219 protein-coding genes, 1 tRNA gene, 6 rRNA genes and 3 pseudogenes (2 of these 229 cut by a window edge) are annotated in these 226024 nt (G+C 62.9%); 107 read left to right on the top strand and 122 right to left on the bottom strand.

All coding sequences use genetic code 11. The annotated features are described in order from the left end of the window. Both JOE60_RS01675 and JOE60_RS01670 read left to right on the top strand, forming a co-directional pair. A protein-coding gene (locus tag JOE60_RS01675) for a Gfo/Idh/MocA family oxidoreductase (RefSeq protein WP_167265523.1) crosses the window boundary here: on the top strand, positions 1-457 show its final stretch. 683 nt of this gene lie to the left of the window's left edge; the window shows 457 of its 1140 coding nt (coding positions 684-1140); the start codon falls outside the window, past its left edge; its stop codon occupies positions 455-457. Then, positions 454-1248: a TIM barrel protein gene (locus JOE60_RS01670; protein ID WP_167265525.1), complete on the top strand. Its 795-nt coding sequence runs from the start codon at positions 454-456 to the stop codon at positions 1246-1248. Before JOE60_RS01675 ends, JOE60_RS01670 begins: the two co-directional genes overlap by 4 nt. Here JOE60_RS01670 and JOE60_RS01665 read toward each other — a convergent pair. Then, positions 1245-2240 (bottom strand): Gfo/Idh/MocA family protein, encoded by a 996-nt coding sequence (locus JOE60_RS01665; RefSeq protein WP_167265527.1) that lies wholly within the window; start codon positions 2238-2240, stop codon positions 1245-1247. The genes JOE60_RS01670 and JOE60_RS01665 overlap by 4 nt on opposite strands. 2 nt (positions 2241-2242) lie before the next feature. Beyond that, on the bottom strand, positions 2243-3445 hold the full coding sequence (locus JOE60_RS01660) for a Gfo/Idh/MocA family protein (RefSeq protein ID WP_167265529.1): 1203 nt from the start codon (positions 3443-3445) through the stop codon (positions 2243-2245). A 120-nt stretch (positions 3446-3565) separates the two neighbouring features. On the opposite strand from JOE60_RS01660, the gene JOE60_RS01655 reads away from it, so the two are divergent. Beyond that, positions 3566-4579, top strand: a complete 1014-nt coding sequence (locus JOE60_RS01655) for a LacI family DNA-binding transcriptional regulator (RefSeq protein ID WP_314324074.1) — start codon at positions 3566-3568, stop codon at positions 4577-4579. Here the strand turns inward: JOE60_RS01655 and JOE60_RS01650 are convergent. After that, positions 4576-5487: an EamA family transporter gene (locus tag JOE60_RS01650; RefSeq protein WP_167265533.1), complete on the bottom strand. Its 912-nt coding sequence runs from the start codon at positions 5485-5487 to the stop codon at positions 4576-4578. The two genes, JOE60_RS01655 and JOE60_RS01650, sit on opposite strands and share 4 nt — an antisense overlap. Before the next feature lie 86 nt (positions 5488-5573). Here JOE60_RS01650 and JOE60_RS01645 point away from each other — a divergent pair, with 86 nt between their 5' ends. Further along, complete coding sequence (locus JOE60_RS01645; protein ID WP_204814810.1) at positions 5574-6446, top strand: LysR family transcriptional regulator; 873 nt, start codon at positions 5574-5576, stop codon at positions 6444-6446. A gap of 39 nt (positions 6447-6485) precedes the next feature. Here the strand turns inward: JOE60_RS01645 and JOE60_RS01640 are convergent, their stop codons facing one another. Then, positions 6486-6707, bottom strand: coding sequence for a hypothetical protein (locus JOE60_RS01640; protein WP_167265537.1), 222 nt, complete (start codon positions 6705-6707; stop codon positions 6486-6488). Between the two features lie 394 nt (positions 6708-7101). On the opposite strand from JOE60_RS01640, the gene JOE60_RS01635 reads away from it, so the two are divergent. The 6 genes from JOE60_RS01635 to JOE60_RS01610 are packed head-to-tail and all read left to right on the top strand — an operon-like array spanning position 7102 to position 14889. Further along, positions 7102-7200 carry a potassium-transporting ATPase subunit F gene (locus tag JOE60_RS01635; protein WP_167265540.1) on the top strand — a complete coding sequence of 33 codons (99 nt, stop codon included), beginning with the start codon at positions 7102-7104 and terminating at the stop codon, positions 7198-7200. 6 nt (positions 7201-7206) lie between these two features. Continuing rightward, a complete protein-coding gene (gene kdpA, locus JOE60_RS01630) occupies positions 7207-8874 on the top strand; it encodes a potassium-transporting ATPase subunit KdpA (RefSeq protein ID WP_167265542.1) in 1668 nt (555 codons plus the stop codon). Further along, positions 8871-11036, top strand: a complete 2166-nt coding sequence (kdpB, locus tag JOE60_RS01625) for a potassium-transporting ATPase subunit KdpB (RefSeq protein ID WP_167265544.1) — start codon at positions 8871-8873, stop codon at positions 11034-11036. The genes kdpA and kdpB overlap by 4 nt, the downstream gene beginning before the upstream one ends. An 8-nt stretch (positions 11037-11044) precedes the next feature. Further along, positions 11045-11647, top strand: a complete 603-nt coding sequence (locus tag JOE60_RS01620; protein ID WP_167265546.1) for a potassium-transporting ATPase subunit C — start codon at positions 11045-11047, stop codon at positions 11645-11647. A gap of 30 nt (positions 11648-11677) precedes the next feature. Continuing rightward, positions 11678-14215, top strand: coding sequence for a DUF4118 domain-containing protein (locus JOE60_RS01615; protein WP_167265548.1), 2538 nt, complete (start codon positions 11678-11680; stop codon positions 14213-14215). Continuing rightward, complete coding sequence (locus tag JOE60_RS01610) at positions 14212-14889, top strand: response regulator (protein ID WP_167265550.1); 678 nt, start codon at positions 14212-14214, stop codon at positions 14887-14889. The genes JOE60_RS01615 and JOE60_RS01610 overlap by 4 nt, the downstream gene beginning before the upstream one ends. An 88-nt stretch (positions 14890-14977) precedes the next feature. Here JOE60_RS01610 and ilvD read toward each other — a convergent pair whose 3' ends face one another. Next, positions 14978-16840, bottom strand: coding sequence for a dihydroxy-acid dehydratase (gene ilvD / locus JOE60_RS01605; RefSeq protein ID WP_167265552.1), 1863 nt, complete (start codon positions 16838-16840; stop codon positions 14978-14980). Between the two features lie 85 nt (positions 16841-16925). On the opposite strand from ilvD, the gene JOE60_RS01600 reads away from it, so the two are divergent. Together JOE60_RS01600 and mptB are read left to right on the top strand one after the other, a co-directional pair. Then, complete coding sequence (locus JOE60_RS01600) at positions 16926-17759, top strand: MmyB family transcriptional regulator (protein WP_167265554.1); 834 nt, start codon at positions 16926-16928, stop codon at positions 17757-17759. A gap of 160 nt (positions 17760-17919) precedes the next feature. Next, the gene (mptB, locus tag JOE60_RS01595) at positions 17920-19518 is read left to right on the top strand and encodes a polyprenol phosphomannose-dependent alpha 1,6 mannosyltransferase MptB (RefSeq protein ID WP_239528786.1); all 1599 of its coding nucleotides are present in this window, start codon (positions 17920-17922) and stop codon (positions 19516-19518) included. An 11-nt stretch (positions 19519-19529) separates the two neighbouring features. Here mptB and JOE60_RS01590 read toward each other — a convergent pair whose 3' ends face one another. The 4 genes from JOE60_RS01590 to JOE60_RS01575 all read right to left on the bottom strand — a co-directional run bounded on the left by JOE60_RS01590 (position 19530) and on the right by JOE60_RS01575 (position 24012). After that, positions 19530-20672 carry a DUF2029 domain-containing protein gene (locus JOE60_RS01590; protein ID WP_239528785.1) on the bottom strand — a complete coding sequence of 381 codons (1143 nt, stop codon included), beginning with the start codon at positions 20670-20672 and terminating at the stop codon, positions 19530-19532. A gap of 136 nt (positions 20673-20808) precedes the next feature. Next, positions 20809-22113, bottom strand: coding sequence for a glycosyltransferase family 87 protein (locus JOE60_RS01585; RefSeq protein WP_167265556.1), 1305 nt, complete (start codon positions 22111-22113; stop codon positions 20809-20811). 133 nt (positions 22114-22246) lie between these two features. Next, complete coding sequence (locus tag JOE60_RS01580) at positions 22247-23353, bottom strand: EAL domain-containing protein (protein ID WP_167265558.1); 1107 nt, start codon at positions 23351-23353, stop codon at positions 22247-22249. Positions 23354-23448: 95 nt separating this feature from the next. Continuing rightward, positions 23449-24012 (bottom strand): MarR family winged helix-turn-helix transcriptional regulator, encoded by a 564-nt coding sequence (locus JOE60_RS01575; RefSeq protein ID WP_167265560.1) that lies wholly within the window; start codon positions 24010-24012, stop codon positions 23449-23451. Positions 24013-24108: 96 nt separating this feature from the next. On the opposite strand from JOE60_RS01575, the gene idi reads away from it, so the two are divergent. The 6 genes from idi to JOE60_RS01545 are packed head-to-tail and all read left to right on the top strand — an operon-like array spanning position 24109 to position 29944. Beyond that, on the top strand, positions 24109-24663 hold the full coding sequence (gene idi / locus JOE60_RS01570; RefSeq protein WP_167265562.1) for an isopentenyl-diphosphate Delta-isomerase: 555 nt from the start codon (positions 24109-24111) through the stop codon (positions 24661-24663). Next, positions 24660-25775: a polyprenyl synthetase family protein gene (locus JOE60_RS01565; protein ID WP_167265565.1), complete on the top strand. Its 1116-nt coding sequence runs from the start codon at positions 24660-24662 to the stop codon at positions 25773-25775. Before idi ends, JOE60_RS01565 begins: the two co-directional genes overlap by 4 nt. Beyond that, positions 25772-26677, top strand: coding sequence for a phytoene/squalene synthase family protein (locus JOE60_RS01560; protein ID WP_167265567.1), 906 nt, complete (start codon positions 25772-25774; stop codon positions 26675-26677). The genes JOE60_RS01565 and JOE60_RS01560 overlap by 4 nt, the downstream gene beginning before the upstream one ends. Next, positions 26674-28326 (top strand): phytoene desaturase family protein, encoded by a 1653-nt coding sequence (gene crtI, locus JOE60_RS01555; protein WP_167265569.1) that lies wholly within the window; start codon positions 26674-26676, stop codon positions 28324-28326. Before JOE60_RS01560 ends, crtI begins: the two co-directional genes overlap by 4 nt. Next, a complete protein-coding gene (locus JOE60_RS01550) occupies positions 28326-28700 on the top strand; it encodes a lycopene cyclase domain-containing protein (protein ID WP_167265571.1) in 375 nt (124 codons plus the stop codon). Before crtI ends, JOE60_RS01550 begins: the two co-directional genes overlap by 1 nt. Further along, a complete protein-coding gene (locus JOE60_RS01545) occupies positions 28697-29944 on the top strand; it encodes a prenyltransferase (RefSeq protein WP_167265573.1) in 1248 nt (415 codons plus the stop codon). The genes JOE60_RS01550 and JOE60_RS01545 overlap by 4 nt, the downstream gene beginning before the upstream one ends. A gap of 8 nt (positions 29945-29952) precedes the next feature. On the opposite strand, the gene JOE60_RS01540 is transcribed toward JOE60_RS01545, so the two are convergent. After that, positions 29953-30519 (bottom strand): MarR family winged helix-turn-helix transcriptional regulator, encoded by a 567-nt coding sequence (locus JOE60_RS01540; protein ID WP_167265575.1) that lies wholly within the window; start codon positions 30517-30519, stop codon positions 29953-29955. A gap of 110 nt (positions 30520-30629) precedes the next feature. On the opposite strand from JOE60_RS01540, the gene JOE60_RS01535 reads away from it, so the two are divergent. After that, the gene (locus JOE60_RS01535) at positions 30630-31421 is read left to right on the top strand and encodes a tryptophan-rich sensory protein (protein ID WP_167265577.1); all 792 of its coding nucleotides are present in this window, start codon (positions 30630-30632) and stop codon (positions 31419-31421) included. Here the strand turns inward: JOE60_RS01535 and JOE60_RS01530 are convergent. Genes JOE60_RS01530 through JOE60_RS01520 form a run of 3 tightly spaced genes read right to left on the bottom strand, consistent with a single transcriptional unit; the run spans position 31384 to position 33810 of the window. Beyond that, on the bottom strand, positions 31384-32568 hold the full coding sequence (locus JOE60_RS01530) for a serine hydrolase domain-containing protein (RefSeq protein WP_167265580.1): 1185 nt from the start codon (positions 32566-32568) through the stop codon (positions 31384-31386). The genes JOE60_RS01535 and JOE60_RS01530 overlap by 38 nt on opposite strands. Before the next feature lie 52 nt (positions 32569-32620). Continuing rightward, a complete protein-coding gene (locus JOE60_RS01525) occupies positions 32621-33373 on the bottom strand; it encodes a hypothetical protein (RefSeq protein WP_167265582.1) in 753 nt (250 codons plus the stop codon). Further along, on the bottom strand, positions 33298-33810 hold the full coding sequence (locus tag JOE60_RS01520) for an MFS transporter (protein ID WP_167265584.1): 513 nt from the start codon (positions 33808-33810) through the stop codon (positions 33298-33300). The genes JOE60_RS01525 and JOE60_RS01520 overlap by 76 nt, the downstream gene beginning before the upstream one ends. A 272-nt stretch (positions 33811-34082) precedes the next feature. Here JOE60_RS01520 and JOE60_RS01515 point away from each other — a divergent pair, with 272 nt between their 5' ends. The 5 genes from JOE60_RS01515 to JOE60_RS01495 all read left to right on the top strand — a co-directional run bounded on the left by JOE60_RS01515 (position 34083) and on the right by JOE60_RS01495 (position 37967). Further along, positions 34083-34742, top strand: coding sequence for a TetR/AcrR family transcriptional regulator (locus tag JOE60_RS01515; RefSeq protein WP_167265586.1), 660 nt, complete (start codon positions 34083-34085; stop codon positions 34740-34742). A gap of 220 nt (positions 34743-34962) precedes the next feature. Further along, positions 34963-35448 (top strand): DUF3237 family protein, encoded by a 486-nt coding sequence (locus JOE60_RS01510; RefSeq protein ID WP_167265588.1) that lies wholly within the window; start codon positions 34963-34965, stop codon positions 35446-35448. 36 nt (positions 35449-35484) lie between these two features. Then, on the top strand, positions 35485-35973 hold the full coding sequence (locus JOE60_RS01505) for a MarR family winged helix-turn-helix transcriptional regulator (protein WP_167265590.1): 489 nt from the start codon (positions 35485-35487) through the stop codon (positions 35971-35973). Positions 35974-36058: 85 nt separating this feature from the next. After that, positions 36059-37528 (top strand): MFS transporter, encoded by a 1470-nt coding sequence (locus JOE60_RS01500; protein WP_338112555.1) that lies wholly within the window; start codon positions 36059-36061, stop codon positions 37526-37528. A gap of 91 nt (positions 37529-37619) precedes the next feature. Continuing rightward, positions 37620-37967: a hypothetical protein gene (locus tag JOE60_RS01495; protein WP_167265592.1), complete on the top strand. Its 348-nt coding sequence runs from the start codon at positions 37620-37622 to the stop codon at positions 37965-37967. On the opposite strand, the gene JOE60_RS01490 is transcribed toward JOE60_RS01495, so the two are convergent. From JOE60_RS01490 to JOE60_RS01480, 3 genes are all read right to left on the bottom strand, one after another. Then, on the bottom strand, positions 37960-40314 hold the full coding sequence (locus tag JOE60_RS01490) for a glycoside hydrolase family 65 protein (protein WP_167265594.1): 2355 nt from the start codon (positions 40312-40314) through the stop codon (positions 37960-37962). The genes JOE60_RS01495 and JOE60_RS01490 overlap by 8 nt on opposite strands. A gap of 30 nt (positions 40315-40344) precedes the next feature. Next, positions 40345-41076, bottom strand: a complete 732-nt coding sequence (locus tag JOE60_RS01485) for an HAD family hydrolase (RefSeq protein WP_167265596.1) — start codon at positions 41074-41076, stop codon at positions 40345-40347. 179 nt (positions 41077-41255) lie between these two features. Next, the gene (locus JOE60_RS01480; protein WP_167265598.1) at positions 41256-41873 is read right to left on the bottom strand and encodes an alpha/beta hydrolase; all 618 of its coding nucleotides are present in this window, start codon (positions 41871-41873) and stop codon (positions 41256-41258) included. Between the two features lie 26 nt (positions 41874-41899). Here JOE60_RS01480 and JOE60_RS01475 point away from each other — a divergent pair, with 26 nt between their 5' ends. Further along, positions 41900-42301: a helix-turn-helix transcriptional regulator gene (locus tag JOE60_RS01475; protein WP_167265600.1), complete on the top strand. Its 402-nt coding sequence runs from the start codon at positions 41900-41902 to the stop codon at positions 42299-42301. Between the two features lie 59 nt (positions 42302-42360). Further along, positions 42361-42762, top strand: coding sequence for a VOC family protein (locus tag JOE60_RS01470; protein WP_167265602.1), 402 nt, complete (start codon positions 42361-42363; stop codon positions 42760-42762). 25 nt (positions 42763-42787) lie between these two features. On the opposite strand, the gene JOE60_RS01465 is transcribed toward JOE60_RS01470, so the two are convergent. The 3 genes from JOE60_RS01465 to JOE60_RS01455 form a co-directional block, all read right to left on the bottom strand. Next, complete coding sequence (locus tag JOE60_RS01465; protein WP_167265604.1) at positions 42788-43081, bottom strand: DUF4287 domain-containing protein; 294 nt, start codon at positions 43079-43081, stop codon at positions 42788-42790. Further along, on the bottom strand, positions 43002-44276 hold the full coding sequence (locus tag JOE60_RS01460) for a glutamate--cysteine ligase 2 (RefSeq protein ID WP_167265606.1): 1275 nt from the start codon (positions 44274-44276) through the stop codon (positions 43002-43004). The genes JOE60_RS01465 and JOE60_RS01460 overlap by 80 nt, the downstream gene beginning before the upstream one ends. A gap of 294 nt (positions 44277-44570) precedes the next feature. Then, entirely contained in the window at positions 44571-45344 is a 774-nt protein-coding gene (locus JOE60_RS01455) for a GAF and ANTAR domain-containing protein (protein ID WP_167265608.1), read from the bottom strand. A 179-nt stretch (positions 45345-45523) separates the two neighbouring features. On the opposite strand from JOE60_RS01455, the gene JOE60_RS01450 reads away from it, so the two are divergent. The 5 genes from JOE60_RS01450 (at position 45524) to JOE60_RS01430 (ending at position 50418) form a co-directional block, all read left to right on the top strand. Then, positions 45524-45955, top strand: a complete 432-nt coding sequence (locus tag JOE60_RS01450; RefSeq protein ID WP_167265610.1) for a hypothetical protein — start codon at positions 45524-45526, stop codon at positions 45953-45955. A gap of 336 nt (positions 45956-46291) precedes the next feature. Then, positions 46292-47080, top strand: coding sequence for a DeoR family transcriptional regulator (locus JOE60_RS01445; protein WP_167265612.1), 789 nt, complete (start codon positions 46292-46294; stop codon positions 47078-47080). Continuing rightward, positions 47077-48063, top strand: coding sequence for a 1-phosphofructokinase family hexose kinase (locus tag JOE60_RS01440; RefSeq protein ID WP_167265614.1), 987 nt, complete (start codon positions 47077-47079; stop codon positions 48061-48063). The genes JOE60_RS01445 and JOE60_RS01440 overlap by 4 nt, the downstream gene beginning before the upstream one ends. A gap of 2 nt (positions 48064-48065) precedes the next feature. Next, positions 48066-50102: a PTS fructose transporter subunit IIABC gene (locus JOE60_RS01435; RefSeq protein WP_167265616.1), complete on the top strand. Its 2037-nt coding sequence runs from the start codon at positions 48066-48068 to the stop codon at positions 50100-50102. Positions 50103-50139: 37 nt separating this feature from the next. Continuing rightward, a complete protein-coding gene (locus tag JOE60_RS01430; protein WP_167265618.1) occupies positions 50140-50418 on the top strand; it encodes an HPr family phosphocarrier protein in 279 nt (92 codons plus the stop codon). An 85-nt stretch (positions 50419-50503) separates the two neighbouring features. On the opposite strand, the gene JOE60_RS01425 is transcribed toward JOE60_RS01430, so the two are convergent. After that, positions 50504-51460 (bottom strand): DNA topoisomerase IB, encoded by a 957-nt coding sequence (locus tag JOE60_RS01425; RefSeq protein WP_167265620.1) that lies wholly within the window; start codon positions 51458-51460, stop codon positions 50504-50506. 42 nt (positions 51461-51502) lie between these two features. Then, positions 51503-51982 carry a Dps family protein gene (locus JOE60_RS01420; RefSeq protein ID WP_167265622.1) on the bottom strand — a complete coding sequence of 160 codons (480 nt, stop codon included), beginning with the start codon at positions 51980-51982 and terminating at the stop codon, positions 51503-51505. 177 nt (positions 51983-52159) lie between these two features. Here JOE60_RS01420 and JOE60_RS01415 point away from each other — a divergent pair, with 177 nt between their 5' ends. From JOE60_RS01415 to JOE60_RS01405, 3 genes are all read left to right on the top strand, one after another. Further along, positions 52160-52684 (top strand): DUF6328 family protein, encoded by a 525-nt coding sequence (locus JOE60_RS01415; RefSeq protein WP_167265624.1) that lies wholly within the window; start codon positions 52160-52162, stop codon positions 52682-52684. Between the two features lies 1 nt (position 52685). Continuing rightward, positions 52686-53405: a DUF6766 family protein gene (locus JOE60_RS01410; protein WP_167265626.1), complete on the top strand. Its 720-nt coding sequence runs from the start codon at positions 52686-52688 to the stop codon at positions 53403-53405. 74 nt (positions 53406-53479) lie between these two features. Then, a complete protein-coding gene (locus JOE60_RS01405) occupies positions 53480-53746 on the top strand; it encodes a DUF7218 family protein (protein ID WP_167265628.1) in 267 nt (88 codons plus the stop codon). Positions 53747-53753: 7 nt separating this feature from the next. On the opposite strand, the gene ku is transcribed toward JOE60_RS01405, so the two are convergent. Continuing rightward, positions 53754-54620, bottom strand: a complete 867-nt coding sequence (gene ku / locus JOE60_RS01400; protein ID WP_167265630.1) for a non-homologous end joining protein Ku — start codon at positions 54618-54620, stop codon at positions 53754-53756. Between the two features lie 44 nt (positions 54621-54664). Between ku and JOE60_RS01395 the strand changes: the two genes are divergently transcribed. Continuing rightward, entirely contained in the window at positions 54665-57115 is a 2451-nt protein-coding gene (locus JOE60_RS01395) for an ATP-dependent DNA ligase (protein WP_167265632.1), read from the top strand. A gap of 77 nt (positions 57116-57192) precedes the next feature. Here the strand turns inward: JOE60_RS01395 and JOE60_RS01390 are convergent, their stop codons facing one another. Both JOE60_RS01390 and JOE60_RS01385 read right to left on the bottom strand, forming a co-directional pair. Beyond that, positions 57193-57453: a hypothetical protein gene (locus JOE60_RS01390; protein ID WP_167265634.1), complete on the bottom strand. Its 261-nt coding sequence runs from the start codon at positions 57451-57453 to the stop codon at positions 57193-57195. 60 nt (positions 57454-57513) lie between these two features. Next, a complete protein-coding gene (locus JOE60_RS01385; protein WP_167265636.1) occupies positions 57514-57714 on the bottom strand; it encodes a hypothetical protein in 201 nt (66 codons plus the stop codon). Between the two features lie 239 nt (positions 57715-57953). Here JOE60_RS01385 and JOE60_RS01380 point away from each other — a divergent pair, with 239 nt between their 5' ends. Next, positions 57954-58733: a putative protein N(5)-glutamine methyltransferase gene (locus JOE60_RS01380; protein WP_167265638.1), complete on the top strand. Its 780-nt coding sequence runs from the start codon at positions 57954-57956 to the stop codon at positions 58731-58733. A 287-nt stretch (positions 58734-59020) separates the two neighbouring features. Further along, entirely contained in the window at positions 59021-60655 is a 1635-nt protein-coding gene (locus JOE60_RS01375) for an MFS transporter (protein WP_167265640.1), read from the top strand. Between the two features lie 250 nt (positions 60656-60905). Here the strand turns inward: JOE60_RS01375 and JOE60_RS01370 are convergent, their stop codons facing one another. After that, on the bottom strand, positions 60906-62321 hold the full coding sequence (locus tag JOE60_RS01370; RefSeq protein ID WP_167265642.1) for an aminotransferase-like domain-containing protein: 1416 nt from the start codon (positions 62319-62321) through the stop codon (positions 60906-60908). On the opposite strand from JOE60_RS01370, the gene JOE60_RS01365 reads away from it, so the two are divergent. Beyond that, the gene (locus JOE60_RS01365) at positions 62320-63252 is read left to right on the top strand and encodes a DMT family transporter (RefSeq protein ID WP_167265644.1); all 933 of its coding nucleotides are present in this window, start codon (positions 62320-62322) and stop codon (positions 63250-63252) included. The genes JOE60_RS01370 and JOE60_RS01365 overlap by 2 nt on opposite strands. A gap of 26 nt (positions 63253-63278) precedes the next feature. Then, positions 63279-63902: an FMN-binding negative transcriptional regulator gene (locus tag JOE60_RS01360; RefSeq protein WP_167265646.1), complete on the top strand. Its 624-nt coding sequence runs from the start codon at positions 63279-63281 to the stop codon at positions 63900-63902. A 28-nt stretch (positions 63903-63930) separates the two neighbouring features. Here the strand turns inward: JOE60_RS01360 and JOE60_RS01355 are convergent, their stop codons facing one another. Together JOE60_RS01355 and JOE60_RS01350 are read right to left on the bottom strand one after the other, a co-directional pair. Further along, complete coding sequence (locus tag JOE60_RS01355; protein WP_338112556.1) at positions 63931-64416, bottom strand: GNAT family N-acetyltransferase; 486 nt, start codon at positions 64414-64416, stop codon at positions 63931-63933. A gap of 26 nt (positions 64417-64442) precedes the next feature. After that, positions 64443-64910, bottom strand: a complete 468-nt coding sequence (locus JOE60_RS01350) for an SRPBCC family protein (protein WP_167265650.1) — start codon at positions 64908-64910, stop codon at positions 64443-64445. Between the two features lie 108 nt (positions 64911-65018). Here JOE60_RS01350 and JOE60_RS01345 point away from each other — a divergent pair, with 108 nt between their 5' ends. Further along, a complete protein-coding gene (locus JOE60_RS01345) occupies positions 65019-66071 on the top strand; it encodes an FUSC family protein (RefSeq protein WP_338112557.1) in 1053 nt (350 codons plus the stop codon). A 43-nt stretch (positions 66072-66114) separates the two neighbouring features. Here JOE60_RS01345 and JOE60_RS01340 read toward each other — a convergent pair whose 3' ends face one another. Beyond that, the gene (locus tag JOE60_RS01340; protein ID WP_167265652.1) at positions 66115-66894 is read right to left on the bottom strand and encodes an SDR family NAD(P)-dependent oxidoreductase; all 780 of its coding nucleotides are present in this window, start codon (positions 66892-66894) and stop codon (positions 66115-66117) included. Positions 66895-67007: 113 nt separating this feature from the next. Between JOE60_RS01340 and JOE60_RS01335 the strand changes: the two genes are divergently transcribed. From JOE60_RS01335 to JOE60_RS01305, 7 genes are all read left to right on the top strand, one after another. After that, positions 67008-67385, top strand: coding sequence for a translesion error-prone DNA polymerase V autoproteolytic subunit (locus JOE60_RS01335; RefSeq protein ID WP_167265654.1), 378 nt, complete (start codon positions 67008-67010; stop codon positions 67383-67385). Next, the gene (locus tag JOE60_RS01330; protein ID WP_167265656.1) at positions 67367-67672 is read left to right on the top strand and encodes a hypothetical protein; all 306 of its coding nucleotides are present in this window, start codon (positions 67367-67369) and stop codon (positions 67670-67672) included. The genes JOE60_RS01335 and JOE60_RS01330 overlap by 19 nt, the downstream gene beginning before the upstream one ends. Next, on the top strand, positions 67672-68070 hold the full coding sequence (locus JOE60_RS01325) for a hypothetical protein (RefSeq protein ID WP_167265658.1): 399 nt from the start codon (positions 67672-67674) through the stop codon (positions 68068-68070). Before JOE60_RS01330 ends, JOE60_RS01325 begins: the two co-directional genes overlap by 1 nt. Positions 68071-68080: 10 nt before the next feature. Next, positions 68081-68224 carry a hypothetical protein gene (locus JOE60_RS01320; protein WP_167265660.1) on the top strand — a complete coding sequence of 48 codons (144 nt, stop codon included), beginning with the start codon at positions 68081-68083 and terminating at the stop codon, positions 68222-68224. 155 nt (positions 68225-68379) lie between these two features. Continuing rightward, complete coding sequence (locus JOE60_RS01315; RefSeq protein WP_167265662.1) at positions 68380-68853, top strand: PIN domain-containing protein; 474 nt, start codon at positions 68380-68382, stop codon at positions 68851-68853. A gap of 57 nt (positions 68854-68910) precedes the next feature. Continuing rightward, a complete protein-coding gene (locus JOE60_RS01310; protein ID WP_167265664.1) occupies positions 68911-69846 on the top strand; it encodes a GNAT family N-acetyltransferase in 936 nt (311 codons plus the stop codon). Then, positions 69819-70274: an ASCH domain-containing protein gene (locus JOE60_RS01305; protein ID WP_204814807.1), complete on the top strand. Its 456-nt coding sequence runs from the start codon at positions 69819-69821 to the stop codon at positions 70272-70274. The genes JOE60_RS01310 and JOE60_RS01305 overlap by 28 nt, the downstream gene beginning before the upstream one ends. Positions 70275-71346: 1072 nt before the next feature. Here the strand turns inward: JOE60_RS01305 and JOE60_RS01300 are convergent. The 6 genes and pseudogenes from JOE60_RS01300 to JOE60_RS18555 form a co-directional block, all read right to left on the bottom strand. Further along, positions 71347-71619 (bottom strand): hypothetical protein, encoded by a 273-nt coding sequence (locus JOE60_RS01300; protein ID WP_204814806.1) that lies wholly within the window; start codon positions 71617-71619, stop codon positions 71347-71349. Positions 71620-71824: 205 nt separating this feature from the next. Then, the gene (locus JOE60_RS01295; protein ID WP_167265668.1) at positions 71825-72439 is read right to left on the bottom strand and encodes a hypothetical protein; all 615 of its coding nucleotides are present in this window, start codon (positions 72437-72439) and stop codon (positions 71825-71827) included. A gap of 624 nt (positions 72440-73063) precedes the next feature. Then, positions 73064-74208 (bottom strand): IS3 family transposase gene (locus JOE60_RS01290; RefSeq protein WP_204814805.1). Its coding sequence is split into 2 segments (ribosomal slippage): positions 73064-73932 and positions 73932-74208, totalling 1146 coding nucleotides; the frame shifts between segments, so codons are not numbered across the junction. A gap of 67 nt (positions 74209-74275) precedes the next feature. Further along, positions 74276-74614, bottom strand: a pseudogene (locus JOE60_RS01285) (recombinase family protein); the annotation flags it as partial. Between the two features lie 277 nt (positions 74615-74891). Continuing rightward, positions 74892-76097: a LysM peptidoglycan-binding domain-containing protein gene (locus JOE60_RS01280; RefSeq protein WP_167269095.1), complete on the bottom strand. Its 1206-nt coding sequence runs from the start codon at positions 76095-76097 to the stop codon at positions 74892-74894. Next, positions 76094-76603, bottom strand: a complete 510-nt coding sequence (locus tag JOE60_RS18555; RefSeq protein ID WP_167269098.1) for an RNA polymerase sigma factor — start codon at positions 76601-76603, stop codon at positions 76094-76096. The genes JOE60_RS01280 and JOE60_RS18555 overlap by 4 nt, the downstream gene beginning before the upstream one ends. A gap of 1024 nt (positions 76604-77627) precedes the next feature. Here JOE60_RS18555 and JOE60_RS18250 point away from each other — a divergent pair. The 3 genes and pseudogenes from JOE60_RS18250 (at position 77628) to JOE60_RS01265 (ending at position 79472) form a co-directional block, all read left to right on the top strand. Then, positions 77628-77978, top strand: coding sequence for a hypothetical protein (locus JOE60_RS18250; RefSeq protein ID WP_239528783.1), 351 nt, complete (start codon positions 77628-77630; stop codon positions 77976-77978). A 646-nt stretch (positions 77979-78624) separates the two neighbouring features. After that, the gene (locus tag JOE60_RS18445; protein WP_275588119.1) at positions 78625-78750 is read left to right on the top strand and encodes a hypothetical protein; all 126 of its coding nucleotides are present in this window, start codon (positions 78625-78627) and stop codon (positions 78748-78750) included. A gap of 147 nt (positions 78751-78897) precedes the next feature. Continuing rightward, positions 78898-79472, top strand: a pseudogene (locus JOE60_RS01265) (recombinase family protein). Here JOE60_RS01265 and JOE60_RS01260 read toward each other — a convergent pair. The 7 genes from JOE60_RS01260 to JOE60_RS01230 form a co-directional block, all read right to left on the bottom strand. Further along, the gene (locus JOE60_RS01260) at positions 79454-79732 is read right to left on the bottom strand and encodes a hypothetical protein (protein WP_167269101.1); all 279 of its coding nucleotides are present in this window, start codon (positions 79730-79732) and stop codon (positions 79454-79456) included. The pseudogene JOE60_RS01265 and the gene JOE60_RS01260 overlap by 19 nt on opposite strands. Before the next feature lie 260 nt (positions 79733-79992). Continuing rightward, positions 79993-80298, bottom strand: coding sequence for a hypothetical protein (locus tag JOE60_RS01255; protein ID WP_167269103.1), 306 nt, complete (start codon positions 80296-80298; stop codon positions 79993-79995). Positions 80299-80618: 320 nt separating this feature from the next. Further along, positions 80619-81065: a hypothetical protein gene (locus JOE60_RS01250; protein ID WP_167269106.1), complete on the bottom strand. Its 447-nt coding sequence runs from the start codon at positions 81063-81065 to the stop codon at positions 80619-80621. Positions 81066-81885: 820 nt separating this feature from the next. After that, positions 81886-83727: an IucA/IucC family protein gene (locus JOE60_RS01245; protein ID WP_167269109.1), complete on the bottom strand. Its 1842-nt coding sequence runs from the start codon at positions 83725-83727 to the stop codon at positions 81886-81888. Further along, a complete protein-coding gene (locus JOE60_RS01240) occupies positions 83724-84314 on the bottom strand; it encodes a GNAT family N-acetyltransferase (RefSeq protein ID WP_167269112.1) in 591 nt (196 codons plus the stop codon). The genes JOE60_RS01245 and JOE60_RS01240 overlap by 4 nt, the downstream gene beginning before the upstream one ends. Next, positions 84311-85654: a SidA/IucD/PvdA family monooxygenase gene (locus JOE60_RS01235; RefSeq protein WP_167269115.1), complete on the bottom strand. Its 1344-nt coding sequence runs from the start codon at positions 85652-85654 to the stop codon at positions 84311-84313. Before JOE60_RS01235 ends, JOE60_RS01240 begins: the two co-directional genes overlap by 4 nt. Beyond that, positions 85651-87213 (bottom strand): pyridoxal-dependent decarboxylase, encoded by a 1563-nt coding sequence (locus JOE60_RS01230; protein ID WP_167269117.1) that lies wholly within the window; start codon positions 87211-87213, stop codon positions 85651-85653. The genes JOE60_RS01235 and JOE60_RS01230 overlap by 4 nt, the downstream gene beginning before the upstream one ends. Before the next feature lie 238 nt (positions 87214-87451). On the opposite strand from JOE60_RS01230, the gene JOE60_RS01225 reads away from it, so the two are divergent. Then, positions 87452-87871 carry a hypothetical protein gene (locus JOE60_RS01225; protein ID WP_338112594.1) on the top strand — a complete coding sequence of 140 codons (420 nt, stop codon included), beginning with the start codon at positions 87452-87454 and terminating at the stop codon, positions 87869-87871. Positions 87872-87919: 48 nt separating this feature from the next. Here JOE60_RS01225 and JOE60_RS01220 read toward each other — a convergent pair whose 3' ends face one another. The 3 genes from JOE60_RS01220 to JOE60_RS01210 form a co-directional block, all read right to left on the bottom strand. Further along, entirely contained in the window at positions 87920-90706 is a 2787-nt protein-coding gene (locus JOE60_RS01220) for a DUF7507 domain-containing protein (protein ID WP_167269119.1), read from the bottom strand. A 159-nt stretch (positions 90707-90865) separates the two neighbouring features. Continuing rightward, a complete protein-coding gene (locus JOE60_RS01215; RefSeq protein ID WP_167269121.1) occupies positions 90866-92530 on the bottom strand; it encodes a sigma-70 family RNA polymerase sigma factor in 1665 nt (554 codons plus the stop codon). Positions 92531-93165: 635 nt separating this feature from the next. Further along, the gene (locus JOE60_RS01210; protein ID WP_167269123.1) at positions 93166-93510 is read right to left on the bottom strand and encodes a GNAT family N-acetyltransferase; all 345 of its coding nucleotides are present in this window, start codon (positions 93508-93510) and stop codon (positions 93166-93168) included. Positions 93511-93607: 97 nt separating this feature from the next. Between JOE60_RS01210 and JOE60_RS01205 the strand changes: the two genes are divergently transcribed. Next, a complete protein-coding gene (locus JOE60_RS01205; protein ID WP_167269303.1) occupies positions 93608-94027 on the top strand; it encodes a VOC family protein in 420 nt (139 codons plus the stop codon). A 92-nt stretch (positions 94028-94119) separates the two neighbouring features. On the opposite strand, the gene JOE60_RS01200 is transcribed toward JOE60_RS01205, so the two are convergent. From JOE60_RS01200 to JOE60_RS01180, 5 genes and pseudogenes are all read right to left on the bottom strand, one after another. Continuing rightward, complete coding sequence (locus tag JOE60_RS01200) at positions 94120-94512, bottom strand: DUF1304 domain-containing protein (RefSeq protein ID WP_167269125.1); 393 nt, start codon at positions 94510-94512, stop codon at positions 94120-94122. A 44-nt stretch (positions 94513-94556) separates the two neighbouring features. Beyond that, positions 94557-95438 (bottom strand): class II fructose-bisphosphate aldolase, encoded by an 882-nt coding sequence (locus tag JOE60_RS01195; protein ID WP_167269127.1) that lies wholly within the window; start codon positions 95436-95438, stop codon positions 94557-94559. Next, positions 95438-96904 carry a GntP family transporter gene (locus JOE60_RS01190; protein ID WP_167269129.1) on the bottom strand — a complete coding sequence of 489 codons (1467 nt, stop codon included), beginning with the start codon at positions 96902-96904 and terminating at the stop codon, positions 95438-95440. The genes JOE60_RS01195 and JOE60_RS01190 overlap by 1 nt, the downstream gene beginning before the upstream one ends. A gap of 184 nt (positions 96905-97088) precedes the next feature. Beyond that, a pseudogene (locus tag JOE60_RS01185) lies at positions 97089-97847 on the bottom strand (NAD(P)-dependent oxidoreductase); the annotation flags it as partial. A gap of 82 nt (positions 97848-97929) precedes the next feature. After that, the gene (locus tag JOE60_RS01180; RefSeq protein WP_167269133.1) at positions 97930-99432 is read right to left on the bottom strand and encodes a four-carbon acid sugar kinase family protein; all 1503 of its coding nucleotides are present in this window, start codon (positions 99430-99432) and stop codon (positions 97930-97932) included. A 217-nt stretch (positions 99433-99649) separates the two neighbouring features. On the opposite strand from JOE60_RS01180, the gene JOE60_RS01175 reads away from it, so the two are divergent. The 6 genes from JOE60_RS01175 (at position 99650) to JOE60_RS01150 (ending at position 106688) form a co-directional block, all read left to right on the top strand. Then, positions 99650-100351, top strand: a complete 702-nt coding sequence (locus JOE60_RS01175) for a FadR/GntR family transcriptional regulator (RefSeq protein ID WP_167269135.1) — start codon at positions 99650-99652, stop codon at positions 100349-100351. Between the two features lie 146 nt (positions 100352-100497). Beyond that, a complete protein-coding gene (locus tag JOE60_RS01170; RefSeq protein WP_167269137.1) occupies positions 100498-102054 on the top strand; it encodes an ABC transporter substrate-binding protein in 1557 nt (518 codons plus the stop codon). A gap of 2 nt (positions 102055-102056) precedes the next feature. After that, positions 102057-102998 carry an ABC transporter permease gene (locus tag JOE60_RS01165; RefSeq protein ID WP_167269139.1) on the top strand — a complete coding sequence of 314 codons (942 nt, stop codon included), beginning with the start codon at positions 102057-102059 and terminating at the stop codon, positions 102996-102998. Then, complete coding sequence (locus JOE60_RS01160) at positions 102991-103836, top strand: ABC transporter permease (protein ID WP_167269142.1); 846 nt, start codon at positions 102991-102993, stop codon at positions 103834-103836. Before JOE60_RS01165 ends, JOE60_RS01160 begins: the two co-directional genes overlap by 8 nt. After that, positions 103829-105457 (top strand): ATP-binding cassette domain-containing protein, encoded by a 1629-nt coding sequence (locus JOE60_RS01155; protein WP_167269144.1) that lies wholly within the window; start codon positions 103829-103831, stop codon positions 105455-105457. Before JOE60_RS01160 ends, JOE60_RS01155 begins: the two co-directional genes overlap by 8 nt. Then, positions 105435-106688, top strand: coding sequence for an MFS transporter (locus JOE60_RS01150; RefSeq protein WP_167269147.1), 1254 nt, complete (start codon positions 105435-105437; stop codon positions 106686-106688). The genes JOE60_RS01155 and JOE60_RS01150 overlap by 23 nt, the downstream gene beginning before the upstream one ends. A 26-nt stretch (positions 106689-106714) precedes the next feature. Here JOE60_RS01150 and JOE60_RS01145 read toward each other — a convergent pair whose 3' ends face one another. Next, positions 106715-107638 (bottom strand): AraC family transcriptional regulator, encoded by a 924-nt coding sequence (locus tag JOE60_RS01145; RefSeq protein WP_239528782.1) that lies wholly within the window; start codon positions 107636-107638, stop codon positions 106715-106717. A gap of 195 nt (positions 107639-107833) precedes the next feature. Here JOE60_RS01145 and JOE60_RS01140 point away from each other — a divergent pair, with 195 nt between their 5' ends. The 7 genes from JOE60_RS01140 (at position 107834) to JOE60_RS01110 (ending at position 116095) form a co-directional block, all read left to right on the top strand. Beyond that, positions 107834-107983, top strand: coding sequence for a hypothetical protein (locus JOE60_RS01140; protein WP_167269151.1), 150 nt, complete (start codon positions 107834-107836; stop codon positions 107981-107983). A gap of 122 nt (positions 107984-108105) precedes the next feature. After that, positions 108106-108894: an SDR family oxidoreductase gene (locus tag JOE60_RS01135; RefSeq protein WP_167269153.1), complete on the top strand. Its 789-nt coding sequence runs from the start codon at positions 108106-108108 to the stop codon at positions 108892-108894. 30 nt (positions 108895-108924) lie between these two features. Next, positions 108925-110163 carry a styrene monooxygenase/indole monooxygenase family protein gene (locus JOE60_RS01130; RefSeq protein ID WP_167269156.1) on the top strand — a complete coding sequence of 413 codons (1239 nt, stop codon included), beginning with the start codon at positions 108925-108927 and terminating at the stop codon, positions 110161-110163. A gap of 30 nt (positions 110164-110193) precedes the next feature. After that, positions 110194-111933: a flavin reductase gene (locus JOE60_RS01125; protein ID WP_167269158.1), complete on the top strand. Its 1740-nt coding sequence runs from the start codon at positions 110194-110196 to the stop codon at positions 111931-111933. A 55-nt stretch (positions 111934-111988) separates the two neighbouring features. Then, positions 111989-113614, top strand: a complete 1626-nt coding sequence (locus tag JOE60_RS01120) for a phytoene desaturase family protein (RefSeq protein ID WP_167269160.1) — start codon at positions 111989-111991, stop codon at positions 113612-113614. Between the two features lie 7 nt (positions 113615-113621). Then, on the top strand, positions 113622-114413 hold the full coding sequence (locus tag JOE60_RS01115; protein WP_167269162.1) for a cyclase family protein: 792 nt from the start codon (positions 113622-113624) through the stop codon (positions 114411-114413). Continuing rightward, positions 114410-116095: a thiamine pyrophosphate-binding protein gene (locus tag JOE60_RS01110; RefSeq protein ID WP_167269164.1), complete on the top strand. Its 1686-nt coding sequence runs from the start codon at positions 114410-114412 to the stop codon at positions 116093-116095. The genes JOE60_RS01115 and JOE60_RS01110 overlap by 4 nt, the downstream gene beginning before the upstream one ends. An 80-nt stretch (positions 116096-116175) precedes the next feature. Here JOE60_RS01110 and JOE60_RS01105 read toward each other — a convergent pair whose 3' ends face one another. Further along, a complete protein-coding gene (locus tag JOE60_RS01105; protein ID WP_167269166.1) occupies positions 116176-116607 on the bottom strand; it encodes a universal stress protein in 432 nt (143 codons plus the stop codon). Positions 116608-116770: 163 nt separating this feature from the next. Between JOE60_RS01105 and JOE60_RS01100 the strand changes: the two genes are divergently transcribed. Continuing rightward, a complete protein-coding gene (locus JOE60_RS01100) occupies positions 116771-117583 on the top strand; it encodes an SDR family oxidoreductase (RefSeq protein WP_167269168.1) in 813 nt (270 codons plus the stop codon). Between the two features lie 93 nt (positions 117584-117676). Beyond that, entirely contained in the window at positions 117677-117886 is a 210-nt protein-coding gene (locus JOE60_RS01095) for a dodecin (RefSeq protein WP_167269170.1), read from the top strand. Between the two features lie 39 nt (positions 117887-117925). On the opposite strand, the gene JOE60_RS01090 is transcribed toward JOE60_RS01095, so the two are convergent. Next, on the bottom strand, positions 117926-118786 hold the full coding sequence (locus JOE60_RS01090; RefSeq protein WP_167269172.1) for a helix-turn-helix transcriptional regulator: 861 nt from the start codon (positions 118784-118786) through the stop codon (positions 117926-117928). A 215-nt stretch (positions 118787-119001) separates the two neighbouring features. On the opposite strand from JOE60_RS01090, the gene JOE60_RS01085 reads away from it, so the two are divergent. The 5 genes from JOE60_RS01085 to JOE60_RS01065 are packed head-to-tail and all read left to right on the top strand — an operon-like array spanning position 119002 to position 123717. Then, complete coding sequence (locus JOE60_RS01085) at positions 119002-119823, top strand: aldo/keto reductase (RefSeq protein WP_167269175.1); 822 nt, start codon at positions 119002-119004, stop codon at positions 119821-119823. 18 nt (positions 119824-119841) lie between these two features. Then, positions 119842-120813: an aldo/keto reductase gene (locus JOE60_RS01080; RefSeq protein WP_167269178.1), complete on the top strand. Its 972-nt coding sequence runs from the start codon at positions 119842-119844 to the stop codon at positions 120811-120813. Continuing rightward, positions 120810-121847 carry an SDR family oxidoreductase gene (locus tag JOE60_RS01075; protein ID WP_336110863.1) on the top strand — a complete coding sequence of 346 codons (1038 nt, stop codon included), beginning with the start codon at positions 120810-120812 and terminating at the stop codon, positions 121845-121847. Before JOE60_RS01080 ends, JOE60_RS01075 begins: the two co-directional genes overlap by 4 nt. Continuing rightward, complete coding sequence (locus JOE60_RS01070) at positions 121844-122674, top strand: aldo/keto reductase (protein ID WP_167269181.1); 831 nt, start codon at positions 121844-121846, stop codon at positions 122672-122674. The genes JOE60_RS01075 and JOE60_RS01070 overlap by 4 nt, the downstream gene beginning before the upstream one ends. A 2-nt stretch (positions 122675-122676) precedes the next feature. Next, a complete protein-coding gene (locus JOE60_RS01065) occupies positions 122677-123717 on the top strand; it encodes a lactonase family protein (protein ID WP_204814803.1) in 1041 nt (346 codons plus the stop codon). A gap of 73 nt (positions 123718-123790) precedes the next feature. Here the strand turns inward: JOE60_RS01065 and JOE60_RS01060 are convergent, their stop codons facing one another. The 4 genes from JOE60_RS01060 to JOE60_RS01045 form a co-directional block, all read right to left on the bottom strand. Further along, on the bottom strand, positions 123791-124021 hold the full coding sequence (locus JOE60_RS01060) for a hypothetical protein (RefSeq protein WP_167269184.1): 231 nt from the start codon (positions 124019-124021) through the stop codon (positions 123791-123793). After that, positions 124018-124215: a hypothetical protein gene (locus JOE60_RS01055; RefSeq protein ID WP_167269187.1), complete on the bottom strand. Its 198-nt coding sequence runs from the start codon at positions 124213-124215 to the stop codon at positions 124018-124020. Before JOE60_RS01055 ends, JOE60_RS01060 begins: the two co-directional genes overlap by 4 nt. 132 nt (positions 124216-124347) lie before the next feature. Continuing rightward, positions 124348-125316, bottom strand: coding sequence for a hypothetical protein (locus JOE60_RS01050; RefSeq protein ID WP_338112595.1), 969 nt, complete (start codon positions 125314-125316; stop codon positions 124348-124350). A 59-nt stretch (positions 125317-125375) separates the two neighbouring features. After that, positions 125376-125885 (bottom strand): RNA polymerase sigma factor, encoded by a 510-nt coding sequence (locus JOE60_RS01045; RefSeq protein ID WP_167269192.1) that lies wholly within the window; start codon positions 125883-125885, stop codon positions 125376-125378. 120 nt (positions 125886-126005) lie between these two features. On the opposite strand from JOE60_RS01045, the gene JOE60_RS01040 reads away from it, so the two are divergent. Next, the gene (locus tag JOE60_RS01040) at positions 126006-126983 is read left to right on the top strand and encodes a serine hydrolase domain-containing protein (protein WP_167269195.1); all 978 of its coding nucleotides are present in this window, start codon (positions 126006-126008) and stop codon (positions 126981-126983) included. Here JOE60_RS01040 and JOE60_RS01035 read toward each other — a convergent pair. Genes JOE60_RS01035 through JOE60_RS01000 form a run of 8 tightly spaced genes read right to left on the bottom strand, consistent with a single transcriptional unit; the run spans position 126980 to position 133107 of the window. After that, positions 126980-128038: a HoxN/HupN/NixA family nickel/cobalt transporter gene (locus tag JOE60_RS01035; protein ID WP_167269197.1), complete on the bottom strand. Its 1059-nt coding sequence runs from the start codon at positions 128036-128038 to the stop codon at positions 126980-126982. The genes JOE60_RS01040 and JOE60_RS01035 overlap by 4 nt on opposite strands. Then, the gene (locus JOE60_RS01030; protein WP_167269200.1) at positions 128038-128901 is read right to left on the bottom strand and encodes an urease accessory protein UreD; all 864 of its coding nucleotides are present in this window, start codon (positions 128899-128901) and stop codon (positions 128038-128040) included. The genes JOE60_RS01035 and JOE60_RS01030 overlap by 1 nt, the downstream gene beginning before the upstream one ends. Further along, on the bottom strand, positions 128898-129515 hold the full coding sequence (gene ureG / locus JOE60_RS01025) for an urease accessory protein UreG (RefSeq protein WP_167269202.1): 618 nt from the start codon (positions 129513-129515) through the stop codon (positions 128898-128900). The genes JOE60_RS01030 and ureG overlap by 4 nt, the downstream gene beginning before the upstream one ends. Positions 129516-129536: 21 nt before the next feature. Next, complete coding sequence (locus JOE60_RS01020) at positions 129537-130253, bottom strand: urease accessory protein UreF (RefSeq protein ID WP_167269204.1); 717 nt, start codon at positions 130251-130253, stop codon at positions 129537-129539. Then, on the bottom strand, positions 130234-130707 hold the full coding sequence (ureE, locus tag JOE60_RS01015) for an urease accessory protein UreE (RefSeq protein ID WP_167269206.1): 474 nt from the start codon (positions 130705-130707) through the stop codon (positions 130234-130236). The genes JOE60_RS01020 and ureE overlap by 20 nt, the downstream gene beginning before the upstream one ends. Before the next feature lie 7 nt (positions 130708-130714). Further along, complete coding sequence (gene ureC, locus JOE60_RS01010; protein WP_167269208.1) at positions 130715-132445, bottom strand: urease subunit alpha; 1731 nt, start codon at positions 132443-132445, stop codon at positions 130715-130717. After that, positions 132442-132795, bottom strand: coding sequence for an urease subunit beta (locus JOE60_RS01005; RefSeq protein WP_167269210.1), 354 nt, complete (start codon positions 132793-132795; stop codon positions 132442-132444). The genes ureC and JOE60_RS01005 overlap by 4 nt, the downstream gene beginning before the upstream one ends. Before the next feature lie 9 nt (positions 132796-132804). Beyond that, entirely contained in the window at positions 132805-133107 is a 303-nt protein-coding gene (locus JOE60_RS01000) for an urease subunit gamma (protein ID WP_167269212.1), read from the bottom strand. Positions 133108-133308: 201 nt separating this feature from the next. Here JOE60_RS01000 and JOE60_RS00995 point away from each other — a divergent pair, with 201 nt between their 5' ends. Then, entirely contained in the window at positions 133309-133833 is a 525-nt protein-coding gene (locus tag JOE60_RS00995; protein ID WP_167269214.1) for a flavin reductase family protein, read from the top strand. Positions 133834-133840: 7 nt separating this feature from the next. Here JOE60_RS00995 and JOE60_RS00990 read toward each other — a convergent pair whose 3' ends face one another. Then, positions 133841-134941, bottom strand: coding sequence for a D-TA family PLP-dependent enzyme (locus JOE60_RS00990; RefSeq protein WP_167269216.1), 1101 nt, complete (start codon positions 134939-134941; stop codon positions 133841-133843). Between the two features lie 200 nt (positions 134942-135141). Here JOE60_RS00990 and JOE60_RS00985 point away from each other — a divergent pair, with 200 nt between their 5' ends. Continuing rightward, positions 135142-135456 (top strand): hypothetical protein, encoded by a 315-nt coding sequence (locus JOE60_RS00985; protein WP_167269218.1) that lies wholly within the window; start codon positions 135142-135144, stop codon positions 135454-135456. Positions 135457-135550: 94 nt separating this feature from the next. Beyond that, entirely contained in the window at positions 135551-135940 is a 390-nt protein-coding gene (locus JOE60_RS00980) for a hypothetical protein (RefSeq protein ID WP_167269220.1), read from the top strand. A gap of 60 nt (positions 135941-136000) precedes the next feature. On the opposite strand, the gene JOE60_RS00975 is transcribed toward JOE60_RS00980, so the two are convergent. After that, positions 136001-136073: transfer RNA gene (locus tag JOE60_RS00975), tRNA-Lys, on the bottom strand. A 230-nt stretch (positions 136074-136303) separates the two neighbouring features. Between JOE60_RS00975 and JOE60_RS00970 the strand changes: the two genes are divergently transcribed. Further along, positions 136304-136963: a hypothetical protein gene (locus tag JOE60_RS00970; RefSeq protein ID WP_167269222.1), complete on the top strand. Its 660-nt coding sequence runs from the start codon at positions 136304-136306 to the stop codon at positions 136961-136963. A 255-nt stretch (positions 136964-137218) separates the two neighbouring features. On the opposite strand, the gene JOE60_RS00965 is transcribed toward JOE60_RS00970, so the two are convergent. Next, the gene (locus JOE60_RS00965) at positions 137219-137950 is read right to left on the bottom strand and encodes a hypothetical protein (RefSeq protein WP_167269224.1); all 732 of its coding nucleotides are present in this window, start codon (positions 137948-137950) and stop codon (positions 137219-137221) included. Between the two features lie 196 nt (positions 137951-138146). Here JOE60_RS00965 and JOE60_RS00960 point away from each other — a divergent pair, with 196 nt between their 5' ends. Further along, positions 138147-138764, top strand: a complete 618-nt coding sequence (locus tag JOE60_RS00960) for a DUF47 domain-containing protein (protein WP_167269226.1) — start codon at positions 138147-138149, stop codon at positions 138762-138764. Between the two features lies 1 nt (position 138765). Further along, positions 138766-139788 carry an inorganic phosphate transporter gene (locus JOE60_RS00955; RefSeq protein ID WP_167269228.1) on the top strand — a complete coding sequence of 341 codons (1023 nt, stop codon included), beginning with the start codon at positions 138766-138768 and terminating at the stop codon, positions 139786-139788. Between the two features lie 99 nt (positions 139789-139887). Here the strand turns inward: JOE60_RS00955 and pstB are convergent, their stop codons facing one another. The 4 genes from pstB to pstS form a co-directional block, all read right to left on the bottom strand. After that, on the bottom strand, positions 139888-140667 hold the full coding sequence (pstB, locus tag JOE60_RS00950; RefSeq protein ID WP_167269230.1) for a phosphate ABC transporter ATP-binding protein PstB: 780 nt from the start codon (positions 140665-140667) through the stop codon (positions 139888-139890). 64 nt (positions 140668-140731) lie between these two features. Then, positions 140732-141835: a phosphate ABC transporter permease PstA gene (gene pstA / locus JOE60_RS00945; RefSeq protein ID WP_167269232.1), complete on the bottom strand. Its 1104-nt coding sequence runs from the start codon at positions 141833-141835 to the stop codon at positions 140732-140734. Continuing rightward, on the bottom strand, positions 141836-142768 hold the full coding sequence (gene pstC, locus JOE60_RS00940; RefSeq protein ID WP_167269234.1) for a phosphate ABC transporter permease subunit PstC: 933 nt from the start codon (positions 142766-142768) through the stop codon (positions 141836-141838). It abuts the gene before it with no gap. Positions 142769-142904: 136 nt separating this feature from the next. After that, on the bottom strand, positions 142905-144026 hold the full coding sequence (gene pstS / locus JOE60_RS00935; RefSeq protein WP_167269236.1) for a phosphate ABC transporter substrate-binding protein PstS: 1122 nt from the start codon (positions 144024-144026) through the stop codon (positions 142905-142907). Between the two features lie 236 nt (positions 144027-144262). On the opposite strand from pstS, the gene JOE60_RS00930 reads away from it, so the two are divergent. From JOE60_RS00930 to JOE60_RS00910, 5 genes are all read left to right on the top strand, one after another. Then, a complete protein-coding gene (locus JOE60_RS00930) occupies positions 144263-145390 on the top strand; it encodes an FUSC family protein (protein ID WP_167269238.1) in 1128 nt (375 codons plus the stop codon). 53 nt (positions 145391-145443) lie between these two features. Continuing rightward, positions 145444-146817 carry a DNA repair protein RadA gene (radA, locus tag JOE60_RS00925; protein WP_167269240.1) on the top strand — a complete coding sequence of 458 codons (1374 nt, stop codon included), beginning with the start codon at positions 145444-145446 and terminating at the stop codon, positions 146815-146817. 48 nt (positions 146818-146865) lie between these two features. Next, entirely contained in the window at positions 146866-147489 is a 624-nt protein-coding gene (locus JOE60_RS00920) for a Pr6Pr family membrane protein (RefSeq protein ID WP_167269242.1), read from the top strand. A gap of 181 nt (positions 147490-147670) precedes the next feature. Further along, the gene (gene disA / locus JOE60_RS00915) at positions 147671-148747 is read left to right on the top strand and encodes a DNA integrity scanning diadenylate cyclase DisA (protein ID WP_167269244.1); all 1077 of its coding nucleotides are present in this window, start codon (positions 147671-147673) and stop codon (positions 148745-148747) included. 162 nt (positions 148748-148909) lie between these two features. Continuing rightward, entirely contained in the window at positions 148910-149743 is an 834-nt protein-coding gene (locus tag JOE60_RS00910) for a response regulator transcription factor (RefSeq protein ID WP_167269246.1), read from the top strand. A gap of 2 nt (positions 149744-149745) precedes the next feature. Here the strand turns inward: JOE60_RS00910 and JOE60_RS00905 are convergent, their stop codons facing one another. The 4 genes from JOE60_RS00905 to JOE60_RS00890 form a co-directional block, all read right to left on the bottom strand. Beyond that, positions 149746-150165: a response regulator transcription factor gene (locus JOE60_RS00905; RefSeq protein WP_167269248.1), complete on the bottom strand. Its 420-nt coding sequence runs from the start codon at positions 150163-150165 to the stop codon at positions 149746-149748. Then, a complete protein-coding gene (locus JOE60_RS00900; protein ID WP_167269250.1) occupies positions 150162-150908 on the bottom strand; it encodes a hypothetical protein in 747 nt (248 codons plus the stop codon). Before JOE60_RS00900 ends, JOE60_RS00905 begins: the two co-directional genes overlap by 4 nt. A gap of 43 nt (positions 150909-150951) precedes the next feature. Beyond that, a complete protein-coding gene (locus JOE60_RS00895) occupies positions 150952-152376 on the bottom strand; it encodes a glycosyltransferase family 2 protein (RefSeq protein WP_167269252.1) in 1425 nt (474 codons plus the stop codon). Positions 152377-152507: 131 nt separating this feature from the next. Then, entirely contained in the window at positions 152508-153215 is a 708-nt protein-coding gene (locus JOE60_RS00890; RefSeq protein ID WP_167269254.1) for a hypothetical protein, read from the bottom strand. A gap of 125 nt (positions 153216-153340) precedes the next feature. Between JOE60_RS00890 and JOE60_RS00885 the strand changes: the two genes are divergently transcribed. Beyond that, a complete protein-coding gene (locus JOE60_RS00885) occupies positions 153341-154291 on the top strand; it encodes an HhH-GPD family protein (protein WP_167269256.1) in 951 nt (316 codons plus the stop codon). Positions 154292-154298: 7 nt separating this feature from the next. Here the strand turns inward: JOE60_RS00885 and JOE60_RS00880 are convergent, their stop codons facing one another. Further along, entirely contained in the window at positions 154299-155084 is a 786-nt protein-coding gene (locus JOE60_RS00880; RefSeq protein WP_167269258.1) for an AraC family transcriptional regulator, read from the bottom strand. A gap of 85 nt (positions 155085-155169) precedes the next feature. Here JOE60_RS00880 and JOE60_RS00875 point away from each other — a divergent pair, with 85 nt between their 5' ends. After that, complete coding sequence (locus tag JOE60_RS00875) at positions 155170-155694, top strand: VOC family protein (protein WP_167269267.1); 525 nt, start codon at positions 155170-155172, stop codon at positions 155692-155694. 30 nt (positions 155695-155724) lie between these two features. Here the strand turns inward: JOE60_RS00875 and JOE60_RS00870 are convergent, their stop codons facing one another. From JOE60_RS00870 to dhaK, 6 genes are all read right to left on the bottom strand, one after another. Beyond that, the gene (locus JOE60_RS00870) at positions 155725-156087 is read right to left on the bottom strand and encodes a VOC family protein (protein WP_167269269.1); all 363 of its coding nucleotides are present in this window, start codon (positions 156085-156087) and stop codon (positions 155725-155727) included. A 2-nt stretch (positions 156088-156089) separates the two neighbouring features. After that, positions 156090-156350 carry a DUF4235 domain-containing protein gene (locus JOE60_RS00865; protein ID WP_167269271.1) on the bottom strand — a complete coding sequence of 87 codons (261 nt, stop codon included), beginning with the start codon at positions 156348-156350 and terminating at the stop codon, positions 156090-156092. Between the two features lie 88 nt (positions 156351-156438). Next, the gene (locus JOE60_RS00860) at positions 156439-156615 is read right to left on the bottom strand and encodes a CsbD family protein (protein ID WP_167269273.1); all 177 of its coding nucleotides are present in this window, start codon (positions 156613-156615) and stop codon (positions 156439-156441) included. A gap of 89 nt (positions 156616-156704) precedes the next feature. Next, entirely contained in the window at positions 156705-157400 is a 696-nt protein-coding gene (gene dhaM, locus JOE60_RS00855; RefSeq protein WP_167269275.1) for a dihydroxyacetone kinase phosphoryl donor subunit DhaM, read from the bottom strand. Further along, complete coding sequence (gene dhaL / locus JOE60_RS00850) at positions 157397-158050, bottom strand: dihydroxyacetone kinase subunit DhaL (RefSeq protein WP_167269277.1); 654 nt, start codon at positions 158048-158050, stop codon at positions 157397-157399. Before dhaL ends, dhaM begins: the two co-directional genes overlap by 4 nt. A 2-nt stretch (positions 158051-158052) precedes the next feature. Further along, positions 158053-159054, bottom strand: coding sequence for a dihydroxyacetone kinase subunit DhaK (dhaK, locus tag JOE60_RS00845; RefSeq protein ID WP_167269279.1), 1002 nt, complete (start codon positions 159052-159054; stop codon positions 158053-158055). Positions 159055-159566: 512 nt separating this feature from the next. Here dhaK and JOE60_RS00840 point away from each other — a divergent pair. Further along, positions 159567-160076: an amino-acid N-acetyltransferase gene (locus JOE60_RS00840; RefSeq protein WP_167269281.1), complete on the top strand. Its 510-nt coding sequence runs from the start codon at positions 159567-159569 to the stop codon at positions 160074-160076. Between the two features lie 95 nt (positions 160077-160171). Here JOE60_RS00840 and JOE60_RS00835 read toward each other — a convergent pair whose 3' ends face one another. The 6 genes from JOE60_RS00835 to lysS all read right to left on the bottom strand — a co-directional run bounded on the left by JOE60_RS00835 (position 160172) and on the right by lysS (position 168586). After that, on the bottom strand, positions 160172-162268 hold the full coding sequence (locus tag JOE60_RS00835) for a S9 family peptidase (RefSeq protein ID WP_167269283.1): 2097 nt from the start codon (positions 162266-162268) through the stop codon (positions 160172-160174). Positions 162269-162333: 65 nt separating this feature from the next. After that, positions 162334-163542, bottom strand: coding sequence for a glycosyltransferase (locus JOE60_RS00830; protein ID WP_167269285.1), 1209 nt, complete (start codon positions 163540-163542; stop codon positions 162334-162336). Positions 163543-163643: 101 nt separating this feature from the next. Beyond that, a complete protein-coding gene (locus JOE60_RS00825) occupies positions 163644-166136 on the bottom strand; it encodes an ATP-dependent Clp protease ATP-binding subunit (protein WP_167269287.1) in 2493 nt (830 codons plus the stop codon). Between the two features lie 289 nt (positions 166137-166425). Beyond that, entirely contained in the window at positions 166426-166752 is a 327-nt protein-coding gene (locus tag JOE60_RS00820) for a histone-like nucleoid-structuring protein Lsr2 (RefSeq protein ID WP_167269289.1), read from the bottom strand. Positions 166753-166880: 128 nt separating this feature from the next. Then, complete coding sequence (locus JOE60_RS00815; RefSeq protein WP_167269290.1) at positions 166881-167054, bottom strand: hypothetical protein; 174 nt, start codon at positions 167052-167054, stop codon at positions 166881-166883. Between the two features lie 2 nt (positions 167055-167056). After that, entirely contained in the window at positions 167057-168586 is a 1530-nt protein-coding gene (gene lysS / locus JOE60_RS00810; protein WP_167269292.1) for a lysine--tRNA ligase, read from the bottom strand. 76 nt (positions 168587-168662) lie between these two features. On the opposite strand from lysS, the gene JOE60_RS00805 reads away from it, so the two are divergent. From JOE60_RS00805 to JOE60_RS00795, 3 genes are all read left to right on the top strand, one after another. Then, positions 168663-169559, top strand: a complete 897-nt coding sequence (locus JOE60_RS00805) for an alpha/beta fold hydrolase (RefSeq protein WP_167269294.1) — start codon at positions 168663-168665, stop codon at positions 169557-169559. A gap of 9 nt (positions 169560-169568) precedes the next feature. Continuing rightward, complete coding sequence (locus JOE60_RS00800) at positions 169569-170423, top strand: alpha/beta fold hydrolase (RefSeq protein WP_167269296.1); 855 nt, start codon at positions 169569-169571, stop codon at positions 170421-170423. A gap of 63 nt (positions 170424-170486) precedes the next feature. Then, positions 170487-171320 carry an alpha/beta fold hydrolase gene (locus JOE60_RS00795; protein ID WP_167269298.1) on the top strand — a complete coding sequence of 278 codons (834 nt, stop codon included), beginning with the start codon at positions 170487-170489 and terminating at the stop codon, positions 171318-171320. A 105-nt stretch (positions 171321-171425) separates the two neighbouring features. Here the strand turns inward: JOE60_RS00795 and rrf (JOE60_RS00790) are convergent. From rrf (JOE60_RS00790) to JOE60_RS00780, 3 genes are all read right to left on the bottom strand, one after another. Then, positions 171426-171542 (bottom strand): 5S ribosomal RNA (gene rrf, locus JOE60_RS00790). 155 nt (positions 171543-171697) lie between these two features. Then, a 23S ribosomal RNA gene (locus tag JOE60_RS00785) occupies positions 171698-174837 on the bottom strand. 517 nt (positions 174838-175354) lie between these two features. Further along, positions 175355-176876, bottom strand: a 16S ribosomal RNA gene (locus JOE60_RS00780). The 16S, 23S and 5S rRNA genes sit together here, the layout of an rRNA operon. A gap of 435 nt (positions 176877-177311) precedes the next feature. On the opposite strand from JOE60_RS00780, the gene JOE60_RS00775 reads away from it, so the two are divergent. Then, on the top strand, positions 177312-177905 hold the full coding sequence (locus JOE60_RS00775) for an HhH-GPD-type base excision DNA repair protein (RefSeq protein WP_167269720.1): 594 nt from the start codon (positions 177312-177314) through the stop codon (positions 177903-177905). A gap of 3 nt (positions 177906-177908) precedes the next feature. On the opposite strand, the gene JOE60_RS00770 is transcribed toward JOE60_RS00775, so the two are convergent. From JOE60_RS00770 to ftsH, 15 genes are all read right to left on the bottom strand, one after another. Then, on the bottom strand, positions 177909-178829 hold the full coding sequence (locus tag JOE60_RS00770) for a patatin-like phospholipase family protein (RefSeq protein ID WP_167269722.1): 921 nt from the start codon (positions 178827-178829) through the stop codon (positions 177909-177911). 295 nt (positions 178830-179124) lie between these two features. Then, positions 179125-179241, bottom strand: a 5S ribosomal RNA gene (gene rrf, locus JOE60_RS00765). Between the two features lie 152 nt (positions 179242-179393). Then, positions 179394-182533: ribosomal RNA gene (locus JOE60_RS00760) — 23S ribosomal RNA — on the bottom strand. A gap of 517 nt (positions 182534-183050) precedes the next feature. Further along, positions 183051-184572, bottom strand: a 16S ribosomal RNA gene (locus tag JOE60_RS00755). 705 nt (positions 184573-185277) lie between these two features. Next, positions 185278-186786 (bottom strand): DHA2 family efflux MFS transporter permease subunit, encoded by a 1509-nt coding sequence (locus JOE60_RS00750; RefSeq protein WP_167268383.1) that lies wholly within the window; start codon positions 186784-186786, stop codon positions 185278-185280. Between the two features lie 105 nt (positions 186787-186891). After that, entirely contained in the window at positions 186892-187794 is a 903-nt protein-coding gene (gene panC / locus JOE60_RS00745) for a pantoate--beta-alanine ligase (protein ID WP_167268381.1), read from the bottom strand. 5 nt (positions 187795-187799) lie between these two features. Beyond that, a complete protein-coding gene (locus JOE60_RS00740; RefSeq protein ID WP_167268379.1) occupies positions 187800-188708 on the bottom strand; it encodes a Rossmann-like and DUF2520 domain-containing protein in 909 nt (302 codons plus the stop codon). Further along, the gene (locus tag JOE60_RS00735; protein WP_167268377.1) at positions 188701-190305 is read right to left on the bottom strand and encodes a PH domain-containing protein; all 1605 of its coding nucleotides are present in this window, start codon (positions 190303-190305) and stop codon (positions 188701-188703) included. The genes JOE60_RS00740 and JOE60_RS00735 overlap by 8 nt, the downstream gene beginning before the upstream one ends. Next, entirely contained in the window at positions 190302-190814 is a 513-nt protein-coding gene (locus JOE60_RS00730; RefSeq protein ID WP_167268473.1) for a PH domain-containing protein, read from the bottom strand. The genes JOE60_RS00735 and JOE60_RS00730 overlap by 4 nt, the downstream gene beginning before the upstream one ends. Further along, positions 190795-191313: a DUF3180 domain-containing protein gene (locus JOE60_RS00725; RefSeq protein WP_167268375.1), complete on the bottom strand. Its 519-nt coding sequence runs from the start codon at positions 191311-191313 to the stop codon at positions 190795-190797. The genes JOE60_RS00730 and JOE60_RS00725 overlap by 20 nt, the downstream gene beginning before the upstream one ends. Next, positions 191310-191855: a 2-amino-4-hydroxy-6-hydroxymethyldihydropteridine diphosphokinase gene (gene folK / locus JOE60_RS00720; RefSeq protein ID WP_167268373.1), complete on the bottom strand. Its 546-nt coding sequence runs from the start codon at positions 191853-191855 to the stop codon at positions 191310-191312. Before folK ends, JOE60_RS00725 begins: the two co-directional genes overlap by 4 nt. Continuing rightward, positions 191852-192211, bottom strand: coding sequence for a dihydroneopterin aldolase (folB, locus tag JOE60_RS00715; RefSeq protein ID WP_167268370.1), 360 nt, complete (start codon positions 192209-192211; stop codon positions 191852-191854). The genes folK and folB overlap by 4 nt, the downstream gene beginning before the upstream one ends. A gap of 12 nt (positions 192212-192223) precedes the next feature. After that, complete coding sequence (gene folP / locus JOE60_RS00710) at positions 192224-193129, bottom strand: dihydropteroate synthase (RefSeq protein ID WP_167268368.1); 906 nt, start codon at positions 193127-193129, stop codon at positions 192224-192226. Positions 193130-193134: 5 nt separating this feature from the next. Further along, entirely contained in the window at positions 193135-193770 is a 636-nt protein-coding gene (folE, locus tag JOE60_RS00705) for a GTP cyclohydrolase I FolE (protein WP_167268366.1), read from the bottom strand. Between the two features lie 10 nt (positions 193771-193780). Continuing rightward, positions 193781-195850 carry an ATP-dependent zinc metalloprotease FtsH gene (ftsH, locus tag JOE60_RS00700; protein ID WP_167268364.1) on the bottom strand — a complete coding sequence of 690 codons (2070 nt, stop codon included), beginning with the start codon at positions 195848-195850 and terminating at the stop codon, positions 193781-193783. Between the two features lie 399 nt (positions 195851-196249). Here ftsH and JOE60_RS00695 point away from each other — a divergent pair, with 399 nt between their 5' ends. Continuing rightward, on the top strand, positions 196250-197224 hold the full coding sequence (locus JOE60_RS00695; protein ID WP_167268362.1) for a type IV toxin-antitoxin system AbiEi family antitoxin domain-containing protein: 975 nt from the start codon (positions 196250-196252) through the stop codon (positions 197222-197224). Between the two features lie 47 nt (positions 197225-197271). Here the strand turns inward: JOE60_RS00695 and JOE60_RS00690 are convergent, their stop codons facing one another. The 5 genes from JOE60_RS00690 to dacB all read right to left on the bottom strand — a co-directional run bounded on the left by JOE60_RS00690 (position 197272) and on the right by dacB (position 202780). Continuing rightward, on the bottom strand, positions 197272-197859 hold the full coding sequence (locus JOE60_RS00690; RefSeq protein WP_275588117.1) for a hypothetical protein: 588 nt from the start codon (positions 197857-197859) through the stop codon (positions 197272-197274). 538 nt (positions 197860-198397) lie between these two features. Next, positions 198398-198949 carry a hypoxanthine phosphoribosyltransferase gene (gene hpt / locus JOE60_RS00685; protein WP_167268358.1) on the bottom strand — a complete coding sequence of 184 codons (552 nt, stop codon included), beginning with the start codon at positions 198947-198949 and terminating at the stop codon, positions 198398-198400. 31 nt (positions 198950-198980) lie between these two features. Continuing rightward, the gene (tilS, locus tag JOE60_RS00680; RefSeq protein ID WP_167268471.1) at positions 198981-200051 is read right to left on the bottom strand and encodes a tRNA lysidine(34) synthetase TilS; all 1071 of its coding nucleotides are present in this window, start codon (positions 200049-200051) and stop codon (positions 198981-198983) included. Positions 200052-200137: 86 nt separating this feature from the next. After that, positions 200138-201259 (bottom strand): zinc-dependent metalloprotease, encoded by a 1122-nt coding sequence (locus JOE60_RS00675; protein ID WP_167268356.1) that lies wholly within the window; start codon positions 201257-201259, stop codon positions 200138-200140. Positions 201260-201334: 75 nt separating this feature from the next. Then, entirely contained in the window at positions 201335-202780 is a 1446-nt protein-coding gene (gene dacB, locus JOE60_RS00670) for a D-alanyl-D-alanine carboxypeptidase/D-alanyl-D-alanine endopeptidase (RefSeq protein WP_167268468.1), read from the bottom strand. A gap of 146 nt (positions 202781-202926) precedes the next feature. Here dacB and JOE60_RS00665 point away from each other — a divergent pair, with 146 nt between their 5' ends. The 6 genes from JOE60_RS00665 to JOE60_RS00640 all read left to right on the top strand — a co-directional run bounded on the left by JOE60_RS00665 (position 202927) and on the right by JOE60_RS00640 (position 207374). Beyond that, a complete protein-coding gene (locus JOE60_RS00665) occupies positions 202927-203418 on the top strand; it encodes an inorganic diphosphatase (protein WP_167268354.1) in 492 nt (163 codons plus the stop codon). 223 nt (positions 203419-203641) lie between these two features. After that, positions 203642-204622 (top strand): hypothetical protein, encoded by a 981-nt coding sequence (locus tag JOE60_RS00660; protein WP_167268352.1) that lies wholly within the window; start codon positions 203642-203644, stop codon positions 204620-204622. Beyond that, positions 204619-205395, top strand: a complete 777-nt coding sequence (locus tag JOE60_RS00655) for a hypothetical protein (protein ID WP_167268350.1) — start codon at positions 204619-204621, stop codon at positions 205393-205395. The genes JOE60_RS00660 and JOE60_RS00655 overlap by 4 nt, the downstream gene beginning before the upstream one ends. Positions 205396-205442: 47 nt before the next feature. Further along, on the top strand, positions 205443-206078 hold the full coding sequence (locus JOE60_RS00650) for an RDD family protein (RefSeq protein ID WP_167268348.1): 636 nt from the start codon (positions 205443-205445) through the stop codon (positions 206076-206078). Beyond that, a complete protein-coding gene (locus tag JOE60_RS00645; RefSeq protein WP_167268346.1) occupies positions 206065-206712 on the top strand; it encodes a hypothetical protein in 648 nt (215 codons plus the stop codon). Before JOE60_RS00650 ends, JOE60_RS00645 begins: the two co-directional genes overlap by 14 nt. A gap of 62 nt (positions 206713-206774) precedes the next feature. Further along, positions 206775-207374: a hypothetical protein gene (locus JOE60_RS00640; protein WP_167268344.1), complete on the top strand. Its 600-nt coding sequence runs from the start codon at positions 206775-206777 to the stop codon at positions 207372-207374. A gap of 90 nt (positions 207375-207464) precedes the next feature. On the opposite strand, the gene JOE60_RS00635 is transcribed toward JOE60_RS00640, so the two are convergent. Genes JOE60_RS00635 through JOE60_RS00625 form a run of 3 tightly spaced genes read right to left on the bottom strand, consistent with a single transcriptional unit; the run spans position 207465 to position 209340 of the window. Then, the gene (locus JOE60_RS00635) at positions 207465-208061 is read right to left on the bottom strand and encodes a DUF3618 domain-containing protein (protein ID WP_167268342.1); all 597 of its coding nucleotides are present in this window, start codon (positions 208059-208061) and stop codon (positions 207465-207467) included. Next, positions 208058-208489, bottom strand: coding sequence for a phage holin family protein (locus JOE60_RS00630; protein WP_167268340.1), 432 nt, complete (start codon positions 208487-208489; stop codon positions 208058-208060). The genes JOE60_RS00635 and JOE60_RS00630 overlap by 4 nt, the downstream gene beginning before the upstream one ends. Then, complete coding sequence (locus tag JOE60_RS00625; protein WP_239528779.1) at positions 208486-209340, bottom strand: hypothetical protein; 855 nt, start codon at positions 209338-209340, stop codon at positions 208486-208488. Before JOE60_RS00625 ends, JOE60_RS00630 begins: the two co-directional genes overlap by 4 nt. 183 nt (positions 209341-209523) lie before the next feature. Here JOE60_RS00625 and JOE60_RS00620 point away from each other — a divergent pair, with 183 nt between their 5' ends. After that, a complete protein-coding gene (locus tag JOE60_RS00620; protein ID WP_239528778.1) occupies positions 209524-210627 on the top strand; it encodes an FUSC family protein in 1104 nt (367 codons plus the stop codon). A gap of 27 nt (positions 210628-210654) precedes the next feature. Here JOE60_RS00620 and JOE60_RS00615 read toward each other — a convergent pair whose 3' ends face one another. After that, positions 210655-211452, bottom strand: a complete 798-nt coding sequence (locus JOE60_RS00615; RefSeq protein ID WP_167268338.1) for a sigma-70 family RNA polymerase sigma factor — start codon at positions 211450-211452, stop codon at positions 210655-210657. 139 nt (positions 211453-211591) lie between these two features. On the opposite strand from JOE60_RS00615, the gene JOE60_RS00610 reads away from it, so the two are divergent. Continuing rightward, the gene (locus tag JOE60_RS00610) at positions 211592-212332 is read left to right on the top strand and encodes a GAF and ANTAR domain-containing protein (protein ID WP_167268462.1); all 741 of its coding nucleotides are present in this window, start codon (positions 211592-211594) and stop codon (positions 212330-212332) included. A 29-nt stretch (positions 212333-212361) separates the two neighbouring features. On the opposite strand, the gene JOE60_RS00605 is transcribed toward JOE60_RS00610, so the two are convergent. Both JOE60_RS00605 and JOE60_RS00600 read right to left on the bottom strand, forming a co-directional pair. Continuing rightward, positions 212362-212769, bottom strand: coding sequence for a hypothetical protein (locus JOE60_RS00605; RefSeq protein ID WP_167268336.1), 408 nt, complete (start codon positions 212767-212769; stop codon positions 212362-212364). A 292-nt stretch (positions 212770-213061) separates the two neighbouring features. Continuing rightward, positions 213062-214675, bottom strand: coding sequence for a molybdopterin-dependent oxidoreductase (locus JOE60_RS00600; protein ID WP_239528777.1), 1614 nt, complete (start codon positions 214673-214675; stop codon positions 213062-213064). Between the two features lie 141 nt (positions 214676-214816). On the opposite strand from JOE60_RS00600, the gene JOE60_RS00595 reads away from it, so the two are divergent. After that, positions 214817-215659 (top strand): HAD family hydrolase, encoded by an 843-nt coding sequence (locus JOE60_RS00595; protein ID WP_167268334.1) that lies wholly within the window; start codon positions 214817-214819, stop codon positions 215657-215659. Positions 215660-215729: 70 nt separating this feature from the next. Here the strand turns inward: JOE60_RS00595 and serS are convergent, their stop codons facing one another. After that, positions 215730-217010, bottom strand: coding sequence for a serine--tRNA ligase (gene serS, locus JOE60_RS00590; RefSeq protein ID WP_167268332.1), 1281 nt, complete (start codon positions 217008-217010; stop codon positions 215730-215732). 112 nt (positions 217011-217122) lie between these two features. Here serS and JOE60_RS00585 point away from each other — a divergent pair, with 112 nt between their 5' ends. Then, a complete protein-coding gene (locus JOE60_RS00585; protein ID WP_167268330.1) occupies positions 217123-218184 on the top strand; it encodes a diacylglycerol kinase family protein in 1062 nt (353 codons plus the stop codon). On the opposite strand, the gene JOE60_RS00580 is transcribed toward JOE60_RS00585, so the two are convergent. The 3 genes from JOE60_RS00580 to JOE60_RS00570 all read right to left on the bottom strand — a co-directional run bounded on the left by JOE60_RS00580 (position 218181) and on the right by JOE60_RS00570 (position 219826). Beyond that, the gene (locus JOE60_RS00580; RefSeq protein ID WP_167268328.1) at positions 218181-218411 is read right to left on the bottom strand and encodes a hypothetical protein; all 231 of its coding nucleotides are present in this window, start codon (positions 218409-218411) and stop codon (positions 218181-218183) included. The genes JOE60_RS00585 and JOE60_RS00580 overlap by 4 nt on opposite strands. Positions 218412-218515: 104 nt before the next feature. After that, positions 218516-219448 (bottom strand): prephenate dehydratase, encoded by a 933-nt coding sequence (gene pheA, locus JOE60_RS00575; protein WP_167268326.1) that lies wholly within the window; start codon positions 219446-219448, stop codon positions 218516-218518. A gap of 51 nt (positions 219449-219499) precedes the next feature. After that, complete coding sequence (locus tag JOE60_RS00570; RefSeq protein WP_167268324.1) at positions 219500-219826, bottom strand: rhodanese-like domain-containing protein; 327 nt, start codon at positions 219824-219826, stop codon at positions 219500-219502. A 175-nt stretch (positions 219827-220001) separates the two neighbouring features. Between JOE60_RS00570 and JOE60_RS00565 the strand changes: the two genes are divergently transcribed. Genes JOE60_RS00565 through JOE60_RS00555 form a run of 3 tightly spaced genes read left to right on the top strand, consistent with a single transcriptional unit; the run spans position 220002 to position 223743 of the window. Then, positions 220002-220745: a Type 1 glutamine amidotransferase-like domain-containing protein gene (locus JOE60_RS00565; protein WP_167268322.1), complete on the top strand. Its 744-nt coding sequence runs from the start codon at positions 220002-220004 to the stop codon at positions 220743-220745. Beyond that, positions 220738-222189: an amidase gene (locus JOE60_RS00560; protein WP_167268320.1), complete on the top strand. Its 1452-nt coding sequence runs from the start codon at positions 220738-220740 to the stop codon at positions 222187-222189. The genes JOE60_RS00565 and JOE60_RS00560 overlap by 8 nt, the downstream gene beginning before the upstream one ends. A gap of 54 nt (positions 222190-222243) precedes the next feature. Next, positions 222244-223743, top strand: a complete 1500-nt coding sequence (locus tag JOE60_RS00555) for a peptide MFS transporter (RefSeq protein ID WP_167268456.1) — start codon at positions 222244-222246, stop codon at positions 223741-223743. A gap of 87 nt (positions 223744-223830) precedes the next feature. On the opposite strand, the gene JOE60_RS00550 is transcribed toward JOE60_RS00555, so the two are convergent. Further along, entirely contained in the window at positions 223831-224457 is a 627-nt protein-coding gene (locus tag JOE60_RS00550) for a DUF4190 domain-containing protein (RefSeq protein WP_167268318.1), read from the bottom strand. Between the two features lie 208 nt (positions 224458-224665). On the opposite strand from JOE60_RS00550, the gene JOE60_RS00545 reads away from it, so the two are divergent. Together JOE60_RS00545 and pgm are read left to right on the top strand one after the other, a co-directional pair. After that, positions 224666-225421, top strand: a complete 756-nt coding sequence (locus JOE60_RS00545; protein WP_167268317.1) for an SDR family NAD(P)-dependent oxidoreductase — start codon at positions 224666-224668, stop codon at positions 225419-225421. Positions 225422-225524: 103 nt separating this feature from the next. Continuing rightward, a protein-coding gene (pgm, locus tag JOE60_RS00540; RefSeq protein ID WP_239528776.1) for a phosphoglucomutase (alpha-D-glucose-1,6-bisphosphate-dependent) crosses the window boundary here: on the top strand, positions 225525-226024 show its start. The gene runs 1174 nt beyond the window's last position; 500 of the gene's 1674 nt are visible here — the first part of the coding sequence; its start codon is at positions 225525-225527; the stop codon falls past the right edge of the window.

Here is a 226024-nt window from a genome sequence, read left to right as displayed (position 1 = left end):
CGCAGTGGTGACAGTGACCTACAGCAACGGGGCCATCGCCGTGGCAGAGGCCAACTTCAACGCCCTCTACGGCTACGACGTCCGGGGCGAGGTCTTCGGCTCCGCAGGCATGGTCACCGCAGGCACGCCCCAGGCAACCAACGCCACCAGCTTCACTGCGGCAGGCATCGGATCGGACACCACCCGGCTGAATATCGATCTCTTCCACGATGCCTACACGGACGAACTCGCCCACTTCGCCCACGACGTCGCCATTCGCCGGGGGTTGGCCGGTGAAGGTTCGACGGCGGCACCTGCGGCTTACGCCGTCGCAGCACCAGGTGGATCCGATGCACGCAATGCGCTGGCCGTGGCACTGGCCGCCTTTGCCTCCGCGCAAAGGGAACTCCCGGTAGATGTGAGCGAGTTTGCAGAGCTCACGCCGGCCGAACCCGCAGTTCAGGGAGCCCGAGCATGAGCTTCCGGCTCGCAGTCTGCGCAGAGATGGTTTACGGCGACCTCCCGCTCCTGGACCGAGTCCGCCGTATCCACGAACAAGGCTTTGGGGTGGAGCTCTGGGATACCCGCGGCCGCGACATCAAGGCGCTTGCTGCGACGGGGGCCAGCTTCTCCTCCATGAGCGGCTACTTTGGCGGGAGCCTGACCGATGCTTCCACGGCCCATGAGGTTCTTTCCTCTGCCGAGAAGCTGATTCCCACAGCCCTGGAACTGGGCATTGAACGCATGGTGGTTCATCCTGCGGAGCTGGGAGAGGGTGGCCGTGCCGTTCGGCCCACGCATCGCTCCACGGGAGAGATGTGGTTGACCGGACTCCGCACCCTGGAACAACTGGGCCGGTTGGGCCAGGAGCACGGGATCGTCTTTGCCCTGGAAAACCTGAACACCATCCTGGACCACCCCGGCATCCCGCTGGCCCGCGCCAAGGACACCATGGCCTTGGTCAAGGCAGCTGATCACCCCAACGTCAAAATGATGCTGGACCTCTATCACGCCCAAATCGGCGAAGGGAACCTGATGGAGCTGGTGCGGGCAGCCCAACCGCACACCGGGGAAATCCAGGTGGCCGACGTGCCCGGCCGGTTCGAGCCCGGCACCGGCGAGATCAATTACCCGGTGATCGCCAAGGCCCTTCGGGATGCCGGCTACACGGGCGTGATCGGCTTGGAAGCCAATGCCTCTGGCGGACAGTCAGTCCAGGCCGGGGATGCAGCGTTGGCGGCCTTCCGGGCGGCGTTCTCTCCCAACTAGTACTTGATCGGTTCCATCCGGCCCGAGCTCAGGGACAGCACGGCAGCCTCGGCAATCGCCTGCGCCTTCAACCCGTCCTCCAAGGAGGGGGCCGGAGCCACTCCGCCATCCAGGGCCGACACAAAGGCGGCAAGTGCGGCGGCATATGTCGGTTGGACCCGTTCAAACCAGCCCGGGTGCAGGCCATCGTCCACCACGGATCCGCCGCGATACCGGGAAACAGCTCCATTCCGGTGCCGCCGGGCCTCCACCATTCCTTCGGACCCCATGATTTCGATCCGTTCGTCGTACCCGTATCCGGTGCGGCGAACGGAATCGATCTGTACCAAAGCACCTCCCGGCAGCCGCAAAGTTACCGCGGAGGTGTCAACGTCGTCGTACGCTGTGATGCCCGGCTCGGCCAACGCCGAACCGGTGGCGAAAACTTCCACGGGGTCAAGGCCGGACAGCCAGCGTGCCAGGTCAAAGAAGTGCACGGTCTGATCACGCATTTGCCCGCCGGAAACGGCCACGTAGGACAAAGGGGGCATGGATGGTCCCCGCGAGGTGAGCTGGATGAGCTCCACTTTCCCGATTTCGCCCGAGTCCACCACGCGCTTGAGCTCCGCGCAGTCGCGGTCAAAACGGCGGTTGAAGTCCACCATCACGGGAACGCCGCTGTCCTGCGCAAACGTGGCGACGTCCCGCGCCCTGTCCAGGTCCAGGTCAATGGGCTTCTCGCACAGGACGGCAATCCCGACGGCGGCAGCCCGGCGGAGGTGCCCGGCGTGCGTGTCGGTGGAGGAGGCAATGAAGACGGCGTCGATCGAGGACGGCTCGAAGACCTCCTCCAGGCTGGACGCAACGGACGCGCCGTGGGCGTCGGCCAATGCTTGTGCGCGTTGCTGGTCCACGTCGTAGACAAGTGTGAAGTCAACGCCGGGGTGCGCGGCCAGGTTGACGGCATGGACAGAGCCGATGAATCCGGCGCCAATGAGTGCAAAACGGGGCATAATCAGACTGCTGCTTTCTCGAGGTTTACAGCCGGCGTGGCGGCGAAGGCCGGGATTTTCCAGGCGGAGTCGTCGTGATGGGAGGCCGCGACGGATTCGACGAACTGCACGCCGATCAGGCCATCAATTCCCGTAGGGAAGGACAGGTCGCGTTGCGGAAGCGGAGTACCGTCACGACGCGCACGGAGAACCTCGGCAAGATCTGAATAGAAGTTGGCGAAGGCCTCCAGGAATCCTTCGGGGTGGCCCAGACCAACCCTGGTGAGCCGTGAAGCATCGGGGTGAAGCGTGCTGAGGCCATGCGTCAGGGTGGTGGTGGCGCCATCAAGGTCCTGGACAGTGAGATGGTGCGGATCCTCGTGCTGCCACTCCAGGCTGCCTTTCTCCCCGAAGACCCGGATCCGCAGCCCATGGTTGTGACCGGTCGCGGCCATGCTGGCCCAAACCCGCGCAGGAACGGACCCGGCGAGTTCCACGTCAACAGTGGCATGGTCAAACACCCTGCGTCCGGGGACCAGGGTTTGAAGCCGCCCGGATACCCGCTGGGCCTCCAGCCCGGTGATGTAGCGAAGCAGGTGGAAGGCGTGGGTTCCCAGGTCCCCCACAACACTGGGGAACCCTGAGATGTCCGGATCCGTGCGCCATTTCGCCTGCTTGTGGCCTGACTTTTCCAAGGGGGTGGCAGCCCAGCCGGAGGCATGCTCGACGTCGACAAACCGGATGGCTCCCAGCTGACCTTCCCGGACCATCCGGGCTGCTTGGCGCACCATGGCGTACGCGGAGTAGCAATGCGGGACAGCCAGCACGGCGTCATTCGCGGCAGCCACCCGGACCAGCTCCGCCGCTGTTTGGGAGTCCCTGGTGAGGGGCTTCTCGCAAACCACCGAAATGCCGGATTCCAGGAAAGCGCGCGCGATCCCGAAATGGCTGTCGTTTGGCGTGGCTACCACCACCACGTCCACCCCGTCCTCACGGGCGGCCTCGGCCTGTGCCATCTGGCGGTAGTCGGCGTAGGTGCGGTCCGCAGGTACGCCCAGTTCCGCGGCGATGGCACGGGAACTGCCCTCCTCCCTGCCGAAGATGCCGGCCTGGAGTTGGTAGTGGCCGTCCAGGCGCATCGCGTAACGGTGCGTTTTGCCGATATCTGCGCCCGCCCCGCCTCCTACCATGCCGGCAGTCAGCTGGCGGCTGTTGGGTGCACTCATGAAGGATCCTCATTGACTCTTTGGAATTTACTTGGACCGGTCCATAATGGCTGGATGAGCAAGGGCGCGTCAACCCCTTAGGCTTGGATGAAGCCGAGGGACACGTGGGAAGGGAACGCTGTGGAAAAAATTGCCGCCAAGCCCACCATCCGCGACGTCGCAGCCGCCGCCGGCGTGTCCAAGTCCCTGGTTTCCTTGGTCCTGCAGGGTTCCGCGAACGTCAGCGAGAGCCGGCGGCGCGCCGTCCTGGACGCCATGGAACAGCTGGGCTACCGCCCCAACAGGCTGGCACAGCGGCTTTCCGGCACACGGACAGGAACCATTGGAGTTGTCCTTAACGACATCCGCAACCCGTGGTTTGTTGAGCTGCTGGAAGGACTGACGGCCTCCCTTCATGCGGCGGGGGTTTCGCCTGTGCTCGCCGACTCCTACACGGACCAGCGCGTGGGACGCAGTTCCGTGGAGACCCTGCTGGAACAGCGCATTGACGGCTTGGTGGTGGTGGGGACCACCAACGAGTCCGCCGCGATCGAAAACGCTGCCCGCAGTATTCCCGTGGTCCTTGCCGGAACGCGCGAACCGCTGCTGCCCGGCGTCGACATTGTGGTCAATGACGACGACGCCGGGGCGCGGCAGGCAACTGAACTCCTGTTGTCCCTGGGTCACCGTCGCGTGGCCCACCTTCAGGGGCCGGGCGAGGTGGGCAGGCTCCGGCGGCTGTCCTTCGAACGGACCATGAGGCAGGCCGGTTGTGAACCAACCACGGTAGCCGGAGGGGTCAGCGAAGAGAGCGCTTACAGTGCTGCGAGCCGCCTGCTGGCCGCTCCCACCAGGCCCACCGCAATCTTCGCCTACAACGACATTGCGTGCATCGGCGCCCTGTCCGCCGCTGATGACCTTGGCCTCTCCGTTCCCAAGGACCTTTCACTGGTGGGCTACGACAACACGTACCTTGCCAAGATCCGCCATCTGTCCCTGACCTCGGTGGACAACGGCAACCTCGCCGTGGGGGTGGAGGCGGGCAAGTTCATCCTGGAGCGGCTCAGCACCCCTGACCTTCCTGCCCGCCTGCACCAGGTCCCCAGCCAACTCCAGGTCCGGGGATCCACGGACCACGCCCCGGCCACGTCCTAGCGGCGTTGTGCCCGCTGACCCGGACGGAGTGCCCGCTGACCCGGACGGAGTGCCCGCTGGCCCGGACGGCCCAGCAGCAACACGGCGGCATTGGAAACAACAATCAACCCGATCCCCACCCACTGCACTGCTGCCAATTCCTGCCGGAGGAGCACAGCCCCTATGATTGCGGCAAACACCGGGTTGATGCTCATCAGCACTCCGAACAGGTTGGCCGGCACACGCCTCAACGCCACAAGATCTGCCACGTAGGGCAGGACGGATGCCAGAACTCCCGCGCCCACTGCACACAGCACGGACACCACATCCACCGGCTGGCTGATAAAGACCACCACGGCCACCGGGAGGAACAGCACTGCCGAAACCCCCGTGGCTGCGGCCGTCCCTTGGATGCCGTGGATTCGACGCCCCACCGTCCGGTTGAGGAGGATGTAAGCGGCCCAACTGCATGCAGCCAGCAAGCCCAGGGCAATGCCCACCCAGTCCATGGAAGCTTTTGGCTGGGTTATGGCAACTACTCCCGCGGCCGCCGCCAGGGCACACACCATGCTGCCGATCCGCCGCGTGCTGATGATGGCCAAAGCCAACGGACCCAGGAACTCCAGCGTCACCGCCAAGCCGAGGCCTATCCTCTGGATTGAGGCATAGAGGCCCAGGTTCATGGTTCCAAAAGATACTGCCAACAGGAGGACCGGCCACCACTGGCGCCACGTGAGCTCGAGCAGCCTGGGCCGGACAATGGGCAGCAGGACAGCAGCTGCCACCAACTGCCGCACAGCAACCACGCCCACCGGGCCCAGTACCGGAAACGCCAATGAGCCGGTGGCCGCCCCGAGCTGATTGGAGAGGGCACTGGCCATGAGGGTAGCCACTCCCTTGGCCTTGCCCGTGGAAACAGTGTTGGTCATGCAAAAAGTCTGATCCTCCGGAACACATCCGCTAAATGCATGGACACCCCTGTTTATGCACGGAATGCATCAATAGGATGGTCCTCGTGGACATTGAAGTACGCCAGTTGCGGTGCCTGGCAGCGGTAGTTGATGAGGGCACGTTCACGGACGCCGGTATTGCCCTGGGAATGTCCCAAGCAGCAGTGTCACGAAACATCGCCGCTTTGGAAGAGTTCCTCGGCACCAGGCTGCTGGAGCGGACCACGCGAAGTGTCGCACTGACGGCCAGCGGCCAGAAAACCCTTGCCACCGCGCGCCGGGTCCTGGCCCTTCTTGACGATCTGGGACGCGAGGCGCGCGCAGGCACGGGTAAGCTGCGCATCGGGTACGCGTGGTCCGCGCTGGGCGAGCACACCACGGAGTTCCAGCGCCGGTGGTCGTCCGCTTTTCCACACCGTGAGTTGCTGCTGGTCCGGTCCAATACCCCTACGGGTGGCTTGGCTGACGGGACCGCAGACCTTGCCATCCTCCGCAAACTGCCGCAGGCTGCCGCCGTCGGGCATGAACCTGTGGGAAGTGAGAAGCGATACTGCGCCATGGCCTCGGATGATGAGCTGGCCGCCAAAAGGTCTGTGACCTTGGCGCAAGTGGCTTCGCGGCCCGTGGCGCTGGACCTGCGCACCGGCAGCACCACCTTGGATCTGTGGCCCGGGGACGTCGGCCCGCAGGACGTGGTGTCCACCCAGGATGTGGACGACTGGCTGACGGTCATTGGCAGCGGTGCGGCCCGGGGCATCACCGCAGCATCAACGGCCCATCAGTACCGGCGTCGGGGCGTCACCTACAGGCCCGTGCGCGATGCGCCACCCGTCGCCGTGCATGCAGCGTGGTTAATCAAGGATCCGCCTCAAGACCTTGAGCGGATTATCGGGTTGATGCGCGGACTGTACGCCCTGACGGGCAGCAGAGGCGGGTGACCGGACGACGGCGGACCCTCCCGCCGTCGTCCGCTGGAACTAGCCCGTCTTGCCGGCCAGGGCCACCAGGACGCCTGCCACGGCGAAGTACTTGTTGCTGCCAAGATCGCGCACCGTCTTGATGCCCATTCCTGCCAGAAGTTCGTCGTGTTTCTCGGTAACCCCTGCGAGCGCTGACGGTGGTGCCGCCAGAATCTCGTCCAGCGAGGCATTTTCGTAGGCTTTATCGAGTGCTTTGCCCAATTCAACAGAAACAGCCAAGGCATTTCCTTTCATGGATATGGAACAAATGACAACCTGCTGTGGAACTGATTCAAACCAAGCAGCCGTTGATTTCCGGGAATCAATGGAATTCCACATACCGCCGCTTATGGATCAATGTACCCACAAGCCGGCTTCTTTGGGCACCCCCTGGCGGGCGTTAAAAAATCATCAAGATTGGCGTCCACCGCATTAAGGAACCGTAAGGAACGCCTTTTCGCCGCATTCACGGGGGTTGACTGGCATCAGCCCCGCCAACGGGGTGCTGATGAAAGGACGTTCCAATGGCCGACGTGGCTGTTGTGGTGATTCTTGTGGTGAGCATGGGAATCGTGATGTGGGTTGCCCACCTTTTGGGCGGAATGATCGACGGCGGAGGCCCGGTGAGCGGGCAATGATGCTGGACGCCGTCATGTGGGCGGGGCTGTTCCTGGTGGGCCTGGCCCTGATCGGTTACTTGCTGGCAGTGCTGCTCAACCCGGAAAAGTGGTGAGGGCGGGTGGTTTTCAGCACCGCATCAGTGATCACCCAAATAGTCGTCCTGCTGGTTGTGCTGGTTCTTGTGCACAAACCGCTGGGCGTCTACATGGACAAGGTGTTCTCCGGTTCAAGGTCTTCAAAGCCTGAACGGGTGTTTTATCGATTGGCCGGAGCGGACTCCGGGACTGAACAGAGCTGGTCTGTGTATCTGCGCAGCGTTCTGGCTTTCTCCGCGGTGTCCATCCTGGTGATCTTCGCCTTGCAGCGGCTCCAGGGTGTGCTCCCGGGAAGCAACGGCCTTCCGGGCGTGGATCCTTGGGTTGCCATGAACACGGCTATCTCCTTTGTGACCAACACCAACTGGCAGACGTACGCGCCGGAGGCCACTGTGGGCATCTTCGTCCAGATGTGCCTGCTGGCGGTTCAGAACTTCCTGTCCGCAGCAGTAGGAATCGTGGTGGCCATCGCCCTGATCCGCGGGATCGCGCGGGCTGGAACGGACCGGCTGGGCAACTTCTGGGTGGACGTCACCCGCGCGTCCTTCCGCCTCCTCCTGCCCCTCGCTGCGGTGGCAGCAATCGCCTTGGTGATTGGCGGCGTCGTACAGAATTTCTGGTCCACGGACGTTGCCAACCAGGCCACAGGCGTCAGCCAGGTGATCCCCGGCGGGCCGGTCGCTTCGCAGGAAGCCATCAAGGTGCTGGGGACCAACGGGGGCGGCTACTTCAATGCGAACTCAGCCCACCCCCTGGAGAACCCCAACGTCTTCACCAGCCTTTTCCAGGTATTCCTGATCCTCCTCATCCCGTCTGCGCTCCCCTACACCTACGGACGGATGGTGGGCGACCAGCGCCAGGGATTCACGGTGGCAGGTGTGATGGGTGCGCTCTGGCTGACCTCCACGGCCTTGATGGCGGCGGCTGTCGCCTCGGCACAAGGAACAGCGACGACGGCGGCAGGCGGCTTGGGCGAAGGCTTCGAGCAGCGCCTTGGGCCGGCAGCGAGCTCAATCTTCGCAGCCTCCACCACGCTCACCTCCACCGGAGCCGTAAATGTGGCGCACGATTCCCTTCCTCCGCTGGCAGGGGGCGTGGCCATGCTGAACATGATGCTCGGTGAAGTAGCCCCCGGAGGGACCGGATCAGGCTTGTACGGCATGCTGGTCCTGGCCATCATTGCCGTGTTCATCGCGGGCCTGATGGTGGGGCGGACCCCGGAGTTCGTGGGCAAGAAGATCGGCCCGAGCGAAATGAAACTCGCTGCCCTGTACATCCTGGTGACCCCCACCCTGGTGCTGGTGTTCGCGGGCGTCACGGCGCTTCTTCCGGAGGCCATGGCCAACGCCCCGGCCAGTGGACCCCACCAGTTCAGTGAAATGCTGTACGCCTTCACCTCCGGCGCCAACAACAACGGCTCCGCGTTTGGCGGCATCACCAGTTCCGGGCCGTACCTTTCCGCAGCGCTGGGTGTTGCCATGCTGCTGGGACGTTTCCTTCCCATAGCCCTGGTCCTGGCCCTGGCCGGCTCCCTGGCCCGGCAAAGGAAAATCCCGGTGTCTGCAGGAACCGTGCCCACGCACGGCGCCCTGTTCGGCTCCCTCCTCCTCAGCGTCACCGTGATCATGACGGCTCTCAGCTATTTCCCGGCCCTCGCGTTGGGCCCCCTCGCAGAAGGACTCATTCAATGACCCGGTCCAGTTCGGCACCAGCCGCGGACACGTCGGCACTGACCTACGCCGACGGAAATTCTCCGGAAACACGAACACCCGGAGACCACAAGCACCACACCAAAGCGCCGGCCAAACTCAACGCCGCCACCATCCGCGCAGCCCTTCCGGTGGCTTTCGCAAAGCTCCACCCGCGCCAGATGGTCCACTCGCCCGTCATGTTCGTTGTACTGGTGGGGGCCGCGGCCTGCACCATCATCTGCCTGTTCAAGCCCGCGGTTTTCGGCATTGTGGTCACCGCGTGGCTCTGGTTGACGGTGTTGTTCGGAACACTGTCCGAGGCCATTGCCGAAGGCCGTGGCAAAGCGCAGGCGGACAGTCTCCGGGCCAGCCGCAAGGGCGTCGTGGCCCGGGTGCGGCTGGAGGACGGCTCCACCAAGGAAATACCGGGAACGGACCTGAAACTCAACGATGTTGTGATCTGCCAGGCCGGTGATGTGATCCCCTCCGATGGGGAGATCATCGAGGGCCTGGCCAGCGTTGATGAATCCACCATCACCGGTGAATCGGCGCCGGTGATCCGGGAGTCCGGCGGGGACCGTTCATCGGTCACCGGCGGCACCAAGGTCCTGTCTGACCGGATCCTGGTCCGCATCACCGCAGAACCGGGTGCCACGTTCATTGACCGGATGATCAAGCTGGTGGAAGGGGCCGTCCGGCACAAGACCCCTAATGAGATTGCCCTCCACGTGCTGCTGGTTTCCTTGACCATCGTGTTCCTGGTGGTCACCATGACCCTGGCTCCCATCGCGTCCCTGGCCGGCGCCACGCCGTCTCCGATCGTCCTGGTGGCGTTGCTCGTCTGCCTGATCCCCACCACCATCGGCGCCCTTGTACCGGCCATCGGCATCGCGGGCATGGACCGCCTGGTGCAGCACAACGTCCTGGCCACGTCCGGACGGGCAGTGGAAACGGCAGGTGACATCACCACCCTGCTGCTCGACAAGACCGGAACCATCACCTACGGCAACCGGCGCGCGGTGGGCTTCCACCCTGCGGCCGGCATCGGGCAGGACCAACTCGTCACGGCGGCCCGGCTGTCCAGCCTTGCGGACGAGACGCCGGAGGGGCGGTCCATTGTGGAGCTGGCCGACGGCGGCACCGCCGACGGCACCGGCCTCACCGGCGGTGGCCAGTCCCTCGAGGAGCTCAGTTCAACCACTCCGGACCTGGCCATTGTTGAATTCACGGCCCTGACCCGCATGAGTGGGCTGGACCTCGGCGGCCACCGGATCCGCAAAGGTGCCGCGGCCGCCGTCGAACGCTTCGTCACTGAAGCCGGCGGCACCATGCCCGCCGACGTGCAGCAACGGGTGCAGGACATCTCGGCCCAGGGCGGCACGCCGCTGCTGGTGGCCGAACACACTCACGACGGCGCCGCCCGGGTTCTGGGAACAGTGCACCTCGCGGATGTGGTGAAGCCCGGGATGCGCGCCAGGTTTGAGGAACTGCGGAAGATGGGGATCCGCACGGTGATGATCACCGGCGACAACCCCGTCACGGCCAAGGCGATCGCCGCCGAAGCCGGCGTTGACGATTTTGTGGCTGAAGCTACCCCCGAAGACAAGATGGAGGTAATCCGCAAGGAACAGGGCGAAGGACGCTTGGTGGCCATGACCGGTGACGGCACCAACGACGCCCCGGCGTTGGCGGCAGCGGACGTGGGGGTTGCCATGAACTCCGGGACGCCGGCCGCCAAGGAGGCGGCCAACATGGTGGACCTGGACTCCGATCCCACCAAGCTGATCAACATTGTGGGCATCGGCAAACAGCTGCTCATCACCCGCGGGGCGTTGACCACCTTCTCCGTGGCCAACGACGTCGCCAAGTACTTTGCGATCGTTCCGGCGCTCTTTACGGCCGCCTTTCCCGGCTTGGGAATGCTGAACATCATGGGGCTGGCCACCCCGGCGTCGGCCATTCTTTCAGCGGTGATCTTCAACGCACTCATCATCCTGGCACTGGTTCCGCTGGCCCTCCGGGGCGTGAAGTACCGGGCGGTTTCCGCCAACCAGGCCCTGGGCAGGAACCTGCTGCTCTACGGGCTGGGCGGCCTGGTGGCGCCGTTCCTGGGCATCAAACTGCTGGACCTCCTCATTTCCCTCATCCCCGGCATCGGCTAGGACAACCCATGAAAATGTATTTGCGCCAAGCGGCTACGGCCGCACGGTTCCTCCTCTTCGCCACCCTGGTGCTGGGTGTCCTGTATCCGCTGGCAATCTTCGGTGCAGGGCAGCTGGTGGCCCCGTTCCAAGCCAACGGGTCAGTGGTCAAGGACCAAGCCGGCAATCCAGCGGCGTCGGCCCTGATTTCCCAGGTATCCTCGGACGGTTCCGGTGTACAAAGTCCCGAGTGGTTCCACGCCCGGCCGTCGGCAGTCACCTGGGACCCGGCGTCGTCCTCTGCCAGCAACCTGGGCCCCAACGATCCCTCACTGTTGGACGCCGTCTCCGCCCAGCGGGCGGCCATTGCCGCAGCCGAAAAGGTGCCGGTGGCGGACGTCCCCGCAGACGCAGTGACGGCCAGCGGTTCGGGCCTGGACCCGCACATTTCACCGGAATACGCCCGGATCCAAGTGCCGCGGGTGGCGGCGGCCCATGGTTTGGGTCCGGACGATGTGCAGAGCATGGTGGACCGACAAACCACCGGCGGGGCGGAAGCGTTCCTTGGCCAGGCCTCGGTGAACGTTACGTTGCTGAACCTGGACATCGCCGCGGCCACGAACCGCCAATAGGGCTGGTGCACTAGTGGAAGAATGGCGTTCATGGCGCGGGCAGCACTAAGAATATTCCTGGGGGCGGCTCCCGGCGTCGGCAAAACCTACGCCATGCTCAAGGAAGCCCACCGGCTTGTGGAGCGCGGCGAGGACGTGGTGGTGGCCTTCGCCATGCACCACGGCCGCGCCGATACCAAGGCGCTCACGGACGGCCTGGAAGTCATCCCCACCAAGGACGTCGAGTACCGCGGCACCGCCTTCGAAGAGATGGACCTGGATGCCGTCCTGGCGCGAGCCCCGCACACCGCGGTGGTGGATGAGTACGCCCACACCAACATTCCCGGCAGCCGGAACCGCAAGCGCTGGGAGGACATCGAGGAACTGCTGGAGGCGGGCATCAACGTTCTCTCCACGGTCAACGTCCAGCACCTGGCCTCGTTGGGGGACGTGGTGGGCGCCATCACGGACGTCAGGCAAGCGGAAACCGTCCCTGATGATGTGGTCCGGCGGGCTGACCAGATCCACTTGGTGGACATCTCCCCCGAGCTCCTCAGGCAACGCCTGGGCGACGGCAAAATCTACGCCTCGGACAAGATCGACGCCGCACTGTCCAACTACTTCCGCACGGGCAACCTGACCGCGCTGCGCGAACTGGCGTTGCTGTGGTTGGCGGACCGGGTGGATGAGGGGCTGGCCCGTTACCGCGCGGAAAACCGGATCGAGGACAGCTGGCCGGCGCGTGAACGGATAGTAATCGGGCTGACCGGCGGGCCGGAAGGTGAAGTCCTGATCCGCAGGGCCGCCAGGATCCTCAAGCGGGTGAACGGCGGGGACCTCCTGGCAGTCCACGTGCGTGCAGCAGATGGCGTTGCCGCGGAATCCCCGCAGGACCTGGAAGCCCAGCGCACCTTGATCCGGGACCTGGGCGGCAGCTACCACATCGTCTCCGGGGAGGACCCCGCCAAAGCCCTGCTGGACTTTGCCCGGAGCGTCAACGCCACCCAGATTGTGGTGGGGGTTTCACGCCGTAAAGCCCTGCCCGGAAGGCTCATGGGCGGCGTGGGAAACAAGGTGGTCCGGGAATCGGGCGATATTGACGTCCACATGGTCTCCCACCCGCTCAGCGGCCAGGGCAGGAGGCCTCCACGGCCCCGGGACCTGGGCCGGATCCGGGTGGTGGTGGGCTTTGCGCTGGCAGTGGTGCTGCCGGTCCTCCTGCAGCTCCTGCTGGCCGCCAGCCCATCGCACAACATTGCTACAGCGGTCCTGGTCCAGCTCAGCGGCTCCGTTGCCGTTGCCCTGGTTGGCGGGCTGTGGCCGGCATTGCTGGCTGCCCTGTGGAGCAGTGCGCTGGTGAACTACTACTCGGTTCCGCCCTTGGGTACCTTGACCATCAACGACCCCCAAAACCTCCTGGCGCTGCTGGTGTTCGCCGGGGTCTCCTCCGCCGTGGCGGTGGTGGTGGACCTCTCCGCCCGGCGCTCCAAAGAAGCTGCCCGGGCCCGGTCCGAGGCCACCACCCTGGCCGACCTGACCCGCGGCGCCACGGCTGCGGAGGACACGGTGGTGGGATTGTTGGAGCAGGCGCTGGATGTCTTCCAGGTCCGCCGGGCAGCACTGCATGAACTGACGGACGACGGCGGGTGGCGGCTGATTGCGGCGGCAGGCCCGGCCGCTGCCTCCAGCGAAGATGCCGGGACGGACACCATCGAAGAGATCGACGCCACCACACGGCTGGTCCTCAGCGGAAGGGTGCTTCCGGCCAGCGACCGCCGCCTGCTGGGAGCTTTCGGCTCCCACCTCACGGCCCAGCTTGAACGCCGCCAACTGGCTGCCAGCCGCCGCGAAGTGGTGCGCCTGGCCGAGAGCAACACCATGCGCACGTCCATCCTCCGGGCTGTTTCCCACGATCTCCGGACTCCCTTGGCAGGCATCAAACTTGCCGTTGGCGGCCTTCGGCAAACGGGGGTCAGTTACACCAAAGAGGAAGAACAAGAACTCCTGGCCACCATTGACGAATGCTCGGACCGCCTGGACGTCCTGGTGGGCAACCTCCTGGACATGTCCCGCATCACCTCCGATTCCGTGAATGCCTTGATCAAACCCATCCGCTGGTCCGAGGTGATACCGGCTTCCCTGCACGGCATCCCGGCCGGCCGCGTCAGGGTGGACCTGGCAGCCAACATGCCGGAGGTGGATGCGGATGCCGGCATGCTGGAACGGGTCATAGCCAACATTGTGGAGAATGCCGTGAAGTATGCCCCACGCTCGGACATTGTGATTGTTGGCAGCGCCGGCGGTCTCAGTACCGCCACACTGGCCGGCCAACCCGCCAGCGAGCTGCGGATCATCGATCACGGCCAGGGCGTTCCAGCGGCCAGTGTCCTGCAGATGTTCCAGCCCTTCCAGCGGTTGGACGATGTCCCGGCTGCCACGGGTGTGGGTTTGGGCCTGGCCGTGGCCAAGGGATTCACCGAGGCCATGGGCGGAACCCTGACGGCCGAGGAAACACCCGGCGGCGGGTTGACCATGGTGATCCGGCTGCCGCTATCCACGGGCGCCCTCCCGGAATTGCGGCACCTATGACCAACATCCTGGTGGTGGACGACGATCCCCACATTGTGCGTGCCCTGGCCATCACCCTCAAAGGCCACGGCTACACGGTGTTCACGGCGGTTGACGGCGAATCGGCCCTGCACGCTGCTGCGCAACGGCCCGTGAAACTGGTGATCCTTGACCTGGGCCTGCCTGACATCGACGGGACAACCGTGATCACCCGCCTCCGCGAATGGAGCGATGTGCCCATCATTGTCCTGTCGGCCCGGCACGGCTCCAATGACAAAGTGGAAGCCCTGGACGCCGGCGCGGACGATTACATCACCAAGCCCTTTGGCCTGGATGAGCTCCTGGCCCGCCTTCGTGCCGCGCTTCGCAGGAGCGCCGAGGACCTGGACCAGGCCACTGTGGTGGAGACACCAACCTTCACGGTGGACCTGGCAAAGCGGAAGATCATGGCTGCCGGCCGGGAGGTCCGGCTCACGCGGACCGAGTGGAGCATCCTGGACATCATGGTCCGGAATCCTGACAAGCTGATCACACAGCAGCAGCTGCTCACCGAAGTATGGGGCCCGGCCTACGCCACGGAAGCCAACTACCTCCGTGTGTACATGGCCCAACTCCGGCGGAAACTGGAAGCCGATTCGGGCAACCCGCGGCACTTCATCACGGAGCCGGGCATGGGCTACAGGTTCGTCCCCTGAACCGCTCCCCGCAAACAAAAGCCGCCCACCGCCGTCGTACTTTCAGTGAAGTACGACGGCGCCAGGCGGCTTGTGCTCGGAACGGCGGCTAGATGTTTTCGATCAGGGAGACGTCGCGGACGGCGCCCTTGTCCGCCGAAAGCGCCATGGCAGCGTAGGCCCGCAAAGCCGGTGAGACCTGGCGGTCCCTGTTCTTGGGCTTGAAGCCGCCGTTGACCAGGAGCTTTTCGCGGCGCTCGGCCAGGATCTCGTCCGAGACCTTCAGCTGCAGGGAGCGCTGGGTGATGTCGATGCTGATGATGTCGCCGTTTTCCACCAAGGCGATGTCGCCACCGGAGGCCGCCTCGGGGGAAATGTGACCGATGGACAGGCCGGAGGTTCCGCCGGAGAACCGGCCGTCGGTGATGAGTGCGCACTTCTTGCCCAGGCCGCGGCCCTTCAGGAAGGACGTGGGGTAGAGCATCTCCTGCATGCCGGGACCACCGCGGGGACCTTCGTAGCGGATCACCACCACGTCGCCTTCCTTGACGGCCTTGTTCAGGATCATTTCCACGGCTTCGTCCTGTGATTCGCAGACAATGGCGGGGCCTTCGAACGTCCAGATGGACTCGTCAACGCCTGCGGTCTTCACCACGGCACCGTCCACGGCAATGTTGCCGCGCAGCACTGCAAGGCCGCCGTCCTTGGAGAACGCGTGCTCCACCGAGCGGATGCAGCCATCCTCGGCGTCCGTGTCCAGGGAGGTCCATTCGTTTGACTGCGAGAAAGCTGTGGAGGAACGGACGCCACCGGGAGCAGCATGCCACAGCGCCTTGGCTTCGTCCGTTGCCTTGCCGCCGCGGACGTCCCAATAGTCCAGCCAGCCGTCAAGGTCGTTGGAGTGCACGGAGTGGACGTTCTTGTGCAGGAGGCCGCCACGGTTCAGTTCACCCAGCAGCGCCGGGATGCCGCCTGCGCGGTGCACGTCTTCCATGTAGTAGGTCTTGTTCCCGGCAACGTTCGGGGCAACCTTGGCCAGGCAGGGAACCTGGCGGGACTTGGCATCCATCTCCGCCAGGCCGTAGTCCACGCCCGCTTCCTGGGCAGCAGCCAGCAGGTGCAGGATGGTGTTGGTGGAGCCACCCATGGAAATGTCCAGGGCCATGGCGTTGTCGAACGCTTCAGCGGTGGCGATGTTGCGCGGCAGGACGGACTCGTCGTCGCCGTCGTAGTAGCGCTTCACCAGCTCAACAATCGTGGAACCGGCCTTCTCATACAGCGCCTTGCGGGCCGTGTGGGTTGCCAGCACGGAGCCGTTGCCCGGCAGGGCCAGCCCAATGGCCTCGGCCAGGCAGTTCATGGAGTTCGCGGTGAACATACCGGAACAGGAACCGCAGGTGGGGCAGGCGTTCTCTTCGATCAGGTTGATGTCTTCATCGGAGATGGACTCGTCAACGGCGTCGGAGATCGCGTTCACCAGGTCAAGGGAGCGCACGGAGCCGTCGGTCAGCGTTACCCGGCCGGCCTCCATGGGACCGCCGGAAACGAACACCACGGGGATGTTCAGGCGCAGCGCAGCCATGAGCATGCCCGGGGTGATCTTGTCGCAGTTGGAGATGCACACCAAGGCGTCGGCACAGTGGGCGTTGACCATGTACTCCACGGAATCGGCAATGAGATCCCGGGACGGCAGGGAGTACAGCATGCCGGAGTGGCCCATGGCGATTCCGTCGTCCACGGCGATCGTGTTGAATTCGCGCGGCACCGCACCGGCGGCAAGGATCGCGTCGGACACAATCCGGCCCACGGGGGCCAGGTGGGTGTGGCCGGGGACGAACTCGGTGAAGGAGTTGGCCACCGCGACGATCGGCTTGCCGATGTCCGTGTTGGCAACGCCGGAGGCACGCAACAGCGCGCGGGCTCCGGCCATGTTGCGGCCGTGGGTGACAGTTCTTGAGCGTAGTGCAGGCATGAATACCATCCTGCTGGTCTACGCCACGGAGCGGAAGACGGTGCTGCTACTAGTACTGAAAGTAACAGAGTAATAGTGTTGGGTGGTGAGTAATGAGAGACGCAAGGAGCTTGGCCTCTACCTGAGGACCCGCCGGACCCAGGCCCTGCGATCCGATTACGGACTGCCCCCGGTGGGCAGGTCCCGGGAGCGCGGCCTCCGCCGGGAAGAGATCGCTTTCCTCTCCGGAGTCAGCGTCACCTGGTACACCTGGCTGGAGCAGGGGCGGGACATCAGCCCCTCGCGGCAGGTCCTGGAATCCATTGCCCGCACCCTGCACCTCTCGGACACCGGCCTGAGCTACGTGCTGTCCCTGGGCGGATATTCATCGTCCCTGCCCAAAGGGCCGGTGGCCGCCGATGCCCCCGCCCATGTGCAGCGGCTGCTGGACGCTTTGGATCCCAACCCGTCCTATGCGTTGTCCCCGGACTGGGGCGTAGCCGGGTGGAATCGCGCCTATGAGGCGTTGTACCCCAACATAGGAACGTTCGAGGCCGTGGACAGGAACCTGTTGTGGTTGGTGTTCACGGACCCCTATGTCCGGGACCTGCTCCCGGACTGGGACGTCACCAGCAAAAGGTTCCTTGCAGAGTTCCGGGCAGAGACCGGGCAGCGGCTGGGCGATCCGGACGTGGCCTACCAAGTGGAGCGGCTCAAGGAAGCCAGCCCGGAATTCCAGGAAAGTTGGGACCGCTACGACATCCTGGGCTTCGAGTCCCGCGAACGGCAGTTTCACCATCCCGCCGTCGGGGTGCTGCAGATGGAACACCATCAGGTCTCTCCCTCGGACCGGCCGGACCTGCACATTGTGGTGTACACCCCCGCCCCCGGCAGCGACGCCGCGGAGCAGATGACCCGGCTGATGGGCGAACGGACCTGAAGCAGGACGATTGGTATGCATTCCGTCACCCTTTGCCGCGCCTGTGGTGGCTGGGACAGGATCGACGCTAAAATTTCACTTGCCGCATGTAGAAGCTCTGGGGCATCGTCCGCGCTCTTGGAATTGAGCGCCATACCGTGAGCGGGGGAACCGACCAGCCATGACTGCAGGCAGTACCCCCAAAGCGAGCCCCACACCGGCCACGCGTGAATCGTCCAGCGGCACCCGGACCGGCGATACCAACCCCGTGACCGGCAAACCGGTAACCTATCCCGCCATTCTGCAGGGACTTCTGGGCTCACTGTTCATGTTTGCCGGGTCCATTGGCATCGGCTGGATTGCCAACGGATCCCCCATGATCCGCCACCCCATAGTCATCGCTTTGCGTACGGAGGGCTGGGGCGTCACCACGTCCGCAGTGCTGTTGACGGTCGGAGCCATGCTGTTGGTCCGTTCCTGGCTCAGGCTGGGCCAAAGAATGGGCTCCTGGGAAGGAAATTCCCTGAAGCCCATCCTGTGGGCCATCGGGGCGTGGTCCCTGCCACTGCTGTTTGCCGTTCCCGTCTACTCCCGCGACGTCTATGCGTACATAGGCCAAGGCCGGTTGATGATGGAGGGCCAGAATCCCTACACGGTAGGCATCTCCACCCTCAGCAACTGGTTCTCTTTGGGCGCGGACCCGGCGTGGGCTGAAGCCCGCACACCGTATGGGCCCTACTTCCTGTGGCTGGAGCAGGCCGTTGTGGCCATCACCGGCGCCCAGCCGGACGTTTCCGTGCTGTTGTTCAGGCTGCTGGCGGCCGGCGGCGTACTCCTGTGCGTGGTCTACGTGCCCAAGCTGGCCGAGCTGCATGGCATCAACGGTGCCCGCGCGCTCTGGATCTCGGTGGCCAATCCCCTCTTCCTGATCAGCTTCATTGCCAGCGCGCACAACGATGCCATCATGGTGGGCCTGGCCGTGGCCGGAACGTACTACGCCGCCACCAAACGGCCCATTCTGGGCATCCTGCTGGTGACGGCCTCCATCGGCATCAAGCCCATCACCGTCCTGCTCCTGCCCTTCATTGGGCTGATGTGGGCAGGCCCCGGGGCATCGTGGCCGCGGAAGTTCGGGATCTGGGCCGCTACGGCGTCCATCAGTTTTGGTGTGCTCTTCCTCAGCGGCCTTCCCCACGGACTGGGCATGGGGTGGGCCTGGGCCATCACGGACCCCACCCCCGGGTTCACCGGCTACTCGCCCTCAGGGTTCCTGGGCCAGCAGATCGAGTTCCTTGGCAACGCGTTGGGCCTGCCCGGAAACGCCATGGCGGACATCCTCAGGTCTGCCATGAAGTTGGGGGCCGTGGCCTTGGTAATCCTGCTGATGTTCCGAGGAGACCATTCACGGGTGGTACGGCGCATGGCACTGGCCTTCTCCGCGCTGGTACTCCTGTCCCCGATCATCCAACCCTGGTACATCCTCTGGTTCGTCCCGTTCCTTGCCGTCACGGGCATCAGGGACGACTGGCAGATGCGTATCCTCTACGTCGGCGTGACCTTCTTTGTGGTGTTCGGCGCCCAGGACCAGCTGTCCGTGTGGTCCTTCGTGGAGGTCTCCGTGGACCTGTCCTCCTTGGCCTTCGCCATCGCCCTGCTGTTCGCCTTCTACCTGGTGTTCCTGGACATCCACACACGCAGGTTGCTGGTCCAGGGCAGGTTATCGCGCTGGGTGGGCCAAACGGACAGGCGCCTGCTGCACAGGCGCCCCACCAACCGTTAGGTACTCCGGAATTACGGGGTGGCCTGGCTGACCGGTACCCGGCGGCCAAGCTCCACGGTGCGCTGCACCGACCACCAGAGCAGGACCACCAGCAGGACGTTCCTGATGGTCAGGACTGCGGCCATGACGGGGTGCGCGTGGATCAGCGGAGTGTAGAACAGCGGGTAGATCACAAACGTGGTGATGGCGATGGACATCAGCAGCGCAGCAGGGACCTTCCAGCGGTTCCAATCATGCGTCAGGCCGGCCACCACCACGGGCGCCAACCAGATGATGAACTGCGGTGAACCCACTTTGTTGAACACAATAAAGGCCGTGGTCATCATCAGTGCGCCTTCAAGGAACACTTCCTCGCGTTCCGCACCGCGCTTGAGTGCCCGGATCAGCAGGATGGCACCGGCGATCGCTGCAACAATCAGCAGCGGCTGCATCAGGAAGGCAGCGGCGTCCGCTCCCGGGCCATAAACCTCCGTGGAGTTGATGGCCACGTTGTCCGCCATGCGGGATCCGGCAACGTTGAAAACACTGAGCCATACCCACGGCGTGGAGAACGTGGCTTCCAACTGCATGCCGCGTTCACCCTGGTTGACCAGGAAGTCCATCAGGTGCTTGAAGCCACCGGTCAGGTAAGTGCCAAGGGCCACGACGGCGGTCACGCCGACGCCCGCGGCGATCATCTGGATCCGTGACTTGCTGGCAATGACCATGGGCACCAGGACGGCCGCCGGCCACACCTTGATCCACGTGGCAATGCTGAGCAGGGTGGCAGCAACCACCGGCCGACGCGCTGCGCACAGCAGCGCAATCAGCACGATCGGGGCAGTGATTCCCTCTACCCGGGCAAAGCTCAGGAAGCCCATGAACACGGTGAAGAACAGCCACCACCATGCCGGCGCAATACCGGTCACCTTGCGGGGACCGGACGTCAGGTACTTCAGGCCCAGCGCGTTGAGGGCAAAGATGATCAGGGTCCACATCAACAGGTACAAATCCGGGCCGGCAATGCCGGCCAGGAAAATGGGGATCTGCGCCAGCACCGGGTAGACCCACGGGCTGATCTTGCCGGGGTTGGCCGGGTTGTAGCCGTCCATGGCCCACTGCCGGTACTGCTCGGTGTCACTGAAGGTATCGCCGTTCAGGAAGAAGGACGCCATCCAGCAGAGGAAAAAGAAATGGACGGCAGCGAAGCCCCACCACACACTGCTGGGCCGGGCAAACCAGGCAACGACGCCGGGCGGCAGGAAACGGCTGCGGACACGGACAAGCGTGTCAAAGAACGACGCGGAAATTTTAGAGCTCCTTGCCGGCTGTTGCGGTCACAGCTGACGGCTTCTTGCCCAACAAGTAGAGGCGGCGGGCGGACCAGAAGAACAGGACCACCAGGAGGACGTTGCGAATGGTCAGGACCAAGGCCATGAGGGGGTTGTTGTGGCTGAGCGCATCGTAGAAGAGCGGGTAGATGAAGAACGTGGCAACAGCGATGGCAATGAGCATGGTGGCCGGGGCCCGCCATGCCTTCCAGTTGTGGGCCAGGCCAACAGCCACGGCCGGCGCGAGCCACACCATGAACTGCGGGGAACCCACTTTGTTGAACACAATGAACGCGGTCACCAGGGTCAGTGCGCCGGAGAGCAGGAGTTCGGTACGGTCAATGCCACCGCTGGCTTTTGCCTGGTGCAGGGCCCAAAAGGTCAGTCCCGCAACGGCGGCTGCGGCCAGCAGAAGGAGTGGCTGCATCAACACGGACATGAAGGCCGTTCCCGGGCCATCCACCTGCATGGAGTTGATGTCTGTGTTCATGTACATCCGCGAGTCGCCCACACCCAACACCGAAAGCCAGAGCCATGGGGTGGTGAACGTGGCTTCGAGCTGCATTCCGCGGTCACCCTGCTGGGTCAGGAAGTTCAGCAACTTGGGGACGGCACCAACAGTAGCTGCGAGCCCAACCACCACGGCCGTCGTCGTGATTCCGGCCAGCACAACCAGCAGGCGGTTCTTGACCACCGCGAACAGGGCCAGCATCACTGCTGCGGGCCACACCTTGGCCCAGGTGCCAATGGAAAGGAGGACCGAAGCGATGAAGGGCCGGGCCACACCGTAGACAAGTGCCACCAGGACCAAAGGAGCAGTCAGGCCGTCAACGCGGGCAAAGCCCAACCAGCCCATGAGCAGCACGAAGGACAACCACCACCATCCCGCGGGGATGGCCTCGCGGCGCCGGCCACGATCGGTGAGCTTGATCATTGCCCAGGCGTTGAGCAGGGTGGTCAGCAGCACCCAGATGAAGAAGAAGGGGCCAGAACCCGCAACCGCGGAGATGCCCATGGGGATGAGGGCCAGGATGGGGTAGACCCAGGGGCTGGGCCCACCGGTGAGGTTCGATTCGTTGAATCCCGCCAGCGCCCATTCCCGGTAAATGAACGTGTCACTGAAAGCTTCATTGCGGAAGGCAAGCAGCGCGGCGAACACCAGGAAACCCAGATGCACCAGTACGAACCCCCAAAGGAGGCCCCGCCCGGTGTTGAGGCGCTCCAGCAGCCCCGCCGGCAACGCTTTGTTGCGAAAATCCGTGAGGATACTGAAAAACCTGTCCATCAACGTAGAAACTTCCTGGCTCTGTGGGGACATGCACCAGCCGCCCCCAGTTTTCTCGGGACCGGCACAACCCCCGCGTGCTACTTTACGCGAGTCATCCGGTTACCCCGCAGTCAGCCAGCCAGCGCTGCCATCAGCCGGCGTGTTGCGTTTCCGGCTGCGCCCGGAGGCTCCAGGCGGACCAGTCCAGCGGATGGACGGATGGCCGGCCCAGCAAATACCCCTGAACGGCGGTCACGTTGAGCGCCGCAACTTCCCTCAACTCGTCCTCGGTCTCTATGCCTTCGGCAATGATGTCAGCGCCGATTTCACGGGCCAGTTCAACGATCGCCTGGGCCCGGAATTTCTGCCCCGTGTTGCTTCCGATCCCGTGAATCAGGTGACGGTCCAGCTTGACGATGTCGGGGCGCAGCTGTTCCAACCTGTCCAGGGAAACCATGGCAGCTCCCGAGGCACTCACTGCCAGGCGCAGTCCCAAAGCACGGAGTGGCCCAAGTCCGGCCGCCCCGGAGTGCCCACTGACCTCTTCCAGGCTGCCCGTGAGCTCCACAATGATCCGGTCCGGCGCCAACGCCGCAGCAGCCAGGAGCTCACGCACCCGCGGGTCCACCGAGGTGGCGGGAGTCAGGTTCAGGGCCACCGACATTTCCCGGGGAACATCATGGGCGGCTGTCAGCGCGCAATGGAGGGCCGCTACTTCCAATTCAGTTCCCAGGCCGGCCGCGGCTGCCTCGTTGAACCAGACATCCGCGCTTGCGCCATCCACTCCCACAAAACGGGTCAGCGCTTCAACACCCACCACTTCTCCTGCCGGAAGTCCATGGACGGGCTGGAATGCGGTCAACAGAAGCTTGTCGGCAAGAACCGATTCAATGCCCTCGCGCACTTCGTGGCTGACGGGAACGGACACTGTGTGGGCAGTTTTGTTCGAGGCCATCTGCACACTGGCGGGTACCAGCCGGAGGGGAACCGCATTGCCCACGTCGGGGGAATTCCGGGTTTGCAGCAGATGCTTCAGCAGGGCGCCGGAGGGATTTCCGGGGTGGGATTCCACCAGGCTCTTCAGTCTGGTGCGGGCGTCCTTGGTGGCCGGGTCCGGATCCTCCAGAATCTCGTCGATGATTTCCATGACATGCTCCCGCATGGTGGCGCTGTGTGCGTCACGGGCAGCCCCGGCACCTTGTGGCCGCGGCTGTATGTCACCGCCGTCGGGTGAAAGTGAGCCCTCTTCTTGAGCCATCGACTATTCCTTTATGTGAATCCCCCGCTGGCAACGCCAGACACCTGCCGGTCCCCTCAACTGTGGGCCTTGTCACGCATCTTACAGAACGAACCTCAGGGCCGGGCGAACTCGCCGGGCTCAATCTCCTGTGCCATGTCATCGAGGAACCGCATCACTGTTTCCCGTTCTGCCGGATTCAAGCGCTTGGCCGCCAGGAAACGCTTGGCTTGCTGCTTGCCTACGGTCCTCATGGCGGCCTCATGCGTTTCGGGAGTAATGGCAATTGCCAGGGCCCGGCGATCGGACGGATGGGCGAGTCGGGATATATGCCCGGCCCGTTCCAAGCGGTCCAGTAGCTTGGTTGTAGACGCCGTGGAGATGTGGAGGTGGGCTGCAATGGCACCCGGGGTAGCGATGATGCCTTGGTTGGCGCAGACGATCAGATAGTGCAGGGCCCGCATGTCCGATTGGTTGAGATTCATGTAAATCCTTGACGCATCGGAGAGCCGCTGTTCAGCGTCACGCAACCGCCCCAACGCCTCCATTACCCCGTTGATCTGCTGAACGTCGGAGTCAGAAAGGCCAGCCCTGTCCACCAATGCCTGATGGGGATCGTTGGACTCCACATGGTAAATGCCCGAGGAAACCGAGGCGTCGATTTCTTCAGGATTGGGCATGTTAAGTATGTTACACCTAACTTCTTACATGATAATCTTTCTTCTAGCTTATCTAGCAATATTGGTCAGTGAGTTGTTCCCGATGGAAGGCGAAAGATGAACGCGACAGAGATGGTGGTCCTTCTCGACGACGCCGGCAACCACATCGGCGAGGCACCCAAAGCTACTGTGCATACCAAGGACACTCCGCTTCATCTCGCTTTCTCCTGCTACCTCCTCAACGAAGCGGGCGAGGTCCTCCTCACCCGCCGTTCCCCGGAGAAAAAGACCTGGCCCAGCGTGTGGACCAACAGTTTTTGCGGCCACCCGGCTCCCGGCGAAGATTTTGAAGACGCAGTGATGCGCCGCGCACAGTTCGAGCTGGGAGTGGACGCCAACAGAATCGAGCTCACGCTCCCCCACTTCCGCTACCGGGCAGTGGACCCCACCGGAATCGTGGAGAACGAAATCTGCCCCGTCTACATAGCCCGGATCAGTGGCACTCCGCAGCCCAACCCTGCAGAAGTAGCCGACTGGGCCTGGATTTCCCCGGCACTCCTGGCCGATGCCCTGGACCACACTCCGGCGGCGTTCAGCCCGTGGCTGGGAATGCAGTTCCCCCAGTTGATGGAAGCCCGGGCCCTCCCACTGACAGCTGGAGCCGAGGCATGACGGTCACCTCCGGCGCCGCGCGCACCCGGACCGATCTCTGCTCGGCGATCGAGACCGAACTGAGCGGACTGATCGAAAAAAGGGCCAGTGCGGCAACCGCCTACGGGCCCGACTTCGCACGGCTGTGGACCCTGGCAGGGAACAACGTGCTGGGCGGGAAATTCGTGCGGCCCCTCCTGCTGATGGAAACCTACGATGCCCTGCAGCCGGACACGTCCCAACAGGACGCTCCCCGGCGGGACGCTTCCCGTCAGCGGGAGACCGCCATCAGCATCGCCGCGGCCATTGAACTCCTCCACTATTCCTTCCTGCTCCACGACGACGTGATTGACGGCGACCTGGTCCGGCGCGGACACCCCAACCTGATTGGGTCCCTCCTGACCGAGGCAGGCGAACTGGACCGGCCGGACGGAGCACTCCACTGGGCACAAACCGGCGGAATACTGATGGGTGACATGCTGCTCGCAGCCACGCATCAAGCCTTCGCCCGGGCGGACCTCCCCCACGAACTCAGGTTGCGCCTGCTGGACCTCCTGGAACACACCATCAACGAAACCGTCGCCGGCGAGCAGCTGGATGTGGGCTTGGGAGACGGGATCATCAGCCCGGACCTGGAGACCATCCTCATGATGTGCGGCTATAAAACAGCCACCTACACGTTCGAGTTGCCGCTGCGGGCCGCCGCCGCGCTGGCAGGTGCGGACTTCGCCGTCGAAACCGCGCTGGCAACAGCCGGCAGGCACCTTGGCCTGGCGTTCCAGCTCCAGGATGACCTCCTTTCCACCTTCGGGGATCCGAGCCGCCACGGCAAGGATCCCTTTTCGGATCTGCGGGAAGGCAAGGAAACGGCCATCATCGCCCACGCCAGGGGTACCAGCAACTGGGCGGACATCGAGCCGTACTTCGGCAGGCCGGAACTCAGCGGCCCGGACGGCGATCATGTCCGCAACCAGCTCACCGGCTGTGGAGCGGAAAAGTTTGTCCAGTCCCTGATCAGTGAGCAGATGCAGGCGTTCAACAGCGTCCTGGCCAGCCCGGAATCCCGTGTCCCGGCCGGTGCCCGCAACGTCCTGCTGGATCTGTCACGTCAACTTGAAGGGCGTCAATCATGAGCGTCGCCACTGATACCTCGTTCACACAGTTCACCAAGACCGCCGAGCGTGCCGCCAACCAGGTGATTGCGGCTTACTCCACGTCCTTTGGGCTCGCCTGCAGACTGCTGGGGGCCAGGCACCGCCAGCATGTGCGCAACATCTACGCCCTGGTCCGCGTGGCCGATGAATTGGTGGACGGCGTCACTGCGGAGGCTGGCCTGAGCTACCAGGAGCAGAGCGACGCCTTGGACCACTTCATTGACGAGACCCACCGCGCCATGGCAATCGGCTACAGCAGCGATTTGATCATCCACGCCTTCGCGCAGACTGCCCGGGCGTCGAACATCGACCGGACGCTCATCGATCCCTTTTTCGATTCCATGCGCACGGACCTCGGCGAGCGGACTGCAGCGCCAGCGGCGCCCCTGCGTTTCGATGCCCAGGCCCACCAGGGGTACGTGCACGGTTCCGCCGAAGTGGTGGGGCTGATGTGCCTGCGGGTCTTCATGCGGGATGAAACCATTGACGACGGCGCCGCGGCAGCCCTGCAGCATGGCGCCAGCCAGTTGGGCGCTGCCTTCCAGAACATCAACTTCCTGCGCGACCTGGCCGACGATACCGCGCGGCTGGGACGCAGCTACCTGGGCACGGCCGATCACCTTGAGGACAAGGACCGCGTTGAATGGGTGGCCACCATCCGCTCGCAGCTGGCCGACGCCACCGCCGCGATCCCCCTGCTGCCCCACGATGCGCGGGCCGCCGTGCGCAGCGCACTGGCCCTGTTCGCTGCGCTGACGGACAGGATTGAACACACCACCGTGGATGAGTTGTACCGTTGCCGCGTGCGTGTTCCGGACACTGTGAAAGCCGGGCTCGCCGCCCGGGCCTTGGCCTCAACCTGGATGGAGCTCCGCCGATGACCCGGACTGTAGTGATCGGCGGTGGCATTGCCGGGCTCGCCACCGCAGCACTCCTGGCCCACGAAGGACATGAAGTGCAGCTCCTGGAGCAGCGCGACCGCGTGGGCGGGCGGGCCGGGAGCCTGGAACGGGATGGCTTCCGCTTCGACACCGGCCCGTCCTGGTACCTCATGCCGGACGTTTTCGACCATTTCTTCAAGCTGCTGGGCACCAGCGCCGCCGAACAGCTGGACCTCCGCACGCTTGACCCCGCCTACCGTGTTTTCAGCGAACCGGATCACGACGGCGGCCTCCCGGAACCCCTGACTGTTCCGCTGGGAAGCGATGAGGTACTCAAGACGTTCGAGCGGGTGGAGCCCGGCAGCGCCAGGGAACTGTCCACCTATCTTGACTCAGCCCGCCACACCACAGCCATGGCCGAGAAGTACTTCTTGTACAACCCGTTCACCAAACTGCAGGAACTCATGCAGCCCGAAGTGGTCCGGAACCTGCCCAAGTTGGCACAACTGCTGACAACGCCGCTGGACAAGTACGTTGCCAAGCGGTTCCAGCATCCCGTACTGCGGCAAGTCCTGGGGTACCCGGCGGTCTTCCTGGGCACCAACCCCTCTGACGCGCCCGCCATGTACCACCTGATGAGTGCCTTGGACCTCAGTGATGGTGTCCAGTACCCCATAGGCGGGTTCTGGGAACTCGTGGAACGGCTCGAAGCCCTGGCTGTTGACGCCGGAGTCCGGATCCACACGGGCGCTGAAGCGTTGAAGATCACCACGCGGGACACCACCCGGACCAAGAAGGTGGGCCGGTTCGACGCCGTGCGGCTGCCTGCCGGCATCACCGGGAAGGACCTCCGCGAAGTCACCGGCGTGAAGTGGCAGGACAAGGACGGGGCCGGGCATTACAGCGTGGCAGACCTGGTGGTATCCGGGGCTGACCTCCACCACACCGAGACCCAATTGCTGGGCGTCAGGGACCGCAGCTACAACCACAAGTACTGGCAGAGCCGCACCAGCGGGCCCGGGGCCGTTTTGGTAATGCTGGGCGTCAAGGGCAAACTTCCGGAGCTGCCGCATCACTCCCTGTTCTTCACCCGTGACTGGGAGGCCAACTTCTCAGCCATTTTCGGGGCGGAGACCAGCATCCCGGATCCGGCGTCCATTTACGTCTGCAAGCCCAGTGCCACCGACCCGGGAGTGGCTCCGCAGGGCCACGAGAACCTCTTTGTGCTGGTTCCCGTTCCCGCGGACACCACGCTGGGGTCCGGTGGCCCCGAGGGCACCGGTGATGACATCATCGAGCGGACCGCGGATGCCGCGATTGACCAGATCGCCCAATGGGCTTCCATCCCGGACCTCCGCGAGCGCATCGTGGTCCGCCACACGGTTGGACCCCAGGACTTCGCCCGGGATTACAACTCCTGGCGTGGAGGCATGCTTGGCCCCGCCCACACCTTGCGGCAAAGCGCCATGTTCCGCGCCCAAAACGCCTCCAAGCGTGTCCGTGGGCTCTACTACGCGGGAGCCACCACGGCCCCGGGTGTGGGAGTGCCCATGTGCCTTATCAGCGCCGAGCTGGTTCTGAAGCGGATCCGCGGAGACCACAGCCCCGGCCCTACCACTGTGAGGCCTGTAGCTAGCAGGGTTGGATGATGGGCATTCTTTACCTGGTTTGCTTGTTGCTCGGCATCACCTGCATGCTTCTGCTGGATCACCGCTTCCAGTTGTTCTTCTGGCGTGACGCCACGGCGGCGGCCGTAGTGACATCCGTCGGGCTGGCCTTCCTGCTGGCGTGGGACCTGGCGGGGATCGGGCTGGGGATCTTCCTGCGCGGCGAAGGCACCATTGCCACAGGGCTGATGCTGGCACCGGAACTCCCGGTGGAGGAGCCGGTGTTCCTGACGTTCCTGGTGCTGTGCACCATGGTGCTGTACACGGGTGCGCGGAAACTTCTGGACGGTTCACGGAAACGTTTGGACGGTGCGCCGCGGTCTGCCCCGGATGCTAAAACCAGGGAAAACGTATGACCTACATGTGGCTTGCGCTCGCGTTCATCGCCGCCGCTGTGGTTGCAGGGGTGGCCTTCGCCCGGCTTGGCAGCGCTGAGGGCGAGTCCCGGAAGCACTGGCGGGCCGTGGGGGTGGCCTTCGCCGCCCTGGCCGTGCTCACCGCAGTGTTCGATTCCGTGATGATCGGCATGGAACTCTTCCACTACGATCCCGCCCACATCCTGGGCGCGAAAATCGGCCTGGCCCCGATTGAAGACTTCGCCTACCCACTGGCCGGCGTGGTGGCACTCCCCGGACTGTGGATGTGGCTCACCCGCCGCAACGAACGCCGCCGCAACGAACGCAATGAACGCAGGCGCAACCAACCGCAACAGAACGGAGCCGACGCGCAGATGAAGGGCTTGGTCTCCCAAGCGGTCCTGGCATCGCGGCCGGTCAGCTGGATCAACACCGCCTACCCGTTTGCAGCGGCGATGCTCCTCACCACCCGGGAGATCGATTGGGTTCTGGTGGTTGGCACGTTCTACTTCCTCATCCCTTACAACCTGGCCATGTACGGGATCAACGACGTCTTCGACTACGAGTCCGATCTCAAGAACCCGCGGAAGGGCGGCATGGAGGGCGCGCTCCTGCAGCCACGGCTGCACAAGCCCATGCTGTGGCTCGCCGCCATCACCAACGTTCCTTTCCTGCTGGTACTGGCCTTCGCGGGCGGCCCGGCGGCATGGATCAGCCTCGCCGTGAGCGCCTTCGCCGTGGTGGCGTACTCCGCCGCAGGACTGCGGTTCAAGGAACGCCCGGTCCTGGACTCGCTGACGTCCAGCACGCACTTTGTCAGCCCCGCCGTCGTCGGACTGGCCTTGGCGGGGGCGGACGTGACGCCCGGCCTGGTGATCCTCCTGGTGGCGTTCTTCCTGTGGGGCATGGCCGCCCATGCGTTCGGCGCCGTCCAGGACATCGAGCCCGACCGCCAGGCCGGCATCGGTTCCATAGCAACAGTCATCGGTGCCCGCCGGACGGTTCGCCTCGCCGTCGTGCTGTGGCTGGTTGCGGGACTGGCCATGCTGGCCACGCCGTGGCCTGGCCCCCTCGCGGCGATCATCGCCGTCCCATACATCATCAATTGCGCCCGCCACTGGAACGTCACGGATACGACGGCGGCAGGCACCAACGCTGCTTGGCGCCGGTTTATCTGGCTCAACTATGGGTCAGGATTCCTGGTGACGCTGATCTTTATCCTGCAGTGGAGCCTGACGTCATGACAGGGGCTCTATTGACGGTGGGCGTTGGCCGCGTCCGGGTGCTGTCCCTCAGGGGAGGGCTGTCCTTCTTCGGGCGCGTCCTCGTCGATGGTGTCCAGGGCCTCGCGCATGTGCTCCAGGAAGGCCACCACAATTTTCGATTCCTCAGCGTTCAGGGAAAACGCGGCGTCCATCATCCGGCGGTGCATACCGCCCAGGGTGTGCCGAACCTCCTGGTCCGAGCCCGGCGTGGCCTTCAGGACCAGCGCGCGGCGGTCCGTGGGGTGGGGTTCGCGGCGGACGTGCCCGGACTTCACCAGGCGGTCAATCAGCGTGGTCATGGAGGCAGAGGTAATGCCCAGCTTGTCGCCAAGGTCCTTGGGCTTCATGAAGTCGCCAGCCGCCTCGGCCTCAAAGAGGTAGCGCAACGCCAGCAGATCCTTCTCGCCCATGCCCATGGACGATCTGGTCCTCCGGCGCATGGCTTGCTCGGACGCGCGGTAGTCCCTCAGCGCGTTCAGGACGTCGACGGCCAGCGCCTTCTGTCCGGGGTCCTTGCCATACCAATAGCCGTGTACGTGGCCTGCCGATTCCATCTGATGTCCTTCGCTAAGCGTGAAGCTCGATTCACTAGCATTTCGATACTAAGTCACTGAAGGCCTGAATGCAGGACCCAGCACGTCCCACAAGGAAAGAGGTTCGGACCATGGCAACCCACAACAACGACCTGGCACGCCAAATAACAGTCACCGTCAGCCTGGTGATCTGCGTGGTCGGCTCCATGATCGGCGTCGGCGTTTTCGGCGGAACACCCATCGCCCAAGCCGCCGGGGGTGCCCTCGCAGCGGATTCAACCCTGCTGGCCCCCGCAACACAGGCCTTTTCCATCTGGTCCGTGATCTACACCGGGCTGGTGGCCTACACGGTATGGCAGTGGTTGCCCTCGCAGCGGTCCTCGGAACGGCAGCGCTCGCTGGGGTGGATCGTGGCGGCATCCATGATTTTGAATGCCGCCTGGATCCTCTCCGTCCAGGCAGGATGGCTCCCCATCAGCGTCCTGGTGATCCTGGCGCTGCTGGTCACTTTGGTCCTGGCTTTCCTGCGATACAGCCAGAGCCGCGCCGGTTCTTGGGTGGAAGCCATTGTGGTGGATGGAACCCTGGGGCTTTACCTGGGCTGGGTCAGCGTGGCCACCTGCGCCAACATCGCTGCGGCCCTGAAAGCAGCGGGGTTCACGGGGTTTGGCGCCACGCCTGAGATCTGGTCCATCACCGTGCTGGTGGTAGTGGCCATTGTCGGCATCGCTTTGGCCATCAAGGGGCATGGGCGGTTGGCGCTGGCAGCTGCCATTGCCTGGGGCCTGGCGTGGATCACCGTGGGCCGCAGCGCCGACGCCCCGGAGTCCTTCCCCACCGCGCTTGCTGCGGCCGTGGCTGCGGCGTTGGTGTTGGGCTCGGCCATTACTGTGCGGGCCCGGACGGTGCTTGCCGGCAGGTGACCTGTTCCGCCTTGTCCGCAATGGCGCGGAACATGGCCAAGGTTTCAATGTCCTTGTTGATTTCCGGGTCGTTCGTGGATCCGTAGAGCCTGGTGGCCGAGTTCATGACAATGGTGGTTTCCGTCCCCGGGTCCACGTAGATGTACTGGTTGTACACGCCGTTGGCGGAGAAGTCGCCACGGTCTCCGGGCATCAGCCACCACTGGTAGCCGTAGCCCCACGGGAACGGTTCGCCGCCCACAATCACCGCACCGGGCTGCAGATGCGGCGCTGAAGCGGACAAGGAATCCTTGACCCACTGGGCGGGAACAATCTGTTGCCCGTCATGTTGGCCGCCGTTGCGGTACAGCTCGCCCACTGCGGCGTAGTCACGGGCGGTCAGGTTCAGGCCTGCGTATCCCATCTCAACGCCGCTGGGGTCAACAATCCAATAGCCCGGCCGGGTGAATCCCAAGGGTTCCATCAGCCTCGACTGCATGTAATCGGCAAGGTGCTGGCCGGTGGCGGCGCGGATGAGGTTTGCCAGCGCCTGGGTTTCGCAGCTGTTGTAGCGGCAAATGGTGTCCGTGGGGTTCTCCCGGGCCATGGTTGCCACTATGCCCTCATGTCCACCGTGGTGGCCGGAGGTAGCGTCCGCGATCCGGAGGGGGTCACAGTCGGGGAAGCTGTAATCCTCGTTCCACCGCGCACCTGAAGACATCTGCAACACGCTTCGGATGGGCGTGCCGTCGTAGGCAGAGCCGGGCTCCACGGTGATGTAGTCGCTGATGGGCTGCTCGATGCTGCCAATGAACCCTTCTTCCACGGCGATTCCCACCAGGGCAGAGACCACGCTCTTGGCCACGGACATGGAGATCCAGGGCACGTCCGGGCCCGCGGTCAGTCGGTACTCTTCGTACCGGATCCGCCCCTGGTGGATCACCAGCAGGGAACCCACTTCCGCGGCCTGGAGGTACTCCTCAATGGAGCGGTCAGTGCCGTCGTGGTGGTAGCTCTCCGGGAGGTCCAGCGGCGCGCCCTGTTCCCACACGCGCGGCTGGCTGGAGGGCTCCATCCGCCGTGTCTCCACAAGCTCGGCCATCCGGGGAAAGTTGTTCTGCTGCGGAGCTCCAGTGAAGAGCTTGAGGTCGTTGAGGGACAGTGTCATTTTCGGTTCCGTATCGTCTTTGGAGGGTTGAGGCTGTGGGGTGCCCGGCTGGTCAAGAGACCGCTTTGACCGGGCTGGCGGCAGCGACGGCAGGGGCAGGTGCGCGCCGGAGCAGGACCAGGCCGGAGCAGACCAATCCTGCGGCGATGAAGGCCATGGAAACCCAGAGCAAGGTTTCGATGCTGCCGGTTGACTCCAGCACAGCGCCTCCAGCCACCGGGCCGATCGCCAGCCCGCCACCTGCCATGAGGTTGATGGTGCTGGCAACGCGTGGTGATGTGCTGGTGGCGGCAACCATGGAGAACAGGTACGGCAGCAGGAGGTTCCACGCAATCTGGAACACGATCGAGGCAACAATGTAGGCCACGGCGGCTGTGAGGCCGATCAGGAAGTAGATGCCTGCCAGGACTCCGATGAAGCTCGCCACAATGATGAGGGTGTTGAAGCGCGTGTCGCCCACGATCGAGGCGAACAAGGACGGCACCAAGCCAACAAAGGTGGCAATGGCCAGCGTGGTGGTGATGGTTTCGAGGCTGAGCCCTGCCTTGGTGGCAGGCTCCGCAATGAAGGTCCAGGCGGCTGCTGCACCGATGTAGAAAAGCAGTACCGAAGCCAGCGCTACGAGGTAGCGCGCCGGCGAAACCTTGCTGGTGGAGGCAACAGCGTCCTGGTCCTCGGAGATGCACATCCTGGACGGCAGCATGTGGGTTATGGGCAGCGCTGCTGCGATCAGGATTGCCATGGTGAGGTAGACGGCGGAGACGGGCAAGGGTTCAAAGACGGCGGGGAAGATCGACAGAACCACGGCGCCGAGGACCACCTGCATGAAAATGAAGAGCCCGAATGCACGTCCCGGATTGGACGCTTTTCCGGCAAGCGCCAACGCCAGGACCCGGCGGCCAGCGCCGTGAACGTGCGCGTCACCAGGAGTAGTTCAAAGCTGCTCACCATGGCGGAGGCCAGGTTTCCCAGAATGGCCAGGCTTCCAAAGATGTACGTGGCCTTGCGGGCACTGAGCTTGCCCATCCAGAAGTAGGCAGGCAGTGTGGCCAGGCTGAAGGCACCCAGCTCCAGGGAGAACAGCAGGCCTACTTGGGTGGCGCTGAGATCAAACTGGGTGGCAATCTTCACTGCCAGGATCGGTGCGATCATCAGCGTCATGAACAGCGGAGCGGTCACGAGGGGGACAAACAGGTAGATAGCGGCGTTCGAGGCGCGTAGGGGTAATGATGACTGGCTCATTGCTGATCTCCATTGCGGCGTTTGTTGGGGTGGCGTAAGGGGGGACGCGGTTGCGGAGCTCTCAAAGCTGCTCGCCTTGCCTGCGCGAATTGGGGGGGCCGCCCGGGCAACATCACTGAGTGGGATGATGCCCGAGCCAAGCGGTATGCATGATCTAAGTCACATATCTAACGGTGTTAGATATAGTGGCAGAGACGCGCGAAATAGACAAGGGGGTTATGGTGAGGACCATGACTGGGGAATCAAAAAGCCCGGCCACAAGGGGAAATTCCGTGGGCCGGCCTTCCGTCAACGTACTGTCCGCAGAGCGCATTGCGGACGCCGCGCTGGCCATGATTGACGGGGGCAAGGACTTCAGCATGAGGTCACTGGCCAAGACCTTGAAGGTCAGTACGCCGTCGCTCTACTACCACGTGCGAAACAAGGACGAACTCGCCAACCTCATCCGGGACCTGCTGATCTCCCGGCAGTCCATACCCGCAACACCCTCGGACGACTGGGTCGAGGAAGCCCGCATGCTGGTCCGGAAGATTTGGGAAGCCTACTCCACCCACCCCCGCCTGGTGGTGCTCCTCATGGATTCCCCGCTGACATCGCATTCGGTCACTGCGGTCTACGAAAGGCTGGCCCACTCCCTGCAACGAGCCGGCCTGGAAAGCGATCACGTAGCCCTGGCAATGGAAATCCTGGACGGCTTCGCCCTGGGAAATGGATTGGGGCACGTGCGGGCCCCGGACTCCTGGGGCGAGACTGAGCCAGGCTCAGCACTGACGGAGTCGATTGCGGCTTGGAATCAGCTGCGTCACCCCCTGTCCATGGCCTTTGACATCGGTCTCGACGCACTTCTTGACCAGATCAGGTCCGGCGCCATGTTCCGGGACAAGCAGTTGTTGCGCTTTGAACCGGCCGGCGACAGGGGACCGGCAGCCTGAAGCACCTCGGCCCGGGAAGGCCATCGAGCCAAGCCTCCTGGAACCCAAAGCGTGCAGGCCCTAGGGAAAATTAATTGAAATTTTAAACGAAAGGCTATTGTTTACGGTTTTCCGGATTGATATCCTCACCCCAGATTCAAGGGCCAACAATTCAGTGGCGGCACCCCCATGAACATGCCCACCCCACCAACGCGTCACCCTCTGGGAAGGACCGGAACCCATGACTACCTCCAGCATCCAGGCAACCAAGGCACCTCACACCTCAGCACCGTCTCTTCGCTACACCTTTACCATCAAGGCGGATGTCGCCCCTCCCGTGCTCCTCACCGACCGGGACTCTGAGCAGCTGGAGTTCATCCCCATCACGGGCGGCTACGTGGCCGGTGAAATCTCCGGAACGGTTTCTTCCGGTGGAGGCGACTGGTGCCTGACACGGGCCGATGCCGCCTACCAGGTCGAAGCACGGTATGGATTCGTCACGGACTCCGGGGACTATGTTGACGTCCTCAACACCGGAATCCTGCGCCATCTGGAGGGGGAATCGGGCGAGGCCACCGAAATGGGCTACTTCGCAACCACGCCCATCTTCCGGACCATGGCCCCAGAGCTGCAGTGGATCACGCGGTCCATGTTCGTTGGCAAGGCAACAGTGTTTGCGGATAACACCACCATCGACTTTTACGAGGTCCTGCCAACCCGGCCCTGACGCAACCGCCAGCACATGGAAGCCTATGCTTGAGGAATGGGAGAAAAGCCAGTGGATCACGCGGCACTGGCTGTCTGCATGATCGACATTTCGTCAGATATCCGCCGCAAGTCGCTCAACCAGACCGGCCTGCCACCGATCTCGAACGGCGTCTTGGAGATTCTTCGTGTGGTGGAAGGCCACCCGGGCGTCACGGTCGCGGAAGTCGCAGCGCGCCTGGGCCGCCAGCTCAGCAATGTCAGCGTCCAACTCCGTGAATTGGTTGCCGCGGGGCTGGTCACGCGCGTGAAGGACGCTGCGGACAAACGCTACGTTTCCCTGCACCCCACGGCAGAGTCCAGGAGGATCAAGGCTCTTCTGGACGGGGTGTGGGCCAGCGTGCTGGACACTGCCAGCGAGCAGCTCGACCCCCGGGAAAGGGCACTCATACAAGCCAGCCTTCCGGCGTTGCAGAAGCTGGCGGGCATACTGTCCGAGCCCGAGCACTCCCCGGACAGCCCCACCCCCAAGTCCACCGGGGCGTAAGCGACGTCACGCCGTCCGCGCTTACCGTCATCCCCAAAAGTACTTATACTTTTGTAAGTATTACTACTTCGATGATTGGTGCTTCGTGACCTCACAACTGCTCGACAAGGCCACTCCCCTTGGCGGACCGGACGGGAAGAAGGGAATGGGTTGGCGGGCGCTGCCCTTCCTTGCCCTTGCCCAATTCATGGTGGTCCTGGATGGAACGATCGTGAATTTGGCACTCCCCCGGCTTCAGATGGAAATGGGCATCAGCGATTCCACACGCTCCTGGGTGGTCACGGCCTACGCGCTGGTTTTCGGCGCCTTCCTGCTTCTGGGCGGAAGGATCGCTGACTTCTGGGGCAGGAAGCGCACATTCCTGGTGGCATCAGCAGGCTTTGCCGTTGCCTCGCTTGTTGGCGGACTGGCCCAGCAGCCGTGGGAATTGATCGGAGCCCGTGCCCTGCAGGGCATCTTCGCCGCACTGCTGGCACCCGCCGCCCTGGCCCTGCTCACGGTCGCCTTTCCGGGTGGCGAGGACCGTGGGACGGCCTTCGCCATCTTCGGCTCCATCAGCGGCGTCGGCGCGGCCGCCGGCGTACTGCTCGGCGGCTTCCTCACCGAATATGTTTCGTGGCGCTGGTGCTTCTTTGTCAACGTCCCGATCGCCATCATCGCGCTGGCCGGAGTCTGGACTTTGGTGAGCGAAAGCAAAGCCGGCGGCTCCACCAAATACGATTGGCCCGGCGTCGGGCTCGCCGCGGTGGGTCTCGGCTCGCTGGTGTACGGCTTCGCCAATGCCGAGCACGGCTGGGGTGCGGTGGAATCCTGGGGCTTCATCGCCACAGGCGTCCTGCTCTTGGTCCTGTTCGTTGCGGTTGAACGAAAAGTGCGGAACCCGTTGCTCCCTTTGCGCGTAGCGACCGAGCGCAACCGTGCCGCCGCCTACTTGGCGTCATTCCTTGCCGGCGCTGTGCTGATCGGCGGCATCCTTTTCATCAACTTCTACCTTCAGATTGTCCTGGGGCTTGCCCCCTTTGCCGCGGGCATCGCCTCCCTGCCCATGACCGTGGTGCTCATTGTCACCGCTGCGCTGGTGGCGAAGAACCTTCCCCGTCTTGGCGCGCGGATACCCAGCGCCGTGGGGCCGGTGTTCATGGCTGCCGCGATGCTGTGGCTCACGCAGGTGACCCCGGACGGCTCGTACGCCGTCACCATGCTGCCCGCGCTGATCCTCATGGGCGTGGGGCTGGGGATGATCTTTGTCCCCATGCAAAACCTGGCACTGTTCGGCGTGGACAAGGATGATGCCGGGGTGGCCAGCGCCTTGGTCAACGCGTCCCAGCAAATCGGCGGATCGCTGGGCATCGCACTGTTCAGCACCATCGCCGCAGCCACCACGGCCGCAGCCGGCGGAGCATCGCTGGCGGCACTGACCGCCGGTTACGCCGCAGTGTTCCTGTGGGCCGCCGGGGTGGCTTTGGTGATCATCCCCATCGCCCTGCTGTTCATCCGGATCGACCGAAAGACTTTCAGCGGAGCCGGCGACACCCATGCCGTCCACATCGGCTAGCACCCATCGTTGACATGACCCATATCACATTCAGTATGCTATGGGCAAAGTCCAGCAGCCGGCTTCCGAAGCTCCGAACCGGGAGGTCCCCATGGCCCCCAACCCGCCTAAAACCGGGATTCTCCTGGCCCATGGCGTGTCATCGTCAGCGGCCAGCGTTGCCCGGCGGCGCGCAGAAGCACACCACGGGAACCACGGAGCAGTCAACAAGCCCGACGCCCTGCTGGGGGCGATAGCGGTAAGGCAGTTGTTCCACCGTTGGCCGCTGGTGCCGTCCCGCGAACTGGAACGAATCCGCCACGTCCTGCTCCACTGCGACCAACTCGGCTCAGCGGACACCCATCATCTCTCCGAGCCGGCCCAAGCGCTGCTGGACCTGATCAACTGCGAGTTGGAACGGCGTCGTGCACTGGGTAAATCGCCGGAAGGCGCTACCTGATGATGGGAAGTCCCGCCGTCGGGTAGAGACTGGGGAAGATCGACGCCGGCGGCACGGGGACGGCATCCAGCGCAACAGTCACGGTGTCCACGCCGACAGTGACGTCCTGGTCCCGGACATCAATGTGCAGCGGCTCCACGCTGAAACCTTCCCCCTCTTCAAGGGTCAGGGAGATCGATCCCTGGGCGAGCGCCACCGACAGGAGGCGCCCCCGCACTTTGAGGCGGAAGGACAGATCCTGCCACTCCTCCGGCAGGCGCGGATCGAAACGGAGCACGTCACCTTGGTCCCGCATGCCCGCGAAGCCGCACACCAAGGAACTCCAAATGCCGCCGGTAGAGGCAATGTGCACGCCGTCGATCGTATTGCCGTGGGAGTTGTCCAGGTCAATGAAGAGCGCATCCGTAAAGTGACGGAGTGCCACATCCCCGTAGCCCACCTCGGCTGCCATGATGCCTTGCACACACGGTGACAGCGTGGAATCGCCGGTGGTGATGGGATCGTAGAAATCGAAGGCCCGCTGCTTTTCTTCGGGCGTGAAGTCCTGCCACTGGAGGAACATTGCCAGCACGGTATCCGCCTGCTTGAGGACCTGGTGCCGGTAAATGACCAGCGGGTGGAAGTTCAGCAGCAGCGGGTATTTGGATTTCGGCGTGTTCCAGTCCCACGGCTCCAAGGTCATGAAGTCGTTGTCCTGGCTGTGGACCTGCAAGTGGGGATCGAACGGCAGGGACATGCGCTCAGCCGCCTGACGCCACACCATGCGCTCTGTTGCAGGGATCTCCGGGTCCTCAATCTCGGCCGCAGCGCGCAGATTGAACCGCGCCATGACGTTGGTGTACAGGTTGTCGTTCACCACCGCCGTGTATTCATCCGGGCCGGTAACACCGTGGATGTGGAACAGTCCGTCCTTGCCAAAGAACCCCAGGGACACCCACATCCGGGCTGTCTCCACCAGCAGGTCCGTGCCGAGTTCCCCGCGGAAGCTCTTGTCATCGCTGGCCCATTCGTAGCGATTGGCAGCGAAGGCGATCGCGGCCGCAATGTGGAACTGGGCAGTACCAGCAGCGTAGTAGGCACTGGCTTCCAGCCCGTTGATGGTCCGCCACGGGAACAGTGCACCATCCACACTGAGCTCCTTGGCGCGGATACGGGCGTCCGGCAGCATGGAATGCCGGGATTCAAGCACCTTGCGGGCACCGCTCGGGTTGGTATAGGTCAGGTAGGGCAGCAGGTAGATCTCCTGGTCCCAGAAGTAGTGGCCGTCATAGCCGGAGCCACTCACACCCTTGGCCGGAATGCCGGCCACCCCGGCTCGCGCCGTGGCCTGGGCCAGCTGGAACAGTCCCCACCGGACGGCCTGCTGGATCTCCGGCTGCCCACCGATGGAAATGTCCGTCGTGGCCCAGTACTGCTCATAGTGCGCGGTGCTCTGCGCAAGGATTTCGGTGAAGTCCACCAGGTTGGCTTCGGCTTCGGCTGCCAGGCTCTCACCGCGGTCCTCTGCGTCGCTTGAACCGGCCACAGCGTAACTTACCGTCTTCTCCACGCGGAAAGTGTCGCCGTCGTGAATGGCCAAAACGTAGCGGACGGAGGACTCATCCTCAGCCACCAGTGTCTCGAACGGTTGGCCCGGGGCAGAGATCCAGTGGTCAACGGCCATGGCCACGCGCTGGCGTGATTCGGCCGTCTCCCATGCCATGCGCAGCGACCCGTCGGCGCCCTGCAGGTGCAGGGGCAGCAGTACCCGCCCGGCGTGCCGGCCTGAACGCCGGGGATCGTGGACGGAGTGGTCCTCCACGGGTTGGTCCTGGCGGTTCACCACACTGGAGATAATGTCCGCGGAGACCACACGGTCCGCAGTGATGGACAGCTCCAACCCCAGGCAGCCACGGGAGTCGAACCCCACCGCGCGGCGCTCCACCGTGGTAACCGTTGCACCGGAACGGCATGCCCAGGTGGTGCTTTCCTCATAAATGCCCGTGGAAAAGTCAACGCTCCGGTGGTAGTCCAGCACGGTGGACTCGGCAACATTCAGGGCTTCGCCGTCAATGGACACCGTGAAGTTGTTGGCATCCGGGACGTACACAATCCGCTGGCCCGTCCGGGCAAAGCCGTAGGCATTCTCGGCGTGCTTGATGTCCCAGATTTCGTGGAAGCCGTTGATGAACGTGCCGGGAAGCTCGCTGTCGCCGCCGGTGGAGTGGGAACCGCGGATGCCCAAGTGGCCGTTGCCCAGTGTGAACAGCGTTTCAAGGGTTCCCTCGTCGCCGGGGACGTGGACGTTCTCCACGAGCTTCCAGGGCTCGCAGGGGAAGCGGAGCCGATCGGAGCTGATGAGTGCCATGGGCTAAGGAAGTCCTTCGGAAAAGTAGGGTTAGAGGAGATCGTTCAGGTCATCGACCACCAGCGTGGCGCCGGAGTCCAAAAGGGTTTGGCGGCCGGCACCGCGGTCCACGCCGATCACGGCGTGAAACGGTGCTCCCTCTCCGGCTTGGACCCCGGACACGGCATCCTCCACCACAATGCACTCCTCCACAGGCAAGTCCAAAAGTCCTGCTGCATAAACATACGTTGCCGGGTCCGGCTTGCCGGGAAGCCCGACGGCGGCAGCTACCTGGCCGTCAACCACCACCTCGAAGTGGTGGTCCAGTCCGGCGGCCTTGAGAACGGCCGGAGCGTTGCGGGATGAGGAAACCACTGCCACCTTCAGCCCGGCCTCCAACGCCGCATTCAGGAACTTGACCGAACCTTCGTAGGGTTCAACGCCGCGGGTGGAGATGATGTCATTGAAAATGGCGTTCTTCCGGTTGCCCAGCCCCTGGACCGTCTGGTTGTCGGGGTGGTCGTGGACAGGGCCCTCTGGAAGGGTGATCCCACGGGATGCAAGGAAATCCCGGACGCCGTCAAAGCGCGGCTTGCCATCTATATGGTCGAAGTAGTCGCTCTCCCGGTACCCCTGCTGGTTGCCGGCCGACGCCAAGTAGCCATCGAAGAGCTCCTGCCATGCGTGTTCATGCACCACGGCAGTGGGCGTCAGCACACCGTCGAGATCGAACAGGAGCGCTGATGCGCCTGTCCAGGCCGTGCTGAGTTCAGTCATCTGCATAGTTCCGTTCCTCGCTGGTTGCTGCGGCTGGAGCCGATGGGCACCGTAAAGCATGCCACCTTCACCTGACCACTGGCTTGGAGCCCCGCAGGGACCGCCAGCCAAAAGTGTAAGCGCTTACAATTCTTCCACTCAATAGAGTGCACCGGAGGGCGTGAATGTGACGGTAATCTCACCGACTATCCCAGAACGTAGTACTTCAGGAACGCGCTGACGTCCACCAACTCCGGCGGTTCGATCCTGTGGCCCATGCCGGGATATGTTCGCGCAGTCAAGGCGACGTTGGCGTCCAGCCATTCCTCAGTATGCGCGATTGCGTCCTCATTGATCACCGGATCCGCCTTGTCCCTCCCCCAAAAGAAGGGGGGAGGTGTTTCAAAGGACTCACTGAGCGCCAGGAGGTCGTTGTCCATCACAAAGCCGGACAACCCCACGGTGGCAGCAAACTCCGCCGGGCGCAGTCGCAACAACGTGCTGGCCATGGCCATTCCCTGCGAATATCCCAGCAAGCTCACGCTGCTGTGGTTCTGCTTCACGGAATTGATCCAATCAAACACGGCATTGGTGGACGAGATGACGTCCGCAAAATCATTGGTGAGGAAGTAGTCCAGCAGGAACCACCCGTAATCGTCACCTATCACCTTGGGTCCACGGAGCGCGGCGCACGTGAATTCCGCGGGAAGGTGCGGAAAGAGTTTCACCATGCGCTGCTCGCTGGTGCCGTACCCGTGCAGCATCACCAACAAAGGAGTGCCTTCCCGCTTATTCGCGGGCCTTGACCAAACCACTGAATCCATGGAATCGACACTAGTAGACTTGCCGCATGACTCCGCAGGAACTGGCCAATTTGGCTCATCTGCGGCGCGCACGTGACTTCATTGACCGCGAGTACGCGCGTCCCCTGGACGTTCCCACCATGGCGGCGGGCGCCCTGATGTCGCCCGCGCATTTTTCCCGCCAATTCAAAGGCGCATATGGGGAATCACCGTACAACTACCTCATGACCCGGCGGATCGAACGCGCCATGGCCCTGCTCCGGGCGGGCTCCAGCGTGACGGATGCCTGCATGGAGGTGGGGTGTACTTCCCTGGGGTCCTTCAGCTCCCGCTTCACCGAAATTGTGGGCATGACCCCCAGCGAGTACCGCTCCCGGGAGCACCGGGCAGTCAAGGCCATGCCCACCTGCATCGCCAAACAGCACACCCGCCCGGAACGCAACGGCTGAACCAATCCGAGCAGGATCGAAGAAGCGCCGGCACCCTGGGGTCAATTAGCGTAGCTGGCATGAACATTTCACTGAAGTACGCACACGTGACCGTCAACGATGTTGATGAATCCCTGGGGTTCTACTGCGACGGGCTGGGCCTGAAGGTCCGCAACGACGTCGGTTCCGATGGCCAGCGCTGGGTCACCCTGGGCAGCGACGCCCAGCCTGACTTGGAACTGGTGCTCTCTCCCCCGCATGCCGGGCGCTCCCAGGCGGACGGCGATGCCATCCAGGAACTTGTCACCAAAGGAGTCATGCCCATGCTGGTGTTCGCCACGGACGATGTGGACTCCACCTTCGAGAAACTGCGGGCCTCAGGGGCCGAAGTTCTCCAGGAGCCAATTGTCCAACCGTGGGGTCCCAAGGACTGCGCCTTCCGCGACCCCTCGGGCAACATGATCCGTATCAACCAGGGCTGACGCGCGGCTGCAAGGCATGGGTTGCTTAGTAGCCTTCCGGCTTGGTAGCTGCACCGTCCAGCCACAGGTGATCCTTCGGGTCACCGTGTGCGCTCCCCGTGCCCACGTGCTTGCTGCCGATGCTGCTGCCCTTCGTGATGACATGAACCATGGCCATACCGTGCCCCCGCCCAAGTCCGTACTCCTCTGACAGCCATGCCAGGATGGGTCCCGCCTTGGTTGCGGGGCCCAAACCACGCTCATGAGCGATTTCGATCAACTGGCGCGGGGTGAGGCCTGTCTTCTTCTCGACCGTGTCGAGGTAAGCCTGGAATGACATTGACGTCCTTTCTTTTGGGCCAGTGTGCCGCATCCGCTGGGAGTTCTCCAGCGCCGCCCTTACTTCCCAACAGCGTCCTCGTGCCGGACAGCTCTCCGTCCTGGTGCGTGGACGCGATGGCCACCGACACGACGTCGGACAGGCGGCGCCGCCGCGCATAGGCCTGGCGCTGCAGCCGCTCCCCCGTACCGCGCCGGAGGATGTTCGCCACCCCGGCCCTCGCAAGCTCAAGGTCTCCGGACTCCGCCAGCGCGGGCCGGATGTGCCGGAGCAGTGCGCCCACAACATCGGCCGCGGAAAACGGCGCCTGCTCCACAGGGTGCAGGAGCTGCTGGTCAACGCCAAAGCGGCTGGCTTTCCAGTTGGCCATCCGCAGCACCGGAGTCAACACGCCCGACGGCGGAACACCCTCCCGCCATTCCCTCGCCGAGGTTTCCACCAGACCACGCGCGAGGACGGCTATGGTCAGCGCGTCCTCGGCGTAAAGGCAGACGTCCGCGATGCGGATCTCCACTGTGGGGTGTCCCCGGGACAGCCGTGCATCAAAGTAGATCATGCCCTCGTCCAAGGGAACACCGGTCTCAAGCAGCTCTGCCAGAACCGCCTGGTAGCCGGCGGCAGATCCAAAGACGTCCGCGGGGCCGGCCGTGGGCCATCTGTTCCAAATCTGGGTGCGGTAGCTGGAGAAGCCCGTGTCCGCGCCCATCCAGAACGGCGAATTGGCGCTAAGGGCCAGGAGCACCGGAAGCCAGTGCCGCATCCGGTCCAGCACAGCCACACCCTCGTCGGGTGACTCGATGGAGACGTGCACGTGGAATCCGCAGGTCAGCTGCTCGCGGGAGATCAGGCCAAACCCCACACCCATGGCCGCATACCTCTGGTTGCCGGCGGTGGGGGTTGCATGGAATACCGGAGGCGTGGCCAGCGCCGCGACCCTCGCTCCCGCGCCACGCGCCGCGTTGTCAGCCAATGCCCGTCCGGAACGAATCTCGGCCCGCAACTGGTCTGCCGTGCTGCAGGGAAGGGAGTTGACTTCGATCTGTTCCTGCTTGAACTCGGACTTCAACGACGGCCCGTTTCCAGCATCGTTTTCTCCGGGGGCCACCGCATTCAGAATCCCTGCGGCCAAGGCCAAAGGCGTTCCGTCCGCTGGATCGGTAATCAGCAGCTCTTCCTCAACACCAAACGTACGCATGGCCACCCCTCACCAGGACGAGTCATTCAAGCACGGCAGTTGTTCAACGTGGGGGCGGGAAGTGGGGATCCAAGCGTCATTGCCATTCTCCTGTTGCTCCTACTGGGAGCCTGCATGCACGCGGGGAACCGGCCGATAGAGGGCCACAGCTTCAAGCGCAGTTTTTGGGCCATTGGTGATGGCGAAAATCATGAGGCTCCAAGGGCTATCTGCTTAACCCATGTATGAATGTAAGTCATTGGTGGCGCACGTCACAAGCCTGCGCGCGCCCGCCTCCCCACTTACCAATGCGGCTCACGCGTCGAAGTGGGTCACCGCTGCTTGCTTACTCACGGACTGGACGATCGCATCAGCGACGTCCCGCAGTTTTTGGTTGCGGCTGCTGGATGCCTTCTTCAGCATCTGGAATGCCTCATCCTGCGAGCACCGGTTCTGACCCATGATGATGCCGCAGGCGAGGTCAATCATGGTGCGGGTCTGCATGGCGTCTTGAAGATCTTCGGCGTGCTGCTGCTTGACGCCGATCCGCACCGCCAGGCGCAGCGAGCGCTCAGCTTGGCTGGCATAGAGTTCGCAGTCACGGATGGTCTGGGGATCGTAGACGTTGGGCCGGGGAGCGAAGAAGTTGAGGGCAGCGGTGGCACCTTCGTCCAGCTCAAGGGGGACACACAGCGCCGCATGGTGGCCGCGCTCGGCGATAACCGAACAATACTCAGCCCACCGCTCCTCGGTGGAAGTATCAGGAACATGGATGGTCTGGTGGGTCCGCATGGCTTCAAGGCATGGTCCATCGCCATAGGCCTGCTGGACTTCATCGATCAGCCGGGCCTCGTGATTGCTGCCGGCCACTGTGGCGGTCCGTCGCCGCCGGCTGAGGGTCACGCCACACAGGACCTCCACACCCGCCGCCGCCGACACCGCGGCGGCGGAGAATACGGCGAGTTCATGCAGGAATCCGCCCACATCCTCGCTGTCAATCACCAAGTCCTGCAGCTGCTCGGGGACCGAAGCATCGTCCGGCGCCCGGGAGGGTTCAGGCAGCGCCAGATCAACCTTCATTTCGCTCATGCCCCATTTTAGGCTCGTCTACCCGCCGTATTGCCACCCTGTCGCGAAAGACGGCAGAATCCTTGCATCTGCGGTGCACCTATGTGCACAATCTTGCTACGGCCCACCCCAATGGACCCAGGCTTTCCAGCTCAAGCAGTCGGGCGTCCCGCATTTTTTTGATGCAGAGGTACAGACCCATGCCGGCCCAGCCAGCGTCCAGAGTTCCGGATGAAGCCCACCAACCACCCGACCCACCCTTGTGGTGCCACCGTTGCAATACGGACAAGCGCCTTGTGGTGAACTCCATCGAGTCCCATTACCCGCCAGTGCCCAACATGGTGGATGTGGCCTATGAGTGCTGCGACTGCAGGTACATCTACCGGCAGGTTGCCTCGGTGCAGAAGGTCGCGGTGATTTTGAACCGGCCGGGCCTGGTCCAGGGCGTGCTCCAGTTTGGGGGCCAGTACCTGCACTGCGGCGAGCCAATGAAAACCAAAAGCTGCGAGCTCCGCAGGATCCAGGCACCCCTGGCACTGAATCCGCGGGAGCCACTGCGCATGTACGAGGTCTTGATCAACACCAGGATCCTGGGCTGCCTTTGCGGATTCCGCATGGAGATTCCGGACTAGGGACCGGAGGCACCAAGAACAAGGGGAGAGGCTGCCTGACCCGCCGGATCCGGCCAACCTGCCTATCGACTACCTGGAAAATGGCTGGAATTCGGGCGCGTATCCCTCCCAAGTACCGCCGTCCCTGCGGCCCCGGAGGCCGGGACATCACCATGACAGCGCGCACGAAAGGATCGCCCGCACCTGACGTAAAACCCCACGCCACCCACCTCCAATCTGTGTTTATGTTGTTTTCTATTGACTTCGCAACATAAACAAAGATAGAGTCAAGCAATTCCACATCGTTGTGACAGCAGTCACGCGAACGGATCTTGGCTTTACCGCAATGGAGGGTAAGTGTTCGCAGAAGAGCGCCAACAAAAAATCTCCGCACTCGTCGCAGAGCGCGGCCGCGTCAGCGTCACCGACCTCGCCGACCGTTTCAGCATCACCACGGAAACAATCCGTCGCGACCTCGCGGCCTTGGAAGTTTCCGGCAGCCTCCGCAGGGTCCACGGCGGAGCGGTTCCCACGGACCGCCTCAGCACCCGTGAGGAAAGCATCTTTGAGCGCGCCATCCAGCGCCAGGGTGAGAAGCTGCGGATCGCCCAGGCGGCACTCGCCCTCATCCCCCAACTCACCAGCGGCAGCGTACTTCTCGACGCCGGATCCACTACCGAAACGCTCGCTGACCTGCTCGCCCAGCGCACCCCTGCAAATGTCTCCGACGAACTTGTAGTCATCACCCACGCCATTCCCATCGCCGGCAAACTCTCCTCCACTCCGGGGATAGCACTCCAGATCCTGGGTGGGCGGGTCCGCGGACTGACGAAGGCCGCCGTCGGGCAGTCCACGGTGGAAGCTGCCTACCGGCTGCGGCCGGACATCGCCTTTGTGGGTGCCAACGGCATCCACCCCGATTTTGGGCTGAGCACGCCCGATCCCGAGGAAGCCGCCGTCAAGGCTGCTTTTGTCCAGTCCGCCCGTCGCGTGGTGGCATTGGCCGATTCTTCCAAGCTGGACGCCGAAACGCTGGTCCAGTTCGCCGCACTGAAGGATGTTGACACTTTGATCACAGACTCTGAACCTTCCCCCGAGCTTGCCCGGGCTTTGGCCGATGCCGGCGTTGACGTGGTGATCGCATGATCGTCACCTTGACCGCCAACCCCAGCCTGGACCGGACCGTTGAACTGCCCGGCCCACTGTCCCGCGGCGAGGTCCAGCGCGCCGTTGCCGTGCACCAGGAGTCCGGCGGAAAGGGCGTCAACGTTTCCCGCGCCCTGGTGGCATCCGGCTTGGAAACCCTGGCTGTCCTCCCGGGCGGGGACCAGGATCCCGTTCTTTCAGGACTGCTCGACGCCGGTGTGCCCTACGCCGCGCTGCCCATCGGCCAGGCGCTGCGCAGCAACGTCACCCTCACCGAACCCGATGGCATCACCACAAAGATCAACGAACCCGGCCCGGAGTTGAGCCAGGAACAGCAGGAAGCCCTGATCGGGTTGCTGCTGGACCGCTCCCGTGGCGCCAGCTGGGTGGTTCTTGCAGGCTCGCTCCCACCGGGGGTTCCTGCAGATTTCTACGCCACAATCGCGCGTCGGCTCCGGTCGAACGCCCAGGGAATGGCCGTCCCCGGCATTGCCATTGACTCCTCCGGGGCGCCGCTCGCGGCCGCTTTGGAGGGCGATGCCGCCGGGAAGCCTGACCTCCTGAAGCCCAACGCCGAAGAGCTCGCCGAGCTTGCCGCGGCCGCGGGATTCACCAATGTCTCCACCGCTGAGCAGTTGGAAGCTGACCCGGCCAAAGCGGCTGAGGCCGCTGCCGCCGTCGTTGCCAGTGGTGTAGGTGCCGTTCTCGCAACACTCGGGTCCAAGGGCGCAGTCCTGGTGACCACCGAGGGTGCATGGTTCGCCACGCACCCGCCCATCAAAGCCGTCAGCACGGTAGGCGCCGGGGACTCGTCCCTGGCCGGCTACCTGCTGGCAGCAACCCAGGGTGGTTCCGCTCAGGACTGCCTTCGTCAGGCCGTGGCACATGGTGCCGCTGCTGCTTCGCTGCCGGGCTCCACTGTCCCGGCAGTCCACCAGACAACCCCCGACGCCGTAACCATCACGGCCCTCCAGAAGGATTAACAGTGACCCAGCTGATCACACCCCAATTGGTCACCCTTGACCAGAACCTGGGCGACTCCCCTGCCGACGTCATCCGCGTCCTGGCCGGCAAGGTTGCCGCAGCAGGCCGTGCTTCCGAGGTTGAAGGGCTCTTCACCGACGCCTTCGCCCGCGAGCAGAAGACCGCCACGGGCGTGCCGGGCGGCATTGCCATCCCCCACTGCCGTTCGGCTGCCGTCACTGAGCCTGCCCTGGCCATGGCCCGCCTGTCACACAAGGTGGACTTCGGTGCCAAGGACGGCCCGGCAGACCTGATCTTCTTCATCGCAGCACCGGACGGCGCAGACCAGGAACACCTGAAACTCCTGTCCAAGCTGGCCCGCTCGCTCATCAAAAAGGACTTCACGGCAGCGCTGCGCGCGGCTTCGTCCGATCAGGAGATCGTGGACCTGGTCGACGGCGCCCTGGCGGACAAGCCGGCCGCACACGCTGCACCGGCCCCCGAGGCGGCTGCAGCAGCCAGCACGACGACGGCTGCCGCACCCAAGCGCATCGTAGCCGTGACCGCTTGCCCCACCGGTATTGCGCACACCTACATGGCGGCTGATTCACTGGTTGCCGCAGCGCAGGAAATGGGCGTGGACCTGCAGGTGGAGACCCAGGGTTCCTCCGGCGCAAAGCCGTTGGATCCGGCCGTGATTGCCGCCGCCGACGCCGTCATTTTCGCTGTGGACGTCGATGTCCGCGGCAAGGAGCGCTTCGCCGGGAAGCCGGTCATCAACGCTCCGGTCAAGCGCGGCATCGACGAACCCACCAAGATGGTTCAGGAAGCTTTGGCCGCCGCCGAGGATCCGCATGCACGGCGCGTCCCGCACTTCGGTGCCGAAGAGCAGGCTGACCGCGAAGCCGAGGAAAAGGGTGAGCACATCGGCCAGAAGCTGAAGCGGGCACTCCTGACCGGCGTCAGCTACATGATCCCGTTCGTGGCAGGTGGCGGCCTCCTGATCGCGCTTGGCTTCCTGATGGGCGGATACCTGATCACCGGGTTCGCGGACAAGATTGTGGTTGAAAACAGTATCTTCAACCTGCCCACCGAGTTCCCGGATAACGCCTGGGGTCCTTTGGGCGCCTACATTGGCGCGGTGCTGTTCAAGATCGGCGCACTGTCACTTGGCTTCCTGGTTCCGGCCCTGGCCGGTTACATCGCTTACGCCATTGCTGACCGCCCGGGCATTGCCCCCGGCTTTGTGGCCGGTGCGGTATCCGGCTTCATGGGCGCGGGCTTCCTGGGCGGCATCGTCGGCGGCCTCCTGGCCGGCTACGTGGCTTACCAAATCGGCAAGCTGGACGTTCCCCGCTGGCTCCGCGGCCTGATGCCGGTGGTCATTATTCCGCTCCTGGCATCACTGGTGGCATCCGGCTTGATGTTCCTTGTGTTGGGTGCACCGATTGTTGCCCTCACCAACGCCCTGAACACCGGATTGTCCAGCCTGACGGGTGCCGGCGCAGTTGTCCTGGGCATCATCCTTGGCCTCATGATGTGCTTCGACCTCGGCGGCCCCGTGAATAAGGTTGCCTACGCCTTTGCCGTTGCAGGCCTCGGCGCTGCGAGCGTCACCAACCAGGCCCCGTGGCAGATCATGGCAGCAGTCATGGCCGCAGGCATGGTTCCCCCGCTCGCCATGGCCCTGGCCACCGTGCTGGACAAGAAGCTCTTCTCCTTGGCCGAGCGCGAGAATGGCAAGGCAGCCTGGCTCCTGGGAGCCTCATTCATCTCCGAAGGTGCCATCCCCTTCGCGGCAGCCGATCCCCTGCGCGTCATCCCGGCCAGCATGGTGGGCGGCGCTGTGACCGGCGCCCTGTCCATGGCCTTCGGAGTCACGTCCAAAGCACCCCACGGCGGACTGTTCGTCTTCTTCGCAATCGACAACTTCCTGCTCTTCTTCCTCTCGATCGCCGTGGGCGTGGTCATCACCGCAGTCCTGGTCATCGCGTTGAAGCGCTGGGCCGTGAAGAAGCCTGTGGAAACAGAAGCCGCTCCGGCAACCGTCAGCGTCTAGAATTCCCACTAAGTCATCCACCACAAAAGGAGAACCCATGCCTGAACGTACAGCCACCATCGCGAGCCGCGTCGGCCTTCACGCCCGCCCGGCAGCCATCTTCGCAGAGGCCGCAGGTGACTTGGATGTAGACGTCACCATCGCCCGCCAGGGCGAGCCGGCAGACGACGCCATGGATGCCGCCAGCATCCTCTCCCTTATGAGCCTTGGTGCCGCCCACGGAGACGTCGTTGTGCTGCGGGCCGAGGGCGACGGCGCAGACGCTGCGCTGGACACCTTGGTCAAGATCCTTGAAACGGATCACGACGCCGAGTAAGCACGCAATAACCCGGCGCACAGCGCCAACAGAAAAGGGGCCACTGATATCAGTGGCCCCTTTTCTGTCTGTGGAATCGAGTGGGTCAGCTTTGCTTGTCGATCAGGAATGCGGCAATGGAAGGCTCCGTGGCTTTGACGTCCTCCAGTTCACCCTCCAGGTAGGCCTCCACTATCCGGGGGTCAACATAGGAGGTCCGCGCCACCGTGGGAGTGTTGCCCAGTAGCGCTGCTGCGTCCTTCATGGCCTTCACCAACGCCTGCGGCCTGGTCATGGTGCCGTTGGAGTCCAACAAACTCAGCGCGGCCGTGGCGGTGCCTTTCCACGTTCGGAAATCCTTTGAGGTGTACGCCGCGCCGGCAATGCTGCGCAGGTACTCGTTGATCATGGAAGCATCCACCGGCACCCAACCGCCGTCGGTCTTGTAGGACAGCAGCCGCTCCTTGCCCGGCCTGCGGGACAAGGGTTCCAGGAAGTCCGCCAGGGCGGAATCGTTGATGGAGGTGTCCCACAACTGGCCGCTCTTGCCCAGGAACTTCAGTGCCACAGCCCCGTCCTTCACCTTGGCGTGCCTGCAGCGGAGCGTGGTGAGCCCGTAGGAACCGTTCTGGCGCATGTAACTCTCCGAACCCACGCGGAGGGCTCCAAGGTCCATGAGCCTGACGGCGGCAGCGACGGTCTGCTGCTTTGGCGAGGACGTGTCCTTCAACTGCAGCGTGACGGCACGCCGGATGGAGGGGAATACCGAGCCCAGTTCCGCAGCCCGCTGGAACTTCTCGGAGTCCTTACGTTCCCTCCACCGGGGGTGGTACATGTACTGGCTGCGCCCTGCCGCGTCCACCCCTGTCGCCAGGATGTGGCCGTGATCGTAGGGAGCAATCCATACGTCGGTCCATGCAGGAGGGATCGCCAGCGCATTGATGCGCTGGCGATCCTCCGGGCTGACCAAGCTCCCGTCCGGGTGACGGTAGCTGAACCCCTTGCCAACTTTGCGGCGGGTGATGCCTGCCTTGGAAAGGTCGCTTCGTTTCAGCCTGGGCATGTCCTGGCGCCCGGTCCGCGATCAGCCTGGTCCGCGTTGCTGCTAGGCCTCGTCCGGATCCGTGACAGCGGCACCCGCGGTCATGATTTCGGCGTTGATCATCCACACCAGTTGCTCCAGCCGCGAGATGAACGCGTGCAGGAGGTCCGCTGTGGTGGGATCTTCCTCATCCACGTCATCGTGGACGTCGCGCATGGTCTGGACCGCGCGCTCAACACGGTCCGTGACTACCTTGACGGCCTCTTTGGTGTTGATCAGGCCGGCGGGGAACTCTTCCAAACGGGTTCCCTTGGCGATGGTGGCGCTGCGGCCGTCCGGCAACGCGTGGAGTGCGCGCATGCGCTCTGCGGTGTCATCGGCGAACTCGCGGGTTGCCACAACAAGCTCGTCCAACTGAAGGTGGAGGTCCCGGAAGTTGGGTCCCACAATGTTCCAGTGCGCTTGCTTTCCCTGGAGCTGCAGCTCAATAAGGTCTGTCAGGACGATCTGAAGATTGTCTGCAAGCTTCTGTGACGCTTTCATGTGTTCCTCTCGTGGACGTTCATTGAGTACAGCCAGCCTTTCATAAGGGTGCTTAGTAGTACAATGAAAAGTGTCGCTGTTCACGGCTGGCGAACTACATTCACCAGTCAAGCACACACGGGAATTGTGGAATAGCGCAGGAACTATTCCAAGGGAATCAGCTGCAAAGGTGGACCCATGGCAGAGCCTGACCAGATACCGCGAATCGGCCGGAACGAATCCACCGAGGAACGGATGGACCGCAACTGGATGGAACTGATCCAAGAGATACGGGTCCTCCAGACGGGGGTCCAGATCCTTGGCGGCTTTCTCCTCACCCTCCCCTTCCAGTCCCGGTTCGGGGAACTGGATGACTGGCAAAAGAATCTGTACCTGTTCAATGTGATGACCGCGGCCCTGACCACCGTCCTGATAGTCCTGCCGGTCAGCGTCCACAGGAGACTCTTCCGCCACGGCCTCAAGACAGTGCTGGTGGCCAGCGCTGACATCATCACCAAATGGGCCTTGGCCGGGGTCGCCCTGTTGATAGCAGGCTCTGCTTCCTTGGTTTTCGACGTCACGGCAGGGCGGACAGCGGGACTGGTGGCCGGCGCAAGCGTCATCCTGGTGTTGCTGGTGTTTGTGGTGGCAATGCCTATCTGGCTGCAACGCCGGGCCGTAGTCACCGGCGACCGCGACGGCGATCGCGAAAAGGAGGTGTGACATGCTGCGGGACGTTCACCGGCAGGATGCGCCGGGTACTCCCTCCCGTGACCACCCGGTCCGCCGTTGGGTCAAGGAACACGGGCTCTTGCTGGCAAATGGTGGACTATTCCTGGCCTTTTTTGGCGGAATGATCATTTCCGGTGCGGCAAATTACAGTGAGGAACAACAAACCCACGGCGGACCTCCTGTCAGCATTGCCGGGTATTTGGGCACGGGCCATTTTGTGGAGGCAGTGTTTGAAAACTGGGAGTCGGAATTTCTTCAAATGGCCACGTACGTGGTCCTCACGGTCTTCCTCTTCCAAAAAGGTTCCTCCGAGTCCAAACCCCTGGGCAAGCCCTCCCCGCAGGACGAAGATCCCCGGGAGGCTGAGCGGACGGCCAAGACTCCCTGGCCGGTGAGGCGTGGCGGCTGGGTGCTGAAGGTCTACGAGCACTCCCTGTCCGGGCTGCTGGCCCTTCTGTTCCTGGCCTCCTTCACCCTGCACGCCATAGGAGGCACGGCGGCTTACAACGAGGAACAGCAAAGCCACGGCCTGCCTCCGGTGTCCACATGGGAGTATCTTGGCTCCAGCCAGTTCTGGTTCGAGTCTTTCCAGAACTGGCAGAGCGAGTTCCTGGCTGTGGCCGTCCTGGTAGGGGCTTCGGTGTACCTGCGCGAGCGGGGATCGCCCGAATCCAAACCTGTTGCCGAGCCCCACTACGAAACGGGTGCCTGAAGAAACAGCCACCGGACCCGCCGCCAAATAATTAACCCGTCAACACATCGCCCCAACGGAAAGGACCGCGCGCAATGCCCGAGAAGAAAAACCCCAGCATCAAGGACCCCGAACTTTACGAGGAACTGCGTAAGGATGGCGCGTCAAAGGAAAAGGCTGCACGCATTTCCAACGCGGCAGCCGCACGGGGACGCAAGGAAGTGGGACGCAAAGGCGGTAAGTCCGGGGACTACGACGATTGGACCGTGGACAAATTGAAGACCCGCGCCAAGGAACTGGGGCTGTCCGGCTATTCCGGAAAGAAGAAAGCCGAACTCATTTCCATGCTGCGGAACCACTGATTCCTCATCAGGCCTTTTTCTTGGCCCGCGCTTTGGGCTTGCTGGCCGCCTTGCCGGCGGCAGCGTCGTCGTCGGACGCTTTCTCTTTGCCGCGTTTCTTGTCCAGGCTGCGCTTCAGCGCTTCCATGAGGTCGATGACGTCGCCGCCGTCCCCCTCTCCTTCCACGTTGCCGAAGGTGGCCTCGGTGTCCAGGGCCTCGCCCTTTTCCAGCTTGGCCTCGATCAGCGTTTTCAACTGTGCCTGGTAATCGTCCGTGTACTCGTCGGGGTCAAAGTCGTGGGCCATGGACTCCACCAGCGCCGATGACATCTCGAGTTCCTTGTCCGAAATCTTGATGTCGGTTTCAAGTGACGGGAACTTTGCTTCGCGGACCTCATCGCCCCACAGCAGCGCCTGCAGCAGCAGCACGTCGCCGCGGACCCGCAGGGCACCCAAGCGGGTTTTCTGGCGCAGGGCATATTGGACAATGGCGATCCTGTCGCTGTCCTCAAGGGTCTGCCGGAGCAGCATGTACGCCTTGGGAGACTTGGAGTCCGGCTCCAGGAAGTAGCTGCGCTCGTACATGATGGGGTCCAGCTGCTCAGCGGGAATGAATTCCACCACTTCGATTTCACGGCTGTTCTCTTCCGGAAGGGACTTCAACTCCGCCGAGGTCAGGACAACGGTCCGGCCCTCTTCCTCGTACGCCTTGTCAATGTCCTCGTAGGCAACAACCTGATCGCAGATTTCGCATTTCCGCTGGTACCGGATGCGCCCGCCGTCCTTATTGTGGACTTGATGCAGGCTGATGTCGTGATCTTCCGTGGCACTGTAGAGCTTCACTGGTACGTTGACCAGACCGAACGCGATGGATCCCTTCCAAATGGCCCTCATTGACCCAGTCAACCGCACAACCCAGCCCAGGAGAAGAGGACACGGTGGCAGGCAAGCAGCAAGAGCGCGTGAACGTTGAAGGCCATGAGCTCACCCTCACCAACCTGGGCAAGATCATTTACCCGGAAACCGGCACCACCAAGGCCGAGGTGCTGGAGTACTACGCCGCCGTGGCGCCGTTCCTGATCCCCGCCGCAGCCAACAGGCCCGTAACCCGCAAACGCTGGGTCAACGGCGTGGGGACAGACGAGCACCCGGGCCAGGTGTTTTTCCAGAAGAACCTGGAGGACTCCGCTCCCACGTGGATCCCGCGGGCCGCCATCCAGCATTCGGACCACACCAACGTCTATCCGATGGTGAACAACCTGGCCACGCTCACGTGGATGGCCCAGATCGCGTCCTTGGAAATCCACGTGCCTCAGTGGCAGGTGGATGCGGCGGGCAAGCCCCTGAGGCCGGACCGCTTCGTCCTGGACCTTGACCCGGGCCCGGGCGCCGGGCTGCCGGAATGCGTCGAGGTTGCCCTCCTGGCCCGTTCCATCCTGCAGGACATGGGCATGGACCCGGTTCCGGTGACCAGCGGCAGCAAGGGCATCCACCTCTACACGGGGCTGGAGGGCACGTTGACCTCGGAGCAGGTGTCGGCCTTCGCCCACGAGCTCGCCCGTGCGCTGGAGTCCGACCACCCGGATCTGGTGGTCAGCGACATGAAGAAATCCCTCCGCGAGGGCAAAGTCCTGGTGGACTGGAGCCAGAACAGCGGCAACAAAACCACCATCGTCCCCTACTCCCTGCGCGGCAGGGCACAGCCAACGGTGGCCGCGCCCCGGACGTGGGAGGAACTGGAATCACCGTCCCTGGAGCATCTGGACTTCACCGCTGTCATGGAGCGGATCCGGACGGGCACGGACCACTTTGCACCCATCTCCGATCGGCACTTGCCGCCACACGGCGTGACCGCGGAAAGCCGGCTCGCCAAGTACATAGGGATGCGCGATCCCGGCAAAACGCCGGAACCGTTTCCGTCGTCGCCCGTCCCCGCTACGGCCTCCCAGCCGTCCTCCGCCCAACCAGAACCGGGCGACCCGCCGCCATCGGGGGGCATTTTTGTGATTCAGGAACATCATGCGCGGCGCTACCACCTGGATTTCAGGCTGGAACATGGGGGCGTCCTGGCTTCATGGGCGCTCCCGCGGGGGGTTCCTGAGACCACCGAGCGGAACAACCTGGCCGTCCACACCGAGGACCACCCCCTGGAGTACGCCACTTTTGCGGGGGTCATTCCCAAGGGCGAGTATGGCGCCGGGACCATGACCATCTGGGACCACGGCGACTACACCTGCGAGAAGTGGCGCGACGGCAAGGAAGTGATCGTCACCGTCACGGGCCAGCCGGGTGGCGGTTTGGGCGGCACCAAACGGTTTGCGCTGATCAACACCGGGGACCGCTGGCTGATCCACCTGATGAAGGAGCAGCCCGGCGGCCGGAAACCCGTGGCGGCCAAGCAGCAGGCACCCGAAACCCAAACCGAGCCCCTGCGCGATTACGCGCCCATGCTGGCGACCTCAGGAACCACCGCCGATCTTCACGGTGATGACTGGCTGTTCGAGCTCAAGTGGGACGGCATCCGGGCGGTCGTCACGGGTACCCGGGAGAACGTTCGCTTAATGAGCCGGAATGGAAACGACCTCACGGCCACGTACCCGGAGCTCACGCACCGCGCCGACTGGCCTGAGGGCGAATTTGTGGCGGACGGGGAGATCGTGGCGCTGGGCAAGAACGCCGCGCCGGACTTCGGCAGGCTGCAGCTCCGGATGAACCTGGCCAAGGCGGCGGACGTTGAGAAAGCCCGGACCGCCGTTCCGGTGCAGCTGATGCTGTTCGACCTCATGTACGACGACGGCGCTGACCTCAGCGGGTTGACCTACAGTGAGCGCCGCGAACGGCTGTCCGCCTTCGCCGGGCGGTTGTCCTCCGGTTCACCCCTGCACCTCTCGGCAGTCCTGGACGACGACGTGGAGGATCTGATGGCCAGCGCCGGGGAGCTCGGCTTGGAGGGCGTCATGGCCAAGAAGGCCGACAGCCGGTACGTGGGCCGCCGCAGCAAGGCGTGGCTCAAGCTGAAACTGGAGCAGAGCCAGGAAGTGGTGGTGGGCGGTTGGCGGCCCGGGGCAGGAGCCCGCGGTGAAACATTCGGTGCACTGCTGCTGGGAATTCCGGACGGTGACCAGCTGCATTACGTGGGCCGCGTGGGCACTGGTTTCAAGGATTGGCAGTTACGGGACATCATGGCTGAACTGGAACCCCGGGAAATCAGCGAATCGCCGTTTCGGGATATTCCCCGGGAGGACGCGGCCGGGGCGCACTGGGTCACCCCCGAGCTGGTGGCGGAAGTGGCGTTCGGGAACTGGACCGGACCTGGGCGGCTGCGTCATCCGGTGTGGCGTGGTTGGCGCTCCGACAAGTCCTCCGAGGACGTGGCCCAGCCCAACTAGGTCGCATTTGTGCGCGTTCTGAGAGCTCAAAACGCGCACTGCTGCGACCTAGTTGGGTGTGGGTCGCCGGCAGGAGCTTAGGACGAGTGCGGCATCTGCGGCCGGCTGGTCCGGTGGGTGGCCGTAACAGCCGCACCCTGGCCCATCCGGCCGTGCGCTTGCTCGCGGTCCTTGGAGTGGCGGTGTTTACCGTTTCCGTCCGGCCACTGGCGGGTTTGGTCCGTCCCCAACGTCATGGCCACGGCTGCCGGTTCCGGCATGGGTGCCATGTCCATGGACTCCACCAGATGGCTCGCTACTTCAGGATTGATGTTTTCTGCTGAGTGGTTGGCAGTCATGATTCTTCCCTTTCAGTGTGCGGGTTGTGCAGTGTGCGGATGATGCTGTGCGGTAAGGATTTACCAGCGGACTTTCTTCTCGGTCTTTGCCTGCTTGCCGCTGGTGGAGGTGGGCTTGTGCCCCTTTCCGGTGCTCTGCCAGCCGGCGGGCGCTCCCCCGCCCGACTTGCTGGCAAGCATTGCCTTCTGGGCGTCGGTGAGCTTGGACTTGATGCCGCCGGAAGCGGGCTGTGTGTTGTTATCTGACGGGTTGGCAGTCATGTGGACTCCTAAAAGTGTGTGAGCCCTGAAGAGACACGTATCCCGTGTGTTGAACGTTCAAAGGAATGCGCAGACAACGGGAACGGCGTGGAGGCAAGCCTCAACAGGCGTGGATTCTTGTCTTTGAGACGCGTGCAGCGGGCCTATGGAAAGGCGCGGGCCGGTCTACTCAAAAATCAGTGTTCCCATGGGACATACCCTAACCAATCGGCTGCAGGTTTGTGAACCCCTGGACTAGCATGGCACTCGTGATCCGGAGTGCGTTGATCGTCACCACCCTGCGGGCTGCCGGCTGCGTGTTTGCCGAGGATGAGGCCCGCCTGCTGCTCGGCGCAGCGGAATCGCCGGAGGAGTTGGCCGGCATGGTTGAGCAACGGGTGAACGGACTGCCCCTGGAACACATTATTGGGTGGGCTGAGTTCTGCGGACTGCGCATGGCCGTGGATCCCGGCGTCTTTGTGCCCCGCCGCCGCACGGAGTTCCTGGTCCGCCAAGCTGCCGCGATCGCTAAGCCGGGGGCCGTCGTCGTGGATCTTTGCTGTGGTTCCGGCGCCGTGGGCGCAGCCTTGTCCGAGCTGGTGGGCGGGCTGGAACTGCATGCTGCGGACATCGACACCGTTGCTGTCCGGTGCGCCCGCCGGAATGTCGAGGCCCGCGGCGGCCAGGTCCATCAGGGCGACCTCTACCGCGCCCTTCCCGGACACCTCCGCAGACGCGTTGACGTGCTGGTGGTCAACGCCCCTTATGTCCCTACCGGATCCATCGACATGATGCCTCCGGAAGCGCGGCTGCATGAACCGCTGGTGGCGCTCGACGGCGGTGCTGACGGCTTGGCGGTCCAGCGTCGGGTGGCGCTGGACGCACGTGATTGGCTGACACCGGGAGGTTCGCTTTTGATCGAAACGTCGCGTCGGCAGGCGCAGGCCACGGCCCGGATTCTGGCAAGCTCAGGACTCTCCGGAGCAGTGAAGTGGGACAATGAATTCGACGCCACGATGGTCCTGGGAACGGCACCCTAAGGGCCCTTATCCGTCAGCTTTTGGGGCCGATATCAGCATGTTAAGTGGGCTCTGCTAAACAATTTGGTAACAACGGTCTCCTGGAGGCAAGAACCCCTCGACTTCCGCGTGATAGCGGGGTAAAAGCGGGTAATGAGATGGAACACACCTAGGCAATTTGAAGCCTCAAACACCCAAAAAACTCGCTCCCAACTCGGGTTTTCCGGGCAAAACGCGTAAAATTGAAGGCCTGCCCAGAGCGGGGCAGCAGAAGTCGCAAGCAAATGACCTCCCTAGGAGAAGCCCAAATGCCCACAGACCAAAGCAACACCGTCTCTCCGGATGGCGCAAGGAACGCCACAGGACACAAGGTAGCGGCAGGCCGTAACCCGGCCGCCGCAAACGCAATGAACGCAGTAAAGAACGCGGCGAAGAAGACCAAGCTTCGCCCGAGGCGCCGGCTCAAAGAGTCCGACGTCAACGTGGTAAACAAGCCGATGCTTCGCAAAGCACTCGGCGGCACCATCGTCGGCAACACCATGGAATGGTACGACGTCGGCGTGTTCGGCTACCTCATCACCACCATGGGCCCCGTCTTCCTTCCGGAAGCGGACCCGTCGGTCCAGACACTCTTCCTGCTGGGCACCTTCGCCGCGACCTTCATCGCACGACCCCTGGGCGGCATCGTCTTCGGTTGGCTTGGCGACAAAGTGGGCCGCCAGAAGGTGCTTGCAGCAACACTGATGATCATGGCGGCAAGTACGTTCGCCGTCGGCCTCCTGCCCGGCTACGCGCAGATCGGCATTTGGGCCGCAGCGCTGCTGGTGATCCTCAAGCTGATCCAGGGCTTCTCCACCGGCGGCGAGTACGCCGGTGCCACCACCTTTGTGAGCGAGTACGCCCCGGACAAGCGCCGCGGATTCTTCGCCAGCTTCCTGGATATGGGCAGCTACATCGGCTTCGCCCTGGGCGCCGCGCTGGTTTCCGTCCTGCAGCTCACGCTGGGACAGGCAGCCATGGAGGAATGGGGCTGGAGGATTCCGTTCCTGATCGCAGGTCCGCTGGGCCTGATCGCCGTGTACTTCCGCAGCAAGATCGAGGAATCCCCGCAGTTCCAGGCCACCCTTGATGCCCAGGAAGCGTCCGCCAAGGATGCGGCATCGCAGGATGCTGCTGCTGCCAAGGGACCCATGGGCATCATCAAGGCATACTGGCGCCAGATCCTGCTGGCCATGATCCTGGCTGCTGCAGCGAACATTGTTGGCTACGCACTGACGTCCTACATGCCCACATACCTCACGGACTCCAAGGGCTACGATCCCGTCCACGGCACCCTGCTGACCATCCCGGTCCTTGTGGTCATGGCCATCTGCATTCCCCTCACCGGCCGGCTCTCCGACCGTATTGGCCGCCGCCCTGTCCTGTGGGTTGGCGCGGGCAGCACCGTGGTGTTCTCCATCCCGGCCTTCATGCTCATTGGCATTGGTGAGATCTGGTCCACGCTGGCCGGCCTGGCATTGATCGCTTTCCCCGTGACGTTCTATGTGGCCAACCTGGCCTCCGCGTTGCCGGCATTGTTCCCCACCTCCAGCCGTTACGGCGGAATGGGCATTGCCTACAACTTCTCCGTTGCGATCTTCGGTGGAACCACGCCGTTCATTGTGCAGGGACTTATTGAAGGTACGGGCAACGACATGATGCCTGCGTACTACCTCATGGGTACCTCGATCATCGGCGCCATTGCCATCTTCTTCCTGCCGGAATCGGCCCGCCGCCCGCTGCCGGGCTCCATGCCCAGCGTGGACACGCAGGCAGAAGCACGTGAACTGGTGGAAACCCAGGACACCAACCCGTTGATCAACCTGGATCAGATGCCCTTCGATGGCCAGCCCATCGATGATTCATCGTTCCGGAAGGGCAACAAGGACATGACGCCCGCCTAAGGGAAAAGCCTGCGACTTCTGCATGCCACACCGTTAGTTCGCGGCCACCGGCCGCCCACCGCAGCCACCACCACCAAGGCGCTCTCCTTGGCGGGGGTGGCTGCGGCGTTTAAGGGCGCACGACGGCGGCCGGTTGCGGCCGCGCCCGCGTCGCTGCCCCGCGCCTGAGTTGCTGCCCCGCAACCCCGTCGCTCCCCCGCGCCTGCGTTGCTGCCCCGCGACGGGATAGCGGGCGGGCGACGGGATCGCGTCAGGATCCCAGCAACCCCCGCACCTTCCCGCCCATGATCCGCATCCCTTCGGGGAACGCTCCCGGGTTGGGGCCGGCAAAGTTGAGCCGGATATAGGGCCCCTCCGGTTCGGCCGGGAACCATTCCGTCCCGGCCGCAATGAGGACGCCCGCGGCCTCGCAATCGGCGGTGAGTTGCCCGACGTCGAACCCGTCCGGCATCCGGAGCCACAGATTCAAGCCGCCCTTTGGCAAGTGGCTCAGGTGTGCCTCCGGAACATGCTCCCGCAGGCTGGTCACCAGGAGGTCGCGGCGGGACTGGAGCTGGTGCTTGAGGCCGCGCAAGTGCGTCTGCCAGCCCGGCTGCGTGACCACGTCCAGGGCCGCCGCCTGGAGCAGGCCGCTGACGTACATGGACTCGGCCGCCTGCGCGCCCATGATCCGTTCACGTGCCGGGCCGCGCGCGATCACCGCAGCGATCCGGATGGACGGTGACACGCTCTTGGTCAGCGAGCGGATGTACACCACGTGCCCGGAGTCGTCCTTGGCCGCGATCGGGACAGAGGGTGCCGTGATGCCGAAGTCGTGGGCCCAGTCGTCCTCCACCAGGAAGGCTCCATGCCTGCGGACAATCTTCAGCACTTCCTCGCCACGACGTGCCGCCCACTGGGCACCCGTGGGATTGGCGAAATTGGGCTGCGCATAAAACAGCCTGGCACCGGACTCCTCAAAAGCCCTGTCCAGCTCTTCGGGATCCGGCCCCTCCGGACCGCTGGGAACTGGAATCACCTTCACGCCCGCCTGGCCGGCAGCCAGCAGCGCACCCCAATAGCTGGGCGATTCCACCAGCAGAGGCTGGCCGTGGCCCACCAGCCCGCGGAAGATCGAGCTGAGGCCGCTTTGGCTGCCGGGAAGAACCACGACGTCGCTGGGCTGGGGCGGCGTCACGCCAACCGGCGTTGAGGTACTGAGCTCATTGGCGAACCAGGACTGCAGCTCGGGGATACCCTGGGCCGGAGGCCGGGACAAGGCTGCCTCGCCGCGGGCTGCGCGGGTCAGTGCTGCGCGGACCAGACGTTCCGGAAGCAGGTCACGGTCCGGGTAGCCGGAGTGGAACGCGATGACGTTGTTGGAAGCGCTCCGCATGGCGGCTGAGTTCAGCGGACGCGCGGCCTGGGCCGATCGCAGGGCAGCCGTCTGCCAGCCGTAGTCCGACGGCCTCGCTGTCCGGAATGCGCGGACGAACGTCCCAACGCCGGGGCGGCTTTCAATCAGGCCTTGCGCCGTGAGGGTCCGCAGGGCTTTTTGGACTGTCACCGGGCTCGCTTGGTACTCGGCCACCAGGTGCCGGGTTGATGGCAGCTTCGCGCCGGGTGCTGCATCCGAGATCCACTCTTTCAATCGCAGGGCGATCCGGGAACTGCTATCGTTGTTCATGAGTCACAATAGTAGCGCTACTATTCATTCGCGGGCAGTGGTATCCGCCCGCACATCCACCGGAATCTGGTGGGGCCTGCTGGGCGTCCTGGCCTTTTCCTTCACAGTTCCTTTCACCCGCGTGGCTGTTGATGGCATGTCTCCCCTGTTCATTGGAGCCGGCCGGGCCGTGGTCGCCGCACTGCTGGCGGCATTGGCCCTGGGCTTTACCGGGCAGCGGTTGCCCCGCGCTTCCCAATGGGTGCGTTTGGCCGTGGTGGCCGGAGGTGTGGTTGCAGGCTTCCCGCTGCTGACAACTTTTGCCCTCACCAGCACCTCAGCCAGCCATGGAGCGGTGGTGATCGCGCTGCTCCCGGCTGCCACAGCCACAGCGGCCGTGATTCGCGGACGGGAACGCCCGCGTCCCCTGTTCTGGGTCCTGACGCTCACCGGAGTGGTCGCGGCCTTGGTCTTTGCACTGGTCCAGTCCGGAGGGTTCGGCTCGCTCCACTGGGCGGACCTGCTCCTGCTGGCTGCCGTGCTTGCCGCTGCTGTTGGCTACGCAGAAGGTGGCCTGCTGGCCCGCGAACTCGGATCCTGGCAGACCATCTCCTGGGGGCTGGTGGTCGCCTCCCCAGTGATGATCGCCCTGACTGTGGTTTCGCTCAGCTCCGGACTGCCCTCCGCATCCGGCGCCCAGTGGCTCTCCTTTGCCTATTTGGGGGTGGTGAGCATGTTCCTGGGCTTCTTTGCCTGGTACCGGGGCCTCGCGATCGGCCCCATGGCCCAAGTAAGCCAAATCCAACTGGTCCAACCCGTGATGACCATTGCGTGGGCCGGGCTGCTGCTGGGCGAGTCCATCACCTGGACCACCGTGGTGGGTGGCCTGGCGGTGATCATCTGCGCCGGCGCCGCTGTCCGCGTGCGCCTCAACCCGCCGTCGAACTCCTGACCATTCCGGTTCTGAAAGGAACAACCATGTACACCCCAGCGCACTTTGCCGCATCCCCGGAGGCTGTTGACTCGCTCTTGACCGGAGCCAGTGCCGCCAATCTGGTCACCATGTCTGAGGATGGGCTGCTGGCCACGCTCTTGCCGTTTGTTTATGAGCCTACGGTGGGTGAGCACGGCGCCTTGCACGCACATATGGCCCGCAATAACACGCAGTGGTCCTCACCAGCGATCGGCGAGTCACTGATGATCGTCCAAGGTGCCGACGCCTACATTTCGCCGTCCTGGTACGCGTCCAAAGCGGAGCACGGCCGGGTGGTGCCCACGTGGAATTACTCCACTGCCCACGTTTACGGTCAGCTTGTTATCCACGACGATGCCGAGTGGCTGGGCAGGCACGTCCGCCGGCTCTCCAATCACCACGAGGCCGGGATGCGGGACCCGTGGAGCGTGGAGGACGCGCCCCAGCGCTTCATCGCCGGCCAACTGAGGGCGATTGTCGGCGTCGAACTCTTGATTTCCCGGGTGGACGCCAAGGCCAAGCTGAGCCAGAACCGTCCTGCCGCGGACGTCGACGGTGTGATTGCCGGGCTCCGTGAACGTGGTGAGGCTGCGAGCGCTGCCGATGTGGAACGGGCCCGGACCTCGTAGACTCGGCGCATGCCAGAGATCGCCGGGATTACTGCGGCGGAACCACCGGGCGCCACATGGCGACGCGGGGCCAACGGGTCAGACCCAACTCCGCCTCGTGCTCCATGAGGCGGGTGAGCTCCGGACCCCAGCTGCCGGCGTCGAGCACTTCGAATCCAAGGCGACGGTAGTACGGGGCGTTCCACGGCACATCCCGGAAAGTACTCAGCGTTTGCCGGTGCATCCCGTGGCCCCGGGCCCAAACGCGCGCGGCATGCAGCAGCTCGCGGCCCAGGCCCTGGTGAGCATGATCCGGGTGGACGCTCACCTGCTCCACGTGGCCCTCACCGTCCACGATGTCCGCCAAGAGATAGGCCAACGGGTAATCCAACCCATCAACATAGACCCATGCCCGGCCCGCCGTGGCGTACTGATGAAGCTGCGCCAGGGTAAATGAATCATCGTCCGCGATCTGGTCCATTCCAAGCGCACGGAAAGCCTGGCCCGCAGCGCGTTCAATGTCCTGGAGGATCACCAGATCATCCGAATGCGCCAGCCTGATCATTGCAGCGGGTCGTTCTGTTGCTCCTGGGCGACCAGGAACTCGTTGCGCTTTTCAATGAGGTTCTGCATGTAGCGGCCCAGCACCAGCTTCTCCACCACACGGCCCAGCAGCCCGAAGGGCGCCGCGAACTCGATGGTGTCCACCATGAGCGTGCCGGTGCCGTCCGGCCGGAACTCGTGCGTGTGGCGGAGGTACTTGAAGGGGCCCTTCACCTGTTCGTCGGAGAACGACGACGGGGCCTCCATCCGTACGATCCTGCTGGTCATGCGGAACCGGACGCCGAGGTGCCAGGCCTGCCAGGTGACGGTGTCGCCCTCCGAGATCAGGCCGGTGGTGACGCCGGCGATTGCTTTCTCCCGGCTCTTGGTCATGGAACCCACGTGGGCATCGATGTTCCGCGAAAGGTCAAAGAGCTCCTGCGGCGGCATATTGGAGCGGGTGCGGCAGACGAAGGCGACAGGCATAGCTTGATCTTCCCAGAAGTTGCTACCACTTGTGACCGGGCTTATGGCGGGCATGCTGGAGCACTGCTAATTTCAGAGATAATCCCTGATCGATTGGTGGTGTTCCCTGTGCCCGCAATCATGGCGTATGCCCGCCAACTGCACCGCCTGGGCCCGGCCAACAACGATCGCCTGTCCGCAGTCAGGGTTGCCTTGAGCGTCGCAGTCCCTGCCTTGGTGCTGGTCCTCATGGGACGCCCGGACCTCATGCTGTACGCGGTGTTCGGCGCGCTGACGGGCATGTACGGGCGCAATGAATCCCATCAGCTCCGGCTCAAACACCAGGCGCAGGCCGCGCTGATCCTGGTGGGCGGGCTGACCATTGGGGCCGTCCTGTCCGTCAACCACATTCATTCGTGGTGGCTGGTGCTGGTGGCAACCCTGTTCGCGGGAATCGGATCCCTGTATGCGGATGCTGTAAGCCTCAAGCCGATCGGCCCGTTCTTCGGCATCCTGGCCTTGGGGGCTTGCGCGTCGGTACCCACCAATGTTCAGTTGACGACGGCGGTACTCATCGGTGCGGGATCGGCCCTGTTCTCCATTGTGGTCGGCTTTGCCGGCTGGGCCCGGTACCGGCGCTGGGTGCCGGGAGCGGGCCGGAACGTGCCGGCCCTCCGCGGGCCCCTGCGGCAGGCAGCCCTGATCCACGCCGCACGTTACTCCCTGGCGGTGAGCGCAGCCGGGGCCATCGGTGTCCTCAGCGGCAGCGGCCATCCGCACTGGGCCATGGCCGCTGCGGCTGTCCCGCTGGCCGGCGCCGACCTCCCGAGCCGCGTCCACCGGGGCATCCACAGGATCGTGGGGACGTTCCTCGGGTTGGTGGTGGTCGCCGTCGTACTTTTCCCCAGCCCGTTGTCACCGCTGCAGTACTTTCCGGGGCACTCCGCGGTGGTGCTTGCCGTGGTGGTTATCCTGTGCCAGTTCCCCACCGAACTCTTCATGGCGCGGCATTACGGCTGGGCCATGGTGTTCTTCACTCCGGTGGTCCTGCTGATCGCCCAACTCGCCTCCCCGATGGATCCCGGAGTGCTGGTGCTGGAGCGTGCCGTGGAGACGTTCGTTGGCGCGGTGGTGGGGATCGCGGTTGCCGTAATAGTTCAGCGGCGGAACAGGGTGGCGTGAACCCCGCTTTTTATGAAGGGTCCAGCGGCTGGGGTTCCAGCGGCTAGGGTTTCAGCGGACGGCGCGGCGGGCCTGCTGTCAGCTGCGCGGGGAGGATACGGGCAAAGAAGCTCAGCACCTTGTAGCGGCGGGTAGGAATGGACACCGCTTTGCCATGTTTGTTGTCCGCCAGCCCTTCACGGACCACCCGCTCCGCCGTGAGCCACAGGAACCGGGGAGCCACGGATTTATCCATGCCCATACGGTCGTGGAATTCGGTGTGCGTGAATCCCGGGCACACGGCAGTGACCTGCACGCCGGACTTCCCGTAGGAGGTATTGGCCCAGCGGCTGAAGGTCACCTGCCAGGCTTTGGCTGCTGAATACGTGCCCCGGTTGGCGAAGGCCGCAACGCTGGCCACGTTGATGATCCGGCCCTCACCCCGAGGCAACATGACCTCAAGCGCCGCATGGCTCAGTTCCATGGGCGTTTGGACGTGGAGCCGCAAATGCTTCCGCTCCTCGTCCACGTCGTTGTCTTCAAACGATTTCAAGAGCCCGATTCCGGCGTTGTTCACCAGCACGTCCACGGGCCTGGCTGCGTCCCTGAGGCGGTCCGCCACCGCCGCCACCCCGACGTCGGTGGTCAGGTCAGCGGCCAGGGTCTCCGCCGAGATACTGAAGTCGCGCTCGAGTTCCGCGGCCTTTTCCTTCAGCCGCTGTTCGTCGCGGGCCACCAGAACCAGATGGTGGCCGGACTCGGCGAGCTGGCGTGCGAATTCCGCCCCCAGTCCCGCCGTTGCCCCGGTGACCAGTGCGGTACGTTCATTGACTCGAGTCGTCATGCGCCCACACTAGCCGCTCCTCCGTGCTTCAACTACCGGCCGCTCCCTCCCGAAGGCGGCCAGCAGGCACAGGGTCGGTCGCTGGGGTCGTCTACCCCGAACAGGGGGACGCAGTGGCGGTTTCACCGGTGGCGGTGGCGGCCGGGTATCCGTCCCCTGCCCAGGATTACTTTGACGACCGGATCGACCTCCATGAGCACCTGATCAAGGACGTGACCAGCACGTTCATCGTCAGGGTGAGCGGCCATTCCATGGAGCAGGCCGGCATCAGCGTCGGTGACGAGCTCCTGGTGGACCGTGCGCTGGAACCCAAGGACGGCTCAGTGGTGATCGCTGTCCTGGACGGTGAACTGACGATCAAACGGCTGCGGGTCACACCCCACGGGGTGGTCCTGCAAGCGGATAATCCTGACTACCCGGATACCAGCGTCCCTGCACTCTCTGACCTGATCATTTGGGGGACGGCAACAACATGCCTTCATCACATCTAGCCCTCCCGGAGGCCCAGGTCCGGTTCAGCACTGACGGGACGCCATTGGCGATCCGCCACGACGGGCAAATCTGGATGGTCGATCCTGACGTCCACACCGGTCACTGGTACGGCAGGGACGCATGGTGGGAGACCCACACCCGCGCCGCCGTGGGCACCGGTGACCTGGTCAGCGTCGAACACTGGCAAGTTCAAGCCAGGCCCCCTACCGGGGACTCGGAGTTGCGGACGTTTACGCTGCGCCGTGAACCACTGGCCGAAACCTGGCAGATCGAATCCATCACCTGATGCCACCTGACCTGTACCGCGCGCCTGTCCCGGACCAGCTGTGGGAAAGAACCAAGTCCGAGTTCGGACTCCCCAGCCTCGAACAGGTCCAGGAACGCCTCGCAACCGGGCCCGTGTATCCCGGACCCATCATGCGGCGGTTATTTCGGGTGTTCATCGATGAGGACACGTTCTGCCCCGGCTACCAATTCCTTCCCGACCGTTCCCTCAACCCCGTGGTGACCGGACTGTTCGAGCGGTCCATGGAGCTGCGGATCCCCCACAACTACTTCGCGCTGTGGATGATGATCCCCTCCCCCACCCTGGACGGCCGGCGCCCTGTAGACCTACGCGAGACGCGGGACCCCACGCCCCTGCTGACGGCACTGGATCAACTCCGCGTTGTTGTGGCGTCCTAAAATTTTGGGCGTGAAAGTGACACTGACCATCGAAGCCAGCAACGGCCAACTCAGCCACGTAGAAGCAGAAGCCGAAACGTACCAGGACGCCAAAGCCGCGGCCGAAGCCCTGGTGTCGGAAGGGTCACGGGCCATAGCCATCCGCACTTCCTGACATAGCTTGTCAGAGATCTCGTAAACCTGCGTGAGGCTTCCGGCGTTACTATTCGCCGACCGGATAGCCTTGCAAAAGGCCGTTATCGCACGTGGTCCGGCGGCGGGACTTGGCATCTTAGAAATGGGGAACAGATAGACAATAAGTCCGAACTTGTGGAAGACACGTTGCGAGTCATTTTGGACACCAACATTGTCGTGGCCATTGAAGGCGATAGCAATGCCCACCATGTGAACCATTCCAAGGCCTCTTCCGTGTACCGGATGATTCACGCAGCCGGCGGGCAGGTTTGGATCATCGAAAACCAGCGATACGACTTTGCACGCATCCAGAATGAGACGTTGTGGCAGCGCCGCCAAAACCAACTGGGAAAGTACTCCTTCTTGGAAGGACTTTCCTTGACTGAAGATTTCCTGGCATCTGCCGGCTACAGCCGCAGCCTTGATCCCCGGAGCAACGACGGGGTGGATGCTGCTTTGCTCTTGGCTCTCGAACGCAACGCAGCATCGTGGCTCGTTACCGAGGATCGGCGCCTTCTCGCACACGCAACCCAGCTCGGGCTTCAAGAACGTGTGATGACACTGGAAGATGCACTAGGGGCGCTGAAGGGGCACCTCCCCCCTCATTAAAGTGTCGATGACGTTGCGCCCCACACCATCGACCCTCACCAAGGCTTTTTCGAATCTTTGGGAGAGGACTACCCCAATTTCGACCAGTGGTGGCAGGACAAGGTGGTGGCCCAGCGGAGAAAGTGCCTGGTTATCGGTAGTGGCTCTGACGTCAGGGGCATTGCTGTGCTGGCACCACAGGTGCCGGAGGACGAGGGCCTGCCCAGCAATAGCCTCAAAATTTGCACATTCAAGATTGCAGATGCCAGCCAAGGCAGGAAGCTGGGAGAGACGATGCTGGAGGCAGTTATCGCATACGCCCGTGCTGGTTCGTTCGACCGATGTTTCATTGAGTCCTCCGAGAAACAGGAGCCGCTTCTGGCGCTTCTTAGAGAGTTTGGTTTCTTCGACTCAGGACGCAAGGCTGCTCCGTCAGAGGACCTTGTCTTAGTGAAAATACTCAACCCTGGGGTAGAGGCTGAGCCTCCAACTGATCCTTTGGAATACAACCGTCGATACGGTCCAGGCCGCAGGCTGGTGGACAGAGCCTTCGTGGTGCCGATCATCCCCGAATATCACAGCATGCTGTTCCCAGCCTCCGAGCCCCAACTATCACTGTTCGATTCGACGTACGGTAACGCAGTCCGTAAGGTCTACATCTGTCATTCCCCCATTAAGACGCTGAGGCCAGGCGATACGCTCTTCTTCCTGAGGACTCACGAAAGGCAAGCTGTCCAAGCCGTTGGCGTCGTCGAGCAGACGCTTAGGACTGCGGAGCTTTCCGAAGTCCTCAGCTTCGCTGGTGCACGAACCGTGTACACCGCGGAAGAACTAAAAGAGATGAGCTCCAAAGGTCTGTTAGCTATCAAGTTTCGACTCGACCAGGTCCTTGACAAGGCTGTCGGCCGCGAAGAACTTCGAATGCTGAACGTCTTTTCGGACTCCCCTCAATCAATTGCACAGATCAAGACCGAGGATGGATTGCAATGGGCGAAATCACTGCAGGACGCGTAGCCCTGATGTCGATCCGTCCCGAGTTCGCAGACGCGATCCTATCCGGAGACAAGTCCGTCGAATTCCGGAAACGGCCTGTGGCAGCCGACGTCAGCCACGTTCTGATTTATGCCACCCTACCGGTGGGGTCTCTGCTGGGATGGTTTGAAGTCTCAAGACAATCAACCACCTCTCCCAGGGACCTCTGGAATCAATTCAGGAATGTAGGGGGCATCTCCAAGGACCGGTTCTTTGACTACTACACACACAAAAAACTGAGAACAGGGATTGTCGTCGGCTCTGCCAAAAAATTCGATGAACCCCAACCTCTTACGAAGCTCGGAGAAACGGTTCGCCCGCCACAGAGCTTCCAGTACCTGACCGAAGCGCAAGCCGCCACCTTTTTCGACATGGTTTCCGCTAAGCCAGCCGCGGGCGATCAAACCTGATCTACTTGCCGACGCCTTCATTACCTGGCTAAGCAGCTGTTCACATCAGTAGACAAAGAGTGCTCAGATCGGATGAGTGTCGACGGCGAAGTTGAGGATTACTGAATTCTGCCGTCCTGAAGCAGTTTGGGCTTTTGCCACGGCCCATACGCCAAGTGCTTTCGCTTCCGCGAAATGTACTCAACCGCTGGACGGATCCTAGTGATGGCTTCGTAGTCCCCCAGACCCTCCAGGCGCATCTCGAAGTCCCAGGCCTCTCGCCGGTTTCGGTCGAGAACAAAGGGCAGTTCTGGTTCCTTTGCTGAACTAGGGGGCTCGAAAAGCGCCTCCACACCTCCTCCTCCGTGAGAGGCCGGTATCGTCCGAACAGATGGGTTGCTGCCATCGATCTGCCAAAAAGCAGACAAAATCTGAGTGGCATGATTGCCCGTGTTGGAGACCTCAACGCTAAAGGAAGTTTTGTCGGTTTCGGCCGTTCCAAGACCACCCAGCCATTGCGTGCCCGAGACCGTGATGACCGCTCTATCCCAGCGCCACGTCCGCCAAGCTACAAAGAGTGCCAGTAGAAAAGCTGCTGTGGCTACAACTTCTGAATACCCCATCAAGCCATTATGTCTGGAAAGCCGACAAGGCTCTTGCCAAGTATGCACTCGTGGCCTGCTCGGCATTCGTCTCACACCTCACCGAGGAGGGACGCAAAGCCCTTCTTGAATGAAGTTGGGCCCGGAGGTCTGCCCTTTGGCCTCGAAAGTACATGCTCAGATACCGGTATACGATCCACGACTGGAACCGATGATCTTTCCGATGCCCAATCTCCGATGGCTTAAGGTCGCTAGCTTTCAGCTCATGTGACTTCTTGACCTTCGCGTGGCCTGTAGTAACCTCCCGGCGTCCTGCTTTCCTTCCGTATGCAGCTGCAGTCCGGGGCCGGCATTGAGCCGGATTGCCAGCCGTTACCCTCGCCTTCGGTTCCTCCCCGGCCCCTGAATCGAAAAGAGAAAGCCCGTACCCCGAAAGGGGTACGGGCTCTCTCTTTTGACCCAAACGCTTTGGTTCTACCTGCGCCGGATGATCATTCCGGAGAGGAGACCAATGTCTTCTCAGACGTTGGCGTTACTCGTTTCGTGGAGCTCAGAGACGCTACCAAGAGCGCCCCTACTGCGAGGAGCACCATCTGCGATTGTGAGCCACCGATGTAGCTTCTGAGCAGAACGTTGCCCACCAGGGCTTCGCCGCCTTCGGCCGTCGCTCCGATGGCATAGGACACGATCAGAAGCGCAGCAGGAACGAGGGTGGCGATGACTCTGCCGAGCCCGGTGAGGCCACTGAGGATCTGGCGTATCAAGAGGACGGCTGTGAAGCTGATAGCTACGATGACAAATTGGAGCTCCCATGGGAAACGCGGTGGTACGCCGGCCGTTGGTCTACCTAGAAGGTCAACGATGAAGCCCCCTCGGCTGGCTTCGATGAATATGCCGACGTACCCAACGATGGTGAGGGCGGCCAGGCTGGTGAGGCTGGATAGTAGTGTTCGGAGAGCCATTTGATTCCTATTCCGGGAACTTCACGAGCGTGAAAGTGTCCTCTTTGCCTTCGACGGGAAGGACGCTGACAGCCGGGAGTCCGTCATTGGGGCGCTGGAGAACAAGCTGCCCTGTTCCCTCTGAGCGCGACTGGTTGGGCGTCGCGGCTGAGCGTTTTGCAGTTACAGGCATCAGGGCGCTGGTATCAACGTCTGCCGGCACAAGATGAGCAACGACTTTCGAATCAGGGTCCTCGCCCGATGCCATGGTCGTCAGACCGCTGTGCACAAACTTTTCAACGGCGATGCACGATGCTGTGCTCGCATTGTTCGCGGTGTTTGTTTGGACGATGAGGCAAACTTCACGGCCAGAGTGATCCAGAGCAGATGAATATATTGCCTTGTCATCAACCGCTATTACCCGGACGGAGTCTTTGTCCACATGGGCGAGGATTGCTTTGCCCAATTTGTCGGCAGACGCCAAGTCCGCATCGATCTGCGCGGTGGCGAGAACAGGTACGAGGTCTGTTCCTGCGATGCTCCGCTGCTCGCCGGCAAGCGCCGGGGAAACCCCGACGCCGATGCTGACAACCGCAGCGGTTCCAATGGTGAAGAGTGCGGCAGATGTTTTAGAAAACTTCATTGTGTCCCCCAGGGAATTCTGATTTCTGACTAGCCAATGTATTGCTCGCAAAGAAGTTGCGGGTTATGTCGGGCTTCGGGGTAAGAGGTGTTCCACCAGCACTTACTCTCGCCATAACGGTACGGATCATGGGTGTAGTTGGACCAGGCTTCGCCCTGGGCGCCACCTGTCATGTAGGAGTTGCCATTGGCATAGTTGTACGTTCCCCCATAGGATCAGGACTGGAACCCCAGGGGCGGCGTGTACCCGACATGGGTTCTCCCGCCCGACAAGTAGTCAATGAAACCACTGCCACGAACTTGGTTCGCGTAGTTGAAATCAGCGTGATAGCGGCGGGTGTAAGCCTGAGCCGCTGTTGACGCCATGATCACAAAGACCAGCGAGAGAAGCGCTGCTACCAACAGCGTTACCGGACGCGTAATTTTCATCCGACCGGATCCGATTGCCGACGCTGAGCTATTCATAAAACCCCCAAAATCAAATCTTGTGTTGAACGAGGGAGGCTAGCACGAACTCAAAAAGGGCGCTTGTCATGCGCGCGGCGTCTGGGATCCCGCGTCATTGACTGGATTCCGAAAGCAAAATATGGATAGGGACTGCCCCGGCTTTTGTTGACTCGGGGTCTTAGGCCGCAGTGAGCGCGGTCCGGTTGATTGTTTCATATTCGATGGGCGTGAGTTTTCCTAGCCGTCTTTGCCGTCGCCGGCGGTGGTAGGTCCTTTCGATCCAAGTCGTGATGGCCAGCCGGAGGTCCTGCCTGGTGAGCCACCGCTGACGGTCCAGTACGTTCTTCTGCAGCAGCGAGAAGAACGATTCCATCGCGGCATTGTCCGCGCACGCCCCGACCCTGCCCATCGATCCGGTGAGCCCGTTGTGCCGGAGTGATTCGACGAATCGACGGGACCGGAACTGGGGCCCTCGATCCGAGTGCACCACTGTCCCTGCCGGGCGGCGCGCCCGCACCGCGTTCTCCAAGGCGGCGACGGCAAGCGAGGACTTCATCCGCGAGTCCATCGAGTAGCCGACGATCCTTCCGGAGTAGACGTCCTTCACCGCGCAGAGGTAAAGCTTCCCCTCGGCAGTGGGGTGTTCGGTGATGTCCGTCAGCCACAGCTCGTTGGGGGCGGCGGCGGTGAAGTCCCGCTCCACCAGGTCGTCGTGGACCGGTGGCCCCGGCTTCCGGTTCAGGCCCCGCTTCTTCGAGAACACTGACCAGATGCCGTGGTCCCTGCACAGGCGCTGGACCCTGTTCTCACCCGCCTCGATGCCCTTCTCCGGGAGCTCATCGGCGATGAACCGGTACCCGAACGCAGGATCCTCGGCGTGAATGTCCCGGGCGGCGTTGACGAGGTGCGCATCGATCCAGTCCCGTTCGGTCACCGGGTTCGCCTTCCACCGGTAATAGCCTTGCTTGCTGAATCCCAACACCCTGCAGGTCACCGCCACGGGAACACCGTCGGCGGCAAGATCCGTGACCAGCGGGTAGATCATTTTGGGTTTATGTCCCTGGCCAGATAGGCCGCGGCCCGGCGCAGAATCTCGTTCTCCTGCTCCAACAGGCGGTTCCGCTTCTTCAGCTCCCGCATTTCGGCCGACTCCGTCGCCGCCGGGCCGGCCCCGGATTCCTTACGGTCGGCGATGGCAATCCAGCGCTTGAGCGTCGTGACCGAAAGCCCGAAATCCTTCGCTATCTGCGCCAGCGGCGCCTCGCCCTTGCGGGCCACATCAATAACATCCTGGCGGAACTCCGCCCCATAAGCCGTGGGCATGGTCAACATCCTTCCACGAGCACAAGCTCGCTAGGTCAAGGAGTCAACAAAACCGGGGGCAGTCCCCGAGCATGTTCAGCATCAGACGGCCCGACGTTGTTGCGGGGTCAATTCCATCCGAGATGGACCTCAGCTGCACGCCGCGTTCCCGCAGCAGGTTCACCGTGTTCAAAACGTCAATCAAGGACCGGCCGAGCCTGTCCACCCGCCAGACCACGACGGTATCGCCCGGCTCCACATACGCAAGAAGCTTCTTCATCCCGGGCCGCTCAATAGCTACCTTGCTTCCGGAGGTTACGTCGGCGAACACGTCACGCTTCTGCACCCCGGCGTCGACCAGTGCATCGAGCTGCAACTTCGCGTCCTGGCCCGACGTACTCACACGCGTATACCCGAGATGTCTCACTCAGCCATTGAGCCTCAGAAACCCCTAGTCAGCACCCACTTGAGACGATTCACGATGAGACATCTTTCCGAGACACAGGGCGGCCCGGCACGACAGCGATTGCTTTGACCCTTCAAGCCGCGACGCCTGTGTCTTGAAAAGCTTTTGGTTTACAAGACACCGGATCGTCTATCAGAGCGATGCACCGCGTCCGTTTTGTCGTACCCTCACCGGAAAGCTCGGAGACGAAGGGGTAGATGAACCCCATCCATCGTGGCGCGGCGAGACTCTCCAAGAATCATTCGTGGATTGGTTTGGTCAGGTTGAGGCTGATTGTCTGGCCGGGGACCAGTTCCCCGGCTGACAGGTCTGAGAAGGCGTACCAGACGCGGCCGGTGCCGGTCAGCGGGCGGTTCGCCGATGATAGATCCGCGATCTCAGGCACTCCGAAGCGGAAAGCGATCTGGCGCTCTGTGTCCCCGGGCGCAGTGGTGTAGGTCAAGGGAATCCCGTCGGCGTCGATGGTGAAAGTGCCATGGGCGCCATCGATGGTGACTTCGCCGGGCATGAGCCTGACCTTGGTCCCCGCGGGGATGGGCCGACCATCGGTCAAGGTCGGATTCCACCGGAGCAACTGGTCCGTGGTGCACCGGAATTTATAGCCAAGGCTATCGAAAGAGTCACCGTCGACCGTGGTGTAGAAAATGGTTTGGCCGAATGAATTCTTGATGCTCGTTCCTTGGCCGGATCTGCTATCCACAGGGTTTTTCTGGAGCTGGATGTGGTTCCCGGCCCGGATAAAGAAGACGTTGCCCTTCTCGTAGGTGAATGCGACCTTGTTTGCCTCGGCCAATTGTTCTTGCGTGATTCCAAACCGGTAAGTGATCCCGGCAAGGGTGTCACCGGGCTCGATTGTGTAACTAGTGGGTATGCCGTTCGCATCCAGGGCAGCCGTCCCTTTTGCCCCGGTGAGCGGACCCGGGGCAGGGATTAGTCGAAGCGTAGTGTTGGGCACCAACGTGCTGCCCGGTTGGATCCCATTGAACTCAGCGAGTTTCTTTTCGTTGATGCGGAAGTATGCGGCCACCGCCGCTGTCGTGTCACCGGGGACTGTGGTGTAGTAATCGACGTTGCCAAAAGAATCGGTAACAGTGGCCCCCGCCAGGGAAGATTCTCCAGAACCGGTGGGTGTCGCCGTCGGGGTGACTGCTTCGCTGGTCGGAACCGCAGCGGTGTCGTCCGGACGCGACGCCAGAGTCGAGCCGACCAGTACACTCGCTGCGACTGCCGCTGCGGCAAGCCCGGCGACTGCGAAACGCCCCCAGCGGCGTTTGGTAGGCATCCGGTGGAAGTCGTGGATGGATCCACCGACGGCGATGTGAGTGGCCTCCGAATTGATGAACGACATCGACCGCTGGCGACTGCGGTTCAGCTCCTCCTCGGTGATCATGAGCGCAGGATCAGCGGCCGAAAGCAGGTCGACAGCAGAGCGGTTGTGACTCATTCTGGTGCTCCTTCTGACACTGTTTCCATTTGAAGTTTTCGGCCTAGTTCTTTCCGTGCCCGGTGTAGGCGCATTCGAACGGCAGTCGCCGACAGATTGAGGAGTTGGGATACTTCAACGGCAGTGAGTCCGTCCCAGTACGTCAGCAGTATGACCTCCCGCTCCTTCGGGGCAAGAAGCTCGATTGCATCCAGGACGGCGGATTCTTCAGCTGGTGTTCCATAACTGCGCTCTAACCGCAGAGCCATGAAGAGCCCGGCAGAACGGGATACGGACCTGTCATGGTTTCGGAGGACGTTCTTGGCTACCCCGAAAAGTACGACCGCCGAAAGGTCATCGCCGTATCCGGACTTCTCCCAGACAATCCTGAAAACCTCGGCGCACAGATCCTCCGCGGTGGCGGCGCCGTCCGTCCTGCGTCTGAGATAGCGGTAAATGCTGTCATGGGCCGCCGCGTGAGCGGCTAGGAACCGTTGTTCCCTCTCCAGATCCACGCGTTCCCCCATTGTTTGCAAGCTCATGCCCTGTTAATGTCCGGCAGCGAACAAACTGTAACGGGAATATCGAAAAACTTCTGAATCTAGGTACATCTACAGCCGCCACAAGTCTTGGCAGCCCCGGGAAGCCCACTAATGAGCCGACTCTATCGTTCAGCGCCCCGTGATCAGCCCACGTCGCGGGTGGTGAATGCCGCTGTCGCGACCACGATGGCACGCCGACGATGTGGACAGGGCGACAGGCGTGCCAAACGCCGATGCCACAGCCGCTGCAGCGGAAATAGATGAAGCAATCATCGCGGAAGGCATCCCCACTGGTGCTAGGGATCTTGCTCGTTCCAGCAGCTATCTGGCATCTCGTCCAGGTCCCAAGTCGAACCCCGGCGCGAATTATGAAAGCCTGCACCACGACCACAAGACGTCTTGACTTCGATACCCGCACTGATTGGGTGCACCAAGCGGGGCACGGGGATGTCCGGGGGAAAAGCGTGGATTACGACAAGTTTGAGCTTGTATGTTTCTGGGTTCTAGCGGTTGCCCCGGCCTTGCTCTTGGTCACAATTGGAATCGCGGCTCACAGGAAATGGGCTACCAGATGGCAGCCCAAGTACTTGGTCCTGGGCATCAGCTGCTGCATTTTCTACGCGTTGTTTGGCGGTCGCCTGATTGCGTGGCCGATTATGTCCATCGTTCCACCCCCGTATGTGCCAGGCCTTTCAGAAGGACGCGGTTTAGACCTGCGGGGAATTGGATTCTTCATCGGCCCATGGATAGGTGCCATAGCGGGCACCATAGCGGCATTGATAACGGCATGTACTTCTCAGGTTCTAATACTGCTCCGCAGCCGGCGCGCGTTGGCCGGCGGTGTAGGAGGTCAAGCAGTAGATCCACCCCGAGCTAGATAGCTCGCCGTCCGTTGAGGGACCCCTCACCGGACACTCCGGAGGCGTCTAAGCCATGATTGGAATATGAGTCCTTTCATTACTGCGTTTAGGCCGATCCATTGACTCCTTCCACGCCGTCCAGGGGGTCAATGACGGCCGACGAGCTGGCTGAACTCAAACTTCGGCTGCTTCGGGAAGACCCGGAGTACCGGGGCAAGGTCGAGGCCGTAGCAGCCGCGCGCCGTGAGCGCGCCCAAGCCCTCCGTAGCGCTGAACAGCCGATCGTTAGAGATCTTCGAGCCGTGGGGTGTGACGTGACCTCCGTGTGGGACCTGGCCAATACAACGGAGCCCTACGGCAACGCGTTGCCGGTACTCCTTGGTTACCTTGATCGTGGAGGGTACCCGGATCAGGTAATGGAAAGTCTGGGACGGGCGATGGCGGTCAATCCGGCCGTCGCATTTTGGGACCAGCTAAAGACTCTTTTATCTCAGAGCTGAGAATCCGGGCGAGAAAGAGGGCCTGGCCCTTGCTCTGGCCGCTGCTGCCACACGAGCCCAGCTTAAGGAGCTGACCGACTTACTTCAGGACGAATCCCGTGCACCAACGCGTGTTCACTTCGTCCGAGCACTGCTCAAGGTCGGAGGCGCGGAAGGGCGATCAACTGTGGAAGCACTTCGAGACCACCCCACAGTGGGCAAGGAGGCACGCGCACTTCTGCGTTCGAGACGTGGCAGATAGTCGTTTAGAGCTGGCCGCCCATCACGTGCCGAATATAGACGATGGCTTCGGCCGTCCGATGAAGGATCCTCTTGCTTGGCCTACCGTCTTGTGTCGTCTTGAGACACTTTTGACATGACCAATCGCCAGTTCCCCTTCAGTCCAAAAACCAGTAGACGCTTGGAGCAGGGCGACATCATTGCTGTTCCTTGTGAGGGAGAGCGTTGGGCCTGCCTTCAGGTCGTTGAGACTAAGCGCGAAGGAGTCGGTGCACGATCCACCTTCATAGTTGGGCCACTGCCCTGGAGTGGGGCGAAGCCACCGACGGAACGAGATGTGATGGGTCTCGCAGTCACTGAGCAAGCGCTCACACGGATTGAGCTTTTCACGGAGGGAAATCTGCAAGTGGTCGCAAACAGCCCACTCATGCCGACCGTCCACGCTTCAAACTACCGGGACTTTGAGGTGGGTACTAAGCACCTCGTGTGGGGATGGAAGGTGGCAGTCCGCAAGGCAGCGGCAGCAGCGGCTGAAGCTGACCGGATGTTGTAGGAAGCATCCGTTCGAGCTATGGGATGCGCCAAATAGCGCCGCAAAAATGCCGCTACTTATCGCCGCAAGTCACAGGCCCCGGCTATGTACGTATGACCCGTACGATGATGTGCACGTTGACGGGGGTTTTACTGCAACAAGGGTGGGGTGAATGGAACGAAGATCGGCTATGCCAGGGTGTCGACCAGTGATCAGGACCTGACGGCCCAACGCAATGCCCTTCTCGGCCTGGGTGTGAAGGAGGAACAGATCTTCGTTGATCACGGTCTGACGGGCACCATCCGGGTGCGTCCGGGGTTGCGGGAAGCGATGGCTGCGTGCCGGGCCGGTGACACGTTGGTGGTGACCAAGCTTGATCGTCTGGCGCGCTCTCTTGCTGATGCCCGCGACATCGCTGACGAGCTCACCAACAAGGTGTTGTTCTGAGTCTTGGCGGCAGCACTCATGACCCGACTAACCCGGTCGGGCTGTTGCTGTTCAAGGTCTTGGGGATGGTGGCGGAGTTCGAAGCGGATCTGATACGCATGGGCACCCGTGAAGGAATGGCTGTCGCGAAAGCCAAGGGCCGGCTCAAGGGCAATAAACCAAAACTGTCCATGACCCAACGGAAGCACCTTTTGTCGCTCCATGATGCTGGGGAGCATACCCAAGCGGAGCTGGCGGAACTGTTCGGCATCTTCCGCACCACCGTCTACCGGGAACTTCAGAGCCACTCACGTTGAGATGCAGAATCGCGCACTTTGCTCGCCTCGACCTTGGTCTTTTCGATGATTTCCCTGAAGCGCTTCGAAGAGAGGTAGTCGGCGCCCGGTAACCGGATGACGTGACCCATGTAGGGGTCGCGTTGCAGAAGTCTCTTATAACCGTCAGGAAGTGTTGTGTAGCCAGCCCTTTTCTCGGCCCCCTCCCTGAAACCGCACCAGGTCATCATCCCCAAGAGCCCCAGCGTTGACACGCCGAGAAGGACCAAGACGGTGTTCATATATAGCTAGTTCTTGATACCAGCCATGCTCAGAAAAAAGATGCATAGAGCGAAGAAAACTGCGACGGCAGCAGCCCGCCTCTGCCACGTCCGTGTGACGTAGGCCGTGAGACCGGCCACTAATGGGCGCTGGGCTCTTGCTGCCTGCTCCAAGCTTGCGGCGTTCGCCATCCAGTTTCTCCCGTTGAGTTTCACCTAGTTTATCCGTCACTGGAACAGCGTTCGCGGGGTTGGATTAAGGGGGCGAAATGGCGGACGCGCTATAAAGCTCTGGGTTCGCCCGCTTCATCCTTGGCTTTGTCCAGGATCTCCGAGAAGCGCTGACGATCGATTGAGTCTGCGCAGGCCAGCCGGATGACTCGCCTCATGTAGAGGTCTTTTTGGAAGAGCATCTTGTCACCACGACGAAGAGTGGTGTAACCGGCTCGTCGTTCCGCGCGCTCCTTGGTAGCACACCAGTTGATCAGTACGACAACAAGGGCGATGGAAACCAGCATGTGGATGCCCAGAACGTCAACGAACCACGACTGCGCTACACGCGCACTGTTCAGTACAAAGAGCAGCATGAGAACGGCGATTGCCAGCGAAACTTGGAGGCCAGGTTTCTCAGCAAAGAACCCATTATTGAGATGGCGTCGTGGCGGTTATGTTGCCGTCATGCGGACCTCACCCCACACATAAGTCCACTTCCCCGCAGCGCCGGCCAAGCGAGCAGTTCTCCGGCTTCCTGGTGTCCGCCGCCTTCCAACGGGCTCGTCGCATTACGGGGTCTCAGCCCCTCCGGTCTATACCTTCCCGGCAAGGAGGGGTTCACCAGGATTTCGAGGTAGGACTCGACTTCTTCCGGGGAGTCCCTCCTGCGAGCGAATTGACTTCAGGGCTAGTTTTAGGACTCTCTGTCCTTTTCCCCTGCAGCGATTCTCTTCTCTGTTGCTTGTATGTGCTTCAAGTAGGCGGGGCGCTCACGAAGCAGAACTGCTTCCCCGATACGCTCCCCCTCAGGTGTGGCGTCAAGCCACACTATGTCGCCGGACCTCAGCATTTCTGTATCCGGAAATGCTGACCATTCACCGATTATGCGGACGATGGCCTCGCCTGGCGTGCATTCCCAAGGCAGGTGCCCCTTCTCTCGGATATCACCTGGCACAAGCAGGCCCGTTGCTATCAAGCGGGCGATCAGGCCAAGAGCAAGATCACGAACGTCATCTTGGCTTCCCAGGTCTCTACGATGACACACTGCAATTACCTCAGAGGGCGTGACCCAATCGTCAACTGCTCTAGCAAGAATGTCTTCAGATAGAGTACGCATCTCAAACCACTGCTCAAGGTCCAATGTGCACCTTCGTCGTTTTTTGGCCGGGAACCTTTATCTCTATAGCGGAGTCCCCCGGTCCTGGACTCGCTCCAAAGGCCTATCTCTACTCCATCCGAGCGCAGAACCCAAGTACCAGGGTAGTCGGACCGTCCGGGAATAGGTGTTGAGCCCGGAATGAGACTTTCGTAAACAGCTTTAAGTTCGGCCTCGCTTTCTACGCGCTTATTTCCTGTTGGTCGGCCATCTTTCAGGTTTTGAGGACGGAATCGACGGAAGAAGCGCCAGGCATCGGTTTCCCTGCTCCACCCGTATTCCCTAGCTTCCCCCCTCCCTTGCCAGCGCCGCTTGGGCCGCCCATTGCAGCCATGAGCGCGTCCCGCAAGGGGCCGTCCATGACAGCGCCGTCCCAGCTCAGCTCGTCGTCGCTAGGTACTCCGTATTCAGCCGGGTGGTTCACGTACCAGAATCTCTGTTTGATGCTCATTTCTTGTACGGGGGTTCTTTTGCGGATCTCGCCAACGGGGGCCGTGCTTTTCTTTACGTTGACGCTAAGCCAGACCTCGATTGACTGCCGAGGCGACCTGCCCTGCCATGCCGGAGTGCACGTGGTTCGGGACGATGACGGCGGGCTTGCTAACCATGCCCAGGCGCCGCAGTTCCATCACACCCATGACCATCCCTGCGGTCTTTCAGGCACCGACTGGTGGAACAGGCCCGCGGCAGGTTCGGAGAGCATCCGCGCCACAGCCGCGCGCTGATGCGGGCGCGGCTGTGGCGAAGTTGAAGCGGTGGTTGTTGCCGCCCGGGCTTTCCGCGTCATGCCGGTTGTTGCAGCGGTTCAGGCGAACCTGGCCAAGGGGTTGGCCAAGCGGCCCGCCATCTGGAGCCCTCCGGAGGGATCCGAGATGTCCAGCATCTGCTGGTTGTTCCGCAGCTGCAGCCGGTTAAGGCAGGACAACTCAAAGTCCGCAGCGAACAGATCGTGCATGGCGAACTGGTCCGCGAGCTCCGGGTGGCGCTGCTGATACTCGCGCAGCACGGAGGCAGCGGTCCCCCAGAACTCGTCCTCGCGCATGGTTCCGTCCTCTACCAGGATGGCCGCGAGGAAACGGAAGATGCAGTCGAAAACGTCGGTGAAGATGGCCAGCACCATTTCTTCAGCCGGGATCTCGGCTTTGATGCGGGAGACCTCCTCCGGCAGCTCCAGCCTGTCCCCCATGACCACGATTTCCTCTGCAATGTCCTTCATGATGGCGCGGATCGGAAAGCCGTCCTCGAGGATCAGGATGACGTTTTCGCCGTGCGGCATAAATGCGAGCTCGTACTGGTAGAGGCAATGGACCAGCGGGACGAGGTACGCCTCGAAGTAGCGGCGCAACCACTCGGTGGGTGCCAGTCCGGAGCGTTCCATCAGCGCGGACACCACGGACTTCCCGGTGCCATCAACGTGCAGCAACGACGCCATGGTGGCCAGCTGCTGCCCGTCCTTGAGAAGCGGCAGCGGACTTTCCCTCCACAGTGCCGAGAGCATTTTGCGGTAGGGCGAACCCTTGGCCGAAGCGGCCTCGTAGTAGTGGTTGCGATAGCCGATGGCCGCGGTTTCACGGATCATGGCCAGGCCCCGGTTCTGGAGCTCCTGGTCATTACCGATTAATTCCTGCAACCAATCGTTGATGGCAGGCGTGGCCTTCATGTACTGCGGAGACAGGCCACGCATGAAGCCCATGTTCAGCACGGACATGGCCGTTTTGACGTACGCCTTCTCCGGGTGGTCGGTGTTGAAGAACGTGCGGATCGACTGCTGCGCCTGATACGAATCTTCGCCCGTGCCCAGGTTCACGATGTGGCGCTGGGCGATTTCTGCCGCGAACGTCACCGTGAGCTTGTTGTCCCACTGCCACGGGTGAACCGGCATCAGCAGGTATTCCTCAGGATCAAGTCCGGACGCTGACAGTTCCGCCTGGAACCACGCAAGGGTGGCGGACCCAAGTTCAGCCTCGAAGTGGGTCCTGTAATCCAGCCCGGCGATGGACGTGAAGACGGCCTTGCTGCGGTGGACAGCGATCCACTGCAGCTTCACGGTGGCACCTGTCTCCGGCGCGAACGCGTGGTAATCGGCAATCCCGAACCCCAGCCGGCCGTTGTTGGCCACGAAACAGGGGTGCCCCTCGGTCATGCTGTGCTCAATGGCTTGGAAGTCAGCGGCCCGGTCAGCCCCACCGGTGATGCCCGCTGCCAACTCAGCTGAGCTGAAGGGCTTGCCCTGCTTGTACGCGTGGCTCGCCAGCGTGCTGCTGATCTCCTCCAGGTACACCGGCAGCATTTCCATCCGGATGGCCAGTGCCTGGTGGAACTCGGCGATGAAGTCCAAGGCGTCAATGGGCAATTCCTCGCCCCCACGCAAGCGAGCGATGGATTCCCCGGCTACGGACCAGTGATCAAGCTGCAGGACCCGGGCGCGGAAGCGGTATTCCGTAGCGTCGTCATCGCTCACAACCTTGTAAAGCCCGACGCCGGCACCCTCATGGCGGATCAGCTCCGGAACCAGGATGCGCTCGTGCGAGAACTCGGCGATCGCCTTGCGGACCAAGTGCCGGTTTGCAGCGGCCCATCGTTCCGGGGTCAGGTGCTGCACAGTATCAACAGCAGCGTCGGTGGTGTGCTGGGCAGTGGTGGTCACAGGGAATCTCCTCTGGTCGCCGCGGCGGGCGCGGCCAGAATCGGGGTCAGGGTGGCGAGGAAATCCTCGCGGGTGCAGAAGCTCAGCAGAGCTTCCTTATGGTCTTCGGCAGGATCGACGCCGGGAAGTGTCACCACCCGCTGCGGGCGGAAACCCACTTTCTGGTTCAAGACATGGATCTTGTGGTTGCGGGCATCGGGCTCGACCACGATCCGCCGGGTTGCGGGGTCGTCGAACAGCTCCGCCATGACGGACTGCATGACGGCGGTGGTGAACCCTGGCTGCGGGCCACCGGAGGGTGGAGACACCAGAAGGTGCATGCCAACATCCCCGGACTGGACCTCATAGACGTCCGCCAACGGCGAGGACTCAGGACGGTACCGCTCCATTAGGAAGGCGGGAACGCCGTCGTCGAGCCCTAGAAACGCCTGGTGGTGGGCGGAATCCGCGATGCGCGTGTACTCCTCCACAACGTCCTGCTCAGTGGCCGAGACCATGCCCCAGAAGCGGGCGTACTCTTGGCTCACCCAGCTGTGGAGGACAGGTGCGTCCGCTCCAGGATCGACGGGCCGGAACGTGAAGCTCATACGGTTGCCCCTGCGGTTTCCGGAACGGAGGCAGGCACCGGTGCGGGCGCGCCGAACTGCTGGAACGCGATGCTGCGCTCGATCGGGTAGACCTCGCGGCCGGTGATTTCCCGCAGGATGCAGGAATTGCGGTAGGCAGCCATGCCGAGGTCCGGGGTGACGAAGCCATGCGTGTGCAGCTCCGCGTTCTGGACGAAGATCTCGCCGGGTTCCACTCCGGTCCCGTAGTTGCGCTCTACCTCGAAGCGGCCCTTGGCGTCGCGGCGGATACGGTCCTGGATGCCTGCCAGGAAGGCGGGCTCCTTGTAGCTGTACCCGGTCGCGAGAACCACGGCTTCAGACTCCAGGGTGTAGTCCCGGCCGTGCTCTTCGTGGTGAAGCTGGAGCGTGTGGGTGGCCGAAGCCTCGTCCCACGAGGCTGCCGTCAGGGATGAGTGGGTGTGCAGCTGGGTGTCCACCATCCCGGAGAGGCTCTTGGTGTACAGGAGATCGTAGATGTCGTCGATCAGGTCCGAGTTGATGCCCTTGTAGAGGTTCTTCTGGCTCTTGATCAGGGAATCCCGCTGCTCACCCGGGAGCGAGTGGAAGTAGTCCACGTACTCCGGCGAGGTCATTTCAAGCGTGAGCTTGGTGTACTCAAGCGGGAAGAAGCGGCCGGAGCGGGTCACCCAGTTGAGCTGGTAGCCGTAGACGTCGATTTCCTGAAGGAGTTCGTAGTAAAGCTCCGCCGCGCTCTGGCCGCTGCCCACGATGGTGATGCTCCGCTTGGCCTGCAGCTCACTCTTCCTCGACAGGTAGTCGGCGTTGTGGAGGACCAGTCCCCCGGCCTCCACAATTCCCGCACAGGAGTCCGGCACGTAGGGGGAAGTGCCCGTGCCCAGGACCAGCCTGCGGGCGCGAAGCACCTCAGCGCCAGCGGGGCCCTGCACCGAAAGGTGGTACACACCGTCGTCGTACGTCACATCAAGCACATCCGTGCTAAAACGAACAGACTCAAGCTGGCCTGCCACCCACTGGCAGTACTGGTTGTACTCGGCACGCAGCGGGTAGAAGTTCTCCCGGATATAGAAGCGGTACAACCGGCCCGTCTGCTTCAGGAAGTTCAGGAAAGAGAACGGCGACGTCGGGTCAGCCAGGGTGACGAGGTCCGCCATGAACGGGACCTGCAGGTGCGCCGGCTCCAGCATCATGCCGGGGTGCCAGTCGAAAGAGTCCCGGCGGTCAACGAACACGCAATCCAGGTTCTCCAGCGGCTCGCTCAGTGCGGCCAGGCCCAGGTTGAAGGGTCCGACGCCGATGCCCGCAACGTCGTAAATCCTGCCATTGTTCGGGGTGCTCACGCTGCTGCCTCCGTGGTGTTGCCCAACAGGCTTGCGCCTGCAGTGCGGATGAGTTCAATGATTTCCTGGATGTCCCCCAGGGAGGCCTCGGCATTGAGGAGGGTGAATTTGAGGTAGTGGCGTCCGCCCACTTTGGTGCCGGCGATGACTGCCTCACCCGAAGCGAAAATGGCGGCACGGATGGCCGGGTTGATGGCATCAGCGGCGTCGTCACCCAAGGCCATGCCGTCAACGGCGGGACGGAAACGGAACACCAACGTGCTCAGCTGCGGCGCTGCCGCAAGTTCGAAATCGGGATCCTCGGCCAGCAAGGAACCAACGCGTGCGGTGAGGTCAATGGCCTCGTCAAACAAGGCACCGATCGCTTCCGCACCCATGATCCTCAGGGTGAGCCACAACTTCAGCGCGTCGAACCGCCGGGTGGTCTGGATGCTTTTGTCCACCTGGTTGGGGATTTCCGCCTTGGCGGCACTCTCCGGGTTCAGGTAGTCGGCGTAATAGGTCACGTGCCGCATCATGGAGCCGTTGCGCACCAGGACCGCACTGGAACTGACCGGCTGGAAGAACGTCTTGTGGAAGTCGATGGTCACGGAGTCCGCATTGTGGATTCCCTGGAGCAGGTGCCGGTGGTTGTTCGAGACAATCAGCCCTCCACCGTAGGCGCCGTCCACATGGAGCCAGGAGTCGTAGGCGCGGGCCAACGCGGAAAGTTCGGACAACGGGTCAACCGAGCCGAAGTCAGTAGTCCCGGCGGTGGCCACCACGGCCATGGGTACAAGGCCGGCGTCGTGGGCTTCCGCCAAGGCCGCCGCCAGCGCGGCGGGATCCATGCGGTGATCTGCCGTGGTGGGAATGGCGATCACGGCGTCAAATCCCAGGCCCAGCATGGACGCCGACTTCTGGATGCTGAAGTGGCTGTCCGCCGAGGTGAAGATGCGGAGCCGGTCCAGCAAGTGCGGCAAGCGGGCTTCCGGATTCCCGACGCGGAGCTGGGCCACGGCATGGTTCCGTGCAATCAGCAGCGCCTGGAAGTTGGACTGGCTCCCACCGGAGGTGAACACCCCGTCCGCGTTCCCATCAAAACCAAGGCGTTCCGTGGTCCAGTCGATCAGGCGTCGCTCAATCATGGTGGCGCCGGCACTCTGGTCCCACGTATCCATGGAGGAGTTCACTGCCGAAAGCACGGCTTCACCCACCAGAGCCGGGATGACAACCGGGCAGTTCAGGTGCGCGGCATAGCGGGAATCGTGGAAATAGACGGCGTCCTTGAGGTACAGATCGTCCAGTTCTTCCAACGCCGCGGCGGTGTCGGGAAGGGGACGATCCAGGTCAACGGCACCAACGCGGGCCTTCAGCTCCGCATGTCCGACGCCGGTGAACGGCCGGGCGGTCCGCTGGACCTTGGTGGAGACAGCATTGACTCCTTGAAGAACCTGCGCCACGTAGCTGGGCGAATTTCGCGCATTGAACAATTGGTTTGTGGCAGCCAGGGCCAACTCCACTTTGGAGCCAAAATCCTGCTCCTGAGCAATCCGCTCTTCGACACCAGGTGACGTCACGTCAGCTTCCTTCCATTGCGTTGGGGCGCTTGTTAGCAAGGTAAGCCTTACTTAGGTAACCCTTTCCGTCAAACTTTTGTGACCTATTTCGCCCTGAAGGCGGTTTCTCGCGGAAATCGGAACAGTCCGGCGCGTCATTGACTTTCATGGAAGGCGGATTGCAGGGACAATTCCCGCCGTCGCTGCGTCGCCCCCGCCCGCGGACGTTCCTGACGGCGTTGCAGGTGGTGGGAGTAGAGTGCAGGGAACCATTGATCACAGCGGTTGGGGAGCCATGAAAGACCACGTCCACGAACGTCTGGGATTCCGGGAAATCGACCAGGACGGCAACTCGGTGGAGGCCGTCGCCCCGCATCATCCAAGCCCGGAAACGGTGCGGCCGTCCGGACAGGCCGGGCACCGGAACCGTGCAGTAAACCCGTTCGTGGTGGCGCTGTGGGTCTTGGTTGCCGGGCTGGGTTGGTTCGGCCTGTGGGCCTTCGGTGCCGGCACCTCCTCCCTGACCGCACAGCCCGAGTCTGCCCACGTGGCTTTCCTGCTGATGTCCAACGCGCCTTACGCGATCCTGGCAGCAGTGATTATTGCCGCAGCCCTGCTGTTCTGGCACGCCGCACAGTGGCAAAAGCGACGGGATTCGCTGGCCGGCCAAGGCCTGTAGCAGGCTGCGAAGGCTTGCACACCGGAGCGGCGCACCGTGGGGCAACTTTTACGCGCCCCTATGCGCACCTTTCCGGCGGCCCATCACCAAAAGAGCCAGGCCCAGTCCGGCTATCAGCAATCCCATCGGAAGCACGCCCATCATGGCTCCCGTGATGGCCAGGAATCCCTGTTGTCCACTGGGATTTTCCGGTACCGGGCGCGGGAAAGTCATGGTGATCCGGGCAGGCTTGGTGGTCACAGCCTCGCCACCGCCGGGCCTTGCACTGGCAGTTATGGCGATGGCCACACTTCCTGCCGCCAGATCAGCCTGGGTGAGGGTGTAGGTTGCTGTGGCTGTGACGGATTCACCTGGCAGGAGGGTTCCCGGAACACCCCGCCAGGAGTACTCCAAGGAGGCGAAAGTGGCCTCGCCGCCGTTCACAACAACATCGTTCAGGGGCGCTGGGCCCGTATTTTTCAGGGTGAAAGTGTGGATGATGACATCGCCCGGCTTCGCAATTTTGCCCACCCCTGAAGCGTCGGTGGAGGTGGATGTTTCCATACCGAAATCAGGGGCCAGCTGCACATCCATGGTCCCGTTGGGTGGGCGGATGGCAGCACCGTTGGGAGCAACGGCTGCAGAAGTTGCCCAGGAGCCGAGGCGGCCGGCGGCAAGGTCGGTGGGGGTGACCGCGTACAGGGCCGAAGCCGTGACGGCCTGGCCCGGCAACAAGATTCCCGCACCACCGGGCCAGTGATAGTCCAGTGTGGACAACCCGGGCAGACCCGCTGTGATGGTGACGCCCGTCAAGGTCACATTGCCCGTGTTCTCCGAGGTGAACCAGTACTTCACCTCTTCTCCCGGCGCGAGAGTCGACTGCAAAGACGGACCATCTGCGGAACTGCTGAAGGCCATGGCAGGAGATTGGCTCAGTGCCGTTACTGACTCGGCTGATACCGGCAGCAACGGACTTCCCACCACCGGGGTGCCGGTCGCTGACGAACTGCCGGTGACCTGTCCGGCGTCGATATCTGCCTGCGTCACCGCGTAAGCGGCCGTGGCAACCGCCGCCTGGCCAGGTAAGAGTTCTCCCGTAACTCCGGGCCACGAATAGTGCAGGTCCGGGAGGCCCGGGATCACTGCTTGGACAGCAACGCCTTTGAGCGCAACGTTGCCGGTGTTCCGGGCTGTGAAGGAAAAGATGATGCGGTTGCCCACGGCCGCCGGAAACTGAAGGGCGGAATCATCAGCGGACTGGATGAGCTCCAGGGCCGGAACTGCCGTGGCCGTGTTGGTGATGACACACGTGATAGCCGCGCCGGCCACAGGAGCAAGGGCAAGGGAACCTGTGAAATCCACAGCGCTGGGCAAGCCCGGCTGCAGCCCGCTGGCATCGGAACACGTGATGGATCGGCTGTACCCGGAAGGGTTGGAAGCCGCCTGGGTGACGTAGTAGGTGGCGCCTGCACCAGCGATGAACTGGCCGGTGGTGCCGGACCCTGCACCCACAGCCGCGCCCGTACCTGTGGTGGACGAGTGCGCGCTGTTGCTGACCACACCACCGGTGACTTGGTCACTGCGAATTTGCGGAGTGAACTGATCGGCATCGTTGAGCCTGGAGCCATTCAGGCGGCTGCTGATTTCCAGCCGTGGGGCGCGAACCGTCAAGGTTGAGTTGGTGGGCGGGTTCAGGGAAGTGTCCATGGTGCTCGGACCGTTGGCGTAGGTCCCCTCCGAAGCGGCCGTGACCTCAGCGCTGATGGTGCAGGACGCCATACCTTGGAGGAGATCCCCTCCCGCCACCGAAATCTCTCCTCCACCCGCATGGGCCGCTATGACCAAGGGAGCGCTTCCCGTCCCCTGCGCGCACGTGCCGCCCACGGAGGGCGATTCTGCAATCACGACGCCGGGCGGCAGGTTGTTCACCAGGGACCAGTCGCTCTTGGCCAGCAGATCGCTGGTGTTGGTCACGGTGAGGGTCACCGTGGAGGTGCCACCGGGGCCAATGAGGGAGGGGCTGAATTCCACGTCCAGCTGGGGTGTGACGTCCACGATCTGCGCTGCGTCGAAGGCGACATCGTTGCCCGCTCCGCTGTGGGCTTCATTCCGCACCTCCAAACCCAGCGACGGTGCAGTACCCGCCGGAACCCGGTAGGCGGCCGATTGAAGCTTGCGGACCTCAGTGCCGCCGCCACTGGTGTTGGTTCCGCACGGATCCAGACCGGCGCTGAGGACCAGGGGCGATCCGTCCACCAGGAGGCTGAAGGTTTCCTTCGCATGGGCGGCGTAGCAGTTCACGTGGGCAAAGTAGGCGGTCACGGCATAGTAATGCCCCGCTATGCCCTTCACCCCGCTTGCCAGCGTACGGAATTGGATGCCTGGGTCGATCTGCCCGCTGGCGTGGTTGGTGTACTCAGAAAGGACTTGGTTGCGGGCTGCCTCAGCCGGGCTTTGCCCTTGTGCTTGGCCCAGGGCGATTGCCATGGCCTGCACCTGCTGCCACCCTCCGGGCTGGTTGCGCGCACACCCGGTGTCGGCCTGCGGAAGCGGGCTCAAGGAGTTCAGTATCCATCCGTTGCATTGCCCGCCTGCCGGCGTATAGGCAACGTCCGCGGCGTAGCTTCCGTAAGCAGCCGATGGGCCGCCGGCGTAGTCGAGGAGACTGATGGCGGAGCCGGTTGCATCCCGGCTGGAGAAGTCCTCGCTGTACACAACGTTGCCGGGCTGAACCAGGCCAGGCCTACCGGCGAGCGTGGCCGATGCCGGCTCAGATGAACTGATACAGATGCCCGCGAACAACACCACGGCTGCCAGAGCGGCAGTCAGGAATCGGTGGAGGTGTGCGTGGTTCATCAGTGCGCTGGTCCTTCAGTTACTACCCGGAAAATGACAGCGAGGAACCGAACATAGGGAACCTCACTGGGATAGTGTGGGCAGGCACCGATTCGTGACGCGAAAAATCGAAAAAGTTTTAAAGAATCTTTGGGAGGGCTGCGGATCTCCCCTGGGTCCCTAATTGAACTGGTTCGTGAACGACCTTGAGGTGATGTTCTGACCGCTGAACACGTAGTTCAATGTTCCCCATTCGCCGGGCCCTGACAGGACAGCACCGAACGCGAACTCCAGGTCCCCCGGCTCCAAGGAACCGGTGGCGCACCGGATCCCGCGTTCAGTTTCGTCGCATGTCCACCCACCCGGCACGGTGGCACCTGCGCGGAAGGTGGTCTGGTCCGGGAAGCTGAAATCCACTGTTGCAGGGCCCGGCGGCATTTCGCCCGCCAGGCTGAACCGAACTTTCAGCTCCCGCTGGTCGCTTTCTGCAGCCTCTCCTGCCGAGAAGTCCGCACGGACCGGGCTGCTGGAAGGTGACACCCCTGCAGAACCCTTGGGCTCCGGCGCGGACACTATGGTGCCCGAGTCCACCACAACCACACCGCCCCGCGATGCGGAACCCGGAGGACCTCCGACGGCGGCTGAACCTCCCGCCGTCGTACCGGGTGCTTTCTCCGAATCAGCGGGAGCCGAGGCTGCACTGCCTCCGGGGCTTGGGGAGGTTGACGATCCGGGAGTTTCCCCGCCGGGATTGGGGTCCTGGGCAGAAGCTGGCGGCGCATCCTTGCCTGCGGCGGACTGGGTGGTGCTGTTCGCTGCCGGGTTGCTGTTCCCCGCACCGGATCCCGCGTTCTGTTGCAGGACCCACGCCAGGGCCGCCACCAATGCCATGGCCGCTGCCACTATGGCGATCGTCAGCTTCCACGCCCCACCCATGCTCCCCCGTCCGGCAGGAATACCCTGCACGCGCCGCGGGGCCGGACGTCCCGCGCTGGAAGCAACCGCAGGGCCATGGGTTCCCTGGCCGGCAGCGGTGAGGAAGCCGGGCGTGAACGTGACGCCGGTGATGACCGGGAACAGGATGGCCTTCATGCCGCCCTGGACATCGTTGAGCTCAATCAGCAGGGCAGTGCATTTGGCACACCCCTCGAGGTGGGCGCTCACTTTCTCCTGGGATGTTCGCTTCAAAGCGTTGCGGGCATATTTGCCCAGTTGGCTGGCGTATTCCTCGCAGCCTTCATCCACTGTCCGGGTAATGTGCTGCTGCAGATAGGCTTGCCGCAATCCCTCGCGGGCACGGATGGCCAGCGAGGATACCCCGTTGGGCGAGAGCCCCACAAAGGGCGCCACCGCTGCAGGCTTCAAGCCTTCAATATCCAAGTGCCACAAAACGGCCTGCCACCGTTCCGGCAGGGATTTGAAGGCTTTGGCCATGATCCCCGACTCGAGGTCGCTGAGAACCGGATCGTGGTCCAGGACAGGGGAATCCAGCACAGAGTCGTCCACTGATGTGGGCATCCGGCGGGCTTTGCGGTTCCGGTCGTGGGCGGTCCTCCGCACCACCGTCAGGAGGTAGGACCGAAAGAACTCATCCGGCCCCTTTCCCTCCATCAACTGCTGGAAGATGGAAGCGAAGGATTCAGCCACAACGTCATCGGCATCGCTGGGGTTGTCAGTCTGGGAGCGGGCTACATAAACGGCCACACTGAGATGCCGCTGGTACAGCTCATCGAAGGCCTCCGTGTCGCCCTGCCGGACCATGGCGATAATCCGGGGATCGCCGGCCGCAGCCATGGCAGCGGCCCGGGACGGACCGCCTCCACCGTCCACCATTACTTGATCCATAAACAATAGTGTGACATTACATCGCGTATGACTTGAATCAAACGCTTTAACCCTGTAGATAAGCCCGGCACCCGCGTCACGTTCGGGTGAGAGCTGGCACTAGTAAGTCGAACCCCTCTCAACCCTTCCCAGGAGCCAGGCGAGATTCGTGAAAAACCAGCGCCCCCGAACCCCCTTCAGGCTGATGAAAGCCGCCCGGAAACTGCTTCCGCCTTCCCACCATCCGCGGGCACGTGGCCGGTCCGGGATACTGGCGCGCCATAAGAATTCCGGGCACCTGGTCCTCATCCATGCAGCCGACGCAGCAGTGGCAAGTCCCGGGGAGACCGTGGTGTTTGCGGCGTGGATCTTCAACGATTCAACCAGCCATGTGCGGGACATACGGCTTGTTCCGCGGTCGCTCACCAACGAGGGAATGGAGCGGCTGTGCTACGGCTCTGCACCGCCGGAAGCCGATCTCCGGATCGCGGTCCTGGCACCCGGACAGTCGGTTCTCAGGACGTTTTCCTACGAAGTGACCGAGTCAGACCACCTTCACGGCGGCAGCATCATCAGCGCAATGCAGGTGCTTGGGTCGTGCCGCGGCAAAGCCATATGCGACGAACAGGACGCAGTGGTCTTCCTGGCCGGATCCGTTACTGAGCGGCTGGCTTCTCCGCGGGCCAGTCAACATCCTGCTCATAACCCTCGTGCTTCTTGAGGTAGGCCGCGATGTACGGGCAATGCGGGATGATGCGCTTCCCGGAGGCAACGACGTCGTCCAAGGCAAAATGGGCCAAGACTTTCGCCAGCCCCTGGCCCGTGAACTGAGGCTTGGTTTCCGTGTGAACAAAGTCGATGTGGCCGGGCCTGTCCAGGAACTGGGCTATCACTGCCAGCTCCCCGTCCACGTGAAGCTCGTAGCGGTGAAACTTGTCATTACGCACGGTGGTGACGCCGGGGCGGAACGAGTCTGCCAGTGAATCCGTATGCTCGGTCATGTCTTGAGACTGGCACGTAAATCATGCGGTGGCAACGTGGGCCGTCTACCAGAAGAGACTCTGGACGTTGTCCTCATTCACCGGCATGATCGGAGCCATGACAACCTCCATTTTTGTGAACCTGCCCGTGAGCAACCTCGAGGCTTCGAAGAACTTCTACACGGCGCTGGGCTACTCCATCAACCCCAACTTCACCGATGAAACCGCGGCCTGCGTGGTCATCAGCGACACCATCTATGCGATGCTCCTGACCCACGCCAAGTTCAGCGAATTCACCAAGAATCCCATTGCGGACACCAAGTCATCCACCGCGGCGATCGTGGCGCTCTCGGCCGAGAGCCGTGAAGCCGTGGATGCCGTGGCCTCCAAGGCCCTTGAAGCAGGGGGAACCGAGACCTACGACGCCCAGGATCACGGGTTCATGTACAGCCGTGCGTTCAAGGACCTGGACGGCCACCACTGGGAAGTGCTCTGGATGGACGAGGCCGCGGCCCAGTCCGGTCCCCCGGAGTCCTAGGCCAAGCTGTTCCGTTGCCGGCCCGCGATTCCGTCGCGGGCCGGCGACGGAATCGCGGGTGAGCGAAGGAACAGCGGGAAACCCGCGGAGAATCAGGCCAAGGTCAGTGCCAACACGCCCAGCAGAACGGCCAGGAGAGGCGTCGTGCCCTGGATAGTCGCCGGCCTGAGGTTCTTCTTGCCACTGGCAGCCAGGACCAGCGCAGCCAAAAGCATGGAGCCGCAGCAGCTGAAGATCAACGTCCAGCCCACCTGCGGAGCACCGGCAGCCACCGCGACGATTCCAATCAACGCGCCAAGGGCCAGGAACAGGTTGTAGAAACCCTGGTTGTAGGCCAACGGCTTGGTGGTTTCGGCGTCAGCCTGGGAGGCGATGTTGAACGTCTTCCAGGTTTTGGGCTTGGTCCAGTTAATGGACTCCATGGTGAAGATATAGATGTGGAGGAGTGCGGCAACCGCTGCGAAAATAAGGGAGGCCAGGATCATGTTCCGATCCTAGCCTCCCCTTGTCCCGTGGTCCGGTGCCGCGCTCAGTGATTTGCGCTGAGCAACTCCAGCGTGGTCCCGGCAAACGTTGATGCCGAGCTGTTCCAGCGGGCCAGCAATCCCTGGAGGTTCTCCCCGTCCGCGCGGTGCGCGGAGGTTTCAGTCTCAAGAGTGGTCAGAATTCCGGTGCGCAACTCCGTGTTGAAGTTCACCTTGCCCACGTTCATGGATGGTGCCTTGGCGAGCTCATCAGCGGGGATGCCGGATGCGCCGTGGAGCACCAACGGCACGTCGGTCTTGGCTGCAACATCCTGCAGCACGTCCCAGCGGATATTGGGCTCCCCCTTGTACTTGCCGTGTACGTTTCCCACGGCAATGGCCAGTAGCTGCGCACCCGTTCGCTCCACGAAGTCAGCCACCTGCGCAGGGTTGGTGAGCCCCGCAACTGGTGTACCGGCGTCGTGCGCTGAATCATCGGCACCGAACGCCTTGTCCTCGTCCCCCGCAAGGCCGCCAAGCTCCGCTTCGATCACGACGGCGGAAGCCCCTTCCGCGTCCAGCGCGGCACGGACTTGGCGGACCAGGGCGATGTTGTCCTCATAGGGCAAGGACGAACCGTCAGCCAGGACCGCGTCCGCGCCGGCGGCCACAGAATCCAGGATGATCTGCAGATCGGAGGCGTGGTCCAGTTGGACCGACACCGGCACATCAGCAGAGTCAGCCAACCCGCGCAGGGCCGCAATGAGCCGGAGCCCGTTGGAGGTGGCCGCCGTTTTGGGTGCCACCAGCAGGATCACACCCAAGCGCGCTTCCTCGGCGGCCGCCACCACTGCCAAAGCCGTGGTGAAGTCGTAGCAGGTGAAAGCCGGAACTGCGGAGCGGGAGGCCAGCGCAGAGCCGACCAGGGAGTCCAGGGAAGTGCGCATCAGTGTGCCAGGCCTCCCACAAGGATCCAGGCCACGTAGGTGAGGACAAAGCCGGCCAAGCCAAGGATGGTGGTGAGCACGGTCCACGTCTTGAGGCCGTCGGACACTGTGAGGCCGTAGTAGCGGATGACTGTCCAGAAGCCTGCGTCGGTCACGTGTGACAGGCCCAGTGCGCCGAAGCCGATGGCGATCACGATCACTGCGATCTGGGCGGGCGTGTAGCCGCCTTCCATGACGGCGGACGTGAGCAGGCCGGTGGTGGTCACAATAGCTACGGTTGCCGAACCCTGTGCGGCGCGGAGTGCCAGGGAGATGATGAAGCCCAGCACGATGACCGGGAGCCCCAGGCTGTCCAGGGTGTGGGACAGTGCGGCGCCAATGCCGGAGGTGCGAAGGACTTCACCGAAGACGCCACCAGCTGCAACCACCATGAGGATGGATGCGATGGGAGGCAGTGCGCCTTCGAAGATCTCGCCGGTCTCCTTGAGCGACCAGTTGCGGCGGACCGCCAGCAGGAAGAAGGACAGGGCCACGGCCACCAGGAGGGCAAAGAACGGGTTGCCGATGAAAGTGGCCACGCCGAACCAGTAGTTGTCCTTGGGGATGGTCAGCGTGCCCACCGTACCCAGGAGGATCTGAACGATCGGGGCGGCGATCAGGAACATGATCAGGCCCGGACGGGGAGGAGCGATGGCGCGGGCGCCGGGACCGTCATGGCCCACGTGGACCAGGGAATCGGAACCGAATTCTTCCACCTGCTGCTTCACGCCGGGAAGGAGCTCGTATTCCTTGCGGTTCATAATGCTGGCAACCCAGTAGGACAGGAAGCCCAGCGGGATGCAGATAATCAGGGAGATCATGGTGATGAGCCCGATGTCGGCACCGAACACACCGGCACCGGCAACAATGCCCGGGTGCGGCGGCACCGCAACGTGGATGGACAGCATGATGCCCGCCATGGGGAGGCCGAACTTGATGGGGTGGACCTTGGCGATCTTGGCGAAAGCATAGACGATCGGCACCAAGACGATCACGCCCACCTCGAAGAACACGGGGATGGCCACCAGGAAGCCCACGGCCGTCAGGGCCACTGCTACCCGCTTGGCACCCAACTTGTCCGTGAAGTGGGTGGCCAGGGACTGGACGCCACCGGACACCTCAATCATCCGGCCCAGGATGGCGCCAAGGGCGATCAGCAAAGCCACCTTGCCCATGGTGCTTCCCACGCCGTTGGTCACCACGGTGAAGATGTCCTTGAGCGGGATCTGGGCGGCTACACCCACCAGGATGCTGACGGCCAGCAAGGCAACAAAAGCTTGGATCTTGAAGCGGATGATCAGCACCAGCAGAAGGGCGATGCCCGCCGCTGCGATGGTCAGGAGCAGCGGGGTACCCAGCTCCACTGCGGGCTTGATGGCCGGCGCGTCTGCGGCGCTGACCATCAGCGAGTTGATGAGGGGATTCATTGGGGGTGTCTCCTTTGACGTACCAGTTACATGATGACTGGTGGGAGGTGCGACGACGACGAAGGGGGGACCGCCGTCGTCGCGGTTCTTATGGGGGTCAGGCGGTGCGCTTGGTGGGCGCAACAACCTTGATGACGGCGGAATCGTCGGCAGCGGCGAGGCCCTGGGCCTGGCCCAGCAGGTAAAGCTGTTCGGCAGCAGCGGCAACGGGCGCGGCGAGGCCGGCTGAACGGGTGGCCTTGCCCACGATGCCCATGTCCTTGACGAAGATGTCCAAGCGGCTGAGGACCTCGGCGCCGTCCTCCGTGTACGCCTCAAGGATGCGCGGGCCACGGTTGGACAACATGAACGATCCGGCGGCTCCGGCCTCCAGCGCAGCCAGGGTCTTCGCCTGGTCCAATCCCAGTGCGTCCGCCAAGGCCATGGCCTCGGCTGCGGCAGCAATGTGGACGCCGCACAGCAGCTGGTTGACGGTCTTGAGTGCCTGGCCATCGCCCGGCTTGTCGCCCACGATGCTCAGGGTGGAGGCCAGGAGTTCCAGGGCCGGGCGGGCCTTCTCCAGCGCTTCAGGCTCGGCGCCCACAACGATCAGCAGGTCGCCTTCGCCGGCGCGCTTGGGGCCACCGGACAGCGGGGCATCCACCAGTGCGACGCCGTACTCGGCCAGCTTGGCGACAGTGGCCGGGATGGCTTCGGTGCCAACGGTGCTGCCGAGGATCACGACGGCGCCCGGCTTCAGCACGCTGGCCACACCATTCTCGCCAAACAGGACGTCGTTGAGCTGCTCACCGTTGCGGACCGCGAGCAGGAGGGCGTCGGCGCCCTGGGAGGCTTCCCGCGCGGAAGCGAAGGTCTTGATGCCGGCTTCAGCAGCGAGCTCCAGGCGGGGCTCGGCGATGTCGAATCCGTGGACAGTGAGCTGCGAGGCCAGACGGGTTGCCATGGGCAGGCCCATGGCGCCGAGGCCCAGGACGGTGATGGTGTAGTTGCTGCTGGTCATGGTGTTCTCCATTGAATGTGTGCTTTTAGAAAGTGGCGCTGAGCTTGCGGGTGACCTGGGTCAGGGACTGGTCGTCACCCACGTTGCCGGCGAAGACGATGTAAGGGATCCCCTTGGCGGGACCGTCCACCGGCTCCCACAGGGACACGATGCCCGGCAGCATGGGGCCACGGACAATGGCGTGACGGATTTCAAGGCCATGGGCGGCTACGTCAGAGGAGGTGATGCCGCCCTTGGCGATGACGAACCGCGGCGGGAAGGTTTTGAGCGTCCGGTTCACCACGGCCACGACGGCGGCAGAGACTGTGCGGGCGATCTTCAGGCTTGCTGCGGGATCGTCGGTTTTGATGAGCAGGCGGCTGGTGTGGACAATCACGTCGCCCTTGTGAAGGGCTTCGACGACGTCGGACACGACGGTTTCAATGTAGGCGTCGGCTTCTGCTTCGCCCTCGGTTTTGGTTCCGGCAATGAGCTTCTCGACGTCGATCTCGATGATGCGCGCCGAGCTGTGCTGCGAGGTCAGGTCGTTGAGCTGGCGGGTGGTGAGTCCAACGTGCGAGCCCACCACAATCAGGCCCCCAGCTGTGGAGGGAGTGTTGCCGGCGTACGCCTCTTCAGAGGTCAACGCGGTGCGGATTTCCTGGCCCAGGCGGCCGCGGACAAAGGGAGGACCCACGCGGTAGAGGAGTTTCTTGCCGCGTCGTTCTGCCTCATCAAGTCCCAGCGCCAGGGCTCGGAAGTCGTTCTCGGTGACAATATCAGCCACGATCGGGGTGGAATCGGTGGCGGCCTCCAGGGCATCGGCAATAGCCTTGGCGGAGATTGCGGGATCGCCTGCTGCTGCTCCGGCGCGGATGATGTTCAGGTCCAGGACGATCACCTCGCTGGCCGGGAAGCGGCCCTGGGACTTTTCCTCCACATATTTGGCCATCTCGGAGTTCGCGAAGCCGAAGGAGGCATCCTTGGCGAATTCCGTCTCAGCCACGGGAGTCAGTGCGCCGGCGTCGGCGCGCATGTAGTGCACACCGCCAATGGTGACGCGGCCGGCGTCGGGGAATGCCGGGACAATCACCACACCGTCGGTGGTTTCGCCGGTCTCGGCGGCCACGGTGGCTGCAATGACGTCCGGCTCCAACGGGTAGTGGCCCCGGAGGGTGGAGTCGCTGCGGCTGACAAAGCCCAGCGCCAGGCCTGCGGGTGCTGCGGCGGCCAGTGCGTTACGGACGATTTCCTCGTTGCGGGCCGCGGCTTCTGCCGGGTCCAGGCTCCGGGTGTTGGTCAGCACGTAAACGGCCGGGTTGGTTTGCTGCTCCTTGATGTGGGCAAAGGCCCAGGAGAAGTCCGCCACCTCCCAGCGGGTGAGGACAGCCAGGTCCGCAACGGACTGTGTGCCGGTGGGGTCGTCATCAAGGACAACCAGGACGCGGGGCTTGGTGGTCGAGGATGCGGCAACGGCATCTGCCACCAGCTGTGCAGGGATCTGGACTTCCGCAGGGAAGGCGGCCAGAACGTCGGCTTCTAGGGTCACTGTGCACTCCATCGTGGGCACTCCATTAGTGGAGAATTCTGTTGCGGTTTCATGAATGTAAGATGTCTGACATCTAACATTTGATTGTTAGTGTGACACACGGCTCTTCCCGACGCAAGGTGCCCTCCCTTACCGGGCGCCACGCCAGCGTAAGATGTCAGACATCCAGCCAGCCTCTGGACATTGGGGGCCGGCGGGAGTGGAGAAACGGGGATACATGGCACGCAAGTCACTGGTCGGCGTCGTAGCTGATGAGTTGCTGGACCGCATCGTAGCGGGCGAGTTTCCGCCAGGAACGGTGGTGCCCGGCGAACTGGAGCTCAGCGCCCGCCATGAGGTGAGCCGCATGACCGTGCGGGAAGCTATGAAAACCCTGGAAGCCCAGCGGATCCTCAGCGTGGAACGCGGGCGTGGGACCTTCGTCAATCCCCTGAACCAGTGGGCTTCGCTGGAGGCCGTCCTCAGGGCCGCCTCAGAAGGAACCAAGGACGCGGTGGCTGCCATTCAGCTCATTGAGCTCCGCCGCATGCTGGAAACCGGAGCCTGCGAGTTGGCCGCGGAACGGATCTCCGATGAGGAACTCCGCACCCTCCACCGCCACGTTGAGAACATGCAGAACGCCCATGAGGCCAATGACCTCGCTGCGTTCGTGGAGGCCGATCTCGCCTTCCACGACGTCATCCTCCACGCCTCCGGCAATGTGTTCGTTGCCGTCCTGTTCGAACCCCTGCACCGGGTCCTGGAAGCCCGCCGCGCGCAGACCTCGGCCGTCCGCGAGATCCAGGAACACGCAATCGGCCACCACCGGAAGATCGCGGCGGCGCTGGATTCGCGCAACCCCCACGAGGCCCGGCTTGCCATGGACGCGCACATGCAGCAGACCCTGGATGACCTGAAGACGTACGTGCTGGAGGCGTAGCCGCCAGCGGCGCAGGCTCTCCGACGGCGGGGCGTTACGCTCCGAATTTTGTCTTGTAACTTAGGTGAACCTAAACTAAGTTGCGGCCTCCAGGCCGCACTTCCCCCGCCTGCAGCGTCCGCAGGCGCCCTCACCCAGGTGGTTTTATGCGATTCTCCCTGCCTGCCTCCGTCTCCTTGGGACTGGCAGCCCTCCTCGCCCTGACCGGTTGCGGTTTCACGGGTACCAACACGGGTACCAGCCAGCCGACGCAGGTTGCTGACAAAGAGCAACGGATCGTGGTGGACAACTTCCGCGCGCCTGTAGCCAACTGGGCACTCGAGAGCGATTCCGCTTACATCCTTTCCCTCTCCGGCTGTTTGGAAACGCTGACGCGTTTTGACCAGGCCGAAGGCAAGATCGTGCCTTCGCTGGCCACGGAATGGAAACAAACATCGCCGCTGGATTGGGATTTCACCATCCGCGAGGGCGTCACGTTCCAGGATGGCAGCCCACTGACAGCCGAGGCGGTGGCCGGGTCACTGCAGCACGTCCTGAAGGCCTCAGTACCGGCCAGGGCGTTCAACCCGAAGGTGATCAGCAGCGTCACCGTTCAGGACGAGCGTACGGTCCGCATCAGCACCCCTGCGGAGAGCCCTCTGGTTCCGTATCGCCTGGCCAGTGTCAACGCCGGAATCCTGTCCCCCGCAGCTTTCGAAGGCGCAGCAGTTGACCCCTTCAGGCACTGCACTGGGCCCTTCACGCCCGTCTCGGAAAAGGCCAAGCAGTCCTTGACCCTGGATCGGAACCCCAATTACTGGGGTGGGGAGGTCCTGCTGGCCGGCGCCGAAGTGCGTTTTGTCACCGACGGAGCCACCCGCGCTACCCAGATCCAGACGGGCGAAGCTGACATCTCCATGTCCATCCCGGTCTCCGGGCTGTCCGCGATTGAAGGCGACAGCAACGTCAAGGTTCTCAAAGCAGACTCCCCCCGCACGGCAACGCTTTACATGAACAATGGCAAAGCACCGTTCGACACCGTTGAATTCCGCCAGGCCGTGACCAAAGCACTGGACCTTGAGGCCCTCGCTGCCAGCGTCTACGAAGGCGCCGCTGTTCCCGCCAGCGGCCCGTTTGCGCCTTCAGAGCCTTGGGCCGGCGAAAAACAGGGCGCTCCGGCAAAGGACGTGGATGCGGCCAAGAAGCTCCTGGCAGATGCCGGTTACACCGCGGGGCGACCGTTGGAAATCATCGCTATCGTCGAGCGCGCAGAGTTCGCCGATGTTGCCGCAGTCATCCAGGACAACCTCAAGGCAGCCGGGATTCCGGTGAGCATCAAGACCAAGGAATATGCCGCCGTCGAGCCTGATTTGTTGTCCGGGAACTACGACATGGTGCTCAGCCAGCGCAACCGGCTGATTGACATCGCCGATCCCATCGGCTTCCTGACCGCCGACTACACCTGCGACGGCACGTACAACCTCAGCCACTTCTGCAACAAGGATTACGACGCCCTCATCGCCAAGGCCTCCAAGACGGCTGACTCTGAAGAGCGCTACGCCCTGTATGCACAGGCTGGAAAAATCCTGAAGGACCAAGCCGTGAATGTGTGGCTTGTCAACGAGCAGGCAATCGACGCCGTGCGTTCCAACGTCATGGGCCATGCCCAGGACCCCCTGGCCCGCTACGTGCTCAGGGCGCAGACCGCGAAGCCCGCCTCCTGACCATGATCCGGTTCCTCGCTCGACGGACAGCGGCCCTGGTGGCCGCTGTCCTTCTTGCGTCCTTCGCAGTGTTCCTCATCCCCTACCTGACTCCGGGAGATCCGGTCCGCAAGATCATCCGTTCCCGGGTGGCCGGAGACGTGATCGACGATTCAGCCGTGCAGGCCCTGTCCGCCGAGCTGGGCCTCCAGGACCCTTTGTGGACTCAGTATCTGCGATGGCTCGGCAGCCTCCTCCGCGGCGACATGGGACTGTCCTATTCCAGCCGCACGCCGGTAATCGACCAAGTCCTGCCCGCACTGGGCATCACGCTCTCCATAGTGATCCTGACCCTGGTGGTAGCCGCGGCGGCGTCATTGGCCCTGGGAGTTACCGCCGCGCTGAACGAAGGACGGATGCTGGACCGCAGCATCAGTGCCGTGACCCAGGCATTCATCGCTGTGCCGGAATACTGGCTTGCCCCGATGCTGGTCCTGGTGTTCTCCCTGCAGCTTGCGTTGCTCCCCTCTGCCGGGTGGGCGGGCCCAACCTCGGCAGTCCTTCCCGTAGCCGTCCTGGCGCTTCGGCCCACCAGCTTCTTCACTTCCGCTGTCCGGGAAGGCGTTCTCCAGTCCTTGACTTCGGAGCACGTGGCAGCTGCGAGGAGCCGGGGCATGTCCCGGGCTGCCACTGTGGCCAAGCACGTCATCCCCAACGGGCTGCTTCCCCTGACCACCACAGTGGCCATCTGGTTTGCTGGCCTGCTGGGCGGCTCCGTGATTGTGGAAGTCATGTTCTCCATACCGGGCATGGGCCGGCTCATGTTCGACGGGGTGATCAACAGCGACATTCCGATCGCCCAGGGGGCAGTAGTGGTGGTGGTGACATTCGCCGTCCTGCTCACCACCATCGCCGATCTGGTCCACACGCTCCTCAACCCACGAATGAGGTCCACCGTTGCGTAGACTCCCCCTGCACCTGTGGATCGCCTGCGCCATCCTGGCAGTTATTGTGCTGGGCGTGCTCCTGGCCCCGTGGATCTCCCCCTACCCGCCCGCGGAACAAAACCTTGCCACGCGCCTGGCTGCACCCGGCGCCGGTCACCTGCTGGGCACCGACCACTTGGGCAGGGACACCCTGAGCCGGTTGCTCGACGGCGGTCGGTTCTCCCTGACGCTCGCGGCGCTGGCCACCGTGATCACCGCCGTCGCCGGTACGGCCATTGGCGTCCTCAGCGCACGGCGGCGGGGTTGGCTGGATGAGTTCCTCACCCGCACCAACGATGTCCTGTTGGCCATGCCGGAAATGGTTGTCGCGTTGTTTTTGGTCGCAATCCTGGGGACGGGTTACCCGTCTCTCCTGCTGGCATTGACGGTCACGGGCTGGACTCCCTTTGCCAGGCTTGCGCGTTCGCTGGCGCTGGATGTTTCAGCCCGCGGTTTCGTGGAAGCAGCGCATGTGCTGCGGTGCCCGCCGTCGTTCATTGTGATGAAGCACATCATCCCGCACTTGGCCGCTCCCCTGCTGGGCCAGGCCACCCTTCGCTTTGGCCACTTCCTGATCAACGTGGGCGCACTGTCTTACCTGGGGCTCGGCGTTCAGCCGCCGCAATCGGACTGGGGATCCATGTTGGCAGCCGCACAGCCCTACGCAGCCCGGGCACCCATGACCATTTTGGCTCCCGGCCTGGTGATCTTTGCCGTGGCGCTGTGCGTAACCCTCCTGGGACAGCACCTTTCGCGGACATCCCGGCTGACTCCGGCCCAGGTCCTTGCTCCGGAGGCGGTGCCGGCCCATGCATAACGGGCTCGTCATAGAGGGCCTCCATGCGGGGCTGCGGGATTCCCCTTCTTCCCCGGACATTCTGCATAACGTCTCCCTGCACGTGGAACCGGGAGAATTCGTTGCCCTGGTGGGAGCATCGGGCAGCGGCAAGACCATGACCTCCTTGTCCGTCACCGGGCTCCTCCCCGGAAACGTGGCGATCCGATCCGGATCCATCCGCCTGGCCGGGTCAGAACTGCGCGGCCTCAGCGAAGGTGAACTCAACCGACTGCGCGGTGGGCGGATCGGTATGCTGCATCAGCAACCACGGCGGATGTTCAACCCACGAATGACAGTGGAACAGCATATCCGCGAGCCGCTGAAGCTGCACCGCGGCCTGCGGGGACGCGATGCCCACGCCGAAGCCCTCCGGCTGTTGGCCGATGCCGGCTTCGAATCTCCTGAAAGTGTTGCGGGATCGTACGCCCACGAGCTGTCAGGAGGTATGGCCCAGCGGGCCATGATGGCCGTTGCCATGGCCGGGAAGCCCGAACTCCTTCTGGCCGATGAGCCCACCTCCGCCTTGGACAAAACCCTGGAACGCCAGATCTTTGAATTGCTGGATCAGCAGCGGCGAAACCATCATCTGGGCGTTCTGTGCATCACCCATGACCTGGCCACAGTCTCGGCTTTCGCCGACAGGGTGATCCTCATGGATGATGGTCGCGTGGTGGAAGAGGGACCCACCCGTACTGTCCTGACCTCCCCGCAGACGCACTGCAGTACGTGGGAACTCCTCCAAGCCTCGGCCCTCGATCCACGGACGGACCAGAATCCGGTGAGGGCCGCCGAAAGCCCCGGAACCCCAATCCTGCAAGCGGAAGCTGTGACCAAGACTTTCCCCACCGGTTTCCGCAAGAGAACGGCGGCGCTCAGTGACGTGACGTTGCGCGTGAGCCAGGGCGAGGTCCTGGGCATTTTGGGCCAGTCGGGCTCCGGCAAGAGTACTTTGGCCCGGCTCCTGGTGGGTTTGGGGACCCCGGACTCCGGGACAATCACGGCGGCTCCTGGTGCGGGAGTGCAGCTTGTTTTCCAGGAACCCTACGACGTCTTCGATCCACGGATGACACTCGCCGACAGCCTTGAGGCGCCTTTGCTCCGGAGCCCGGCGACGGCAGAACAACGCATCCAGCGGGTGCGCCAGGTGGTCGGTGAAGTGGAGCTGGACCCCGCGATACTGAACCGCCGCCCCGGGCAGTGCTCCGGAGGCCAGTTGCAGCGGCTCACCATCGCCAGGGCCCTTCTGCTGGAACCTGCCGTCCTGATCTGTGACGAAGCGACATCTGCCTTGGACGCCATTACCCAGCGGAAAATCCTCGATCTCCTGCTCAGGCTGCATCGGAACCGGGGGATGTCCCTCATCATGATCTCCCACGACATGAACGTCATCCGCTACATGAGCCACCGCGTGGCCGTGTGTTATCGCGGGGAGGTAGTGGAGATGGCCACCGTGGGAGAGTTCTTCACCAATCCGCAGCACGAGCACAGCAAACAACTGGTTTCCGCGGTTCTTCCGCTTCCCCGGGCCGTTTCTCCCGTGGACAGGCCCGGGACCGACCCCGACGGGAGAAGCTTCCGTGGCGCGCCTGTCACGTCCTGAAACATCCACGCTCCTGGGCGCCCAGCTGGTCTTCAACATCGGTTTCTACGCAGTGGTTCCGTTCCTTACCACCGCGTTGTCCGGTGAATACGGCATGGGAGCCGCCGCCGTCGGCCTGGTGTTGGGTGCCCGCACCTTCAGCCAGCAGGGCATGTTCCTGCTGGGCGGAATGGTGGCCGACCATTGGGGGGCGAAACGTTCAATCCTGCTCGGCTGCCTGGTGCGCATCACCGGTTACCTCACACTGGCTCTTGCCGCTGATTTCCCCGGATTTCTCCTGGGGGCAGTGCTTACCGGTGCAGGGGGTGCGCTGTTCTCTCCTGCACTGGAATCACAGCTGTCCACAGCGGACGACCTCGACGAATCCCAGCCGAGAAAACGCTCCGTCTTTGTGTGGCTGGCGCTGACAGGAGAATTCGGGGCCTTGGTGGGACCCCTGCTCGGAGCAGCACTGATGGGCTGGGGTTTCGACGCCGCGTTGGCTTTCGGAAGCGGTATTTTCGCCATCGTCACGGTCCTGCTCTGGCTCCGGTTACCCTCCACGCCAGGAGGGACATCACCAGAGCCGCTCACCCGCCGGAACTTTGCCATACCCGAGGCCGTGCGGAACCGGCTCTTCCTGGGATTCTGCGTCCTCGTCAGCATAAAAATGGTGGCCTACAACCAGCTCTACTTCACCATTCCCTTGGCACTTGCCCGGCTGGGACTTGGCGAGGGGTGGTTGGCTGGAATGTTCCTCATGGCATCCGTCCTGACGCTCCTCCTGCAGATTCCCGTGTCGGCAGCTGTCCGGAGGCTGGGGGAAGCCCGGGCCATGTCCGCGGGTTTTTCGCTCCAGGGAATCTCCTTCCTGCTTGCGGCAGGTGCCGGCGTGGTGTCCGGACCCAGCGGCGATCCCTTCGGAAGCGGCGCCTTCGCGATGATGGCGGTCTCGGTGGCCCTCCTGATTCTGGGGCACATGAGCCTCACACCCACCATCCTTTCCGTCATCCCACGGTTCGTCCCTTCCGAGGCCACCGGCCGCGGCTCCTACTACGGCCTGGCCGCTAGCTGCGGGGGACTCGCCGTCTTGCTGGCCAACGCTGCGCTGGGGCTGGTACAGACTCTGGCCGGGCAGTCGGGATGGGGAGCAGGCGCTTCCTGGCTGCTGCTGTTCGCGGTGTCCGGTATTGCCGCCGTCGCGATTCCTTCCGTCCTGCCGCGAAGGCTTCCAACGGGCGCACGGCCCTGAACCGGCAGGAGCAGGGCCAGCAGCCGTCAGCGGCGCAGGCTCTCCGACGGCAGCTCCCCGAAGGTTTTCAAGTACAGTGCCGAAAAACGGCCCTGATGGGTGAAGCCGCAAAGTTCGGCAATGGCTGTGACGCTTTGCTCCCGCGGATCAGCCTCCAGCAACATCCCCCGGGCGCGGTCCAGCCGGATACTCCGCAGCAATTCCGACGGCGTTGCGCCGACTTCCGCCCGGAGCGCGGTCTGCAACGTCCGGACCGATACGCCCAGGCACTCGGCGATGTCCGGCACTGTCAGGTCCTCGGAAGCATGGCGCTCCAGCAATTCCCGGCATTCCCGGACCAGCCGGCTTTCAGGCTCTGCCTCCTTGGCATCGCCCTCCGGCGAATTCATGGCCATCAGCAACCGGGACACCATGCTGTCAGCCAGCAAGCCCTGCACGAACACGGGAGCCGTGGACTGCGGCTGGCTGATCATGTCGTCATGAAGCTCGACGACGGACCTCAGGAATGCGCGGCCGGCGCCGCCCGTCAGGTCCATGCCGTAGCCCAGGTCCACTGCATTATCGCCATAGAGTTGGCCCGCAACACGCTCCACGGCTGAGCGGCGTACATACACGATCAAGTGCGGGCTTCCACCGCTCCAGCTCATGGAGAACGGCCGGTCGATCGGCGGGACAGTCGCCATCTTCGGGCTTGATTCCACCGCACTGCCGCCAACCTGCATGGACGCGTGTCCGGCCAAGGGAATCTGCACCAAATGGAAGTCCTTCAGGCCTTCGGGTTCAATGCGGACATCCGCGCCGTAGTCCAGGAATTCAATGCCCACGTCCCCCCGGTGCAGGGAACGCAGCTTCATATCCACCGCGGCCGTCCGGGTCCGCGGCGCGAGCTCATGGCTGCAGAACAACTCGGCGATCCTGGCATGTGCCTCGTCAACGTCGGAGGTGGCCATTGTTGGGCGCCCCCGCAGAACGTCGCGGGAAAGAATCCTCACCATGCAGGCACCCACTCCAGTGTTTTGCGCTTTTCGGATGTTCAAAGCGCCGCGCGGATATTCCGGATCTCGGCGACTGCCTAGAGTCGCATTCAGGACAAGTATGACGCAGCTCACACCACTGCAAAAGCGCTGAAAGCGAGGTGAGGACACATGAAAAACATCAAGCTGGTTCACGGCAGGCGCGAGGACCGGGATCGGGACCACTTTGAACTCTGGGCAGAGGAGCTCCAAGCCAAGGAAATCCAGCTCACGTCCGCGGCCTGGGTTGGCTGGCAGGAAGAGGAGGAAGACCCTGCGTGATTCGGATGCTGCCCGCGCCAAGTGGATATCCCGCCCCTGGCCCACTGCCTAAAGTCAGTCATGGAACCACCGTGACGCACGTCATAATCACGCAACATTGCATCAATCGGAAAGGTTTGGCCATGTCAGGACTCGCAGGCAGGACAGCAATCGTCACCGGCGGAGCAACCAAAATCGGCCTGGGAGTGGCAAGCGCCCTCCGCGACGCCGGCGCCACCGTGGTGGTGGCGGATATAGCGCCCGACGGCGAAACGCTCACCAAGGCACTGGGGGACGGCATCCACTACTCCCACACGGACATCACGGACGATGCCGCCGTCGCCGGACTCCTGGAGGAGACCACAGCCCGGAACGGCGGCCTGGACATCCTGGTCAACCTTGCCTGCACCTACAAGGACGATGGAGCAGGATCGGGCCGGGCGGACTGGCTGGATGCGCTCAACGTCAACCTGATCAGCGCCGTGGTGGCAAGCAACGCCGCACGTCCCTACCTCAAGGCCTCCGGCCATGGGGCAATCATCAACTTCACCTCCATCTCCAGTTCCGTGGCCCAAACCGGCCGATGGCTCTACCCGGCCAGCAAGGCAGCTCTGGTCCAGGTGACCCGCAGCATGGCCGTTGATTTTGCGCCGGACGGCATCAGGGTCAACTCGGTGAGCCCCGGGTGGGTGTGGAGCAACATCATGGACTCCCTCAGCAACGGAGACCTGGAGAAAACCGATTCCGTGGCCGCACCGTTCCACGCACTCAAGCGTGTGGGGCGTCCCCACGAAATAGGAGACGTGGTGGCATTCCTCGCCGGCGACCAGGCCAGCTTTGTCACCGGCGCCGATTGGGCAGTGGACGGCGGCTACTCAGCACTGGGTCCCGAACGCGCCGAAGAAGCCATCCCGCTGCTTGCAGCCAACTGAAATTTCCCCGAAAAGAAGGAGCGAACCATCATGACGCAACGCCATATCACCATCGTCGGCGCAGGCCAGTCCGGCTTGCAGCTGGGCATCGGCCTCCTGGACGCAGGTTTCCGGGTGACCACCATTTCCAACCGCACACCGGAAGAGATCGCGGCAGGCAAAGTCGCCTCCAGCCAATGCATCTTCCACAACGCCCTTGAGAACGAGCGCGCCTTGGGCCTGGATTTCTGGCCCGACGCCCCCACAGTGGATGGCGTCTCCTTCACTGTCCCGCACCCGGAGTTGCCCGGTGAGAAAGCAATCAGCTGGGCATCACGGCTGGACCACCACGCCCAGTCCATTGACCAACGCGTCAAGTTTCCCCGCTTCATGCAGGAGTTCACCGCCCGCGGTGGAGAGCTGGTATTTGAGGATGCCGGCGTGGAGGAACTCGAACGGTACACGCAGGACTCGGACCTGGTGATTGTGGCAGCAGGCAAGGGGGAAATCGCCCAGCTCTTCACCCGCGATGCTGAGCGGAGCACCTACGACGCGCCGCAGCGCGCCCTGGCCCTGACCTACGTAAAAGGCCTCAAACCGCGGGAAGAGTACTCGGCAGTCTCCTTCAACCTCATCCCCGGGGTTGGTGAGTACTTCGTGTTCCCGGCCCTGACCACCACGGGTCCCTGCGAGATCATGGTCTTTGAAGGCGTACCCGGCGGGCCCATGGACAGCTGGAAGGGCCTCTCCCCCGAAGAACACCTGGACAATTCCAAAAACCTACTCGCAAAGTTCCTTCCCTGGGAAGCGGAACGCGCGGCAGATAGTGAACTGACGGATCCCAACGGCATCCTCCAGGGTCGGTTTGCCCCTACCGTCCGCCACCCCATTGCCACACTTCCCAGCGGACGGCAGGTACTGGGCTTGGCCGACGTCGTGGTGTTGAACGATCCCATCACCGGACAGGGTTCCAACAACGCCAGTAAGTGCGCTGCCAGCTATATGGACAGCATCATCAACCACGGCGGCCAGGCCTACGACGCCCCCTTTATGCAGGCAACCTTTGAACACTATTGGGAATACGCGCAGCACGTTGCAGACTGGACAAATGCCCTCCTGGCCCCGCCGCCGCCCCACGTCCTGGAACTGCTGGGCGCCGCCAATGCCGAGCCCCGGATCGCCCACAGGTTCGCCAACGGCTTCAACCATCCGCCCGAATTCCAGGACTGGTTCATGTCACCGGACAAGGCCGCCGGCTATCTGGCCGATCTTGCCACGGCCCGGGTTTAGTAGCACACCCCTGCTAGTAAGGACTGCATCATGCGAAGAATAGCAATCATCGGGGCCGGTGAATCCGGCGCGCAACTGGCATTGGGACTGCAGCGCGAGGGCTATGCGGTGACACTTCTGTCAGACCGGTCCGCCGCCCAGATCCGCTCGGGCAAGGTCATGTCCAGCCAGTGCATGTTTTCCACCGCGCTGGACGCCGAAGCCCAGATGGGAACTGCGCTGGCCGGGCTTTACGACGCCGGTTCGGTCCCGGACATCACGGCCATCCACCTCCGCGTGGATAGCGACCAGGCCATTGAGTGGGAAGCGCCCCTGGACAACCCGGCGAGGTCGGTGGACCAACGGATTAAGAGTGCCCGCTGGATTGAGACGTTCGTGGCCAACGGCGGCGACTTCCGGATAGAAAAAGTCACTCCCCGCATGCTCGAGGAACTGTCCCGGGACTACGAGCTGGTCATTGTCAGCACTGGAAAGGGCGAGATCGGACAGATCTTCCCGCGGGACAAGGCCAAATCCCCGTTCGACCGCCCGCAGCGCGTCCTGGCATTGAACTACGTCAAGCCGCGCGCTGATGCTGCCACGGACCAGGACGGGAACGCCGGCGCGATCCGCATGTCCATGGCGCCCGGCATCGGGGAATTCTTTACTTTCCCCGGCCTCACAGTCTCCGGTCCGTGCCGCATGATGGTGTTTGAAGGCGTGGTGGGCGGCCCCATGGACCGTTGGACCGACGTCGGAAGCCCCGAAGAGCAGCTGGAGCGATCCTTGGACCTGCTGCGGGAGCATTTTCCGCACGAAGCGGAGAACTTTGCCGGCGCGGAGCTGACGGACAGCGGCGCCACGCTGCTGGGCCGCATTACTCCGACAGTGCGGTCCGCCGTGGCGGAACTGGAGAACGGGAAGCTGGTGTTCGGCCTTGGTGACGCTGTGGTCCTCAACGATCCCCTGACGGGCCAAGGCTCCAACAACGCCACCCTGGCTGCCAAGTATTACCTTGATTCGATCGTGCGCCGCGGCCAGCAACCTTTTGACCGCACCTGGATGGAACGCACGTTTGATGAATTCTGGCGCGGCTGGGGTCAATGGGCGGTGGAATGGACCAACGATCTCCTGAAGCCCCGCCGCGACCACCAGAAGACGCTGCTCAGCGAAGCCGCGGAACACCCCGCGTTGGCAGCCGGCATTGTGGCCGGTTTCGATGACCCCCGCACGTCCTACCCGTGGTGGTTCGACGCCACAGCAGCCGCTGACTTCATGCAGGCCCGCAAGGAGGACGATTCCGCAGCCTTTGACCTCCGCGACTTCCGGGGCGCGCTGGGCCAATACGCCACCGGGGTCACCGTAGTGACCACCCTGGCGGCCGATGGCCGGAAGGTGGGCATGACCGCAAACTCCTTCACCTCGGTCTCCATGGAACCGCCGCTGGTCCTCTGGTGCCCCAGCAAGCGTTCCCCCAGCCTGCGCGATTTTGAGGACGCAACGCATTTTGCCATCAACGTCCTTGCCAGCGACCAGCACGTCCTGTCCAGACAGTTCGCCACTCCCGCCACGGACAAGTTCGCCGGGGCGGAAACGTCCGAAGGAATCGCCGGAGTTCCCCTGCTGGACGGCGCCGTGGCAGTGTTCCAGTGCCGTACCGTTTCACGGTTCGACGCCGGCGATCACGTCATCTACGTGGGTGAAGTGGAAAAATACACGCACGACGGCGGCGCTCCCCTGGTGTTCCACGCCGGCAAGTACCACGCAACAGCCACGCACCCGGATTTCTGAACAGCACGGTTCACTACACTCACGTTCCACCAACCACAGAGAGGATCGGTTACCCATGGATGACTCCGTTGACGTCGCCATCATCGGCTCGGGCATCAATTCCCTGGTGGCGGCCGCCGAGCTGGCCTTGGACGGGCAGCGCGTGTGCTTGATTGAGCAAGCAGACCGGCTGGGTGGCTTCATTCATTCTGCGGAGCGGACCCTGCCGGGCTTCATCCATGACTCGTTCTCTTCCTGGCACCCGCTGTTCGTTTCCGGCGGAGCGTACGCCGCCCTGGGGAAGGAGCTGCACGCCCGGGGCCTGGAGTACTGCAACACGGAGGAGGCCGTCACTGCGGGCGTAGCCGTGGATCCTGCGTCCGGCAGCCACCGCGTAGCCATCGCCTACCGGGATCCGGCCCGGACCGGGTTTGGGAATCCTGGGGACCACGCCGCGTATCAAGCCATGTTGGATGACCTCGGACGCAACGCCGGGACGGTTTTCGGCGCCTTAGGGGCTGAGCTCCGGTCCTTCAAGGACGTCGCCAGGATCGCTGCAGGAGCGCTCCGCACGGGCCGCTTTGCCGGGAATGAAGCGTTCGTCCGTGATGCTGTTATGAGCGGCCGGAACTACCTCCGCAGCCGCTTCGACGGCTGGGAAGCGGACCAACTCTGGTCCCCGTGGCTACTGCACGCGGGCCTTGGCCCGGACCAGGCCACCGGCGGTGTGATGCTGCCGGTCATGGCCATGAGCATGCACAGCTTCGGCTTGCCCGTGGTGAAGGGCGGGGCCTCACGGTTTGTTGACGCTTTTGAGTCCCTGCTCCGCGATCACGGTGTCCGGATCATGCTGGGAACCGAGGCCGGGGAAATCCTCACCAGCGGCGGTTCCGTGACGGGCGTACGGACGTCCCAGGGCGTGGTGGCCGCGGAGACTGTCCTGGCCAACGTTTCACCGCAAGCCCTCTACGGCAAGCTCCTGCGCCACCCTCCTGCGGCGGCGGCCAAAGCGGCTGAGCGATACCAAAACGGCCGCGGCGCCATGCAGATCCATCTGGCCTTGGACAAACCCGTTGAGTGGTTGGATCCCAGGCTGAAGACGGTGCCGCTGGTCCACGTGGGCAACGGTTCTGACAGCACGGGAATTGCTTGCGCACAGGCCGAGGCCGGCCTCCTCCCCAGCGAGCCCACGGTAGTGGTGGGTCAGCAGTGCGTCCTGGATCCCTCCCGGGCACCGGAAGGGAAGGCCACGCTGTGGCTGCAGCTCCAAGAAGTCCCTTTTGCCCCCGTGGGCGATGCCGCCGGAAAGCTCACCGTGGAGGGCGGCTGGACGGCGGAGCTGAAGGCCGCCTATCTGGACAGGGTCCTGGAACGGTTGGAGCAGTTCGCCCCGGGCATCAGTTCCACCGTCCTTGCCTCGGACATCCTGGCTCCCACGGACCTCTTGGCCGGGAACCCCAACGCCGTGAAGGGCGATCCCTACGGCGGCTCAGCTGAGCTCTTCCAGAATTTGCTGTGGCGGCCCTTCCCCGAGGCCGCAGGCCACCGGACCGCAGTGAAAGGCCTCTGGCACATCGGGGCCTCCACCCACCCCGGGCCGGGGCTTTCGGGCGGATCGGGCCACCTGGTGGCACAGAGACTCACGGCCAAGCCCTCCGGATTTTCCCGTATTCAAGCAGCACTGAAACCAAGCAAGCGATAGGAGAACAATGTCTGTTCTGGCCGGGCTCACCGCAGCCCTTTCCGATGGTTCGGTGGAGATCATCGACCTCACCACGCCCCTCAGCTCCGAGACCCCCATCCTGAACCTCCCCCAACCGTTCGCGAACACCGTGGGGTTGTCCGTATCGCCGGTCAGCAATTTCGACGACGCCGGTCCCGCGTGGGCGTGGAACGACGTCACAGTGGGCGAGCACGCCGGGACGCATTTGGACGCCCCGGTGCACTGGATTACGGGCAAGGACGGTAAGTCCGTGGACAAGATCGAGCCGCACCGGCTGGTGGGACCGCTGGTGGTGATCGACAAAACCGCTGAAGCTGCAGCGAACCCGGACTTCCTTTTGGAGCCGGAGCACTTTGAGCAGTGGCAGGAACAGCATGGGGTGTTCCCGGAGAATTGCTGGGTGGTTTTCAGGACCGGTTGGGCGGCCCGCGGTGCGGACGCTGCGGCTTTCGTCAACGCGGACGACGCCGGACCCCACACTCCCGGTGTATCGCCAGCCGGTGCCAAGTGGCTTGCCGGTAATGCGTCGATCAGTGGTTTCGGGGTGGAAACCGTGGGCATAGACGCCGGTCAGGCCGGCGCCCTGGACCCGATGTTCCCTGTCCATTCGTTCCTGCTGGGGGCGGACAAATACGGGGTGACCTCGCTGCGGAACGTGGACCGGCTCCCGGTCACGGGCGCCACCTTGGTAGTGGCACCGCTGCCAATAGTCGGCGGCACGGGCAGCCCCAGCCGTGTGTACGCGCTGGTGGAGCGTTCCACGGTGGGGCACGCGTGAGCGGGGAAACCCGGGTCTCAACGCTGGTAGGCCGGACGCTGGCCCGGTTGGGTGTGGGGCATGTCTTTGGAGTGGTGGGCAGCGGCAACTTTGATGTCACCAGCACTCTCATGGCTGAGGGCATCCCGTTCACCGCCGCACGCCATGAAGGCGGCGCGGCCACCATGGCCGATGCCTACGGGCGGATGTCCGGGAAAGTAGGGGTGGTCACTACCCATCAGGGCTGCGGGCTCAGCAACGCGATCACCGGCATCGGCGAGGCAGCCAAGAGCCGCACCCCCATGATCGTGCTGACCGCCGATACCCAGGCCGCAGCCATCCGGTCCAACTTCAAAATCGACCAGGACGGCCTGGCCCGGAGCATCGGAGCAATCGCCGAACGTATCCACTCCCCCTCCACAGCTGTGGCAGACACCGTCAGGGCCTTCCGCACGGCCGTGAACGAACGCCGCACTGTGGTGCTGAGCCTGCCGCTTGACGTGCAAAATGCCACAACCTCAACCGCCGCGGAGGGGGTGAGTGCCGTCGTCGTACCTCAAGCGCTGAAGGTGCGCCCCGACGCAGTCGCGATTGAGCAGTTGGTGGCACTGATTTCCGCGGCGGAACGCCCGGTCTTCGTTGCCGGCCGCGGCGGGCGTGGTGCCCGCGGGGAGATACTGGCGCTGGCGCACCACGCTGGTGCGCTGGTGGCAACCTCCGCGGTAGCGAGCGGCCTTTTCAACGGCGACTCCCACAACCTCGGCATTTCCGGCGGCTTTTCCTCGCCTGTCACCGCAGAATTCATCAGCGATGCGGACCTCATTGTGGGCTGGGGTTGCGCGCTGAACATGTGGACCATGCGGCACGGACGGCTGATCTCGGCCGAGGCGAAGGTAGTGCAGATCGACGTCGAAGATGCCGCGCTCGGCGCCAACCGGCCCATCTCGCTGGGTGTGCTGGGGGATTCGGCGCTGGCCGCGGCCGACGCTTTGGAGGCACTCAGGCAAGGGCAGCCCGAGCCCGCGGAAAAGTACCGCACGGAGGCCAATGCGCTGGCCATCAAGCAGGGCTCGCGGTGGCGGGACGTGGCAACCGAGGACCTGTCCACCGCCACATCGATCGACCCACGCGTCCTCACCCGGGAACTCGACACCCTGCTGCCCGCGGACCGGATTGTGTCCGTGGACTCCGGCAACTTCATGGGCTATCCCAGCCAGTACCTGGCCGTTCCCGATGAGTTCGGATTCTGCTTCACCCAGGCTTTCCAGGCAATCGGGCTTGGCCTCTACACCGCCATTGGGGCCGCCGTGGCGCAACCACAGCGCTTACCGGTCCTGGGAGCGGGCGATGGCGGGTTCCTCATGGGAATCAGCGAGTTGGAGACGGCCGTCCGTATGAAACTGCCGCTGGTATGCATTGTTTACAACGATGCCGCGTACGGCGCGGAGGTACATCATTTTGCGGCCGGGAATCCCGCGCAGGACCTGTCCAGCGTGGTGTTCCCGGACACGGACATCGCCGCGATAGCCCGGGGATTCGGGGCCCAGGGCATCACTGTCCGCACCGTGAGTGACCTGGAAGCTGTTCGTCCGTGGCTCGCGGCCTACGACGCCGGAACCCAGGACCGCCCGCTGGTGATCGACGCAAAGATCGCCTCCGACGGCGGATCGTGGTGGTTGGCCGAGGCCTTCCAAGGCCACTAGCCCCTGGTCTCCAACCAAGTCGCAGCAGAGCGCGTTTTGAGCTTCGAAAACGCGCTCTGCTGCTACTTACACGGTGGGTGCTACGCGTCGATGTCCGTGTTGACGATGTAAACGTCGCACGGTGCGCCGTGGGCAACACTGTTGGCGATGCTGCCCAGCACGCGGCCCAGGCCCTTCATGCGCTTGTTGCCCACCACAATCAGGGAGGCGCTGTGCGTTTCGGCGTAGTTGATCAGGGCGTTGGCCGGAGTACCCCGGGCAGCGTAGTACTTGACGCTGTTGCTGGGAATGTCCAGTTCCTCGGAGACCTTGCGGGCCACGTACTCCGCGGAATCGGCAGAGGAGACGGTGATGCGGTCGCTGCCGCTGCCGAACTCTTCGATGCGATCATCGGAGAAGCCGCTGATCACGTGGAGTTCAGCGCCAAGTGCGGTGGCCAGCTGGGCCGCAACTGTTGCCGCACGCTTGGCCGTTTCACTGCTGTCGACGCCGACAACAATAACTTCTGACATGAGTACTCCTGGTTCTCGGTATTTACTGGGTGCTGCTCCAAGAAAATCTACACGCCATCCCCATCAGCAGGGATGACCTCCCGCGCGGCAGCGTTTACGGCGCGGCCCCACCGGGTAGGAATAGGGCATCGGAACTCCCACGCGACAGGAAGGCACCACCACCATGAGCCACACTTCATTTTCACCGCAGACCGCCATTGTCACGGGCTCCGATTCCGGTATTGGCCGCGCCACCGCCGTCGCCCTGGCCCACGCCGGCTTGGACGTGGGAATCACTTGGAATTCGGACCAGCAGGGGGCCGAAGAAACCGCGGAGGAAGTTCGTGGACTGGGCCGCAAGGCCGTGGTGCACCACCTGGACACCACCGATCCTGAAGGAACCGCTGCCGCCATCAACAACCTCGCCGAGGAACTCGGCGGCGTTGACGTCTTCGTCAACAACTCCGGCGCCGGGGATGGCACAAAGTTCCTTGACCTCGACTACCAGACGTGGATGAGGACCCTGGATATCAACCTCAATGGCGCCTTTGTTGCCCTGCAAACGGCAGCCAAGCGCATGGTCAACGCCGGCCGGGGCGGGCGCATCATTGCAGTCACCAGCGTCCACGAATTCCAGCCGCGGGTGGGCGCTTCCGCCTACGATGCGGCCAAGCACGGCCTGGGCGGCCTGATCAAAACCATGGCGCTGGAGCTGGCGGCCTACGGAATCACGGCCAACAACGTGGCTCCCGGCGAAATCGCGACGCCCATGACCGGCCATGCGGACACAGATCCCCACACCGTGGAGCGTCCCGGAGTGCCGTTGGGGCGCCCGGGCCACGCCAAGGAAGTCGCCGCCGTGATCGCGTTCCTGGCCTCACCGGCGTCGAGCTACGTCAACGGTGCGTCCTGGCCGGTGGACGGCGGGATGCTGCAAATGGGACCGCAGGCGGGCTCGCACCTCACCAGCAACGATTGGCGGGAAAACGGGTCCTGACCCTCTGGCCGACGCGGACACCGGTGGGCTAGGGTGCTTGCACGGCCCGCGCGCCGTTGTCCGAAAGTCCGTTAGACGTTGATGAGGAGAATCATGGCCGGCCACACCTATAGCGTTTCCGAAATTGTAGGAACTTCCACCGAGGGCGTTGACGACGCAGTCAGGAACGGCCTCGCCACCGCCTCCGAAACACTGCGGAACCTGGACTGGTTTGAAGTCAAGGAAATCCGCGGCCACCTTGAAGACGGCAAAGTGGCCGACTGGCAGGTCACCATCAAGCTCGGCTTCCGCCTGGAGCGCTGATTCCATCCCGCGGGATGGCAGTCAGTGGCAGTGCTTCAGTTAAACACTGTCACTGACTGCCGTCCCGGCGGTTTGGTTCAGGCCAAGCAGCGTTAAAGCGTCCGACGACGGCGTCCCCGCCTTGGCGGAATACACCCTCAGCAGCTGGTCCGGATCGTCCGGGAGACTCAGGGTTTCAAAGTTCAGTTCCAGGTGGCCCACCACGGGGTGATGCAGCCGGACAATGCCCGCCGAACGCGTTGCTACGCGGTGCCCGGCCCACCATTGCCGGAACTGTTCGCTGTGCACGGCCAACTCTCCCACCAGTTGGTTGGTCCGGGGGTCGTTGGGGTGGCGCCCCACGTCCATCCGGAGTGCCCCAACGGCTTCAGCGGCCACCGTTTTCCAATCCCTGTACAGCTCTCCCGCAGCGGGGTCCAGAATGATCCAGCGCGTCAGGTTCCGCTCCGGGGCAGGCAACTCCGCAAAGTCCGTGAACAGCAGGTACGCCATGCGGTTTCCGGCCAGCACATCGGCCCTCCGGCCCAACACCATGGCCGGCACATCCCCCAGGGAATCCAGCAGTTGCTTCAGTCCCGGCCGCACTTTCTGCACGGGCCCGGGATTCTGTGCGGTGCTTGCGCAGTGTTGCAGCAAGTCCATCATGTGCGCCTGCTCCCCAAAGTCCAGGCGCAGGGCCCTGGCCACCGCATCAAGGACGGCCTTGGATGGGTGGATGTTGCGGCCCTGTTCAAGGCGGGTGTAGTAGTCAGTACTCACACCGGACAACCGGGCCACTTCCTCGCGGCGAAGTCCGGGAACCCGCCGGGAGCCGGTGGATTCCAGCGCGCCTGCGTCTTCCGGAGAGAGGCGCGCGCGCATGGCTTTCAGGAATTTTCCGAACTCTGCGCTTTGACCCATCAGTCCATTCTGCCGCCCGCGGCGTCTGAAACACCACCAGCGTGGGTAGGTCTGGCAGACCTAGGAAAAACAGGATCAGTCAGGGTTGCTGACTCTGCGGCCAAAACTGAATAGGCTCACTACAGAGCCTGCGAAAGCGTTTTCCAGCCATGCCCACATGGTCGGGCGAACCCGTCAAGGGCCACTGCCACCACGTACCGTCGAAGGAGACCGTCATGCCAGAGCTGACATTGAACAACGGCATCACCATTCCCCAGCTTGGATTCGGGGTGTTCCAGGTACCCGCGGAAGAAACCCAGCGGGTGGTGGAGGACGCGCTGGAGGCCGGCTACCGTCACATCGATACTGCCGCCGCCTACCGGAATGAGGCCGGGGTGGGCGCAGCAATCGCCGCATCCGGCATTCCCCGCGACGAGCTTTTCATCACCACCAAACTCCGCAATGGCGAGCAGGGCCAGGCCCACGATGCTTTCCAGCGCAGCCGGGACGCCTTGGGCCTGGACGTCATTGACCTCTACCTGATTCACTGGCCGGTCCCTTCCCAGGATTTGTACACGCAGGCCTGGAAGGAGATGGAGAAGCTCTACCAGGACAAGCAGGTCCGCTCCATCGGAGTTTCCAACTTCCTCGCCGAGCACGTGGACAACCTCCTGCGCACAGCCGATGTGGTTCCCGCCGTCAACCAGATCGAGCTGCATCCCACGTTCCAGCAGGGCGGGCTGGCCACCAAGTGCCGTGACCTGGGCATTGCCGTGGAGGCCTACAGCCCGCTGGGCCAGGGCAAGGACCTGAACTCGGAGGAAGTCACGGCCGTCGCCTCAGCTCACGGGACCACTCCTGCACAGGTGATCCTCGCCTGGCACTTGGCCCAGGGCACCATCGTGATTCCCAAGTCGGCGGATTCCAGCCGTATGCGTGAGAACTTCGGGGCTGCGGACCTGACCCTGACCGAATCGGAACTGGCATCCCTCACGGCACTGGAGACCGGGGCCCGCATTGGTTCCGATCCCGCCGTCGCATCCTTCACCCAGCTTTAGACCCCCAAGGAGAACAGCATGCAGTACACCCACCTGGGCCGTTCCGGCCTGAAAGTCTCCCGGCTTTGCCTGGGCACCATGAACTTCGGGCCGCAAACCGAAGAAGACGCCGCACACTCCATCATGGACTCCGCGTTGGACTCCGGAATCAACTTCTTTGACACCGCCAATGTGTACGGCGGCGTTGAACATCGCGGATGGACCGAGGAGATCATTGGCCGATGGTTCGCCAAGGGCGGCGAGCGCCGCGAGCGGACGGTCCTGGCCACCAAGCTGTACGGCACCATGACGGACCGTCCCAACGAGTCCAAACTGTCCGCCCTGAATATCAGGCGGGCCCTGGACGCCAGCCTGAAGAGGCTCCAGACGGACTACATCGATGTGTACCAGTTCCACCACGTTGACCGCGATACACCGTGGGATGAGATCTGGCAGGCGATCGAAGTGGCGGTCCAGCAGGGCAAGATCCTGTACTCGGGCAGCAGCAACTTTGCCGGTTGGCACATCGCCAAGGCGCAGGAAGCAGCGCGCCGCCGGAACTACACGGGCCTGGTGAGCGAGCAATCCATCTACAACCTGTTCCGACGCGAGCTGGAACTCGAGGTCATCCCCGCAGCACAGGACTACGGCGTTGGCCTGATTCCATGGTCGCCCCTGCAGGGCGGTCTCCTGGGCGGCGTCCTCAAGAAGGAAGAAGAAGGCGTCCGCCGCACGGAGGGCCGGGCCTTGGAGACCCTGAAGAAGCATGAAGGCCAGATCCGGGACTACGAGGACTTTGCGGATGAGCTGGGCCAGAAGCCCGGTGACGTTGCTTTGGCCTGGCTGCTTCATCAACCCGCCGTCACGGCGCCCATTGTTGGACCACGCACGCAGGAACAACTGGACGCGGCCATCCGGGCCTTGGACGTGACCCTGGATCACGACGCCCTCAAGCGCCTGGACAGCATCTTCCCCGGCCACCGCACCGCGCCCGAGGATTACGCCTGGTGAGCGACCCCGCAAGCAGCCTGCCGCCCTCCGGGACCACGGTTGCCCCCAGGAATATCCTGTTCATCGGCGGCACGGGTGTCATCAGTGCCTGGGCCGCTGAACGCGCCGTGGCACTGGGCCACCGGCTGACCATTCTCAACCGGGGACGGTCAGCCGGGCGGCCGGTTCCGGAGGGGGCCACGGTTCTGCACGCCGACATCCGGGACCCTGCAGCTGTCCGTGAGGTGCTTGCAGGGAAAGAGTTCGACGCCGTTGCGGACTTTATCTCCTACACCCCGGAGCAGGCGCAGACCGCGTTGGAGCTGTTCCGTGGGCGGACGGGCCAGTACGTTTTCATCAGCTCGGCCTCGGCGTACCAGAAGCCTCCCACCACCTTGCCCATCAGGGAATCGACGCCCTTGAAGAACCCGTTCTGGCAGTATTCGCGGGACAAGATCGCCTGCGAGGAACTGCTGTTCGCCGCCTACCGGGATGAGGATTTTCCGCTGACAGTCATCCGGCCCTCCCACACGTACGATCGCACCAAGATCGCCATGGTGGGTGGTTGGACGGACATTCACCGGATGCGGGCCGGGATGCCGGTCATGGTGCATGGGGATGGCACCTCGCTGTGGACGGTGACCCACAGCCGGGACCTCGCCAAGGCATTGGTGGGCGTGCTTGGACGGCCCCAGGCCATCGGGGAGAGCTACACCATTACCTCGGACGAGTACTTGCCCTGGAACCAGATCTACCGCCTGTTCGCCCGTGCTGCAGGGGTTCCGGAGCCTGAGTTGTTCCATGTTGCCTCGGAGACCATCGCTGCCCACAGCCCGGAACTTGGCCCCAACCTGCTGGGCGATCGATCCCACTCCGTGGTGTTCGACAACACCAAGATCAAAGCCTTGGTTCCGGACTTCACAGCAACAATTCCTTTCGCGGACGGTGCCAGGGAGATCGTGGCATGGCATGATCAGCATCCTGAGCTTCAAGTAGTGCAAGAGGACTACATGGAGCTATGTGACCGGCTGTATGAAAGGAACCAACGCCCGTGACACTTGCCCCACTCATTGAGCTCAACGATGGCCACAAGATCCCCCAACTGGGGTTGGGGACGTGGCCTTTGAACGATGCCCAGGTTGCAGATGCCGTTGTTGAGGCTGTTGCCCACGGCTACCGGCACATAGACACCGCTGTGAAGTACGGCAATGAGAAGGGGGTTGGCAACGGCATCCGTTCCGCAGGGGTGAGCCGCGGGGAACTCTTCATCACCACCAAGCTGGATGGGGAGTTCCAAGGCTCAGGCAAAGCAGTGGCCGGGCTGGAGGGTTCACTGGAGCGCCTTGGCCTGGAGTACGTTGACCTCCTGCTGATTCACTGGCCCCTGCCGCGCCGTGGCGAGTTCGTGTCCACCTGGGAAACCTTCCAGGAACTGCAGGCCTCAGGCAGGGTGCGCTCCATTGGGGTGTCCAACTTCAAGCCCGCCCATCTGGACCACCTGTTTCGCGAAACGTCCGTGGTTCCCGCGGTAAACCAGATCCAGGTCAGCCCTTCCATTCCGCGGCCCGCGTCCAGGACCTTCAACGAACGGCACGGCATCATCACCGAGTCCTACAGCCCGCTGGGCGCCGGCAGCGATCTGTTGAATGCACCCGTGTTGGCCGGCATCGGCGCAAAGCACGGGAAGACGCCGGGTCAGGTGGTGCTGAGGTGGCATGTCCAGCAGGGCCTGGTTGCCATCCCCAAGACCGCCAACCCGCAGCGCATGCAGGAAAACCTGGCGGTGTTTGATTTTGAACTGGACCAGGAAGACCTCACCAAGCTGCAAACTCTCGACGCCGGACCTGACGCCGGTGTGGACTCGGACGTACAGGGGCACTGACCATGGAGACGCATGACACCCTGATCTGGGCCGGTTCCTACACCGCTGACAGGGACGGCAACGGCAAGGGCATTACTGCGCTCTCTGCCGATCAGGAGGGACAATTGACGTCGGTTGGCGTGGCGGTTGCTGCCAACTCGCCGTCGTTCCTCGCTCTTCACCCCACCCTCCCGGTGGTGTACGCCGTAGCGGAGGAGGGCAAGACCGTCCGCGCCTATCGCCGCACCGGCACTGCGGAGCTGGAGGCCTTCGGTGAACCCTGGACCGCGGGCGAGGCCACCTGCCACGTGGCTGCCGACCCGCATGGCAGATTCATCGTGGCAACCTGCTGGGGCGACGGTCAGGTCATCCTGTACCAGCTGGACCACGATGGCGCCATCACCTCGCGCTTCAGCGCGGAAGCCGCCGTCGATCCCCACTCCACGGCACCGGTGGACGCGGACCGGCCCAGCCGCGCGCATTCCAGCCTGGTCCTCCCCGATGGCCGGGTGATGACCACGGACCTGGGCCATGATCTTGTGCGGGTCTGGAAGTACGTGCCGGGTGAGGGCCTGCAGATCCAGCACCAGGTGATCCTGCCCAAGGATTCCGGCCCGCGGCACATGGCCCGCCACCACAGCGGAACGGTGTTTGTGGACACGGAATACTCCGTGGAGGTCGCTTCGGTCCGCATGCAGCCGGACGGCACCTATGAGCTCACGGCCATGGTCCCTGCCAGCATCAACGGCGCCAAGGAGGGCGATTCCGGAGCGGAAATTGCCTTGTCCCCTGATGGCCGCTTTGCGTACGTGGGCGTGCGGGGAACCAACCGCATCTGCGTCCTGAAAGTCCTCGACGACGGCACCGGGCTCGAGCCGCTGGCGGACGTTCCGTGCGGGGGCGAGTGGCCGCGCCACCACTTGGTCCTCGAGGGCTGGCTGTACGTGGCCAACGAAGGCTCGGACGACGTCGTAAGTTTCAGGCTGGACAAGGAGACGGGCCTGCCGGACGGGCCGGTGAGCCGCGTGGAGACTGGCTCGCCCAGCATGCTCATACCGGTTTAACTGACACCGGGATGGCAGTCAATGACAATCATCCGCTCAGAAATTGTCATTACCTGCCATCCCGGCGAGCTTTTCAGGCGGCCCAGACCTCAACATCGTCCGTTCCGCAGATCAGTTTGCGGCCAGTGGGTTCCAGCATGATCCAGAGCAGTTCCTGGTACTGGGAGACGTCATCAACACGGCCCGTTCCCACGCCCCAGGACACGTCGTAGAACCACACAGGATCGCCGCTGCTGAGTTCTGCCCAATCACGGGCCGGGACGTGCCGGTAGCCTGCGGGCCGGTTGAGGATGGTGCTGGTCATGCTGGGACAACAGCCGCGCTGCGCCGACGCCACACCGTGGGCATGCCGTCGAATGCGGGCAGGACACTGCCTTCCGTAAAGACCTGGACAACGTCCGGCTGGGCGTCCGGGCTCCACAGACCCGACGCCGGGCAGTGGGAACCGGTGGGCATAACGCGGGTGGCACGTTCGCGCAGGAGGGCGATGCTCTTCATCGTTGAATCTCGTCCTTGGAATAGCTGGTGTGAAGCAGATCTCTTCAACCATATTCAAGTCCCCGGAGCATCGTTATGGACTGTTGCATAACCTTTTCGCAGCCATCCGTGCATTTGCCCAAACGGCACTTTCTACTTGTAGCTGAGGCTGAGCAGCATCGCCTTGAGCTGGGCATATTGGGTGGTGCCCATCCAGGCCTTGGCAGCTGCTTGGGAGGCGAAGGCCGCACCCTTTGTATGGTCCAGGACCACGTAGGCGTTCATAGTCCCGTTGGGCATTCCCATCTGGTTGCTGCCGGATGGCATCTGCTCATTCTTCAGTTCCTCCGCAGGCCTGAGGTCCATGGAGTAGTACAAATCAGCATCGGACGCCGGACGCGGAATGACCTCCCCCTGAGGGGATGTCGCCACACCGGCATCGGCCAGGAAGGCAAAGTAGGCCGGACCCCTGCTGGTGCTGGCGAGGCCCGGGATCGGAGCACTGTCCAACACCGTTCGCTTCACCAAACCTCCGGCGCCGTCGCCGTACATTCCGCTGTTGATGATGGCCACCTTGCTTCCTGAGGCATCAAAAATGGTCGCACCAACAGAGCCGGCCTTCGTTGCCTCGGAGATGTAACCCCCCTGCTCCGTGGTCACGGTCCAGCCGGCCGGGTAGGTGAAGGACAGGTGCCCGTCCGGGAAGGTGAAGGTCTTCAGGGTGGGAGCCTGCACCGGGGGCGCCGCGGTGGTTGCACTCGGGGTGGGCGTTGACGTGGGAGTGGGCGTCGCCGTAGGGGTGGCACTCGGAGTGGGCGTCGCCGTGGGGGTGGCCGAAGGCGTGGCTGTTGGTGTCGCTGTGGCCGAAGCACTCGGCGTGGGCGTTGCTTCCGTGACCGTGGTTGCCGGTGCCGGAGTGGAGCTGACCGTGCCGAAGTTGCTGGCTACCAGCACCCCGGCCGTTACTGCGGCGGCGCCCAGCAGGAGTCCGCCCGCAATCCGGGCCTTCCTGCGGCGCCGGGTTTCCAGTGACGTCACTCCGGCCAAGGATCGGCTGTCGCTGAACACGGTGCTGCCGGACAGAATTTTATGCAGGGCCTCTTCCCCGTTTGGTTCCGTCACTGGATCGATAGTGAGCGGGTCAATCGCTGAAATCTGGTTCTTGATCGGATCCATTGTCTTCAGACCCCCATCTTCTCTGTTGTCGGTTGCGCCCCTGCAGGCAGTTGCTTCCGGAAGGCAGCACGGGCCCGGTGCAGGCGCACCTTCGCCGCGGACTCCTTGCAGTGCAGCACTGCGGCGATCTCGGCTATCCCCAGCCCATCCCAGTACGCCAACTGCAAAATGTCGCGATCCTGCTCACGGAGACGGTCCATTGCTTCCTGTACCGCCACGATCTCCGAGTCACCGCCAAAGCGGTCCACCGCCGTCGACCGCAGTTTTTCCTGCAAGGCCTGCCGCCGGTCGCGGCTCCTGTACGCGTTCCCCACCAGGTTCCGGGCCACAGTGAGCAAAAAGGCAATGTCGGGGTGGTTGTTGTCATCCCACTTCTGCCACACCACACGGAAGACGTCTCCAGCGATCTCTTCCGCCACATCAGCCGATTCGACGCGTCGGCAGACGAATCTGTAAACGGCTGGATAGCTGTCTTTGTGAATGGCAATGAATGCCAATTCGCGCTCGGAAAGCACGATTTTTCCCCCTGAATATAGAACCCGGACCTGCAGGATACTTGTATAGTTTCCGGCCCGGGCGCACCGGTTACACGCGGCCTCAAGATAATTCTGTGATCCCTGCGATAGTTTCGAACCATGGTGACTACGGGACCGTCCATGGAATGGGCACGCAGGCAGGTAGACGAAGGTCGCGTGCCGGTTGCAGTACTGGGGATCTCATCCAGCAAGGGGATGGAGGACGTGGCAGCGTTCGGGGCCGACGCCGGCCGGAATGCCGCCGCAGACGATTTCTTTGCGCTGTTCTCGGTATCCAAGCCCATCACTGCCCTGACCGTGATGCGCCAGGTGGAGCTGGGAAAGCTGTCCTTGGGCACGCAGCTTTCGGAGGCCCTCCCGGAATTCGGCGCCGGCCGGACGGATACCGTGACGCTGGAGCACCTGCTCAGCCACCGCTCCGGGATCGCCGATCCAGCGCTCGACGCCGGAACTCCCCTGCGCGCGGCCCTCACCTCAGCGGAGCAGGCCTTTTTCGCGGGCTCCCTGGCGCAGTACTGCAACATTGGCTTTGAAGGCGCCGCGGCCATGGCCGAATGGGCAGACGGGCGCGGATTCGAAGAGCAACTCCTGGCACTTGCCCGTGACACCGGCGCGGACGGGCTGACGTTCAGCACCGGCTGCAATGCGCACACCGTCCGCGGAACTGACGATGCGGGCCTGGATGCGCCGGCGATGTTTGCGCAGAAGCACCCTGGGGCAGGCCTGTTCGGCCGGGCTGCGGATCTGCTGGCACTGGGCACCGAACTGCTGAGGGACTCCGGCAAAGCTGTCCACCCCGCCACCCTGGCAGCCATGCGCAGGCCCAGGACCACCGGGGTTTCCCACATCACCACCCGGCCGGAGCCCTTGCGGCACACTGGGCTGGGATTCCAGATGCCCGCCGATACCTCCGGCCTCCTGGCACAGGAAGTGTACGGACATCCCGGCTGGTCCGGCACGGAATGGTGGATGCTGCCCGAACAGGATCGCTGCGTGGTGTTCTTGACCAACATCCTGGACACCCCGGACCGCGGCGTGGACACGTACCAGTTGCTGAACGCGGTGGCTGTTTCCTAGGCCCTGTTGCCGGCCGCGCGGGCTGCCCCGTGGCTGCGCACGGCTGATACGGCCCACACCACCACGAAGAGTCCCACCAGGATCAGGCCGGCATCGCCCAGGTCGATGCCGCCCAGCCAGAGGGTCAGCGGATCCTGCAGCCCGAACGCTGTGTTGAGGAAGCCACCCAGCGTAATCACCGCGATGAAGAGGGCCGAGACCGCTGAGATACCGGTGATTACCGCATTGAACCCCAGCTTGCGTTGGGGGTTGTGGATGGCTGATTTATACATCTTCATCATGGCCACTCCGTTCGCGGAATCGCACAGGGTCATGGCGGCCGTGAACGCGAGCGGGAGGGCCATGAGGGCCAGCGGAGAGACTCCGGCGAGTGACGCCGTCGTCGTAATAACCAGCAGCCCGATGGTGGTGGCGGTATCGAACCCCAGCCCGAACAGGAAGCCAATCACATAGATGTTCCGCGGCCTTTCCACCCTGGACAGGGGCTTGGCCAGCAAGCGTGCCACGAACCCCTTGGCTTCCAAATCCTCGGGGCGGACCTCACCGCCGGCGCGGACGTCGCGGTACACCTTGGTGGCGCGCAGGAATGCCGAGCCGTTGAACAGGCCCATGGCCAACAGGAACAGCCCTGATACACCGCTCCCGATCAGGCCCAGCACCGTGTTGCCGGTGGTTCCGTCCTCCATGAACTGGCCCACCAGGGTTGCGCCGGCCACCACCAGGAACCCCGCCAGGATCACCACCGAGCTGTGTCCCAGGCTGAACGCGAAACCCACGCTCACGGGGTCCTTGTGCTGGGCCACGAATTTCCGCGTGGAGTTGTCGATCGCAGCAATGTGGTCCCAGTCGTAGCTGTGCTTGATGCCGGCCACATACGCCGTGATGACCAGCCCCAAGGCCAGCGGTTGCGCGGAACCAGCGGACCCTGCCAGCAACAGCCCGACGGCGGCCACATGCAAGGCGGCCACGGCACCGAACGTGAAAAGCAGCCGGGTCCGCAGGGACAGTTTCTCCCGTTCCCGGTACATGGCGGCGAAATCGGTCAGCGCAGTCATCAATACTTCCTCAGGTTTATGGGCCCCTGGCCATACCAGCGTTCCCTTAGGAGGCTGGTGCAGTCGCCCAGCAACAAGTGGAGCTCCACAGTGCTGTTGGACAACGATCGCAGCACAAGCCCGGTGGTTCCGGCAAGGGGTGCCGTTAAAGAAACGCCCGTGTGGGCGTCGAAGCCGCGGGTCACCTGGTCCAGCTGGTCCGCCAGGTCCTGGTTCACCCTGGGGTCCACCACCACCAGGGAACCCAGGTGGCTGAAGCCCTCCATGAAGCCCATTCCGGAGACATCGTTCAGCGGAGGACGGATCAGGAGATTGTCCAGTGCCAACAGGCCACTGGGACGGGACGCGTCGCCGCGCACGTGGATCTCGTTCCGCAACCGCACCTCCCGGTACTTGAAGGACGCGCCGTCCGGCGACCAGCCCGGCGTCACCACTTCCGCCATGACAAGGCTCGACGTCGGGTGGAGGCTGATGTGCGTCGTCTGCCGGTAGCTGGCCTCCCGGTACGCGATCAACTGATCCGGAACCAGCTCCAAGCGGGAACCCGCCCCCAGGGCAATGTTCATCCGCTGCTCTGCAAAGGAATCCGGTGTCCTGTACACCTTGGTGGCGGACTGTGTGGTGAGCAGCAGGTCAGCGCCGTCCTCCACCTCCACATCAATCAGGAACAGGTCGGCGCCAAGGTAGGCTCCACCCGGGTTGACCATGACATAGCAAACCTGGCCGGAAGCATCCAGGTAATGCGGCCTCAAAACCCGCAGGGCGCCTTCGTGGAACTGCCGCGTGGCCACGGACCGTTCGCTGCGTACGCTGACGCCCAGTTCCAACCGGCCCCGGGGTGGAGCTTCGGTGGCGGTACTCACTGGGCCAGATCAAGCATCAGGACATCCCGCCGGATCCAGTCCAGGACGGCGTCCAGCCCGTCGTCGGTTTTCAGGTTGGTGAAGCAGAAGGGCTTGTTGCCGCGGAACTCCTTGGAGTCGCGCTCCATGATGCTCAGATCCGCGCCCACGTGCGGTGCCAGGTCCGTTTTGTTGATGATGAAGAGATCGGATTTGATCATCCCCTGCCCGGCCTTCCGCGGGATCTTCTCGCCCTGGGCCACATCAATGATGTAGATGGAGAAGTCCACCAGCTCGGGGCTGAAGGTTGCGGACAGATTGTCACCCCCGGACTCCACAAAGATCACTTGGAGATCGGGGTGCCGGGCCTTGAGTTCCTCGATCGCAGCGGTGTTCATGGAGGTGTCTTCGCGGATGGCGGTGTGGGGGCAGCCCCCGGTTTCCACGCCGATGATCCTGTCCTCCGGGAGGATCCCGTTGGCGGCCAGGATTTTGGCGTCCTCAATGGTGTAGATGTCGTTGGTGATGGCGGCCATGGAGATATCGCCGCTCATGTGCCGGGTGATGCGTTCCACCAGCTGGGTTTTGCCTGCTCCGACGGGGCCGCCCACGCCGATCTTGATGGGTTCTGACATGTTACTTGTCCTTTGCAATCGTTAGCTCATGAACATCCGGGCACGTTGGCGTTCGTGCCGCATTTGTGAAATTTCCAGTCCGGGGCTCACTGCCCCGAAGTCGTCCCAACACAGCTGTGCTATATCCGCGACGGCGGCAGCAACGGCGTCGTGCGCCTGGCGAAGTACCCGCTGCCCGGCGTTCTGCCCCAGCGGGATGGCGCGCACTGCGTTCTGTGTGAGGGAGGTGACGGTCGCAAACAGGTAGGCGGTCAGTGCTTCTTCGAACGGCACTCCCAGTGAGCGCGCTATGACACCAAAGGCCAACGGTTGATGACCTGCGGCCGTGCCTTCAAGGACCAGTCCCCGGTAGGCAGCCAATGCGCGGGAGGGAAATACCTCCGCACCAATCTCCAGGAGTCTTCCGCCCATTTTCACGGAGGCCTCCCGGACCTGCCGGGCCAGCAACTGCCCGGACAGCAGGGAGTCCAGCAAGCCGATGTCCGTGCCGTCGTAAAGAAAGCGAAAGGCCAGCCCGTCGGAATACGTCAGTTGCTGCCCCACAAATGCGTGGAGCCACGTGGCGAAGCTGTCCTGGTCATGCACCAGTTCACGCTGGATGTAGCTCTCGAACCCCAGGGAATGGGCAAAAGCGCCGGTGGGCAGTGCCGAGTCGGTCAGTTGCTGCAGTGCCAGCTGATAAGGCCGTGCCAGCTGATAATGCGGGCCCGGCTGGTCATCAGTGCGAGTGTTCGGCATGGCGGAACGGCACCGGCATGACCCGCTCTTGCCTGTCATAGGGAACGCCCACGCCTTTGAGGAAATCTTCCACCGTATGGTCGTACTGGCACACCATGACCTGGGCCCCGTACTCCGAGGCAGCGTCGAAGAACTGCGCCTGCAGGTGCCGGTTGCCCAGCGAGTGTGCCACCACTCCCATCTCGTGGATGCTGCGGGGCGCGATCACCAGGACGTCCGTGGGCAGCACGGAAACGATGATGAGGTTGGTGTCAGTGACGGCAAGGATGTCGCCGTCGCGGAGGTCCCCGGAACCGCTGGGAAGCCGGATACCCAGTTCCTTGCCGTGATCGGTGGTGACGCGCTGGATTCGCTTGACCAGGAGGGAGCTGGGGAGCACCACTTTTTCCTTGTGGTGGCCCGCATACGCGCCGGGCTCCTGGTGCAGGTTGCCGAGAATTTTTTCGATGATCATGGGAGTCCTAAAAGAGGAAGTAGCGCTGTGCCATGGGGAGCACGTCGGACGGTTGGGAGGTGACTTCCTCGCCGTCCACCGTCACCTTGTACGTTTCGGGGTCGACGGCGATGTCCGGGGTTTCGCCGTTGTATTTGAGGTCCGCTTTGGTGAGGTTGCGGATGCCTGAAACGGGCCTGATGACGCGTTCCAGGCCCAGTGCTTCCGGAACTCCGGCCTCAATGGCTGCCTTGGACAGGAACGTGATGGACGTCTGCTGGAGGGCTTTGCCGTAAGTGGCGAACATGGGCCGCATGGTGCGGGGCTGGGGTGTGGGGATGGAAGCGTTGGCGTCACCCATCAAGGCGTAGGCAATCTGGCCGCCCTTGATGACAAGTTCCGGTTTCACCCCGAAGAATGCGGGATCCCAGAGGACCAGATCCGCGAACTTTCCCTCCTCCACGGAGCCGATCGCATCCGCCATGCCCTGGGCGATCGCCGCATTGATGGTGTACTTGGCCACGTACCGTTTGAGCCGGAAGTTATCCGATTCCGCTGAGCCGTGGGAGGCGCCGGAGGGGTCCTTGAGCACACCACGCTGGCGTTTCATGGCATCGGCAACCTGCCAGGTCCGGGTCACCACTTCTCCCACGCGCCCCATGGCCTGGGAGTCGGAGGACGTGATGGCAAAGATGCCCAGGTCATGCAGGACGTCTTCAGCGGCAATGGTCTCGGCGCGGATGCGGGAATCCGCAAAAGCCACGTCCTCCGGGATGTCCGGGTTGAGGTGATGGCACACCATGAGCATGTCCAGGTGCTCTTCGATGGTGTTTCTGGTGTACGGCAGCGTGGGGTTGGTGGAGGCAGGAAGCACGTTGGGCAGGCCGGCGATTTTGATGATGTCCGGTGCGTGCCCGCCGCCCGCGCCCTCGGTATGGAAGGTGTGGATGACGCGGCCGTCGATCGCGCGGATGGTGTCCTCCACGAATCCGCATTCGTTGAGGGTGTCCGTGTGGATGGCCACTTGGACATCGTATTCGTCGGCCACCCGCAGGGACATGTCTATTGACGAGGTAGTGGATCCCCAATCCTCGTGAACCTTCAGCCCTACCGCTCCCGCGCGGATCTGCTCGGCAAGCGGTTCGACGGCGGACGCGTGGCCCTTCCCGAACAGGCCGATGTTGACCGGGAGTCCTTCCGCGGCCTGCAGCATCCGCGAGATGTGCCAGGCGCCGGGGGTGACGGTGGTGGCCTTGGTGCCCTCCGCGGGCCCGGTTCCGCCGCCCACCATGGTGGTGACTCCGCTGCACAGGGCCGTGGGTACCTGCTCTGGCGAGATGAAGTGGATGTGGGTGTCGATCCCGCCGGCAGTGAGGATCTTGCGCTCACCGGCAATGATCTCGGTGCTGGAGCCAATAATGATCGTGACGCCGTCCGTGATCTGCGGATTGCCGGCCTTGCCAATCTTGAAAATATGGCCATCCTTGAGGGCCACGTCCGCCTTGTAGATGCCCGTGTAATCAAGGACGATCACGTTGGTGATCACGGTGTCCGGGATGTCCTCCGCCCGCGTGAGCTGCCCGTTCTGGCCCATGCCATCGCGGATCACCTTGCCCCCGCCGAACACCACTTCCTCGCCGTAAACGGTGAAGTCTTTCTCGATCTCCAGGAACAGTTCGGTGTCTGCCAGGCGGATCGCGTCGCCGGTGGTGGGGCCGTACAGTTCGGCGTATTGCCGCCGCGGAATCTCGAAGCTCATTTGTTGCCACCTTCCGCAGCCGATCCGCTGGGGCGGGTGCCGCCGTCGAGCGTTCCGTTGACAGCGTTACTGAGCCCGTATACCTGCCGCGAGCCTGCGAGCGCTATCAACTGGACTGTCTTCCTGTCGCCTGGTTCGAAGCGCGCCGCGGTCCCGGCCGGGATGTCCAGGCGGCGCCCGTAGGCGGCTTGGCGGTCAAACTCCAAGGCGTTGTTCGCCTCGGCAAAGTGGTAGTGCGAACCGATCTGGACGGGCCGGTCGCCGCGGTTAACGACGTCGACGGCGATCGCCTCACGCCCGCTGTTGCATGCGATGGGGCCGGCTTGGAGCCTGTATTCACCGGGGATCATTCAGTGCTCCTATCGGATGGGGTTGTGGACGGTGACCAGCTTGGTGCCGTCAGGGAAGGTGGCTTCAATCTGGACGTCGTGGATCATCTCCGGCACGCCCTCCATGACGTCTCCGCGGCCGAGCAGCGTGGTGCCGTAGCTCATGAGCTCGGCCACTGACCTTCCGTCCCGCGCACCCTCGATCAGCTCGTAACTGATGATGGCCACGGCCTCGGGATAGTTGAGCGCCAGTCCCCGGGCCTGGCGGCGGCGGGCAAGGTCCGCCGCCACAACGATCATGAGTTTCTCCTGCTCACGGGGCAAAAGATGCATCGGGTCTCCTGGTTCTTGGCACGTCCACGTACGGCTGTGACCAGCGTAAGGAGCGGACGTTACAGCGACGTTTCCAAATCGTCTCGGCGAGGGGTCGGATTGGCCAAATTGACCTCAACATATGTTGAGGTCCTAGAGTCGGATATCAGTGCGCGCGCAAAGGCAAACGCTCTTCCTGCCTACCCCACCAGAGGTGTTTGAATGACCCAGCCCCACCCACTGCCGGACACCACGGACGTCAGCGGCCTGTTCAAGAGTGCGTTCCGTTCCCATCCGGCGGGCGTTGCCATTGTCACGGCATCCGGGCCGGAAGGTGCCGTTGGGCTGACGGCGTCCTCCGTTGCCTCCGTGGCCGTGGATCCGGCAACGCTCGCTTTCTCCGTGACCGGCGGGCGCTCGGCCTCCGTAGTGGCCGCGGCTCGGACAATCGTGGTGCACCTCGCGGGGGCGGACCACGTGGATCTGGTGCGCACCTTCGCCGACCCCGCAGCACCCCGCTTCACCGAGGACATGGAGTGGGAGCTTCTGGCGACGGGCGAGCCACTGCTGAGGGGAGTCCCCTGGGCCCTGCGGTGTGAAATCATCCACCGGGCACCGTTGGGCGGCTCCGTGCTGTTGGCGGCTAAAGTGCTGGATATCCGGTCCTGGCCGTCGGATTCCGCGCCCTTGGTGTATCACGACAGGGCGTTCCACACCGGGTTCAGGACCGTCCCCGCAGTGGCGTGATCCGGCCTTAGCTGTTGCGCCCGCGCGCCGCCACGGCCCACGTGTCAATGACTGTTCCGTCCAGCACCACGCTGACCTCGTCCACCAGGTTCATGGTGAGGCACACGTGGTTGGGGATCACCCTGAGCCGGGTCCCAAGCGCCGGGAGTTCCGCAGAGTCCGGCCACACCACCGTGGCATGGTGTTCTGACAACGCAGTGACCCTGGCCTCCGGATATTCAGGCAACCGGGCGTAACCGCTGGCCCAGTCCGGCCTGTCGCTGCCCAGGACCTTGCTTCCGGCATCCACCACCACGCGCCGCACATTACCGGCGCCCGAGTCATGCCGGCTGACCACCGTGGCGGCCACCGTGAGCGCGATGTCATCCCAGGAGCACCGCTCCAGTTCCAATTGTTGGGCGTCCCCAAACACATACACGCCCGGGCGCAGCTCCGTGGCCGCCGTTTCCGCGTTCAGGAGTGCCGTGGGAGTGGACCCTCCACTGATGGTGCGCACGGAGAACCCGGCTTCGGCGAGCGCGTCCGCGGCCCCGCCCAGGGCTTCGTTTTCGTTGCTTGCTGCTCCCGTTGGCATGCCCGGCTTGTAGCTGTGCCCTGGGAAGGTGAAGACGCCTGCCACGTCCAGTCCCACCGCAGCCGCGGCCCGGGCAACCTCCACTGCCTCCCCCGGCAATACGCCACTGCGGTGATGGCCGCTGTCCACCTCGATCAGCACCTCAATCACTCCGGCGTCCTGCCCCAGTTGGCGTCCCACCGCCGTCGCGCCCTCAACAGAGTCCACGCCGATTGCCAGGCGGCAGGACGCCGCGAGTTTCTTGAGCCTTCCTGCGTGGTGCGCGTCCACCCACAAGGGGTAGGCGATGAAGATGTCCTTCACACCGTCCGCGGCGAAGACCTCGGCCTCCCCGATGGTGGCTACAGTGATTCCCACGGCTCCAGCCGCGAGCTGCTTGCGCGCGATTTCCAGGGTTTTGTGGGTCTTGACGTGTGGGCGGAGACTCAGTCCGCGCTTGGCCATACTGTCCGCCATTCGGCCGATGTTGCGGTCCAGGATGCGGGCATCAATCATCACGGCAGGGGTCACCACGCCAGCAGGAATCACGTTCATTCCTCAAACACTAATGCCCCGGCCGCCGCCGATGCCCGCCCTGACCGGCGGTACCTCCGGACGTATTGATGGCCAGGATTCGGCCCAATCGGAGCCCAAACCATATAAGATTTCCATTACAAGGGGTTCTAGCAAGTAGCCATATTCACAGCGCCCGCCTCATCATGGCCGCTGGGCGTCTCCACGGGAAGCCGCACATCATGGGATTCGGGAAGCACGAACCCGAGCAGCGCCACCTACTTGGGGCTGCGCTCAGCACTGCCGGGATAAGCCGGGAACGGCTCTGGTTCTATTACTTGGGACTGGGTGGCTCCGTGGGCGAGTACGAGGTTGAAGGCTACCTGACCGGCATGCTCTCCCTGCCTTCCCTGCAGCGCGACCTCCTGGCCATGGCCGCCAACGAGATGATCGACGATCCCAACGGTCCGCACGCACCCTACTCCGAAGACTTCGCATCGTTCGACGCACCACCCTGGGATGCTGACTCCCCCATCGAGGGAACAGCGTTCCTTTAGCCCGACACACCCCGCTCATCCCCCCGCAACGAGCACGCAACAAACATGCGGAATGCTGGAAGCACATTCAACGCTGCAGCCGAGGGGAGCGGACATGAGCATCGCCAACAGGGACCTTTTTCAAGCCCTGAAAACACAAGCCAGCCTGGCCCAGGCGTTCGGAACCATGCCGGGCGCCACCGAAGACCACCACGCACTGACGCCGGGCGACTATGTGGAGGCCTGGCACAACGGGCGGCTCTACCATCGTGGCTCGGTAGTGAAAACCGTGGCAGGCACAGACTTGTTCTGGCTCCAGGACGACACGGGGAGCCGCCGCCTGCTGGACATGGAGTCAATGGAAATCCTGACCGTTGACCAGCCGGCTCCTGCTGTGGAGGCACCCGCCGGGGCACCCACGGCGGAATCGCTTGCCGTGGACGCGACCGTCACGCCCATCTCCGTCATTCCCATTTTCCGGGACGGCACCCAGGCCATCGCCTGAATGGTCGCCCCCTGAACGACAACAGGCCGGAGACGCAATGTCTCCGGCCTGCGGAAGGGGTGGGCCCTGTGGGGATCGAACCCACGACCCACGGATTAAAAGTCCGATGCTCTACCAACTGAGCTAAAGGCCCCTCCAGCTGTAAAAACAGCCATGAACACTGTACCCCAACGTCGGGGGTGCCGGAGAACACATGGCGAGTGGCGCCGTCGTCACCCACTTTGAACCGCGGACGACGACGGCGGGTGCCTGGGGCGGCGTGTCGCACCCAATGCGGCGCCAAAGTAGGTGGTGGCGGCACCGGGTGCCGCCTGGCCAGGGTCCTCACTCGACCCCACCATGGCACAGGAGTACGGTGAACTCATGAGCGAACAGCCAGGACCACGCGCTTACGGCGGAGCAAACAGGCACCACAAGCCCAAGCCTTTCGCGCCCATGGATTTTGAACCATTTGCCGGAGGGGCGGACCCCGCCCGCGTTTCAGAGGCCGCCCATTTGGCTGCTCAGGCCTTGGTCCGGCGCGGCCGCGACAACGACGACCCCACCGTGACCCGGCGCCTGGTGAAGCTGGCCGACGAACAAGGCCTCGACGCAATCGCGGAGATGTGGGCGGAGAGCCCTGCCCGGTCGCTTCCCGGGGCACTGTGGCGCCTCTACGCCCTCAGGGCCGCCACCCTCCAGAACCCGGAGAAGATTTCGGTCTACTTCAGGGCCGGCCGGGACACAGCGCAGGTCTCCAACGTGGTTGCCGGCGCGGCCGAGCCGCCGGGCGCGGAAGAAATGAAGAACATGGCAGACGCGATTCTGTCGGGGGCCTTCGACGGCGAGTTCGACGTGGCGCTGGAACGCTCCGCCGCGTTCTGCCGCGTGGTGGCGCTCGGCCAGGCAACCTTGGCCGACGGCGCCGAGCACAGCAACGAGGGCCACGCCAGCAAGCTGACCCGCAACTCCCACCAACTGGTAAAGACGGCCGAGGATCTTGAACATGCGGCCAATGCCTGGCGGCTGGGCGAGCTCGATTAGGGCCCGAAACCTATCCACTGCAGACCCGGACTGTCAATGTTGACTTAGACCGCCCAACGGTGAAAACTAAAACTGGTGTCGAACCGCGAAACCCCCGGGCTTCAACATATAGCCGCTTCGAGCGGCCTACCGCCGAGAGGCGTATCCGGTTCGGCACCATTTTAATGCCCAAAAATTGATGCCCACATGCGGGCGCCCTTAAACAACGCTGCCCGGGCCCGCACAAAGGCAGACCCGGGCAACGAGCAGTGAAAACTACTTCACGGTGACGGTGGTTTCCGCCGTTTCCTTCTTGTCGTGATCCAGCTTTCCGTCTGCAGCGGCAGGCGTCATGGTCACCTTGACCTCGGTTTCCTTGCCGGCCGTGTAGGCAAAGTTCTCAGCGATGTTGAACGACTCGCCCGCCTTCAGCACGAACGGCGCGTCTTCCTTCAGCTTGATGCCGGAGCTGCTCAGGCCGTACTTCTTGAAGCCGTCGCTGCTGGAGTCCGACGGCATGCCGCCAAGGTACTTCCAGTCCGTGTACTTGGCCGTGGGCGTGATCAGCGAGTGGCTGAGGGGTATGTCCGCCGACGACGTGTTGGTGACCACGTAGTTCACGTAGACAATCGGAGCGCCCTTCTTCAGCAGGTTCTCCTTGGTGTCCTTGTCCACGAACATGCTGTCCTTGGAAGCCACGTCGGTGGCCACCTGGTAGATGTCCACGCTGAAGCTGTCGCCCTTGATGTTGCCCAGCTTGTCACCCTTGTCCGTGATGGGGAGCGCCCAGGACGCTGCCTTGTAGGAGGAGGACGAAGCGGGGCCCTCGGAGGACGACGCAGATGCCGATGTGGACGAAGTTGCGGACGGCGAGGCCGCCGAAGAGGAGGACGACGACGGCTCCGAGCCGCCCGTCGTCGAGCTTGCCGTGGTAGCGCCGCAGGCGGTCAGAGCCAGCAATCCGGCTGCTGCAAGGCTGGTGATCTTCACTGCATTATTGATGCGCACAGTTCCCCCATTGATTGGATTAAGTCTTTGACTTGCCAAGTCTTGCACAATCCCGCTAGGGGCTTCCATGGGGACTGCTCCCCCGGGGCTGGTTGCGCTGACCAGCCACTCATGTGGTAGCGGTAAAGTTGAAGACTAACCGGGCTGCGTCAAGTCAAGCTGTCCGCCGCCCATCCGTTCCCAGCCCGGAAGCCATATGAAGCTGCGCCTTTTCCCCCAGGAACCCGCCGGTCTAGTGCTGCTCGCCCAGATGGCCGGCGTGATCGTGGCGGCCACCGGAACCTTGTCCGAGATCCTGGGCGCCCCGGCCAGCGAACATCAACGCCTCGCCGAGGAACTGCACGAGCATGAGTCCAAATCCCTGGACCTGCATTTCGCGCTCCTGACGCACATGCGCACCAGCTTTGTGAACCCCCTCCCGCGCGAAGATATGTACACGCTCTCGCGGCACCTCAACGAGGCCATGGAGAAACTGGACGCCGCAGGCGACCTCGTTGCCCTGTACAAAATGGACCGGCTCCCCAAGCGGGCGGCCGACCAACTGGAAATCATCAGCCGCCAGGCAGAGCTCACGGTGGACGCCATGCGGAAACTGGAGGACCTGGACGAGCTGGAGGACTACTGGATCGAAATCCTGGGGCTGGCCAAGCGCGCCGAGCGGACCCATCGCATCTGGGTCGCCGAGATGCTCAAGGACATGAAATCAGCGCAGTACGCACGCAACCGGGACATCGCCAACCAGCTGGTGGAAGTCACCAAGGACATGCGGAAGGTCGCAACGCAGGTAGGCAGCATCATCGTCAAGGAATCATGACGTGACCATCGCCTTCCTTGTCCTGGTGGTTGGCCTGGCCTCCGGGTTTGCGTTCCTGAACGGGTTCCGGGATGTCTCCAACGCCGTCGCTTTGTCCACGCGCACACGGGCGCTCACGCCGTCCATCGCCGTGCTGCTGGCCGCGCTCTTCAACTTTGTGGGCGCCATGCTCAGCGGCGGCTTTGTGCTGGCGTTCACGCAATCGTGGATCACCCTGCCCAACGGCACCAGTGGGCTGACCATGCTGGCGTCCGCGCTGGCCGCTGCCATCCTCTGGGGTGTGTACGCGTGGTGGCGTGGTGTTCCGTTGTCCTCCACCAACTCCCTGGTGGGCGGCCTGATAGGTGCGGGCACGGCAAGCATCGTGGTGGGCGGAAATTCCATTGGAGGCGTGGACGGCGTGGTGCTCACGCAGGTGGTCCTGCCGTTGGTGCTGTCACCGCTGCTCGCCTTTGCCGCCGCGTACCTGCTGGTGTGGCCTGTCACCTGGGCAGCCCGTTATACGCAGCCGAACGTGGTGAACAGGCGGTTCCGCCGCGCACAGGCGGTGTCCACTGCGGCCGTTGCCTTCGGGCACGGCCTCCAGGACGGCCAACGCACGGCGGCTGTGATTGTGCTGGCCATGGTGGCGGCGGGCCTGTCAGGCGGGGACGACCTCCCCCTCTGGGTCCTTGTCCTCACGGCAACCATGCTCACGGCGGGAACCATGCTGGGTGGGTGGAGAATCTCGCACACCCTGGGCCACAAACTCATCCGGGTGGATCCGCTGCGCGGGTTCGTGGCGCAGACCCTTACGTCCGTGATGCTGTTTGTTGGCGCAATCGGCTTCCAACTGCCGCTGTCCACCACGCACACCCTGACGGCCTCGGTGCTGGGCGCCGGAATCAACCAGCGCTTCCACACCGTCAACCGCCGGTTGGTGCGGAGGATCCTCCTGCTGTGGGTCGCCACGCCCGTGGTGACCGCCGTCGTCGCCTTCATTCTCGAGTTGGCGTTCTCCCCCCTCGCGAAGCTTCCCAACTAGGTCGGGTACAAAAAACGACGGCGGCCGTACCCCCAAGGCAACGGCCGCCGTCGTTATGTGCCGGCTCCCCCCATAGAAACCGGAACCCTTACCGTCCGCTTATCCGAAGCGGCCGGAGACGTAGTCTTCCGTGGCCTTCTGGCCCGGGTTGTTGAAGATGCTGGTGGTGTCCGCGAATTCGATGAGCTTGCCGGGCTTCCCGGTGCCTGCGATGTTGAAGAACGCGGTCTTGTCCGAAACGCGCGCGGCCTGCTGCATGTTGTGGGTAACAATCACCACGGTGTACTGGTCCTTGAGCTCGTTGATGAGGTCCTCGACGGCCAGGGTGGAGATGGGGTCCAGTGCGGAGCACGGCTCATCCATGAGGATCACCTGGGGCTCCACGGCGATGGCACGGGCAATGCAGAGGCGCTGCTGCTGGCCGCCGGACAGGCCGGAACCGGGCTTGTCCAGGCGGTCCTTGACCTCGTTCCACAGGTTGGCGCCCACCAGGGACTTTTCCACCAGGGCATCGGCTGCGCCCTTGGAGATCTTCTTGTTGTTCAGCTTCACGCCGGCCAGCACGTTGTCGCGGATGGACATGGTGGGGAACGGGTTGGGGCGCTGGAAGACCATGCCCACCTGCGTACGGACGGTCACGGGGTCAACGCCCGGTCCGTAAAGGTTGTCCCCGTCCAGCAGGACCTCCCCCTCGACGCGTGCGCCGGGCAGGACCTCGTGCATGCGGTTCAGCGTGCGGAGGAAGGTGGACTTGCCACAGCCCGAGGGGCCGATGAAGGCCGTGACGGACTTTGCCTCGATGTTGATGTTGACGTCTTCAACGGCCAGGAAGTTGCCGTAGTAGACATTGAGGTCCTTGACGTCGATGCGCTTAGACATGGTGTTCCTTTGTTCCTTGGGGGTTCTGGAAGTTTGGGTGGTGGCCCTGAGGGGCCAAGCCCGGCTAGCGTCCTGTTTTGGGTGCGAAGATGCGGGCGATCAAGCGGGCTCCGAGGTTCAGGAGCATCACCAGAATGATCAGCACCAGCGCAGCGCCCCAGGCCCTCTGGTCAGAGGGCTCTGGGTTGGACGGCGAGGTCGGGTTGAGGATCTGGGTGTAGATGAACGTGGGCAGGGAGGCCATCCAGCCGCCGAACACGTTGTTGTTGATGGTGGTGGCGAAGCCGGCCGTCACCAGGATCGGCGCGGTTTCTCCGATCACTCGGGCGATCGCCAGGGTGACGCCGGAAGCGATGCCGGAGATCGCCGTCGGAATGACCACTTTGGTAATGGTGCGCCATTTGCGGACGCCCAGGGCGTAGGAGGCTTCGCGGAGTTCGTTCGGGACGATCTTCAGCATTTCCTCACTGGAGCGGACCACCACCGGGATCATCAGAACTGAAAGCGCGACGGCGGCCACCGCACCGGTCTTGGTGCCGGGCCCCACGATGGCGAAGAAGAACGCTGCCGCGAAGAGGCCGGCCACGATCGACGGGATACCGGTCATGACGTCCACAAAGAACGTGATGGCGCGGGCCAGTGGACGGTCGTTGCCGTATTCCACCAGGTAGATGGAGGTCAGCAGGCCCACGGGGACGGAGATGACCGTTGCCAGGAGGGTGATCTGGATGGTGCCCAGCAGTGCGTGGTAGATGCCGCCCAGCACTGGAGCGCCGTCTTCCACCGCCTTGTTGTCGAATGCGCCGGTGACGCCGTTCATGGAGGTGCCCAGGAAGCCGGGTGTGATGAGCCCGGGGATGCCGTTGACCAGCACGGTCCAGATCACGGAGATCAAGGGCAGCAGGGCGATCAGGAAGGCGCCAACCACCAGGCAGGTGGCCAGACGGTCCTTGGCCTTGCGCGAGCCCTCAACAACGCCGCTCCAGGACACCAGGCCCACGGCGAAGAGGACGGCGGACACGATGCCCCAGCCGAAGGCGTTGAAGCCGATCACTGCCAGGATGGCCGCGCCGATAACCAGCGCCACTGCCAGGACAATGTAGGGAGCGGCCTTGGGGAGTTGGCCCTTGGTGAGCGCGGAGCGCTTGCGGACTACTGTGGCGGTCATTTAGTTGGCTCCCGAGAATTCTTTGTGCCGGCTGATGATCCAGCGGGCGATCATGTTCACGCCCAGGGTGATGACGAACAGTACAAGGCCCGCGGCGATCAGCGTGTTGACCTTGATGCCGCTGGCTTCAGGGAAGTTCAACGCGATTTCCGCGGCGATGGTCTGGTTGCCGGACTGGATGAGGCTGGCGGTCAGGACGCCCGAGGACAGCACAAGGGCCACCGCCATGGTCTCGCCCAATGCCCGGCCCAGGCCCAGCATGATGGCGCTGATGATGCCCGGGCGGCCGAAGGGCAGCACAGCCATTTTGATCATTTCCCACCGGGTGGCACCCAGGGCCAGCGCTGCTTCTTCGTGCAACTTGGGGGTCTGCAGGAAGATTTCGCGGGACAGGGAGGTGATGATCGGAAGCACCATCACGGAGAGGACAATGCCTGCGGTGAGGATGGTTTTGCCGGTGGCCGAGGCGGGGCCGGCGAAGAGCGGGATCCAGCCGAGGTTGGCGGCCAACCAGTCGTAGGCCGGGGAGATCTCCTTGGCCAGGAAAGCAGCACCCCATGCGCCGTAAACCACCGAAGGGATGGCGGCCAGCAGGTCCACCACGTAGCCCAGGCCGGACGCGAGCCGGCGGGGAGCGTAGTGGGAGATGAAGAGGGCCACGCCGATTGCCACCGGGGTGGCGATGACCAGCGCGATGACTGCCGCGATCAGCGTCCCCACCACGATCGGGGCAATGTAGGCAAAGAAGCCGTTTCCGCCCTGGATGGTGTCAGCGGGAGCAGTGAGGGCAGGGATCGCCTGCACCACAAGGAACAACGCCACACCGAAGAGAACCGCAAGGATGAGGCAGCCCGCGGCCATGGCGGCCCCGGAGAAGACCTTGTCCCCGGCGCGGCCTGCGCCTCCGGAGGTAGTCAGGGAGTTGGTGGTCACTTCACGGTCCTTCAGTCTGGAGTGAACTGGTGTTGCATGGCTAAGTTCCCTGCCCCGGCCGGTGGCGCTGCGGCCACCGGCAAGCGGGACAGGGAACTTCAGTGTTCAGCCGGGTTCAGGGAACCCGCGGGAAACCTTAGGACTTGGCCTTGATGGTTTCGATAGCGGCCTTGGCCTTGTCCTGCAGGGTCTTGGAGAGCGGCGCGGACTTTGCAGCGTCGGCAGCGGTCTTCTGGCCTTCGTCGGAAACAACGTAGGTTTCGAATGCCTTCACCAGGTCGGCAACAGCAGCGGTCTCGTACGTGGTGCAGACGATGTGGTAGGAAACCAGGACCACGGGGTAGGCACCCGATGCGGTGGTCTTGCGGTCCAGCTTGATGGCCACATCGTTGGCAGCGCGGCCGTCAACGGGCTTGCCGGCTTCGACTGCCTTGGCAGCAGCGTCGGCGGAGATCTTCACGAACTCGTCGCCAACCTTGATGGAGGCGGTGCCCAGCTTGCCGGAAACAGCGGAGTCATCAGCGTAAGTGACGGCACCCGGGGTGTCGGTGACGGTCTTGACTACACCGGAGGTTCCCTTGGCGTTCTCGCCCTGCAGGGCTGCGGGCCATACGCCTGCGGCCTTGTCGGTCCACACCTCGGGAGCAGCTGATGCGAGGTAGTCGGTGAAGTTGGAGGTGGTTCCGGAGTCATCGGAGCGGTTCACCGGGGTGACCTTGAGGTCCGGGAGGGTGACGCCGGAGTTCAGTGCTGCAATGGCCGGGTCATTCCAGTTGGTGATCTGGCCGCGGAAGATCTTGGCAACCGTGGTGGCGTCCAGCTTCAGTTCCTTGACATCGGGGATGTTGAAGGCCACGGCGATCGGGGAGATGTACACCGGGATGTTGATGGCGCCATCGGCACCGCACTTGGCCTTGGAGCTGGCCAGTTCGTCATCCTTGAGGTAGGCATCGGAGCCGGCAAACTGTGCCGAGCCGTCGATGATGGCCTTGCGGCCTGCGCCGGAACCGTCCGGGGAGTACTGCACTGTGGCGCCCTGGTTGGCGGCGGAGAAGCCGGCCTTCCATGCGTCCATGGCTGCGCCGGTGGAGGAAGCACCAATGCCGGTCAGGGTGCCGGTGACTTTGGTGCCTGCAGCGGTGGTCTGGGTACCGCCGGTGGTGCCCGTTGCGTTGTCTGAACCGCAAGCGGTGAGCGCGAGTGCGCCTGCTGCGATGACCGCGATTGCCGCGTTGCGGCCGAAGCGAGTTGCCTTCACTTGTGTGTACCCCTTCCAGGGATTTCTTCGATGCGGGCCGAACGGAGATTTCGGCGTGCGCGAGCTATGGACCAATGTGTTCCTTTATTGAAGGTAAGGAGTGCAGGTAACGGGATCTGCGGAGGCAGGTGAACGGAAGGTGAACGACGGCGGACCATTGGGTTATGTGGCGCGCGCCACCTTGAGCGGCCCCCGGGTTGCCGTGGTGGGAACCTGGGGCAAATAGACTGGGACACATGGCCGCCGTGAAGGGATTCTCAGCAAGTAAAAGGTTCCTCCGCGCCAGGGTTCGGACCGGCCTGGTGCGCAGCCGCAACTCGCTGACCCCCGCCATCCAGATGACCGTATGCGCGGTGGGCGCCTACGCCTTTGCGGAGTATGTGCTGGGGCACCAGGGCCCCTTGTTCGCGGCAACGTCATCCCTGATTGCCCTGGGCTTCTCCCGCGATCCGCGCCTGCGCCGCGTGATCGAGGTGGGCCTGGGCTGCACACTGGGCATCGTTGTTGGTGATCTGCTGCTGCACTGGCTGGGCGCCGGGATCTGGCAGGCCGCCGTCGTTCTTCTGTTCTCCATCCTCTTGGCCAGGTTCCTGGACAGCGGAACCATTTTCACCACGCAGCTGGGCCTGCAATCGCTGTTGGTGGTGCTGCTGCCGGCGCCGGCAGGCGGGCCGTTCACCCGCAGCCTTGATGCCGTAGTGGGCGGGGTCTGCGCTCTTTTGGTGACGGTTTTGGTGCCCAAGGATCCACGCAGGGAACCCCGGAAGGACGTCCAGCAGATCCTTAATGAGCTCGCTGAGGTGCTGCGGGAATGCTCCAAAGCCATGATCGAGAGTGATTCCACCATGGCTTGGCACGCCCTGATCCGCGGCCGCAACTGCCAGCCGCTGGTGGACAGGATGCGGCAAACCCTTCGCGCGTCCGGGGAGGTAGCCACGTTGGCTCCCGCCCACCGCAGGCACAGGGACGAGCTCGCGGGCCTGGAACATTCGCTGGAGTACATAGACCTGGCCCTGCGTAACAGCCGCGTTTTCGCGCGGCGCCTGACCAGCGCCATCAACCACGCCGCTTTGTCCGACGAAGCGATCGACAGCATCTCCGAGGTCCTGCAGGAAACGGCCGCGGCCATTGATGAGATGACCATCGGCCTGGCTGAGCAGAGCGAGGGGACCCGGCGGGTTCACCTGCGCCGCGCGCGCAACGATCTCTCCGACATCGCCGCACGTCTCCACCCCAAGATGCTGGACGTCCAAAGGTTGGAAGGAGAGACGGTGGTGATGCTGTTCCGGCCGCTCATGGTGGACCTGCTGGAGGCCAGTGGAATGGAACCGGACGAGGCCCGCGCGGTGCTGCCGGCCCTGTAGGGTCCACACCCTGGTTGCTAATACTGTCAGTCCCCGCCACTACGCTTGGACACATGGCTTCCAAGACCTCCCGAGCAACCAAAACTCCCGCCTACAAGTGCTCAGAATGTGGCTGGACCACCATCAAGTGGGTGGGTCGTTGCGGTGAGTGCCAAGCTTGGGGAACCGTTGAGGAGAACGGCGCCACGGTTGCGCGCACGACGGCGGCCGCCACCGTTTTGGAGCCGGCCCGCCGGATCGCTGAGGTGGATGGCACCACGGCCGCATTCCTTCCCACCGGCGTGGATGAGCTGGACCGCGTCCTGGGCGGCGGGCTGGTCCCCGGTGCCGTGATCCTGCTGGCCGGGGAACCCGGCGTCGGAAAGTCCACGCTGCTGCTGGACGTCGCCGCCAAGTTCGCCCGCACCGGACAGGATGTCCTGTACATCACGGGCGAGGAATCCGCGGCGCAAGTGAAGTTGCGTGCGGAGCGGATAGACGCCGTCGCCCATACCCTCTATCTTTCCGCCGAGACGGATCTTGGCCAGGCTTTGGGCCAGGTGGAGAAGCTGGAGCCCAAGCTGCTGGTGGTGGACTCCGTGCAGACCCTCAGCAGTGCGGACGTTGAAGGCAGTGCCGGCGGCGTCTCGCAGGTCCGTGAAGTTGCCGCCTCCATCATTTCCGCGGCCAAACGCCGCAATATGACCACGTTGCTGGTTGGCCACGTCACCAAGGAGGGCACCATTGCCGGGCCGCGGCTTTTGGAACACTTGGTGGATGTTGTGTGCCAGTTCGAAGGCGAGCGCCATTCCAGGTTGCGCCTGCTGCGGGCCGTGAAGAACCGCTATGGGGCCACTGACGACGTCGGATGCTTTGATTTGAACGAGACCGGGATCGAGGGGTTGGCCGATCCCAGCGGGCTGTTCGTTTCCCGGACCCGCGAGCCCGTTTCCGGCACGTGCATCACCGTGACCATGGAAGGCCGCAGGCCGCTGCTGGCGGAGGTCCAATCATTGCTGGCGGAGAGCGCCAACTCGCAGCCTCGGCGTGCCACCAGCGGTTTGGAGAGCTCGCGCGTTGCCATGCTGCTGGCGGTCCTGCAGCAACGGGCCGGATGCATGCTGCACAAGGATGACTCCTACGTGGCTACCGTTGGCGGCGTGAAGCTGACTGAGCCCGCCACTGACCTGGCCGTGGCGTTGGCGGTTGCTTCAGCCAAGTCCCGGAAGGCACTCCCCCAGCGGCTCATTGCTTTCGGCGAGGTGGGATTGGCAGGAGAAGTGCGCCCCGTTCCGGGAATCAACCAGCGGATCCAGGAAGCCCACAGGCTGGGTTTCACCCATGCGATCGTTCCCGCGAGCCCCGCCGGGGCAGGCGTCATCCCGGAAGGATTCTCCGTGAAGGAGGTCGGCCATTTGGCCGAGGCACTGGAGTTGTTGATCGTCTAGGCGGGGTGTCGGGCCCCGAACAGCGCCGGATTCCGCAAGGATTGGCCCATGACCAAACGGAATGTGCTTATCGGGGGACGCTTTTTCTTTGGAATTCTGGCGTTGGTGGCGGTGGGAACACAGCTGGCGGTCCACATTGGACTGGGCTACGACGTCTGGAACTTCTTCAGCTACTTCACCAACCTTTCCAACATCTTTGCCGCGCTGGTCTTATTGATCAGCGGGTACAGGGTTTTGATCCGCAAACGCCCGTCGGAAGCTGACGATGTCACCCGCGGCACGGCCACCATTGCCATGGCTGTGGTGGGGCTGGTCTTTGGCGCCCTGCTGGCCGGTGAGGACCTTGGTTCCCTGGTCCCTTGGGTCAACTTTGTGGTGCATTACCTGATGCCCGTGGTGATGGTAGTGGACTGGCTGGTTCAGCCTCCCCGGACACGGCTCCAGCTCAAGCACCTTTGGTACTGGCTGATCTACCCCGTCGCGTACCTCACCTACAGCCTCATCCGTGGCTCCATCGTCAACTGGTATCCCTACTGGTTCATCAACCCAGACCGCGCGGGAGGCCCGGTTGGAGTTCTGGTGTACGCGGCCGCCATCGCGATTGGCTTCCTCGTGGTCAGCCTCGGGATGATGTGGTTGGGGAACCGGATGAAGCGGCAGGTGGATTACTAGCCGTTTTGCGTTACTTGCGGCCATCACGGAATGACCCACTTTAGGGCTTGCTGGTGCGGTTAACGGTGCCTGTAAGCCCTATGATTGTGCTTGTCGTCTTTGGGGCATTTTCCAGGACCGCCGGCGGCGCTGATTTTGGCTTGTCTGTGAGCGATGGCTTGCACCTTCGAAGGGAAACCCTATGGCCCGGAGCCCGGAAGAGTCGCTCAAGGCGACCCTGGCCAGAGTCGCACCCGGAACTCCGCTGCGTGATGGCCTCGAGCGCATTCTGCGCGGACGCACCGGGGCGCTGATCGTACTGGGATACGACCGCACCATCGACTCCATTTGTTCCGGCGGCTTCGATATCGGCATTGACTTCTCCCCCACCCGCTTGAGGGAGCTTGCCAAAATGGATGGCGCCATCATCTGTGACAAGGACGCCAGCAACATTGTCCGTGCAGCCGTCCAATTGGTACCGGATTCCAGCATTGAAACCCAGGAGTCGGGTACCAGGCACCGCACTGCTGAACGCGTGGCCATCCAAACCGGCGTTCCGGTGATCTCGGTCAGCCAATCCATGCAGATCATTGCTTTGTACGTCAACGGACTCCGGCACGTCCTGGAGGGCTCGGAGAAGGTCCTTGCCCGCGCCAACCAGGCACTCGCCACGCTTGAACGCTACAGCGCCAGGCTGGACCAGGTCACCAGCTCCCTATCCGCCCTTGAGATCGAAGCCCTGGTGACCGTCAGGGACGTCGCCGTCACCCTGCAGCGGCAGGAAATGGTCCGCCGTATCTCGGAGGAAATTGCACAGTACGTCCTGGAACTGGGTGAGGACGGGCGCCTGCTGTCCCTCCAGGTGGAGGAACTGACGGTAGGCCGCGGCCCGGGGAGCGAAGTCATCATCCGGGATTATTCGGATCCCAGCACCACGCCGGAAGAGATCGAAGAAGCAGTCCAGGCTCTCCTCAACCTTGGCCCCACGGAGTTGATCGACCTCAGCCGCATTGCCCACATCATTGGTTTTGCCGGCGGCGTTGAACAACTGGATGCCGTGGTGCAGCCCCGTGGCTACAGGCTCCTGTCGGGGCTGAAGTCCGTACCGAAGGCTGTTGCTGACCGTCTGGTGGATTACTTCGGCGGACTCCAGAACCTGATGGCAGCCACCATTGACGATCTCATGACCGTGGACGGCATTGGTGACCAGCGCGCACGGACGGTCCGCGAGGGGTTGAGCCGGATGGCGGAAGCCAGCTTGTTGGACCGTTTCCTCTAAGTATTACGGCTTGATGGCAGCCGAACGTCATGGAATATCAAGAGTGGCCATTGCTTACCCACAAGAAAGCCTCAAGAATTTTCTTTACCCAAAAATAGGCACTCATCCAGTGTTAGCGTGCAGAAACCACCTGAAACATTTGTTTCGACAGGAGACTCACGCATGGAGGCATCCGCAAAGGCCACACCTCCCGGCACACGGACGGCAGTAATCATTGAAGACGAAGCCGATATTCGCGCTGCGTTGGAAGGCATCCTGACCTCCGCAGGCTTCACCGTCCACGCCTTTGAAAGGGGCATGGAAGGAGTGGAGGGCGTGCGCGCCCAACAACCGGACATTGTGACCCTGGACTTAAGCCTGGGCGATATTGACGGCTTTGAAGTAGCCCGCCAAGTCAGGCAGTTCAGCGACGCCTATATTGTGATTCTTTCGGCGCGGACCCAGGAACTCGATACTCTTCTGGGTCTTGAAGCGGGCGCTGACGACTATGTCACCAAACCATTCCGGCCGCGTGAACTCAGGTACCGGGTGGAAGCTTTGCTGCGCCGGCCCAGGACCCGCAGCACACCGAATGCCACAGAATCGGCCCCGCCCGGGATACCCGCACGGCGTTCCGCTCCCGAGGCAGCGGACGAGAGCACGTCCCCGGCGGCTGCTCCGGATGCACCCACCGGCTTGGAGCACAACGGCCTGCACCTGAATGCGGAAACCAGGACGGTTGAATTGTCAGGCACCGAGCTCCGGCTGACCCGATCCGAATTCGACCTGCTGTTTGCTTTGATGAAAAACGGGAGGACCGTGCTCACCAAGGACGAGCTGTCCAGGAGCCTGCACTCCGATCAAGCTCCCGACGGATATTGGAGCAACGCTGACGGGCGGGCCATCCACGTCCACATCACCAACCTCCGGCGGAAACTCGGAGACGCAGCCGCCAACCCACGATGGGTTGAAACTGTCCGCGGCGTAGGCTACCGCTTGGCCGGCCGCTCCCACTGATTTCAGGCCTCACCCTGGGCACTGGTTACAACACCGCGATCCAGCCCTGCCACATGACTGCGGAGCGCCTGCGGCCTGAACGGCTTGGGCAGGAATCCGCTGGCGCCCGCCCGCAACGCGAGTTCCACCGCGGCAGGGTCGTGGTTGGCGCTGACCACCAGGATGGGTGCGTCACTGTATTCACGGATGGCCGCGATGACATCCAACCCGGTCATCCCAGGGAGGCCCAGGTCGGTGGTGATCACTGCCGGTTTTACGGCCTGGACTGCCCGGATTCCTGCAGGTCCCGTTTGTGCCGTCCGGACCACGTACCCCATGGATTCCATGATGATGGTGATCAGCAGCGCAATATCTGCATCGTCCTCGATCACCACCGCGCGGTGGCCAATCGCAGCGGATCCGCCCACGGCCGGGCTGCTCATGACACTGCCGCCGTAGCCGGAGCTGGAGCCGCTGCCGGAGCTGTCGCCGGCGCCGGCGTTGTCACCGCGGCAGGCGGGGCTGCGTATTGCAGCGTCAGCGTATCCATCACCGTTTGGCGCGTGAAGACGCCGCTGCCCGGAGCGGTTTCCGTGAGCAGGTCAAAGGTGAAGATGATGCGGGTGCTTGCCGGGGACCCCTCCCCCGGGACGACGATGCTGGAGGAGTACGAGTGCGGCGCGTCCACGGCGAAATCGCCGGTGTCGTTGGCCAGGGTGGTGTCCGTGGCATCAATGCGTGCGTTGAAGCGCGTAATTTTGATGGCGTTCTTCTCGGTCGAGCCGGCCACGCTGGCACTGAGCCTGATGATCGGTGAGCTCGCGGCCGTCCACGTGGCAGGGTTCTCGGTGGTCCAGTAGTCAATGACCAGCTGGTTTCCGGCGGCGCCGAGCTTGTGGGAGGCAGCGCCCTTGATCATTTCACCGGAAATGATCGGAACCACGGGCGCCACTGGTGCAGCCGGAGTGGTTGCTTCGGCCTGCGGGGTGGGAGTCACGGCAGCGGCTTGCTCCACGGACGGGGCGCCGGTGGGTCCCGGCAGCCCGGGCAAGGAGCAGCCGGACAAGGTCAAAGCGGTTGCCAGGGTCAGCAGCAGGGCCCCTTTGGTGGCTGCGGAGGTGCGGCCGGTGTGCTGGTTTGCCGGGCCTTTGGCCGCACGATGCTTGGGCTGGTGTGATGGTTTCACGTGGGTGGTCCTTCGATTTAAGGCGTCTGGAATACAGGGCGACTCAGGCGTGGAAGCCGCGGTGGCCGCGGAGGGTCTTGCGGAGCATGAACACCGTTTGGACCATGGTGGTGATGTACAGGACCGGCCAGCCAACGGAGAGGATGGCGGATTGAACGTTCACGGGCATGTTCCACCAGGCGAAGATGACACCCGCTGCGATGACCGCCAGGACGATCGCGGGCATGAGGTGCGCAGAGCCTGCACCACGCTCTGCGCGGGCTTGGGCCGCCCAGTTGTCAGTCTCATTCCGGGCAAAGAACTTGGTCCAAGCCCTCACAAAGTGCCCCATCCGGAGCCATAGGTACGCTTCGGCCGGAAACGCCAGGAGAGCGAACGCAATGTCCTTGCCGGTCTTCCCTTTGATGGACAGTGCAATGCGAAGGTTCAGGATGATCGCCACTACCGGAGGAATAAGCCACACGGGGTAGAACACGTAGGCGTGGATGCTCAACGATGCCGCCAGGAGCATCAGGAAGGTAACGCGGGTGAGGATGTTGAACACCATGGAGATGTTCTCGCTCCACCTGAGCCGAAGGTTGGGGTGGAACGGCTGGCCGGGAGTGTTGCTTCGCTGGCCGGGCCACATGAGGTCGATCGCACCGTAGTTCCACTTCACCTGCTGGCCATCCAAGGACCGCAACGTGGTCATGCCGCCCACGGAGGCTCGGGCGCGGGCTGAAATCTTGGTGGCGTAGCCTAGGTTCTTGATCTGGAGGGACAGCAGGGAGTCCTCCACTTCCGAGTCCTTGACCCAGGGTGTTGCCTGCCGGTTGTCCACCATGACGTTCTTCAGGGCATCCATGGACAGCAGTGAGCACTGGCCGCCCAGGACCGCCATGTTCCGGCCCCGGAGCAGGTTGTCCATGTTGAACGCCGCGAACTGGGCACGCTGGCCGGCCGTCAGGAACTTGGAGGTGATGCCCTTCTTTTCCATCTCGGCCACCGTGTAGATGGCTGAAATGCCACCGATGCGGGGATCGCTCAGGATTTCCTTTTCCAGGTGTTCCACGGCGTATTGGTCCACCACGGTGTCACCGTCCACGCCCAGGAAGTAGTCGAAGTTCTCGCTGACCTGCGCGAAACCGTAGTTCAGTGCGCCAACCTTCTTGTCCTTGTTTACTCCAATGTCGTGGACAAAAACCTCTGTCAGCTGGGTCAGGTCCCGGTATGTCCGCTCGTGCGGGCCGGCGAAGTCCCGTGCAATGAAGAACGTCTCGTCGTCGGAGTTGTTGATGACCACGTGGATCACGTCCGGGAGGCGGGTCTGGTTCAAAAGGGAGGTGAGGACCTCCGCGATCGTATCTTCCTCGTTGTAAGCAGGGATCACGCAGGCGATGGTGGCCCGGGTGCTGCTTTGCTCTTCGGCTGCTGTGCGCAGGACGGACAAATACGGGGTTTCGTGTTGGGAGTCCGAAACGACTGTCATGGTTGGCTCTTCCGCTGAATGCTGTGGCTGTTGATGACAGTCTTGGGAGCCAAGCTCAAGGTTGCGGGTGGTGTGCCCTTAAGGACGCGACAGGAGTTTACTAAGCGCCCTTAATGTTGCGCTAAGAACATCTAGTTGAGCTGAAAAGTTGCCTTGGAACTGGCTTTGTTTCCCAGCCTCGCCTCGAAGGAATAGTAGGCGCCGCCACCACCGGGCTTGACGTTGATGACGCCGCAGCCTTCCAGGGTGCGGTTGCGCTGCCACGGGAAGTTGGCGGTCTCGCTCTTGCCCGGCTGGATGGTTTTGACCAGGTCCACGCCGCCAGTCTGGCAGTCCTTGGAGGAGAAGATACGGTCTGCGCCGCTCATCACCAGGTACTCCATCTGGGAGGTGCCCACATTGACCTCGCACGGCGCAGCGCCGCCGTTGGTGATGGTCATGGTCAGCAGTGGCATTTCCTCGGGGCCGTAGGCTGCCTTGTCAGTCTTCGCCGCGACGGTCATGAGGTTGAAGTCGCACACAGGCGTGGCCGAGGCCGAAGGCGTTGGCGTACCCGACGGCACGGTCCCCGGCGTTGGCGCCTGGGTGGCACCTTGCGGTGCAACGGCCTCCGGTTCGGATTGGCCGGCGAACGTCGCCGTCAGTGCCAGCAAACCCGCCACCACCAACAAAACCACCAGCAGGAGCCCACCAAAAACAACTTGACGACGACGCCGGTACACTGCGGGGCTGGGACGCTTGCGGTTGTTTGGGGTGCCTGCCTTGGACGAACCACGGGCAGCACCCTTCGCCGCCGCTGTTGAGCGCGCGGAGGACTGCTGCTTACCGTTGGTGGCCATGGCTCTAGGCTAGGCTCGCAGCGGCCGGGGCGCCTAACCTCCACGCCGCGAAGCCCCAATAACGGACCATGTGACGTGGGACAAGTGAATGCCTCCTGGCGTAAATCCCTTAGAGTTGAGGCAGTATGACACTTCCCCACGCCCAGCAACTGGCCGGGCTCCACGCTGCCCTGGACCAATGGTTTTCCGCCGTGGCAAGGGACCTGCCCTGGCGCGCGCCGGAGTGCAGCCCTTGGGGCATCCTGGTCAGCGAAGTCATGCTCCAGCAAACACCCGTGGTGCGGGTCCTTCCCGTGTGGCGGGACTGGATGGAACGCTGGCCCACCCCGGACCATCTGGCAGCGGAGCCCTCGGGGGCAGCCGTCCGGCACTGGGGCCGGCTCGGGTATCCACGGCGGGCGCTGCGACTGCACGCTGCTGCCGCGGCCATCCGCGAAGAGCATGGCGGCTCGGTGCCGGATACCTACGATTCCCTTCTGGGCCTGCCGGGCGTTGGAAGCTACACCGCTGCAGCGGTGGCGGCCTTCGCTTTCGGCCGTCGGGAAACCGTGGTGGACACCAACATCCGGCGCGTCCACGCCCGGCTCATTTCAGGCCAGGCGCTGCCCGCACCCGCGCTGACGGCGGCCGAAATGAAGCTTGCCGCTGCACTCCTCCCCGCCGAGCGGGAGCTGTCGGTCCGGTGGAACGCGTCGGTCATGGAGCTCGGCGCCATCGTCTGCACGGCCCGCAATCCCAAGTGTGCCGACTGTCCCGTCCGTGCGAGCTGCGCCTGGCTCGCGGCCGGTGAGCCGCCGCCGTCGTACACCCCCAAGGGCCAGTCCTGGCACGGCACTGACCGCCAGGTCCGCGGCGCCGTGATGGCCGTGCTGCGCGAGGCCGACTCGCCGGTGCCCCGCGAGATGTTCGAGCAAGCGCCGGCCGATTTGGGCTACGCACCCTCCGGCGTCGGCATCCCCCTGGCCGCACTGCACCGGCTCAACTCCGCTCCGGAACAACTGGAGCGGGCGCTGGACGGGCTGCTGACGGACGGCTTGGCGGAGTTGCACGACGGCGGGTTGCGGCTTCCCGCGTAGCGGCCGGTCAGGGGGCCGATTCGCGCCGGTAGCTGCTCGGAGTGAAACCCAAAAATTTGCGGAAATCGTTGGTCAGGTGCGCGTGATCGGCATAGCCGAGTTCGACGGCGATCGCGGCAAGGTCCGCTGTTGGATCGGATCGGGCACGCTGGGCAGCATCCTGCAACCTGCGGCGCCTGATGAGGGCCGACGGGCTCAACCCCACGTACTTCTTCGCAATGCGCTGGAGGGTCCGGGGCGATACTGACAGAGCAGCCGCCACGTCCTCAATGGCCATCAAGCTGCGGTCCTCCGCAATGACATCCACCATCCGGTTGGCCAGCCCGGCCTCGCTGGACAGGCCCGCGTCCACGGTCGCCAGCCACTCCGCAAAGGCGTCCACTGCCCGCCCAAGGCGGGAACCGTCGTCGTTCCCCTCCATCGCGGCGGCCACTGCAAGCCGCAGCGCTTCCAGCGGCAGGGTTTTTTCCGTGTCCAGCAGCGCAGTGGGGCCGTCGGTGAACAACGGGACGGCAGCAGGCCTCAGCAAGGCACCCACGGCCCAGCCCTTGCCGCTCAGATCGCGGAAACCGGCACGTGTGCTGGCACCGGCAAACACCACAGTGCCGCCTTCAACCACCAGGTTGGATGCGGGGTAGGCGATCACGTGCTGCCGCGACGATCGGCCGGGCTGGATGTCCCATTGCGGAATCCAAAACCATTGAACCAAGTGGCTTACGGCGTCCGGCGCGGGAATCCGGGTGAAGGAGGGCAGCCGGGCGGGATAGAGGATGCCTTTGAACGACTCCTCCATGAGCGCCTCCCTGGGAATGGTGCCGAGGGAAACTTGTCGCAAATCTCCAAGCCACCACCGGCCACCGGCACGTAGCGTGATGTCCATGACCGATACTACAAGCACCGAATCCACCACTGCGGCCCACGGCGAGCACACCGTCCACGGCATCCCCAAAGGCCTCACCAGCCTCACGCCGTTCCTGTCCGTGCCACGGGCAAAGGACGCGATCGCCTTCTACCGGGACGTTTTTGGGGCCCGGGTGGTCGGAGAAACTGAGATGGGTGGCGTGGTGGTCCACGCCGAACTGGACTTTGGCAACGGCCACCTTCAACTGGGCGAACCCAACCCCGAATACCACCTGGTTCCGGCGCCTGCAGGGGAGGACGACTGCTACTCCATGGGCTTCTACTGCGAGGACGCCGACGGGCTGGTCCAACGCGCCCAGGACGCCGGAGCAACCATCCGCGAGCCCCTCAGCACGTTCGTATCCGGAGACCGGTACGCAAGCATCCGCGATCCCTTTGGGGTCCGCTGGTCCATCATGACCCGGGTGGAAGACCTCTCGGAAGAAGAGAGCAACAAGCGCGTTGAGGCGTGGGCTGCGGAGGCGCAGGCACAGGCCGACTGAGCCCCGTCGCTTCCCGAGGTACGGGGCGAACTAGCTCAGGCAGAGGCAGAACGGGTGCCCTGCGGGGTCCAGGAACACCCGGAAGGTCTCACCTGGCTGGTGGTCGGCCTTTGTGGCGCCGATGGCGACCACCGCTTCCTCGCCCTTGTCCAGGTCCTCCACCACAACGTCAAAGTGCATTTGCTGCGGGAGCGTCTGGCCCGGCCAGACCGGTGCCTGGTACACGTCAACTTGCTGGAAGGAGATGCAATTGCTGCCGTCCTCCGGGCGCACGTCGTACCAGTCGCCGTTCTCGTTGGATACGCGCCAGCCGAGCAATTCCGCGTAAAAGGCGGCGAGCGCTGCTGCGTCGGGGCAATCGATGACAACGCTGGGGTACTTGGCAATAGCCATGTTCAGACCTCGTTTGCTGTTTTCTTCATGCGGGCCAGGGCACTCTTGGCACCCCGTTGGGTGAGGATGTGGACTACTGCGCCGACTGCGGCGGATACCACGGCAAAAACCAGAACACCGGGCAAAGAGTCGTTCAGGTCAGTCCCGTCTTTGGGTGCGGGCTTCCCCGTCCTCTTTTCCCAGAGTCCCTCAAGGGTCTTGTTGGCCAGCGCACCTGCGCCGAGGCTCACGGCCAGGCCCAGCAGTTTTACCAGTATGTTCACGGACGTCCTCCATAAGATCTTGCGCCGGGACGGCGCCTCGCAAAGCAAGACAGGGCCGCTGCAAGATGCAGCGGCCCTGTCCATGTTCCTAGTCCTTCTTGAACGCGTCCTTCAGCTTTTCGCCTGCGCCCTTGAGGTCAGCCTTGGCCTGGTCACCCTTGCCTTCGGCTTCGAGTCCCTTGTCGTCAGTCAGCTTGCCGGCAGCTTCTTTTGCCTTGCCACCAAGCTTCTCGCCGGCATTTTCCATCTTGTCGTCAGCACCCATGTTCGCGCCTCTTTCATCGTAGGAACTTGTACCTCTACAAGATCACTAATCAGGGTACTTAGCAATATCTGGAGCAAAACAGGGTGAAGTCAGAGCTCGCCGAAACCTTCCTCAACGAGTTTCCTTACGTAGCCCACAGCCTTGTCAGCGTCCTTGCCGCGTGCTTCGACGTGCAGCCTTGATCCCTGACCCGCCGCGAGCGCCATCAGCGCCATCATGGACATGCCATCCACCCCGTTGACGGTTACTTCGACGTCCATTCCGGACAGGCCGCCGGCTATTTTCGCTGCCGGGCGGGCGTGCAGTCCCAAAGGGTTGATCAGTTCGAAAGTTCCGCTGGCATCCGGCTCAGCGGTTCCGGTGCCTGCAGGTTCCGGCTCACCTGGCACCGCCGCACCCGCGCGGAAGGTGACGGCTTCCGCCGCCCCGCGCACATCCTCGACGCCGGCACCCCCCTGGGCAGCGACAGCAGCGGCCACCAATCCCTCCACCAACGGCGCATCGGCCAGCAGCACGGCTTCAGGATCGCTGGCGAATTCCATGGCAGATTCAGCCGTCATCACGGCCGATCCCAGGTCCGTGAGGACCACAACCCCGTCGCCACCGGAATCAACGAGTGACTGCTCGACGGCGGCAAGCACCTTCTCCAGGCTGGTACCGATCCGGTCGTCGTCCGTTCCCCCGGCGGCGACAAGTTCGACGTCGGGCGCCATCTGGGCGGCGAGTTCCACGGCACCTTCAGCAATCTTGCTGCTGTGCGACACCACCACAATCCCTACTGTCATGCGGCCCCGGCTCCCGGGTCCGCGCCGGCAGCGGTTGCGGCTGCCCGAAGAAGCAGTGCTGTTGAGGCGGCTCCAGGGTCGCGGTGCCCTGCGCTGCGCTCCCCCAGGTAACTTGCCCGGCCCTTCCGCGCCACCAGCGCGTCCGTGGATTCGGCTCCAGCCTGGGCAGCTTTGGCGGCGGCGTCCAGAACCTCCCCTGGGTCTTTGCCGTCGGCGGCCGCTTTCTGTGCGGCCTCAACGGCTGGGGTCCAGGCATCGATCATGGTTTTATCGCCAGGCTCAGCCTTCCCGCGGGCCACCACACCGTCCCGGGCTGCCCCGAGGGCCGCCGCGAGGGCTCCGGCGTCCACGTCCGTGACGTCTCCCAGCGAGGTGGACGCGCGCAGGTATGCCGTCCCGTAAAGGGGTCCGGCCGCGCCACCCACCTTCGACATCAAGGTCATGGCCGCCACTTTGAGAGCCGCACCGGGCGTCTCCGGCGGTGATTCCTCGAGCTTTGCGACAACCGCTTGGAAGCCCCGGTCCATGTTTTCGCCGTGATCGGAGTCGCCGATTGCGCGGTCCAGCTCTATCAATTCCATGCGGTGGCTGTTCATGGCGTCGGCGGAGAGCTTCAGCCATTCAACGGCCCATCGGACGTCCAAGCCCATGCTCAGGCTCCCCACCGCAGTGCCGCGGTGTGCACGGGAGCATCCCACAGCCTGGTCATCTCGTCGTCCAAGCGAAGCACGGACACTGAACAGCCCTGCATCTCCAGGGACGTCACGTAGTTGCCAACCAGTGATCGCTCCACCGCGACCCCCCGCTCGGCCAGGACCTGCGCGGCGCGGCGATAGACGATGTAGAGCTCGCTTTGCGGGGTCCCGCCCATACCGTTGACGAACAGGAGGACCTTGTCACCCGAGGCCACGGCAAGATCGTCCAGGACGGGCTCCAGCAAGCGGTCCGTAATGGCATCGGCGCCCTCCATGGGAATCTTGTGCCGCCCGGGTTCACCGTGGATGCCGATCCCGATTTCGATCTCGTCATCGGCCAACTCAAAACTCGGCGTCCCGGCGTGCGGCACAGTGCAGCCGGACAAAGCAACGCCCATGGTCCGCACGTTGGCCACAACGCGCTCGGCGATAGCGGTGACGGTGTCCAGGTCGTCGCCGCGCTGGGCCGAGGCTCCGGCGATCTTCTCAACCATCACCGTGCCACCAACACCGCGACGTCCCGCGGTATACAGCGAGTCCTCCACTGCCACGTCATCATTGACCAGCACCGAACGCACCCGGACACCCTCGGCCTGGGCCATTTCGGCGGCCGTCTCGAAGTTCAGGACGTCACCGGTGTAGTTCTTCACAATGTGTACGACGCCGGCGCCTGAGTCCACGGCGACTGTCGCCGGGATGATCTGGTCCGGCGTTGGCGAGGTGAAGACGGCGCCCGGCACCGCGGCGTCGAGCATTCCCAGTCCAACGAAACCGGCGTGCAACGGCTCATGGCCGCTGCCGCCACCGGAAACGAGGGCGACTTTGCCCGCCACCGGTGCGGCCTTCCTGACGACGAACTTGGGGTCGGGGTGGACGTCCACAATGTCGGCATGGGCCATGCCGAATCCTTCAACGGACTCGTCCACTACGGCGCGTGGATCATTGATGAGCTTTTTCATGGGATGCTCCTGGCGTGCTGTGGCTGGTGCTCTGACCCTACTACCGGCGGCCCGGGCCACGGTAGACCTTCGGCCGGGAGTTAACGGGGAAGAGGTTCCTCTCCGCTGGCTTGGCAGTCCGGCCAAAAAGCAGAGAAAAGGTCCCGGGCGTCTGGCCTTTCGTAGGGCCACGGGCCTTCCTGTGGGGGCGCCCCAGGCGTCACCTCGATGTGGAAGGCCGAAATGTCCGGAAACGTGACACGGGGTGCTGAACCATCTGGAAACGACGCGTGGGACTGCATGATCTTCTCTCGATGTGACCGATGTGATGGAAGCTCCCCCAGCTGGCACCTCAAGTTTATCCATCAAATTTAGAAAAATAAACCCCCATCCCTCTCTCACATCCCCACCCCCACCCGTCATTCCTCTCTCACATCCCAACCCCCACCCGCCATTCCTCTCTCACATCCCAACCCCCACCCGCCATTCCTCACTCACATCCCAACCCGGCTGCGGCTCGTTAGGATGGTGAAGTGAATTCGACCTTCAGCCTCCGTCCCGCCCGAACCAGCGATGTGGCAGCGATCAAGAGGCTCGTAGCCCCTCTGGCAGAGGAACGGATCCTCATGGCCAAGGAAACGGTGGCCTACTACGAGAGCCTGCAGGAATTCCGTATTGCCGAATCCAGCGACGGCGAAGTCATCGGCTGCGGGGCCCTGCACGTGATGTGGGAAGACTTGGCGGAAATCCGCACGCTGGCAGCCTCGGACTCGTGGCGCGGCCGCGGAGTAGGGCACGTCCTGGTGGAGAACCTTCTCGAAGAGGCCAAGGCCTTGGGCGTCAGCAGGGTGTTCTGCCTGACGTTTGAGGTGGAGTTCTTCAAGCGCCACGGATTCGAGGTCATGGCTGACCAATCGGCCGTTGACCCCGCGGTCTACTCCGAACTCCTGCGGTCCCATGACGAAGGTGTGGCCGAGTTCCTGGACCTGGCCCGGGTCAAGCCGAACACCCTGGGCAATACCCGCATGATCAGGGAGCTCTGAAGAAGCAACCCGACGGGACGTGAGAGAGTAACCCCCACAACCCGACGGGACGTGAGAGAGCAACCCCCACAACCCGACGGGACGTGAGAGAGGGGCTAAAGGCCCAGAACCTCCGGGACGTCCACATCTTGGCCGAGAACCTGCTTGGCCAGGAAGTGCTCCACCACGCCGTACCAAACCTTGGCATGCTGCGGCTGCAATACCCAGTGGTTCTCATCCGGGAAATAGAGGAAGCGGTGCGGACTCTGCCCGTTCTCATCGGCCGGCAGTTGCGAGGAGGACAGGAGCTCGTACCAGAGCCTCAAGCCCTCGCCGATCGGAACCCGGTAATCCTTGTCGCCGTGGATCACCAGCATGGGCGTCTTGATGTTGCTAACGTGACGGTGCGGCGAGTTCTCCATCGCCATGTCCTCGGTCATTTCCTTCAGCCAGTACTGGGCGGCGTCGGTGGTAGGACCGAACTGATCCAAGGCCCACAAACTGGCGTGGGTTACGATTGCCTTGAAGCGATCGGTCTGGCCGGCAACCCAGTTGGCCATATACCCGCCAAAGGATCCGCCCATCGCCGCGGTCCGGGTCTGGTCAATGTCGTCCCGGGACACCACGGAATCGGTGATGGCCATGAGGTCCGTGTACGGCTTCTTCCCCCACTCGCCCCACCCACGCTGAATGAAGTCCTGGCCATACCCGGTGGACAGCGCGGGATCCGGCAGCAGGACCGCGTACCCCTTGGCCACCATCAGCCACGGGTTCCACCGCCAGGTCCAGGCATTCCATGAATTGAGCGGGCCGCCGTGGATCCACAACAACAACGGGGCAGGGTTCTCCGCCGAGGCCCCCTCCGGAAGCGCCAGGTACGCGGGCACCCTGACGCCGTCGTCGGCCGTTGCCTCTACGCGCTCAAGGCGACCTTTGTACACAGGACGCTCGGCCGGTGCCTGCAAACGCACAACATCGCCGGTGGCCAGATCGATGCGGACGGCTTCCGTGGGAAATTCGTAGGAGCTCCGCAGCGCGTAGGCGGTGTTTCCGTCGGGTGCCACCACGACGTCGGTGTAGGCGGCCGCGTCCTGCGTCACCCTGGTGACACTCCCGTCGGCGAGGTCGACGCGGAAGACCGGCGCCGCGCCGTCGTCGTCCGCTTTGACCAGGACGGCACTGCCGTCCGGAAGCCAAGCCAGCGCCGTTGCCCAGCGGTCCCAGTGGTGTGCCAGCGGCTTGGGCTCACCGCCGTCGGCGACGTCCAGCAAGTGCAGCTTGACGAGGGGAGCCTGGGTGGGAGTGGTGTCGCTTTCGCTCTCCACCACCAGCGTCCGGTTGTCCGGGCTGACGGGGCCGGGGAAATAGCTCATCCCCGGCTGGTCCAGCAGTACTTTGATGGTCCCGGTTGCGACGTCGACGGCGGCCAGCACCTCACGGCTGTCAGCCTTGGCCAGCGCTTTTGTCATGCTGGTGTAGATGGTTTTTCCGTCGGGGCTCACCACGGTTTTCGCCTCGCGCAGGGAACCGCCGACGTCGGGCGTCAGGTTCCGCAGGGTAGGCGGCGGCGTGGCATCTACGGTGGAGGGCTTGCCCGGCTGGGCCTCTTCACCCTTCTCCACGGCAAACAGGCGGGGCTGGCCGGGGCCCAGATCGGCATCCCAGTAGCGGATGGGATAGCTGCTGTGGAGGATTGCCGAGACCTTGTTGTCCTTGCGGTTTTTGCGACGTTCTTCGTCGTTCTCTTCAGTGGTGGATCCCGCCAGAACCTCAGCTGTCACGAAGGTTGCATCCGCAGCCTGCGCGGCCATCACTGAGCCGACACCGCCGGCGCGCGAGCACACCACCCGGGCCTCACCCCCACCAGCCGGCAGCAGCCAGAGGGCGCTCACGGGGTCGGCGTCGGGATTCTCCGGGTCCGGGCGACCCGAAGTGAAGTAGAGGTCCCCCGTGGCAGAAAAGACGGCACCGGCTTCACCTTTGGAACTCCGGGTGATCCGGCGGGCCGGGTTCCGTCCTTCAGGATCCAACTCCCAGAGTGCGCTGCCGAATTCCGTACCCTTGCCATTGAGCGTCGTAACCACCGTGACCAGCCGCCGGCCATCGGGGCTCATGGTCAGGCCACCCACCCGCGGGATGGCGAGGTAGTGGTCAAGATCGTGGAAGGGCGTTTCGGGTTGCTGATCAGCGGCGGCATTTTTAGCGGAGTCCATGCTCCGATTCAACCCGCTTTGTGCCGCGAATCACAGAGAGGTTCACTAATAGTGAAACAGTAGTTTCAGATATTCCGAAGCGCCCGCAGCACTGCGGCGGTGCCGTCCTCTGCCGCCAGAGCCGCAGCCACCCGCCGGGCGTGATGGGCGTACGACGCCGACCTGCCGGCTTTCGCTATGGCGTCACCCAACCGCTGGGGGCTGAGTTTCTTGTACGGAACGGGCCGCGGCCCCGCACCCAAAGCCGCAATCCTGGAGGCCCACAAGGGTTGATCCGTGTAGACCGGCACACCCACAGCCGGAACACCCGCACGCAGCCCGGCGGCCGTGGTCCCGGATCCAGCATGGTGAACTACTGCCGCCATTTGCGGGAAGAGCCACTGGTGCGGAACACTTCCAACTCCCATCGCATCATCGCCCAGAACGGCATCGGCTCCCTGCACCACAGCCCGGACCCCGGCCCGGCGGGTGGCTTGCAGAATGAACCCGGGATCAATGTCCGCACTGCTGCCAAACCCCACAAAGACCGGCGGAGGACCGTCACTCAGGAAGTCCACCAGGGAATCGGAGGGCGTCCAGTCCGGGTCTTCGTGCGGCCACCAGTAGCCGGCCATGGTGAGCCCGGGATGCCAGTCCGACGGCCGGGGCAGAACAGTGGGACTGATGCCGAAAAGCGTGGTGGCATGCGCGTTCCTCCGCTGCCGTTCCGCAGCAGCCCTGCCCAACGTGCCGAGGCCCAGGGTTTTACGGATCCTCGCGGAGGGAGCGTCATACGGTGCCGGACCCGCAGCAGCCCGCTCACCGAAGATTTTGTTGCCCGCCGGGCCCAGGCTCCTGGCAAGATTCATCAGCACGGGCGGATAGGCGGAACTAGGCTCCGTAGGCTGCAAATGGGCGCCGAGGACGGGGATCCCCAACGCCTCGCCGACGTCGTAGGCATACGGCGAAACGGAGTTGGCCATGATTACGTCCGCCCCTGCTTCAGCAGCCGCCAACGTACCCTTCGCGGCGCCCTCCATGTACTCCCCCAGCTTGCGCCAGAAGGTCACCAGGGAACCGGAAGATGCTTTGGCCCCGGGTGCCGGATGCTTGATCAGTTCGGCCAGGTTCCCGGGCAACGGCCTGAACTCACAGCCCGCGCCAACCACTACCGCAGCGTACGCCGGATTGGCAGCGATGGATACCTCATAGCCCTCGTCCTGGAGCCTGCAGCCCAGGCCGGCCATCGGGGCCACATCGCCCTGCGTTCCGGGGGCCACCATGAGTATCCGCATTCTGTTTCCTTCAGTTGTCCAGCTGGAACGACAAATGCCCCGCCCACTCCGATCGGAATGGGCGGGGCATCTGCTGATGAACTGTTGCTCAGGCCAAGGCCTTATGCGGTCGGAGCGATCTCCGGGATACGCGGCTTGGCGTTGCCCTCGAAAGTGAACTTGGCCTCGTCACCTTCGCCGTCAACGTCCACCACCACTATGTCACCGGCGTGGATCTCACCGAAGAGGATCTTCTCGGACAGCTGGTCCTCGATCTCGCGCTGGATGGTGCGGCGCAGCGGCCGCGCACCCATGGCGGGATCGTAACCACGCGTGGCCAGCAGAACCTTGGCGGCGGGCGTGAGCTCGATGCCCATGTCCTTGTCCTTGAGTCGACGCTCCAGGCGGGTCACGAACAGGTCCACGATCTCGATGATCTCGTCCTGCGTCAGCTGCGGGAACACCACGACGTCGTCAACACGGTTGAGGAACTCGGGGCGGAAGTGCTGCTTGAGCTCCTCCGTCACGCGGGCCCGCATCCGGTTGTAGCCGGTCTGGGTGTCCGTGCCGGACTGGAAGCCCGTTGCCACGCTCTTGGAGATATCGCGGGTACCAAGGTTGGTGGTCATGATGATCACGGTGTTCTTGAAGTCCACCACGCGGCCCTGGGAATCGGTCAGTCGGCCGTCTTCCAGGATCTGCAGCAGCGAGTTGAAGAGGTCCGCGTGGGCCTTTTCCACTTCGTCGAACAGGACAACGGAGAACGGACGCCTGCGGACCTTCTCGGTCAGCTGGCCACCTTCTTCGTAGCCCACGTAGCCCGGGGGCGCACCGAAGAGACGCGAAACCGTGTGCTTCTCGGAGTACTCGGACATGTCCAGGGTGATGAGGGCATCCTCTTCACCGAACAGGAACTCGGCAAGTGCCTTGGCAAGTTCCGTCTTACCGACGCCGGTGGGGCCGGCGAAGATGAACGAGCCACCCGGACGCTTGGGGTCCTTCAGGCCTGCACGGGTGCGGCGGATTGCCTGGGACAGGGCCTTGATGGCCTCATCCTGGCCCACAACGCGCTTGTGCAGCTCGTCTTCCATCTTGAGGAGCCTCGAGGACTCTTCCTCGGTGAGCTTGAAGACCGGGATGCCCGTGGAGTTCGCAAGAACTTCCGCGATCAGGTCCTCGTCAACCTCGGAGATGTCGTCCATGCCGCCGGACTTCCATGTGCGTTCCTTTTCTGCGCGTTCGGCAATGAGCTTCTGCTCCTTGTCGCGCAGCGAGGCAGCACCCTCAAAGTCCTGGGCGTCGATGGCAGATTCCTTCTCCATCTTCACGTCGGCAATGCGCTCATCCATGGCCTTGAGTTCCGGCGGAGCGGTCATCCGGCGGATGCGCAGGCGTGCGCCCGCTTCATCGATGAGGTCGATCGCCTTGTCCGGAAGGAAGCGGTCCGAGATGTAGCGTTCGGCCAGCTGCGCTGCCGAGGCGAGGGCGCCGTCGGTGATCGTTACGCGGTGGTGTGCCTCGTAGCGGTCGCGCAGGCCCTTGAGGATCTCGATCGCGTGCGCAACAGAGGGCTCCTTGACCTGGATGGGCTGGAAACGACGCTCGAGCGCAGCGTCCTTTTCGATGTGCTTACGGTACTCGTCAAGGGTGGTTGCACCGATGGTCTGGAGTTCACCACGGGCAAGCATCGGCTTGAGGATGGAAGCAGCATCGATGGCGCCTTCAGCAGCACCAGCACCCACCAGGGTGTGGATCTCATCGATGAACAGGATGATGTCACCGCGCGTACGGATTTCCTTGAGGACCTTCTTCAGGCGCTCTTCGAAGTCACCACGGTAGCGGGAGCCGGCAACCAGCGAACCAAGGTCAAGCGTGTACAGCTGCTTGTCCTTGATGGTCTCCGGGACATCGCCGCGGACAATCGCCTGGGCAAGGCCCTCGACGACGGCCGTCTTACCGACGCCGGGCTCACCGATCAAAACAGGGTTGTTCTTGGTACGGCGTGAGAGGACCTGCATGACGCGTTCCATCTCCTGCTCGCGGCCAATCACAGGGTCAAGCTTGTTCTCACGGGCAGCCTGGGTGAGGTTGCGCCCGAACTGGTCCAGTACCACCGAACCAGCGGGGGTGCCCTCGGGCTGGCCCTGACCGGAACCACTGCCGGGAGTTTCCTTGCCCTGGTACCCGGACAGCAACTGGATGACCTGCTGGCGGACCCTGTTCAGGTCAGCACCCAGCTTCACCAGTACCTGCGCGGCCACGCCTTCGCCTTCGCGAATGAGGCCGAGCAGGATGTGTTCGGTTCCGATGTAGTTGTGGCCGAGCTGCAGCGCTTCGCGGAGCGAGAGCTCCAGCACCTTCTTGGCGCGCGGCGTGAAGGGGATGTGACCGGAAGGAGCCTGCTGGCCCTGACCGATGATCTCCTGCACCTGCTCGCGAACACCATCGAGCGAAATGCTCAGGGACTCGAGCGCCTTGGCTGCAACGCCTTCACCCTCGTGGATCAGCCCCAAGAGGATGTGCTCGGTACCGATGTAATTGTGGTTGAGCATCCGTGCCTCTTCTTGGGCAAGGACGACCACGCGACGGGCACGGTCCGTAAATCTCTCAAACATTTCGCCACACTCCTAGCTACGACGTACTTTGACTCTACGTGCAGGAGCACGAATTTTGGGGCGTGTTCGCCACAGGGGAAACATGACGGTATTGCGGAATAAACAGCCCGCTTCCCCTTGACCCCGATCACGGACGGTGACATGCTGCCAGGTTCCCTTCATTGGGCTGCCGCAGTGCTGTTACCCCGTGCGGCATGCCGCTGATGGGGAGCGCAAGGTTGCCACCCGCACTTCCGGAGTTAAAAGACCAATGCCCCGGCATCAGCTGCCGGGGCATTAGGGCGATGAATCAGGAATTGGCCTTTTGGTAGGCTTCCTGAATTTCGGCCTGAATACGTCCACGGCTGTTGACCGTGTAACCGTTATCCCGGGCCCACTGGCGGATTTGTGCTGAATCCTGGCTGCGGGCCGCGGTGGAGCGGCCACGGGTTGCACGGCCGGAGGAGGTCTTGCGGGCCTTGGCCACGTAAGGTTCCAAGGCTTTACGGAGTGCTGCTGCGTTGGCGGTGGACAGGTCCATCTCGTAGCTCACGCCATCAAGTCCAAAGCGGACAGTTTCGTCCGCTGCGCCGTCATCCAGGTCATCGACGAGGATGATTTTTACTTTCTGTGCCATGTGTTGCCTCTCATTTGGAGGGTTGGATAATCAGAAATTCCCCGGGTTCCTATTTCGATTATCTGTCACAGCAAGCATGCGCGTCAAAGCACATTTGGATTCTCTGTGGGTTGTTAGCCAATTACCTGCTATTCAGGTGAAGGACCCTCAGGAACCGGACCGGTATTTTTCAAATTAGCTTCGGCCTGCGCAGCCGCTTCTGCCTGGCGTTCCGATTTATCGGCATTGAAGATCGACTTCATGGCGAACCAGAAGATCAAGCCCACCACAATGGAGGGGGCCAGGACTGCGATGTACTCCATGATCAGTGTCCTTCGGGCTTCAGCAGGGGGAAAAGAATGGTTTCGCGGATACCTGCACCGGTGAATAGCATCACCAGGCGATCGATACCCAAACCGATACCGCCCATGGGCGGGGCTCCATATTCCAGGGCGCGCAGGAAGTCCTCATCCAATTGCATGGCTTCGTCGTCTCCGGCGGCGGAACGGCGCGACTGCTCCGTGAGACGCTCACGCTGAATTACCGGATCAATAAGTTCAGAGAACGCCGTTCCACGTTCCATACCGCCAATAATCAAATCCCAGGCCTCAATGATCCGGCCGTCTTCACGGTGCGGGCGGGCCAGGGGCTGCGCGGAGGGCGGATAGTCGTAGACGAATGTGGGGTTGATCAGGGTGGGCTCCACGATTTCGCCGAACAGTTCCACCACCAGTTTTTCGGCATCCCACTTTGAGTCCACCTTGATATCGTGCTTGGCCGCAATTGCCAGCAGCTCGTCCTCGGTGGTGTCGGGCGTAATTTCCACGCCCACCGCTTCGGAAAGTCCCGGGTACACCGAAACCCAAGCCCATTCGCCGTCGAGGTTAATCTCACCGGCATCGGTTTGTACGGTCCGGGTGCCCACAACGTCGGCAACATTCAGGATGATTTCCTTCATGCGTTCGGCCATGACGAACTGATCTGCCCATGCCTCGTAGCATTCCAACGTGGTGAATTCGGGGCTGTGGGTTGAGTCCACTCCCTCATTGCGGAAAACGCGGCCCATGTCGTACACGCGGTCAATGCCACCCACCACAGCGCGCTTCAGGAACAGTTCCGTGGCGATCCGCAGCGTCATTTTCTGGTCGAATGCATTCATGTGCGTTTCGAAGGGGCGCGCGCTGGCGCCACCGTGAACCAACTGAAGGATGGGTGTTTCCACCTCAACATACCCATGGCTGTCCAAGGTGTCCCGCACAGATCGGGTAATTGCGGCACGCTTGTACACCATTTCACGCGCTTCATCGCGGACCATCAGGTCCACGTAGCGCTGCCGGACGCGGGTTTCCTCGTTGAGTTCCGCGTGCAGCACGGGCAACGGACGCAACGCCTTGGAAGCCATGGACCAGGAATCAGCCATCACGGAGAGTTCGCCACGGCGGGAGGAAATGACTTCACCCTTGATGAAGACGTGGTCGCCCAAGTCAACCAGGGACTTCCAGTTGGCCAGTGCTTCCTCGCCCACGTTGGCCAGGCTCAGCATGGCCTGCAGGCGAACGCCCTTGCCGTCCACGCCACCTTCCTGCAGGGTTGCGAAACACAGCTTGCCGGTGTTGCGAACAAACACCACGCGGCCGGTCACACCCACGGTGTCGCCAGTGGTCTCATCGGCCTCAAGGTGTGAGTACTTTTCCCGGATCTCGCCCAGGGAGTGGGTCCGCTCAACGCCCACCGGATACGCCTCGGTGCCGCTCTCGATCAGCTTGGCGCGCTTGTCCATACGGATGCGCATTTGCTCGCTGGCATCGATGGGCTCTGTTGAGGTGTTCTGGGCTGCGGTGTTTGCGGAAGTCACAGTCCTTAAGTTTACCGTTGATTGCCGGCCTTCACTTCCGGGGCTCCGCAGCCTGCCCAGAGCATAGACTCGGGCTGTGGAGACATGGACGGTTGAGACGAACGACGGCGGCGGCCACCTTGAGGTGCACACCTTCCGGTCCGGAGCCGGCGCCTCCGTTCCGGGACTGAAGGCACCCGCTGAACCGTCCGGCGTCGTACTCATCCATGGCACCTTGGTGACCGATTCGCTGTACTGGCCCTTTGCCCGCACCCTCAGCTTCATGCTGGGGCGGCCGGTGCACGCCTATAACCGCCGCGGCCGCGGCCATTCTGCCCCGCAGCCCGCGGACTACTCCGTGGAAACCGAAATTTCCGACCTGCAAATGGTCATGGAGAAGACGGGCGCAGTGGACGTCGTCGCCCACAGCTACGGCGGGTTCGTGGCGCTGCAGGCCGCGCGGCGCATCCCCATCAACCGCCTGGTCACCTACGACGCCGCAGTCTCCCTGGGCGGCAACCTCAGCAGCCGGTGGCGGCCCGAACTCGAACAAGCCGTCACGGCCGGCCAGCTCGACCACGCCTGGGCCCACCTGGTGCAGGGCCTGGGCACAGCCGGCCCCATCTCCTATTTGCCCATGGGAGCACTCCGGACCATCAGCGTCATCTCCGCCCGGACCCGCCTTGGGCTGGAAATGCGGTCCCTGCTGCCAACCGCGGTCACCGAGATGCGGGCTGTGCTGGACGCCGACGGCACACTGGACGACTTCATGACGTTGACCACCCCCACCCTGATGCTTAGCGGCGGCTGGAGCCCGTCCTATTTTGCCGAAACCGGAAGGCTCCTGGCCGGAGCGGTGCCCGCAATCGAGTTCGCCATTGTTCCCCTGCAGTTCCATGAGGGGCCGTTGCGGCCCGGCCGCCGGCTCGCGGCGCGCATGGCGCGATTCCTCTCAGAGACACAGTTTTCCGGCGAGCGGACCGTATCGCCCTAGGATGTTCCGGTGAGGGAACGGGAATTAGAGACGCACGACGGCGGCAAACTCGCCTTGTACAGCTACGGCACCGAGAACGCACCCGGTGAACGGCGGGTGGTGCTGATCGGCGGAGCGTTCCTGACCGCCCTCATCTACCGTCCCTTCTCCATCGCCTTCGCCAAGGGCCTGGGCGACGGCTGGGCTGTGGACGTCTACGACAGGCGCGGCCGGGGCAAGTCCAGCGAGCAGCCGTCCAACTACTCCATGGCCACCGAAATCGGGGACGTCAAAACGGTGATGGATGCCACCGGGGCCAGGAACATCCTGGGACACAGCCTGGGCGGTTCAGTGGCCCTCAATGCCGCGCAGGAATTCGTGGGCAGCTCGCACCAGCCGGACAAACTGGCCGTCTACGACGCCGCGGTGAATATTGACGGCAGCATGGATACCGGGTGGATCAAGGGGTTCGAGGACTCCGTCAACGCCGGTGACATCAACCGGGCCATGGCCAAGATGAAGCGCGGCATGGAGGCCGGCACAGCGCTGGCCCGAGTGCCCGAACCCATTCTGGCCGGGCTCATGGCCGTGGTGTCCCGAACCTCGGTCAACAAGGTCTTCCGCGGCTTGCTGCCCACCGGCGTGGGGGAACTCAAAGCAGCCTTCGACGAGTCCGAGACCCCGCGGGACTTCTCAGTCCTGCCGCCCACCACGCACTTCGTGGTGGGCAAGAAGAGCCCGCAGTTCTACAAGGTGGCTGCGGCCAGGCTGAACAGGGCCGTCCCGGGCAGCACGCTCGAGGTGTCACCCAAAGGCTTCCATGGCTCGGTTCCCGCGGCAGTCCATGAGCTCGTCTCGGACATCTCGGACTACTTCAAAAGCTGACCTGTTATGCACACAACCTGCCGGATACTGCCCGCTTTCAGGCGGCTCGGTTAGGCTCGTGACATGACGCGCGACATCATCATGACCCCAGACGGCGGACACCTGGAAGTATTCACCACCGGTGGTGAGCTGACTTCGGCAGGCTCCGGCGTAGTAGTTGTTCCGGCCTCCATGGTTACCGCTTCGGATTACACCCGGTTTGCCCAGAAATTGAGCGAAGCCCTGGGCAGGCCCGTACACACGTTCAACCGTCGCGGACGCGGTGACTCGTCACGGCAGGCCGACGACTACACGCTGGAAGCCGACATCCAGGACCTGGACGCGGTCATGAAACACACCTCCAGCACGGACGTCTTTGGACACAGCTTCGGTGGCGCCGTGGCACTCCACGCAGCGCGGACACTTCCGGTGGAACGCTTGGCCGTGTACGACCCCGCTGTGTCCGTCAACCACAGCGTCAAAGCCGAATGGGCGCCGGAATACGAACGCGCGACGGCGGCAGGCGACTACGATCGCGCCCTCGCCGTCCTGATCAAGGGAGTGGAGACGGAAGGCGCCTTCGGGCGCATGCCCCTGTCCATGCTCACCCTGGCCACCAAGCTGACCGCAGCCACGCCAATGGGCAAACAAATGCGTGAGCTCATGACCTGCGGCGTGCGGGAGATCAAAGCAGTCATTGCTGCCGACATGCCGGCCGAGCCGTTCCTGGACCTGCCCTTGGAAACGCTGATCGTGGTGGGCGAGAAGAGCCCGGCCTACTTTGGTGTTGCCTGCGGGCAGATCCACGACGTCCTGTCAGGCTCCAGCTACACCATCCTTGCCGGACAAGGGCATGACGGGCCCATCAAGGCACCGGAGAAGCTCGTGGCTGAACTGTCGGAGTTCTTCTCGGGCTAGGGCCTTGGGGCTGGGGGCGCTTGGCTGGGCTGGGCGCCTGTGGTTTTGGTTGTTAAGTGCGGAAGGCCCCGAACCGGGTGGTTCGGGGCCTTCTCGTGAATGGTTGTCCGGCGGTGTCCTACTCTCCCACACCCTCCCGGGTGCAGTACCATCGGCGCTGTGGGTCTTAGCTTCCGGGTTCGGAATGGGACCGGGCGTTTCCCCCACGCTATGACCGCCGTAACTCTGTTACCCGTCCCGCCCCCGTGGTGGTGGGGGTGGGTGGGAAATCTTGGGTTACAACTGTGGTGCTTGGTTGTTATGTAGTTGTTTGTTGGTTCCTGTGAACGGTTGTTGTTCGGGAACCACATAGTGGACGCGTGCAGTGTTTTTTGTGTGTGGTGTAAGTTGTTGGCCTATTAGTACCGGTCAGCTTCACGAGTCTTTAGTCCTCGCTTCCACATCCGGCCTATCAACCCAGTGGTCTGGCTGGGGGCCTCTCACACAAATTGTGTATGGAAATCTCATCTTGAAGCGAGCTTCCCGCTTAGATGCTTTCAGCGGTTATCCCATCCGAACGTAGCTAATCAGCGATGCACTTGGCAGTACAACTGACACACCAGAGGTTCGTCCGTCCCGGTCCTCTCGTACTAAGGACAGCCCTTCTCAAATTTCCTGCGCGCGCAGCGGATAGGGACCGAACTGTCTCACGACGTTCTAAACCCAGCTCGCGTACCGCTTTAATGGGCGAACAGCCCAACCCTTGGGACCTACTCCAGCCCCAGGATGCGACGAGCCGACATCGAGGTGCCAAACCATGCCGTCGATATGGACTCTTGGGCAAGATCAGCCTGTTATCCCCGAGGTACCTTTTATCCGTTGAGCGACGGCCATTCCACAATGTACCGCCGGATCACTAGTCCCGACTTTCGTCCCTGCTTGAGATGTCTCTCTCACAGTCAAGCTCCCTTGTGCACTTACACTCGACACCTGATTGCCAACCAGGCTGAGGGAACCTTTGGGCGCCTCCGTTACTTTTTAGGAGGCAACCGCCCCAGTTAAACTACCCATCAGGCACTGTCCCTGACCCGGATCACGGGCCGAAGTTAGATGTCCAAAGTGACCAGAGTGGTATTTCAACGATGACTCCACCCGAACTGGCGTCCGGGTTTCAACGTCTCCCACCTATCCTACACAAGCCACTCCGAACACCAATACCAAACTATAGTAAAGGTCTCGGGGTCTTTCCGTCCTGCTGCGCGTAACGAGCATCTTTACTCGTACTGCAATTTCGCCGAGTTTATGGTTGAGACAGCGGGGAAGTCGTTACTCCATTCGTGCAGGTCGGAACTTACCCGACAAGGAATTTCGCTACCTTAGGATGGTTATAGTTACCACCGCCGTTTACTGGGGCTTAAATTCTCAGCTTCGCCCGTAAGGGCTAACCGGTCCTCTTAACCTTCCAGCACCGGGCAGGAGTCAGTCCGTATACATCGTCTTGCGACTTCGCACGGACCTGTGTTTTTAGTAAACAGTCGCTTCCCCCTGGTCTCTGCGGCCCACACCCGCTCCACAGAGCAAGTCTGTATCACGGGGCAGGCCCCCCTTCTCCCGAAGTTACGGGGGCATTTTGCCGAGTTCCTTAACCATAATTCTCTCGATCGCCTTGGTATTCTCTACCTGATCACCTGTGTCGGTTTGGGGTACGGGCAGCTAGAACCTCGCGTCGATGCTTTTCTCGGCAGCATAGGATCACCGGATCCCCCCTTACGGGAGTCCCATCAGATCTCAGGATCGTGCTCGAAGCACACAGGAACGGATTTGCCTATCCCTGACCCTACATCCTTAGACCGGGGCAACCATCGCCCGGCCCGGCTACCTTCCTGCGTCACACCTGTTAATACGCTTACCTCCCGGGATCAGGTCCCGCGCTCGGCCAAAACCCACACACCACAAGGGTGCTAGGGCAGGCTCCGGGCGGTTAGTATCCCCCGCTTGGCATGGGCGGTTCTTCGCCGGTACGGGAATATCAACCCGTTGTCCATCGACTACGCCTGTCGGCCTCGCCTTAGGTCCCGACTTACCCAGGGCAGATTAGCTTGACCCTGGAACCCTTGATCATTCGGCGGACGGGTTTCTCACCCGTCTTTCGCTACTCATGCCTGCATTCTCACTCGTGTAGGCTCCACCGCTGGTTTCCACCGCGACTTCACTGCCCACACGACGCTCCCCTACCACTCCACACCCCTGAACCACGAAGGCTAGGGTACTGTGTGAAATCCACAACTTCGGCGGTGTACTTGAGCCCCGCTACATTGTCGGCGCGGAATCACTTGACCAGTGAGCTATTACGCACTCTTTCAAGGATGGCTGCTTCTAAGCCAACCTCCTGGTTGTCTTCGCAACTCCACATCCTTTCCCACTTAGCACACGCTTAGGGGCCTTAGTTGGTGGTCTGGGCTGTTTCCCTCTCGACTATGAAGCTTATCCCCCACAGTCTCACTGCTGCGCTCTGACTTACCGGCATTCGGAGTTTGGCTGACGTCAGTAACCTTGTAGGGCCCATCGGCCATCCAGTAGCTCTACCTCCGGCAAGAAACACGCAACGCTGCACCTAAATGCATTTCGGGGAGAACCAGCTATCACGGAGTTTGATTGGCCTTTCACCCCTACCCACAGCTCATCCCCTCCATTTTCAACTGAAGTGGGTTCGGTCCTCCACGACGTCTTACCGTCGCTTCAACCTGGCCATGGGTAGATCACTCCGCTTCGGGTCTAGATCACGCCACTACACTCGCCCTATTCAGACTCGCTTTCGCTACGGCTACCCCACACGGGTTAACCTCGCGACGTAACACTAACTCGCAGGCTCATTCTTCAAAAGGCACGCCGTCACAGTAACCAAGACTGCTCCGACGGATTGTAAGCACACGGTTTCAGGTACTGTTTCACTCCCCTCCCGGGGTACTTTTCACCTTTCCCTCACGGTACTGGTCCGCTATCGGTCATTAGGAAGTATTTAGGCTTATCAGGTGGTCCTGACAGATTCGCACGGGATTTCTCGGGCCCCGTGCTACTTGGGATACTCTCCAGGCTGCACACAACATTACGGTTACGGGGCTCACACCCTCTCTGGCCGGCCTTTCAAGACCGTTCACCTATGCACGCACATCACCTCACTGGTCCGGCAGAACCAGAACGGAAAGTCCCACAACCCCGCCCATGCAACGCCCGCCGGCTATCACACATGAAACGGTTTAGCCTGATCCGCGTTCGCTCGCCACTACTAACGGAATCACTATTGTTTTCTCTTCCTGCGGGTACTGAGATGTTTCACTTCCCCGCGTTCCCCCCACGCACCCTATGTGTTCAGATGCGGGTCACACAATCACCTTGCAGCGTTGTGCGGGGTTTCCCCATTCGGACATCCTGGGATCAACGCTCGGTTATCAACTCCCCCAGGCTTATCGCAGATTCCTACGTCCTTCTTCGGCTCCTAATGCCAAGGCATCCACCGTGTGCCCTTAAAAACTTGACCACACAAAGATCAAAAACTTACTCGAGAGAACCACGAGCCACTTGGGCCCAGGGTTCATTCATAAGAAATTGCTGTATAAGAACACCCACACCACAGGCATGTGTGTTCTTAGATGCTCGCGTCCACTATGTAGTTCTCAAACAACAACCCCATCAACCAGACCACCCCCACACACACGTGCAAGAACAGAACCAGAAGCAGGAAACACAGAAACAACCGTCCCATGCATTGCTGCACAAGGTCCTGTTGCCTCAGAACCCCAACAGTGCGCCAAACACAACCCCCACACACCACACCCCGGAACGCTTTCCCAACAACACCACACCCCCCACAAAGGAAGACGCACGTTGCCGTACTCACACCAGGACACAGCACAGAAGACCATGCCAAAAAAATGATTCGTTGATATTCCACCCATGAGCACCCACCGCAGAACAGACGCCTGCGCAATGGGCAACACTGACAACCACCACCACACCCATACAGGCACAGCAACCAGTTGCTAGCAGCTCCTTAGAAAGGAGGTGATCCAGCCGCACCTTCCGGTACGGCTACCTTGTTACGACTTAGTCCCAATCGCCGGTCCCACCTTCGACGGCTCCCCCCACAAGGGTTAGGCCACCGGCTTCGGGTGTTACCAACTTTCGTGACTTGACGGGCGGTGTGTACAAGGCCCGGGAACGTATTCACCGCAGCGTTGCTGATCTGCGATTACTAGCGACTCCGACTTCATGGGGTCGAGTTGCAGACCCCAATCCGAACTGAGACCGGCTTTTTGGGATTAGCTCCACCTCACAGTATCGCAACCCTTTGTACCGGCCATTGTAGCATGCGTGAAGCCCAAGACATAAGGGGCATGATGATTTGACGTCGTCCCCACCTTCCTCCGAGTTGACCCCGGCAGTCTCCTATGAGTCCCCGGCCGAACCGCTGGCAACATAGAACGAGGGTTGCGCTCGTTGCGGGACTTAACCCAACATCTCACGACACGAGCTGACGACAACCATGCACCACCTGTAAACCGACCGCAAGCGGGGCACCTGTTTCCAGGTATTACCGGTTCATGTCAAGCCTTGGTAAGGTTCTTCGCGTTGCATCGAATTAATCCGCATGCTCCGCCGCTTGTGCGGGCCCCCGTCAATTCCTTTGAGTTTTAGCCTTGCGGCCGTACTCCCCAGGCGGGGCACTTAATGCGTTAGCTACGGCGCGGAAAACGTGGAATGTCCCCCACACCTAGTGCCCAACGTTTACGGCATGGACTACCAGGGTATCTAATCCTGTTCGCTCCCCATGCTTTCGCTCCTCAGCGTCAGTTACAGCCCAGAGACCTGCCTTCGCCATCGGTGTTCCTCCTGATATCTGCGCATTTCACCGCTACACCAGGAATTCCAGTCTCCCCTACTGCACTCTAGTCTGCCCGTACCCACTGCAGAACCGGAGTTGAGCCCCGGTCTTTCACAGCAGACGCGACAAACCGCCTACGAGCTCTTTACGCCCAATAATTCCGGATAACGCTTGCGCCCTACGTATTACCGCGGCTGCTGGCACGTAGTTAGCCGGCGCTTCTTCTGCAGGTACCGTCACCTTACGGCTTCTTCCCTACTGAAAGAGGTTTACAACCCGAAGGCCGTCATCCCTCACGCGGCGTCGCTGCATCAGGCTTGCGCCCATTGTGCAATATTCCCCACTGCTGCCTCCCGTAGGAGTCTGGGCCGTGTCTCAGTCCCAGTGTGGCCGGTCACCCTCTCAGGCCGGCTACCCGTCGTCGCCTTGGTAGGCCATTACCCCACCAACAAGCTGATAGGCCGCGAGTCCATCCAAAACCACAAAAGCTTTCCACCACCATGACATGCGCCAGATGGTCGTATCCGGTATTAGACCCAGTTTCCCAGGCTTATCCCAGAGTCAAGGGCAGGTTACTCACGTGTTACTCACCCGTTCGCCACTAATCCCCCAGCAAGCTGGGATCATCGTTCGACTTGCATGTGTTAAGCACGCCGCCAGCGTTCATCCTGAGCCAGGATCAAACTCTCCGTTGAAAAATAACAGACACAACCACACCCACCGGAAATAACGGCAAAACGCGGCTGCACAAAATTCGAAACCAGCTGAAAACCAGACCACCACACACGGGGGTGCGCAATGATCCAGCCATAATTTCAACCAATCAATAAAACAATCGGTATCAACAAACTTGGCACACTATTGAGTTCTCAAACAACAGACCCCCCAAAACATCACCCCAGGAAACACCACACAAAGCAGCGCACCACAACAGGGCCATTGGAAAAGAAGAGTTATTTTTGGCCGCCTACCGAACCGTACACACCTTCCGGCTTTCCGTTTCGCACCCGGCGACTCAGAAAACAATACACGCCCCCAACCCCCAACGCAAATCCACCCCCACATCACCCCCAAGCCCCTGTCCACAACGGCCAGACAAGTCCATGACGGGCGCCGCCTGGGGTGGGAGGATGGACAGCATGGAACTCCACATCACCGGCGATCCCGCCGCGGACCAACTCCTTAGCGACGACGCTTTTGCGCTGCTGACCGGCATGCTGCTGGACCAGCAGGTGACCATGGAGTCAGCCTTCGCCGGTCCAGAGAAGATCAGGTCCCGCCTTGGCTCCATCGATCCAGCAACCATCGCGGAGTACGACCCCGCAGGCTTCGTCGAAGTCTTCAAGCAACGCCCGGCCGTTCACCGCTTCCCCGGATCCATGGCCGGACGGGTCCAGGCCCTGGCCGAAACCGTGCAGCACCACTGGGACGGCAAGGCCTCCGCCATCTGGACCCAAGGGAATCCCGATGGGCCGGAGGTACTCAATCGTTTGAAGTCACTCCCGGGCTTCGGCGAGCAGAAAGCGAGGATCTTCCTGGCCCTCCTGGGGAAGCAGTGCGGCCTGCAGGCCGAGGGGTGGCGTGAAGCGGCCGGCCACTACGGGGACCAAGACTCATACCTTTCCGTGGCGGACATCGTTGATGCTGATTCCCTCGTTAAGGTCCGGGCGAGCAAACAAGCAGCGAAGGCAGCGGCAAAGGCCGCCAAGAACCCAACTAACTGACGTTCAGTCACCCCATAGGGCATTCACCGTACTTGCTGCTGCGAGGCCACGTTCGTATCCCGCTTGGGCGGCCGGAGGGCGCAAGGTGGGATTCATGGCATTGGCTCCGAACAAGTGCGCCGATCCGCTGTCCGGGAAGACTGCCTCCACCCGGCTACCGCTCTTCCGTAGCTCGCGCATCTGCTCGTCCAGGTGGGCACCCCACCCGGCCGGCAGCAGTGACTGGCCACCGAACGGAGACAGGATGAGCACCCGCCCATAGCCGGATGCCAGATCTGCATTGTCGGCATTGGTCCGGTAACCACCGTCGATGTAGTACTCATCCCGGATTCTGTACGGCCGCCCGCTCGAGCAGCTGGCGGCAACAGCGTCCACAAGCTCAACCCCACTGTGACGGTCAAACACCACTGGCGTGCCATTCTCTGCCTCTACAGCCGTGATCGCCAGAGACTGCTCAGGCCATCCCAATGCTGGAAGACGCATCGCCACCGTGCGGCGCCAGTGCTCCTGCCACGAATCGTCCGATGTAGCGGCAACATGCAGTGCCGCCCCGCCCATGCGTCGGCGCATATCAACCAGGTCCGTCGAGGAAGCGATGATGCCGCGGATCCTTTGGAGATGATCCTCCACGGGGTTGGCCCCACCCTTCGCCACAGCATCCGACGACGGACTCCGCCTTTGCGGGGCAGGAACGGGAACCAGCGCGGCAGCCAAAAGCTCACGCGGCGAAGCCGAAGCAATCTGCGCCGCCGCCGTTGAACCAGCGGACGTACCAACGATGAGGTCCGCCACCGTTGGATTGACCCCGGCCTCGCTCAGGCCAGCCAAAACACCGATCAGCCAGGCGTTACCGGTGGAACCTCCGCCGCCCAGGACCAGAGCCCTGCGGCGTGAAGGGGAAAGAAATGAAGACTGTGCATTCATGGGAGTGCCTTTCGCATATGCGTGCCATGGCGCTCCCGGTGGCGACTAATCCAACACTGCTATGGTGCCGGCCGCAAGATCGTGGACAACATTGGAGCGCCCACTGTGGATACTGCGTCCATGGGTCTCACCTCCTGTTGCTCGAATCACGATCAGTGAAAATGTAGCACCCTGGGCAGGGAGGAGCCATAAGTGTTGTTAACCACGTGTGGCCCCTCGGTGGGGCCGCTTGTTTTTGGTGGTTAAGTGCGGAAGGCCCCGAACCGGGTGGTTCGGGGCCTTCTCGTGAATGGTTGTCCGGCGGTGTCCTACTCTCCCACACCCTCCCGGGTGCAGTACCATCGGCGCTGTGGGTCTTAGCTTCCGGGTTCGGAATGGGACCGGGCGTTTCCCCCACGCTATGACCGCCGTAACTCTGTTACCCGTCCCGCCCCCGTGGTGGGGGTGGGTGGGAAATCTTGGGTTACAACTGTGGTGCTTGGTTGTTATGTAGTTGTTTGTTGGTTCCTGTGAACGGTTGTTGTTCGGGAACCACATAGTGGACGCGTGCAGTGTTTTTTGTGTGTGGTGTAAGTTGTTGGCCTATTAGTACCGGTCAGCTTCACGAGTCTTTAGTCCTCGCTTCCACATCCGGCCTATCAACCCAGTGGTCTGGCTGGGGGCCTCTCACACAAATTGTGTATGGAAATCTCATCTTGAAGCGAGCTTCCCGCTTAGATGCTTTCAGCGGTTATCCCATCCGAACGTAGCTAATCAGCGATGCACTTGGCAGTACAACTGACACACCAGAGGTTCGTCCGTCCCGGTCCTCTCGTACTAAGGACAGCCCTTCTCAAATTTCCTGCGCGCGCAGCGGATAGGGACCGAACTGTCTCACGACGTTCTAAACCCAGCTCGCGTACCGCTTTAATGGGCGAACAGCCCAACCCTTGGGACCTACTCCAGCCCCAGGATGCGACGAGCCGACATCGAGGTGCCAAACCATGCCGTCGATATGGACTCTTGGGCAAGATCAGCCTGTTATCCCCGAGGTACCTTTTATCCGTTGAGCGACGGCCATTCCACAATGTACCGCCGGATCACTAGTCCCGACTTTCGTCCCTGCTTGAGATGTCTCTCTCACAGTCAAGCTCCCTTGTGCACTTACACTCGACACCTGATTGCCAACCAGGCTGAGGGAACCTTTGGGCGCCTCCGTTACTTTTTAGGAGGCAACCGCCCCAGTTAAACTACCCATCAGGCACTGTCCCTGACCCGGATCACGGGCCGAAGTTAGATGTCCAAAGTGACCAGAGTGGTATTTCAACGATGACTCCACCCGAACTGGCGTCCGGGTTTCAACGTCTCCCACCTATCCTACACAAGCCACTCCGAACACCAATACCAAACTATAGTAAAGGTCTCGGGGTCTTTCCGTCCTGCTGCGCGTAACGAGCATCTTTACTCGTACTGCAATTTCGCCGAGTTTATGGTTGAGACAGCGGGGAAGTCGTTACTCCATTCGTGCAGGTCGGAACTTACCCGACAAGGAATTTCGCTACCTTAGGATGGTTATAGTTACCACCGCCGTTTACTGGGGCTTAAATTCTCAGCTTCGCCCGTAAGGGCTAACCGGTCCTCTTAACCTTCCAGCACCGGGCAGGAGTCAGTCCGTATACATCGTCTTGCGACTTCGCACGGACCTGTGTTTTTAGTAAACAGTCGCTTCCCCCTGGTCTCTGCGGCCCACACCCGCTCCACAGAGCAAGTCTGTATCACGGGGCAGGCCCCCCTTCTCCCGAAGTTACGGGGGCATTTTGCCGAGTTCCTTAACCATAATTCTCTCGATCGCCTTGGTATTCTCTACCTGATCACCTGTGTCGGTTTGGGGTACGGGCAGCTAGAACCTCGCGTCGATGCTTTTCTCGGCAGCATAGGATCACCGGATCCCCCCTTACGGGAGTCCCATCAGATCTCAGGATCGTGCTCGAAGCACACAGGAACGGATTTGCCTATCCCTGACCCTACATCCTTAGACCGGGGCAACCATCGCCCGGCCCGGCTACCTTCCTGCGTCACACCTGTTAATACGCTTACCTCCCGGGATCAGGTCCCGCGCTCGGCCAAAACCCACACACCACAAGGGTGCTAGGGCAGGCTCCGGGCGGTTAGTATCCCCCGCTTGGCATGGGCGGTTCTTCGCCGGTACGGGAATATCAACCCGTTGTCCATCGACTACGCCTGTCGGCCTCGCCTTAGGTCCCGACTTACCCAGGGCAGATTAGCTTGACCCTGGAACCCTTGATCATTCGGCGGACGGGTTTCTCACCCGTCTTTCGCTACTCATGCCTGCATTCTCACTCGTGTAGGCTCCACCGCTGGTTTCCACCGCGACTTCACTGCCCACACGACGCTCCCCTACCACTCCACACCCCTGAACCACGAAGGCTAGGGTACTGTGTGAAATCCACAACTTCGGCGGTGTACTTGAGCCCCGCTACATTGTCGGCGCGGAATCACTTGACCAGTGAGCTATTACGCACTCTTTCAAGGATGGCTGCTTCTAAGCCAACCTCCTGGTTGTCTTCGCAACTCCACATCCTTTCCCACTTAGCACACGCTTAGGGGCCTTAGTTGGTGGTCTGGGCTGTTTCCCTCTCGACTATGAAGCTTATCCCCCACAGTCTCACTGCTGCGCTCTGACTTACCGGCATTCGGAGTTTGGCTGACGTCAGTAACCTTGTAGGGCCCATCGGCCATCCAGTAGCTCTACCTCCGGCAAGAAACACGCAACGCTGCACCTAAATGCATTTCGGGGAGAACCAGCTATCACGGAGTTTGATTGGCCTTTCACCCCTACCCACAGCTCATCCCCTCCATTTTCAACTGAAGTGGGTTCGGTCCTCCACGACGTCTTACCGTCGCTTCAACCTGGCCATGGGTAGATCACTCCGCTTCGGGTCTAGATCACGCCACTACACTCGCCCTATTCAGACTCGCTTTCGCTACGGCTACCCCACACGGGTTAACCTCGCGACGTAACACTAACTCGCAGGCTCATTCTTCAAAAGGCACGCCGTCACAGTAACCAAGACTGCTCCGACGGATTGTAAGCACACGGTTTCAGGTACTGTTTCACTCCCCTCCCGGGGTACTTTTCACCTTTCCCTCACGGTACTGGTCCGCTATCGGTCATTAGGAAGTATTTAGGCTTATCAGGTGGTCCTGACAGATTCGCACGGGATTTCTCGGGCCCCGTGCTACTTGGGATACTCTCCAGGCTGCACACAACATTACGGTTACGGGGCTCACACCCTCTCTGGCCGGCCTTTCAAGACCGTTCACCTATGCACGCACATCACCTCACTGGTCCGGCAGAACCAGAACGGAAAGTCCCACAACCCCGCCCATGCAACGCCCGCCGGCTATCACACATGAAACGGTTTAGCCTGATCCGCGTTCGCTCGCCACTACTAACGGAATCACTATTGTTTTCTCTTCCTGCGGGTACTGAGATGTTTCACTTCCCCGCGTTCCCCCCACGCACCCTATGTGTTCAGATGCGGGTCACACAATCACCTTGCAGCGTTGTGCGGGGTTTCCCCATTCGGACATCCTGGGATCAACGCTCGGTTATCAACTCCCCCAGGCTTATCGCAGATTCCTACGTCCTTCTTCGGCTCCTAATGCCAAGGCATCCACCGTGTGCCCTTAAAAACTTGACCACACAAAGATCAAAAACTTACTCGAGAGAACCACGAGCCACTTGGGCCCAGGGTTCATTCATAAGAAATTGCTGTATAAGAACACCCACACCACAGGCATGTGTGTTCTTAGATGCTCGCGTCCACTATGTAGTTCTCAAACAACAACCCCATCAACCAGACCACCCCCACACACACGTGCAAGAACAGAACCAGAAGCAGGAAACACAGAAACAACCGTCCCATGCATTGCTGCACAAGGTCCTGTTGCCTCAGAACCCCAACAGTGCGCCAAACACAACCCCCACACACCACACCCCGGAACGCTTTCCCAACAACACCACACCCCCCACAAAGGAAGACGCACGTTGCCGTACTCACACCAGGACACAGCACAGAAGACCATGCCAAAAAAATGATTCGTTGATATTCCACCCATGAGCACCCACCGCAGAACAGACGCCTGCGCAATGGGCAACACTGACAACCACCACCACACCCATACAGGCACAGCAACCAGTTGCTAGCAGCTCCTTAGAAAGGAGGTGATCCAGCCGCACCTTCCGGTACGGCTACCTTGTTACGACTTAGTCCCAATCGCCGGTCCCACCTTCGACGGCTCCCCCCACAAGGGTTAGGCCACCGGCTTCGGGTGTTACCAACTTTCGTGACTTGACGGGCGGTGTGTACAAGGCCCGGGAACGTATTCACCGCAGCGTTGCTGATCTGCGATTACTAGCGACTCCGACTTCATGGGGTCGAGTTGCAGACCCCAATCCGAACTGAGACCGGCTTTTTGGGATTAGCTCCACCTCACAGTATCGCAACCCTTTGTACCGGCCATTGTAGCATGCGTGAAGCCCAAGACATAAGGGGCATGATGATTTGACGTCGTCCCCACCTTCCTCCGAGTTGACCCCGGCAGTCTCCTATGAGTCCCCGGCCGAACCGCTGGCAACATAGAACGAGGGTTGCGCTCGTTGCGGGACTTAACCCAACATCTCACGACACGAGCTGACGACAACCATGCACCACCTGTAAACCGACCGCAAGCGGGGCACCTGTTTCCAGGTATTACCGGTTCATGTCAAGCCTTGGTAAGGTTCTTCGCGTTGCATCGAATTAATCCGCATGCTCCGCCGCTTGTGCGGGCCCCCGTCAATTCCTTTGAGTTTTAGCCTTGCGGCCGTACTCCCCAGGCGGGGCACTTAATGCGTTAGCTACGGCGCGGAAAACGTGGAATGTCCCCCACACCTAGTGCCCAACGTTTACGGCATGGACTACCAGGGTATCTAATCCTGTTCGCTCCCCATGCTTTCGCTCCTCAGCGTCAGTTACAGCCCAGAGACCTGCCTTCGCCATCGGTGTTCCTCCTGATATCTGCGCATTTCACCGCTACACCAGGAATTCCAGTCTCCCCTACTGCACTCTAGTCTGCCCGTACCCACTGCAGAACCGGAGTTGAGCCCCGGTCTTTCACAGCAGACGCGACAAACCGCCTACGAGCTCTTTACGCCCAATAATTCCGGATAACGCTTGCGCCCTACGTATTACCGCGGCTGCTGGCACGTAGTTAGCCGGCGCTTCTTCTGCAGGTACCGTCACCTTACGGCTTCTTCCCTACTGAAAGAGGTTTACAACCCGAAGGCCGTCATCCCTCACGCGGCGTCGCTGCATCAGGCTTGCGCCCATTGTGCAATATTCCCCACTGCTGCCTCCCGTAGGAGTCTGGGCCGTGTCTCAGTCCCAGTGTGGCCGGTCACCCTCTCAGGCCGGCTACCCGTCGTCGCCTTGGTAGGCCATTACCCCACCAACAAGCTGATAGGCCGCGAGTCCATCCAAAACCACAAAAGCTTTCCACCACCATGACATGCGCCAGATGGTCGTATCCGGTATTAGACCCAGTTTCCCAGGCTTATCCCAGAGTCAAGGGCAGGTTACTCACGTGTTACTCACCCGTTCGCCACTAATCCCCCAGCAAGCTGGGATCATCGTTCGACTTGCATGTGTTAAGCACGCCGCCAGCGTTCATCCTGAGCCAGGATCAAACTCTCCGTTGAAAAATAACAGACACAACCACACCCACCGGAAATAACGGCAAAACGCGGCTGCACAAAATTCGAAACCAGCTGAAAACCAGACCACCACACACGGGGGTGCGCAATGATCCAGCCATAATTTCAACCAATCAATAAAACAATCGGTATCAACAAACTTGGCACACTATTGAGTTCTCAAACAACAGACACTAACCGGCACCACCCACACCCAACAGGGTCCAAGATCGCTCCGGAGCAACTTTTCAAACTTACCCGAACCAGCCGCACAAAGCAAACCAGAACCCGGGGCCCCACACCACCCAGCAGCACACAAAAGCACCACCGAAACCGGCAATTTGAAAGGGAGTCTGTCACCATTTCCCCGCAACAGCGGCGGCAACTCGAATAACTTTACACGCGCACCAGCCACCCACCAAATCCACCCCAACACCACCCAAAAACCCCGCAAACACAAGCCAAACACCACCACCCACCCACCAAAACACCCCCAAAACCCCACAACCACCACCCGTGAACCCCATCACACCACCCAACCCGCCGCCGTCGACCACCACTACAAACCAACACAACGTGAGAGAGCAACCCCCAGAAACCCCGCGGGAAGTGAGAGAGGAACCCCCGGAACCCCGCGGGAAGTGAGAGAGGAACGCAGAAGCGCTCCCCCACGTGTGTGGAGGAGCGCTTCAGGTTCAGTCGGGGTGTGGGTCAGTGGCCGCCGTGGCCGCCGGCGCCCTCGGTCTTGCGCATCATGGCGCCCAGGACCACCGCAGCTACGGCAATGACCGTTGCCGCCATGAACGCGGACTGCATACCGGCAACCTGTCCGGAGGCTGCGGACACCACGGCATAGATGGAAACCAACAGGGCGGTACCGGCGGCACCGGAAACCTGCTGCGCGGTACTGATGATGGCCGAGCCGTGGGAGTACAAGTGCGGCGGCAGCGGATTCAAGCCAGTGGTGAAGGCCGGAGTGAACAGCAACGCCAAGCCAACGCTCAGGGCGACGTGAAGAGCGATCACCCACCCCAGCGCGCTGCCCTCATCCAACCGCGAGAACTGCCACAAGGTCAGGACCATGAGGACCGAGCCGGTGACCGTCAACGGCAAGGGACCAACTTTGTCGAAGATCCGTCCGATGACCGGACCCAGCAGGCCCATGGCCAGGCCACCCGGAAGAAGAGCCAACCCGGTCTGCAGCGGCTCCAGGTGCAGGGTGTTCTGGAGGTACAGCGGAAGAAGGATCACGCCGCCAAACAGTGCCATCATGGCCACCACCATGAGCAGCGTGGAAACGGTGAACATGCGGAATTTGAAAGCGCGCAGGTCCAGGAGCGGGGCATCGGACTTCTGCAGTTTCAGCTGGCGGACAACAAACAGCGCAAGGCACAGGACGCCAACCACCAATGCGATCACCGGCACTATGCCGGCATCGGCACCACCGATCTGGCTGAGTCCGTACACCAAGCCACCGAAAGCGGGAACAGTCAGGATCACGGAGCCCACATCCAGGGTGGTCTTCTCACGCTCACCCACGTTGGTGAGGTACTTGGCGCCGATCGCAAAGGCTGCCACAGCGACCGGGAGCACGAACACAAACATGAAACGCCACGAGAAGTTATCCAGGATGATCCCCGAAACCGTGGGCCCCATGGCCGGCGCCACCGAAATGGCAATGCTGACGTTGCCCATCACGGCACCACGCTTGGACATGGGCACCAGCGTGAGGATGGTGGTCATCAGCAGCGGCAGCATGATGGCCGTTCCACCGGCCTGCACGATCCTGGCCAGCAACAGCACAAGGAACCCAGGCGCCAAGGCGGCCAGCAGGGTACCGCCGGAGAACAACCCCATGGCCAGCATGAAGGCACCGCGGGTACTCATCCGTTGCAGGATGAAACCGGTGGTGGGGATGACCACTGCCATGGTCAGCATGAAGCCCGTGGCCAGCCACTGAACGGTGGAAGCACTCACCTGGAGATCCACCATCAGCCGCTGCAAGGCAACGTTCATGATGGTCTCGTTCAGGATCACCACGAAGGTGGCCACCAACAGGGTGATGATCACGGTGACGGACTCGCGGGACATTTTTCCCGACGTCGGCGCTTGCGACTCCGGTCCCTGCTGCGGTGCTGCGGGTCCGGACGTGGCGGCACCCGCAACTGAAGTCCCGGTTCCGGGTTTGCCGTTGGCGTCGGAAGTGACGTCGGTAGACATGAGGATTCCTCAAAGGCTTGGTTTTTGTGTCCGGCGGATCTTGCCGGTGAAGACTAGAACAGTCTAGACCCGCGCCTCATTCCCGTCAGCAGAAAAAACCAAACACTAGGAGAACAGTGGAGCGTTGTCGATCAGCCGCACGGGCCCCACTTTTGCGGCGATGATCGCCAGGCCCTCGCCCCGGAAAGGCGACTCCCTGCAGTCCTCGGCCAGGGGTTCCAGAGTGGCGGGATCTACGACGTCGAAGTAGTCCAGTTCCACCAGCGGCTGGGATTTAACGAGCGCGACGGCGGAGTCCAGGTCCAGTGGTTCGCGCGCCTTCGCGCGGGACTCAATAAGGCGCAAAGCTCGGGACAGGACCAGCGCGGCGTCGCGTTCCTGGTCCGAAAGGAAGCGGTTACGGCTGGACAGCGCCAAGCCGTCTTCACTGCGAACAATGGGCACCGGCACAATCTCCACCGGGAAATTGAGGTCTGCCACCATGCGCTTCACCAGGGCCAACTGCTGCGCGTCCTTCTGGCCAAAGTAGGCGCGGTAGGCCGGCGTCGAACCGTCCGCTGCTGCCCCGCCGGGCAAGCCGTAGTGCAGCAACTTGGCCACCACGGTGAGCGCACCGTCGAAGTGCCCGGGACGCGAGGCGCCTTCCCACTTTTCGCCGAGCGGACCGGACGTCACACGCACCAGGGGCTGACCTCCCGGGTACACCTCGTCCACCGATGGCGCGAAGACCAAGTCCACGCCCTCGGCTTCGAGGAGCGCGGCATCGGCATCAAGTGTCCGCGGGTACCGGTCCAGATCCACGGCGTCACCGAACTGCAGCGGGTTCACGAAAATGGTGGCGACAACAACGTCGTTCTCAGCAACGGCTGTCCTCGCCAGGGCGGCATGGCCTGCGTGCAAAGCACCCATGGTGGGTACCAGGCCCTGCGAGCTGCCGCCCTTTGCGGTCAGCAGCCGGGCGCTTTCTGCCCGCAGTTCCGAAGCAGTGGTGACAATCCTGATGGCCATGCTTTTCAGTTTCCTTCCGGCAGAGTGGAATCGGGTCCCAGCGCCTTGCCAATTTCCGTCACTTGTTCCGGTCGCAGCATTCCCCGGTTTTCCGCCCTGCGTGCAGTGGCCTGCGCCATGGCCTGGTAAGCGGCCAGAACATCGCCGCCTGCACCGCCGTCGTATTCCTTCAGAGCCTGCGTGTGGGCCAAAACCGTGCCTGCATCACCACGGGCAACGGGTCCCGTCAGGGCTGACTCGCCCGATGCCAAAGCATTCTCCAACGTGGCCCGCAGGAGGGGACCCAGCATGGACTCCGGGGAATCGACGCCGATCTCGCGCAGCATCTGCGAAGCCTGCGCCACCAACGTCACCATGTGGTTGGAGCTGTGGGCCAAGGCTGCGTGATACAGCGTGCGGTCGCCCTCGGCGATGACCACGGGCTCCGCGCCCATTTCCACGACCAGCGCCTGGGCGATCGGCAGCATCGCGGCATCCGCCGTCACGCCGAAGGTGCAATCCATCAGGCGGGTCAGGTCCAGGCTCATGCCTGTAAACGTCATGGCGGGGTGCAGTGCCAAAGGAATGGCTCCCACGGCACGGACCGGGTTGAGGATCCCGACGCCGAACCGGCCGGAGGTGTGCGCCACCAACTGCCCGGGCTGCCAGGCTCCCAACGTGGACAGTCCTTCCACCAGCTCGCCCAGCGAATCGTCCGGAACGGCCAGCAGGACCAACTCCGCACGTTCAACGATGTCCTGGATATCCAGCACCGGAACCCCCGGCAGCAGGGTTTCGGCCCGTTCGCGGCTGGCCTCGGACACCGCGGAAACCCCGACGACGGCGTGCTCGGCAGCGCGCAATGCGGCACCAAGGACGGCACCCACCTTTCCGGCCCCGATGATGCCGACTCCGAGTCGTCCTGGCCTAGCCATGGTGGTGGTCCTCCTGCTGTTGATGTGTTGCTGCGTCGTGGGGGGCTGCTTGCTGGGGAATTGCCTGCGGGGCTGCCGGTTGCGGGTGGGCTGCCGCAGCGGCGACCTCCGGTGCCAGGGGTGCAACCTGGGCCAGCCACTGTTCGCTGGTCTGCCGTTTCCGGGCTTCCCTCGCCCGCGCGGCCTGCTGATCAAAAAGACCAACGGCCTGTTCGATACCTGCTTGGTAGACCCTGGGCACCACGGGACCGGCGGTGGTGTGGAGGACAAGATCGGCCACACCGAAGCGTCGCGCCAACGGCCCTTGGTGGAGCGCCATGGACTGCGTCCTCTGGTGCGGGACCAGGATCAGCACACGCCACCACCGCCCGGACCGGATCAACAGCGCAGTCCGTGTGGCGCGGAAACCGTTCCGCCGCCAACCCAGCGGCGCCAGCAATCGGGCGCGTCGGGGGGTGGTGACGAAACCATCCGCGGCTGAAGGAATTGCGGCGGGAGGCATTGCGGCGGGAGCCAGACCCACCAGCCCTGCCGTGAAGACCGATTCAGGATCTTCCACTCCGGGATCGGGAAGCACCAGGCTCATCATCCGGAGGACGTCCGACTTAAGGCCAACGGGAAGCAGGGTGGTGCGGGCCGCGTTTTCGTTCCCGGCGGTTCCTCCGTAACCCGCCACGTTGACGTGCATCCGGTACCACCCGAGCATGCGCCAAATGGGCGGCTGAGTGACTTTGACCGCCTGAATACGTCCCGGCGGCACGGTTTGCGCCTGGGTATCCAAGAGGCCGTATCTCAGGCGGATACCGTCGGGGGAAATGGCCGCAGTGAAGTTGTAGCCCTTGTTAAAGGAGCTCCAGTACGCCGCCCCGATGCCCAGAATGGCCGGAATCAACGCGAAGAAAATGGCATTGTTTTCCGTCCACACTGAAATGGCCACCGAGGCCGCAGCGCCCAGGACAATCGCGACGGTCTGCTCGCTCAGAAGCAGGGACCCGATGAGGCGGCCATGCGGTACGAACAACACCACATGCTCGGGAGCTTCCGGGATGTCCTCCACAGATTCCGCTCCCACCACCACACCTGCCGCCCTGGCCAGGATCGCAGCGCGCAACTGCTTGGCCCGGGACAACGGCAGGTAAGCCAGGCGCACTGCCGACTCACCGGCGTCGGCCACCTCAAACTTGAGCTCCGCCAAGCCAAAGATCCGGGCCAGAAGCGGCTGGACAATGTCGATCGCCTGGACCCGGTCCAAACGCGCCTGCCGTTGCTGCTTGAAAAGGAAGCCTGTGTTGACGCGGACATAGCCATCGGCCACTTGGTAGCGCGTGAAATACCAACTCAGGACAAAACCGCCAACAGTCACCAGGAGGACCAACGCCCCACCCGCCAACAGCCACGGCGCCCGGCTGTTGAGCGTGGGATCCACAAACTCCCTGCCCTGAAGGACGCGCTCAAAAGCGTCCCGTCCAAAGAAATACCCGACGGCGGCCAGCGCCACCCAGCCCCGGACAAACGGCGACGCCGGGTGGACCCGCTGCCAACCGCCGTCGACGGCTTTGTCCCCCGGGCTCTGCTCCGCAGTACCCTCCAGGCTCACAGCCCGGCCAACCTGGCTTCTCCGCGGGCTGAGAGCTGCTCACGCAAACGTGCGCCCTCCTGGGCCGGGAGCCCAGGAAGATGCGCGTTTGTCCCCGGCGAAGCGGTGTGCAGCTTCAACGTGCACAAACCAAGGCTCCGCTCCACAGGGCCGACGGCCACGTCAACGTATTGCATCCGCCCATAGGGGACAACCATGGTCCGCTGGAAGAAGATACCGCGGCGGATCAACAGGTCATCGTCCCGTTCCGCGTAGCCAATGGCCCGTACTTGGCGGGGAATCAACACCAGCCGCCACAGAGCAAGCACCAGCATGGCCGCAGGGACGGTGATTGCCAGCCACAGCGGAGGCCAACGCCACCAGCCCAAGAGCACAAAGACCAAGGGGAGGCAGAGGATTGCCACCACCACAAGGTTGCCGATGGCCCATTCCACCAGCCGCACAGTGACGTATTTTGGCGAAACCCTCAGCCATTGAACGCCGGGGGGATCAATCGCCGCGGTATGCATATTCGCCTTCACCCTTGGTTTCTCCGCGACGCGTCTTGGGGCCGCCGGTACCGCCTTCCAGGTCCTCCGGTGGGATACGGCAGAACCGCTCCACCACCAGACCCACAACCACCATGACCACGCCGCCGCAGCCCATCAGCAGCGCGTTCCACAGAATTCCTTCACCGCTGCGCAGGTTGACCCAGAGCAGGTCCGCGGCAATGCCGGCGTGCCACCCCAGGAGCAACGTACCCGCGTAAGCGCAGGCCTGGGCCAGCACCAGGGTCCTGGCGGCAAGGATGGGGCTGAGCATGTTCTTCTTGTTTCCGTTGCGCCAGCGCAGAACGCGGATGCCCATGATCAAGGTGAGGCCCACGATCACACCCATGGTGATCAGCGCCGAAACCGGCAGGACCGGGGTGGGCATGCTGAAACGGTTGGTGGCTGTGGTGGCCCCCCAGCCAATAATGGTGGCAATGACAGCGATGAGCACCAGGACCACGGGTCGCATGGCTTTCATGACTGCTCCACCGAACCGTGGGCCGGAACGCCGGCAACGTCGCCATACCCGTCAAAGGGGCAGATGTCCGGCATGTCGGACGCGACGGCGGCGAGGTCAGCCACGCTGTGGCCGTCCAGTTGCGCATGGGGTTCCAGCAAAGACCACGGGTAGAGCACGAACGCCCGCTCCGCTGCCCGGGGATGCGGAAGAGTGAGTACGGGATCATCGCTGGTGCCATCACCAAAAACGATGATGTCCACATCCAACGTTCGGGGACCCCAACGCACGTCCCTGACCCGGTGATGCTTCTGCTCCACTGCCTGGCAGTGCTGCAGCAGTTCCATCGGCGAAAGCGTGGTCTCCACGGCCATCACCATGTTCAGGAAATCGGGCTGGCCCTCAGGGCCACCCACAGGCTTGGTCTGCACCACCGGCGATACGCCCAGCAACCTCACCTCCAGCGGATCAACGAGGTCGGCCACGGCAGTGGACAAGGTGTCATTGCGTTCGCCAAGGTTACTGCCCAGGGCAAGGATGGCTTTGGTGAACGCCGGAGTCATGACCGCTCCCGGTGGACGCTGACGGTCACGTCACCGAAAGGCACCTCAATGGGCGCCTTGGGTTTGTGGACGGTGACGTCGACCGCGGCCACGGTGTAGTTCGCCAGAATGGCCTCGGCAATCCTGACGGCCAAGGCCTCAATCAGGTTCAAGGGCTCGCCCTCGATGAGTTTGGTGATCAGTTCGGCAACTTCGCCGTAGTGGGCCGTGTACTGCAGGTCATCCGTTTCGGCGGCCTTGGTGAAATCGGTGTGCAGAACGGCATCCACTACAAATGGCTGGCCATCACGGCGCTCGAAATCGAAAACGCCGTGATAGCCCACTGCAGTGACTCCGGTCAGAGTAATTTTGTCCACGGCGCCAACCAATCAGCGGGCAGTACGGGCGGCGACCTTGACAGCGTCAAGGCTGGAGCCGACGTCGTGAACGCGAACCGCCCACGCACCCTGGGCGGCGCTCAAAGCGGTGATTGCAGCCGTGGCGGCATCCCGCTCAGTGGGGGCCGCTGACTTGCCGGCCACGGTGAGCAGGGAACCCAGGAACCGTTTGCGGGAAGCAGCCACCATCACCTTGTGGCCGAGCGCGAAGAGCTGGTTGAGGTTCCGGAGGATTTCCCAGTTCTGGTCCTCGTTCTTGGAGAAACCGAGGCCGGGATCAACGATGATCTGCTCAGGCGCCACTCCGGCGGCGTAGAGCTTGTCCCGGACACCGGTAAGTTCAGCCACCACGTCCTCGGTGACATTGCCGTAATCAGTGAGGCTGTCCATGGTCCGCGCATCACCACGGCGGTGCGTCAAAATGTACGGAACCTTGGTGCGCGCCACGAGCTCGGGCATACCCGGCTCGATGGTCAGGCCGGAAACATCGTTGATGATGGCCGCGCCGGCTGCAACGGCGGCCTCAGCTGTGGACGTGTGCATCGTATCGATGCTCACCAATGCGCCAGCCTTCACCAGGGCTTCGATGACGGGCAGAACCCGCTGTTGCTCTTCTTCCGGCGTCACCGGTTCAGCACCCGAACGGGTGGATTCACCGCCGACGTCGATGATGTCCGCGCCGGCGTAGAACATTCGCAGGCCAGTGGCGATGGCGGAATCCGGCGTGCGGTGCGTGCCGCCGTCGCTGAAGGAATCAGGGGTGACGTTCAGGATTCCCATGACGAGCGTGCGGTCCTTTGGCAGGTCCTCGAACCTGGCCGCGGGACGCGGTTTGCGGAGAATCGGCAGCGGGCTTGTGGCCGGGCCGGTGCCGGGTGCTGCAGCGAGGGAGTCCATAGTGCTTACCTTCCGAGTATGAGGCTCATGGCCTCGGCGCGGGTGGCCGGGTCATGGAGTTGACCGCGCACCGCACTGGTGACGGTCTTTGCGCCGGGCTTGCGGATGCCGCGCATGGACATGCACATGTGCTCGCATTCCACTACCACAATGGCGCCGCGTGGGTTGAGGTGCTTTACAAGGGCCTCGACAATCTGGGTGGTCAACCGTTCCTGCACCTGTGGGCGGCGGGCGTAAATATCCACCAGGCGTGCCAGCTTGCTCAGGCCGGTCACTTTGCCGTCATGTGACGGAATGTAACCGACATGCGCTACTCCGTGGAACGGCACCAAGTGGTGCTCGCACGTGGAGTAGAAGGGGATGTCCTTCACCAGGACAAGCTCTTCATGGTCCAGGTCAAAGGTGGTGGAGAGGACCTCTTCAGGATGCTGGTGCAGCCCCGCGAAAACCTCTGCGTATGCCTTGGCTACGCGCTTGGGCGTGTCCTGGAGGCCGCCACGATCAGGATCTTCACCTATGGCCAACAGGATTTCGCGGACAGCCGCTTCAATGCGCGGGCGGTCCACCTTGAGGCTGTGCTGCCCGCCCACGGCAGAACCGTGGGCGGCGGCGAGGTCGTCGTCGTCGTCGAAATGAGTCACAGCAGAAAGCTTAGCCGCGATGCGTGGAGTCGTTGCCGCCGTCGGGCCCCGGAATCCCGAAAGGCTCCTGGCCGCTCACGCCCTGGGCATGCGGTGGCACAACGTCCAAAGGCTCGTCCAGGCGGGCCTCCTTGGCTTCTTCCTGGGCTTCGCGCTCGGCCTTCTCAGCGCGGCTCTCAACCGGAGGCAACGACTGGACCGGGCGGGATTCCTTGGACAACCAGATCTCGCGGAAATCGCGCTTGCGGATGTCGTGGAAGATGTCCGCGATTTCCTGCTGGTTGAGGGTTTCCCGTTCCAGCAGTTCCAAGGCCAGGCGGTCCAGGACATCCCGGTTTTCCGTCAGGATGGCGTAGGCCTCGTCGTGTGCCTGATCGATCAGGCGGCGGACTTCCTCATCCACAACGTAGGCGATCTGATCGGAGAAGTTCCGTTCCTGGGCAGCGTCGCGGCCAAGGAACGGCTCGCCACCACCCTGGCCAAGCTTCACAGCTCCGACGCGTTCGCTCATGCCGTACTGGGTGACCATCTTGCGGGCCGTGGACGTGGCCTTCTCGATGTCGTTGGATGCGCCGGTGGAGGGATCGTGGAACACGATTTCCTCCGCAACGCGGCCACCCATGGCGTACGCCATCTGGTCCAGCAACTCGTTGCGGGTCACCGAGTACTTGTCGTCATCCGGGATCACCATGGTGTAACCCAGGGCGCGGCCACGGGGAAGGATGGTGATTTTGGTGACGGGCGCGGAGTTCCGCAGTGCTGCTGCAACCAGCGCGTGCCCACCTTCGTGGTACGCGGTGATCTTGCGCTCGAGTTCCTTCATGACGCGGCTGCGCTTCTGCGGACCGGCCATCACGCGGTCAATGGCTTCATCCAGGGCGCGGTCGTCAATGAGGTTGGCGTTGGAACGCGCCGTCAGCAGGGCAGCCTCGTTCAGCACGTTGGCAAGATCCGCGCCGGTGTAACCCGGGGTCTTCTTGGCCACTGCACGGAGGTCAATCCCCGGGGCCATCGGCTTGCCCTTGGCGTGGACATTCAGGATCTGCTCACGGCCAATCATGTCCGGAGCTTCAACCGTGATCTGGCGGTCAAAACGGCCAGGACGGAGCAGGGCCGGGTCAAGGACATCCGGGCGGTTGGTGGCCGCGATGAGGATGACGTTGGTCTTGACGTCGAAGCCGTCCATCTCCACCAGGAGCTGGTTCAGGGTCTGCTCACGCTCATCATTTCCGCCGCCAATACCCGCACCACGGTGCCGGCCAACGGCGTCGATTTCATCCACGAAGATGATGGCCGGGGAGCTGGCCTTGGCCTGCTCAAAAAGATCGCGCACACGGGAAGCGCCGACGCCCACGAACATCTCAACAAAGTCCGAGCCGGAGATGGAGAAGAACGGAACCCCGGCCTCGCCGGCAACAGCACGGGCCAGCAGGGTCTTACCGGTACCTGGAGGGCCGTACAGCAGCACGCCCTTGGGGATTTTGGCGCCAACGGCCTGGAATTTAGCGGGCTCCTGCAGGAACTCCTTGATTTCCTGGAGCTCTTCAACGGCCTCCTCGGCACCAGCCACATCAGCGAAAGTCACCTGCGGCATGTCCTTGTTGACCAGCTTGGCCTTGGACTTGCCGAACTGCATTACCTTGGAGCCACCGCCCTGCATGCGGGACAGCAGGAACCAGAACAGGACACCCAACAGCAGCACAGGAATAAGCAGCGAGAACAGGCCGGAGAACCAGTTGCTCTCAACCGGCTGGTCAGTGAAGCCCTTTTCCGGGTTGGCGCTGGTAACAGCCTTCACCACATCCGGACCGCGGTCCGTGACGTAGAAGAACTGTACGTTCTTGCCCTTGTCCTGGCCGTCCAGGTTGAGGTTGTCCTTGAGCACCAGGTCAACGCGGTTCTCGGCGTCGAATATCTTTGCCTGCTCGACTTTTCCGCTCTGGGAAAGGAGGTCAAGGCCGTCTTTGGTGTCAATGCGGGTGGAACCGCCCGGAGCCAACGTTGCGAATGCCACCAGGAGCAAGCCAACAACGACAACAATCCAGATGCCCGGGCCCTTGAAGAAACTCTTAGCTTTCATCTGATCGGGGTTTTGCCCCGTCCCTCCTGGTAGTGCTGCAAGGCGCAACTTCTGCGCGCGAGTGGTGCTGCTTCAGTTTCAAGCTATACACCGTTCCCAGTAATCCACGCATCGGAAAGTGCAAAAGTTCCCTCTGGGCGTACACGGGGGCTCGTTCGGGCCTGCGCGCGGGTTGTGGCGGGCCGTTGCCGCACGCGCGTTGCGGCGGGCCGTTGCCGCCGCGCACCCCTTTGCGCCGTGCGCGCCCGTTCCATCCGGAGCGCGCGGCGCGAACGGGTGCGGGACAGTTGCGCAAGGCGTGCGCACGGCGGATAAGGGTGCGGCGAATCCCACCCCTTCTTATCCACATAGACGAATTCACCCGTCGTCCATCGATTCCGTTGCTGCGAGTGTTGGCCTATGCCCGCCTACGACTTGATTCTCTCTTCCGATGCAACCCGGATCGGGCAGGATCCACGCCTGCTTTCGAAGCGATGCAAACGCGGAGAGCTCGTCCGTGTTCGTCGAGGAGCCTACGTACCTTCGGCGACTTGGGCCCAGCTGGATGATCGTCAGCGCCATGGCCTCCGCGCAGCAGCCCTGGTCAACACGGCTTTGACTCCGCCAACGTTCAATCTGCAATCAGCAGGACTTCTCTGGGGCCTGGGCGTTGTGGGAGTTCCTTCCCGGCTCTGCACTGTTACACCGGATCCCAGCGGCGGCCGGTCCAAGCACGGCATCCGGCGGACTCTGGGGTCACTGGACGAAGGAGTGACCAAACTCGGTGACTTCCTGGTCACGGACAAGCTCCGGACCACCACTGAATTGGCATCTTCGCTGAACTTTGCTGAGGCGCTGGCTGTGGTGGACAGCAGCCGGCGTTCAAACGGAAAGGGCTCCTTCGCAGTGAGCGACTGGAACAAGGAGAAGGCCTGGGGACTGGCCACCAACCTGGCTGACCTTGGGGTTGCGGCGTCCAGGCTCAGCACTATTTCCCGTCAGCGGAGGGTGAGCCGGATTCTTGAGTTATCCACCACTGAATCCGAATCAGTGGGTGAATCCATGAGCCGTGCACAGATGATCCTGCTCAACTTTCCGCTGCCCGTCCTTCAGAGTTCGTTCAAGCTGAGGGACGGACGGACCGCGCGCACGGACTTTTGGTGGCCGGACCTCGATCTGGTGGGCGAATTCGACGGAAAGAGTAAATACCTGCGGCAGAGATTGCTTGGCAAGCAGACCATTCAGCAGGTTGTCCTGGCGGAGAAGAACCGGGAGAACGCACTCAGGGCCCTGGGCCTCACGGTCATTCGCTGGGATTGGGCGGAGATGATGAACCCCCGGACCTTTGCGCGGATATTGAACGACGGCGGGTTAAGGAGCCTGCGCGCGGCGTAACCGATAAAGGGTCCGTGGCATGAGCGGTCCTTGGGCGCGCGAGGCCGTTAGGCCGCGACTGGGAGCACCAACAGGTATCCGGTGGGCAGGGCGCTGCTCCATCGTCGTGGATCCCGGACCACGAACTGGGTGGAAAGTTGCTGCGGGGTGAGGAGGCTGTTGGGTTCCGGTGACGGACCCCACTGTCCGCTGCCGTAAGGGTAGAGCGGATCGAGGACTCGAACACCCGTGACGGCAAACTCAGCGAATTGGGATGGGTCGCCCACAGATTCGAAGCCGCTCATGACCCAGGCATGGCGCCCGCTCCACATCACCAGTCCTACTGGCCTGCCGGTTTCGGCGATGGCACGCGCAGCCGTTTGCAATGTGTCCTCATAGTTGGGAACGCTGACCACCCTGTATGGGCCCATCCCCACTTCAGTGAGTACCTGTGCCCAGCCATAGGGGTTGGCACCGTTGAAGGAGTCGGATGAGCGGGCTCTCGCCATTTCCCACAATTCGCTTTGTTGGGCCGTGCCAGCCCACGAGCCACCCCCAGTGTCATCCACAAGGTTGTGCGCCATTTGAATGCTCGCCGCGACGCACCAGTCGAAGGTGTACTGCGGGACGAAATCACCGTCACGGTAAAGGTTCAAACTGAAAGGCTGCGGCACTGGCGCCGGTGCAGCCACAGCCGGCGGGGGAGGATCAGTTGCCGGCGCTCCCTGCGTGGGCGAGCCCGACGCCTGAGTGGGCGTGGTTGGGGCCGGAGTTGGGGCCGCCGAAGCAACGCCCGTTCCCTGAGCAGAAGGCCCCGCGACAGGCCCGGCTTGGATTGAGGATGAGGTTTGCTCCGTGCTGGTGGCAGTCGTACCCATCGGTGAACAGCCTGCGACTGAACACCCTGCAGCAAGGACCGCCAAAGAGGCGAGCCAAAGGATTGGACGGGCATGCGCACCGGTCATGACTCAGTTTAGCTCCGGCCTTTGCCGAAACTCGAGGGTTCAGGAGACGTCACTGCCCGGCCCTTGGCGCCCCCATTGCCGCACGGCGCACCCGTTAAGCGCCGACGCCGCACCCGTTAGCGCCCGGCGCACCAGTGGTAACGGGCGCGAAAGACGGAAAGGGGTGCGGCGAAAAGGTTTGAGCGCGGGTCCCGCGGACCGGAAAGGGGTGCGGCGGAAAGGGGTGGGTCTACTCGTAGACGTGGGGAGCCAGGGTGCCCACGAAGTCCAGGTTGCGGTACTTCTCGGCGTAGTCCAGGCCGTAGCCAACAACGAATTCATTGGGGATGTCGTAGCCGATGTACTTGACGTCGATTTCCACCTTGGCCGCAGTGGGCTTACGGAAAGCCGTGCAGATTTCCACGCTGGCGGTGCCGCGGGATTCCAGGTTGGACTTGAGCCAGGAAAGGGTCAGGCCGGAATCGATGATGTCCTCGACAATGAGCACGTCTTTGCCCATGAGGTCCGTGTCCAGGTCCTTGAGGATTCGGACAACACCGGACGACTGGGTGCCGGAGCCGTAGGACGAGACTGCCATCCAGTCCATGCTGACGTGGCTGTGAAGCGCGCGGGCAAGATCAGCCATCACCATGACAGCACCCTTGAGGACGCCGACAAGGAGGATGTCGCGTCCCTCGTAATCCTTGTCGATCTGCGCCGCGAGTTCCGCGATGCGTGTTTGGATCTGCTCTTTGGTGTAAAGAACGTGCTTGAGATCTGCCTGGACGTCGTTTGAATCCACCAATGGCTCCTGTGTTGATGCTCGGGTGCGGCTACTGTTGGGGCGATTTTTGATGCCGGAATACTAGCTTCCCACAGCCCGCGGCGTCGCGGGGACCTGCTGGCGCCGAATCCGGGGCTGTGGAACCCTCCGGACCAGCCTCAGGAACGGAACGCTGATGCTCCAGATCGGCCAGGGACAGGCGGTACACGCTGACGTGGCCGGGAAGCTCCACGGGTCCGGCCGAACCCTGCCGGCGCAGCAACGCTTCCGCGGCCAACAGGCGCCCGTAGCCGGGTTGTTGACCCCCGACGGCGGCCGCGGCCTTGGCGATCACACGGAACCTCAGCGCCGAGGGAAGCACGCGGACCTGGTCCTCGGGCAGCCAGGCATCGCGGCCTTGGCGCTGGACCAGTGAGAGAAAGGTCTCGTTGGCCAGTTCCTCCAGGAAATCGGCGTCCTGTTGAAGGATCGATGCGGTCCTTGCCAGGGATTCAGCAACACCTGGACCGAGCTTTTCTTCCAGGACCGGCATGACCTCAACCCGGGTCCGCGAGCGCGCAAAGGCCGGGTCAGCGTTGCTGGGATCGTGCCAGGTATCCAGTTCTTCAACGTCGCAGATTTCCAGGGTTTCGGCACGGCGCAGGCCCAGGAAGGGGCGGAGCAAACGCCCGCGCGCGGGCCTCATGCCGGCGAGGGACCGCGTTCCGGAACCGCGGGCCAGGCCAAGGAGTACCTGTTCGGCCTGGTCATCGAGGGTGTGGCCCAAGAGAATTGCCCCGCAGTCATATTCGTCTGCAGCAGCTTCCAGCGCTGCGTGCCGGGCATCGCGGGCCGCAGCTTCGGGTCCGAACCCTGTGGCGGCCACGGACACCGTGCTGACCGAGACGGGAGACAATCCCAGATCCTGAAGCACTGCTGCGGTCCGGGCGGCCACATCCGCGGATCCGGGTTGCAGTTGGTGGTCCACCACCACGGCTGCCACGGACACCGGGCGCCCATCAACGTGTCCGCGGCGGGCGAAGTAGGCGGCTACTGAAGCGAGGGCCAACGAATCCGGGCCGCCACTGCAGGCAACCAGGACGCGCGCGGGATAGTCGGCGGCGGCCAGGGCGTTTTGCAGGTGCTTGCGTGCTTTGCCGACGACGGGCGCCAAACGTCCGGGCCGTCGTCGTCCCTTGCCCGCAGCAGCTCCATCAGCTGGAACGCTCAAAGCCCCATCCGCTCCAGCCACAGCTTGGAGTTGTGGATTTCTTCTTCAGTGGGCAGGAACTCCGCAGCTTCCCAGACCTTGTTGAAGCCTTCCATGCCGGCCACAGCCACAACCTCGCGGACAAACTTGGCGCCATCGGTGTACTGGCGCATCTTGGCATCGAGGCCCAGGAGGCTGCGAATGAATTTCTCCACCACACCCCGGTCCTTGCCGCGGGCGTTGAAGCGCTGCCGGATGGTCCTCACGGAGGGAACGATGGAGGCGTCAACGGCGTCCATGACCACGTTGGCATGGCCTTCCAGGAGGCTCATCACGGCCGTGATGTGGGACAGTGAGGCCTTTTCTTCAGGGTTCTGGAGCAGGTCCAGGATGGCGCCGCGGCCGGGTACCTTGTTTGAGGGGTTCCGATCCTTGAGGGATTTGGCAATGGCGCCTGCCCGGTCCACCAAGGTGTCCATGTTGCCCAGGAGGTTGCCGCTGAGCTTTTCGATCTCGTCCAGCATGTGGTGCCGCAGCCACGGAGCAGCCGCGAACTGCACCCGGTGGGTTTGTTCGTGCAGGCAGACCCAGAGGCGGAAATCTTCGGGTTGGACGTTGAGCTCGCGCTCTACGGAAATGATGTTGGGCGCAACAAGCAGGAGGCGGCCCCCAGGCGGAACGTTCGAGTCCGGAGCCAAGGCAGCAAAGGGATCGTACTGGCCCAGTACTTTGCTGGAGAGGAACGCCAGGACGGCTCCGAGTTGGGCGCCCGTGATGGCTCCGCTGGCGGCCACTGCTGCCGGGGACATTGCCGCGTCGCTCCGGCTTTCCAGCATCTTCCTGAGCGCCGGTTGGAGCATCACGGCGAAGCTTTGTGTGTTCGCCTTGGACCAGGATGCCCGGTCCACCACCAGCACATGGGAGTCACGAAGGTCCCGCGCGGCATCCAGCCCGGTGATGTCGTGGACGTGCGGTACGGAGATGTCCGCGTTGAATCGCAGGTTCTCCACCGCTTTGTCGATGTCCGAAGCACTGAGCTCCGGTCCTGGAGGGGCCAGGCGCGCCGCCGTGGAGGCGGCCAGGTCCCAGTTGATCAGGGACGGGGCCCCTGCTGACGAATCTCGGGCAGATGACACCATAAGGACCATCACACCACACGTGGCTGACACCGGGCCTTAAGTTCGCTGGACGCGGATCAAGCCGGACCGGATCAATCAGCCCCTGCAGCCGCAGGACGCCAGGGCGGCCGCAGACTGGTCCATGGCAATCTTGTTGGCGGCGGCGCCGGGTTCCAGTCCGTTGCCGATGAAAGAGAACACCAGCAAGCGCCCGTCTGCGTCCACCACGTAGCCGCTGAGGGCAATGACCGTATTCAAGGTTCCCGTTTTGGCCCGCACCAACCCCGCACCTCCGGAGGTGGTGGCATCCCCGTACCTGTCATCCAGCGTTCCGGTCAGCCCCGCTACGGGAAACCCGTCCAAGGCCGATCTCAGAGCCAGGTCCGTGCCGCTGGTGATGGCCCGGACCACCTCGCCGAACTGCCGTGCGCTGACCTGGTTTTCCAAGGCAAGGCCGGAAACATCGGCCAACTGCATCGCGTCCGTGGCGATTCCCAACTCCCCCAGCCTTTGCCGCACGGCCGCAGTGGCGCCGTCGTACGTGGCTTGCTTGCCTGACGCCGCGGCGGTCATCCGCCCCAGTGCCTCGGCCAGGAAGTTGTCCGAGGTCTCCAGCATGAGGTCCACCTGCTCACCCACGGTGGCGGACTCAGCTGATGCCAGCACCTTGGCGGGGAGGCCTTTGCCGCGTTCGACGCCGGGACCCACCTGTACGCCGGCAGCCACCAACTGCGCGGCGAAGGCCTGGGCAGTGGTGATGGCCGAATCCTGCGGCCGCGGGCCGGTCAGCACCCCGGGCGAATACCGGCCCGAGTTCAGTGCCAGGGAGAAGAGCGGCGCGGTTTCACCGGCAGCGACGTCGTCCAGGCTCCAGGCGGGGTTGAGGGATGCCCCGCTGAAAAGGGAGTCATCCACCTGGACCGTGATGGGGCCCGCGACTTTCGCGGCCTTCAAAGCCGCTGCGGTGTCCGCTGCCAGCGACGCCAGGCCGGCGCGGCCTTGAACGGCAGCAGGATCGGACAAGGAGTCGCCCAGCAGGACGTCCCCTCCCCCGGTAAGGACCACAGTGGAGGGATCGCTGGCTGCAAGGACGCGGGTGGTGAAACGGGAATCCGGACCCAGCGCCTTCAAAGCGGCCACGGCGGTCAGGAGTTTCATGTTGGATGCCGGGATGCGGTTGGCGGCTGCGTCGCGGTCAAAAAGAACCGTTCCCGTGGCTGCGTCCATGACGACGCCGGTGATGCTGCCGCCGCCCGCCGGCTTCAGCGTGTCATTGAGCAACCGCGTCACCTGCGAGGGCGCGGGGACGGGCGCGCCGGAATCCAGGGGCAGAACGCCGCTGGATCCGCTCAGGGCGGCGGGCTCCTGCTGCCACGCGGGGGTGGAAGGAGCCGGTTTGCTTGTACTGAGCAGGCCCGGAACCATGCCGGACACCACCACTGCGGCAAGGCACAGCAGTACGACAGCCAACAGCGCCGCCCATTTCAAGCGCCCCCAACCCGTGGATTGCCCTGCCCGGACATCCCCGTTCTTAAAGCCCATCATGAAAGGTGCTTGGTCCTGTCAGTCCTGAAATGTCCCGCCGGTTCAAGAAACCAGGGGCTCTCGCTATATCCTCAATAGTAGTCGGCGGCACCGGCCGGGCTTTTGCCTGCCGCGCCCCACCCACACCCGTCAAGGAGCATTCCATGAAGCACGACGTGACCATCGAGATCCCCAAGGGATCGCGCGTCAAGTACGAAGTTGACCACGAAACCGGCCGTGTCCGCCTGGACCGCGTCCTGTTCACCTCCATGCAGTACCCCACGCACTACGGTTTCTTCGAGAACACCCTGGGCGAAGACGGCGATCCGCTGGACGCGCTGGTGCTCCTGCAGGACTTCGATCTGCACCCGGGCGTCATTGTTGAGTCCCGCCCCATCGGCGTGTTCAACATGACCGACGACGGCGGCGGAGATGCCAAGGTTCTCTGCGTTCCCGTGGACGCACGTTTTGACCACATCCAGGAAGTCAGCGACGTCAGCGAATACCTGATCAAGGAAATCGAGCACTTCTTCACCCGCTACAAGGACCTGGAGCCCGGCAAGTGGGTCAAGGCCGAAGGCTGGGGCGACCGCGCGGCTGCCGAAGCCGAGCTGGAAGCTTCGATCAAGCGTTACGTTCCCGCTGCGGGACACTGATTTTCCCCCAACTGGGTCGCAATTAAGCACGTTATGAGCTGTCAAAACGCGCACTAATGCGACCCAGTTGGGTTCCGACGGCGGTCGGTGCGGTTCCCGGGGAACCCCACCGGCCGCCGTCGCTCTTTTAATCCACATGGGCATGTCTCCCCATCGCGCCGAAGTGTCCGGTCCGCCTAGTCTGGGACGAGACTTTTCGATGCATGTACACAGGGGGTTCCTCATGGCTGGGTTTTACGGCGCGGACATCGCGCAGCTTCGCAGTCTGGCAGGGGTGATGGGCAAGGCGGCCGACGCCATCAGCCTGCAAGGCACACAGCTTTCCAACGCCATCAACTCCACAACGGCGTGGCAGGGCCGCGACGCCACGGTCTTCAAGGGCGATTGGAACAGCCAGCACCGGCAGAGCCTGATGAAGGCTGCCAACATGCTGCGGGAGAACGCCAGCCAGCTGAAGAAGCACGCCAACCAGCAGGAATTCGCCAGCCACAATGACGGCTCCGGCACGTCCGTGGGCGTGCTGAAGGACGTGTTCGACACCGGCTCCGGCGTCAAGGACCTGGCCGCCCAGCTGTGGACCGCTTACAAGTACGGCAAGCTGGGGCACGCCGAATGGGTGAAGACCCGTGAGGTACTTACCAACTGGCGTGCCGGTGGAACCGTCATCCGGGATGCCCTGACGGCGCTGCGCAACGGTGAAAAAGTCACTGACGTCCTCACGGACCTCAAGGCCAACATCCCGTTCAGCCAGGCATTCCAGGACGCCAGCAAGTTCTCCAAAGGCCTCCGCATTGCGGGTGCCCTGGCCGCGCCACTGAACATTGTGGGCGGCATCAGTGACATGATCAATCCCCAACATGACGGGTGGCGGGGCACCGGCGACCGCGTTGCCGGCGGCCTTTCCGTGGTGGGCGGCGTAGGAAGCATCATGCTCATGACGGCGGGCGGCGCTGCCATGCTGGGCCCCATCGGCGCCCCGATCGTGATCGGGGCCGGAATCGTTGCCGGAGCCTGGGCTTTGGGCAACTTGGTGGCCGACAACTGGGATTCCATTTCCAACTTTGCCCGAAACCCGGGCAGTTACATCGCCGATGGTGCCAAGGAGGTGGCAGGGTTCGCCAAGGACGTAGGCAGTAAGGTTGCAGATGGGGTCGGTAATGCCGCCAAGTCAGTTGGAAACTTTGTCGGAGGGATATTCGGATGACCACCAGCACCATGAAATGGACCCAACGGGACATTGAGGCCGCGGCCAAGGTCCTTGCTTCGGCCAGTGCTGACGGGACTGCGCTGCCAACGTTGACCGATGAAGAAGTTGTTGCATTGGACGGCGTCCAGCACGAACAGCTGGTGGCGCTGCCCTGGCTTTCGGCCCAGGACGCCAATAAAGAATTGATGTGCGCCATTGCCCTCCGCGGTCTTCTTGCGAAGGAGCTTGTGTACCCGGTGATCTTTGAGGGCGAGACTGAACCCACCCGCCTCCACGCCACCGAGGACATCACCGGCGCCCTGACCCTTCGCCGCAGTGGCAGCAGCGTCATCTCGGTGGAGCGCACGGTCTCCACCGGAAAGCGCTGGCTCTACGGATACTTGCACGACGACGGTGCACTCCTGGAAGAAATCGACGAGGGTGGCCTGCACGGGTTCACCGTGGTGACCCGCGATCACCTGGTGTCACGCGTGGCAGCATTCGTTGACCCGGACAACGCAGCCGCCCGCGACACTGATCCTGCCGAGTACACCGAGGCTCAGTTCGAGGAGCATGCCGCCTCCGCGCTGGCCGACACCCGCGCTGCCAGCAATGTTGTTGGTTTCAGTGCCGACACGGACGAGTTCCCCACCGTGACGGTCTACACCGGACCTTCCGGCGTCAGCGTCCTCACTCCCCGGGTGAGCGGAGAAACCGTGTCGCTGGAACTCAAGGAAACGTCCGCAGCTTCCCTGAACCACGTCCTGGCAGGACTCGCAGGCCTGGCCTGACCCACAGCAGCCACGCCACCCACCGCCGTCGAGCCTGAAAGCCCTCAATGAGCACTCCGAAGTCCAGCATCGCAACCGGCTTGGTTGATGCAGCCAACGGCCGTCCCGTGCGGAGCCATACCCAGACCGGCGCCTACTTCGTCAAAGCTTCCGGCAGTGCGCACTTTTGGGGCAGGGTCCTGGATGCGCTGGTCTTCCTGGTGGGCTACTCCGTGCTGGCGACCATCGTTGCCGTGGTACGCCAATCCATGATGAACAGCGGATCAGCCCTGGGCTACAACGACGGCGCGTGGCTGACCATCTACGTGATTCTGTGGTTCGTAGGCCTGTTTGTTTATGGCATGTTCTGGGGCACCGTGGGAAGCGTGGGTGACGCTGCGGCGGGCATGCGCTCCGTGCGCATTAAAGACGGTACGACGGCGGGTGCCTGGCTGGGCGGTTGGCGCGCCATTTGCTGGTCCTTCTTCCCGTTCTTTCTGGTGATGGTGATCGCAGCTGCAGTGTCCGGCGGTTCCGGCGATACTTGGGACCCCAAGTTTGCGGCGGTGGACCGGCGTTCCGGACTCGCCCAGGGGCAGGCGCCGTTACCCGACCCCAAGGCTGCGGCCGCGCAGAACGCCACTGCTGCCGAGCAACAAAATCTTCCCAACCTTTACGGCCAGCGCCCGGATGCGCGGCCGTAACTGGCTGGTCCGCCGGGTTGAGCGGCGCCTGGAACCCGGGCTTGGGCGCCTCCGTTATGTGGCGGGCTCCAGGCACATCTTCTGGAAGGCCCTCATTCCCTGCTTGGTGACAGGGTTCGTGTTCGGCACCATTGCCGAGTTCGTCAGCCCCATCCGTTCCACAAGGGAGCCAGGGCACTTCAACGATCCCCTCTTCTTTGTTGTGACCAGCACCCTGACCGGCCTGGTGCTGTGGTCCATGACGCTTCTGGGCAGTTTCCGGAAACTGTTGGTGTTCGATCGCGGCCTGGTTGCCAGATATTCACAGAAGCAGACCCGGTTGGTGTTCCCTTGGGAAGACATCACAGCCGGCTCCTACAAAACAGTCACCACGGACGATCGATCTGATCCCGAGCGGCGTTTGGTGGCCCAGCACAAAGTTTCCCTGGGTGCGGGCGGCCGCAATGCGCTGGTGTTCCACGCCCGCGGAACGTTCTGGGTATTTTCCACCAATGACCCCGTCGAACCACTGGTGGCAAGCGTGCGCTCGGCCCTGGCTGACTCCGGATCGCCGGGTAGGGACCGGACGCCGGCGGATGCAGCGGCCGGCGCCCTTCCCGCCGTCGTGGTCACCGGACGCACTTCCTTGGAGTAGGGAAAGCGATGTGGAAGCCTGACCTTGCAGAGCCACTACCAGCCGGTAGCATGTGATCCACCATGTTCACACTCACCATCAACCAACGCGACAGCCGCCGCGACGGCGATCTCGTGCCGCAACTCCTCAAGGACCTGCGCCACATTCCCGCGCGTTTGGATTTTGACCGCTCAGTGGAAGATGAAGTGCAGGGCATTGTTGACTCCGGCCACCAAGCCGTGGAATCCGCACTGATAGCCCTGAGATCGGACCAGTGGTACGTGGGGATCGGTGTGGGACCCATCAACGAACCCTTGCCCAATCTGGTGCGGGACGCTTCCGGCCACGGGCTGGTGTATGCACGCCGGGCTGTTGACCGCCTGCGCAACAGCAAGGAACGGGTGCCGGTGGCCGTGGACGGCCCCTTGGCCGCCTTGGCATCGGAGGCCGAAGCTGTGCTCCGGCTCTTGGGCCATATTGTGCAGCACCGGAGTGCCGCTGAGTGGAGGGTGCTGGATTTGCTGACGCCAGGCGTCCGTGGCCAGCAGAAAACCGTGGCGCAGGAGCTTGGCATCACCACCCAGGCCGTCAGCAAAGCGCTGGCCCGGGCCCAGTGGGTTGAAGAGCACGCCGCTCGGCCCGCAGCGGCGAGGTTACTGCAGCTGATCCTCGACGTGCGCTGAACACCGAAAGCCGCAGCAGATGCCCCGATGATGAATCCGGGACATCCGCTGCGGCTGCGGTTCTGCTGACCAGAAGGGCCGGCAACGGTGTTACTGATTGCTGATATTGTCCTTGGCCGTGCCAGCGCGGTCCTGGACGTCGGCGGCCGCGGCCTGGCCCTCGTCCTTGACGTTGACGGCGGCCTCGGTGGCAGTGTCCTTAACGCTCTGGACGGCTTCCTGGGCGGGCTGCTTCAGGTGTTCCGCGACTTCCTGGGCCGCGTGGCTCAGTTCGTCCGTGAGAGGCTGGGCCGCATCCTTGAGGGCGTGCGCAGCTTCGCGCTCTTTCTCCGACGGCGGGAAGAGTGCGGAGAGCAAGAGGCCGGCTCCGAAGGCGATGAGTCCGGCGGCCACAGGGCTGCCCTGTGCCTTGCTCTTGATCATCTGGGGCGCATCGCCAAGATCCGAGACAGCGCCGGAGACGTTGTCCGTCACCCCGGAAACAGCTCCGCCGGCACGGTGCGCCGCATCGGCCGCCCGGTCCTGAACGTCATCGCGGGCGCCGAACACGGCGGACTTGATCTTGTCCACCCGGCGGTTGACGATATGCGACGGAGTGACCTTGTCAGCCACGGCATCAACGTTGGTGCTGAGCCGCCGGCGAGTTTCTTCGATATCGGCGCGCAGGGCGTCGGGGTTCTGCGTCATCGTGTCTCCTCAGTGTTCGGTTTCAAAGCAGGGGGTATTTCCTTGACCGTTTCAGCGGTCCTGGGCAAGCCCTTGATGGCTTTCAGTTCCTTGCGGCCCACGGATGCCAGAACCGCGGCGATGATGCCCCAGATGACGGCAACAATGACCGCGGACCATCCCAGACCAACCAGCTGGCCCAACGCCCACCAAAGTGCGATGGACAGGAACAGCACAGTGATGTGGCCCGCGTAGGCCGCGCCACCGAGCATTCCCGCGCCCTTGCCGGCTTTGGAGGCGGAGTCCTTGATCTCCACCTTGGCCAGCTCAACCTCCTGGCGCATCAAGGTGGAGATATCCCTTGTGACGTCGCTTAGGAGTTCGCCAAGGGGAAGGGTTTCTGCCTTCACGTGGGCTGTAGAGGGAGGCAGATCAGCGGGACTGCTCATCGGTTACCTCCGTAATGGGGATCGTCCGGGCGTCCCAGGCCATCGGGATCAAGGGGTCCGGCGTCGTAACCGGTGGTGGTGGCCGAACCGTATCCAGCCGTGGTGGCCGTTGGACCCGGGAGATCAACGGCGGGAGGGGTCACTGCCCCACCCTGCGAGGGGTAGTAGACAGCCCGCGGGGTTTCCGTGGAAACGTCCGTGGTGCCCGTGGCGGATCCGCCGCCCACAGGAGTGTTGTCGGCCATGCCGCGTCCGAGGCGGCCGGCGAGGATGCCTGCTCCGGCAGCGATGAGGAGGAAGGTTCCGGGCTTGCGGCGTGCAAAGCCCTTCACTTCATCCAGGAGGGAACCGGGATCCCGTCCGTCCAGCCACTGGGCAATGGAGGAGGAGCGCTGGGCTGCCTGCTGGACGAGGTCCGTTGCCACGCCACCGTTCTCGGTGGACTTTGCCATGGTGGACAGCTCGTCGGAGATGGAACGCAGGCCGTCGGCAACGCGCTGCTGCTGCGCTTGGGCCTGGTCCGTCAGTTCACCCTTGGTCTGGTGAAGCAGTTGCCGGGCGTTGACCTTGACTTCCTGGGCCACGTGACCGGCCTCGGTCTTGGCAGTATCCACGACTCCGCCCGCGGCGTCTCCCACAACGCTGGCAACTCCTGCGGCTTCCTGCTTCGCAGCATCAACCTTGCCGGAATTGCCGGAATCCGTGCCGGATCCGGTGGTAGCGGTATGAGCTGTTTCAAATTCAACGTCCCGCGAATCCAGGTAGCTTCCGGTGAACGGTTCGGTACCTGCGGTGCCGCCGTTACGTGGTGCCGCGAAGCTTCCGTCCTGCGGCGATTGGCTCTCAGTCATTGTCGCTCTCTTTCCACAGTTGGCAGGCTGCGGACAGCAGCCGGGATAGTAAGTATCGTTACTATCAAAGGTTGTGTACCCGCCTTGTCGCGTTCTAATCACGAAATATCGAAAAGGATGGCGTCCCTCACGGATGACCCTTTCCCACTCGACAGCAACCTGATTACCTGCGACGTTTGATGAATGAGCCAATTGCCCCTTAGGCGGCGGCTGATCCCCGCTCTGCGCAGGACCGTTACCCGCCACCGCCTGTTGTTTGCAGCCAAAACCGCCATCGCCGCAGGCTTGGCGTGGTGGCTCGCACCCCATATGCCGGGCCCGGCCGCCGCCTACCCCTACTACGCACCGCTGGGCGCCCTGGTGAGCATGCATCCCACTGTGGCCGATTCCGCCAAGCACGGACTCCAAAGCCTGGGCGGATTGATCCTGGGCATAGGGATGGCGTTCATCATTACCTCGGTTGCAGACCCAAATTCCTTCTCCGTGGCCCTGGTGGTGGGACTCGGAGTCCTGATCGGCGGCCTTCCCAGGCTTGGCTCAGCCTCTGAGTGGATCCCCATGGCAGCCCTGTTCGTCCTCTTATTGGGGGACTCCAACGCCCAGGGATTCTCCTTTGGCTACGTTATCCAGATGGCCTTGGGTGTGGCGGTTGGCTTCACGGTGAACTGGCTGGTGATCCCGCCACTGCACCTGGACGACATTGATCCCGCGATCGCGGGGCATCAGAAAGCACTTACCCGCCAACTCAGGGATATGGCCAAGGCAATGAAGGAATCCTGGCCGCCCAACCACGAGGCCTGGGCCAGTCGCAGCAACCAACTAAGCCTGACGGCGGCAGGAGTCCGGACCGCCGTCCACCAGGCGGAAGTGAGCGCCAAAGCGAACCCCAGGTCCCGGCGTCGCGCCACCCGATTGCCCGGCGACCTGGCCGGCCTGCAGACCTTGGAGCGGCTGACGTTTCACGTGCAGGACATCACCGACGTCCTCCAGAGTGCCATTTGGGAAGAGGATGAGGGAACGGATATCCCGGACTCAGTGGTGGAATACCTTTCCGAGTCCTTGGATGCCGCGGCGTCCGTGATCGAACACTGGCGGGATGCGGAATCGGAAGAGCTGTCCACCCGTTTGGCCGAAGCCAAGGACAGCATCTCCGCGCTCAGCACAGCAGTGGCCGATGCCGCCGCGGACCAGGCTCCCGTCAACGCACCGGCGTCGGTGGCCATGAGCCTGCGCAGGATCCTGACGGTGGTGCTGACCTCCGACCTACCGAGGAGTGAGGGGCGGTGACGCCGCCCGTCGCAGTTGATAAAGCGCTCACCCCCTGCTTGACCCCGGATGTTCCGTCCGCAGGGCCCGCATTTGCTGCTGGATAGTGTCCAGAAGTTGGGTTTGCAGGGACACCAGCACCTTGGACAGCTTGCGTGAAACCTGCATTTGGGACATGCCCAGCGCCTCGGCAATGGTGGACTGGGTTTCCTCCCGGTAGTAGCGCCGGTACAACAGATGGCGGTCTTCTGCGCTGAGGCCCCTGATGGCGTTGCGCAGGGCAAGCACATCATCCAAGCGATCGGTGGGGCACCCGTCGGCCGACAGCGAACCCTGCAGCCCATCGCGGCCCTCATCCGCTGGAACGTCCAGGGAATCCGGGCGTTTGCTGGTTCCGGCCATCAAGGCCTCGCGCACCTGGCACTCATCAAGTTGCAGGTCCTGGGCCACTTCCTCCGGGGACGGTGTTCGTTGAAGCGTCTGGGTCATTTCCTCGGTCCGTGCCAGGACCTGACGCCGGACGTCCTGAATGGTGCGGGGCGGCCGGACTACCCAGCAGTGGTCCCGGAGGTACCGCTTGACCTCGCCGGCGATCGTGGGCGCTGCGTAGGCCGGAAAGCTGACTCCCTTGGCTTCGTCGTACCCGCGTGAGGCTTTGATGAGGCCCATGTAAGCCACTTGGCGGACGTCGTCCAGGTCATGGGTGTGGGCGGAGTATCTGGCCGCAATGGATTTGGCCAGATTGAGATGGTCCAGGACAAGGCTGTCCTGGAAGCTCTGGCGGATGCTCCCCTCCGGAGCGGCGGGACGCCTTGTACGAACGTCGAAAGGTCCGGTTTGACGCATGGGTGTCAATCCTCTGAAGGGATGTGATTGAGCCCACGGCAAGACTCCTTAAAAAGGAAAGCACACTTACTATTGGCTTTCAACGGGTGTGCGGGGTTAGTCTCAAAAGGAAGCCATGTACAACGCACCGGAGGTGAAGATGGAAGAGCCGCAGCTTACCCAGTCCACTACGGTGCTGGGCGAAATCCAGGATCTGTTGCTTGCCTCGCCCGACGTTGAGGCGTTTCTGGCCGAGCTGGCACAGCACTCGGCGGCGATGTTCAGCGATACGGGCAAAGAGGTTTATTGCGGCATCACGTTGCTGAGTGCGCGGGCTGCCGGCACCGTCGCGAGCAGTAGCGAACGCGCCAGGCAACTGGACGAGGTGCAGTACGCTTTCGCGGATGGTCCCTGCTTGCGCGCATGCAGGGAGGGGACCATGGTGCTGATCAACGACTTCGAGAAAGACAACACGTGGCCGGACTATAACCAGGCCATCACCGGCCACGGCCTCCGCTCCGTGCTGGCAGTCCCGTTCGAGCTCACGGACCAGTCCACACGCGCGGGCCTGAATCTTTACTCGGACCGCCCTAACGCGTTCGATCAATCCGCCGTCCAACGGGCCCAGGACTACGTGCAGCAAGCTGCCAAGGGTCTTCAATTGGCCGTGGTCATAGCACAGCACAGCCGAAAAGCGGCCGATCTACGGGCCGCCATGGAATCCCGGACGGTCATTGATGTGGCCACCGGGATCATCATCGCCCAAAATCGTTGCACTCAGGTTGAAGCCATGGAACTCATCAAGAAGGCTTCCAGCAACCGGAACGTCAAGCTCCGTGCAGTTGCGCAGGCCATTGTGGAATCGGCTGGTGGCGGGACTATCCAGACGGTATTTAAATAGCCAGACTGAATAAGCGTCGGCTGTAAGAGTCAGTGCCCTAAGGGCGGAGGGCCGCCCAAAAAGGGAACGATTATCGAGTTCCATGTGGCGTGCTGCAGCAGGGCAAGAATGAGGTAAGTGACCGGTGCGATGGCCCGGCGCGTCCAGTACGGGACTCGGTTTCCGATGACAGAGCAGATGCCCATCGCGAGAATCGCGGCCAAGGACGGAACCGCAATAAGCAGCTCCTGGTACGGACGCGGCCAGCAGCCTTCGTAGAGGCATTGGTTATCGACGTCGAGAAACTCAAATTCAGAAAGGATAGGCAGGAAAATCAGGATCATGAACGCGAAGATGATCGCGCCCACCAACTGCGCCGCATCGAGCCGGGCAGTGGGCAGCCCTGAGGGCTTTGATCCAAACCACAGTGAGACCCCGACCGCGGTGAGAATGACCATGAAGAGCCATTAAGATAATTCCTTACCCGGGAAAATCAAATCTGGCCGTACCAGGGAGATTCTCTCCAAGCCGCCGCTACCAAGGCCCGTCCAGAAGGTGGAAGCGAGCAAGAGCAAGAACCCCAAGGTCAGTTGCACGAAGCGGAAGGCAGTGCCCAAAGGAACCCAAGTGGGCACGGCTTTCGTGTTGTTCATGGGATCACCCTAAAGGACCAGACAAACAGTGGAGCGAATGCGGAACGGCCGGGCCCGCTTCGGAGCGAACTGATCTCAGTGCCCCTCACTCCCCCGCTTACTCCACGGTGAACATCACGGACGGGTAGCCGGATGCGCCATCGGGCACGGGTTCTGCCTTCTTGTCGGTCTGGACCTCGCCGGTGCCATCGGTGGCACGGGCCCTTACGTAGTGCGAGCCCGGGGTGGCATCCCACTCGAAGGACCACTGGCGCCAGGTGACGGTTGAGGCTTCGTCGGAAAGAGTGGCTTCCTGCCACTCGCCGTCGTCAATCTGGATCTCAACCTTGGTGATACCCCGGGTCTGGGCCCAGGCCGTACCGCCAAAGGCAGCCCTTCCGGCCGGCACCTTGGCAAAGGACGTGGGGACGTCCACACGGGCCATGGTCTTGATGGGACCGCGCTCGGACCAGCCGCGGTCGGTCCAGTAGGCCTTGTTGTCCGCAAACCGGGTCACTTCAAGGTCCACCACCCATTTGGTGGCGGAAACAAAACCGTAGAGGCCAGGAACCACCATGCGGACGGGGTAGCCGTGCTCCAAGGGCAACGGTTCGCCGTTCATGCCGATGGCAAACATGGCATCGCGATCATCCTGGAGGACGTCCAAAGGGGTGGAGGCGCTGAATCCGTCAATGGACTTGGAGAGCACCATGTCTGCGCCATCCTTGGGTTTGGCCTTGGCCAGCACGTCACGGATGGGAAGGCCCAGCCATTTGGCGTTGCCCACCAATTTGCCACCCACGGCGTTGGAGACACAGGTGAGGGTCACATGTGATTCGATCAGCTCCGCATCCAGCAGATCCTGGAAGGTGAGGGTCACTTCCTGCTCCACCATCCCGTGCACCCTCAAACTCCAGTCCTTGATGTTGATCTCAGGGACGCTGAGAGCAGTATCAATCCGGTAGAAGTCGTTGTTGGGCGTCAACCATGAGCTGACACCGGGCACCGGGGATTGCACGTTGGCCGGAACGGCGGCGGCCGGCTTGACCGGCGTCGGCAGTTTCAGGGCGTCGCGCGCTTCGGCGATGTTGTTGCGTGCCGCGCTCAAGAGCCTGCCACCGGTGGCAGTGATACCGGCAGCAACTGCAGTGATTCCGGCAGTTGCGAAGAAACGACGGCGGCTGGCACCTTTGGCTCCGGCCGGGGCGTCAGCTTCCGGTGCAGTGAAGTCGGCTGCCTGGGCTTCGGCTGCCGTATATTCAGCACCGTCCGATGCCTTCAGCGCCCACAACGGTTTGATGAGGATCCGCAGCGCCACCAGGCCTGCCACGGTCCCCACCACGGAAGGGATGGCGTCCACGGGGCTCACACCTGCACGGGTTACCACGCTGGCCACAATGACTGCTCCCATGAACAGCACACCCAGGACACCCAGAACCCACTTGCGGTAGGCCACGATGCCCAGCACACACGCCAGCAGTGCGATCGTCAGGCCCATGCCCACGAACAGCGCCGCCTTGTCATTGGTGCCGAAGGTGGCGATTGCAAAGTCCTTCAGCTTGGGCGGCGTGAAGTCAATGAAAGTCGATCCCAAGGCGAACAGCGGTGTTGCCCGGGAGGTGAAGAATGCACCCACCAGCTCAGCGACACCCAGCACCACCGCGGCCGAAACCACGCCAGCCAGTGCGGCCATGCCATTGATGCCTTTGGTCCTGCTTCTGAGCTTTGCCATGCAGGTAATTCGGAGCGGCACCCGCCGGGGATTGGTGGAGTGGGGAAGGGATCCGGCGGCCCACTGAGTTCACCCGCCGTTAAGCCCCTGCTGTGGCGCCGGTCCTAGTTCAGTGTCCGTGGTGTCTGTTGTACTGGAAGCATGACTATTTTGACTGATACTCCAGTTGCTGGCATCGATGACCAGCTGAACAACAACAAACTCATGATTGCCCTGGACGTCGACGGCACGTTGGTGGATCACGACGGCCACATGACCCCCGCAGTCCGTTCCGCCGCCCAGGCCGTGGTGGCCGAGGGGCACGACGTCATGATCGCCACCGGCCGCTCACTCAATGCCACGCTGCCCATCATCCAGCAGATCGGCATGGAACGCGGTTACGCCGTGTGTTGCAACGGCGGCGTGACCCTGCGCCTGGACCCCACGCTGGAGTCCGGCTACCAGATCATCCACAAGGCCACGTTCGATCCCGCGCCGGCGTTGAAAGCGCTGCGCGAGCGGCTGCCCAACGCCAAGTACGCACTGGAGGACCAGGACGGAAACTTCCTGTCCACTGAGCGCTTCCAGGACGCCAGCTTCGGCGTGGAGTCCATCGGGGTGGACTTCCAAACCATGCTGGACGCCACCGCGGTCCGCGTGGTGGTCTTCAGCTCGGACAACACCTCGGACGAGTTCAATGACGCCATCAAGCACATAGGACTTTCCGGCGTCACTTACTCCGTCGGCTGGACGGCCTGGCTGGACATTGCGGCCGAGGGCGTCACCAAGGCCAGCGCCCTGGAGGCACTTCGCCGGAAACTCGGCACGGATCGGGCCAACACGGTTGCTGTGGGTGACGGCCGGAATGACATCGAGATGCTGACATGGGCCGGCCGGGGCGTCGCCATGGGCCAGGCACCGGATGAGGTCATCGCCGCAGCGGACGAGGTCACCGATTCAGTACTGGACGACGGCGCCGCACGGGTTCTGCGCAGCCTGCTGTAACTGCCGCAAACAGAACGCCCGGGGCCAGGTGTTTCCACCGGGACCCGGGCGTTTGCTGTATGTGCAGGAATCAGAGAACGGGCAGGACTTCCAGTCCGCCGAGGTACTTCTGCAACGCCTTGGGAACGTTGACCGAGCCGTCCGGGTTCTGGTGGTGCTCAAGGATCGCCACGATCCACCGGGTGGTGGCCAGCGTGCCGTTGAGGGTTGCCACTGCGCGGGTGCCCTTGGCCACACCTTCGTCGTTCACCACGCGTTCGCGGATATTGAGGCGGCGTGCCTGGAACGTGGTGCAGTTGGAGGTGGATGTGAGCTCACGGTAAGCGTTCTGTGTGGGCACCCATGCTTCACAGTCGAACTTGCGGGCTGCTGACATTCCCAGATCTCCGGCAGCAGTGTCGATCACGCGGTAGGGAAGCTCGCACTTGGCCAGCATCTCCTCTTCCCAGGCCAGGAGTCGGGCGTGCTCAGCGGCCGCTTCCTCAACAGTGGTGTAGATGAACATTTCCACCTTGTTGAACTGGTGGACGCGGATGATCCCCCGGGTGTCCTTGCCGTGGGAACCGGCCTCGCGGCGGTAGCACGAGCTCTGGCCCGCGTAGCGGATGGGGCCGTCGGAAAGGTCCAGGATTTCGTCGGCGTGGTACCCGGCCAGGGCCACCTCCGAAGTTCCCACAAGGTAAAGGTCGTCTTCAGCGAGACGGTAGATCTCGGCGTCGTGCTTTACATCAAAGCCGGTGCCCTGCATGGTCTCCGGACGCACCAAAGTGGGAGTGATCATGGGAACGAAGCCGGCATCAATGGCCTGCTCCATGGCCATCTGCAGGAGAGCCATTTCCAAGCGGGCACCAACGCCGCGGAGGAAGTAGAAACGCGATCCGGAAACCTTCGCGCCGCGCTCCATATCAATGGCGCCGATCAGCTCACCGATTTCCAGATGGTCCTTGGGCTCGAAGTCCTTGAACTCGCGGGGAGTGCCCACGGTCTTCACCACAACGTAGTCGTCCTCGCCGCCCTCGGGGACTCCGTCAACAACAAGGTTGGGGATGACCCGCAGCAGTTCCTCCTGCTTGGCCTGGGCAGCGGCGGCTTCCGTGGAAGCGGCCTTGACCGAGTTGGCCAGTTCCTTGACCTCGGCCAACAGCGCCCGCTTCTCCTCGCCCTTGGCCTGCGCCACCCTCTTGCCGAAGGCGTTCTGCTCGGCACGGAGGGTTTCGTGGCGGATCAGCGCTGCACGGCGATCGGAGTCAGCGGAGATGATCGCGTCCACAACGGACTCATCGGCCCCACGGGCGCGCTGGCTGGCCCGGAACTTGTCCGGATTTTCGCTGAGGTCTTTTACGTCGATCACCACACAAGAGTATCGAATCAGCCGCGGATTTCCGGTGCTGACCGGCCTAAGGAGCCACCGGGGTGCCGGCCCGTCCAAGCGGCATGGTCCGGGAGGATAGTGTTGGAGCACCATGAGCGACTGGATCCTGTACGTGATTCTGGCTGGGGGCGTGGCGTTTGCCGTCTCCAGTTGGTGGGGTGTGCGCCGATTGAGGGCACGGCACATCAGGAGCGCAGTCCGGGAGGACGCCCACAAGCCCGGGCCCGGCAGCCAAAAGGTTGCCGTGATCCTGAACCCCGTGAAAGTCAACTCGGACGTCGCCCGCAAAGGCATCATGGAGGCCTGCGAACTGGCCGGCTGGGACGCGCCCCGGTTCTACGAAACCACCGTGGAGGATCCCGGTTACGGGCAGACCCGGCAAGCCCTGGCACACGGGGCCGAAGTGGTGCTGGCATGCGGTGGTGACGGCACGGTCCGCGTGGTGGCTGAATGCCTGGCGCACAAGAACGTGGCTCTGGGCCTGATTCCCCTGGGTACCGGAAACCTGTTGGCACGGAATGTGGACCTGGATGTGACCAGCATGGATGACTGCATCCAGAACGCACTCTTCGGCCATCAGCGGTTCATCGATACCGCCACCATGACCATCTCCAACAGCATCACCGGGGAATCATCCGCCCATACGTTCCTGGTGATCGCAGGAATGGGCCTGGATGCCGAGGTCATGGGAGATACCAAGGAAGACCTCAAAAAGAGCGTCGGGTGGCTGGCTTACACCGAAGCGGGGGTCCGGCACCTACCGGGGCGCAGGAAGCGCGTCAGCATCACATTGGACGACGAGCCTGAACAGAGCCGCAAAATACGCAGCGTGCTGTTCGCCAACTGCGGCCTGATTCCCGGCGGCATAGATTTCATCCCGCAGGCCATGGTGGATGACGGCATGCTGGACATTGTGGTGATGAGCCCGCGCAGCGCGTTCGGCTGGATCGCCATGTACACAAAGATTCTCTTCAAGCACAAACACAACCTGCCCATGATGAGCTTCTACCGCTCCGGCAAGGTGACCATCCGCAGCCAGGAACCCATGGCAACGCAACTGGACGGCGACCCTTCGGGCGAAGCCACCAAGGTCACCGTCCAGGTAGAACCCGGATCACTGTTGGTCCGGGTCCCCAAGGTGGCATCAGCCTAGATCGATCCGGCGTCCGGCTCGGGGGCGTTCCTCTGGGCCTCTTCCATGGCTTCTTTGGCTGCCGCCCGGTCCTCGGATTGCTCCTTGATCAACGCCTGCTCCTCTTCAAACCGCAGGCGATCGGCGCGGTCTGCATCGTCCCCGTCCCAATCCTCACTGTTCCCGCTGGAGGGCTTGGGGTTGACGATCATGCCTTGGCCGTCTTTGTCGTCGCTGTGGACAGTCATGACCGTTCCCTTCGTTGGTAATGGTCCATCGTTGATGGATCAGGCAAGCATACGCACACTTGCTGGACGGCGAAAGGCCGGGGATTCCGGTGTGCAGGCAGGGTTTACGGCGTTTCCAGTATCGATTCAACCCAGTCCCTCGCGGACGCAAAAGCGGCATCGGAGGTGTGCGGGGCAATGGACGCAGGCTGCTTGTCAGCGCGCGCATATGAGCCCAGGAACCGCGTGGCGGGGCTGATCCGGTGCAGGCCGGCCAGCGCATCCGCCACCCGCGCATCCCGGGCGTGTCCATCGGCGTCGATACTGAAAAAGTAGTGCCCCAAATACTGCCCCGTGGGACGGGACTCGATGCGGCTGAGGTTCACCCCGCGGGAGGCGAACTGGTCCAGGATGTCCATGAGCGCACCGGGGTGGTCCTCCGGAAGTGGAACCACCACGGACGTCTTGTCAGCGCCCGTTGGTTCCGGCAGGATTCCGGGCCGGGACACCAGGATGAAACGGGTGACGGCGTCCGGGTTGTCCCCGATGTTTTCACCCAGCACGGACAGCTCTGGATGCAGGGACGCAACCAAGGGAGCGCAGATTGCAGCATCATAGTGGCCGCCATCTTCCAGCAACCCCAGCGCGGCGGCAGCGGTGGAGGACCCTGGCACATAGTCGGCCTCCGGAAGGTGCTGGTCCATCCATTGCCTGCACTGCGCCCAGGCGTGGCCGTGCGTGGACACCCGTTTGATATCGGAAAGTCCGACGCCGGGCCTCGCCACCAGCACGAACGTGATGGGAACAAGGGCCTCACGGATGATCCTGAGCTCCTGGCCCGTCGCGATCGCGTCCAAAGTGGCCGTTACGCCACCCTCCACCGAGTTCTCGATCGGCACCATGGCCGCGTCCGCCTGACCGGAACGCACCCGCTCCAGCGCCGTGTTCACGTTGGTGCAGGGAATCCGTGTGGCCTTGGCGGCATCCGGCACTTGCAACAGGGCCGCCTCAGTAAAGGTGCCTTCAGGACCCAGGAACGCGTACGTTGCAGCGGACATCAAGTATTCCTTTGTGGTTATATACGCGGTGGAGCGTGGGAAATTCCGGTATCAGAGCACAACGGGCTTGAGCCCATTGTCCGAAACCATCGGCTTGCCTGCCTCGAACCACATATCCATCCCGCCCGCCACGTTCACCGCGGAGTAGCCTTGGCCAACCAGCCACTGGACGGCCCGGAAAGAGCGGCCACCGGTCCGGCAGATGACAAACAGATCCTCATCCGGGTCCAGTTCATCCAAACGGGCAGGCAACTGGTCCAGGGGGATGTGCCGCGCCCCTTCTGCGTGCCCGGCAGCCCACTCGTAGTCTTCGCGGACATCCAGGACGATTGCTTCGCCGGGAATGTCGCCCACAGGTACGGTTTCGAAGTCGCTCATGGCTGTTCCTTCCCTAGGATTTTGCTCCAGGAACCAGCCTAGTCCCAGTACGCCCGGGCAGAAACGCGGACACCCGCGGCGAAACGCGCGGACCAGCAGGTGGTTGCTAACGGGCGCCCTGGCGTTAAGACTGGGACGGAACCACCTGCCCACCACCTGCCCTGAGGAGCGCTGTATGCCCGCGCCGCAACCCACCATCCTGGCGACGTCCGGCGGCTTCAAACCCGGCGAGCGGACCCGGATCGAGTTCAACCACCTGGTGCATTATGCGGTGGAACTTTCCGGCGTCACGGGCAGGACTCCCCGGGTCACGAACATTGGCACGGCATCCGGTGACCAGCGCTGGTGGGCAGCTGAGATCGATCAGGCCGCCAAAGTGGCACAGTTCGATCTCACCCATTTGAACCTCTTCACCATGCCCAACATCGCGGACCCTGAAGCGCACCTTCTGGAGCAGGACGTGGTGTGGGTCAACGGCGGCTCGGTGGTTAACCTGCTTGCCGTCTGGCGGGCCCATGGCCTGGATTCCGTGCTCCGCAAAGCCTGGGAGGCAGGGGTGGTGCTTGCCGGTGTCTCGGCCGGATCCATCTGTTGGTACCAAGGTGGGGTCACGGATTCCTTCGGACCTGAACTGCAGCCGGTCACCAACTCGCTCGCCTTCCTGCCGTACGCCAGCGGCGTCCACTACGATTCCGAGGCCCGCCGGGCACCCGCCATCCATCAGCTGGTGGCCGACGGCACCTTGGGGGAAACGCACTGCACGGACGACGGCGTGGGGCTGGTTTACCGGGGAACGCAACTGGTGGAGGTGGTGTCCGAGGTCCGGAACAAGGCCGCCTACCGGGTCACCGCCGGCGCCGGTGAGGGCGTCGACGCCGTGGCTGTGGAGGAACGGTTGGAGCCGCGTTTCCTTGGCTGATCCGCACAGTAGTTCCCAGGACCCGGCGCACCTGACGGCCACCGGATTGCGCAACGCCCTGGCATCCGGAACGGTGTCTGCCCGTGAAGCAACCGCGCACTTCCTGGAGGTGATCCAGGATCAGAACAAGCACCTGGGCGCCTTTGTCACCGTCACGGCAGAGCAAGCATTGACCGATGCACACCGGGCCGATCAACTCTACGCACGACATAAACGTGAGCACCGCACCGCAGACCTTCCTTTGCTGCACGGCATGCCGTCTGCCTTCAAGGACCTCACGGATGTGGCCGGCGTCCCCACCACCCATGGAAGCGCTGCCCTGGATCACAAACCGGCCGCCCAGGACGGGGCGTTGGCCGCGCAGCTCAAGGGCCAGGGAGTCATTTCACTGGGCAAAACCCAGGTCCCGGAGTTCGGGCTGACCGCGTACAGCGAAAACCGCGTGGCACCGCCGTCGCGCAATCCGCATTCCCTGGGCCGAAGCTCAGGCGGCTCGTCGGGCGGAAGCGCAGCTGCCGTGGCGGCCGGATTGATCCCCTTCGCTCCAGGGACGGATGGGGGCGGCTCCATCCGCATACCCGCCGGCGCCTGCGGGTTGGTGGGCCTCAAACCCGGACGGGGATTGGTACCCTCCGGAAGTGGCACCGGAGATGCCGCGAAGCTGGTGGTCGCAGGGCCTTTGGCCCGGAATGCCGCGGATGCTGCGTTGCTTCTGGACGCCTTGGTACCGGCTGCAAGCAAGCCCGACGGCGGTTACCTCGCCGCCGTGGGCCAAGCACCTGATCCGCTGAAGATCGGCGTGAGCCTGGACAGCCCGTGGGCCGGCATCTATCCCTTCGCTGTGGAGCCGGAGGCCATGGAGGCTCTGGCCAAGGCAACTGAGGGTCTGGAGCAGGCCGGCCACCGCGTGGGCGAGGCCCCCATCCGCTATGACAACCGCTATCCCGCAGCGTTCACCACTGCCTGGACTGCCGGCGTCGGAAGTGCCCGGATAGCACCCGCGCGCGAGGCCTTGCTGACTCCCCTCACCCGGACGTTCAGGCGCCGGGCGCAGCAGCGCAGTGCTGCCAAGGTGAACGAGGCACTGAGCTTCCTCCGGACCTTTGAGCATCAAACTGTCACACAGTACTCGGAGTGGGACCTGATCATGATGCCCACCCTTGCGCAGACGCCGCGGCCCATCGGATGGTTCACCGGTGGCGGGCACAGCAGTGAGCCGTGGCCCAGTGAGTGGTCCGGGGACGCGGATGAGGACTACAAGAGGCAGTGTCAGTATGCCCCGTGGAGCTCCATGGTGAACGTGTGCGGGCTGCCGGCCATCAGCGTTCCCGTTCACCGGACAGCAGCCGGATTGCCCATGGGGATCCAGCTGATCGGGGCAATGGGCTCTGAGCTGCGGCTTCTTCAGGTAGCCGCCGTCCTGGAGGCCGCTGCCGGCGACTAACCGGTGCGTCTGACATATGGGAAGTGGTTGCCTGAAGCATTTATCGATGTGACAATGTCCGCCGTCAGTGCCAGCATTGAGAAAATGAGCACACCTCAAACGACGGCTGAGCCGGCAAAGGCTCCGGGCGATACCTCATTCTTCGGCCACCCCAAGATGCTGGCCAGCCTCTTCTCCGTGGAAATGTGGGAGCGGTTCTCCTTCTACGGCATGCAGGGCATCCTGCTCTACTACATGTACTTCACTGCCGAGCAGGGCGGCTTGTCCATCGACCAGGGGCTCGCGGCAAGCCTGGTGGGTGCTTACGGTGGCGGCGTTTACCTGTCCACCATCCTGGGAGCCTGGCTGGCAGACCGCCTGTTCGGCTCGGAAAAGGTGCTCTTCGGTTCGGCCATCATGATCATGGCCGGCCACATCGCCCTGGCCCTGCTTCCCGGCATTCCCGGCTTGGTAGCCGGCTTGGTCCTGGTGGGTGTCGGCTCGGGCGGGCTCAAAGCCAACGCCACCGCCCTCGTGGGAACCCTGTACGGGGAGAAGGATGAGCGCCGCGATGCCGGCTTCTCCATCTTCTACATGGGCATCAACATCGGCGGCCTGATTGGTCCGCTGGTGACGGGTTGGCTGCAGACCAGCTACGGCTTCCACATTGGTTTTGGTGCCGCAGCCGTGGGCATGGCAATCGGCCTGGTGATTTACGCCCTGGGCCGCAAACGCCTCCCCGATGAAGCCCACCGCGTCCCCAACCCGCTTCCTGCGAAGGACCGGACAAAATACGGCCTGATTTTCCTGGCCATCCTGATTGCCATTGGCCTCCTGCTGGGCACGGGGACCGTCAACGCCAACAACCTGGCCCGGAGCATGGCCTACGCCGCCATCGCCGCCGCGGTGATCTACCTGTTCCTGATCTTCCGCAGCCCGCTGGTCACCGCCGTCGAGCGCAAACGCGTGGTGGCCTTCATCCCGCTGTTCATTGCCTCGGCAGGGTTCTGGGCGCTGTTCCAGCAGCAGTTCACGTTCATTGCCGTGTACTCGCAAGAAAAGCTGGACCGCAACCTGTTCGGCTGGGAAATGCCAGCCGCGTGGGTCCAGTCCATCAACCCGGTGTTCATCATCATCTTCGCCGGCGTCATGGCGGCACTGTGGACCAAGCTGGGGTCCCGGCAGGCCAGCTCACCTCTGAAGTTCTCCGCAGGCCTGTTCATCATGGGCGTGGCATTCCTGGCGTTCATCCCCCTGGCCGGCGGCGGCAAGACGCCCCTGCTGGCACTGGTGGGAATCCTGTTCCTGTTCACGCTGGCGGAATTGTTCCTCTCCCCCATTGGCCTGTCCGTGAGCACCAAACTTGCTCCCAAGGCCTTCCACACCCAGATGGTTGCCCTGTTCTTCCTGTCGGTTTCGCTGGGCACCACCCTTGCGGGCATCCTCGCGGGCCTGTACAACCCGGAAGACGAGCTCCCGTACTTCCTGGGCATCGGCGGCGTGGCAGTGGTCCTGGCTGTCGGACTGGCAGCGGCAACCCCCGCCATCAAGAAGATGATGGCCGGCGTCCGGTAGATCCTTAACCAAGACGGCGGCCCTTGCTCCAGGTGGTTTTCCCACCCGGGGCAAGGGCCGCCGTCGTTCGCTTTTAAAGCGGGAGGATCAGTAGTTGTACCGGCTGGTGGAGGCGCCGATCGCCATGAAGAAGATGATGCCGAAGATCACCGTGAGTGCCACGCCGATGTAACCCATCACCAGTCCGGCGATCGCCATTCCCTTGCCGGCAGGCTCGCGCTTCAGGCCCAGGTGACCCAGGATCACTGCGGCAATCTGCGGGAGGATGAAGAATCCGAAGCCCACAAAAATCGCGATGCCACAGCACATGCTGGCAATGCTCAGGCCCTTCGGCTCCGCCTGCATTGCGTAGTACGCGGGCTGGCCGTAGGGGTTGGGCTGGCCGTAGGGTTGCTGGCCGAATGCCTGCTGCTGGTACGGGCTGGGCGGCTGGCCGTAGGGTGACGGCGGCTGCTGGCTGTAGTCGCCGGGCGTGTAGGAGGTCTGCTCGTACGGCGGAATGGGCTGCGTGGCGTTGGCGCCCTGATCGTACTGCTGGCTTTGGTCGAACGACGGCGGCGGCGGAACGGACCCGCTGTGGCCCGCGGCGTTGTGATCCGGGCCGGGGGTTGGGACGTTTGATTCGGGCGCACTGAACTGCGCCGGCGGAACGTACTGCGGCGGCTCGTAGCCGGACGGCGTGTCCTGGTTGGAACCGGATTGCTGGTCTGACATAGGAATCCCCCTGAAAGTGGTCTTTGCACCAACATTACCGCCGTACGGGGCACCGCATAAGGTAGCCGCGTGCGGTGACGACGCACTTCGGCAAGATTCATGCATATGCATGGAATATCCCAGCTCTCCCGGCCGTTGTCCTTAATAGCGACGTAAGCAGCGCTCAACGGAAAATCTGCGGGATTCCGGTCCTGCAAGAGGAGGAATCATGGGTAACTTCGACGGCAAGTCAGCAATTGTCACCGGCGGCGGGTCCGGACTCGGCGAGGCGATCAGCAAGGACCTCGCCAAGAACGGCGTCAAAGTGGTGGTTGTGGACGTCAACCTTGACGCCGCCACACGCGTTGCTGACCAGATAACGTCCGACGGCGGCACTGCAGTACCGTTCCAGGGCAACACCGCGGTGGCCGAGGACAGCAAAAAAGCCGTCGACTTTGCCGTGGAGACCTACGGCGGACTCAACTACGCAGTGAACAACGCCGGCATTGGCGGAGCCAGCGCTCCCGTGGGGGAAATCGACATCGAGGACTGGGACCGCGTGATCGCCATCAACCTCAGCGGCGTCCTTTACGGCATGCGGTACCAGATCCCGGCGATCCTTAAATCCGGCGCTTCCGAGGGCGCCATCGTCAACATGGCATCCATTCACGGAACCGTCGCAGCGCCGGGCAATGCCGCTTACACCGCGGCCAAGCACGGCGTGGTGGGCATGACAAAGAATGCAGCAGCCGAGTACGGCGCCCAGGGCCTCCGCGTTAACGCCATCGGCCCCGGCTACATTGAGACGCCACTCCTTGCCGCAGCACCCAAGGAAGTCATTAACGGACTTGAGGCCAAGCATTCACTGGGACGCCTTGGCCAGCCGGACGAGATTGCGGGCGTCACCACCTTCCTCCTCTCGGACAAGGCCAGCTTCATGACGGGCTCCTACGTTCTGGTGGATGGCGGCTACACGGCCGTCTAGGTCCGCTTGTACCACGCAGGTGGTGTCCAGCATTCGGCGTCACGTAGGCCGGATGCCGGACACTTCCTGTCGGCAGGCCGCTGGGTCTGGCATGCTGGACCCCATGGCTAGCCGAGCGGGCACAGTTGCCCTTCCCCAGGACCTTGTAGACATCACAGCTTTGCTGGACGCGTACTTTGACGTCACCCCGGACTTGGGCGACCCCGCGCAGCGCGTGGCCTTTGGAACGTCCGGACACCGTGGTTCCAGCCTGAAGGCATCCTTCAACGAACCCCATATCCTGGCAATCACCCAGGCGATCGTGGAATACCGCGGCCGCCAGGGCATCACCGGCCCCCTCTTCATCGGCCGGGATACGCACGCCCTCAGCGAGCCCGCACAGAACTCCGCGCTGGAAGTCCTGGCGGCCAACGGCGTCACAGTGCTGGTGGACGCCCGCCACGCCTACACGCCCACCCCGGCGCTGAGCCACGCAATCCTCAAGTACAACCGCGAGGCCGCCCCTGGCTCACCCCAGGCGGACGGAATCGTGGTCACCCCCAGCCACAACCCGCCGGCAGACGGCGGCTTCAAGTACAACCCTCCCCACGGTGGTCCCGCAGA

The sequence above is a fragment of the Paenarthrobacter ilicis genome, from assembly GCF_016907545.1.
In the GTDB taxonomy this organism is placed as follows: domain Bacteria; phylum Actinomycetota; class Actinomycetes; order Actinomycetales; family Micrococcaceae; genus Arthrobacter; species Arthrobacter ilicis.
This window is presented reverse-complemented; position numbering and strand designations above follow the sequence as displayed.

Coding starts and splice junctions, on each gene's coding strand:
- JOE60_RS01135 (WP_167269153.1), top strand. CDS start 108,106: ATGTCAGGACTCGCAGGCAGGACAGCAATCGTCACCGGCGGAGCAACC.
- JOE60_RS01370 (WP_167265642.1), bottom strand. CDS start 62,321: ATGAACAACGATAGCAGTTCCCGGATCGCCCTGCGATTGAAAGAGTGG.
- JOE60_RS01095 (WP_167269170.1), top strand. CDS start 117,677: ATGGCCGGCCACACCTATAGCGTTTCCGAAATTGTAGGAACTTCCACC.
- JOE60_RS01140 (WP_167269151.1), top strand. CDS start 107,834: ATGAAAAACATCAAGCTGGTTCACGGCAGGCGCGAGGACCGGGATCGG.
- JOE60_RS00880 (WP_167269258.1), bottom strand. CDS start 155,084: ATGGAGGAGTCGTTCAAAGGCATCCTCTATCCCGCCCGGCTGCCCTCC.
- JOE60_RS01415 (WP_167265624.1), top strand. CDS start 52,160: ATGGCAGAGCCTGACCAGATACCGCGAATCGGCCGGAACGAATCCACC.
- idi (WP_167265562.1), top strand. CDS start 24,109: ATGAACGCGACAGAGATGGTGGTCCTTCTCGACGACGCCGGCAACCAC.
- JOE60_RS00820 (WP_167269289.1), bottom strand. CDS start 166,752: ATGGCACAGAAAGTAAAAATCATCCTCGTCGATGACCTGGATGACGGC.
- JOE60_RS01545 (WP_167265573.1), top strand. CDS start 28,697: ATGACCTACATGTGGCTTGCGCTCGCGTTCATCGCCGCCGCTGTGGTT.
- JOE60_RS00650 (WP_167268348.1), top strand. CDS start 205,443: ATGAGCACTCCGAAGTCCAGCATCGCAACCGGCTTGGTTGATGCAGCC.
- JOE60_RS01590 (WP_239528785.1), bottom strand. CDS start 20,672: ATGGCGTCCTTCTTCCTGAACGGCGATACCTTCAGTGACACCGAGCAG.
- ureC (WP_167269208.1), bottom strand. CDS start 132,445: ATGAGCTTCGAGATTCCGCGGCGGCAATACGCCGAACTGTACGGCCCC.
- JOE60_RS01000 (WP_167269212.1), bottom strand. CDS start 133,107: ATGCATCTTTTGCCCCGTGAGCAGGAGAAACTCATGATCGTTGTGGCG.
- JOE60_RS00980 (WP_167269220.1), top strand. CDS start 135,551: ATGAGCATCGCCAACAGGGACCTTTTTCAAGCCCTGAAAACACAAGCC.
- radA (WP_167269240.1), top strand. CDS start 145,444: ATGGCTTCCAAGACCTCCCGAGCAACCAAAACTCCCGCCTACAAGTGC.
- JOE60_RS00870 (WP_167269269.1), bottom strand. CDS start 156,087: ATGGCTATTGCCAAGTACCCCAGCGTTGTCATCGATTGCCCCGACGCA.
- JOE60_RS01195 (WP_167269127.1), bottom strand. CDS start 95,438: ATGCGCACTTCCCTGGACTCCCTGGTCGGCTCTGCGCTGGCCTCCCGC.
- dhaL (WP_167269277.1), bottom strand. CDS start 158,050: ATGGGCTTGGACGTCCGATGGGCCGTTGAATGGCTGAAGCTCTCCGCC.
- JOE60_RS01580 (WP_167265558.1), bottom strand. CDS start 23,353: ATGGCTCAAGAAGAGGGCTCACTTTCACCCGACGGCGGTGACATACAG.
- JOE60_RS01200 (WP_167269125.1), bottom strand. CDS start 94,512: ATGATCCTGGCCTCCCTTATTTTCGCAGCGGTTGCCGCACTCCTCCAC.
- JOE60_RS00770 (WP_167269722.1), bottom strand. CDS start 178,829: ATGAATGCACAGTCTTCATTTCTTTCCCCTTCACGCCGCAGGGCTCTG.
- JOE60_RS01090 (WP_167269172.1), bottom strand. CDS start 118,786: ATGGGTCAAAGCGCAGAGTTCGGAAAATTCCTGAAAGCCATGCGCGCG.
- JOE60_RS01485 (WP_167265596.1), bottom strand. CDS start 41,076: ATGCAGATGACTGAACTCAGCACGGCCTGGACAGGCGCATCAGCGCTC.
- JOE60_RS00610 (WP_167268462.1), top strand. CDS start 211,592: ATGGAAGAGCCGCAGCTTACCCAGTCCACTACGGTGCTGGGCGAAATC.
- JOE60_RS00775 (WP_167269720.1), top strand. CDS start 177,312: ATGGACAGCATGGAACTCCACATCACCGGCGATCCCGCCGCGGACCAA.
- JOE60_RS01080 (WP_167269178.1), top strand. CDS start 119,842: ATGCAGTACACCCACCTGGGCCGTTCCGGCCTGAAAGTCTCCCGGCTT.
- mptB (WP_239528786.1), top strand. CDS start 17,920: ATGACTGCAGGCAGTACCCCCAAAGCGAGCCCCACACCGGCCACGCGT.
- JOE60_RS00555 (WP_167268456.1), top strand. CDS start 222,244: ATGTCCGCCGTCAGTGCCAGCATTGAGAAAATGAGCACACCTCAAACG.
- JOE60_RS00655 (WP_167268350.1), top strand. CDS start 204,619: ATGACCACCAGCACCATGAAATGGACCCAACGGGACATTGAGGCCGCG.
- JOE60_RS01620 (WP_167265546.1), top strand. CDS start 11,045: ATGAAAATGTATTTGCGCCAAGCGGCTACGGCCGCACGGTTCCTCCTC.
- ureE (WP_167269206.1), bottom strand. CDS start 130,707: ATGATCATCGAAAAAATTCTCGGCAACCTGCACCAGGAGCCCGGCGCG.
- JOE60_RS01040 (WP_167269195.1), top strand. CDS start 126,006: ATGGTGACTACGGGACCGTCCATGGAATGGGCACGCAGGCAGGTAGAC.
- JOE60_RS01665 (WP_167265527.1), bottom strand. CDS start 2,240: ATGCCCCGTTTTGCACTCATTGGCGCCGGATTCATCGGCTCTGTCCAT.
- JOE60_RS01660 (WP_167265529.1), bottom strand. CDS start 3,445: ATGAGTGCACCCAACAGCCGCCAGCTGACTGCCGGCATGGTAGGAGGC.
- JOE60_RS01260 (WP_167269101.1), bottom strand. CDS start 79,732: ATGAACACCGTCTTGGTCCTTCTCGGCGTGTCAACGCTGGGGCTCTTG.
- ku (WP_167265630.1), bottom strand. CDS start 54,620: ATGAGGGCCATTTGGAAGGGATCCATCGCGTTCGGTCTGGTCAACGTA.
- JOE60_RS01390 (WP_167265634.1), bottom strand. CDS start 57,453: ATGACTGCCAACCACTCAGCAGAAAACATCAATCCTGAAGTAGCGAGC.
- JOE60_RS01495 (WP_167265592.1), top strand. CDS start 37,620: ATGGCCCCCAACCCGCCTAAAACCGGGATTCTCCTGGCCCATGGCGTG.
- JOE60_RS00640 (WP_167268344.1), top strand. CDS start 206,775: ATGTTCACACTCACCATCAACCAACGCGACAGCCGCCGCGACGGCGAT.
- ureG (WP_167269202.1), bottom strand. CDS start 129,515: ATGTCAGAACCCATCAAGATCGGCGTGGGCGGCCCCGTCGGAGCAGGC.
- JOE60_RS01220 (WP_167269119.1), bottom strand. CDS start 90,706: ATGAACCACGCACACCTCCACCGATTCCTGACTGCCGCTCTGGCAGCC.
- JOE60_RS18555 (WP_167269098.1), bottom strand. CDS start 76,603: ATGGGGGAACGCGTGGATCTGGAGAGGGAACAACGGTTCCTAGCCGCT.
- dhaM (WP_167269275.1), bottom strand. CDS start 157,400: ATGACAGTAGGGATTGTGGTGGTGTCGCACAGCAGCAAGATTGCTGAA.
- JOE60_RS00835 (WP_167269283.1), bottom strand. CDS start 162,268: ATGGACTCCGCTAAAAATGCCGCCGCTGATCAGCAACCCGAAACGCCC.
- JOE60_RS01410 (WP_167265626.1), top strand. CDS start 52,686: ATGCTGCGGGACGTTCACCGGCAGGATGCGCCGGGTACTCCCTCCCGT.
- JOE60_RS01085 (WP_167269175.1), top strand. CDS start 119,002: ATGCCAGAGCTGACATTGAACAACGGCATCACCATTCCCCAGCTTGGA.
- JOE60_RS01060 (WP_167269184.1), bottom strand. CDS start 124,021: ATGACCAGCACCATCCTCAACCGGCCCGCAGGCTACCGGCACGTCCCG.
- JOE60_RS00990 (WP_167269216.1), bottom strand. CDS start 134,941: ATGAACGTGATTCCTGCTGGCGTGGTGACCCCTGCCGTGATGATTGAT.
- JOE60_RS01575 (WP_167265560.1), bottom strand. CDS start 24,012: ATGCCCAATCCTGAAGAAATCGACGCCTCGGTTTCCTCGGGCATTTAC.
- JOE60_RS00995 (WP_167269214.1), top strand. CDS start 133,309: ATGACCCAGCCCCACCCACTGCCGGACACCACGGACGTCAGCGGCCTG.
- JOE60_RS01020 (WP_167269204.1), bottom strand. CDS start 130,253: ATGCCGAACACTCGCACTGATGACCAGCCGGGCCCGCATTATCAGCTG.
- JOE60_RS01210 (WP_167269123.1), bottom strand. CDS start 93,510: ATGACCGAGCATACGGATTCACTGGCAGACTCGTTCCGCCCCGGCGTC.
- JOE60_RS00825 (WP_167269287.1), bottom strand. CDS start 166,136: ATGTTTGAGAGATTTACGGACCGTGCCCGTCGCGTGGTCGTCCTTGCC.
- JOE60_RS00565 (WP_167268322.1), top strand. CDS start 220,002: ATGCCCGCGCCGCAACCCACCATCCTGGCGACGTCCGGCGGCTTCAAA.
- JOE60_RS01240 (WP_167269112.1), bottom strand. CDS start 84,314: ATGAGCTTCACGTTCCGGCCCGTCGATCCTGGAGCGGACGCACCTGTC.
- JOE60_RS01130 (WP_167269156.1), top strand. CDS start 108,925: ATGACGCAACGCCATATCACCATCGTCGGCGCAGGCCAGTCCGGCTTG.
- JOE60_RS01460 (WP_167265606.1), bottom strand. CDS start 44,276: ATGCGTACGTTTGGTGTTGAGGAAGAGCTGCTGATTACCGATCCAGCG.
- JOE60_RS01560 (WP_167265567.1), top strand. CDS start 25,772: ATGAGCGTCGCCACTGATACCTCGTTCACACAGTTCACCAAGACCGCC.
- JOE60_RS00625 (WP_239528779.1), bottom strand. CDS start 209,340: ATGACTGAGAGCCAATCGCCGCAGGACGGAAGCTTCGCGGCACCACGT.
- JOE60_RS00860 (WP_167269273.1), bottom strand. CDS start 156,615: ATGGGTGCTGACGACAAGATGGAAAATGCCGGCGAGAAGCTTGGTGGC.
- JOE60_RS00985 (WP_167269218.1), top strand. CDS start 135,142: ATGGGATTCGGGAAGCACGAACCCGAGCAGCGCCACCTACTTGGGGCT.
- JOE60_RS00905 (WP_167269248.1), bottom strand. CDS start 150,165: ATGAGCAGCCCGGCCGTGGGCGGATCCGCTGCGATTGGCCACCGCGCG.
- JOE60_RS00630 (WP_167268340.1), bottom strand. CDS start 208,489: ATGAGCAGTCCCGCTGATCTGCCTCCCTCTACAGCCCACGTGAAGGCA.
- JOE60_RS00815 (WP_167269290.1), bottom strand. CDS start 167,054: ATGGAGTACATCGCAGTCCTGGCCCCCTCCATTGTGGTGGGCTTGATC.
- JOE60_RS01255 (WP_167269103.1), bottom strand. CDS start 80,298: ATGCTGCTCTTTGTACTGAACAGTGCGCGTGTAGCGCAGTCGTGGTTC.
- JOE60_RS00830 (WP_167269285.1), bottom strand. CDS start 163,542: ATGCGGATACTCATGGTGGCCCCCGGAACGCAGGGCGATGTGGCCCCG.
- JOE60_RS00665 (WP_167268354.1), top strand. CDS start 202,927: ATGAAGCACGACGTGACCATCGAGATCCCCAAGGGATCGCGCGTCAAG.
- JOE60_RS00545 (WP_167268317.1), top strand. CDS start 224,666: ATGGGTAACTTCGACGGCAAGTCAGCAATTGTCACCGGCGGCGGGTCC.
- JOE60_RS01100 (WP_167269168.1), top strand. CDS start 116,771: ATGAGCCACACTTCATTTTCACCGCAGACCGCCATTGTCACGGGCTCC.
- JOE60_RS01530 (WP_167265580.1), bottom strand. CDS start 32,568: ATGACACTGTCCCTCAACGACCTCAAGCTCTTCACTGGAGCTCCGCAG.
- JOE60_RS01125 (WP_167269158.1), top strand. CDS start 110,194: ATGCGAAGAATAGCAATCATCGGGGCCGGTGAATCCGGCGCGCAACTG.
- JOE60_RS00585 (WP_167268330.1), top strand. CDS start 217,123: ATGAGCGACTGGATCCTGTACGTGATTCTGGCTGGGGGCGTGGCGTTT.
- JOE60_RS00930 (WP_167269238.1), top strand. CDS start 144,263: ATGGCCGCCGTGAAGGGATTCTCAGCAAGTAAAAGGTTCCTCCGCGCC.
- JOE60_RS00725 (WP_167268375.1), bottom strand. CDS start 191,313: ATGAAAGCCATGCGACCCGTGGTCCTGGTGCTCATCGCTGTCATTGCC.
- JOE60_RS01005 (WP_167269210.1), bottom strand. CDS start 132,795: ATGATCCCCGGTGAATACAGGCTCCAAGCCGGCCCCATCGCATGCAAC.
- JOE60_RS18250 (WP_239528783.1), top strand. CDS start 77,628: ATGACGGCCGACGAGCTGGCTGAACTCAAACTTCGGCTGCTTCGGGAA.
- JOE60_RS01055 (WP_167269187.1), bottom strand. CDS start 124,215: ATGAAGAGCATCGCCCTCCTGCGCGAACGTGCCACCCGCGTTATGCCC.
- JOE60_RS01115 (WP_167269162.1), top strand. CDS start 113,622: ATGTCTGTTCTGGCCGGGCTCACCGCAGCCCTTTCCGATGGTTCGGTG.
- JOE60_RS00910 (WP_167269246.1), top strand. CDS start 148,910: ATGGAGGCATCCGCAAAGGCCACACCTCCCGGCACACGGACGGCAGTA.
- JOE60_RS00795 (WP_167269298.1), top strand. CDS start 170,487: ATGACGCGCGACATCATCATGACCCCAGACGGCGGACACCTGGAAGTA.
- JOE60_RS01155 (WP_167269144.1), top strand. CDS start 103,829: ATGCATAACGGGCTCGTCATAGAGGGCCTCCATGCGGGGCTGCGGGAT.
- JOE60_RS01540 (WP_167265575.1), bottom strand. CDS start 30,519: ATGGAATCGGCAGGCCACGTACACGGCTATTGGTATGGCAAGGACCCC.
- JOE60_RS00635 (WP_167268342.1), bottom strand. CDS start 208,061: ATGACGCAGAACCCCGACGCCCTGCGCGCCGATATCGAAGAAACTCGC.
- JOE60_RS00895 (WP_167269252.1), bottom strand. CDS start 152,376: ATGACAGTCGTTTCGGACTCCCAACACGAAACCCCGTATTTGTCCGTC.
- folK (WP_167268373.1), bottom strand. CDS start 191,855: ATGACTCCGGCGTTCACCAAAGCCATCCTTGCCCTGGGCAGTAACCTT.
- JOE60_RS01190 (WP_167269129.1), bottom strand. CDS start 96,904: ATGAATCCCCTCATCAACTCGCTGATGGTCAGCGCCGCAGACGCGCCG.
- JOE60_RS00605 (WP_167268336.1), bottom strand. CDS start 212,769: ATGGTCATTCTCACCGCGGTCGGGGTCTCACTGTGGTTTGGATCAAAG.
- JOE60_RS01455 (WP_167265608.1), bottom strand. CDS start 45,344: ATGAGCGAAATGAAGGTTGATCTGGCGCTGCCTGAACCCTCCCGGGCG.
- JOE60_RS01360 (WP_167265646.1), top strand. CDS start 63,279: ATGTACACCCCAGCGCACTTTGCCGCATCCCCGGAGGCTGTTGACTCG.
- JOE60_RS01520 (WP_167265584.1), bottom strand. CDS start 33,810: ATGAGCCAGTCATCATTACCCCTACGCGCCTCGAACGCCGCTATCTAC.
- JOE60_RS01405 (WP_167265628.1), top strand. CDS start 53,480: ATGCCCGAGAAGAAAAACCCCAGCATCAAGGACCCCGAACTTTACGAG.
- JOE60_RS01205 (WP_167269303.1), top strand. CDS start 93,608: ATGACAACCTCCATTTTTGTGAACCTGCCCGTGAGCAACCTCGAGGCT.
- JOE60_RS01145 (WP_239528782.1), bottom strand. CDS start 107,638: ATGGCCACCTCCGACGTTGACGAGGCACATGCCAGGATCGCCGAGTTG.
- JOE60_RS00730 (WP_167268473.1), bottom strand. CDS start 190,814: ATGCATACCGCGGCGATTGATCCCCCCGGCGTTCAATGGCTGAGGGTT.
- ilvD (WP_167265552.1), bottom strand. CDS start 16,840: ATGCCTGCACTACGCTCAAGAACTGTCACCCACGGCCGCAACATGGCC.
- JOE60_RS00620 (WP_239528778.1), top strand. CDS start 209,524: ATGAGCCAATTGCCCCTTAGGCGGCGGCTGATCCCCGCTCTGCGCAGG.
- JOE60_RS00890 (WP_167269254.1), bottom strand. CDS start 153,215: ATGGCCACCAACGGTAAGCAGCAGTCCTCCGCGCGCTCAACAGCGGCG.
- JOE60_RS01170 (WP_167269137.1), top strand. CDS start 100,498: ATGCGATTCTCCCTGCCTGCCTCCGTCTCCTTGGGACTGGCAGCCCTC.
- pstA (WP_167269232.1), bottom strand. CDS start 141,835: ATGACCGCCACAGTAGTCCGCAAGCGCTCCGCGCTCACCAAGGGCCAA.
- JOE60_RS01535 (WP_167265577.1), top strand. CDS start 30,630: ATGGCAACCCACAACAACGACCTGGCACGCCAAATAACAGTCACCGTC.
- JOE60_RS01465 (WP_167265604.1), bottom strand. CDS start 43,081: ATGTCATTCCAGGCTTACCTCGACACGGTCGAGAAGAAGACAGGCCTC.
- JOE60_RS00660 (WP_167268352.1), top strand. CDS start 203,642: ATGGCTGGGTTTTACGGCGCGGACATCGCGCAGCTTCGCAGTCTGGCA.
- JOE60_RS01610 (WP_167265550.1), top strand. CDS start 14,212: ATGACCAACATCCTGGTGGTGGACGACGATCCCCACATTGTGCGTGCC.
- dacB (WP_167268468.1), bottom strand. CDS start 202,780: ATGGGCTTTAAGAACGGGGATGTCCGGGCAGGGCAATCCACGGGTTGG.
- JOE60_RS01490 (WP_167265594.1), bottom strand. CDS start 40,314: ATGGCACTCATCAGCTCCGATCGGCTCCGCTTCCCCTGCGAGCCCTGG.
- JOE60_RS00645 (WP_167268346.1), top strand. CDS start 206,065: ATGCGCGGCCGTAACTGGCTGGTCCGCCGGGTTGAGCGGCGCCTGGAA.
- JOE60_RS00550 (WP_167268318.1), bottom strand. CDS start 224,457: ATGTCAGACCAGCAATCCGGTTCCAACCAGGACACGCCGTCCGGCTAC.
- JOE60_RS01565 (WP_167265565.1), top strand. CDS start 24,660: ATGACGGTCACCTCCGGCGCCGCGCGCACCCGGACCGATCTCTGCTCG.
- JOE60_RS01305 (WP_204814807.1), top strand. CDS start 69,819: ATGGGCGAAATCACTGCAGGACGCGTAGCCCTGATGTCGATCCGTCCC.
- JOE60_RS00570 (WP_167268324.1), bottom strand. CDS start 219,826: ATGAGCGACTTCGAAACCGTACCTGTGGGCGACATTCCCGGCGAAGCA.
- JOE60_RS01505 (WP_167265590.1), top strand. CDS start 35,485: ATGGGAGAAAAGCCAGTGGATCACGCGGCACTGGCTGTCTGCATGATC.
- JOE60_RS01340 (WP_167265652.1), bottom strand. CDS start 66,894: ATGACGACTCGAGTCAATGAACGTACCGCACTGGTCACCGGGGCAACG.
- kdpB (WP_167265544.1), top strand. CDS start 8,871: ATGACCCGGTCCAGTTCGGCACCAGCCGCGGACACGTCGGCACTGACC.
- JOE60_RS01420 (WP_167265622.1), bottom strand. CDS start 51,982: ATGAAAGCGTCACAGAAGCTTGCAGACAATCTTCAGATCGTCCTGACA.
- JOE60_RS01430 (WP_167265618.1), top strand. CDS start 50,140: ATGCCTGAACGTACAGCCACCATCGCGAGCCGCGTCGGCCTTCACGCC.
- JOE60_RS01325 (WP_167265658.1), top strand. CDS start 67,672: ATGCCACCTGACCTGTACCGCGCGCCTGTCCCGGACCAGCTGTGGGAA.
- JOE60_RS00600 (WP_239528777.1), bottom strand. CDS start 214,675: ATGGCAAAGCTCAGAAGCAGGACCAAAGGCATCAATGGCATGGCCGCA.
- JOE60_RS01295 (WP_167265668.1), bottom strand. CDS start 72,439: ATGAAGTTTTCTAAAACATCTGCCGCACTCTTCACCATTGGAACCGCT.
- folP (WP_167268368.1), bottom strand. CDS start 193,129: ATGGACTCCCTCGCTGCAGCACCCGGCACCGGCCCGGCCACAAGCCCG.
- JOE60_RS01425 (WP_167265620.1), bottom strand. CDS start 51,460: ATGCCCAGGCTGAAACGAAGCGACCTTTCCAAGGCAGGCATCACCCGC.
- JOE60_RS01365 (WP_167265644.1), top strand. CDS start 62,320: ATGAGTCACAATAGTAGCGCTACTATTCATTCGCGGGCAGTGGTATCC.
- JOE60_RS01035 (WP_167269197.1), bottom strand. CDS start 128,038: ATGACTGCGCTGACCGATTTCGCCGCCATGTACCGGGAACGGGAGAAA.
- JOE60_RS00750 (WP_167268383.1), bottom strand. CDS start 186,786: ATGTCTACCGACGTCACTTCCGACGCCAACGGCAAACCCGGAACCGGG.
- JOE60_RS01585 (WP_167265556.1), bottom strand. CDS start 22,113: ATGGACAGGTTTTTCAGTATCCTCACGGATTTTCGCAACAAAGCGTTG.
- JOE60_RS01175 (WP_167269135.1), top strand. CDS start 99,650: ATGGCACGCAAGTCACTGGTCGGCGTCGTAGCTGATGAGTTGCTGGAC.
- JOE60_RS01280 (WP_167269095.1), bottom strand. CDS start 76,097: ATGAGTCACAACCGCTCTGCTGTCGACCTGCTTTCGGCCGCTGATCCT.
- JOE60_RS01440 (WP_167265614.1), top strand. CDS start 47,077: ATGATCGTCACCTTGACCGCCAACCCCAGCCTGGACCGGACCGTTGAA.
- JOE60_RS01375 (WP_167265640.1), top strand. CDS start 59,021: ATGCCCACAGACCAAAGCAACACCGTCTCTCCGGATGGCGCAAGGAAC.
- disA (WP_167269244.1), top strand. CDS start 147,671: ATGGCCCGGAGCCCGGAAGAGTCGCTCAAGGCGACCCTGGCCAGAGTC.
- JOE60_RS00920 (WP_167269242.1), top strand. CDS start 146,866: ATGACCAAACGGAATGTGCTTATCGGGGGACGCTTTTTCTTTGGAATT.
- JOE60_RS01165 (WP_167269139.1), top strand. CDS start 102,057: ATGATCCGGTTCCTCGCTCGACGGACAGCGGCCCTGGTGGCCGCTGTC.
- JOE60_RS01550 (WP_167265571.1), top strand. CDS start 28,326: ATGGGCATTCTTTACCTGGTTTGCTTGTTGCTCGGCATCACCTGCATG.
- pheA (WP_167268326.1), bottom strand. CDS start 219,448: ATGTCCGCTGCAACGTACGCGTTCCTGGGTCCTGAAGGCACCTTTACT.
- JOE60_RS01215 (WP_167269121.1), bottom strand. CDS start 92,530: ATGGATCAAGTAATGGTGGACGGTGGAGGCGGTCCGTCCCGGGCCGCT.
- JOE60_RS00875 (WP_167269267.1), top strand. CDS start 155,170: ATGACCGATACTACAAGCACCGAATCCACCACTGCGGCCCACGGCGAG.
- JOE60_RS01330 (WP_167265656.1), top strand. CDS start 67,367: ATGCCTTCATCACATCTAGCCCTCCCGGAGGCCCAGGTCCGGTTCAGC.
- JOE60_RS01350 (WP_167265650.1), bottom strand. CDS start 64,910: ATGCCTGTCGCCTTCGTCTGCCGCACCCGCTCCAATATGCCGCCGCAG.
- JOE60_RS00885 (WP_167269256.1), top strand. CDS start 153,341: ATGACACTTCCCCACGCCCAGCAACTGGCCGGGCTCCACGCTGCCCTG.
- JOE60_RS00960 (WP_167269226.1), top strand. CDS start 138,147: ATGAAGCTGCGCCTTTTCCCCCAGGAACCCGCCGGTCTAGTGCTGCTC.
- JOE60_RS00580 (WP_167268328.1), bottom strand. CDS start 218,411: ATGACTGTCCACAGCGACGACAAAGACGGCCAAGGCATGATCGTCAAC.
- JOE60_RS01650 (WP_167265533.1), bottom strand. CDS start 5,487: ATGACCAACACTGTTTCCACGGGCAAGGCCAAGGGAGTGGCTACCCTC.
- JOE60_RS01450 (WP_167265610.1), top strand. CDS start 45,524: ATGCCGGCCCAGCCAGCGTCCAGAGTTCCGGATGAAGCCCACCAACCA.
- JOE60_RS00595 (WP_167268334.1), top strand. CDS start 214,817: ATGACTATTTTGACTGATACTCCAGTTGCTGGCATCGATGACCAGCTG.
- JOE60_RS01065 (WP_204814803.1), top strand. CDS start 122,677: ATGGAGACGCATGACACCCTGATCTGGGCCGGTTCCTACACCGCTGAC.
- dhaK (WP_167269279.1), bottom strand. CDS start 159,054: ATGAAAAAGCTCATCAATGATCCACGCGCCGTAGTGGACGAGTCCGTT.
- JOE60_RS00740 (WP_167268379.1), bottom strand. CDS start 188,708: ATGGCTAGGCCAGGACGACTCGGAGTCGGCATCATCGGGGCCGGAAAG.
- JOE60_RS01635 (WP_167265540.1), top strand. CDS start 7,102: ATGATGCTGGACGCCGTCATGTGGGCGGGGCTGTTCCTGGTGGGCCTG.
- panC (WP_167268381.1), bottom strand. CDS start 187,794: ATGGCCATCAGGATTGTCACCACTGCTTCGGAACTGCGGGCAGAAAGC.
- ftsH (WP_167268364.1), bottom strand. CDS start 195,850: ATGAAAGCTAAGAGTTTCTTCAAGGGCCCGGGCATCTGGATTGTTGTC.
- JOE60_RS01470 (WP_167265602.1), top strand. CDS start 42,361: ATGAACATTTCACTGAAGTACGCACACGTGACCGTCAACGATGTTGAT.
- JOE60_RS01380 (WP_167265638.1), top strand. CDS start 57,954: ATGGCACTCGTGATCCGGAGTGCGTTGATCGTCACCACCCTGCGGGCT.
- JOE60_RS01120 (WP_167269160.1), top strand. CDS start 111,989: ATGGATGACTCCGTTGACGTCGCCATCATCGGCTCGGGCATCAATTCC.
- JOE60_RS01475 (WP_167265600.1), top strand. CDS start 41,900: ATGACTCCGCAGGAACTGGCCAATTTGGCTCATCTGCGGCGCGCACGT.
- JOE60_RS00695 (WP_167268362.1), top strand. CDS start 196,250: ATGCCCGCCTACGACTTGATTCTCTCTTCCGATGCAACCCGGATCGGG.
- JOE60_RS01670 (WP_167265525.1), top strand. CDS start 454: ATGAGCTTCCGGCTCGCAGTCTGCGCAGAGATGGTTTACGGCGACCTC.
- pstB (WP_167269230.1), bottom strand. CDS start 140,667: ATGTCTAAGCGCATCGACGTCAAGGACCTCAATGTCTACTACGGCAAC.
- JOE60_RS00675 (WP_167268356.1), bottom strand. CDS start 201,259: ATGGTGTCATCTGCCCGAGATTCGTCAGCAGGGGCCCCGTCCCTGATC.
- JOE60_RS01510 (WP_167265588.1), top strand. CDS start 34,963: ATGACTACCTCCAGCATCCAGGCAACCAAGGCACCTCACACCTCAGCA.
- crtI (WP_167265569.1), top strand. CDS start 26,674: ATGACCCGGACTGTAGTGATCGGCGGTGGCATTGCCGGGCTCGCCACC.
- JOE60_RS00615 (WP_167268338.1), bottom strand. CDS start 211,452: ATGCGTCAAACCGGACCTTTCGACGTTCGTACAAGGCGTCCCGCCGCT.
- JOE60_RS01615 (WP_167265548.1), top strand. CDS start 11,678: ATGGCGCGGGCAGCACTAAGAATATTCCTGGGGGCGGCTCCCGGCGTC.
- JOE60_RS01480 (WP_167265598.1), bottom strand. CDS start 41,873: ATGGATTCAGTGGTTTGGTCAAGGCCCGCGAATAAGCGGGAAGGCACT.
- JOE60_RS01105 (WP_167269166.1), bottom strand. CDS start 116,607: ATGTCAGAAGTTATTGTTGTCGGCGTCGACAGCAGTGAAACGGCCAAG.
- JOE60_RS00970 (WP_167269222.1), top strand. CDS start 136,304: ATGAGCGAACAGCCAGGACCACGCGCTTACGGCGGAGCAAACAGGCAC.
- JOE60_RS01385 (WP_167265636.1), bottom strand. CDS start 57,714: ATGACTGCCAACCCGTCAGATAACAACACACAGCCCGCTTCCGGCGGC.
- JOE60_RS18445 (WP_275588119.1), top strand. CDS start 78,625: ATGCCGACCGTCCACGCTTCAAACTACCGGGACTTTGAGGTGGGTACT.